This is a genomic window from Hydrogenovibrio thermophilus, from assembly GCF_004028275.1.
Taxonomy (GTDB): Bacteria; Pseudomonadota; Gammaproteobacteria; order Thiomicrospirales; family Thiomicrospiraceae; genus Hydrogenovibrio; species Hydrogenovibrio thermophilus.
In genome coordinates, this window is sequence record NZ_CP035033.1 from 518,474 (window position 1) to 749,159 (window position 230,686).

At 49.1% G+C, this 230,686-nt stretch carries 203 protein-coding genes, 2 tRNA genes and 2 other RNA genes (2 of these 207 cut by a window edge); 130 read left to right on the top strand and 77 right to left on the bottom strand.

Going from position 1 to position 230,686, the window contains the following annotated elements; translation table 11 throughout:
- Together EPV75_RS02420 and EPV75_RS12445 are read right to left on the bottom strand one after the other, a co-directional pair.
- A protein-coding gene (locus EPV75_RS02420) for a recombination directionality factor (RefSeq protein ID WP_192894018.1) crosses the window boundary here: on the bottom strand, positions 1-72 show its beginning. Its footprint begins 840 nt before the window's first position; only the first 72 of its 912 coding nucleotides appear in the window; its start codon is at positions 70-72; its stop codon lies off the left edge, out of view.
- Between the two features lie 107 nt (positions 73-179).
- A complete protein-coding gene (locus EPV75_RS12445) occupies positions 180-1,181 on the bottom strand; it encodes a YqaJ viral recombinase family nuclease (protein WP_128384328.1) in 1,002 nt (333 codons plus the stop codon).
- 655 nt (positions 1,182-1,836) lie between these two features.
- Between EPV75_RS12445 and EPV75_RS02430 the strand changes: the two genes are divergently transcribed.
- Positions 1,837-2,580, top strand: coding sequence for an inovirus Gp2 family protein (locus EPV75_RS02430; RefSeq protein WP_128384329.1), 744 nt, complete (start codon positions 1,837-1,839; stop codon positions 2,578-2,580).
- 63 nt (positions 2,581-2,643) lie between these two features.
- Positions 2,644-3,267 (top strand): hypothetical protein, encoded by a 624-nt coding sequence (locus EPV75_RS02435; protein ID WP_128384330.1) that lies wholly within the window; start codon positions 2,644-2,646, stop codon positions 3,265-3,267.
- A 62-nt stretch (positions 3,268-3,329) separates the two neighbouring features.
- Here the strand turns inward: EPV75_RS02435 and EPV75_RS02440 are convergent, their stop codons facing one another.
- The 9 genes from EPV75_RS02440 to EPV75_RS02480 all read right to left on the bottom strand — a co-directional run bounded on the left by EPV75_RS02440 (position 3,330) and on the right by EPV75_RS02480 (position 16,582).
- Positions 3,330-3,935, bottom strand: coding sequence for a hypothetical protein (locus EPV75_RS02440; protein WP_128384331.1), 606 nt, complete (start codon positions 3,933-3,935; stop codon positions 3,330-3,332).
- A gap of 336 nt (positions 3,936-4,271) precedes the next feature.
- A complete protein-coding gene (locus tag EPV75_RS02445; protein ID WP_128384332.1) occupies positions 4,272-5,846 on the bottom strand; it encodes a hypothetical protein in 1,575 nt (524 codons plus the stop codon).
- Positions 5,847-5,848: 2 nt separating this feature from the next.
- A complete protein-coding gene (locus EPV75_RS02450) occupies positions 5,849-8,857 on the bottom strand; it encodes a type III restriction-modification system endonuclease (protein WP_128384333.1) in 3,009 nt (1,002 codons plus the stop codon).
- Positions 8,841-12,008, bottom strand: a complete 3,168-nt coding sequence (locus EPV75_RS02455) for a hypothetical protein (RefSeq protein WP_128384334.1) — start codon at positions 12,006-12,008, stop codon at positions 8,841-8,843. The genes EPV75_RS02450 and EPV75_RS02455 overlap by 17 nt, the downstream gene beginning before the upstream one ends.
- The gene (locus tag EPV75_RS02460) at positions 12,008-12,196 is read right to left on the bottom strand and encodes a hypothetical protein (protein ID WP_128384335.1); all 189 of its coding nucleotides are present in this window, start codon (positions 12,194-12,196) and stop codon (positions 12,008-12,010) included. The genes EPV75_RS02455 and EPV75_RS02460 overlap by 1 nt, the downstream gene beginning before the upstream one ends.
- Before the next feature lie 11 nt (positions 12,197-12,207).
- Positions 12,208-14,085: a site-specific DNA-methyltransferase gene (locus EPV75_RS02465; protein WP_128384336.1), complete on the bottom strand. Its 1,878-nt coding sequence runs from the start codon at positions 14,083-14,085 to the stop codon at positions 12,208-12,210.
- 450 nt (positions 14,086-14,535) lie between these two features.
- The gene (locus EPV75_RS02470; RefSeq protein ID WP_128384337.1) at positions 14,536-14,901 is read right to left on the bottom strand and encodes a hypothetical protein; all 366 of its coding nucleotides are present in this window, start codon (positions 14,899-14,901) and stop codon (positions 14,536-14,538) included.
- A gap of 244 nt (positions 14,902-15,145) precedes the next feature.
- Positions 15,146-15,481: a DnaA N-terminal domain-containing protein gene (locus EPV75_RS02475; protein ID WP_128384338.1), complete on the bottom strand. Its 336-nt coding sequence runs from the start codon at positions 15,479-15,481 to the stop codon at positions 15,146-15,148.
- A 90-nt stretch (positions 15,482-15,571) separates the two neighbouring features.
- Positions 15,572-16,582 (bottom strand): helix-turn-helix transcriptional regulator, encoded by a 1,011-nt coding sequence (locus EPV75_RS02480; protein WP_128384339.1) that lies wholly within the window; start codon positions 16,580-16,582, stop codon positions 15,572-15,574.
- A gap of 266 nt (positions 16,583-16,848) precedes the next feature.
- Here EPV75_RS02480 and EPV75_RS02485 point away from each other — a divergent pair, with 266 nt between their 5' ends.
- From EPV75_RS02485 to EPV75_RS02510, 6 genes are read left to right on the top strand one after another with little or no spacing between them, the layout of a single operon-like run.
- Complete coding sequence (locus EPV75_RS02485; RefSeq protein ID WP_128384340.1) at positions 16,849-17,961, top strand: dynamin family protein; 1,113 nt, start codon at positions 16,849-16,851, stop codon at positions 17,959-17,961.
- Positions 17,962-17,971: 10 nt separating this feature from the next.
- Positions 17,972-20,350, top strand: coding sequence for a dynamin family protein (locus tag EPV75_RS02490; protein WP_128384341.1), 2,379 nt, complete (start codon positions 17,972-17,974; stop codon positions 20,348-20,350).
- Positions 20,347-20,940 (top strand): hypothetical protein, encoded by a 594-nt coding sequence (locus EPV75_RS02495; protein WP_128384342.1) that lies wholly within the window; start codon positions 20,347-20,349, stop codon positions 20,938-20,940. The genes EPV75_RS02490 and EPV75_RS02495 overlap by 4 nt, the downstream gene beginning before the upstream one ends.
- Positions 20,940-24,101 (top strand): ATP-binding protein, encoded by a 3,162-nt coding sequence (locus EPV75_RS02500; RefSeq protein ID WP_128384343.1) that lies wholly within the window; start codon positions 20,940-20,942, stop codon positions 24,099-24,101. Before EPV75_RS02495 ends, EPV75_RS02500 begins: the two co-directional genes overlap by 1 nt.
- The gene (locus tag EPV75_RS02505; protein ID WP_128384344.1) at positions 24,098-24,736 is read left to right on the top strand and encodes an HNH endonuclease; all 639 of its coding nucleotides are present in this window, start codon (positions 24,098-24,100) and stop codon (positions 24,734-24,736) included. The genes EPV75_RS02500 and EPV75_RS02505 overlap by 4 nt, the downstream gene beginning before the upstream one ends.
- A 1-nt stretch (position 24,737) precedes the next feature.
- Positions 24,738-25,154, top strand: a complete 417-nt coding sequence (locus EPV75_RS02510; protein WP_128384345.1) for a DUF6985 domain-containing protein — start codon at positions 24,738-24,740, stop codon at positions 25,152-25,154.
- 253 nt (positions 25,155-25,407) lie between these two features.
- Here the strand turns inward: EPV75_RS02510 and EPV75_RS02515 are convergent, their stop codons facing one another.
- Positions 25,408-26,628 carry a hypothetical protein gene (locus tag EPV75_RS02515; protein ID WP_128384346.1) on the bottom strand — a complete coding sequence of 407 codons (1,221 nt, stop codon included), beginning with the start codon at positions 26,626-26,628 and terminating at the stop codon, positions 25,408-25,410.
- Positions 26,629-27,071: 443 nt separating this feature from the next.
- Between EPV75_RS02515 and EPV75_RS02520 the strand changes: the two genes are divergently transcribed.
- The 14 genes from EPV75_RS02520 to EPV75_RS02585 are packed head-to-tail and all read left to right on the top strand — an operon-like array spanning position 27,072 to position 40,585.
- Entirely contained in the window at positions 27,072-27,914 is an 843-nt protein-coding gene (locus EPV75_RS02520) for a type II secretion system protein N (RefSeq protein WP_192894019.1), read from the top strand.
- A 16-nt stretch (positions 27,915-27,930) separates the two neighbouring features.
- On the top strand, positions 27,931-30,063 hold the full coding sequence (gene gspD / locus EPV75_RS02525) for a type II secretion system secretin GspD (protein WP_225972375.1): 2,133 nt from the start codon (positions 27,931-27,933) through the stop codon (positions 30,061-30,063).
- A 1-nt stretch (position 30,064) separates the two neighbouring features.
- Positions 30,065-31,516, top strand: coding sequence for a type II secretion system ATPase GspE (gspE, locus tag EPV75_RS02530; RefSeq protein ID WP_128384348.1), 1,452 nt, complete (start codon positions 30,065-30,067; stop codon positions 31,514-31,516).
- A 3-nt stretch (positions 31,517-31,519) separates the two neighbouring features.
- Positions 31,520-32,740, top strand: coding sequence for a type II secretion system inner membrane protein GspF (gene gspF / locus EPV75_RS02535; protein ID WP_128384349.1), 1,221 nt, complete (start codon positions 31,520-31,522; stop codon positions 32,738-32,740).
- Between the two features lie 48 nt (positions 32,741-32,788).
- Positions 32,789-33,235, top strand: a complete 447-nt coding sequence (gene gspG, locus EPV75_RS02540) for a type II secretion system major pseudopilin GspG (RefSeq protein WP_318779049.1) — start codon at positions 32,789-32,791, stop codon at positions 33,233-33,235.
- 5 nt (positions 33,236-33,240) lie between these two features.
- The gene (locus tag EPV75_RS02545) at positions 33,241-33,813 is read left to right on the top strand and encodes a prepilin-type N-terminal cleavage/methylation domain-containing protein (RefSeq protein WP_128384350.1); all 573 of its coding nucleotides are present in this window, start codon (positions 33,241-33,243) and stop codon (positions 33,811-33,813) included.
- Positions 33,803-34,186 (top strand): type II secretion system minor pseudopilin GspI, encoded by a 384-nt coding sequence (gene gspI / locus EPV75_RS02550; RefSeq protein WP_128384351.1) that lies wholly within the window; start codon positions 33,803-33,805, stop codon positions 34,184-34,186. The genes EPV75_RS02545 and gspI overlap by 11 nt, the downstream gene beginning before the upstream one ends.
- Position 34,187: 1 nt before the next feature.
- Positions 34,188-34,805, top strand: a complete 618-nt coding sequence (gene gspJ, locus EPV75_RS02555) for a type II secretion system minor pseudopilin GspJ (protein WP_128384352.1) — start codon at positions 34,188-34,190, stop codon at positions 34,803-34,805.
- Complete coding sequence (gene gspK / locus EPV75_RS02560) at positions 34,802-35,773, top strand: type II secretion system minor pseudopilin GspK (RefSeq protein WP_128384353.1); 972 nt, start codon at positions 34,802-34,804, stop codon at positions 35,771-35,773. The genes gspJ and gspK overlap by 4 nt, the downstream gene beginning before the upstream one ends.
- Positions 35,766-36,869, top strand: coding sequence for a type II secretion system protein GspL (gspL, locus tag EPV75_RS02565; RefSeq protein WP_192894020.1), 1,104 nt, complete (start codon positions 35,766-35,768; stop codon positions 36,867-36,869). The genes gspK and gspL overlap by 8 nt, the downstream gene beginning before the upstream one ends.
- Positions 36,853-37,389 carry a type II secretion system protein GspM gene (gspM, locus tag EPV75_RS02570; protein WP_128384355.1) on the top strand — a complete coding sequence of 179 codons (537 nt, stop codon included), beginning with the start codon at positions 36,853-36,855 and terminating at the stop codon, positions 37,387-37,389. The genes gspL and gspM overlap by 17 nt, the downstream gene beginning before the upstream one ends.
- The gene (gene gspN / locus EPV75_RS02575; protein ID WP_128384356.1) at positions 37,386-38,150 is read left to right on the top strand and encodes a type II secretion system protein N; all 765 of its coding nucleotides are present in this window, start codon (positions 37,386-37,388) and stop codon (positions 38,148-38,150) included. The genes gspM and gspN overlap by 4 nt, the downstream gene beginning before the upstream one ends.
- Complete coding sequence (locus EPV75_RS02580) at positions 38,150-40,015, top strand: S8 family serine peptidase (protein WP_128384357.1); 1,866 nt, start codon at positions 38,150-38,152, stop codon at positions 40,013-40,015. The genes gspN and EPV75_RS02580 overlap by 1 nt, the downstream gene beginning before the upstream one ends.
- A gap of 39 nt (positions 40,016-40,054) precedes the next feature.
- Positions 40,055-40,585 (top strand): hypothetical protein, encoded by a 531-nt coding sequence (locus EPV75_RS02585; protein WP_128384358.1) that lies wholly within the window; start codon positions 40,055-40,057, stop codon positions 40,583-40,585.
- A 37-nt stretch (positions 40,586-40,622) separates the two neighbouring features.
- Here EPV75_RS02585 and EPV75_RS02590 read toward each other — a convergent pair whose 3' ends face one another.
- Both EPV75_RS02590 and EPV75_RS02595 read right to left on the bottom strand, forming a co-directional pair.
- Positions 40,623-41,141 (bottom strand): hypothetical protein, encoded by a 519-nt coding sequence (locus EPV75_RS02590; protein WP_128384359.1) that lies wholly within the window; start codon positions 41,139-41,141, stop codon positions 40,623-40,625.
- 52 nt (positions 41,142-41,193) lie between these two features.
- Positions 41,194-43,332 carry a TonB-dependent receptor plug domain-containing protein gene (locus tag EPV75_RS02595; protein ID WP_128384360.1) on the bottom strand — a complete coding sequence of 713 codons (2,139 nt, stop codon included), beginning with the start codon at positions 43,330-43,332 and terminating at the stop codon, positions 41,194-41,196.
- A gap of 93 nt (positions 43,333-43,425) precedes the next feature.
- Here EPV75_RS02595 and EPV75_RS02600 point away from each other — a divergent pair, with 93 nt between their 5' ends.
- Genes EPV75_RS02600 through EPV75_RS02620 form a run of 5 tightly spaced genes read left to right on the top strand, consistent with a single transcriptional unit; the run spans position 43,426 to position 47,494 of the window.
- The gene (locus EPV75_RS02600; RefSeq protein WP_128384361.1) at positions 43,426-44,517 is read left to right on the top strand and encodes an ABC transporter substrate-binding protein; all 1,092 of its coding nucleotides are present in this window, start codon (positions 43,426-43,428) and stop codon (positions 44,515-44,517) included.
- Positions 44,514-45,548, top strand: coding sequence for a FecCD family ABC transporter permease (locus tag EPV75_RS02605; protein WP_128384362.1), 1,035 nt, complete (start codon positions 44,514-44,516; stop codon positions 45,546-45,548). Before EPV75_RS02600 ends, EPV75_RS02605 begins: the two co-directional genes overlap by 4 nt.
- Entirely contained in the window at positions 45,541-46,299 is a 759-nt protein-coding gene (locus EPV75_RS02610) for an ABC transporter ATP-binding protein (protein WP_128384363.1), read from the top strand. Before EPV75_RS02605 ends, EPV75_RS02610 begins: the two co-directional genes overlap by 8 nt.
- Positions 46,296-46,898: a hypothetical protein gene (locus EPV75_RS02615; protein ID WP_128384364.1), complete on the top strand. Its 603-nt coding sequence runs from the start codon at positions 46,296-46,298 to the stop codon at positions 46,896-46,898. Before EPV75_RS02610 ends, EPV75_RS02615 begins: the two co-directional genes overlap by 4 nt.
- Positions 46,895-47,494: a hypothetical protein gene (locus EPV75_RS02620; RefSeq protein WP_128384365.1), complete on the top strand. Its 600-nt coding sequence runs from the start codon at positions 46,895-46,897 to the stop codon at positions 47,492-47,494. The genes EPV75_RS02615 and EPV75_RS02620 overlap by 4 nt, the downstream gene beginning before the upstream one ends.
- A gap of 42 nt (positions 47,495-47,536) precedes the next feature.
- Here the strand turns inward: EPV75_RS02620 and EPV75_RS02625 are convergent, their stop codons facing one another.
- From EPV75_RS02625 to hslU, 6 genes are read right to left on the bottom strand one after another with little or no spacing between them, the layout of a single operon-like run.
- Positions 47,537-48,823: an NCS2 family permease gene (locus tag EPV75_RS02625; protein WP_128384366.1), complete on the bottom strand. Its 1,287-nt coding sequence runs from the start codon at positions 48,821-48,823 to the stop codon at positions 47,537-47,539.
- A gap of 52 nt (positions 48,824-48,875) precedes the next feature.
- Positions 48,876-50,525, bottom strand: coding sequence for a ubiquinone biosynthesis regulatory protein kinase UbiB (ubiB, locus tag EPV75_RS02630; protein WP_128384367.1), 1,650 nt, complete (start codon positions 50,523-50,525; stop codon positions 48,876-48,878).
- Complete coding sequence (locus tag EPV75_RS02635) at positions 50,522-51,157, bottom strand: ubiquinone biosynthesis accessory factor UbiJ (protein ID WP_128384368.1); 636 nt, start codon at positions 51,155-51,157, stop codon at positions 50,522-50,524. Before EPV75_RS02635 ends, ubiB begins: the two co-directional genes overlap by 4 nt.
- A 27-nt stretch (positions 51,158-51,184) precedes the next feature.
- Positions 51,185-51,943 (bottom strand): bifunctional demethylmenaquinone methyltransferase/2-methoxy-6-polyprenyl-1,4-benzoquinol methylase UbiE, encoded by a 759-nt coding sequence (gene ubiE, locus EPV75_RS02640; RefSeq protein WP_449768858.1) that lies wholly within the window; start codon positions 51,941-51,943, stop codon positions 51,185-51,187.
- A 52-nt stretch (positions 51,944-51,995) separates the two neighbouring features.
- Entirely contained in the window at positions 51,996-52,379 is a 384-nt protein-coding gene (locus EPV75_RS02645; RefSeq protein ID WP_128384370.1) for a gamma-butyrobetaine hydroxylase-like domain-containing protein, read from the bottom strand.
- A gap of 27 nt (positions 52,380-52,406) precedes the next feature.
- Positions 52,407-53,726, bottom strand: a complete 1,320-nt coding sequence (gene hslU, locus EPV75_RS02650; RefSeq protein ID WP_128385611.1) for an ATP-dependent protease ATPase subunit HslU — start codon at positions 53,724-53,726, stop codon at positions 52,407-52,409.
- A 134-nt stretch (positions 53,727-53,860) separates the two neighbouring features.
- On the opposite strand from hslU, the gene dapF reads away from it, so the two are divergent.
- Together dapF and EPV75_RS02660 are read left to right on the top strand one after the other, a co-directional pair.
- Complete coding sequence (gene dapF, locus EPV75_RS02655) at positions 53,861-54,718, top strand: diaminopimelate epimerase (RefSeq protein WP_128384371.1); 858 nt, start codon at positions 53,861-53,863, stop codon at positions 54,716-54,718.
- A gap of 258 nt (positions 54,719-54,976) precedes the next feature.
- Positions 54,977-55,648, top strand: a complete 672-nt coding sequence (locus EPV75_RS02660) for a DUF484 family protein (RefSeq protein WP_068647433.1) — start codon at positions 54,977-54,979, stop codon at positions 55,646-55,648.
- A gap of 108 nt (positions 55,649-55,756) precedes the next feature.
- On the opposite strand, the gene EPV75_RS02665 is transcribed toward EPV75_RS02660, so the two are convergent.
- Entirely contained in the window at positions 55,757-56,224 is a 468-nt protein-coding gene (locus tag EPV75_RS02665; RefSeq protein ID WP_192894021.1) for a helix-turn-helix domain-containing protein, read from the bottom strand.
- A gap of 290 nt (positions 56,225-56,514) precedes the next feature.
- Between EPV75_RS02665 and EPV75_RS02670 the strand changes: the two genes are divergently transcribed.
- A complete protein-coding gene (locus EPV75_RS02670) occupies positions 56,515-57,363 on the top strand; it encodes a GGDEF domain-containing protein (RefSeq protein ID WP_128384373.1) in 849 nt (282 codons plus the stop codon).
- A gap of 21 nt (positions 57,364-57,384) precedes the next feature.
- Here EPV75_RS02670 and EPV75_RS02675 read toward each other — a convergent pair whose 3' ends face one another.
- Positions 57,385-58,008 carry a MarC family protein gene (locus EPV75_RS02675; protein ID WP_128384374.1) on the bottom strand — a complete coding sequence of 208 codons (624 nt, stop codon included), beginning with the start codon at positions 58,006-58,008 and terminating at the stop codon, positions 57,385-57,387.
- 45 nt (positions 58,009-58,053) lie between these two features.
- Entirely contained in the window at positions 58,054-58,725 is a 672-nt protein-coding gene (locus EPV75_RS02680) for a nitroreductase (RefSeq protein WP_128384375.1), read from the bottom strand.
- 71 nt (positions 58,726-58,796) lie between these two features.
- Between EPV75_RS02680 and EPV75_RS02685 the strand changes: the two genes are divergently transcribed.
- Genes EPV75_RS02685 through EPV75_RS02695 form a run of 3 tightly spaced genes read left to right on the top strand, consistent with a single transcriptional unit; the run spans position 58,797 to position 60,938 of the window.
- On the top strand, positions 58,797-59,750 hold the full coding sequence (locus tag EPV75_RS02685; protein ID WP_128384376.1) for a tyrosine recombinase XerC: 954 nt from the start codon (positions 58,797-58,799) through the stop codon (positions 59,748-59,750).
- 57 nt (positions 59,751-59,807) lie between these two features.
- Positions 59,808-60,359 (top strand): ATP-dependent protease subunit HslV, encoded by a 552-nt coding sequence (hslV, locus tag EPV75_RS02690; RefSeq protein ID WP_029939691.1) that lies wholly within the window; start codon positions 59,808-59,810, stop codon positions 60,357-60,359.
- Positions 60,360-60,362: 3 nt separating this feature from the next.
- Positions 60,363-60,938 (top strand): YqhA family protein, encoded by a 576-nt coding sequence (locus EPV75_RS02695; protein WP_082672032.1) that lies wholly within the window; start codon positions 60,363-60,365, stop codon positions 60,936-60,938.
- A 100-nt stretch (positions 60,939-61,038) separates the two neighbouring features.
- Here EPV75_RS02695 and EPV75_RS02700 read toward each other — a convergent pair whose 3' ends face one another.
- The 3 genes from EPV75_RS02700 to EPV75_RS02710 all read right to left on the bottom strand — a co-directional run bounded on the left by EPV75_RS02700 (position 61,039) and on the right by EPV75_RS02710 (position 63,786).
- The gene (locus tag EPV75_RS02700) at positions 61,039-61,641 is read right to left on the bottom strand and encodes a flavin reductase family protein (protein WP_128384377.1); all 603 of its coding nucleotides are present in this window, start codon (positions 61,639-61,641) and stop codon (positions 61,039-61,041) included.
- A 9-nt stretch (positions 61,642-61,650) separates the two neighbouring features.
- Complete coding sequence (locus EPV75_RS02705) at positions 61,651-62,406, bottom strand: YdcF family protein (protein ID WP_318779050.1); 756 nt, start codon at positions 62,404-62,406, stop codon at positions 61,651-61,653.
- Between the two features lie 78 nt (positions 62,407-62,484).
- Complete coding sequence (locus tag EPV75_RS02710; protein ID WP_128384379.1) at positions 62,485-63,786, bottom strand: sensor domain-containing diguanylate cyclase; 1,302 nt, start codon at positions 63,784-63,786, stop codon at positions 62,485-62,487.
- 271 nt (positions 63,787-64,057) lie between these two features.
- Here EPV75_RS02710 and clpB point away from each other — a divergent pair, with 271 nt between their 5' ends.
- Both clpB and EPV75_RS02720 read left to right on the top strand, forming a co-directional pair.
- Positions 64,058-66,622: an ATP-dependent chaperone ClpB gene (gene clpB / locus EPV75_RS02715; protein WP_128384380.1), complete on the top strand. Its 2,565-nt coding sequence runs from the start codon at positions 64,058-64,060 to the stop codon at positions 66,620-66,622.
- 269 nt (positions 66,623-66,891) lie between these two features.
- Entirely contained in the window at positions 66,892-67,164 is a 273-nt protein-coding gene (locus EPV75_RS02720) for a hypothetical protein (protein ID WP_128384381.1), read from the top strand.
- Here EPV75_RS02720 and EPV75_RS02725 read toward each other — a convergent pair.
- The 8 genes from EPV75_RS02725 to EPV75_RS02760 all read right to left on the bottom strand — a co-directional run bounded on the left by EPV75_RS02725 (position 67,154) and on the right by EPV75_RS02760 (position 77,070).
- Positions 67,154-68,311, bottom strand: coding sequence for a YeeE/YedE family protein (locus tag EPV75_RS02725; protein WP_128384382.1), 1,158 nt, complete (start codon positions 68,309-68,311; stop codon positions 67,154-67,156). The genes EPV75_RS02720 and EPV75_RS02725 overlap by 11 nt on opposite strands.
- 264 nt (positions 68,312-68,575) lie before the next feature.
- Entirely contained in the window at positions 68,576-69,232 is a 657-nt protein-coding gene (locus tag EPV75_RS02730) for a carbonic anhydrase (protein ID WP_128384383.1), read from the bottom strand.
- 121 nt (positions 69,233-69,353) lie between these two features.
- Positions 69,354-69,773 (bottom strand): hypothetical protein, encoded by a 420-nt coding sequence (locus EPV75_RS02735; protein WP_128384384.1) that lies wholly within the window; start codon positions 69,771-69,773, stop codon positions 69,354-69,356.
- 30 nt (positions 69,774-69,803) lie between these two features.
- Entirely contained in the window at positions 69,804-72,068 is a 2,265-nt protein-coding gene (locus EPV75_RS02740; protein WP_128384385.1) for a nitric oxide reductase activation protein NorD, read from the bottom strand.
- A 167-nt stretch (positions 72,069-72,235) separates the two neighbouring features.
- Positions 72,236-73,036, bottom strand: coding sequence for a CbbQ/NirQ/NorQ/GpvN family protein (locus tag EPV75_RS02745; protein WP_128384386.1), 801 nt, complete (start codon positions 73,034-73,036; stop codon positions 72,236-72,238).
- Between the two features lie 455 nt (positions 73,037-73,491).
- Positions 73,492-74,892 (bottom strand): ribulose-bisphosphate carboxylase, encoded by a 1,401-nt coding sequence (locus tag EPV75_RS02750; protein WP_029939712.1) that lies wholly within the window; start codon positions 74,890-74,892, stop codon positions 73,492-73,494.
- A gap of 252 nt (positions 74,893-75,144) precedes the next feature.
- Positions 75,145-76,089, bottom strand: coding sequence for a LysR substrate-binding domain-containing protein (locus EPV75_RS02755; protein ID WP_029939713.1), 945 nt, complete (start codon positions 76,087-76,089; stop codon positions 75,145-75,147).
- A gap of 54 nt (positions 76,090-76,143) precedes the next feature.
- Positions 76,144-77,070: a LysR family transcriptional regulator gene (locus tag EPV75_RS02760; protein ID WP_029939714.1), complete on the bottom strand. Its 927-nt coding sequence runs from the start codon at positions 77,068-77,070 to the stop codon at positions 76,144-76,146.
- Positions 77,071-77,292: 222 nt separating this feature from the next.
- On the opposite strand from EPV75_RS02760, the gene EPV75_RS02765 reads away from it, so the two are divergent.
- From EPV75_RS02765 to EPV75_RS02785, 5 genes are all read left to right on the top strand, one after another.
- The gene (locus EPV75_RS02765; RefSeq protein ID WP_029939715.1) at positions 77,293-78,711 is read left to right on the top strand and encodes a form I ribulose bisphosphate carboxylase large subunit; all 1,419 of its coding nucleotides are present in this window, start codon (positions 77,293-77,295) and stop codon (positions 78,709-78,711) included.
- A 27-nt stretch (positions 78,712-78,738) separates the two neighbouring features.
- Positions 78,739-79,092 (top strand): ribulose bisphosphate carboxylase small subunit, encoded by a 354-nt coding sequence (locus EPV75_RS02770; RefSeq protein WP_029939716.1) that lies wholly within the window; start codon positions 78,739-78,741, stop codon positions 79,090-79,092.
- Between the two features lie 603 nt (positions 79,093-79,695).
- Positions 79,696-80,514 (top strand): CbbQ/NirQ/NorQ/GpvN family protein, encoded by an 819-nt coding sequence (locus EPV75_RS02775; protein WP_029939717.1) that lies wholly within the window; start codon positions 79,696-79,698, stop codon positions 80,512-80,514.
- Between the two features lie 93 nt (positions 80,515-80,607).
- On the top strand, positions 80,608-82,941 hold the full coding sequence (locus tag EPV75_RS02780; protein ID WP_029939718.1) for a nitric oxide reductase activation protein NorD: 2,334 nt from the start codon (positions 80,608-80,610) through the stop codon (positions 82,939-82,941).
- 19 nt (positions 82,942-82,960) lie between these two features.
- Positions 82,961-83,491: a hypothetical protein gene (locus tag EPV75_RS02785; protein ID WP_128384387.1), complete on the top strand. Its 531-nt coding sequence runs from the start codon at positions 82,961-82,963 to the stop codon at positions 83,489-83,491.
- A gap of 6 nt (positions 83,492-83,497) precedes the next feature.
- On the opposite strand, the gene EPV75_RS02790 is transcribed toward EPV75_RS02785, so the two are convergent.
- From EPV75_RS02790 to dsbD, 10 genes are all read right to left on the bottom strand, one after another.
- Positions 83,498-83,794, bottom strand: a complete 297-nt coding sequence (locus EPV75_RS02790) for a late competence development ComFB family protein (protein ID WP_225972376.1) — start codon at positions 83,792-83,794, stop codon at positions 83,498-83,500.
- Between the two features lie 130 nt (positions 83,795-83,924).
- Complete coding sequence (purD, locus tag EPV75_RS02795; protein ID WP_128384388.1) at positions 83,925-85,217, bottom strand: phosphoribosylamine--glycine ligase; 1,293 nt, start codon at positions 85,215-85,217, stop codon at positions 83,925-83,927.
- A 216-nt stretch (positions 85,218-85,433) separates the two neighbouring features.
- Positions 85,434-86,996: a bifunctional phosphoribosylaminoimidazolecarboxamide formyltransferase/IMP cyclohydrolase gene (gene purH / locus EPV75_RS02800; protein ID WP_128384389.1), complete on the bottom strand. Its 1,563-nt coding sequence runs from the start codon at positions 86,994-86,996 to the stop codon at positions 85,434-85,436.
- Positions 86,997-87,074: 78 nt separating this feature from the next.
- A complete protein-coding gene (locus tag EPV75_RS12410) occupies positions 87,075-87,338 on the bottom strand; it encodes a helix-turn-helix domain-containing protein (protein ID WP_029939723.1) in 264 nt (87 codons plus the stop codon).
- Positions 87,339-87,357: 19 nt separating this feature from the next.
- Complete coding sequence (gene dusB / locus EPV75_RS02810) at positions 87,358-88,323, bottom strand: tRNA dihydrouridine synthase DusB (RefSeq protein ID WP_128384390.1); 966 nt, start codon at positions 88,321-88,323, stop codon at positions 87,358-87,360.
- A gap of 33 nt (positions 88,324-88,356) precedes the next feature.
- A complete protein-coding gene (gene prmA / locus EPV75_RS02815; protein ID WP_128384391.1) occupies positions 88,357-89,235 on the bottom strand; it encodes a 50S ribosomal protein L11 methyltransferase in 879 nt (292 codons plus the stop codon).
- A gap of 108 nt (positions 89,236-89,343) precedes the next feature.
- On the bottom strand, positions 89,344-90,693 hold the full coding sequence (gene accC / locus EPV75_RS02820; protein ID WP_029939726.1) for an acetyl-CoA carboxylase biotin carboxylase subunit: 1,350 nt from the start codon (positions 90,691-90,693) through the stop codon (positions 89,344-89,346).
- A gap of 12 nt (positions 90,694-90,705) precedes the next feature.
- On the bottom strand, positions 90,706-91,176 hold the full coding sequence (gene accB, locus EPV75_RS02825) for an acetyl-CoA carboxylase biotin carboxyl carrier protein (RefSeq protein WP_128384392.1): 471 nt from the start codon (positions 91,174-91,176) through the stop codon (positions 90,706-90,708).
- 40 nt (positions 91,177-91,216) lie between these two features.
- Positions 91,217-91,651 (bottom strand): type II 3-dehydroquinate dehydratase, encoded by a 435-nt coding sequence (aroQ, locus tag EPV75_RS02830; RefSeq protein ID WP_029939728.1) that lies wholly within the window; start codon positions 91,649-91,651, stop codon positions 91,217-91,219.
- A gap of 294 nt (positions 91,652-91,945) precedes the next feature.
- The gene (dsbD, locus tag EPV75_RS02835; protein ID WP_128384393.1) at positions 91,946-94,150 is read right to left on the bottom strand and encodes a protein-disulfide reductase DsbD; all 2,205 of its coding nucleotides are present in this window, start codon (positions 94,148-94,150) and stop codon (positions 91,946-91,948) included.
- Between the two features lie 169 nt (positions 94,151-94,319).
- Here dsbD and EPV75_RS02840 point away from each other — a divergent pair, with 169 nt between their 5' ends.
- Positions 94,320-94,850: an FxsA family protein gene (locus EPV75_RS02840; RefSeq protein ID WP_128384394.1), complete on the top strand. Its 531-nt coding sequence runs from the start codon at positions 94,320-94,322 to the stop codon at positions 94,848-94,850.
- A gap of 90 nt (positions 94,851-94,940) precedes the next feature.
- Here EPV75_RS02840 and EPV75_RS02845 read toward each other — a convergent pair whose 3' ends face one another.
- From EPV75_RS02845 to EPV75_RS02860, 4 genes are all read right to left on the bottom strand, one after another.
- A complete protein-coding gene (locus EPV75_RS02845) occupies positions 94,941-95,771 on the bottom strand; it encodes an SDR family oxidoreductase (RefSeq protein ID WP_128384395.1) in 831 nt (276 codons plus the stop codon).
- 156 nt (positions 95,772-95,927) lie between these two features.
- A complete protein-coding gene (locus EPV75_RS02850) occupies positions 95,928-97,244 on the bottom strand; it encodes an OmpP1/FadL family transporter (protein WP_128384396.1) in 1,317 nt (438 codons plus the stop codon).
- Positions 97,245-97,878: 634 nt separating this feature from the next.
- Positions 97,879-98,448 (bottom strand): DUF302 domain-containing protein, encoded by a 570-nt coding sequence (locus EPV75_RS02855; RefSeq protein ID WP_127120114.1) that lies wholly within the window; start codon positions 98,446-98,448, stop codon positions 97,879-97,881.
- Between the two features lie 253 nt (positions 98,449-98,701).
- Positions 98,702-99,829, bottom strand: coding sequence for a 4-phosphoerythronate dehydrogenase (locus tag EPV75_RS02860; RefSeq protein WP_128384397.1), 1,128 nt, complete (start codon positions 99,827-99,829; stop codon positions 98,702-98,704).
- Between the two features lie 182 nt (positions 99,830-100,011).
- Here EPV75_RS02860 and EPV75_RS02865 point away from each other — a divergent pair, with 182 nt between their 5' ends.
- The 4 genes from EPV75_RS02865 to EPV75_RS02880 all read left to right on the top strand — a co-directional run bounded on the left by EPV75_RS02865 (position 100,012) and on the right by EPV75_RS02880 (position 106,878).
- Positions 100,012-100,644, top strand: a complete 633-nt coding sequence (locus tag EPV75_RS02865) for an alpha/beta hydrolase (RefSeq protein WP_128384398.1) — start codon at positions 100,012-100,014, stop codon at positions 100,642-100,644.
- 338 nt (positions 100,645-100,982) lie between these two features.
- Positions 100,983-102,374: a TolC family protein gene (locus EPV75_RS02870; RefSeq protein WP_128384399.1), complete on the top strand. Its 1,392-nt coding sequence runs from the start codon at positions 100,983-100,985 to the stop codon at positions 102,372-102,374.
- 53 nt (positions 102,375-102,427) lie between these two features.
- Positions 102,428-103,558 (top strand): efflux RND transporter periplasmic adaptor subunit, encoded by a 1,131-nt coding sequence (locus tag EPV75_RS02875; RefSeq protein WP_128384400.1) that lies wholly within the window; start codon positions 102,428-102,430, stop codon positions 103,556-103,558.
- On the top strand, positions 103,558-106,878 hold the full coding sequence (locus EPV75_RS02880) for an efflux RND transporter permease subunit (protein WP_128384401.1): 3,321 nt from the start codon (positions 103,558-103,560) through the stop codon (positions 106,876-106,878). Before EPV75_RS02875 ends, EPV75_RS02880 begins: the two co-directional genes overlap by 1 nt.
- Positions 106,879-106,974: 96 nt before the next feature.
- Here the strand turns inward: EPV75_RS02880 and EPV75_RS02885 are convergent, their stop codons facing one another.
- Together EPV75_RS02885 and EPV75_RS02890 are read right to left on the bottom strand one after the other, a co-directional pair.
- Positions 106,975-108,042, bottom strand: a complete 1,068-nt coding sequence (locus EPV75_RS02885; protein WP_128384402.1) for a CobW family GTP-binding protein — start codon at positions 108,040-108,042, stop codon at positions 106,975-106,977.
- An 8-nt stretch (positions 108,043-108,050) separates the two neighbouring features.
- Positions 108,051-109,100, bottom strand: a complete 1,050-nt coding sequence (locus tag EPV75_RS02890) for a GGDEF domain-containing protein (protein ID WP_029939740.1) — start codon at positions 109,098-109,100, stop codon at positions 108,051-108,053.
- Positions 109,101-109,343: 243 nt separating this feature from the next.
- Between EPV75_RS02890 and EPV75_RS02895 the strand changes: the two genes are divergently transcribed.
- The gene (locus tag EPV75_RS02895) at positions 109,344-109,901 is read left to right on the top strand and encodes a putative periplasmic lipoprotein (protein ID WP_029939741.1); all 558 of its coding nucleotides are present in this window, start codon (positions 109,344-109,346) and stop codon (positions 109,899-109,901) included.
- 79 nt (positions 109,902-109,980) lie between these two features.
- Here the strand turns inward: EPV75_RS02895 and EPV75_RS02900 are convergent, their stop codons facing one another.
- Entirely contained in the window at positions 109,981-110,178 is a 198-nt protein-coding gene (locus tag EPV75_RS02900) for a YgaP family membrane protein (RefSeq protein WP_029939742.1), read from the bottom strand.
- A gap of 111 nt (positions 110,179-110,289) precedes the next feature.
- Here EPV75_RS02900 and EPV75_RS02905 point away from each other — a divergent pair, with 111 nt between their 5' ends.
- The 3 genes from EPV75_RS02905 (at position 110,290) to rpsI (ending at position 111,750) form a co-directional block, all read left to right on the top strand.
- Positions 110,290-110,685, top strand: coding sequence for a winged helix-turn-helix domain-containing protein (locus tag EPV75_RS02905; protein ID WP_029939743.1), 396 nt, complete (start codon positions 110,290-110,292; stop codon positions 110,683-110,685).
- Between the two features lie 230 nt (positions 110,686-110,915).
- On the top strand, positions 110,916-111,344 hold the full coding sequence (gene rplM / locus EPV75_RS02910; protein WP_029939744.1) for a 50S ribosomal protein L13: 429 nt from the start codon (positions 110,916-110,918) through the stop codon (positions 111,342-111,344).
- Between the two features lie 13 nt (positions 111,345-111,357).
- A complete protein-coding gene (gene rpsI / locus EPV75_RS02915) occupies positions 111,358-111,750 on the top strand; it encodes a 30S ribosomal protein S9 (protein WP_029939745.1) in 393 nt (130 codons plus the stop codon).
- A gap of 263 nt (positions 111,751-112,013) precedes the next feature.
- Here the strand turns inward: rpsI and nrdA are convergent, their stop codons facing one another.
- Positions 112,014-114,296 carry a class 1a ribonucleoside-diphosphate reductase subunit alpha gene (gene nrdA / locus EPV75_RS02920; RefSeq protein WP_128384403.1) on the bottom strand — a complete coding sequence of 761 codons (2,283 nt, stop codon included), beginning with the start codon at positions 114,294-114,296 and terminating at the stop codon, positions 112,014-112,016.
- Between the two features lie 636 nt (positions 114,297-114,932).
- On the opposite strand from nrdA, the gene EPV75_RS02925 reads away from it, so the two are divergent.
- From EPV75_RS02925 to lnt, 14 genes are all read left to right on the top strand, one after another.
- Positions 114,933-116,030, top strand: coding sequence for a porin (locus EPV75_RS02925; RefSeq protein WP_128384404.1), 1,098 nt, complete (start codon positions 114,933-114,935; stop codon positions 116,028-116,030).
- Positions 116,031-116,443: 413 nt separating this feature from the next.
- The gene (locus tag EPV75_RS12320; RefSeq protein ID WP_225972377.1) at positions 116,444-116,692 is read left to right on the top strand and encodes a hypothetical protein; all 249 of its coding nucleotides are present in this window, start codon (positions 116,444-116,446) and stop codon (positions 116,690-116,692) included.
- A 192-nt stretch (positions 116,693-116,884) separates the two neighbouring features.
- On the top strand, positions 116,885-117,619 hold the full coding sequence (locus EPV75_RS02935) for a TorF family putative porin (protein WP_128384406.1): 735 nt from the start codon (positions 116,885-116,887) through the stop codon (positions 117,617-117,619).
- Between the two features lie 166 nt (positions 117,620-117,785).
- On the top strand, positions 117,786-118,772 hold the full coding sequence (locus EPV75_RS02940) for a hypothetical protein (protein WP_128384407.1): 987 nt from the start codon (positions 117,786-117,788) through the stop codon (positions 118,770-118,772).
- On the top strand, positions 118,769-119,677 hold the full coding sequence (locus tag EPV75_RS02945; protein ID WP_192894022.1) for a prepilin-type N-terminal cleavage/methylation domain-containing protein: 909 nt from the start codon (positions 118,769-118,771) through the stop codon (positions 119,675-119,677). Before EPV75_RS02940 ends, EPV75_RS02945 begins: the two co-directional genes overlap by 4 nt.
- Complete coding sequence (locus EPV75_RS02950) at positions 119,664-120,440, top strand: type II secretion system protein (protein ID WP_192894023.1); 777 nt, start codon at positions 119,664-119,666, stop codon at positions 120,438-120,440. Before EPV75_RS02945 ends, EPV75_RS02950 begins: the two co-directional genes overlap by 14 nt.
- A gap of 36 nt (positions 120,441-120,476) precedes the next feature.
- Complete coding sequence (locus EPV75_RS02955; RefSeq protein ID WP_128384410.1) at positions 120,477-121,076, top strand: response regulator; 600 nt, start codon at positions 120,477-120,479, stop codon at positions 121,074-121,076.
- A complete protein-coding gene (locus tag EPV75_RS02960; RefSeq protein WP_128384411.1) occupies positions 121,076-122,125 on the top strand; it encodes an ATP-binding protein in 1,050 nt (349 codons plus the stop codon). The genes EPV75_RS02955 and EPV75_RS02960 overlap by 1 nt, the downstream gene beginning before the upstream one ends.
- Positions 122,126-122,235: 110 nt before the next feature.
- On the top strand, positions 122,236-122,805 hold the full coding sequence (locus EPV75_RS02965) for a type II secretion system protein (RefSeq protein WP_192894024.1): 570 nt from the start codon (positions 122,236-122,238) through the stop codon (positions 122,803-122,805).
- Positions 122,806-123,017: 212 nt separating this feature from the next.
- A complete protein-coding gene (gene miaB / locus EPV75_RS02970) occupies positions 123,018-124,463 on the top strand; it encodes a tRNA (N6-isopentenyl adenosine(37)-C2)-methylthiotransferase MiaB (RefSeq protein WP_128384413.1) in 1,446 nt (481 codons plus the stop codon).
- Positions 124,464-124,525: 62 nt separating this feature from the next.
- Entirely contained in the window at positions 124,526-125,494 is a 969-nt protein-coding gene (locus EPV75_RS02975; RefSeq protein ID WP_029939757.1) for a PhoH family protein, read from the top strand.
- Entirely contained in the window at positions 125,491-125,973 is a 483-nt protein-coding gene (gene ybeY, locus EPV75_RS02980) for an rRNA maturation RNase YbeY (protein WP_128384414.1), read from the top strand. The genes EPV75_RS02975 and ybeY overlap by 4 nt, the downstream gene beginning before the upstream one ends.
- Before the next feature lie 63 nt (positions 125,974-126,036).
- Positions 126,037-126,948, top strand: a complete 912-nt coding sequence (locus tag EPV75_RS02985; RefSeq protein ID WP_128384415.1) for an HlyC/CorC family transporter — start codon at positions 126,037-126,039, stop codon at positions 126,946-126,948.
- 18 nt (positions 126,949-126,966) lie between these two features.
- Positions 126,967-128,499, top strand: coding sequence for an apolipoprotein N-acyltransferase (gene lnt, locus EPV75_RS02990; RefSeq protein WP_225972379.1), 1,533 nt, complete (start codon positions 126,967-126,969; stop codon positions 128,497-128,499).
- 42 nt (positions 128,500-128,541) lie between these two features.
- On the opposite strand, the gene EPV75_RS02995 is transcribed toward lnt, so the two are convergent.
- On the bottom strand, positions 128,542-128,907 hold the full coding sequence (locus EPV75_RS02995; RefSeq protein ID WP_128384416.1) for a zinc ribbon-containing protein: 366 nt from the start codon (positions 128,905-128,907) through the stop codon (positions 128,542-128,544).
- Positions 128,908-128,981: 74 nt separating this feature from the next.
- On the opposite strand from EPV75_RS02995, the gene leuS reads away from it, so the two are divergent.
- The 4 genes from leuS (at position 128,982) to EPV75_RS03015 (ending at position 134,649) form a co-directional block, all read left to right on the top strand.
- Positions 128,982-131,627 carry a leucine--tRNA ligase gene (leuS, locus tag EPV75_RS03000; RefSeq protein ID WP_128384417.1) on the top strand — a complete coding sequence of 882 codons (2,646 nt, stop codon included), beginning with the start codon at positions 128,982-128,984 and terminating at the stop codon, positions 131,625-131,627.
- Between the two features lie 79 nt (positions 131,628-131,706).
- Positions 131,707-132,252: an LPS-assembly lipoprotein LptE gene (locus EPV75_RS03005; RefSeq protein WP_192894025.1), complete on the top strand. Its 546-nt coding sequence runs from the start codon at positions 131,707-131,709 to the stop codon at positions 132,250-132,252.
- A 22-nt stretch (positions 132,253-132,274) separates the two neighbouring features.
- Positions 132,275-133,291, top strand: coding sequence for a DNA polymerase III subunit delta (gene holA, locus EPV75_RS03010; RefSeq protein ID WP_128384419.1), 1,017 nt, complete (start codon positions 132,275-132,277; stop codon positions 133,289-133,291).
- Positions 133,292-133,380: 89 nt separating this feature from the next.
- Complete coding sequence (locus tag EPV75_RS03015) at positions 133,381-134,649, top strand: glutamate-5-semialdehyde dehydrogenase (protein WP_068647566.1); 1,269 nt, start codon at positions 133,381-133,383, stop codon at positions 134,647-134,649.
- A gap of 40 nt (positions 134,650-134,689) precedes the next feature.
- Here the strand turns inward: EPV75_RS03015 and EPV75_RS03020 are convergent, their stop codons facing one another.
- Complete coding sequence (locus EPV75_RS03020) at positions 134,690-135,352, bottom strand: DNA-J related domain-containing protein (RefSeq protein WP_128384420.1); 663 nt, start codon at positions 135,350-135,352, stop codon at positions 134,690-134,692.
- 39 nt (positions 135,353-135,391) lie between these two features.
- Here EPV75_RS03020 and nadD point away from each other — a divergent pair, with 39 nt between their 5' ends.
- The 3 genes from nadD to rlmH are packed head-to-tail and all read left to right on the top strand — an operon-like array spanning position 135,392 to position 136,897.
- Positions 135,392-136,021: a nicotinate-nucleotide adenylyltransferase gene (gene nadD, locus EPV75_RS03025; RefSeq protein WP_128384421.1), complete on the top strand. Its 630-nt coding sequence runs from the start codon at positions 135,392-135,394 to the stop codon at positions 136,019-136,021.
- A gap of 16 nt (positions 136,022-136,037) precedes the next feature.
- Entirely contained in the window at positions 136,038-136,400 is a 363-nt protein-coding gene (rsfS, locus tag EPV75_RS03030; RefSeq protein WP_128384422.1) for a ribosome silencing factor, read from the top strand.
- A gap of 26 nt (positions 136,401-136,426) precedes the next feature.
- Complete coding sequence (rlmH, locus tag EPV75_RS03035) at positions 136,427-136,897, top strand: 23S rRNA (pseudouridine(1915)-N(3))-methyltransferase RlmH (RefSeq protein ID WP_128384423.1); 471 nt, start codon at positions 136,427-136,429, stop codon at positions 136,895-136,897.
- Positions 136,898-137,016: 119 nt separating this feature from the next.
- Here rlmH and EPV75_RS03040 read toward each other — a convergent pair whose 3' ends face one another.
- Positions 137,017-138,069, bottom strand: coding sequence for a DUF1214 domain-containing protein (locus tag EPV75_RS03040; RefSeq protein ID WP_225972380.1), 1,053 nt, complete (start codon positions 138,067-138,069; stop codon positions 137,017-137,019).
- Between the two features lie 131 nt (positions 138,070-138,200).
- On the bottom strand, positions 138,201-139,598 hold the full coding sequence (locus tag EPV75_RS03045) for a DUF1254 domain-containing protein (protein ID WP_128384424.1): 1,398 nt from the start codon (positions 139,596-139,598) through the stop codon (positions 138,201-138,203).
- A 342-nt stretch (positions 139,599-139,940) separates the two neighbouring features.
- Between EPV75_RS03045 and EPV75_RS03050 the strand changes: the two genes are divergently transcribed.
- The 5 genes from EPV75_RS03050 to EPV75_RS03070 all read left to right on the top strand — a co-directional run bounded on the left by EPV75_RS03050 (position 139,941) and on the right by EPV75_RS03070 (position 144,074).
- Positions 139,941-140,873, top strand: coding sequence for a patatin-like phospholipase family protein (locus EPV75_RS03050; protein ID WP_128384425.1), 933 nt, complete (start codon positions 139,941-139,943; stop codon positions 140,871-140,873).
- Positions 140,870-141,871 carry a phospholipase A gene (locus EPV75_RS03055; protein ID WP_128384426.1) on the top strand — a complete coding sequence of 334 codons (1,002 nt, stop codon included), beginning with the start codon at positions 140,870-140,872 and terminating at the stop codon, positions 141,869-141,871. The genes EPV75_RS03050 and EPV75_RS03055 overlap by 4 nt, the downstream gene beginning before the upstream one ends.
- 120 nt (positions 141,872-141,991) lie before the next feature.
- Complete coding sequence (locus tag EPV75_RS03060; RefSeq protein WP_128384427.1) at positions 141,992-142,918, top strand: hypothetical protein; 927 nt, start codon at positions 141,992-141,994, stop codon at positions 142,916-142,918.
- 17 nt (positions 142,919-142,935) lie between these two features.
- Entirely contained in the window at positions 142,936-143,328 is a 393-nt protein-coding gene (locus EPV75_RS03065) for a hypothetical protein (RefSeq protein ID WP_127120083.1), read from the top strand.
- 137 nt (positions 143,329-143,465) lie between these two features.
- The gene (locus tag EPV75_RS03070) at positions 143,466-144,074 is read left to right on the top strand and encodes a rhodanese-like domain-containing protein (RefSeq protein ID WP_128384428.1); all 609 of its coding nucleotides are present in this window, start codon (positions 143,466-143,468) and stop codon (positions 144,072-144,074) included.
- 88 nt (positions 144,075-144,162) lie between these two features.
- Here the strand turns inward: EPV75_RS03070 and EPV75_RS03075 are convergent, their stop codons facing one another.
- Positions 144,163-145,362: a hypothetical protein gene (locus tag EPV75_RS03075; RefSeq protein ID WP_128384429.1), complete on the bottom strand. Its 1,200-nt coding sequence runs from the start codon at positions 145,360-145,362 to the stop codon at positions 144,163-144,165.
- A 340-nt stretch (positions 145,363-145,702) separates the two neighbouring features.
- Between EPV75_RS03075 and rpsT the strand changes: the two genes are divergently transcribed.
- From rpsT to lspA, 5 genes are all read left to right on the top strand, one after another.
- Positions 145,703-145,966, top strand: a complete 264-nt coding sequence (gene rpsT, locus EPV75_RS03080) for a 30S ribosomal protein S20 (RefSeq protein ID WP_029939778.1) — start codon at positions 145,703-145,705, stop codon at positions 145,964-145,966.
- Between the two features lie 205 nt (positions 145,967-146,171).
- A complete protein-coding gene (gene murJ, locus EPV75_RS03085; RefSeq protein WP_128384430.1) occupies positions 146,172-147,707 on the top strand; it encodes a murein biosynthesis integral membrane protein MurJ in 1,536 nt (511 codons plus the stop codon).
- Between the two features lie 137 nt (positions 147,708-147,844).
- The gene (gene ribF, locus EPV75_RS03090; RefSeq protein WP_128384431.1) at positions 147,845-148,801 is read left to right on the top strand and encodes a bifunctional riboflavin kinase/FAD synthetase; all 957 of its coding nucleotides are present in this window, start codon (positions 147,845-147,847) and stop codon (positions 148,799-148,801) included.
- Positions 148,802-148,850: 49 nt separating this feature from the next.
- On the top strand, positions 148,851-151,682 hold the full coding sequence (gene ileS / locus EPV75_RS03095; RefSeq protein ID WP_128384432.1) for an isoleucine--tRNA ligase: 2,832 nt from the start codon (positions 148,851-148,853) through the stop codon (positions 151,680-151,682).
- 42 nt (positions 151,683-151,724) lie between these two features.
- Positions 151,725-152,249: a signal peptidase II gene (lspA, locus tag EPV75_RS03100; RefSeq protein WP_128384433.1), complete on the top strand. Its 525-nt coding sequence runs from the start codon at positions 151,725-151,727 to the stop codon at positions 152,247-152,249.
- Positions 152,250-152,290: 41 nt separating this feature from the next.
- Here the strand turns inward: lspA and EPV75_RS12210 are convergent, their stop codons facing one another.
- Positions 152,291-152,449 (bottom strand): hypothetical protein, encoded by a 159-nt coding sequence (locus tag EPV75_RS12210; protein ID WP_192894026.1) that lies wholly within the window; start codon positions 152,447-152,449, stop codon positions 152,291-152,293.
- Between the two features lie 103 nt (positions 152,450-152,552).
- Entirely contained in the window at positions 152,553-153,776 is a 1,224-nt protein-coding gene (locus EPV75_RS03105; protein WP_128384434.1) for a lytic murein transglycosylase, read from the bottom strand.
- A 138-nt stretch (positions 153,777-153,914) separates the two neighbouring features.
- Here EPV75_RS03105 and rlmKL point away from each other — a divergent pair, with 138 nt between their 5' ends.
- Positions 153,915-156,131, top strand: a complete 2,217-nt coding sequence (gene rlmKL, locus EPV75_RS03110; protein WP_128384435.1) for a bifunctional 23S rRNA (guanine(2069)-N(7))-methyltransferase RlmK/23S rRNA (guanine(2445)-N(2))-methyltransferase RlmL — start codon at positions 153,915-153,917, stop codon at positions 156,129-156,131.
- Between the two features lie 141 nt (positions 156,132-156,272).
- On the top strand, positions 156,273-157,655 hold the full coding sequence (gene hemN / locus EPV75_RS03115; RefSeq protein WP_128384436.1) for an oxygen-independent coproporphyrinogen III oxidase: 1,383 nt from the start codon (positions 156,273-156,275) through the stop codon (positions 157,653-157,655).
- 46 nt (positions 157,656-157,701) lie between these two features.
- Here hemN and EPV75_RS03120 read toward each other — a convergent pair whose 3' ends face one another.
- The 4 genes from EPV75_RS03120 to EPV75_RS03135 form a co-directional block, all read right to left on the bottom strand.
- Positions 157,702-158,526, bottom strand: a complete 825-nt coding sequence (locus EPV75_RS03120; RefSeq protein ID WP_128384437.1) for an HDOD domain-containing protein — start codon at positions 158,524-158,526, stop codon at positions 157,702-157,704.
- A gap of 16 nt (positions 158,527-158,542) precedes the next feature.
- A complete protein-coding gene (locus EPV75_RS03125) occupies positions 158,543-159,895 on the bottom strand; it encodes a 3-deoxy-D-manno-octulosonic acid transferase (RefSeq protein WP_128384438.1) in 1,353 nt (450 codons plus the stop codon).
- Positions 159,896-159,907: 12 nt separating this feature from the next.
- Positions 159,908-160,843: a KpsF/GutQ family sugar-phosphate isomerase gene (locus tag EPV75_RS03130; protein ID WP_128384439.1), complete on the bottom strand. Its 936-nt coding sequence runs from the start codon at positions 160,841-160,843 to the stop codon at positions 159,908-159,910.
- Between the two features lie 76 nt (positions 160,844-160,919).
- Positions 160,920-161,579 carry an acyloxyacyl hydrolase gene (locus tag EPV75_RS03135; protein WP_128384440.1) on the bottom strand — a complete coding sequence of 220 codons (660 nt, stop codon included), beginning with the start codon at positions 161,577-161,579 and terminating at the stop codon, positions 160,920-160,922.
- A gap of 78 nt (positions 161,580-161,657) precedes the next feature.
- Here EPV75_RS03135 and hldE point away from each other — a divergent pair, with 78 nt between their 5' ends.
- The 21 genes from hldE (at position 161,658) to EPV75_RS03240 (ending at position 185,094) form a co-directional block, all read left to right on the top strand.
- Positions 161,658-163,079, top strand: a complete 1,422-nt coding sequence (hldE, locus tag EPV75_RS03140; protein WP_128384441.1) for a bifunctional D-glycero-beta-D-manno-heptose-7-phosphate kinase/D-glycero-beta-D-manno-heptose 1-phosphate adenylyltransferase HldE — start codon at positions 161,658-161,660, stop codon at positions 163,077-163,079.
- Positions 163,080-163,098: 19 nt separating this feature from the next.
- Entirely contained in the window at positions 163,099-163,656 is a 558-nt protein-coding gene (locus EPV75_RS03145; protein WP_029939791.1) for a D-sedoheptulose-7-phosphate isomerase, read from the top strand.
- Positions 163,657-163,713: 57 nt separating this feature from the next.
- Positions 163,714-164,682 (top strand): glucokinase, encoded by a 969-nt coding sequence (gene glk / locus EPV75_RS03150; RefSeq protein ID WP_128384442.1) that lies wholly within the window; start codon positions 163,714-163,716, stop codon positions 164,680-164,682.
- Between the two features lie 50 nt (positions 164,683-164,732).
- Complete coding sequence (gene glgC / locus EPV75_RS03155; protein WP_029939793.1) at positions 164,733-166,001, top strand: glucose-1-phosphate adenylyltransferase; 1,269 nt, start codon at positions 164,733-164,735, stop codon at positions 165,999-166,001.
- A gap of 31 nt (positions 166,002-166,032) precedes the next feature.
- Positions 166,033-167,760, top strand: coding sequence for a glycoside hydrolase family 57 protein (locus tag EPV75_RS03160; protein WP_128384443.1), 1,728 nt, complete (start codon positions 166,033-166,035; stop codon positions 167,758-167,760).
- Between the two features lie 32 nt (positions 167,761-167,792).
- Positions 167,793-169,160 carry a 4-alpha-glucanotransferase gene (gene malQ, locus EPV75_RS03165; RefSeq protein WP_128384444.1) on the top strand — a complete coding sequence of 456 codons (1,368 nt, stop codon included), beginning with the start codon at positions 167,793-167,795 and terminating at the stop codon, positions 169,158-169,160.
- Between the two features lie 3 nt (positions 169,161-169,163).
- The gene (gene glgB, locus EPV75_RS03170; protein ID WP_128384445.1) at positions 169,164-171,344 is read left to right on the top strand and encodes a 1,4-alpha-glucan branching protein GlgB; all 2,181 of its coding nucleotides are present in this window, start codon (positions 169,164-169,166) and stop codon (positions 171,342-171,344) included.
- 22 nt (positions 171,345-171,366) lie between these two features.
- Positions 171,367-172,833 carry a glycogen synthase GlgA gene (gene glgA / locus EPV75_RS03175; RefSeq protein ID WP_128384446.1) on the top strand — a complete coding sequence of 489 codons (1,467 nt, stop codon included), beginning with the start codon at positions 171,367-171,369 and terminating at the stop codon, positions 172,831-172,833.
- A gap of 168 nt (positions 172,834-173,001) precedes the next feature.
- Entirely contained in the window at positions 173,002-175,437 is a 2,436-nt protein-coding gene (locus EPV75_RS03180; RefSeq protein ID WP_404811343.1) for a glycogen/starch/alpha-glucan phosphorylase, read from the top strand.
- Positions 175,438-175,574: 137 nt separating this feature from the next.
- Positions 175,575-175,907: a DUF3392 domain-containing protein gene (locus tag EPV75_RS03185; protein ID WP_128384448.1), complete on the top strand. Its 333-nt coding sequence runs from the start codon at positions 175,575-175,577 to the stop codon at positions 175,905-175,907.
- An 11-nt stretch (positions 175,908-175,918) separates the two neighbouring features.
- Positions 175,919-176,383, top strand: coding sequence for a transcription elongation factor GreB (gene greB, locus EPV75_RS03190; protein WP_128384449.1), 465 nt, complete (start codon positions 175,919-175,921; stop codon positions 176,381-176,383).
- A gap of 77 nt (positions 176,384-176,460) precedes the next feature.
- Positions 176,461-177,069, top strand: coding sequence for an LPP20 family lipoprotein (locus tag EPV75_RS03195; protein ID WP_029939801.1), 609 nt, complete (start codon positions 176,461-176,463; stop codon positions 177,067-177,069).
- An 82-nt stretch (positions 177,070-177,151) separates the two neighbouring features.
- The gene (locus EPV75_RS03200) at positions 177,152-177,436 is read left to right on the top strand and encodes a hypothetical protein (RefSeq protein ID WP_029939802.1); all 285 of its coding nucleotides are present in this window, start codon (positions 177,152-177,154) and stop codon (positions 177,434-177,436) included.
- A gap of 388 nt (positions 177,437-177,824) precedes the next feature.
- A complete protein-coding gene (gene ectA / locus EPV75_RS03205; protein WP_029939803.1) occupies positions 177,825-178,346 on the top strand; it encodes a diaminobutyrate acetyltransferase in 522 nt (173 codons plus the stop codon).
- Positions 178,347-178,369: 23 nt separating this feature from the next.
- A complete protein-coding gene (gene ectB / locus EPV75_RS03210; protein WP_128384450.1) occupies positions 178,370-179,623 on the top strand; it encodes a diaminobutyrate--2-oxoglutarate transaminase in 1,254 nt (417 codons plus the stop codon).
- Positions 179,624-179,673: 50 nt separating this feature from the next.
- Positions 179,674-180,069: an ectoine synthase gene (locus tag EPV75_RS03215; RefSeq protein ID WP_029939805.1), complete on the top strand. Its 396-nt coding sequence runs from the start codon at positions 179,674-179,676 to the stop codon at positions 180,067-180,069.
- Positions 180,070-180,155: 86 nt separating this feature from the next.
- On the top strand, positions 180,156-181,601 hold the full coding sequence (locus EPV75_RS03220; protein WP_029939806.1) for an aspartate kinase: 1,446 nt from the start codon (positions 180,156-180,158) through the stop codon (positions 181,599-181,601).
- Positions 181,589-182,473 (top strand): tetratricopeptide repeat protein, encoded by an 885-nt coding sequence (locus EPV75_RS03225; protein WP_029939807.1) that lies wholly within the window; start codon positions 181,589-181,591, stop codon positions 182,471-182,473. The genes EPV75_RS03220 and EPV75_RS03225 overlap by 13 nt, the downstream gene beginning before the upstream one ends.
- Before the next feature lie 208 nt (positions 182,474-182,681).
- A complete protein-coding gene (locus EPV75_RS03230; RefSeq protein WP_128384451.1) occupies positions 182,682-183,188 on the top strand; it encodes a thioredoxin family protein in 507 nt (168 codons plus the stop codon).
- A gap of 11 nt (positions 183,189-183,199) precedes the next feature.
- Positions 183,200-184,570, top strand: a complete 1,371-nt coding sequence (locus tag EPV75_RS03235) for a TolC family protein (protein WP_128384452.1) — start codon at positions 183,200-183,202, stop codon at positions 184,568-184,570.
- Between the two features lie 44 nt (positions 184,571-184,614).
- The gene (locus EPV75_RS03240; RefSeq protein ID WP_128384453.1) at positions 184,615-185,094 is read left to right on the top strand and encodes an efflux RND transporter periplasmic adaptor subunit; all 480 of its coding nucleotides are present in this window, start codon (positions 184,615-184,617) and stop codon (positions 185,092-185,094) included.
- Positions 185,095-185,157: 63 nt separating this feature from the next.
- Here the strand turns inward: EPV75_RS03240 and EPV75_RS03245 are convergent, their stop codons facing one another.
- Entirely contained in the window at positions 185,158-185,547 is a 390-nt protein-coding gene (locus EPV75_RS03245) for a DUF4870 family protein (protein WP_225972381.1), read from the bottom strand.
- 167 nt (positions 185,548-185,714) lie between these two features.
- A complete protein-coding gene (locus EPV75_RS03250) occupies positions 185,715-187,043 on the bottom strand; it encodes an NAD(P)/FAD-dependent oxidoreductase (RefSeq protein ID WP_128384454.1) in 1,329 nt (442 codons plus the stop codon).
- A 237-nt stretch (positions 187,044-187,280) separates the two neighbouring features.
- Between EPV75_RS03250 and EPV75_RS03255 the strand changes: the two genes are divergently transcribed.
- The 5 genes from EPV75_RS03255 (at position 187,281) to recR (ending at position 190,950) form a co-directional block, all read left to right on the top strand.
- Positions 187,281-187,356 (top strand) — tRNA-Asn (locus EPV75_RS03255).
- Between the two features lie 79 nt (positions 187,357-187,435).
- Positions 187,436-187,532: signal recognition particle sRNA small type (ffs, locus tag EPV75_RS03260), an RNA gene on the top strand.
- Between the two features lie 104 nt (positions 187,533-187,636).
- Entirely contained in the window at positions 187,637-189,967 is a 2,331-nt protein-coding gene (dnaX, locus tag EPV75_RS03265) for a DNA polymerase III subunit gamma/tau (protein WP_128384455.1), read from the top strand.
- A 12-nt stretch (positions 189,968-189,979) separates the two neighbouring features.
- A complete protein-coding gene (locus tag EPV75_RS03270) occupies positions 189,980-190,309 on the top strand; it encodes a YbaB/EbfC family nucleoid-associated protein (protein WP_029939814.1) in 330 nt (109 codons plus the stop codon).
- Between the two features lie 47 nt (positions 190,310-190,356).
- On the top strand, positions 190,357-190,950 hold the full coding sequence (gene recR / locus EPV75_RS03275) for a recombination mediator RecR (RefSeq protein WP_128384456.1): 594 nt from the start codon (positions 190,357-190,359) through the stop codon (positions 190,948-190,950).
- Positions 190,951-191,051: 101 nt separating this feature from the next.
- On the opposite strand, the gene argF is transcribed toward recR, so the two are convergent.
- Positions 191,052-191,954 carry an ornithine carbamoyltransferase gene (argF, locus tag EPV75_RS03280; RefSeq protein WP_192894027.1) on the bottom strand — a complete coding sequence of 301 codons (903 nt, stop codon included), beginning with the start codon at positions 191,952-191,954 and terminating at the stop codon, positions 191,052-191,054.
- Positions 191,955-191,985: 31 nt separating this feature from the next.
- Positions 191,986-193,167 carry an acetylornithine transaminase gene (locus EPV75_RS03285; RefSeq protein ID WP_128384457.1) on the bottom strand — a complete coding sequence of 394 codons (1,182 nt, stop codon included), beginning with the start codon at positions 193,165-193,167 and terminating at the stop codon, positions 191,986-191,988.
- A gap of 328 nt (positions 193,168-193,495) precedes the next feature.
- Between EPV75_RS03285 and EPV75_RS03290 the strand changes: the two genes are divergently transcribed.
- A complete protein-coding gene (locus EPV75_RS03290; protein WP_127120072.1) occupies positions 193,496-194,422 on the top strand; it encodes a branched-chain amino acid transaminase in 927 nt (308 codons plus the stop codon).
- A gap of 33 nt (positions 194,423-194,455) precedes the next feature.
- Complete coding sequence (locus EPV75_RS03295) at positions 194,456-194,647, top strand: zinc-finger domain-containing protein (RefSeq protein WP_029939819.1); 192 nt, start codon at positions 194,456-194,458, stop codon at positions 194,645-194,647.
- Between the two features lie 151 nt (positions 194,648-194,798).
- On the opposite strand, the gene glnA is transcribed toward EPV75_RS03295, so the two are convergent.
- The gene (glnA, locus tag EPV75_RS03300; protein ID WP_128384458.1) at positions 194,799-196,205 is read right to left on the bottom strand and encodes a type I glutamate--ammonia ligase; all 1,407 of its coding nucleotides are present in this window, start codon (positions 196,203-196,205) and stop codon (positions 194,799-194,801) included.
- A gap of 507 nt (positions 196,206-196,712) precedes the next feature.
- On the opposite strand from glnA, the gene EPV75_RS03305 reads away from it, so the two are divergent.
- The 6 genes from EPV75_RS03305 (at position 196,713) to phoR (ending at position 204,461) form a co-directional block, all read left to right on the top strand.
- A complete protein-coding gene (locus EPV75_RS03305; protein WP_128384459.1) occupies positions 196,713-198,980 on the top strand; it encodes an ABC transporter permease subunit in 2,268 nt (755 codons plus the stop codon).
- Between the two features lie 11 nt (positions 198,981-198,991).
- Positions 198,992-200,638, top strand: coding sequence for a phosphate ABC transporter permease PstA (pstA, locus tag EPV75_RS03310; RefSeq protein ID WP_029939822.1), 1,647 nt, complete (start codon positions 198,992-198,994; stop codon positions 200,636-200,638).
- Positions 200,639-200,690: 52 nt separating this feature from the next.
- On the top strand, positions 200,691-201,509 hold the full coding sequence (pstB, locus tag EPV75_RS03315) for a phosphate ABC transporter ATP-binding protein PstB (RefSeq protein ID WP_029939823.1): 819 nt from the start codon (positions 200,691-200,693) through the stop codon (positions 201,507-201,509).
- A gap of 213 nt (positions 201,510-201,722) precedes the next feature.
- Positions 201,723-202,457 carry a phosphate signaling complex protein PhoU gene (gene phoU, locus EPV75_RS03320; protein ID WP_029939824.1) on the top strand — a complete coding sequence of 245 codons (735 nt, stop codon included), beginning with the start codon at positions 201,723-201,725 and terminating at the stop codon, positions 202,455-202,457.
- A 12-nt stretch (positions 202,458-202,469) separates the two neighbouring features.
- Positions 202,470-203,162, top strand: coding sequence for a phosphate regulon transcriptional regulator PhoB (gene phoB, locus EPV75_RS03325; protein ID WP_029939825.1), 693 nt, complete (start codon positions 202,470-202,472; stop codon positions 203,160-203,162).
- Positions 203,163-203,177: 15 nt separating this feature from the next.
- On the top strand, positions 203,178-204,461 hold the full coding sequence (gene phoR / locus EPV75_RS03330) for a phosphate regulon sensor histidine kinase PhoR (RefSeq protein ID WP_128384460.1): 1,284 nt from the start codon (positions 203,178-203,180) through the stop codon (positions 204,459-204,461).
- Between the two features lie 134 nt (positions 204,462-204,595).
- On the opposite strand, the gene EPV75_RS03335 is transcribed toward phoR, so the two are convergent.
- Complete coding sequence (locus EPV75_RS03335) at positions 204,596-206,167, bottom strand: inorganic phosphate transporter (RefSeq protein WP_029939827.1); 1,572 nt, start codon at positions 206,165-206,167, stop codon at positions 204,596-204,598.
- A 259-nt stretch (positions 206,168-206,426) separates the two neighbouring features.
- Here EPV75_RS03335 and EPV75_RS03340 point away from each other — a divergent pair, with 259 nt between their 5' ends.
- Complete coding sequence (locus tag EPV75_RS03340) at positions 206,427-207,395, top strand: PstS family phosphate ABC transporter substrate-binding protein (RefSeq protein WP_127120068.1); 969 nt, start codon at positions 206,427-206,429, stop codon at positions 207,393-207,395.
- Between the two features lie 112 nt (positions 207,396-207,507).
- Here the strand turns inward: EPV75_RS03340 and EPV75_RS03345 are convergent, their stop codons facing one another.
- Positions 207,508-207,759 carry a 2Fe-2S iron-sulfur cluster-binding protein gene (locus EPV75_RS03345; protein WP_029939829.1) on the bottom strand — a complete coding sequence of 84 codons (252 nt, stop codon included), beginning with the start codon at positions 207,757-207,759 and terminating at the stop codon, positions 207,508-207,510.
- A 131-nt stretch (positions 207,760-207,890) separates the two neighbouring features.
- Here EPV75_RS03345 and EPV75_RS03350 point away from each other — a divergent pair, with 131 nt between their 5' ends.
- Together EPV75_RS03350 and EPV75_RS03355 are read left to right on the top strand one after the other, a co-directional pair.
- Positions 207,891-208,724, top strand: a complete 834-nt coding sequence (locus EPV75_RS03350; protein WP_128384461.1) for an ion transporter — start codon at positions 207,891-207,893, stop codon at positions 208,722-208,724.
- Between the two features lie 216 nt (positions 208,725-208,940).
- Positions 208,941-210,176: a TsoY family (seleno)protein gene (locus EPV75_RS03355; protein WP_128384462.1), complete on the top strand. Its 1,236-nt coding sequence runs from the start codon at positions 208,941-208,943 to the stop codon at positions 210,174-210,176.
- A gap of 97 nt (positions 210,177-210,273) precedes the next feature.
- Here the strand turns inward: EPV75_RS03355 and EPV75_RS03360 are convergent, their stop codons facing one another.
- The gene (locus tag EPV75_RS03360) at positions 210,274-210,801 is read right to left on the bottom strand and encodes a DsrE family protein (RefSeq protein ID WP_225972382.1); all 528 of its coding nucleotides are present in this window, start codon (positions 210,799-210,801) and stop codon (positions 210,274-210,276) included.
- Positions 210,802-210,886: 85 nt separating this feature from the next.
- Here EPV75_RS03360 and EPV75_RS03365 point away from each other — a divergent pair, with 85 nt between their 5' ends.
- Positions 210,887-211,192: a BolA family protein gene (locus EPV75_RS03365; RefSeq protein WP_128384463.1), complete on the top strand. Its 306-nt coding sequence runs from the start codon at positions 210,887-210,889 to the stop codon at positions 211,190-211,192.
- A 35-nt stretch (positions 211,193-211,227) separates the two neighbouring features.
- Here EPV75_RS03365 and EPV75_RS03370 read toward each other — a convergent pair whose 3' ends face one another.
- On the bottom strand, positions 211,228-211,932 hold the full coding sequence (locus tag EPV75_RS03370) for an arylesterase (protein ID WP_128384464.1): 705 nt from the start codon (positions 211,930-211,932) through the stop codon (positions 211,228-211,230).
- Here EPV75_RS03370 and EPV75_RS03375 point away from each other — a divergent pair.
- From EPV75_RS03375 to EPV75_RS03385, 3 genes are all read left to right on the top strand, one after another.
- Positions 211,894-212,571 carry an ABC transporter ATP-binding protein gene (locus EPV75_RS03375; RefSeq protein ID WP_128384465.1) on the top strand — a complete coding sequence of 226 codons (678 nt, stop codon included), beginning with the start codon at positions 211,894-211,896 and terminating at the stop codon, positions 212,569-212,571. The two genes, EPV75_RS03370 and EPV75_RS03375, sit on opposite strands and share 39 nt — an antisense overlap.
- Positions 212,568-215,039, top strand: coding sequence for an ABC transporter permease (locus EPV75_RS03380; RefSeq protein WP_128384466.1), 2,472 nt, complete (start codon positions 212,568-212,570; stop codon positions 215,037-215,039). Before EPV75_RS03375 ends, EPV75_RS03380 begins: the two co-directional genes overlap by 4 nt.
- 95 nt (positions 215,040-215,134) lie before the next feature.
- A tRNA-Pro gene (locus tag EPV75_RS03385) sits at positions 215,135-215,211 on the top strand.
- A 41-nt stretch (positions 215,212-215,252) separates the two neighbouring features.
- Here the strand turns inward: EPV75_RS03385 and EPV75_RS03390 are convergent.
- Both EPV75_RS03390 and EPV75_RS03395 read right to left on the bottom strand, forming a co-directional pair.
- A complete protein-coding gene (locus EPV75_RS03390; protein WP_128384467.1) occupies positions 215,253-216,857 on the bottom strand; it encodes a sensor domain-containing diguanylate cyclase in 1,605 nt (534 codons plus the stop codon).
- Positions 216,858-217,018: 161 nt separating this feature from the next.
- Positions 217,019-217,243, bottom strand: coding sequence for a (2Fe-2S)-binding protein (locus EPV75_RS03395; RefSeq protein ID WP_029939838.1), 225 nt, complete (start codon positions 217,241-217,243; stop codon positions 217,019-217,021).
- 108 nt (positions 217,244-217,351) lie between these two features.
- On the opposite strand from EPV75_RS03395, the gene EPV75_RS03400 reads away from it, so the two are divergent.
- Positions 217,352-217,969, top strand: a complete 618-nt coding sequence (locus EPV75_RS03400) for a metallophosphoesterase family protein (protein WP_192894028.1) — start codon at positions 217,352-217,354, stop codon at positions 217,967-217,969.
- Here the strand turns inward: EPV75_RS03400 and EPV75_RS03405 are convergent.
- Entirely contained in the window at positions 217,966-220,605 is a 2,640-nt protein-coding gene (locus EPV75_RS03405; protein ID WP_225972383.1) for a methyl-accepting chemotaxis protein, read from the bottom strand. The genes EPV75_RS03400 and EPV75_RS03405 overlap by 4 nt on opposite strands.
- Positions 220,606-220,934: 329 nt before the next feature.
- Between EPV75_RS03405 and hrpB the strand changes: the two genes are divergently transcribed.
- The 3 genes from hrpB to EPV75_RS03420 all read left to right on the top strand — a co-directional run bounded on the left by hrpB (position 220,935) and on the right by EPV75_RS03420 (position 226,739).
- Positions 220,935-223,502 (top strand): ATP-dependent helicase HrpB, encoded by a 2,568-nt coding sequence (gene hrpB / locus EPV75_RS03410; RefSeq protein WP_128384470.1) that lies wholly within the window; start codon positions 220,935-220,937, stop codon positions 223,500-223,502.
- A gap of 153 nt (positions 223,503-223,655) precedes the next feature.
- Positions 223,656-224,855 (top strand): alpha/beta hydrolase, encoded by a 1,200-nt coding sequence (locus EPV75_RS03415; RefSeq protein ID WP_128384471.1) that lies wholly within the window; start codon positions 223,656-223,658, stop codon positions 224,853-224,855.
- Positions 224,856-224,999: 144 nt separating this feature from the next.
- Positions 225,000-226,739 (top strand): methyl-accepting chemotaxis protein, encoded by a 1,740-nt coding sequence (locus EPV75_RS03420; protein ID WP_051673555.1) that lies wholly within the window; start codon positions 225,000-225,002, stop codon positions 226,737-226,739.
- A gap of 128 nt (positions 226,740-226,867) precedes the next feature.
- Here EPV75_RS03420 and EPV75_RS03425 read toward each other — a convergent pair whose 3' ends face one another.
- Both EPV75_RS03425 and EPV75_RS03430 read right to left on the bottom strand, forming a co-directional pair.
- On the bottom strand, positions 226,868-228,154 hold the full coding sequence (locus tag EPV75_RS03425; protein WP_128384472.1) for an HDOD domain-containing protein: 1,287 nt from the start codon (positions 228,152-228,154) through the stop codon (positions 226,868-226,870).
- Between the two features lie 218 nt (positions 228,155-228,372).
- Complete coding sequence (locus EPV75_RS03430) at positions 228,373-228,903, bottom strand: DUF2062 domain-containing protein (protein WP_038151899.1); 531 nt, start codon at positions 228,901-228,903, stop codon at positions 228,373-228,375.
- A gap of 331 nt (positions 228,904-229,234) precedes the next feature.
- Here EPV75_RS03430 and rnpB point away from each other — a divergent pair.
- The 3 genes from rnpB to rsmH all read left to right on the top strand — a co-directional run.
- Positions 229,235-229,598: RNase P RNA component class A (gene rnpB, locus EPV75_RS03435), an RNA gene on the top strand.
- 493 nt (positions 229,599-230,091) lie between these two features.
- Positions 230,092-230,553 (top strand): division/cell wall cluster transcriptional repressor MraZ, encoded by a 462-nt coding sequence (gene mraZ / locus EPV75_RS03440; RefSeq protein WP_029939846.1) that lies wholly within the window; start codon positions 230,092-230,094, stop codon positions 230,551-230,553.
- Position 230,554: 1 nt separating this feature from the next.
- Positions 230,555-230,686 carry the 5' end (the start) of a 16S rRNA (cytosine(1402)-N(4))-methyltransferase RsmH gene (rsmH, locus tag EPV75_RS03445; protein WP_128384473.1) on the top strand. The gene runs 807 nt beyond the window's last position, so only the first 132 of its 939 coding nucleotides appear in the window; the start codon lies at positions 230,555-230,557; its stop codon lies off the right edge, out of view.

A 230,686-nucleotide genomic window follows, 5' to 3' on the forward strand; every position in this document is an offset into this window, starting at 1 on the left:
GTCTTTTTCGACGACTTGCCCAATCGAAATGCGGCCAATCACTGGTGGGGTCAAAACGAGTCCTTTTAACATGAGGGTTCTCCTGGGTTAATGAAGTGGTTAATATGAATTTCAGGCATAAAAAAGCCCCGCACAAAGGCAGGGCTTGGTTGAGTGATAAAGTTTTTATAAATTGAGAATCAGTCGGGTTGGATTAAGAACCGCCTTGAGCCCGGTTTTTCCTTTAAATAGGCTTCATGCAGTTTAGGCTGTTCCTCTTTAAAGCGCTTGGCATCAAAAGTGGTCGATGACTTAGACAGTTTCCAAGAAATTCGGCCATCATTAAATTCCGCCATGCTGTAGTCACCCATGCGTTCTTGTAGTTGGTGCTTAATCAGCGTTTCTTGTTTAGAAAGCTCCGAACTCTGTGCCTTTAGGCGCATTAATTCGGAAAATAGACTGTCGGCTTGGTGATCATGTTTTAGGTCTAATGTTTTATGGTTGTCGTTTGGATAAAGCTGTCTTAAAGCACGAGCAGAAGACGCACTGGCATCAGCCGGTGGCGGAGTGTTGGTTTTTACACGTTGCCAAAATGCTTGTTCCAGTTTGATTAAGCGTTCGATCAACTCATCATCCCGTTCAATTCGAAAGATTTCCAATTTTTGACCAGCAATCAATACAGCGACATCCGCCGCTTGTTGGCCCGTCACAGCAAGTTGGTGCATAACCTGGAGTTGAATGTAATCAGGCACGCCATTTCCCCAAAGTTTCGCCGAGTGCATTCCGGCTGTCTTACACTCTAGGATTTGAACGTCATCGTTCCCGACAATTTCCCGATCCAAGTTTGCCAGCATCCAAGGGTGGTCTTGATGTTGCAGGATGGCATTCACCTTTCGAACTTTTCGACCAGTACGTTTTGCATAGTGTTCGGCGACAATGGGTTCAAGAATCGTCCCCCATACTAAAGGAGTGTCTTCGTTCATATCGGGTTGGGAGGGAGTGATTCTCCCTGTCTTCTCCATCCATAGCTCTAGTTGCGATTTAAACGGGTTTAATCCTGCTGCTGTTGCTGCATCACTCGACCCAATGCCTTTGTTTCGATATTGAAGCCATAGGTCGGTATTAAGGTTTTGCGTGCTGATCATGCGTTTTGCTTGAGCGTGACGGCGAGAAGGGGGTGGTGTTTGAGATAGTGCTGTCATTTTAGCCTCCTACGGATTTATTAGGGTGGTTGAGGTGTGTATCCAAGCGGAACTTATGAGCGCAGGACTTACATTCATAAGACGGCAAAAGGGAGTGATCAATTTGCTCACCGAGTTTCATGGCAATTGAACCACACGATAAAGCGCCAGCTAGGCCTCCGATAAAGGCACCACAAAGGCTGCCAATGGGGCCCGAAGGGCTTGCGATGATGGAACCTGCTCTAGCTCCTTTAAGAGCGCTGTAAACTCCACCTGCTGCACCAGCAATGACTCCGGTGGCAGTGCAAAAGTTTTGTGCGGTATGTGTTAGTCGTACTTGAGCAGAACGACATTTAGGACATTGGACTGTCATAGCTTTTCCTTCAATGATTAAAAATGAAACGGACTTTTCCGTTGTCATTGAAGTGTTATAGATCTGACATTGTTTTGAATTGAATAAGTTATGTAATTTTTTACATTTGGTATTTATTTAATGCCAAGAATTTAACTTTCCTGAGGTTTGATAAGGAAAATAGGGTTTATGGTTCAATTGTTAATTAAAAACTAGCCTTTTTTAGGGAAGCTGATTGTCGGTATAGGTATTAAGTTAAGTAATTAATAGCAGAATAGTTTTAATCCTGATAAGGGATAAAAGAAAATATAAGGATTATTTAAAATGGAAGAGAAAAATAAAATAGATATTTCACAATCAATGAAGCTGATGTCCAATAAAAATTTAGAAGTTACGTTGGATCCAAGTTATGCCGGTCATGCTGTTAAAACATCTTTTCAAAGAGGGCAAAGCCCCAAGCTTTATCAAGGATTTTTAATCAAATCTTATTTAGCACAGCTGATTAAGTTAATCTATGCCCACACTTGGAAATACCCAAGAACATTAGCTGTAAGGTTTGAGCTTTTATATCCGAAGGAGTATTCCAAAATGCCTACAAATGAGCACATTACGCAATTCTTTAAAAGCTTGAATTATCGAATCGATAAGCAACAAGAGACTAAGCGAAAGGCAGGAACGCGAGTTCATCAAACAGATGTTAATTATTGTTGGGTAAAAGAGCAGGATAGCAGCGAACATCCTCATTACCATGTGTTGTTATTGCTTAATAAAGATTCTTACCAAGGGCTGGGTAATTATTCAGATCCAGTAAGTCTAATGGGGTTGATGAGAAACTCTTGGGCCGCAGCGCTTAGTTTAACTTATGAGCAGACGAAAGGAATCGTCAATGCATCTGAACATAAAAATAATAAAAGGATTAAGCCAGTCCATTATGTAAATCGCGGTTCAGAAGACTATCAAGCACAATTGGATGAATTGATTTATAGGGGCAGTTATTTATGCAAACTCGAAACCAAGAGGTTCCTTAATAACCGTTCTAGGAATTTTGGCAGTAGCTTAGTGAATTAGTATAATGACTTAACAAGCTGTTTGAAGCAATAAATGGTTTTGTCTTAACAAAAGGGGAGTTCAATGTTACACAGGTTGTTTTTTATTTTATTAAGTATTTTGATTGTTACTTTAAATGGTTGCAGTAGTTCTGGGCATGTTAAGGAAACAGGCAAAAAATATGTGACCGCGCCACCGGAAGGAAAAGCTCAAGTGGTTTTTATTCGCAGCTCAGGGTTTGGCGGGGCTGTTTCAGCACCAATTATTGAGGTCACGGATAATCAGATCAAACCTGTCACCGTACTTGGGGCAAAACAAAAAACGGCCTACATTGTTGAACCGGGATTGCATGACTTTATAGTGACCCATGAATCAGCCGATTTGTTTAAAGCAGACCTTGCTGAAAATAAAACTTATTTTTATATGATTACTCCTAGAATGGGCTTTTGGAAAGCCCGTTTTACGCCAAAGGCAGTTAAAAAATCGGGCGGGATTTACCAAGTAAATTCAGAGGAGTTTTCAGAAATTCGAGAAAGTGTGGGGTTAAGTGAAAACAAACCGTCTGTGCTCATTTGGTTTGATAATAATAGAGACAGTATTTATGAGAAACTGGAATCAGCAAAAAAAGCATGGGTCTCTGAATCTCAAGAGACTAAAGACTTAAGAACATTGGTACCTGAGGATGGCATCAATACTTATTTAAAATAATCAAAGACGCATTTGATAGTGGGGGTGGATTGTGCTTTTCTTTCTAGAAGCCCCTGGTACTACTATTCCTGCGCAAAGTATTCCGTTATGGCTTGTTCCGTATAGTCTGGGGAATACATTTCAGGACGGTAAAGAGGCCCAACTCCGGTGAGAGTGGTTTCAGAATAGTAATTATTTGATGCGACACTGAATTTAATGATTGGACGATATAAAATTTCTTTAATTTTAGGGGCATCGGAAGTTTGATTGACCGCACTTTCTGCTGCAAGGCTTGCAAGTGCTCCAGCTCCTAACGCCATTCCTAAGCCCGCAACCTCTCCGCTTGCTACACTACCATTTTTGTACTTTACATAGGGTTCACGAATATAGTCAACTAATGTGACCGTAACAGGGGTTCCACTGCTGATCAGTTTAATATTTTTGCTAATGAGGGTTTCTTTTATTTGTTTTTGAATATCAGACCAGCCCAATATTTTTTGCATTTCATCTGTGGCATCGGATTTGAATACTAAATTAATTTTAGAGTATTTGATTTTATCGAAGTTGGTTGATTCGACTATGATCCCAGCTACTCGCTGACCATTGTTTTCTGGTTTCATTATTGGAGGTGTTGAGCAGCCTGAGAGAAAGAATGTAAAGGTTGTTAAAACAGACAATAAAATTTTCATGCGCTAGTTATCTCCAATACCATATCAAAATAAAAAATGTCATTTATTAGCTAAGTATAAAGTCTAGTTTTTTAATTTTCTAGCGAGTCTTTAAAAAACGTATAAACTCGCTATGGCGAATTTCGTTTTTTTCTTTTTGCAGCTTTAATTTTTGAAGTTATTCGGAGGGAGAAAGCGACATTAAGGTGTTTTTGTATAAAAAACTAAAAAAATTGCTTTGATAGATATGATTTTTTAGTTGTTTTTAAAAAAACAATAAGAAATGTCGTTTCTTGTGATTGCTAAAGTTTAATAGGGTGTTTGGTTATCAAGTAGAGGCTGTAGGGAAGGAATTATTTAAACTATTGATTGCTCATAGCCCTGTTTAAATTCAAATTTATAGGGGGGTTGATTAAGTAATGTTTCTGGTGTGTTGACTGTCCACTTTACAAACCTTGAGGTTTTTCCTTCGGATTCACACTTTATTCCAAGTTTGCTTAAAACAGGTTGAGCTTGTTTAAATTCTGAACCTATTTTTCGTTCAGATTTATTTATCCAGTCAATATCTATTTCTTTTGCTAGCTCTTCGAGCTCGTTTTTCCAGTCTTTTAGAGAATAGGATTTTGATTGATTAAGGTTATTTTTCGACCATTTATATAGCAAGAATGCTGAATCGTTATCTTCAAGGTGATGAAACTGACTTTCAATCGACCATTTTTTGAAAGATTCATAGAATGAAGTAGGTTGTGGGTACAGCTTGTCGAGCGTTAATCCAATTTGGATAAACTTTTCTAGTTGAGGAAAGCTATTGTCCGAAAGTGTAGGCTTTGGTAGTGGAGAGTATCTGTCTAAAGCCCGGTGGATAAAGCTAGAAATTTCTATCAGCTCATTATGAGCGCTATTAAATGGTTGTTTTTCATGCTCAGTAAGCTTGTCCACTTTGGTGTGTAGCACTTCAAGTGTGACCGTTTTATTACGCAGACGTTGGGAACGAATCTGACTTTCATTAGCACTAATTAAAATAGGTCGACTGATAGAGAACTTATTTTGCTTTGATTTACCAAACTGTGTTAATGACCCAGAAACGCTTAATATTTCGTAAATTCTTGCTTCTTGTTTAGGGTTCAATTGTTCAATATTTTGATAGCTGAGAAGGTATTCTTCTAATGCGTCTTGATTAATTTCATCTGGTTTTCTTGGAAAGTCTTTTAATGGTGAAATAGAAGGATCAATTAAGTTTTTTATTATTTTTTGAGTTTCTTCGATATTAATTTCATTTGTACCGACAAGCTCCAAGAGAATGTTGTTTTCTGAAATTACAGTGTTGATTAACCAGCTAAGTAGAATAGTTGTATCATTTTCTGAAAAAGGTAATTTTCTTAGCAAGGTTAACAGGTTATTGATAGAGGGGACATATTTTTCGTTTAGTTCTTGCGGCAGAGAAGTAAGCTTATAAGGTGTGGGATTGTCATCCCATAATGCACTGTTCGAATTGTAAATATAGGCATTTGAAACAAGATTTGAAGAAAGGTTGGTGCCGTATGATGGGTGGTTAAAGTATGTAATATTCCCAAACAGATCGCGTGATATTCTTATTGGTAAATTATCGTTTAGATTGTCTGGGTACCAGTGGTTAGGATCGCCTTTAAGAATGCTGATTGCTTTCTTGATTGTTGTGTTGGTAAAAATTGTTTTCAGATAGTTGAAGCCATAGCTTGTAAGTTTGTCAAAAAAATCAGTATCGTCTAAAAAGGAAATGTTGTTTTCATAAACAACATAACGTGTGTTAAGTCTGTTTTTAAGCAAACCAAATTTTGGTAAACCGTTAGCATTTAAAAACATGTCTGTAGATTGTGTTAACTCATTTAATAAAAAATGAAGCTGCTGCTCAGATTTAGTAGGTTTAGGGGGATTAGCTATTGGAATATTCATATTTAAGCGATCCGATCAGTCAAATCGTTAATGGATGAAGCTTTAATAAAATCAACATCGTTATCAAGTGCTTCAAAATGTGCCGTGCCGCATCTAATTTTATCATTTTCTGTTTGCCGTAAATCTTCGGGAAGTAGACTGCTTTTGGTTTCAACGACAAAATATAGTCTTTCAGTACCGTCCTTTTCAATCAATACCGCCCAGTCGGGGTTATAAGAACCCAGCGGTGTGTCGATTTTGAACCAACTTGGTAGTTTGGTATAAAGCTTTACATCATCGTTTTGTTCAAGCCCGGTTGCAAAGGCTGATTCCGTATTTGAGTCATAAACAATATGGCTGTAAACGCTTTTATCGACCGCCATCATGTTTTGCTCTAAATAGCCCTTCAGTTCTTCTTCTATAAACAGTTCCTGGGCATAGAAGCTCTGATCACCGATTTTCTGATACTTAATACCATCCACCAGCGCGTGCATCTTCTTGCGCTGAATAATTTCCAGTGTTTTCTCGATAAACTTTTGCGGGTTCTTGGCAAGGTCTTTCAGCTTGCCGCTTTCGATCAAGATATTAGCAAGCGTTTTACGGGTGAGTTGTGTTTTGTTTTGTAAATAAGTCAGCACATCCGGCAGTGTTTGGTAGTGCGCATTATAGGTTTGAGTGTTTTCTTGAATCTGATCGACGCCCACGCCTTCGTAATGATCCATCGTAACGTTTGCCAACCCCGTTTTAAACTTAGGTTTAGCAATAACCATATTGACCTTCATTTCGTGAACGCAGTCTGCAATCAATTTTGTCAGATCAAAATTAACCTGGTACACCGTTTTGTATTTAATTCGCTCCCAAAGTGCTTTAAAGTCATCACCCATAATCACTTCTTTTTTGGGTGTTGCCAAGTGAGTTTTGCTGGCATCTTTAACATCCAAACCACCAGCCACTTTTTTCAGAATGCGTTCTATTTGCATTTTGTAAGGCGCGAAGGCTTCCGGCAAGGTAAGGGTATCGTGTTTTAATGCAATTTTTAAACTGTCTTGCACCTTACCGTTTTTATCAATCAATTGTTCAGATTTGAGATGGTTCCAGAGTTTTTCTGAATCTTCCGTTCCCAAGTAAACGACGTCATTTCCGTCTCTCTGGATAACTAGGTTAGCGAAGGCATGATCTTCCACTACGCCAAATTTAATGCCATCTTCATCTTCAATCTCTTTTTGAAGCGTAGCCGTAAAATCATTGTAAGATTCGTTTGCGATGACCGTTAATGTATTGATTGAAAAACCAGTGTCTGTCACTCGGTTACCAGTACTGTCAACGGCTAAACGTAAACCACGGCCAATTTCCTGGCGTTTTTTAATGGTAGAAGCCGTTTCGTTTAGCGTGCAAATTTGGAAGACATTTGGATTATCCCAACCCTCACGTAAAGCAGAGTGTGAAAAGATAAAACGCAGTGGCGTTTTCATATCCAGCAAGCGTTCTTTATCTTTCATAATCAAGTCATAGGCGGATTCGTCTGCCAAAGTTTTACCACTGGTATCTTTTACAATGCCCTTATTGTCAGCTGCAAAGTACCCATCGTGAATTTTAGATACTTCCACATCTAGATTGATTTCATTAAACAATGATTGATATTTAGGGTGCTTGGCCAGCCGTAAAAATTCTTCTTCAAAGATTTGTCCATAAGCGCCCAGGCCTGGTTGATTTTGCTCATCATAAACTCGGTAGTTCGCTACCTTATCAATAAAAAATAAACTCAAGACTTTAATGCCTTTCGGATTCAGTACCATTTCACGTTCAAGGTGCTTTTCAATGGTTTTGGCAATTTGCAGACGTTTTAACGCCAAATCATCTACACCACCAATGCTTTGGCCGAGTTGTAAGATGTCTTCTTGGGAAGTGAAATCAATCCACTCATTGCCCGGTACAGCTGAAATATCCTTGATAATGTAACCTTCGTAAGGATCACGACCTTTGGTTAATTCGAATAGATCAGCACCTTGTTTTAACCATTTTTTATCGCGTTTAATCGTGCCTTTCGACGTTAGCGCATCAAATTCCACCTGAGCCTCACATACCCCGTTTTTATTACGCACATTCAGCAATTTGATATAGGCATTATTATTGTCGTCTTCCGGTAGCACTGGCAATACGGCAATCTGTTTAACCAATTTGGCATTGTAAGCATCCACCGCATCCAATTTATAAATCGGTAAATGCTTATCTCGATGAGTTGCCGAATAACGGAGAGTAAAGAGAGGGTTTAACGATTTAATTGCCTCGGCTGATTTGGCCGTGGTATCGACTGATTGAGGTTCATCAATAATTACGACTGGTTTGGTTTTAGCGATCAGGTCAATCGGGCGCATACCCTCTAACCGATCATTCACTCGGTGAATGATATTGGCCTTGGTTTCTTTGTTTGGGTCGGTAAAGCTTTTACGGAAGGCATCAATATTGATGACCATAATTTGAATGTGACTGGATTCAGCAAAGTTCCGAACCTGTTCTAGGTTGTTGGAGTCATAAACAAATGTTTCTGCATTCACGCCTTTGTAAATTTGAGATAAATGGTCTTTGGTGATTTCAATCGATTTTTTCACGCCTTCTTTAATGGCAATAGAAGGCACAACTATTATGAATTTTGTCATGCCATAAGCTTGGTTCAGTTCGTAAATGGAGCGCAAATATACATAAGTTTTACCCGTACCAGTTTCCATTTCCACTGTATAGTTCAAATCATCTTTATTAAGGGTTTTGGCTGGTTTTAAACCATGTTTCAGCTGAACTCTAACGAGGTTGTCTAATAATTCTTCTTCGCCCAAAACCAAGCGATTAGCGGTGCCCAAGTCGGCTTCATTGCCATAATCCATCGTCATCATGCTTTCAGCACCTTTCTGAACGGGAATATTTAACTGTGGCATGGTAAAAGGCGCATAACAACTTTCCTGGCCTTCAAACAAGCTAACAACTGCATCCCAAGCTAATTTTTGGTGAGGTAAATTTTGGTTAAACTGTAGTTTCATTCTGATTTCCAGGCTCTAAAAATTCAAATAAGTCTTCGATGTTTACTGCAATGAAATCTCTTTTGGGAGGAGCAAGCATTGGAGCAATAAATTTGTAATTCTTATCATAATACTCAACTAGAAAACCTAACCATTGGTAGCTGTTGGCAATTTTAAGAATGATTCGTAAAATTCTGCTATTTTTAATTTTGTTTTGAAGATTAGGCTCAGTTGCTACTAGTCTGGATATGAAAAATCTGACGTTGACTTGGTCAAACAGATCTCTATAACCTTTTTGATGGAGAGATTCGTAGAATTCAATTTCGTTGTCTTCAAATTTTTTCTTAACATCAATCAGGGCAAGTGAATTACTCGATAGTGTTGGAGCTAAATTTGTAGATTCAGTGATTATCTGAAATATTCTGTCTTCGGATATAACTTGAAAATCGTTGTTATATGCATAAGAGAGAGCCCTGTATTCCAAAATGCCCATTAATGGAACAAACATTTCAAATGATTCAGAAAACTCCAAAATTTCTTCTCTGTCATCAATTATTCTGCTTTGGAATGACTTATGAACCTTTCTCGCTAAAGATAGAAGCCTTATTTTATTTTTTTCAATATCTGATTTTGTGTGGATGTCGCGGAAAATTGATTCTCCATCACTAAACATCGTCATTATTTCATCAGTAACGCTTAATTCTCTGATAAATGAAGATAGCCAATCAATTGTTGTTTGTTGAATATAGACATCGTTTCTAGTCAAAATATTATCTAGCTCACCAATATGGTCTAAAAAGATTATTGAACTAAGAGTAATGATTTTCTTTTTATCGACTATTCGACATCTTCCAGCGTTAAAGCTTATGTTTGGATTTTCCAATATGTGCGGAATCAGGCCAAAATATTTTTTATACTCGCCAACCAGTTGATGAAATGAAATGTTGCCACCAGAACTGTAGATATCAAATTTATTAGCTTGGCTTTCAGCTTGTTGAATTAGCAGAGGTTTAATATCAGCAATAGGGTCTGATTTAGATACATCTAATCTAATAAAATAATCACTTTGCATCTCGTATACAAATAAATTACAGATTTGGTGGAATAATGAGTTTGTTTCATATTCATCACCAAGAATTTCAAGCTCAAACTCTTCTCTTGGTAACAATTCAATATTGAAGGATTCATCTATTTGTTCATATTGATTAAGGCTTAAAAAAAGCTGAGCTTCCTTTTTTAAAACTATATTAGATGGTGTGTCGATTCCAATGTTTGTTTTATTGATAATCGTATAGAAATAAATGGAAGCCAGAATGTGCTTTGTATCGTCATCAATTTCAGATATAGGAGCAGACAATAATTGCTTGTTTATATATTTGAAACCTTCGTTGATAGATTTCTCAACTACAATCATAAAAAATGACATCTCTACTATTTGTCTAATAGTTAATTTGTCATAGTGCTCTTCCAAGAAGGCTCGAAATTCAGAGTCTTGCTGAACATTTATTCTGCTGCTGCTTTGCTCATTATTGATTAAAAAGTATCTGAGACTGCATTGATATAAGGTGTTACTTGCAATGTTTAACTTGAAACTGGTTTGCGTACTTTCACTTTGCCAAGCAATAGAAAATTGATTGTAAGCTTTGCTTAATTTTCCAAATTTAAGGTATATGTTGCCAACCAAAATATGATTTAAAGACGGGAACGACTGAGAAATAAAATTTTCAAAGTCTGAGAATAAGAGCTCTTTGTCATCAAGGCAAATCTGTAACACCTTTTCCAAGATGAATGGCACGTCTTTTAGCTCACTTCCAATAATTAAACATTCTTTTGATTGATGGTTTAAAGCCAGAAGGTTTAGTGAGATGTCAGAAATTAATTCTTTTTGAGTAGTCTTCGTCTGAATCTTAATGATTTTTTTTATTTGTTTTTTGGATAACGATAAATTTTTTCTCTGTTCAATTTCAAGAAATGTCAGATAATCAATTTCAGACATTCCTTTCCGTTGTTCTGCTTCCTTGTAAATTTTTTTTAGGTCAGAAAGCTTATGGTTGAGTAGCGTATTTGCATAAATATTAAACGCCTTAGGATCATCCAAAAAGATTTTATTTGATTCCAAAAAGTCTTTAACCAAAGAAGGAGCTGTTTGTGAAATCCTATCTAAATATTGGATTAGTAATTCGGGTTCGTTTTGTTCAATCAACCGGTTTTCAATAACGGTATGTTCTAACTCTTCTTTGTTGGTATTAAAGTGAAAATGAATAAAATTAACAATGTCTAAATCATTGCTTTGGTATTTAGGGTACTCGTTAAAAAAAGACTCAATATCATTGAAATATAAGCAGTGAAGTAAATGATTAGTTATGATGTCTCGATAATCTCTTTCAAAATAAGATAAGTTTTTTTGAATTTTATCAAAATAAATCAGAGTGTTAGAGAAGGCTGTTTTTTGTGGATTAATATGATTTAAGTAACAATCAATTTCACGAAATGAATAAAATTTCGATCTTTCAAATTGTTCAAAAAAGTTTAATTCATCATTGTTAAGGTTCTCAAAATAATTCTTTGCTATTTCAAAATGCTCGGCGAATCTGTTCTGGTTGTAGAGGTTTTGATAAATTAAAGCTCCAAGGTGACAGAGCTTTTTGCTGAGCTGGTCTTTTTCAAAAAATTCGTTTTCATACGCCTGTTCAAATATAGCCTGGGCTTTTCCATAGTTTCCAGAATTCAAATAGAATAATATCTCAAAATAATCATCTTCAATTTCAGTGTCTGCAAACTCGTTTTTTATTTTTTCAATACATAAATTGAAATCTTCTCTATTCGCTTGTAACGAAAGCAAGCTAGCCTTCATTTCAAAAAACTTACCATCCAAAAAGTCTTTGAAATGATTCTCAAGGTAAGCTAGTAACTCAGCAACTTTATCAAACTGTTTAAGTTGAAAGTTAATTTCAGTTTCTAACACCAATAGATGGTATTTTGCCCCCGTGTTTTGGCTATGTTCTTTTTTAGCCTCTTTCAGAGACTCAATTGCGCCTTCTATTGAACCATCGAAAAAGTTACTTTTAATTGTGGATATCAACGTTTTTACTGTTGTAGGCAGAACAATATTCTGTTGATTGATACTGCCCAAATTAAAAAGGCTCGTTATTCTATTGAGCATAGCGTGCATTATTCTTTGTCTTGCCTATGGCTGTTAGTCTGAGAAATCTTGCCACTGTTAAAGAACGAAAATAGCTTGTTTTCTTGTTTAGTAGTATTCTTAAAACTTTGTACAATTTTGTAGCCTACAAAAAATGCAATAACTGCGATTACTAGTCCAGTAATACTTGCCCAGCTTCCAATATCTGATAAAGACATTATTGATCTCCTTAAATGCTCAAAACATCTTCAATGCCAGCTTGTTTTAGGCGTTGGATGGCGTTGGTTTTTGTGATGTCGTCTTTGAAACTGGTATCTCGGAAAACAACTCTTAGTACTGGGTTTTCTGGTGTGCTCAGGTCGGCAATGGCTTGCACAGTTTCTAGGGTGATGTTTTCATCAAAACAGGCAATTAAGGAACCGAATGCCACATTCCAAGCTTGATGATCAGCAACCTTAACCTCTTCAATGGGTAGGGTTAGTGGTAGGCCATATTTGATTAATACTTCAAACAGCAGATCTTGGCTGGTTCTACCATCGACAATATTATCAACGGCATTAAGAAGGTCGGTATCTAGGTCATCTACATTAGGTTGCCATTTTTTGATATTGGAAGTGTCGAGTTTAAAGACCTTAAACCCTAAATCTGCTTGGGTTTCTGGGTGTTCTTCCTTGATTTTCTTTGCCGCACGGCGAATGCGTTCTTTGCCGATTTCGGCGATGGTGGCGTAACCCGCTTTTCTGGCTTCGGAGTTTACGGGCGTAGGCTCTGGAATTTGTACTGATATAAGCTTGCGATTACCTTTATCTTCTGTATTTAATTCCATAATAGCGTGTGCTGATGTTGCAGAGCCAGAAAAAAAATCTAAATAAATTCCTTCCTTTTTATAGTCTTCATTGAAGGCAAAAGCAAAGAAGTTCTTTAACAATGATTTTGGTTTAGGAAATCCAAAAACTGGCATTTCAAATAATGATGCAATATCTGAAGTACCTTCTTGAGTAAAGGGGCCATTCATCAGTGATGTAGGTTTCCCTTTTCTTTCATTTCCATATTCATCTTTAAGGTATTGTTTGGCTCGAACGCTGAATGTGCCATCAGGTTTTTTATTAAAAACCACTTCGTCATCTTCAATAGCTTTTAAAAGACGTTCTTTTGACCAGACCCATTGTTTAGTAGGCTTAATAGCTATTCCTTGGTGTTCAATTTCATACTGCAGGTTTGGTCGGTCATCCATTGATGTAGTCATCAGTGGTTGAGTAAAAAAACCCCCTCTTTGAGGAAATTTAGAATCTTGTTTGTTGTATGCTTTTTTTCCATCTTCATCTAAGGGAGATTCAAGGTTTAATAATTGATTTTTTGAATAACATAAGATGTATTCATGAACACTGATAAACCCTTTTGTTTTTGCGCCAGCCCCATATTTATTTTTCCATGAGATTTCCTCAATAAAATTTTCCTCCCCAAAAATCTCATCACAGATTTTTCTTAGGTTATGCACTTCATTGTCATCAATGGAGATAAAAATCACGCCATCGTCTTTAAGTAAATTACGAGCCAGTTTTAGGCGGGGGTACATCATATTTAGCCAGTTGGAATGATACCGGCCAGCGGAATCTGCGTTGGTGGTTAGGGGATTACCTTCTTCATCTTTTTGGCCTGTTAAGCGCTGGTAATTGGCTAGGTTGTCTTTAAAGTCGTCTTTGTATACGAAATCCTTGCCGGTGTTGTAAGGCGGGTCGATATAGATCATTTTCACCTTGCCAAAGTAGCTTTTTTGCAAGAGCTTTAAAACTTCAAGGTTGTCGCCTTCGATATAGAGGTTTTCGGTGTTGTCCCAATTCACTGATTCTTCTGGTGCTGGGCGTAGCGTTCCCAAAGTAGGCGTGGTGGCGATGCGCTTGGCTTGTTCTTTACCTGACCAAGTAAATTGATAACGCTCATTGGATTCATCAATATTTTCACCCAACTCAACTTTTAAAGCATCAAAGTCAATTTTGCCTTCACTAAACACATTTGGAAACAGTGTCTTGAGTTGTTCAATATTGTGTTCGGTTAAGTTCATGCTTTGACCTGTGAGTTGCTGTAAGTCGTTTTGGGTATCCGCCATGTTGTTCCCTGTTTTTTTATATGTGTGTCTATTTAATTCGTGTTTTGTGGCTATGTGTGGGTAAGTATTTAAAAAATATATTGTACATTCTGAAAATTGCGTAACAATGTTTAAATCGTGAGGTTTTTAATCTATTTTGTCTAATTCTTGGAAACTAAGTTCTGGACTCAAAGTTTAACAAAAGGTTTGTGATTAAGTGTTTGGTCTTTGTGTCATCTAATGAAAAACTTCCTTTGAGGTACTCGCGAGCGATCCAGGCCAAGTACTTGTTATTTTCAGTAGGGTCAATCGCTTCTAAAGATTTTAATTGCTGTAAGGTCGTTTGGGGTTTTGTTTCTACTCGTTGCTTTTGAAATGAGAGTTTTATGGCTTGGCTCATATTGGAGATTATTTTAAGTGTGATAAGTGGGGGGTGATGTCTCATTTGGTTTCCTTTAGCGTGGTTGGGTTTTAAATTATCGTGATTTGGTTTTTATCAATAACTTGACTGAGGTGGCGAAGTTTGTGCCATTGGTCTCCAGTAATGCTCATAAACATTAAATCGTCGAGATGTGCGTCTAAGTATTCAGTAATAATAGCGACTCCAAGTGTTGTTGGAGAGTGCATTCCAAACACGAAAGAGGGCGCATCATTGTCTGTTTCAATTATGGGAACAATTCGTTTGGCAATTTTTTCATCATTGCGTAAATGCAGGGTATTGATTTGATAATTAGTGAGACCGCTATTATGGAAGTCATCCATAAATTTAAGGCCTTCGATAAACACTTCGTTTAATGAATACTGAATGGTTCTAATTTTGCACTGCTCTTTTTTCATTTTGTCCGACCTTTATTAATATTTGTCGAGAAAATTTTAAAGGGCGGTTGCGTCGTATTTTGACGTAGGTTTGTCGATAACTCAAAATAGCGTTGTTTAGGGTGTTTACCAGAAGCTTTCTAGTCCTGTCGAACAACGGTTACGGTGTGTTAAGTATTTAACATCAACGCGTATAAATAAGTTGCCCAATATGATTGAGCAACTTAGCTTGAAAGCTGATTAAAGGCTATCGTTTTATTAATTCTTACGATAGTGATAGATATAGGGTGGCTTCGGGGGCTGATTTTTTTAAAGCGCGTTTAATTTGAGCAATGTATTTCGTTTTTACCCTGTCCAAGATGAAACCAGCTGGAGCAATAAGTGTAAGTTCGTTCTCTGTTTCAATTGCTTTAAGCGGGTGGATCCAAGAAAGATATTCTGTGTCAGTTAATGAGGTTTTCATTTGTTCTTTTACTAAGAGCCAAGTTTGCGGTTCAACTTCCTCTCTTTCTGGAATCCTTTCATTTTGCCTGTAAGCATTTTTTAAAGCCTGACTCATGTTTTTGACCATCTTGAATGGGAGTAAATGACTTTGAATCATTTTTATTCAGCTTCCTTTTATTTGGATTTAAATAGCTTTTAAACGTTAGGGGCTTAAGATGTTAGAAAAAGTGTTTTCAGTTCGATTTGGCTATTGTCCTCGGCCAACAATTTCTTGAGCGTGTTTATAAATTTTTTCCCGCCAGTGTTTAGGTTTGACGACTTCTACTTTGCTTCCAAACCCCATTAGCCACCAGAGTGTTTGAGAGTCATCAGTTGTTTTGGCTTTTAAGACAAAATGGTTTTCATCTAATTTGGAAATGGTTTGTTCATTATTAATGGGCGTTTCCCTTAAATGCCATGCTAATGACTTATCGACGATGAGCTCAAGGTCAATTAATTCGTTATTTTTAGGGTAATCAAAGGCACCAGAGTCGACATATTCATCCAAAGTACAAAAACGGTGATCTTTACCAGGCCTGGTGCTTTCTTCTAATGTTTGGATACGGTGTAATGCAAGTTGGCGAATCCCTCTATCTTCATCATCAATACAGTCTTCTCTAATTGCGACAAGATAAGTAACCGCTTGCCTGACGACCAAGCCAATTGGTTGCACTGTAAAGCTTTCCAATTCCTCTTTAGTTCGACTCAGATAAGTTACTTTTATGTTTTTATCTTCTAAAAGGTAATCTGTAATTGCTTGCCAAATTTCGAGTTTAACATTTGCAGGTTTTAAAGCTTTACCATTAGAAATTGCTCTGACTTTGTTTTGCCAGCTTGAGTATCGATTGGTGTTTTGCGCATTTAATACTTGCTTAGCATTTTTGAATTGCCGACCAAGCTTGTCCATAACAATTTTGGGCAACACGTTCTTTAAATGGTCTTCTGCTAACACCCATGCTAAAGCAGAAGCGTTATCTAACTCGGGAAGCCTGCTCTCATAAGTATCAAGAAAAGACCATTTATAGGGTTTCTCAGAATCATCTTTTCTGATTGGAAAAGCCACACTCAATCTTTCTAGGTCACGTTGTATTTTTCTTTCTGAAACGTCAAAGCCATCTTCTTCTAGTGTCTGATATAGAGTTGAGGTACTTTTGTAAGCTGGTTCAATGGGGATTAGTTGAAGTAAAGCGATTTGTCTCAATAGGGTGTCTTGTTTCATTTTAAAAGTCTTTAGTAATTTGGGCGGTGTAGCTTAAGTGTGTATATTATACTTAATGTTACGTCATTAAATGACGCAACACAATTGTATTATCGTTAGAAATTATTTTGAGCTTTTGTTTTTAAGGTGGCTGAGACGGCTCTAGTAAATTAGTAGCAATACCACTATATTTATTGTTTGTGAATTGTAAGTAATTTAGGGGATCGCCACTAGATGATTCTGTATGATTTTATTGCATTCGTGAAAAATATAGGTAAGGAGAGGGAATGGGTTTTTTTAGAAAGCTGGGGGATGCGATTGATTCAACTGTTGAATCAGTTAGTGAAACAGCGGGAAAAGTGTATGACTACACCAAAGAGAACCCTGTTAAGGCTTCCGTTGGTGCGGCTGTTGGGGGTGTTGCAGCTTTGGCAATGCAAGCCAAAGCTCAAAAAAAGAACGCAAACATTAAAGTTAGCCCATTAAAACCAGTGTTTGAAGTGGTTGTTATGGCTACGATGAGCGCAGGTAAGAGTACGCTTATTAACGCCCTTATAGGTCAGGATCTATTGCCCTCTAGTAACGAAGCCTGTACATCAAGAATATTTAAAATCGAAGATATTGACGAACATCAAGGCTTTACTGCGAGAGTTGGAGGCGGTGATTGGGAAAGTAACCCTTGGATTGATGTTACCACGAAAACCTTGAAGGAAATGAATGATTCTATAGACGATGGCATTGTCCATATTCAAGGCGATATTCCGACCATTAATAATCACGATTTGCGTTTGGTGATTTATGACACTCCTGGCCCCAATAATAGCCAAAATAAACAACACGAGCAACTCACAAAGCAGTTGTTGCATGATGGCAATTACGGTTTAATTATTTATGTTTTAAATGCCACTCAGTTGCATGTTGATGATGATGTTCAGCTGTTACACGATTTGCAACAAATACTCTCTGAGAAAGATGACTGTAAAGACGTTGTTTTTGTTTTAAATAAAGCAGATGCGTTAGATGAAGAGTTAGGTGAATCAATAGAACTAGCGGTTAAAGAACTTACGCTGTATTTAGAACGTCATGGGTTTAAATCCCCTCAAATTTTGTCCATTTCCTCTAGAGTTGCATTATCTGCACGTAATCGCAAAAACAATATTCAATTGACTAGAAAAGAAGACAGGTTTTTGGGTGGGATACTGGAGCAAATTGAGGAGGGCGCTCCTTTTTTGGGCGATTATTCCACTTTGCAAGAAACAATTGAATCACACCAGATCGAAAGTCGTCTTCAATCTAATAATACGGAACAAAGCATTGAAAGCTTGATTTTATATTCAGGTGTAAAAAAATTAGAGCGAGTTCTCCAAAAGAGCTTGTCGAATGTGTCAGATATTAATTAAAGGATGACGAATGGCTTCAAATACAGTCAAAGTGAAATACAACCCTTTTACTGTTACAACGGAATTTGAACTCAATGGAAAGCACATTAAAAGTGGTGGTTTAATTGAGCTGTCAAATAATCTAAGGCTACAAAATTGGATAGATCGTCTATTTGATTTGTTATTTGAAGAGTTGAACACTCAAAAAATTAACTTAATTTTTGAAGGCATGATTCTTGATGGTGAAGATGTAAAGAGTGCGGTAAAGGCTTACCAAGAACGCGAAACAGAGTGTAGTTTGAGTGTCGACTGTCGTGTTTTTGATGTTCAAACAGACAAAAAAATAGAACAACTTAAAGAGTTGTTTGAAGAAGCGAAAAAAGGTCCTTTTGAAATCTTTTACGATAAATCACTTCATGATGCTTTTGAAAAAGCCATCTCTCCTGAGTTTGATGTCACGGTTCTCGCAACTATGTCGGCAGGTAAATCAACCGTCATTAATGCCATGGTGGGTCGAGAATTACTTCCATCCAAAAATCAAGCTTGCACAGCATCGATTACGCGCGTTATTAATGATGATTCTAAGCCGAACTTTGAAGCGAGACGATCTTGTAAAGTAGCACAAGATTCAGAAGAGGTTAAGTTATCGGATGACTGGCAAGAATTAGAGGATGGTTCTCCCTTGATCCGTGATTGGAATGAAGAAAAGTTTCCACAAAAAGAGGGTGACAGTGAAAACAATCGGGAAGAAAAATATGTCACATCACAAATAGAAATAAAAGGCAATATTCCCACTATTCATGTTCGGGATGGTATTCAAATGGTATTTGTTGATACTCCCGGTCCGAATAATTCAAATGACTTATCTCACAACAAAACAACCGTGCAGGCGATACAGAGTCATCAGCCATCAATGGTGCTCTACGTGTTAAATGCAACAAATTTAGGTGTAGAGGATGATTTGAGTTTGCTAAACCTCATTCGCGATGAGATGGCTAAAGGGGGACGGAAAGCTCAGGATAGATTTGTCTTTATTGCAAATAAAATAGATCAATTTGATCCAGAAAACGATGATGAACCGATTGCCAAGGTATTAGAGAATGTAAAAGCCTATTTGCAAAAAAATGGTATTGAGAATCCACTTATCATTCCAGTCTCAGCAGAATTATGTAAATTAATTCGTATCGCTAGAGAAGGAGCTCAGCTTACAAGAAAGCAACAAAATAGCCTTGATAACTTGACTGAACAATTTGTAGAAGAGGAAGGGATGAACCTTCTCGAGTTGATTGCTCCAGAGCTTGGTACCCAGCTTTATGACAGATTAAAACAACAGCTAGACAGCTATCGTGAAGAGAAAAATGATGAAAAGGTTGCCGAACTTTTAAGTGGTATTCCCATTGTAGAAGCTTTGTTAGATGACTATTTGTCCAAACATGCGTTGCCTGCAAAAATTAAGGATGCAGTGGATATTTTCCGACGTGCAGAGCAGGAACATCAGGCTTTAGAAGCGATACAAAAGATTCTGGAGAAAGATCAAGCCGCGTTAGAAACAATCACTTCTTCACTAGAGGCTTTCCAAAAAGATCAAACACGCATAGACAAAGCCCAGCAGTTTCGTAATGCTGTTGAAGTAAAAGAATATTCTTCTTCGGAGGCTACTAAGGATTTATTAGATAATTTAGAAAAAAAAATTAATACAGAACTATTAGACCCTTTATCTAAAGAATTTAAGGGTGAGATCGATCCTTTAGTAGCTGAGAAAAAAATTAAAAAAGCTGAAGAGCAGATTCTACTAATTGTTGCTGAGATCCAAAACTTATTGGCTGAGGATTTAGAGCGAGTGCAGAAAGAAGAGTTAATGGTTCTTCGGGATGACTATCAAAAATATGTCGCTGACTTATTATCTGCTTTACCTGACACCGAAGAATCTAAACTCATTAAAGATTTTCAAGAAGCACAACTGGATATGCCGAGTGTTGATACCCTTGTTGAAAAAACGTCATTTGAAGTGCAAAAAAGAGTAAAAGCCGGAACAGAACGCTACGGCTTTTTATGGCTTTGGAAGCGAGATGTATATGAAACAATAACTGAAAAGAAAGTTGATATGGATCAGATATATCTAACTTTTGAAAACTCAATGGAAAAGTTTAAACAGAAAAGCTTTGATGAATTCTATTCCCGTTGTGCTGAAAATTTTGAACAGTCTAAAGATGTTTTGTTGGCTCATATGGAAGCCTTAGATAAAAAATTAGAAGAACTGGTTGAGCAAATGGCAGTAGCGAAAAAAGATGCCACTAAAAAGAAAAAGTTAGTCGCAGACAGTCAAAAACGTCTTGACTGGTTTAAATCATTTTTCCAGAGATTGGACGCTATTTTGCAATTAAACCCAGAATCGGGGGAAACACGATGATTATTGATGACTTAAAAAAAGCAATTGATGAATCAGATATCTATTTAGCAAGAGCGGTGATTCTAAGACAAATTAACTCCGACAAGGATAGAGAGCATTTCTGGATGCTTGAGTCCGTCGCTTATGCTGAACCTTTGCTTGCTGATAAAGGAATTGCACTTTTTAAAGAAGATGATGGTGATACTGAGTTAATTATAGACAAACTCGCATGGACCGTTGATTATTGGCAACTCCTTAGGGTGCGTTTCAATAGAAACTTTTCGCGTGAAAAATTTGAATTTATTGTGGAAATGATGCGCTACTTCCGAGAACAAGGTATTCCTGAGTTTCAAGTTGCCGAACAGAAGTCTAACAGTACCAGTCCAACGCAAACGCGAGAGAAAAATACTTCTAATTCTCAGCAGCAGGACTCATCTAAGCATCAGCACTCAAAATCAAATACTCAGGACTACTTTATTGGTAGCGCCTCTGGCGCTGCCATTTTGGGTACAGCGGCAAAACTATTGGGATATTCGGTAGTGGGGGGAGTCGTTGTCGGAGCCATTATTGGTGCAGGTGTTGTTTACTTAAAGAATAGAGAGACGTTTTAATGGGAAAAGATTTGACCACCTATCAAGATGACGGCGCATTGCAGAATGCTTTGGTTGAAATGGATGCCGTTGTTTTTAAACGCTATCTTGATTACTTAAATCAGTTTGATTTAGTGCCTTTGGACACAACCCTGGATGATGCTATTAGCAATATTCGGTTAAGAAAGATTTCAAGTATCGTCTATGATCGAGAAGAAGATAACTTAGACAAGTTTAACAGTGTGTTTTCAGCGGTACATTCAAGTGATAGTGCCGTGTGTTTGATCTTGGACGCTAAAAAAACGCATACGGATCTGTATATTGGTACGCATAAACTTGATCAAAGTAGGGGCTCAAGCATTACTGGTGCGATGAACACTTTGGAAGCGGCTCTAAAGGGTAACTTTCAGGGTATAGATATCTCTGAAAACTTAATGGATACAGATATTCATGCAGTGCTGTCATCTATGATGAGTAACAATGTGAATTGCATTGCAACCGTTCAGGGTGTGCCCTCCCTTAAAGATGATGCTAAAGAGACCTTTGCTCAGGGGCTGGAAAAGTTGATTGAAGGAATGCAGGGCAAAGATTATTTTGCCGTTATTCAGGCAACGCCTGTGAGTTATCAAGAGTTAGAGCGAGTGGAAGGAGCCTATCAGGATATATATACGGCGCTTTCAACATTTGAACAAACGAATATCAGCTTTGCTGAAAATGAGAGTCGTTCAGTTGGCGTTACTTTGTCGGAAAGTTTAACAAGCACCATCACCAAAAGCGTCACGGACACACAAACTACCACTACTGGCATGAACTCGTCAACCTCAACCTCCAAAACGGACACTAGACAGAAGTTTGATTTCAAAACAGCGATTGCAGGTGCAGCTTCTGGTGCAGTTACAGGAGGAACATATGCAGGTATGGCTACTGGTGGACTTGGTGCTTTGCAGGGTGCTGGTGTCGGTGCTCTTGCTGGTTTTACAGCAGGTATGCTTGGTGCCTCAGAATCAAAAACTGAAGGTTATACTGAAGGCACAAGTGAGAGCAGTTCTGATTCAAAAGCAACTTCAAACTCTGATGCAGAGTCTAAAGGCACCAGTAAAGCTGATTCTGATACATCAACGCTTGGTACAACCAGAACCATTCAAATCAATGGAAAAAATCGCCGTATCTCTAGCATGCTTGAGTTGTTAGATGGACAGTTGGACCGTATTCAAGAGTGTAAAAGTTTTGGGATGTGGAACTTTTCTGCCTACTTTGTCAGTGGTTCAGAAGTCGATTCTCGATTGGGCGCGGATTTATATTCTGGATTATTGCGGGGAGCGAACTCCGGTCTAGAGCGCAATAGCGTCGCTATTTGGAATCGTTATCAAGCTGATAGTGAAAGTAACTCGAAAACAGAAGAGGCTTTTAAGGAGTTGCAAAATTATGTGTCTCAGCTTAAATCTCCAGTCTTAACAGCGCCGGATGGTTTGTCTTTACCGATGTTGTCTCCAGTGTCATTGATCAGTACCAAAGAGTTGAGTATGGCTATGTCACTGCCACAGAAGTCGATGAGCGGTTTGCCTGTGTTTGATGCAGTGGAATTTGGTCGCTCGGTCAATTTTGGAGGGGAAGCAGACCGTCAAAACATTGAGATTGGAAAGATTTCAAACTTTGATGTGGTTGACAAGCATCAGCAGGTAGCCTTAAGTACTAAATCACTGACATCACATGTTTTTGTGACCGGAAGCACTGGAGCAGGTAAGTCAAATGCAGTTTATTCCATATTGGATAAGCTCCATACCGAACATAAAATCCCTTTTCTGATCATTGAACCTGCGAAAGGCGAATACAAAAACGTGTTTGGTGGTTTGGATACTGTTAATGTCTTTGGTACCAATCCAAATCTGACATCGTTGTTGAGAATCAACCCTTTTTCTTTCCCTGACGGGATTCATATTGTTGAGCATATTGATCGGTTAATTGAAATATTAGGTGCAGTCTGGCCTATGTATGCGGCTATGCCTGCCATTCTAAAAGAATCAGTAGAGAAGACCTATGAGGAATCAGGATGGGACTTGTTGAATTCCACCTGTGAAGGTTCTGAAACCGTATTTCCAGACTTTCATGACCTGTTAGCAGTATTGCCAAAGGTGATTCATCAGTCCGAATATTCAGACGAAATGAAAGGCAACTATTCAGGGGCTTTAGTAACACGGGTTAAATCATTGACAAACGGTTATTTTAGTACCATTTTTCAAAAAGACGAGCTCGAGTCATCGGTCTTGTTTGATCAATCCTGTATCGTTGATTTATCCCGAGTGGGGGCTTCAGAAACGAAGGCTTTATTAATGGGGGGGATATTCCTGAAGCTACAGGAATATCGCATGGCAACCGCAATCGGTGCAAATTCTGATTTAAAGCACATTACTGTGTTAGAAGAAGCGCACAACTTACTTCGTAGAACATCTTCTGAGCAGAGCCAAGAGGGCGCTAACTTTCAAGGTAAATCTGTAGAAATGATTTCCAATGCCATTGCTGAAATGCGAACCTATGGCGAAGGATTTATTATTGCCGACCAAGCGCCTGGCTTGCTAGATCAATCAGTTATCAGAAATACCAATACAAAAATCATTCTTAGACTGCCTGATTTTGGTGACCGCAATCTAGTAGGTAAGGCGGCGTTTTTAAATGATGAGCAAATTAACGAGCTTGCTAGATTGAAAACCGGCTGTGCAGCGGTTTACCAAAACAACTGGTTAGAGCCAGTGTTATGTCAGTTTGAACAGTTTGATGATGACAAGATTGCCCCTTTTTCTTATGTTCGTCCTGCTGGAAAAATCATAGATCATAGAAAGCGTGATGTGACAGAGACATTAAAATCCATACTAAATGACTTGATGGACGGGAACACAGAAAAAGCCTTGGCAATGTATCGTTTTAAAAACTTTTTAGATAAAGACATAAGACTTTCAGAAGTATTGGATAAAGTTCCTGAAACCAAGGATATTCATATATGGGTTCAATCGCTAGCTCAAGAAGTTTTCAAGCGTATTGAAATGGAATTGTTGAGTGTCCAAGAGCGAAGAGAAGTTATTGCTCAAGTTTTAGATGTTCTGGTTTTGGAAACACCTCACAACCAAGAGGTGTTTGAAATAAAAAAAACGGAATTGAGAAATAAAGGTATAGAGGGCGTTTTATGATTGAGCAGGTAGCTAAAGAGGGTTTAGAGAAGGCGCTAAAAACAATCGCTGATAAGGTCCCTGACTTTTCTAATACTTTTAGAGGGAGGGAGGAAAAGGAGCCTATCTTTGGTGGTGGAGGTAAAATTCCAGATTTTAGTACCACAATTACACGTGGATTTACTTCTGAGTCTGACGGACTTGTGAAGAATTTACCCGTAAGTAATGGTGAATGGAAAGGTGATGTCGGGAACTCAACATGGTGTCCTAATGATGGTTACACACCACAGAAGCATAATCCTGACAATTTAACTTGGGCAGAGATAAAAGAAAAATTTGGTATTGAGGGTATTGAGTTTAAGGACGGCGAACCTAATTTTTCAACTATAAGTGAGGCGTCAGTTGGAGTTGTTGATTTTTCAACTGATAGGAAGCTAAATTTTATGCAAGCAGATGAACAGTTAGCTGAAAAATGGACGCAAGAAGCCAAAGATGGTAAAGAGTGGACTCCTTCTGATGTTGCTGAATACAGAAAGGCAAATGGTCTAAGTTGGCATGAAAGGTCTGATCAAAAAATCATGGATTTAGTTCCATCATTAGTGCATGGTAATGTTCCTCATTCTGGAGGAATTTCAGCTGCAAAACAAGGAGTGTAAAATGGAAGTTGTAACAGATGCTATTTTTGGAAAGATGACGTATATGCATTCTTGGGTTAAGGCAGTAGACATTGACTGGTGGGGTGTTTGCACAGTAAAAATTATTGCGAGCGCATATAAAAATGAACAAATTAACTCGGAGCAAAGAGAGGCATATTCATTTTTTGAGAGGAATGCTAAAAAAATCATCTTAAACGTAACGCCCATGTTACGAGATTTTATCCAAGAAAACTATGGTATTAATAATTTGGATAGTGATTCGTTAATAGAGAAAATTAAACCTACAAGTGTGGTTTTTGAAAGGAATGGTACTTGGGGTATTTTATTTGATTCAGATTGGGATGTGGAAAATGGCATTGCCGTCTTCTCTGATGTTAATGGTAATCTCAAGGTTTCAGATCAAGATAGTTATCTTTGATCACATTCGTTGATTTTTACATCAGAGATATTTTGTATTAGGAATTTTAATGCAATTTATTTTTAGTCTATTAGGCTTTGTGGTAATTGTAGTTGCACTGAAACGTTATCTTAAAGTGGGGAAAAAACAATACCACCGCAAACCTGGCTCAAGAGATAGTTTTAATCTTGTTACGGTTTGGTGGTGTTTTTGACTTTATTCTCTTCTTGTTTCTGACGCGGAGTAATTTTGGTTAAGGTTTTCAGCCAAAAAATTAAAAGTACCTCTTACTTAGTTTTAGATCTCCAATTATAATTTTTTGATCAACTAAATTATGGCGTATGAGCCGGTTATGTTTTATGGGTTCTTTTTCAAGATATTCTCCAAATCGGTCATTACTGATAATAAAGTATTCATCATTGTCATAAGCGATGTCGATTATGGTTTCATCTGCGTGCTGTTTTGTTGCCACAATATGGACATTTATTTTTGGATCAAACTGAGCCCTAATTTCATCGTCCCCACTATGAAGTATTGATCGAATAGAGGCGTCAAATACTATGATAATTTTGTATTTTTTTACAAGTTCATTGGTTGAGGTGATTAGCGCTTTCAAGCCAATAAAATCAGAGCCTTCATAACACATGTTGTTGCCGTCTATGACCAAAGTACTAATTGTTCTAGTAGCATTATTGGCTATGGATTTTGCACGTTTTTCAGTTTTTTCTAACTCTCTTTGAAGACGGATTTTCTCTTTTTTCGCCCCATTGATGACTTTATTGGGACTACCGGTTTCAAAAAGCTGTTCACATCTTTCATGCACCAATTTTCGTTCATAACCATTGGAAGCATTTTCCAATTCGTATAGTAGTTCGGATGCTTTATCAATTACACTATCATGAATATCAATAGAAGAAGTATATTGATTGATCGTTGAAATGACGGGGGCAAGTGCCTTGTCAACCTTATCTTTTTTTGGCGTTATTGAATTGATTTCTTGTCTACATATGGTGATGTTTTTTTCTAATCTAGATAAATCGGCTTTTACTTTGACTAAATCGATATGTTTTAAATCTTCAATTAAATTTTTTGTTTCTTTTAAGCCTTGTTCAATATCTTCGATTTTCTTTTCCAGTACATTTTCTTCATCGAACAAACGGTAATAAATTATTCTTTTCTTCTTAGTAATTTCTTGCAATTGTTTTTGTTCATCTGAAAACCAGTTAAGCGGATTTAAGATAGATCCCTCATTTGATTCTGCATTTCGATACTCTGCTAGTGCTTCAGATTTTTTTACGTCGATTAACTCAAGTTTAATCTCTTCATTAATTTGGTCTGATTTAAGTTTGTCTATTTGAGCTTCAAGGTCTCTTAAATCAATGGAAGAAAATTTGTTGTATGTGACTGTAAGTTCATCCTGTTTTTTCTGATATTCATGTAAGCGTTTTTTTAAATTGTCTAACTGTGCCGAATATGGGTTTAAATTAGTAATCATTTTTAATTTCTTAGAAAGATATTTTTTAATTTATATGTGAGTATATACATATTTTGAAATTCTTTAAATGTACGAAGCTTTGTTTGTTGAAGATGATGGTATGCAAATCGGTATGCAAAATTTTAGTGTGGTAATATAACTCTGAAATCATAGGAGTCACTGGTGTCCGGTGTAGCCACCACTTATTCCAAAAGCCCGCTTTCTTGCGGGCTTTTTTATTTCCTGTCTTTATATTTTGAAATTCTTTTACAAGCATTTATATTAGGGTTATTCTGTGTTGAATAGCGGTCACGAAAACGTCATTTTGCCCGGTAAATAAGTTGATATAGTGGCTTGCTTTCGGACGAGGGGATAAAGCCCCCTTTTGTTTGAATTTTGAATAGAGTATAATCGATTTCTTATTAATAGTTATTATTCTCATTTAATGGAGTTGGACAATCGTATTGATACCTCGTTTTAACCCGGCGTTTTCCGTTTCCAAAGTCCGTTCCGTGTTGCAGTGGTGGTTGTTTATTGTGTTGGCCTGGTTGGCGGGAGAGTTGGTTGCGAACCAACTTAGTAGCGTACAGTCTCCATCATTGCCTGTGCTTAAAAAGGCATCTCAGGCGGCTAATGTGAATGGTCAGCCGTCGTTTTTATTTGGCGATTTCAAAGCGGCCTTAGGTCAGGAATCGGAAGCGACGGCCAATTTGGAAGCGTTAAAGGAAACCAGGCTTAACCTCAAGTTGGTCGGAGTAATCGATTATCCGAATCGTGGCTTGGCTTTGGTTCAGCGAGGTGCTAAAAGCGAAGTTTATGGTGTGGGGGATGAGATTCAGTCGGGGGTTACGCTATTAAATGTACTGGGCGATCAAGCCATTATTTTAAATCGTGGCGTTCAGGAAAGATTGGTTTTGGAAGGCGTGAATAACCAATTGCTTCAATCCTCGAACACATCTCAAGCTCGTAATGCTAGCAATGCTTCCAGTCAACCGGCGCGTTTGACTGAAATCGGTCGGCAGCTCAAGCGTTCGCCCATGTCGATTTCCCAATATTTGCGGTTCGAACCGATCAATCAAGGCGGTCAATGGGTGGCGGTTAAAATCTGGTCGAAGTCGGATCAAGCCTTGTTTCGTTCGCTCGGATTTGAGGAGGGGGATCGGGTGACCTTGATCAACGGTAAAACGATTGACGAAATGGCGAAAAACCCGGCCTTGTGGCGAGAATTTTTGAATGAAAACAAAATGGATTTGACGGTTGAACGCAATGGCGTGCCGGAAACCGTGGCGGTTCAGTTCGGCAGTTAAGGTACAAATAAGATTTATGAATGATACGAAACATACGCTGAAGTTCAGCACAGCCCTGATGGCCGCTTTGGTCTTGAATTTCCTGCTAACGCCAAAATTGATGGCGGCGGACGAAACGCCGAACAATGCCGCGACCTTAAAACAGAATTTTCAAAACGTTGATATTAAAACGGTGATTGAAGCCGTTGCGAAATTGACCGGTAAAAATTTTATCATCGACCCGCGGGTGAAAGGTAAGGTGACCTTGATTGCCCCGGAACCCATGCCGCCGGAAGCCTTGTATGAAACCCTGTTATCGATTTTACGCGTGCACGATTATGTGGCGGTGCCGGGCGAAACCGCGATTCGGATTATTCCGGCGAATCTGGCGCGGGATCAGGTGCCTTATGAAAAGCGTAAGCAATTCGAAACCGATGACTGGGTGACGGAAGTCCTGAAAGTGAAGCATGTTTCAGCGACCAAACTGGTGGCGGTGTTACGTCCTTTGGTGGCGCGTGAAGGGCATTTGGTGGCGCTTCAAGACAGCAATCGTTTGATTGTGACCGATAGTCGCGCCAACCTGAAACGTATTAAAAGTATTTTGGCGCGTGTCGATGTTTCGCCAACCTCGAGTTATGAAGTGGTTTCCATCAAAAACGGTTCGGCGGAAGAAATGGTGCGCACCCTGAAAAATTTGTTGCCGGAAAGCGCTAATGGTCAAAATTTGAAAATGAATTTTGACGAGCGTTCCAACCGGATTGTTCTGGCAGGCGATGCCGAGCAACGTTTGGCGATGCGGGCATTGATTGCCGAACTGGATGTGCCGGTTGAGTCGTCGGGCCGGGTTCAGGTGGTGTATTTACGATACGCGAAAGCGGAAGATTTGGTGCCGGTGCTAAAAAAATTGGCGACCAATGAATCGCTATTGAACAGCGTCGCCGGGCTGGAATCTCAGGCGGAAGGCGGTGCGCAAAAAGCCGCGTCGACGCAAGTGTCCAACTTGGACAAAAGCGCCTTGGAAGAACGCATCAGCATTGAAGCCGACGAGCGAACCAACTCCGTTATCATCAGTGCGCCGCCACCGATTGTGACCGCCTTGAAAGGCGTAGTGAAAGAGCTGGATATTCGTCGTGCTCAGGTGTTGATCGAAGCGATTCTGGTCGAGGTCACCGAATCCAAGCAAGCCGAACTGGGCGTTGACTGGGTTGCGAACGGGCCAAACGGTGTTGGGTTGATTAATTTTTCCGGCACTATTCCGTCGTTGGTGGCCAATGCCGGTAATCCGGCGGCGCAAGCCAGCGCCATCGGCATCGGCGCGACGGCGGCAATGGGGGAAATCAGCGCGGATAACCAAGGTTGGGGCGCGCTGATTCGAGCATTGAACAGCGACAATCAGGCCAATGTTTTGGCGACGCCGACCTTGTTGACCTTGGACAATGAAGAAGCGGAAATCATCGTCGGTAAGGAAGTGCCCTTTCAAACCGGGAGCTATACCACCAACAGCAGTGGTTCCAGCAACCCTTTTACCACGGTGGAGCGTGAGGAAGTCGGTTTGAAGCTGAAAATCAAACCGCAAATCAACGAAGGGGATGAGGTGTTCCTGGAAGTTGACCAGGAATTGTCCAGCGTTTTGCCGGCCGACGGGGCCGTGGATTTGCAGACCTCAAAGCGTCAGATCAAAACCAACATCATTGTCGGGGACGGCAAGATGATTGTGTTAGGGGGCTTGCTGGATGAACGTGAAACCGAAGTAACGGCAAAAATACCAGGCCTGGGCGATATTCCGCTTATCGGCGGCTTGTTCCGTTCGAAGCAGAATAAGCGCGAGAAAGTGAATTTGATGATTTTCCTGCGGACGGTGATTGTCAAAAATAATCGGATGGGCGATTACTACAGTAATAAGAAATACAATATTCTACGCGAATCACAAAACCGTATTCTCGAAAAAGACTCGGAAATGTTGGAAGGCTTGAAACCGCGTATGCCGACGTTGAAACAGTGGGAAAATATGGACCCTGCGACGCCTTATGGTCAGGATGAACCGACGCCAAAAGCCGATGGAAAATCAACCAAAAAGGCCACCAGAGAATCATCCGAAGCCTTTGAATCCGAAGAAGCCTCGGAAATGATTGATACCGAGCCGTTTCACGATGAACTATTAGGGTTCTAAGATGGAACTGCCGTTTGCCTTTGCTCGAAAAAATGGTTTGGTGCTGGTGCGCCAGCCGGATGAACAATATGTGTTGTTTCATCTCGCCGCCACGCCGTTGGATGCTTTGCTGGAAGCGAAACGTCTGTTAGGTGATGAAGCCTGTACCTTGCAATCGGTTTCCGAGGCGGAGTTGGATAAAGAATTACAGCGCCGTTATACCGGGTCGGAAAGCACGTCGATTGATAATGTCGATGACTTTGAGTTGGACGACTTGGAACTGGTGGCGGCTCAGGCCAGCGAAGCCGAAGACCTGTTGGACAGTTCCGACGATGCGCCGATTATCCGTCTGCTGAACGCCATTCTGGCCGAAGCCATTCGCACCAATGCTTCCGATATCCACATTGAACCCTTTGAAAACCAGCTTCGTATCCGCTTTCGCATTGACGGTCAGTTGAAAACGGTGCTGACCCCGAAAAAAGCCTTATCGGAAATGTTGGCGTCACGAATCAAAGTCATGGCCCGTTTGGACATCGCCGAAAAACGTTTGCCGCAGGACGGGCGCATCGCCACCAAACTCGGTGGTCGCGCGGTGGATTTGCGGGTGTCGACCATCCCGTCCAGTTTTGGCGAACGGGTGGTGATGCGTTTGTTGGATAAGAGTGCCGGGCGCTTGAATCTGGTGGACTTGGGATTGCCGGATGCTCAGTTGCAAACGCTCAAAGGACTTTTGAATAAACCCCACGGTATTTTGTTGGTGACGGGGCCGACCGGGTCGGGGAAAACCACCACGCTGTATGCCAGCCTGAGCCGCTTGAATGACAATCAACGCAATATTATGACGATTGAAGACCCGGTGGAGTACAACATCGAGGGGATCAATCAAACCCAGGTCAACACCAAAGCCGATATGACCTTCGCCAAAGGCCTGCGTGCCATTCTGCGACAAGACCCGGATGTGGTGATGATCGGGGAAATCCGCGACATCGAAACCGCACAGATTGCGGTGCAATCTTCCCTGACGGGGCACTTGGTGCTCTCCACTTTACATACCAATACCGCCATTGGTGCGATTACACGGTTACGCGATATGGGCGTCGAACCGTTTTTGCTGGCGTCCAGTCTGTTGGGTGTGATGGCACAGCGTCTGGTCAGACGACTCTGTCCGCATTGCAAAACTGCGCACCCGGCTGATGAGGCCGAGTGCGAGGTGCTGGGCGTTTCCGACGCGACGCTCTATCAGGCGGATGGCTGTGATCATTGCCAGCAGACCGGTTATCAAGGGCGTATCGGGATTTATGAATTGATTGCGATTGATGAGGCCTTGCGGCAAATGATTCACAGCGATGCGTCCGAAATTGAAATGGATCGTTATGCCCACCAAAAAATGCCGTCGATTCATCAAAGCGGCATCCAGTTGGTGTTGAATGGCGAGACCAGTTTGGAAGAAGTGTTACGGGTCACGCAGCAATAATTTATGGCAACGTTTGAATACAAAGCGCTCACGGCGGACGGAAAAACACGCAAAGGTAGTCTGGACGGCGACTCGCCGCGCCATGTACGACAGTTGCTACGCGACCAAAAGCTGACGCCGCTGGAAGTAAAGTCCGTTGACCAAAAGCGGAAAGCAGCCGGCAGCGGCACGTCAGGGCTGTTTACGCCGGTGATTCGCACCAGCGATTTGGCGTTGCTGACCAGTCAGTTACATACGTTATTGAAAGCGGGGATGCCGTTGGCGCAAGCGATTAAAGCGGTGTCCATGCAGGCGGAAACCCGCACGGTGCGGCGGTTCTTGTCGGCTTTGCACGCCAAAGTCATTGAAGGGCATTCATTCGCCCAAGCTTTGGCGTTGAGTCATTACCGGGTGAATGAAGAATACATCGCTACGGTGCGGGCCGGTGAAGAAAGCGGACATTTGGAGCAGGTGCTGGCTCGGTTGGCCGAATCGATTCGGCAACAGGAAAAGATTCGCAAGAAAATTCAAACCGCGATGATTTATCCCGCCATTATGGTGGTGATGTCGGTGCTGATCGTATTGTTCTTGATGATTTACGTGGTGCCGAAAGTGGTGACGGTTTTTGACAATATGGAGCAGGCCTTGCCACCCTTGACGCAAGGGATGTTGACGGTCAGTGAGTTTTTGCAGTTGCATTGGTTGATGTTATTGTTTGTGGTGTTTTTGCTGTTCGTGGGATATCGATTGTTGATGAAGCAAACGCCTTGGCGACGACGACGTGACCGCTTTTGGTTGCGGTTACCGATGTTGCGTAAATTTTTGATTTACGCTTCCAGTGCGCGTTGGGCGCGTACCTTGGGGGTACTGTTGGCGAGTGGGGTACCAGCCACGGATGCGCTGCGCATTTCGTCCGAAGTCATGACGCTGTTACCCCTGAAAGAAAAAGTATTGACCATGGTGGAGCAAGTTCGTGAAGGGCAAAAATTACAGGATGCCATGACCGAAGCCGGTTTTTTTCCGCCCTTGCTGTTGAATTTGGTGCAGACGGGGGAAGGCAGTGGGCAGCTCGACACCATGTTACTGGAAGGCGCGGATCATTATGAGTCGGAAGTCGAAAATGCCGCCGCCACCTTGGTGAGTCTGGTGGAGCCCTTGATGATTCTGATTATGGGAGGCGTCGTGTTGACCATCGTATTGGCCATTATGCTACCGATTTTCGAAATGAACCAGATGGTGGGGTAAGGATGAACTTCACGCAAACAAAATACTCAAAAGATGAAAGAGGTTGAAATGAAAGCACACAATATGACGATGAAACGCCGTAAACAACAAGGGTTTACCTTGATTGAGTTGATGGTGGTCGTGGTGATTCTGGCGATTCTGGCGGCGATTGCCGTTCCGAAGTTGATGGACCGCCCGGATGAAGCGCGTTTGGTGAAAGCCAAGCAGGACATCGGTGCCATCTCGTCGGCGTTGCAGTTGTATAAGCTGGATAACTACCGTTATCCGAACACCGATCAAGGCATCGAAGCGTTGGTGACCAAACCGACCACCGAGCCGGAACCGAAAAACTGGAAACAATACCTTCAACAGGTGCCGAAAGATCCTTGGGGGAATGACTACATTTATCTCAGCCCGGGTGAACACGGTGATTTTGATCTGTATACGCTGGGTGCGGATGGCGAAGACGGCGGTGAAGGCATTGACGCCACCATTGGTAACTGGAATATTCAGTAAGCGTGTTGCGACCTCGGCTCCGTTCCTTTAGCGATTATGACCAGGCCTGGCGGTTTTTGTTCAAAGGTCGCATAGAGGACTCGAAGGCCCAAGGGCATCAAAAAGGGGAACAAAAAGGGTTTACTCTGATTGAGTTGATGGTGGTGGTGGTCATTGTGGCCATTCTGCTCACGGCGGTGGTGATTTCCATTCAGCCGAGCGAATCATCGAAGGTTCGGCAACAGATCGGTGCTGTGAAGGGGTGGATGCAGTCGGTGTGTGACCGTGCTACGTTTGATCAGCACATTTATGTCATGATGCCGACGCAGACCGGCATGACGTTTGCCAGGCAAGTGAAACAGGCATGGTCAACACCGCCCAATGCACGGGAATTGGTTTGGCTGGATGGGTTGACGGTGGATTGGCAGATTAATGATGCCACGCCATTGCAACAGACGCTACCGAAACCGGGCTGGTTGTGCTGGCCCAGCGGCGAAATGCTCGGTGGTGAATTGCAGTTTACGCTGGGAAAGACTCAACGAACTCTGCGTTGGAACGCCATAGGACAATTTGAGGAATCGGACCGTCATGAACGATAAAAACAGTTTTCAGGCTCGTCGGACACAACGCGGTTTTACCTTGATTGAAGTCATGGTCGCGTTGGTGATTGCGGCGTTGGCGTTAACGGCGCTCACGCGTGGGTTAGGTCAATATGTGTTTCAGCAAAGCCAATTGCAGGAGCGGGTGATTGCCACTTGGGTGGCGGAAAACCGTTTATTGGAGTTACAACGCTTGCCGGGTGCTCAAATGGAAAACCGTGCGCAGGAAACGGCACTGAGCCAGGATTGGCAAACCGAGTTCACGACGTCCGATACGTTGATTGACGGCATTCAAAAGGTGGAAGTGGCGGTGACCGCCCCGGCGGAAAAGCAGCCGACGGTGCGGTTATATTCGATTCTGGGAGGCGGTTGATTTGTCGGCGTCCGTAGAGAAACAAGCTGGCTTCACCTTAATCGAACTGTTGATTGCGGTGGCCATCGCCTCGGTGATTGCGGTGTTGTCCTACCAAGCCATCCATCAAGGCGTGCTGATTAAAGAAAATACCGATGAATCGGTCGAACGCTTTGAAGCCGTGCAAAGAACGCTTTGGTGGATGGAGCAAGATTTTACTCAAATGGCACCGCGTACGGTTCAGGACGTGTTGGGGTCGCCCTTGCCGGCGTTTCAATTAAGTTATGATTACGGCGCGGAAATGACGCGGATTGCGGTCTATCCGTCCCCTTACGGTATCGCAGGCCTGGCCAGAATCGGTTATGTGCTGGAAGACGGGGTTTTATACCGCCAGGTTTGGCCGGTGATCGATCGCGCACCGGATTCGGAAGTAGAGCGCCTGCCGGTGTTGTCCGATGTGGCGCGTTTCGAGGTTCGGGTTTTGAATGCCGATAATCAGTGGCAGGAAATCTGGCCGGAAGCGGATCAGCCGTTGACCGATTTGCCGAGGTTAATCGAAGTGACCTTGACGCTGGAAGACATGGGGCAAATACGCCGCCTGTTTTCGGGCGTGGATGGTTTGCCGGGGGCGTCTGAATGATGGCCCGTGGCGTTGAACATGCACGGCCGCAAAAAGGGTTTGCGCTGCTGACGGTGATGATCGTGGTGGCGTTGATTGCGATTGTCGCGGCCGAATTGATTTACCGGCAAGGATTGGCGGTGCAGCGCAGTATGAATATGTTGCATCAAACCCAAGCCGCGGCGGTGACCTGGGGGTTGGAATCCTGGGTGAAAAAAGGACTGTTGTTGGATGCGCGCGCCAATCAGACCGACCATCTTCAGGAAGAATGGGCGCAGCCACTGATGCCGGTGCCGTTTGAGGGCGGCGAGGTGTCCGGGCAATTGTTGGATCAGCAAGGCTTGCTGAACCTGAATAATTTGCAGGAAACCGACGAAACGTTACGAAGAAAGTGGCAAAGTGTTTTCGAACGTTACTTTCAGCTCAAAGAGCTGGACCCGAGTTTGGCGGCGGTGGTGATCGATTGGGTGGATGCCGATAATAATTTGACGCAAAACGGCGCCGAATCCGATTTTTATTTGCTGAAACAACCGCCTTATCGAACCGCCAACCAAAAGATGGTGTTGGTGGAAGAACTGGGCTTGTTGAAAGGCGTGACCGCAGAGGTAATTGAGCGGGTCAAGCCGGAGTTGGCGGCCTTGCCGTCATCAACGCCGATCAATATCAATACAGCGCCGGAATTGGTGTTACAGGCGCTGGCGGATTGGATGACGCCGGAAATGGCGACGGCCTGGGCGGTACAGCGAAAGACGCTGCCTGCGGACGATACCGCGGTTTTTCGGGAGTTTTGCGTCGCGCAGGGCGTTTCGCAAGAGCGGGTCAATGAAGATTTACCCGATGATTTGATTACCGTGCAGACGGATTATTTTTTACTGAAAGGGTTGGCCGCTTACGGTGCCTCGCAGTGGCATACGGCGGCCTTGTTTTATCGAAAAGGAACTTCGTACGTGAATTTAGTACAACGTTGGGTGGATGTCGCCGATGACTGATACGCGTCAAGCCATGATGAATCTGGACGGCCAGCTCGAGGCGATGCAAGACGCGTCTTCGGTGCAATGGGTCTGGGTGCCGACCGAACAGGTGCTGTTTTTGGATGCCCTAGTGCCAGGAAAGCGAACGGCGGATTGGATGCAAGCACTGCCGTATGTGCTGGAAGAGCGTTTGGCACAGCCTGTGGAAACCTTACATTTTGCCGTTTTGCATCGTGAAAACAGCGGTGAACGAGCCGGCTGGACACAAGTCGCCGTGGTTGAAAAAGACCGCATGCGTCGTTGGCTGGACGAACTGGAAGCCAACGGCCTGGCCAACGCAGCTTTGGTGCCGGATTGTTTTCGTCTGCCAGCGCAAGGCGAGACACTGGATTTAACCGAAAACGCCCAGGCCTGGTTGATTTGGCAAGATGAGCGCCAGTCGCGTCGCTTGGTGCGAAACGGGGTTTATTCCGGCTTGGCCGGTGAGGCCGCTTGGTTGGAGCAAGTTTGGGCATTGGCACGCGAGCAGCAGCCCGACTTGCAACAGGAAACCCTGTCAAGTCTTCCAGAACCGGACTGGGCGAGTCTCAAGCCTTTCAGCCTGCGTCAGGGCGAATTCCGTATGGCGAGCGATAGCGGGCGAGTCTGGCAAACCTGGAAATGGCCGATGGTCTTGTTGGTGGCGATTTTCGCCGTCTTGCTGACCGATACCGTATTGAAAACGCAGCGCTTGAACTTGCAAGCGGCAGCCTATGAACGCCAAACCCTGGCGCTGTTCAAACAACTTTTTCCCGATGTTAAACGGGTGGTGAATATCCGGGCGCAAACCAAAGTGCGTTTAAATCGCGCCGCCGATGAATCTGACACGGCGGACTTTGCCTCTCTGTTACGGTCCGTCGAATCCAAGGTGAGACCGCTACTGGATAAGCAAGCCATGCGTTTGCAGTCCCTGCGTTGGCAAAACCGACAATTGCAATTAACGGTGTCGGCCAAGCAATCGGCGACCCTGCAACAATTGGCGGAGGATTTGAATCAGCGCTTTCAAGCCGAATTTAAATTGTCGCATGCCGCCCCGGATAAAACCGAAGGAGTGATTTATGTTCGCGCGCGTTAACCAGTGGTGGTTGGATCGTTTGCCCCCAGCCTGGTTGCAGGCCTGGCGGAATTTATCGGAGCGGGATCGAAAATCCATTCAATGGTTGGGAGCGGTTGTCGGGTTGGCCTTCATTTACTTTTTGGTTTGGTCGCCGGTGTCCGGCGGGCTGGACAAAGCGCAAAATCGTTTGGACCGTGCGCAATCGGAGTGGCAATGGTTGAATGCTCAGGTGCCGAAACTGGAAAATCAACCGGCCACTCCGGCCACGGTGTTGCTGGATTCGCAGTCACGTTTGACGGCTTATGTGCAACAGAAACTGCGTGCCCATCAGATTTTTTCGCAACTGTCGGAAATCGCGCCAATCAATAAACGCAATCGTGCCGGTATCGAAGTGCGTTTCGATTCGGTCAAAGCGCCACATTTTTTCGCCTGGTTGTCGGAAATGGAACAGGAAGGGGTGATGGTTAAAGCACTTGATGTGAAGCCATTGAAACCCGGGTTGATTCAAGCCAAGGCCGAGTTTGAGGTGGCGTCGTGAAGCGCATTTTGTTCATCGACGTTTTCATGGTGGTATTGGCGGTGTCTTTTCTCTGGCATTTGCCCGCTGGCTGGGTGTGGCAACAGGTGCATGCGACACGGGCTGTGCCGCCCAATCTTCAGGTAACGGACTTGGACGGCGTTTGGTGGCAAGGCTCTGCCCAACTGAGTTGGCGCCAGGGCAATGAAGCGTTGGCGCTTGGAAATTGGCAGTGGGCCTGGCGACCGTCGGCCTTATTTTCCGGGCAGGTCGGTTTGGATGTGGTTTGGGTGCCGGTGAAACGGTCGGTTTCCGCCACGGTGCTTTGGGATGGAGAGCAATTGACGCTGGATGCTTTGTCGGGTCGTCTAGGCGTTGCGGATTTTGCCGGCGTGGTGCCGAAAGTGGGGCCTTTGTTGGTGGATGCCGGTGGTGAGATTGTCTTGAATAAGGTGGCGGCTGAAATCGCCCTAAACCGCCAGGCCTGGCCGAAAGCGATCAACGGGGATGTTGTCATCCGAAATTTGCAATTGTTGGGAGCCAGGGTGCCGTCATTAAACATTCATCCTTCCATAGTACAAAAACAGTTACGTTTTCGTCTAACAGGCGATGGTGATGGTTGGCAGCTTTCCGGAAAAACGGAATTGAACCCGAACCGCACTTATCGCTCGCAATTGAAAATAGAAGCGGAGTCGGCAGAGCGTATGCCCGATTGGGTGAGTATGGTGTTACCGGTGAAAAGTCCGGTACTGGCGGAGTCGGATCAAACGGGGCGTTGGTAATGAAGAATCGCGTAGGGTTTCGGTTAGTGGTCGTGGCAGGTCTGGTCGGATTTTTGACGGGCTGTGGCGGTGGCGGAGGGAGCGGCTCCAGCAGTGAGGTGGTTCAACCGGAAGACGCCGCCATTAACGATGCGTTCATCAATGAGCAATGGTATTTGAATAATGTCGGGCAATCCGCCTTGACCTCCACGGGGTTCGGCGGCGTGGCCGGTGAAGATATCCAAGCGTTTAGCAGCACCTTTTTGAGCCCTGAAAATTACGCCAAAGGTTACAAAGGAAATGGTGTTGAAATCGCGATTGTCGATACCGGCTTGGAAATCCGACATGAAGATTTAGCTGCGAATGTGGTGGAGGATGGTTCTTATAATTTTTTAGATGGCACGAATGATCCAACGTCTACGGTGACGGATGGCGATCATGGTACCAGTGTGGCCGGTTTGGCGGCCGGACGCGGCGGTAATGCGATAGGGATATGGGGCGTAGCGCCACATGCTTCTCTGCGTGGGTTTAATTTAATTGCCTCGAATCAAGATTTAGCTGAGGAATTAGCCTCTCTTGGTTATCAGGAAGCTGCTGACGGTTTTTTAGGGTTGGAAAATGGAACGGTAAGTATTTTTAATAAAAGTTATGGTTCTAACCCGGTGGTAGTGCCGCGCTTAGATGACTCTTATCCGACCTCCGCTGGAGCACAAATCGTTGCAGTGATGGAAGCCATGGCGTGGGGAACGGAGTATTTACGTAATGGTAAAGGAGCGGTGTATATTAAAGCGGGCGGCAATGAGTATCATGAAATGCCAAAGGAGAGTAATTTTTCTCCAGATTGGTGCCGTATAGCGAATGAATATGGCGTTACGTGCTATAACCTGAATCAAGAGACGGAAAACAATTCACCCTACCAATTAGTTGTTGGTGCCTTTAACGCTCATGGTGTTCGTTCTTCTTACAGCAATACTGGTTCCGCGATATGGCTATCGGCTCCTGGAGGTGAATATGGTTTTGATGCGCCAGCTTTAATGACTACGGACCAAAGTGGTTGCAGTGTGGGGTATAGTCAAACGTTTGCTGCCAGTACGCCTTTTAATCGTGGAGCCGTTAACTCGGGAAATGAGTCGTGTAATTATTATTCCAGCTTTAATGGAACCTCTTCTGCTGTGCCGATTGTAAGTGGTGTTGTGGCTTTGTTGTTGGAAGCGAATCCAGATTTGACCTGGCGAGATGTTAAGCATATTCTGGCGGCCACTGCGCGCCAAATAGATCCAGATTTGGAAGATAATGTCATAAGTTTAGGTGGTGCTCAGGTCGTCATCGAACAAGGTTGGGTTCGAAATATGGCTGGTTTTGATTTTAGCAACGCGTATGGTTTTGGAGCGGTGAATGTCCAAGAGGCTGTTCAAATGGCGATGGATTGGAAATCCTCTCAAACTCATTTGCCGAATTTGATTGTTGAAACCTTTCCAAACCAAATGTTTGCTTCGGAGAATACAATACCAAGCGGTAATGGATTAGGCCTTGTTAGAAAACAAAATGTAACATCCAACATGATTGTTGAAAGTGTTCGTTTAAAGTTGAATATTTCGGCGACAAGCTATGGCGCTTATCCGAATATCGATCCGAGTGATTATTTGATTGAGTTAACGTCGCCAGTTGGAACACGTTCCATTTTATTGACACCTTTCAACGCTTATCAATCAGGGCATGATATGAAAGGCATTCTGTTAACGTCCAATGCATTTTACGGGGAACCGGCTACTGGAGAATGGACTCTGAAGGTTATTGATGTGGATAATGGAACCAACAATCGAATTTACCATGCTGGAGAAGGCCAATTAGATGATTTCCAGTTTACTCTGTATGGCCATCAATAATAATGTAAGGAGTGGAAAATGCAAAAATGGTGGGTAGCAATGGCAATTGTTATTATGGTTCCAAATGCTCAGGCTTTCACTCAAGCGTGTCAGTTGGTGGCGCAGATGGCGGGGCCGGATTATCAGGCCAAACCGAAGCGTTTCGGTTCCCTGACAGCGCCCGAGGACATGCCGAAATCGGTTGAGGCGTCTTTCATCGAGCGCAATGGCGGTTGGTTTATTTATCAAGCCTCAAAAGACTGGTTTGATGTGGATCATTGCGGGCCTAAAGCGCAAACGGTGGGCACGACGACCTATGAGTTTGTGCCGGTGTTGCTGAATCGTCGCAGTGGTTCGAATGCGGTGGTGAACGGCGTGTTTCTGATTAAAACCTACCGTGAAGAACATATTGGCCAAATCGCCGAACGCTATGGTTTCAAGATGGTGACGCCGCTGCCCAACCGGTTCACGGCGGTGTTTGATGTGAAGCCGCAAGTCTCTTACGACAAGTTGATTGAAACCTTGGACCGCGACCGCGACGTGGAGTTTGCGGTGCCGTTGTTGAGTGAGCCGCATTACCGTCCGCGTTAAACGGACAATACCGAATCCGCCCAGGCCTGGGCGTTTTTTATCGAAGCTGAATATCGAACAATTGTTCGCTGGTTTGGCCGACCAACTCTTCCGATAATTCTTGTTTCAGGGCGTCCAGCGCTGCATGCACTTCCGGCGCGGTTGTCTGAGACGCTTCTTTCATCAATTCGAAAAAACGGTCTGGCAAGACCTTGTCCTTCAAATAAACCGCTGCGGTTTGTTCTTCCAGTGTAATGAAAAAACTGAACGACAGGTTGGCGTAAGGGTTCCAGCGTGCGTCGGCAATGTTTCGGTCGACAAAGTAAGCGCCTTGCGTCGGTGCCCGCGTCAAAAACTCAATGGCGTCTTTGACGCCGGGGCCGGGATGGCCGGTGAGGATGGAAAGCGGTTCTCTCGGCAGAGGCGCATCGGACGTGAGGATCGATGCGGCAGCCTGTATCGCCTTGAAGCCGATGGCGGCGCCGGCGATATTGGCCAGCCCGTGGTATTTTCGAATGTCGTCAAAGGTGATGTGGAACACATCGTTTCGATCTTGAATGATGACCGTGTCTAACATAATTGTCTCTCTTAAAATGAAAAGTGCCGGATAACCGGCACTGAAAATGGCATTAGAATCCGATGGTCAAGCCGACCTTGAAGTTACGTCCCGGCTGAATCAGCGGATTGGTCTTACTTTTCGGATAGTTGATGTTTTCCGGTACGGTCGGCATGGAGTAGCTGACATCAAAGATGTTTTCGATGCCGAATCGCAAGTCGGTGTCTTTGAAGTACTGTCCGAAGAAAATCCCCGGATTCACACCCGTGTAGAAGTTGAACACCATGTAACCGGCGCGTTCGCGTTCGATGGATTTGTCGACCACGTCGTTGTCGGTTGCCCATTCGGTGGTGCCTTCAAAGTAATATTGGTACTGACTGGCCGCATCGTAGCGCAAGCTGGCGAAACCGTTCAGCGGCATGATTTGCGGTAACGGTTCGTTGCTGACGGTGTCACGTCCTTCAATCCAGCTGATGTTGGTCATGGCGGTGACTTCGCGAGTCGGTTTCCAGGTGATGTCAAACTCCACCCCATTGATGGTGGCTTTACCGACGTTCTGGATTTGCTTGGCCGGGTTACCGTTGTAGGTGGTATCGGCCGTGGTAATCAGGTTGTCGAAGTCACTGCGGAACGCGGTCAGATTGGCGCGTACGGTTCGGCTGTGGAAGCGTGTCCCGATTTCATAGGTGATACCGGTTTCCGGTTTGATGTCCGGATTCGGAATGCGGAAGTCGGAGTACACGCCCGTGCCCACGGCGGACACCTCGGTCGTTGACGGCGCTCGGAAAGAGGTGTTGACGTTCCCGACCAAGTCAAAGTTCGAGTTCAGCATGTAAATCGCGCCGATGCCGCCGGTTGGCTGGGTGTTTTCGGTGTCGCCGGCATCGTCGAACAAGGCTTTGGTCGTCGGGTCGGTGATGTAATCGGTGTCCAGGCCGGTTTTCACATAGTCATAACGCAAACTGCCCGATAAGGTCAAACGGTCGGTGGTATCCCACTCCTGTAGCATGAAGACCCCAACATTCTGTTGGTAGGATTTCGGGCTGGTTTTCTTTTTCGGACCGCCTTTGACGCGTTGCTCTGATGAGTCACGGCGCTCGTCATACCAATCCAAACCGTAGGTCGACACCACAGGCGCCGATGACCAAGGTGCTACGGCAATCAAACGTCCGCCATAGGTCACCGGACCGTTGACGTAGCTGTCAACATAGGTCGATGGGTTATTGGTGTTCGGAACAACGTGGACATGTGTGTACAGTTCGCGGCGGTATAAAGAGGCTTCCACCGATTCCACCCAGGCGTTATCGAATTCGCCTTTATAGCCCAAAGAGACATAATCTTCGCGCATCGGATCTTCGCGCATTTCACGTTGCAGTTGCCCGGGTTCGTTACCGGCGCCCGGTGCGGCGAATTGTCCGCCGGCACGGCCGCGTGTGACGTCCGCCGACTTGGCAATCACTTCAACACGTTGGCCTTCTGTGAAGGTGTAACCGATACGGGCGTCGTAGTTTTGTACGTTGTAGTCGGAGTTCGGAATGGTTCCTTCCGGCGACTCGTAATCTTCGGCGTTACGCGCATTCAATCCCAGCAAGACATCGAAACCGTCTCCGGCACCGGCCAGTTGCAAGCGTCCGGCATAACCGTTGTTGACACTTTGGTATTCCATGTCGACCAAGGAGTTGGTCAATTTAAATGGCGCCATCACGTCGCCTTCCGCACGTTTGGTGGTGACGTTGATGACACCGCCGAAGGAGTCGGTTCCGTAAAGGGAAGACGCCGGGCCGCGAATGACTTCAACGCGTTCAACCTGATTCGGGTCCAATAATAAATATTCCAAGGTGTTTCGGCCACGGAAACGGTCACCGTTGATGAACAGTGGGGCACGGAAATTCTGGGTGCTGAAACCGCGAATCACGATTTGGCCGGACAACATGCCGTCCGGCGCCATGGAAACGCCCGGCAATTCATTCATCAGGGTAGTCAGGTTCGTGGCTTGGCGCGTCTGAATGGCTTCATTGTCCACCACCGAAACTGACTTGGTCACGCTTTCCAGCGTTTGCTCGCTCCGGTTGGCTGAGACCTTGACGCTCGGAATCACGGTGGACGATTTTTCCGTTGTCTGTTTTGTGTCCTCAGCGGCCAGCAGGCCTGGTGAAAATAGGGCAGAAGTCGCCAAAATCGCACTGGCGGCTGTCCATTTTTGTTTTGCCATGATAGAAAAACCTTGTTATATTATCGAAAGAATTGATAATAGTATTGCAATTGATAACCAATATCAATTATATTTTTTGTAGGGAAATTAAAAATGTTTCATTTTGGGGCTCCGGCCACGTCCGGTGTCGGGCGATTTTTATGGGGCGCGTGGCTGAGCATGTTGGCCCTGTCGGCACAGGCGGAGCCGGTTGTGTTTACCGATCAGCAACAGCGCGAAATTGTCTTGGAGCATCCGGCGCAAAAAGTGGTGATGATTCCGATTCCCGGTGCGGGGATGGCGATTTCGGTTGACCGGAATGCGCAGCGGTTGACGGCGATTCACCCGTCGGCCAAAGCGGCGATTGAAGAAAGCCTGATGGGAAAAATGTTCCCGAAGAGTCTGGCGCTCCCGACCGATGCGGTCGGGCAAGGCTTTATGCCGAATGTGGAAACGATTTTGCAGCAGCAGCCGGACTTGGTGTTTCAGTGGGGCTCCATGGGGGAAGATGTGGTGGCACCGCTGGAAAATTCCGGTTTGAATGTGGCCTTGATGAACTATGGCAAAGAAGACGATGTCATTCGCTGGTTTGAGATGATGGGAGAGGCCTTTGGTCAGCAGGAGCGGGTGACCTCTTTATTGAAATGGCGCGCGGATGTGCGTCAGGATGTGTCGGCCAAAATGGCGTCTGTGCCGTCGAAATCCAAGCCGAGAACCTTGTATTTTTTGCGGTTTCAGTCGCAGAAACGGGTAGCGGGTCCGGCCAGTTATAACGACTTCTCCATTGGCTTGGCCGGGGGGCAAAATGTCGTGACCGGCGGCAATTTTAAAGAAGTCAATGTCGAGCAGGTCTTGGTTTGGGACCCGGAAGTGATTCTACTCAACAACTTTGAAAGCGATTTAACCCCGCAGGACATCTACCAGCACCCGATTTTATCGGCCACCTCGGCCGCCATTCATAAGCGGGTGTATAAAATGCCAATGGGTGGAGCGCGCTGGGATCCACCGGGCCAGGAATCGCCGTTAATGTGGATGTGGCTGGCGAATATCTTGCAGCCGGACGTGGCCGATTATGACTTGCGAGCGGAAATGAAACAGGCCTATCGACGGTTATACGATTACGAACTGACGGACGCCGACATCGTCGACATCCTCCATGCCGACGTCAATGCGGGCAGTGTGGGCTATGAAGGGAGTACGCCATGAGTTGGGTGGAAAAACACCGTCGTCAAACCCTGCTGATGTGGCTGTTGTTGTTCGCCTGCCTCGTGTTGATGATGGTTTCCTTGGGCGTGGGACGGTTATCGGTGCCGTTTCATCAGATTCCGGCGATTTTACTGGATAACCTTTGGCCGATGGACGGTTCCTGGAGTGCGGTTCAAGAGCGTGTCGTGGAGCTGGTGCGCGGCCCGCGTATTTTGATGGCCGTGGTGGTCGGTGCCGGTCTGGCAGTGGCCGGGGCCAGTTTACAAGGCGTTTTCCGAAACCCGTTGGTTGGCCCGGACATTATCGGGGTGTCCTCCGGCGCGGCCTTTGGAGGCGCCTTGGCGATTTGGCTGTTCGACAGCAGTGTGATGACGGTTTTGCTGTCCTTTGTGTTCGGTTTGGCGGCGATGGTGATTGTGTCGTTCATCAGCCGGGTCGGCGGGCAAAGCCCGATGCTCTTGCTGGTGCTGTCCGGTGTGGTCACGGGCGCGTTTTTCAGCGCCTTAGTGTCGCTGATCACCTACCTGGCCGATCCGGAGGACCGATTGCCGGCCATCGTCTATTGGCTGTTGGGCAGTTTTGCCTCGGCCAACTATGACAGGGTGTGGATTGTATTGGTACCGACCTTAATCGGTTCTCTGGTGATTTTCGGGATGCGCTATCGCATTAATATCCTGTCGCTCGGAAATGAAGAAGCGCAGGCGCTGGGCGTGAAAGTGGAAAAAGCTCGTTGGCTGATTTTGATTATGGTGGCCTTGATTGCCTCGGCAACGGTCGCGGTGGCGGGCGTCATTGGTTGGGTCGGTTTGGTGGTGCCGCATTTCGCTCGAATGTTGGTCGGGGCGGATCATCGTTTGTTGATTCCGGCATCCGCCATCATTGGTGCGGGCTATTTGGTGATTATCGATACCTTGGCACGCAGCGCGACCACCTCAGAAATTCCGCTCGGTGTATTGACCGCGTTGGTGGGGGCGCCGCTCTTTGTTTGGCTGCTGCGAAAAACGCAGGCGGGAGGTTGGCGCAATGCTTAAATTGGATAATGCCGGTTTCTACTACGGTCAGAAAAACTGGGTGTTCCGGCGCCACAGCTTTGAAATCGATCCGGGTGAAATCGTGGCGATTCTCGGGCCGAACGGCCGGGGCAAAACCAGTCTGCTGAAATCCATTATCGGGTTGCAATCCTTGTCGGAAGGGCAGGTGTCGGTATCCGGTGAAATCGGTTACGTGCCGCAAAGCACCGATATGATGTTTGAATATCGGGTGCTGGATGTTGTCGTGATGGGCCGAGCCCGTCATATCGGGTTTTTCGCGTCGCCCAGCCGGGAAGATTACCAAATGGCGCATCAAGTGTTGCAGGAGCTGGAAATTGACGACTTCACCGAGCGATCGTTCAGCCAATTGTCGGGCGGTGAGCGTCAGTTGGTTTTGATTGCGCGAGCCATTGTCTCGGAGTGTGACATCATTGCGTTGGATGAACCGGCTTCGGCCTTGGATTTTCACAATCAGGACAAGGTGCTGCAAACCTTGAAACGGATGGCCAAAGAACGCCGCTTGACGATTTTATTCACCACCCATTATCCACAGCATGCCTTGTATCTGGCGGATCAGGTGTTGTTGATGTTCGATACCGAAGCCTATCGCTTCGGCCCAGTCAGTGACTTGATGCAAGACCACGTCTTGTCGGAACTGTATAACATGCCGATTCACCGCACCACGCTCGACTACGGAGAAGGCCGTGTCGAAACCGTGGTGCCGGTGTTCGGTGCGGAGAAACCTGCATGAAACCGATTTTATATGTCATGAGCCTGCCCAATCAGGGGCAGGCGTTTTGGGGACAACCCGAGTTCAAGGAGCGCGTGGTGGTCGTGGACCAGTACGGTTTGGCGGACATCGAGTGGCACAATTACAGTGGCGTCATCGTTTCCATGCACAGCGACCAGCGTTGGTTGCAGACCTTGTCGGACCGTATCGCCGATTTTATGAAGCAAGGTGGCTGTTTCGTATTTCAAGGCCATATCGCCTATCCGTTTTTACCGGAATTGCAACGCTTTACGCCGATGCCGTCTCCGACGCTTGAGGATTTTGCGGTACAACTGCATGAACCCCATCCGGTGTTCGCCGGATTTGAGGCGACATCCTTTAATTGCCGTAAAGGCGTCGCCGGTTTTTGGGGGCGGGGTGCGAATCCGGCGCCGCCCGGCAGCCGCATTCTGAACACCATGGGGCAAGGCGCTTATCCGGTGGATTGGGAATGGACTTACGGGGATGGCAAACTCTTTATGCACGGTGGAAACGATTTATGGACCAATCGTGAGTCGATGGCGGAAAACACCCAATTGTTCCGTCAATTATTGGATTGGATTCAGGAGGTTGAACAATGAAAATCGGCGCACTCGACGGTGGCACCTCATACCATTACGTGGCCTTGCATCAACCGCCGTTCAATCAATATATTGATCGAACCATATACCTACCCGAATTGGCCGAGACCAGCTTGGACGATTTGGATGTGCTGATCGTGACCTGCCGAAGTCATCCGGAACAATTACGCCGCAATGCCGACAAGCTGCAAGCCTTCCTGGCACAGGGCAAGACCTTGATGATTATGGGTGAAACCGAACCGCAGACGTGGATGCCGGGCATCGAACAGGAAGCAGTACCGCTGAATTACTGGTGGTGGCTGGAGCCGGACGGCGAATTCGATTTGGAAGTGGCAAACCCCGACCATTCGATTTGGCAATATTTGTCTTTGGCGGATATGACATGGCATTACCACGGCCTGTTGAACCCGCCGGAAACCGCCACGCCGTTGCTGGTGCATAAAGAGACCGGGCAAGCGGTGCTTTGGGTGGGCGATCATTTTCAGGGCGGAAGCGTGTTGGTGACCTCTCTGGACCCATTCTTTCATCACGGCAGTCATTTCATGCCCGCCACCACGCGCTTTCTGCACGGTTTTTTCCAGTGGCTCAAAGCTTGAAAAACGCCCAGGCCTGGGCGTTTTTGATGTAAGAGGTTTCGGTTACAGAACGAACGTCAAGCCGCTGATCAAGGCGATAATGAAAATGCCGAGGTTCAAATCGGCGAACTCCCGTTTCACCAATTTCAGTGCCACATACACCAGAAAACCGGCGGCAATTCCGGTGGTGATGGAGTAGGTCAAGGGCATCAGCAGAACAATCAGAAAGATGGCGGCATTGGTCGCCAGATCCTGTTCCTGGAAGGCGACTTTGCGTAATTCGCCGAACATGAGAATCCCCACAATCACCAGAATCGGATAGATGGCGTTTTCCGGCAAGGCCTGAAACAACGGCAGCATAAAGAGCGTCAAAACAAACAGCCCGGCGGTGACGACGGCGGTCAACCCGGTGCGCCCGCCTTGTTCCACCCCGGCGGCGGATTCGATAAAAGCGGCAATCGGCGTGACGCCGAGCAAGCTGCTGCCTGCGGTGGCAATCGCATCGGTTTTCAAGGTTTTTTCCAATGAGGCGTCGTTTTTGGTTTGTTCCTGAAACAGGTGGGCGCGAGTGCCGATGCCGGTCAAGCTGCCAAGCGTGTCGAACATGGTGGTGATGAGAAAAATCAGTATCACCGGCAATAACGACAACGAAAACGCCGAAACGATGTCCAGCTCAAACGCGATGGGTTCAATCGACGCCGGCCAGCTGAATAAGGTTTTCGGCACTTCCGCCAAGCCGACAGTCCAGCCGACAATTGACGTGATGACAATGGAAAACACAAAGGCACCGGTGACTTTATAGGCGTACAACACCAACGCCACGAAAAAACCGAAAATGCCCAGCAGCACCGTCGGGGAGGAAAAGTCGCCCAGTGTGACTAAGGTCGCGTCGCTGTTGGCGATGACGCCCATCTGTTCCAAACCGATAAAGGCGATGAATCCACCGATACCGGCGCTGATGGCGCGCCGCAAATCAATCGGAATCGAATACATGATCCAGGCACGGAAAGGCGTGAATGACAGAATGATGAACAGAACACCGGACAAAAACACCACACCCAACGCGGTTTGCCAGGGAATTTGCATCCCCAGTACCAGGCCATAGGCGAAATAGGCATTCAGTCCCATGCCTACACTCATGGCAATCGGTGTGTTGGACCAAAGGCCGTTCATTAAGGTGGCGAGAATGGTGATGAGCGCGGTGGCGGTGATGACGGCTTCCATCGGCAAACCGGCGGCGCTGAGGATGTAACCATTCACCGGCACGATGTAGAGCATGGTCAGAAAGGTAGTGAGCCCGGCGATGAACTCGGTGCGGACAGTGGTGTTGTGCTGTTGCAGGTGAAACATCGTGTGTCCTCCGTTAAGAATAGCTTTATGCGCTATGTCGTGCGCCGGCGGCTTAGGTCTTTTTCAAAATCAGGTAGAGTCCTGTCAAACCGAATAAGGTTTGTAACCAAGGCAGCCAAGCCGGGTTCAACCATCCGAATTGCGCCAAGACGGCCGGGAAAACTGCAGGAATCAACAAGAGGGCGCCGATAAAGCGGTTGCGTTGTGCTTTGCTTTGTTTGGCCAGTTGCTGTTCCAGTTGTTCAATCTGTTTGGACGACTGGTTGAAATCGGCTTGTGACAGTTTTTGCAGGCCGTTATGCAGCAGGCCTGGCAAATGTGGGGCTTGCTCAATCCAGTAGGGCAGGTTGGCTTTGGTGTTTTTGACCAGGCTTTTCAAACCGACGCGCTCTTGCATCCAGTCTTCCAGAAACGGTTTGGCGGTGTCCCACAGGTCGAGTTCATCGTCCAATTGACGCCCTAAGCCCTCAATGTTCAACAGGGTTTTCTGTAACAGCACCAATTGCGGTTGCACTTCCATGCCAAAGCGCCGCGCGGTTTGGAACAGGCGCATCAGGAACAAACCGAAAGAAATTTCTTTTAAGGGACGGTCCCAAATCGGTTCGCAGACCGAACGAATCGCCGATTCCAGTTCGTTGACGCGGGTATCCGCCGGCACCCATTCCGACTCGATGTGCAGTTCCGACACCCGTAGGTAATCGCGGTTGAAGAACGCCAGGAAGTTTTCGGCCAAATAACGTTGATCTTCCGGGTTTAAGGTGCCCATGATGCCGAAATCGATGGCGGCATAACGGCCGTCCGGCAAGACGAAAATATTGCCCGGGTGCATGTCGGCGTGGAAGAAATTGTGTTTGAACACCTGGGTGAAAAAGATGGTGACGCCTTTGGCGGACAAGTCGGTCAGGTCGATTCCGGCTTCAATCAGTTGGTCGACTTCGGAAATGCGGATGCCGCGGATGCGTTCCATGGTCATGACATTGTCGTTGGTGTGTGACCAGTAGATTTCCGGCACATAGAGGAGGTCGGAGTTTTCGAAGTTACGGCGCAGTTGCGAGGCATTGGAGGCTTCGCGCATCATGTCCAGTTCGTCGAGAATGGTTTTCTCGAATTCTTCAACCACTTCCACCGGGTGCAGGCGTTTGGTTTCTTTGACCGCCGCTTCCAGTAAACCGGCGAGGGATTTCATAATGGCCACATCCTGCTCAATCACCGGTTTAATGTCCGGACGCACCACCTTGACGACCACTTCGGTACCGTCGTATAGGCTCGCGGCATGCACTTGTGCGATGGAAGCCGAGGCCATCGGTTTGGGATCGAAACTGGCGTAAGCCTCTTCAATGGAGCGTTTCAAACCGCGTTCAATGATGGCAATGGAGTGCTGTTCGTCGAAAGGCGGGCAGTCGTCTTGTAATTTGCGCAGTTCGGTACCGATGTCTTCCGGCAGCAAATCCTTGCGGGTGGAAAGCGCCTGGCCCAATTTGATGAAAATCGGGCCGAGTTCTTCCAGCGCTAAACGGATGCGTTCGCCGCGCGAGCCCTTCGAGGCAGGGCGCCAGTTCCACGGCAGGAGTTTGTTCAGCAGCAATAACCAGGCATATTTGCTGTGGCTGAGCACCATTTTGTCGATTTGGTAATGGGTCAGGACTCGGTTGATTTTAATAATGCGCGTCAATTGACGCCAAGGGCGTTGGATGAAATTCATGAAAGGGCGTCACTTAAAGCTTGAAGTCGTTTTTCGAGGGCGTCAACAGCCTGGGTTGTTTGTTGTACATCGCGTTTGAAGCGTTGAACCTGCGGGCCTGTCGGTAGGAGTTCGATTTCGAATTGCAGATATTCCCGCAGCGTATGGCCGGCTTTACGCTTGGCGCTTTCAACGGTTTTTCGGCCTTCTCGAACGGTGCTGCCGACTTTGAACGCCACCATGTCACCGGTGATTTTCGAAAGTTGTTCTTCCCAATCGATATTCAGGGTGTACACGCCTTGAATGAAGTCGGCGGCTAGGGTTTCGTCACCGCTGGCGTCGTAGTTCGGTTGGCGGGCAATCCAGTCGAGGCTGGTGAGTTGAATGTGCGTGTCCGGCGCGCCCATCAGGTGGTTTTGTACCGAGAAGGCGCCTTGGTTATCGGCATCGATTTGGTAAATCAGGAAAAAGGTCTGGCCCAGGTCGGTGAAGGTGAGTTGAACAACCTTCTCGTCACACGGCGCAAGGGCTTGGCCTTGCATGTCATCAAGCTGAACCGCTTGATTCAACAATGTTTCAAACAGTTTGGAAAGCGCGGTTTTGACCAGGCCTGGTGATTTTTCAGTGAGTGATTCGTCGTGTCGGTTGTCCATTTCGATGCCTTTCCTTTTCGGGCGCGTTCAGTATTTCCAGCCGCGGTGTAGGGCGACAATGCCGTTCGACATATTGATGTATTCCACCTTGTCGAATCCGGCGTCCAGCATCATTTGTTTGAGGGTTTCCTGATCCGGGTGCATGCGGATGGATTCGGCCAGATATTGATAACTGGCTTCGTCGTCGGCGATGAATTTGCCCATTTTCGGCAGGATGTTGAAGGAATAGAAATCATAGGCCTTCGCCAGCATCGGTTGGGTGACTTTGGAGAATTCCAACACCATTAACTGGCCGCCCGGTTTCAGCACGCGGCAGATTTCGGCCAGGGCTTTGTCTTTGTTGGTGACGTTGCGCAAGCCAAAAGAGATGGTGACCAAATCGAACGTATTGTCCGGGTAGGTCAAAGCCTCGGCGTTGGTGATGGTGTAATCGACATTGCCGATGATGCCGTCATTGGTCAGACGGTCACGGCCGACGCGCACCATGCTTTCGTTGATGTCCGCCAGTACCACACGGCCGGTTTTTCCGACGCGTTTGGCGAAGGCTTTGGTCAGGTCGCCGGTGCCGCCGGCTAAGTCCAAAACGGCTTGCCCCGGGCGAATGCCGCTGAGTTCGATGGTGTGGCGCTTCCATAGGCGGTGGATGCCGAGCGACATGACGTCGTTCATAATGTCATAATTACCGGCGACGGAGTCAAACACCCCTTTGACCTTTTTGACTTTCTCGTCCAATGGCACTTCGGTGAAGCCGAAATCGATGGTTTTTTTCTCGGTGTGTGCGCTCATCATCTTGTCCTAGTGCTGTTTAATCGGTTTACGTTGCGGCCGGGTTGTTGGGTTACAGCAGTTCGCTTAAATCGGTCGGCGGCATGTCCGGGTGTTTGTGGCCGGCTTTCTGCAAACGTTGCAGATAATCCTGCCAGTAGTCGTCGTAATGCTGGCCGAGTTCGTACAAGCGTTCCCAAGTATAAATACCGGTGTCGTGGCCGTCGTCGAAGTGCAGTTTAACACCATAATTCCCCACCGGGGTAATGCCTTCGATGTTGACGTTACGCTTGCCGACTTGCAAAACCTCTTGGCCCGGCGCGTGGCCGGTGACTTCGGCCGACTGCGAATACACCCGCAGGTATTCGCAGGGCAGTTCAAACACCTCGCCGGTGTCGAACGTCACCACCAGTTGCCGTGATTTCTGTTGCAGTTTAATGTCTGTTGGAGTTGCCATCGTCTGTTTCCCTGCCGGTCAATCGCGTTACAGAATGTATTGCGACAAGTCCTGGTCTTGTGACAAATCGCCAAGCCGTTCGTTGACGAAGGCCTGGTCGATGACGATTTTTTGTCCGTCGTTGTCCGGCGCGCTGAAAGAGACCTCTTCCAGCAGATGCTCCATAACGGTATGCAAACGTCGCGCGCCAATGTTTTCGGTGCTTTCGTTAACATGGTAAGCAATTTCCGCCAGGCGTTGAATGCCGTCGTCGGTGAACTCGATATTGACCCCTTCGGTTTGCAACAGGGCGATCGCCTGCGTGGTCAGGGCGGCTTTCGGTTCGGTCAGAATGCGGATGAAATCTTCCACTTTGAGGGATTTCAGCTCGACGCGAATCGGCAAGCGGCCTTGCAGTTCGGGAATCAAATCCGACGGTTTCGACAAGTGGAAGGCGCCGGAAGCGATGAACAGAATGTGGTCGGTTTTAATCATGCCGTATTTGGTGGAAACGGTGGAGCCTTCAATCAACGGAAGCAGGTCGCGCTGCACGCCTTCACGGGAGACGTCGCCGCCGGAAGCTTCCTGACGTTTGGCGACCTTGTCGATTTCGTCGATAAACACGATGCCATTCTGTTCGACGTTTTCGATGGCTTTGGCTTTCATATCTTCCTGGTCGATCAGGCGCTGGGCTTCTTCTTCGGTCAGATGTTTCATCGCCTGTTTGATCGGCAGTTTGCGTTTTTGTTTTTTGCCCTGGTTCAGCCCCTGGAACATTTCCTGGAGCTGATTGGTCATTTCTTCCATGCCGGGCGCGCCCATGATTTCCACATGCGCCGGCGCAGCGTTCAGGTCGATTTCAATTTCCTTGTCGTCCAAATCGCCTTCGCGTAGGCGTTTTCGGAACTTCTGGCGGGTCTCGGACATATTGTCGTAGCTTTCATCTTCATGGCCGCGCGCCGGTGGCAACAAAATATCGAGGATGCGCTCTTCGGCCAGGTCTTCGGCTTTGCGTTGCACGTCTTTCACCGCTTGTTCACGGTGTAGCTTGATGGCATTTTCTGCCAGATCCTTGATGATGGAATCGACTTCGCGTCCCACGTAGCCGACTTCGGTGTACTTGGTGGCTTCGACTTTGATGAAGGGGGCGTTGGCGAGTTTGGCCAGACGGCGGGCGATTTCGGTTTTCCCGACCCCGGTCGGCCCGATCATCAAAATGTTTTTAGGTGTGACTTCCTGACGAAGTTCTTCCGGTAATTGCGCGCGGCGCCAGCGATTTCGCAGGGCGATGGCCACCGATTTTTTGGCTTCGGACTGACCGACAATGTGGTGATCGAGTGCGTGGACAATTTCCTTGGGTGTCATCATCTTAAGCGGGTTTCCTTCGGTTTGTTTGGCATTCGGAGGCGATTCCGAATTGCTGATGTTCATGGAATTCGTTTATTATAAAGGAATTGATGCCATGATTGATAAACGAATGAGGCCGGACACGACCAAATACCATGACTAATTCCTTACGATTCTCAAAAATGCACGGTTTGGGCAATGACTTTATGGTCATTGATGCAACGCGCGACACCATCGAACTGACAGCCGACGAAATCCGTTTTTGGGCCAATCGGCATTTCGGTGTGGGGTTCGACCAACTGTTGATGGTGGAACCGGCCAGCACGCCAGGCGTGGATTTTCGTTACCGCATTTTCAATGCCGACGGTTCGGAAGTACAACAGTGTGGCAATGGCGCGCGCTGCTTTGCGCGTTTTGTGTACGACAAAGGTTTGACGGACAAAACTGAAATTCAAGTGGAAACCGCGTCCGGTCTGATTGTGTTGTACATTACCGACGATGGCTGGGTGCGCGTTAATATGGGCGCGCCGAATTTTTTGCCGGAAACCTTGCCGTTCGATATTCCGGTGGAATCGGAACAGTATGAGTTGGAAGTGGATGGCGACCGCTTTGAAATCGGCGCGGTGTCGATGGGCAACCCCCATGCGGTGTTGCGTGTCACCGATGTGGTGTCCGCGCCGGTGGCGGTTTTGGGTGAGAAAATCGAATCGCACCCTTTGTTTCCGGAGCGTGTCAATGTCGGTTTTGCCGAGCGGGTGGACGATGCGCACATCAAACTGCGGGTATATGAACGTGGCGCGGCGGAAACGTTGGCTTGCGGTACCGGTGCCTGTGCGGCCATGGTAGTGTTGCGTCGCTTGGAAGAAGTCGGCGATGCGGTGACGATTTCATTACCGGGTGGCGACTTGCTGGTGGAGTGGGATGGCAACCCGGAGAGTCCGGTGTGGATGACCGGACCGGCGGTGTTTGTGTTTGAAGGTGAAATTAAAAGAGGAGTGCCAGGGCGAGTGTAATGCCCTAAATAAAATGCCTATCAGCGAGTCAAGAAAATGTCGTCTGCTAGGCACATCCCGCTGTAAATGGCCCGCCCTTTGCAAGGGAGGTAACAACGCAGAGGGCGTTTTCTTGGCTCGCCCGAAGGGAAGCCCTCAAATTTCCCAATTCTGCGTTGCAGTTCTTGACAAGGGAATGCCATTGCCTGCAAACTGCGCCTTGACTTGAAAAATTTGAGGAGCTTCTGAAATGATCATTTTATTTAGGACATTACACTTGTGTCGAGTCTGTTAAACGACATTCATGCGGAAGATGTCGCAAATTATCTGAACCGTAACCGAGAGTTCTTTCATGTTTTTCCCAATCTGCTGAATGAGTTGAGCATTCCGCACCCCAAGAGCGGACAGGAAGTGTCGCTGTTGGAACGCCAGGTATTTCAGTTGCGGGAACAGCGCGATTCACTACAGGTGGAGGTGGATACCCTCAAAGACATCGCCGGTGAAAACGGCGTGTTGCTGCATAAAGTGTACGATTTTTCCTATGCGCTGATGGCGACGGAAACCGAGCAGGCGGCGGTGGACGAAGTGTATCGTGTCATGCATGAATTGTTCGAGGTGGAAGAAGTCACGATGATTTCCTGGGATGTGCCCAAGCAAATCGTCAACGGCTTGCATCAACTCGGTTTCTCCCAGGCCTGGTCGAATTCGTTGAAAGAGACTTTGCAGCCCAATAAGCCGGTGTGCGGATTATTGGAAGATACCTGGCAGCGCGGATTGTTTCATACCGACCAGCCGATGCAATCGGTGTGTGTGATTCCGCTGGGGCGGGATCGTGTTTGGGGCGCACTGGCATTGGGCGCCACCACCGATCGTTTCAGCCCCGAATTAGGCACCTATTTTCTGAAAGTGATGGGGCAGATGGTGACGGCACGTTTGCAGAGACTGTTTTAAACACGGTTTTTAACGCTTCGTTCGTCTGCTCAATTCGTTTCATGTTTCTTGTCAAAACGCCCAGGCCTGGGCGTTTTTTTGTCTCTAACGTATCGAGTTCATTTCGTTTTAAAGACGTCTCAGTTCGGCTTTGAGATCGGACAGAGTGTTTTGTTCCATTTCGATGCTGGCTTCCCATATGGCTGGGCTTTGGCTGTGGGAGGCGATTTCTTGAATGTTGTTGAGGCGTTTTTCGGTGTTGGCGATAAGCTTGTTGAGGACGATGCGTTCGATTTCGTGCAGTTGCGGGGATGTTTGATAGCTCCCTTCTGGTTCAGCGACATTTTGCGGCGGGTATTTTTCGCCTTTTCCGGTGGCGAGCCATTCCACCGTGACACCGGATTGATTGGCGATGGCAATCAAACGTTCCAGGTTCGGAGTGGATTCGCCATTGAGGTATTTTCGCAACGCCGTTTCCGATAATTGACAACTGCGTGCAAATGAACGCACGCTCTGGAAGGCAATCAACTCTTTTAAACGCAAAGCAAAATCCCTGGCTATGTTTTTCAGGCCTGAATAATGGCCTATGGTCTGCACGTGGCCATCCATTAGTCGCGTAACCTATCGAGTCGAAAAGTGTTTTTCGGCGTCGTGTCCAGTTTTAAAGAACAAATGCGTTTTTTTGAGTTGCATATCCGTTTTTTTGCGCGTAATATACACTTTGGAATAAGAATAATTACGAACAAGGCTTTAAAATAACACAACACCCTATAGGAATTTTACCATGAAGCTTTATTAAATAAAGCTTCTTAACCCTAATGAACGTAGGTTTTTGTTTTTAAACCAGTTTTCTGGAGGTGTGTGCGTGTCTCAAAAAAGGGCAAGCTATGATTCACCATATCAGCCGGTTGCACTATGACAGTCTAGCCGGGCAAGTGGAAGCGGCGCGCAATGTGGTGGCGTCGCATGTCAATTGGTTGGCGTCACGCTCGGTGTGTTTGAATGTCGATGAGTTACGAACCTATTCGACCCATGTGCCATTTGACGAATGGTACGATTCGTTAGCGCAGTTGGGCCTGTCACGAACCGAAGAATACCGCAAGTTGGGTGAGTTGCGGGACCGTATGATGCGACACCATGCCGAGCTGGAAAGTGCGGTTCAGGACGGGCAGTGGCACCAACGTTTCTTTTTACTTCACCAGCATTTTTTCGACCTGCTCACCGAATTCTGTCAGAACTTTCATATGGTGTTCAATATGTACGATTACCTGACCCATCTGCCGAACCGCAAGCTGTTCGATTTGATGGTCGATAAGGGGCATATGAAGGGCGCGCTGGTGATGGCGGACGTGGATCACTTTAAACGTATTAATGATCAGCACGGTCATGACATGGGTGATCAGGTGCTGGAACAGATCAGTCGTTTTTTCTTGAATGAATTGAAGTCGGGTGAAGTCATTGCGCGCTATGGCGGTGAGGAATTCATTTTTTACTTTCCGGCCATGGCGCCGGATTGCGCTCAGGATAAAATCGAACGCATTCGGGAAGGGGTTCAAACACTCGATTTCGGGGATTGCCGTCAGACCTGTTCATTCGGCATCAGTCAAGTGGATGGCGAATGTGTGCCTTATAAACAAGCTTTGTGTCGCGCCGACAAAGCTTTGTATCACGCCAAAAACACCGGGCGCAACCGCACGGTGGTGTATGAGGTCGAGTGGGGGAATCGCCCGGTTTAAGGTTACCTTTCCTATCCCAATTTAAGCCAGGCCTGGCAATAATTCTTTAAGGCCGTTCGCCAGCATTTGGAACGCAATCGCCGTTAACACCATCCCCATGATTTTCGACACGATGTTCATCCCTGTCACACCTAACTTTCGACTGATGGGGCCGGCAAAGTAAAGCACCAGCCAGAACAGTAAGCCGATGCCCACGGCGACCAGAGAAATGATGAAACGGTCTTCGAAGGTCGGGAATTTTTGCGTCGCCAGAATCAGGGTGGTAATGGCCCCGGGACCGGCGATAATCGGAATGGCCATTGGCACCACGGCAATGGAATCTTTTGTTTGTGCTTCTTCATGCTCTTCCGGCGAGTGGGTCATGGCGTCGGTTTTGCTGCGCAGCATCGACAGCCCAAGCAGGGCGATGATGACACCGCCCGCTACTTCCAGTCCCGGAGGGGTGACACCGAAGGCTTTTAACAGCAAACTGCCGACCCAGGTGACAAGCAACATAATGACGGTAATGGCAATTGCGGTTTGTCGTGCTATGGCTTGTTTTTCGGCTTCGGTGCGGTTGGCGGTCAGTCCGGCGAAAATGGCCAGGTTGCCGGCCGGATTTGTCACGGTGAGCATGGTGATGGCAAAGGTGATTAAGTGTTCCATTAACGCCGTTCCTCAGGTGAATGGTTTTCTGTATTCTACTGAATTTTAGTCGTAGAATTGAGTAAAGTTTTCAACCGGTTCTCTTTCCGTTCGATACTGATTGACCGGGTGGTTCGTGTCTTCATAGCCGATGGCCATGCCACCGATTAAAATTTTATCATCCGGCATATTGAGCGTTTGCCGAACAATGTCGGGATATTCGCCCAAGGCTCCTTGCGGGCAAGTGGCCAGGCCCTGCTCGATGGCCAGTAACATAATGTTTTGTAAAAACATTCCGTAATCCAAATAGGAACCGGTTTCCAGGACATCGTCCATCCAGAAAAAGAGTGCAACGGGCGCATCAAAGGCGCGATAATTGGCCGCCCATTGTTGGCGTTGTTTTTCCTTGTCTTCACGGGCAATGTTAAGGGCGCCGTAGAGCTGTTTTCCCGTCGCGACTCGGCGCTGCTTGTATGGAACCGTCCAGGTTTTTGGATAATATTGGTATTGCATTTCACCGCGGATACCGGCGTCAAACTCTTTGAGCATGCGGCTTTCCAAGCGCTGTTTGGTTTCACCGGAAACGACTGAAACCTGCCAAGGCTGTGTGTTAACACCAGAAGGTGCGTAACGCGCTAAGTCCAAAATTTGATAAATTTGCCCGTCATCAACGGGTTTGTCTAGAAAGGCACGGGCGGCATGCCGGGTTTTTATGGCGCTGGAAACGGTGGATGTCATTATTTTCTCGTATGATGGTGCTGAATTTTATTTAAAATAGAGCTTTGAGTTGTTTGTTGAAGGCCATTATTTTGAGTGATTTCAGTCAGTTTATCAAGCAACTGCAGCGGTTGAATAAGTCGGCTCATACCGTGAGCAATTATCAGCGTGACCTATTGGGGTTACTGGTGTTTTATCGCGGCGATTTTTTGCAAGAACCGTTGGACGAGCATACCTTGAAAAATGACCAGGCCTGGGCGTTTTTGGAAGCCTTCAACGATTGGCGCGATATTTCGACCGAAGTGATTCAAGCGTTTGTCGCGTTTCGCATGGAGCAAGGCATTGCCGCCCGAACGCTGGCGCGTCAGTTATCGGCGGTGCGTTCGTTTTACGATTTCTTGCTGGAAGAAGGGCGTGTCGGTCATAATCCGGCCAAGGGCGTCAAAGCGCCGAAACAACCCAAGCCATTGCCGAAAAGCCTGGATGTGGACCTGACCCGCCAGTTAATGGAGCAGCCGCTGGAAACCTGGCAGGATGTACGGGATCAAGCCATTTTTGAACTGTTGTATTCCGGCGGGTTACGGGTATCCGAACTGGTGGACATGGATTTATCGCCAGGCCTGGACAATTTGCACGACGGTTGGGTGCGCGTGCTGGGCAAAGGCCAAAAAGAACGGGATGCCCCGGTGGGCGCGCAGGCTCAAAAAGCCATTCAACACTGGCTGTCGATTCGCGCCGATTACGCCAAGCCCGACGAAAAAGCGGTTTTCGTGAACCGTTTCGGCAAACGGTTGGGGGTGCGTTCCATCCAAAAACAACTGGATGAACGCACCTTAAAAGCCGGTTTGCCGACCAAGATGTCGCCGCATAGATTGCGGCACGCCTGCGCAACGCATGTGTTAGAATCTAGCGGGGATTTACGGGCGGTGCAAGAAATGCTCGGCCACGCCAATTTATCCACCACACAGATTTACACCAAACTGGATTTGCAGCATCTGGCAACGGTTTACGACCAAGCGCATCCGAGAGCGAAAAAGAAACCTTAAACGGTTTTGGCGCTCTGAACGGCAGCCAAATTCAGTCAAGCGAATGGAAAGAAGACGATGAGTGAACAGACTTTTCACGGAACCACGATTTTATGCGCCAAACGCGATGGCCAGATGGTCATTGGCGGCGATGGCCAAGTGACGTTGGGGCACGTTGTGATGAAGGGCAATGCCCGCAAGGTGCGCCGCCTGTACAACGGTAAAATCCTGTCCGGTTTTGCCGGCGCGACGGCCGATGCGTTCACCTTGTTCGAACGTTTTGAGGGCAAGTTGCAGACGCACAATGGCCAGTTGATGCGCGCCGCCGTGGAAATGGCCAAAGACTGGCGTACCGACCGTGCCTTGCGTAAGTTGGAAGCCATGATGCTGGTGGCGGATGCCGATAACATGCTGTTGATTTCCGGCACCGGTGATGTCATCGAACCGGCGCACGACTTCATCGCCATCGGTTCCGGCGGAAACTATGCGCATTCCGCGGCTCAGGCCTTGATGCAAAACACCGAATTGTCGGCGCGTGACGTGGTAGAGAAATCTCTGAACATCGCGGCCGATTTATGTATTTACACCAACCACAATCTCACGATTGAAACCTTGGAAAAAGAGGATTGAACCATGAGTGTTACGCCCGAAACATCGGAAAACGCCCAGGCCTGCCCGCCGGAAACGCAGGGCAAAAGCGAAAAATACTTTGAAAGTTTTCTATGGAATAGCCGGTTTGTGGTGCTGTTCGCGGTCATCGCCAGTTTGTTGATGGCGTTCGGCATTTTCTACATGACCTCGATTGATGTCTACTACACCTTGGCGCATTTGACGCATTATCATGAATTGACCGATATGGAGCGCGCCGAGCTGAAATCGCAAACCGTCGCTCATGTGGTCGGTTCGGTGGACGGCTTCCTGTTGGGAGCGATTATGTTGATTTTCTCGTTGGGCTTGTATGAGCTCTTCATCTCCAAAATCGACGAAGCCGAAGGCGCAAAAAGTGCCAGCAAGATTTTGATGATCAAGTCGTTGGACGACTTGAAAGACAAACTGGCGAAAGTCATTTTGCTGATTCTGATTGTCATGTTCTTTGAACAGGCTCTGTTCTTAAAGCCGACGGCCCCGCTGGAGTTGCTGTATTACTCATTGGCGATTATGTTGGTGGCCTTGGCCTTGTACCTTTCACATAAAGCCTATGCGCATTAAATTACGACCGCATTAGCCTTAATTGGCATCAACAAAAAAACATAATTCAAAAACCGCCAGGCCTGGCGGTTTTTTTGTATTTGAAAGGGCTGGTTTGAGCTCAGGGGCGAGCTAATGCAAACCGATCTCGTGTGGTGGAGTAGAGGTCGCCGCCGAGTTTGCCGATGGCATCGAGTTGGTCGGCTTGTATCATGCCGTCCTGAACGATGGCGTCGTCGATAAAAATATTGACCACGTCGAGCAGGATCAGCGTGCCGCCGGTGGGTTGGTCGGAAATTGGTAGAAGTTCGCGTAGTTTGCATTCGTAGCGCACCGGCGCGTTGGCGACGCTCTTGGCGCGGACTTTTTCGCTGTCGCAAGCGGGAATGTCGGCGGCGGTGAATTCGCTGGTTTCCGGTGGTAGGGCGGCGCAGGAGGCGTTCATTTTGTCGGCCATCTCGGCGCTGACGATATTGACCACGGCGTCACCGGTTTCTTTCAGGTTTCGTAAGGTGTCTTTTTCCTGTTGGGTTTGCGGCATCACGTGGGTAATGGTGAGCACCGGCGGAGTGACGCTGGCAACGCTGAAAAACGAATAGGGGGCGATGTTATCTGTGCCTTGTGCGCTGAGGGTGCTGACCCAAGCGATGGGGCGGGGAATGATACCGCCGACCAGCATTTTATAGGTCTGCAGTGGTTCCAGTTGGGCGATGTCGTGGTGCATGTGTGTTCCTTATTCGGATGCGTTGGATTCGGGCGCTTTGGGTTTGGGGAACCAGTCCGAACTTTTCCCTGTCCAGTAATAGGCCGTTAGGCCAATCCATTCTTTCCATGCGGGTTCCAATGATTTTAAGTGGTCGAAAAAGTCTAAGTCGATTTTTCGGTATTCGTCGCTGTTGGAGCGGAAATCGACCGGATAAGCGATGACGTGGATGCCTTGTTTGTTGGCGATTCCGACGGCGCGTGGCATGTGAAACGCGGAGGTAATGAGCAGGTAGCGTCCATCGGGTTTCGGCAGTAAAGGGTGAACGTTTCGGAAGTTCTCATAGGTGTTGCGCGAGTCGGATTCGATAATGATTCGATTCGGTGCAATATCCAGCGCCGTGAGTAATTGGCGCGCCAGGCCGCCTTCTTTTTCCGATTGGTTTTGTAATTGGAGCGAGCCACTGCCGCCGGTGAAGATGACGGGAGCCTCCGGGTAACGGGTGGCCATCTGTTTGGCAGCGATGTAGCGGTCGCCGCCCAAACCGAGTTCCGGGGTTTGCCAGCTTAAGCTGCGTTTTAAATCTTCGCCGCCGCCCAGGACCAGAATGCCGTCGATTTTGGCTGGCATAGGATTAGGCGTGGCGAAGCGTTTTTCCAGTGGCTGGATTAACAGGTCGCCGACCGGGAAGGCTAAAATAATCAACGCAATCAAGCCGGTGGGTAACAGGATTTTTTTGGCGGTTCGGATTTGGTTGAACAGCAAGAAAAGGATTCCGATAATCATTAATATGATAATCAGGTTGCTTGGGCTAAGCAGCGCCCAGGCGACTTTTGAGAGAACGAAAAAAACGTGATCCATAGTTTAAGCTTGAGACAGTTCGTTGGCTAAAATGGTTTGATTGCGCCCGTTTTCCTTGGCGGCATAAACCGCCTTGTCGGCTTGGGCGATGATGTCTTCGAAAGTGTCACCGTTGCCCGGATAACCGGCCAGGCCGATACTCAAGGTGAACGGTAGAATGCCGATGCTGGGCCAGTCCGCGCTTTCAAATGCCTGGCGCAGTTTCTCGGCAATGACTTCGGTGTCTTCCAATTTGGTGTTGGGGAAGATAATGACGAACTCTTCTCCTCCCCAGCGATAAATGTAATCGGAGCTGCGAATGGCTTGCTGAAGGAGCTGGCCACCGAAGACAATGGCTTCGTCGCCCTTTTGGTGGCCGTGCATGTCATTGATGCTTTTGAAGTCGTCGAAATCCACGACGGCGAGACTCAGCGGCATCTTATTGCGTTTCGACAGCGCCAAGTGGCGTTGTGCCTGATTTTCGCCTTCCCGCCGGTTCGGCAACTGGGTGAGGAAGTCATTGGCCGCCAAGGCTTCCAGTTGGAATTGCAGTTGTTTGCGTTCGGTGATGTTTTGTACCATGCCCACCATGCGGAGCGGTTTGCCGTCATCACCGCGTTGGCAAACTTTGCCCCGGTCATGTACCCACAGATAATGGCCGTTTCGGTTGCGGAGGCGGTACTCCACTTCGTAGACGCCGCGCAAGCCTTGGTGATAATCCTGCATGACCTGCATGACCATTTGCAGGTCGTCCGGGTGGACATTGCGGGTCCAGGTTTCAATGACGGGCTCCATTTCGTTCGGGCCGTAACCGAGCATTTTTTTCAGCTGCGGACTGAAGAACACATAACCGGTGTCCACTTCCCACTCCCAAAGACCGTCCGAGGCTTCATTCAGAGCAAACCAGATACTGTTCTCTTTGGTTTGCAGGTCTTTTTCCAGCGCCAGGCGTTTGTTAACGTTGCGGGCGATGGATAGAAAATAAGTTTGGCCTTGGTGTTCAAAGTGGGTGGTGTTGATTTCAACCGCAATTTCGCCGCCGTTTTTATGGAGATGACGGCCAACGAAAGTATAGGTTTTGTGGGCTTGGATAACTTGGGCAATTTCATCCCATTGTGGCTGACCGACGACATCTTTTTGCAAGGAAAGTACGGAATGATTCAGGACTTCATGTTTTTCAAAGCCGAGGTCTTCATAAGCGGCGCGATTGCACCAGAGAATATTGGATGTTTTCGGTTCCAGCAGATAAACGCCGTCGGCCAAATTGTCGAAAAGTGTTTCAAAATCCGGGTGTTCGGTCTGGTGTTCGGTCTTTTGGGTTGCCATTTATGGGGCCTGTAAATCTCCACTCCTTTTGCGTTTGCATGCATCAGCAGGGATAAACGCCAGAAGTGCCTTAGTGTCAGGGTTGCGTAATTTTATTTAGTATTATTTATTTTTTGATATATCAATATGATATACGATATGAACTTAACTTTAACCTTAATATTTCCCTTTTTCACTTGAAAATGTTTTTTTTGTCCATATCTTTAGTTTAGATCAATAATCCTTGCAGGTTAACGGCTTAGACAAGGTTAGTTTAAGGAGAATCTTAAGAATGATGGATAAGTTTACATCTCAGTTCCAGTCTGTTCTGGGGCAGGCACAATCCATGGCGCTCGGTCTGGGGAATCAGTTTATTGAACCGCTACATATTCTATCGGCACTGCTGGCCGAGCAGGCGTCTTTGTTGCAGCTGGCCGGTGTGGATGTGACGAAGCTTAAAACGTCCGTAGATGAAAAACTGCCAGGCCTGCCGAAAGTGTCCGGACACGGTGGCGATGTGCAATTGTCGCAAAACAGCGGACGTCTGCTCAATTTAATGAATCAAATCGCACAACAAAAAGGCGATGCCTATATTGCCAGTGAATTATTTTATTTAGCCGCTTTGCAGTCCAACGACTCGATTAAGGATTTGCTGAAGCAGGCCGGTGCCACGGAACAGAATATCGAAGCGGCCATTGACCAAGTAAGAGGAGGCGAAACCGTGCAGGACCCGAATGCGGAAGAAAACAGACAAGCGTTGGATAAGTACACTTTGGATTTAACCGAGCGTGCGCGTAGCGGTAAGCTGGACCCGGTCATCGGTCGTGATGACGAGATTCGCCGTGCCGTTCAGGTGTTGCAGCGCCGTACCAAAAACAATCCGGTGTTGATCGGGGAGCCGGGTGTCGGTAAAACCGCCATCGTGGAAGGCTTGGCACAACGGATTGTGAACGGTGAAGTCCCGGAAGGTCTGAAAAACAAAAAACTGCTGTCGTTGGACTTGGCCGGTTTGCTGGCGGGTGCCAAATATCGCGGTGAGTTCGAAGAACGCCTGAAAGCTTTGTTGAAGGATCTGGAAAAACAGGAAGGCTCCGTCATTCTGTTTATCGACGAAATCCATACCATGGTCGGCGCCGGGAAAACCGAAGGGTCGATGGACGCCGGAAACATGTTGAAACCGGCGTTGGCCCGTGGGGAATTACACTGTATCGGCGCCACCACCTTGGACGAATACCGTGAAAATATCGAAAAAGACGCCGCGTTGGAACGTCGTTTCCAAAAAGTGATTGTGGACGAACCGAGCGAAGAAGACACCATTGCGATTCTGCGTGGTCTGAAAGAGCGTTACGAAGTGCACCACGGTGTGGCGATTACTGACCCGGCGATTATCGCCGCGGCGCATTTGTCGCAACGTTACATCACCGATCGACAACTGCCGGATAAAGCCATCGACTTGATTGATGAAGCCGCGTCGCGCATCCGTATGGAAATCGACTCCAAGCCGGAAGAGATGGATAAACTTGACCGTCGCTTGATTCAGTTGAAAATCGAGCGTGAAGCTCTGAAAAAGGAAAAAGATGACGCGTCTAAAAAACGCTTGACTGTCTTGCAGGAATCCATCGACGAGATGGAAAAAGAATACGCCGATCTCGAAGAAATCTGGAAAAAAGACAAGGCTGCCTTGCAAGGGGCCAAGCAGTATAAAGAAGAACTTGATAAAGCCCGTATCGAAATGGACGCGGCGCACCGTGAAGGGAACCTGGGCCGCATGTCCGAGTTGCAATACGGCGTGATTCCGGATTTGGAAGCCAAAATCAAAGCGGCGGAAGAAGCGGAAAACGAAGCGGAAGGTCAAGTGCATTTATTGCGCAATAAGGTCACGGAGGAAGAAATTGCCGAAGTGGTGGCGCGTTGGACCGGTATTCCGATTTCCAGAATGCTGGAAGGCGAGCGCGATAAGTTGCTGCGCATGGAAGAAGCGCTGGGCGCGAAAGTCATCGGGCAGCAGGAAGCCGTGTCGGCCGTGTCGGATGCGATTCGTCGTTCCCGCGCCGGTTTGTCGGATCCGAACCGTCCGAACGGTTCTTTCCTGTTCCTTGGGCCGACCGGGGTCGGGAAAACCGAGTTGACCAAAGCCTTGGCCGATTTCCTGTTCGACACCCAAGACGCCATTGTGCGTTTGGACATGTCGGAGTTTATGGAGAAGCATTCCGTGGCCCGCTTGATTGGGGCGCCTCCGGGGTATGTCGGTTATGAACAGGGCGGTTATCTGACTGAAGCGGTGCGCCGTAAACCGTATTCGGTGATTTTGCTGGATGAGGTGGAAAAAGCGCACCCGGATGTGTTCAATATCCTGCTGCAAGTGCTGGACGACGGTCGTTTGACCGATGGGCAAGGGCGTACGGTGGACTTCAAAAATACGGTGATTGTGATGACGTCCAACCTAGGGTCGCATATCATTCAGGAAAAAGCCGCCACCGCGACTTACGATGAAATGAAGCAGGATGTCATGGAAGTGGTCGGCAGCCATTTCCGTCCGGAATTCATTAACCGGATTGATGACATTGTCGTGTTCCACCCATTGGATCAGGCACAAATTCGTGCGATTGCCGATATTCAGTTGAATCATCTGCGTGCGCGTTTGGCGGACAACGATTTGCAATTGGAAATCGCTGGCAGTGTGCTGGATAAAATCGGCGAAGCCGGTTTCGATCCGGTCTATGGGGCGCGACCTTTGAAACGTGCGGTGCAACAATTGGTGGAAAACCCGTTGGCGCAACGTTTGTTGAAAGGGGAGTTCGCTGCGGGTGACACCGTTCATGTCGGATTGACGGATGGTGAAATCGACTTTCATTAATCGAACCCCGACACGAGTGAGCCGATGGGTGCCTTGTTGATGTGAGGAAGGCATCTTATGTGACCGCCGGAAAAGAATTTTTCCGGCGGTTTTTTTATGTCCGAATTTCCCTGAAAACCGCCAGGCCTGGCGGTTTTTGAGTATTTTGAAGCCATTCGTTTGCATGGCCTTTGGCGGCTGATATGAATGACAAACGTGATTAAATTGACTTTTAGCGCGCAATAAATAAAATGATAATTGTTATCATTAACTTTTTTGGGAGTGAGACGATGAACCGAACCGTTGAGCCAAATGCACGGGTCTCCATCGACTTGGATTGGGACAAATTATTGGAATTGATGCAGAGTGGTGCCTTGTGTGGTGCGGACATTCATGTGTCCGACCGGGAGTCCAAGGCGTTGATTCAGCAAGCTTGTTTGAAAAGTTGTGCGCAGAAAGTCTGTGCCGGGTGCGACATGAGTGACCTGTGTGGCGTGGGGGCCTGTCCTTCAGGTCATTCTGTTTCTGAACAGGTCGTGACCACGCACCCTTTTAATCTTTAAACAATCTCGGTTTAAGGTAAATGCCTGCGCTGTTGCCGGCCAAGGCCGCCAAAGCCCAGAGCCAGCCGTGTAAACTGCCGGAACCAATGCCGCTGAAAAAAGCACCGATATTGCAACCGAACGCGATAACGGACCCGTACCCCATAATAAACCCGCCGACAATTGCCATCAGATGCGGTTTGAGCGTGAACTGGGTCGCTTCTTGACGAGCCGAGCGCGCCAGTAAGGTGACCAGCAATGCGCCACTAATCAACCCCAGCGTGGTCAGACTGACGGTGTCTTCCAACAACGGCGCTTCCTGGCGGCTGAAATGGGTGATGCCGTAAGACCAGAACGACCAGTCCAGTGGCAATTGCAGTGCGTCACTGATTTTCAAACCCCAGTAAGGAAACACATTGGCAATCGACCAAGGTTGGCCGCTGAGGATGAGTAAAAACGCATTCAGCAGCGCCAGCACCAAACCTGCTTTCAGCCAAGGATGCCAATCGGTGATTTTCCAAAAAGCCGAGGTATTGAGACGTGACAGTTCGTCAAAATGATTCTTTTCCTTTAAGATTGCCAGCCAGTACAACACACCGATAAAGCCCAGTTGCAATACCAAGCCTTGTATTAAACCGAAGGACTGTAGCATTGAAACCGGTTGCAGTGCCGGTACGGCGCGCCAGAATTCACTGTGGTAAGCGGCCAGCGTGCCGCCGATCAACAGAAAGAAAAAACTGGTCAGGGATAACGGCTGTAACTGTCCCATTTTGTTGAAGGTGCCGGAAGTGCAGCCGTTGGCCAGCTGCATGCCGATACCGAATAGGAAGGCACCGGCGACGACGGAAAGGCTTAATGGTTGCACGAATCCCTGTAACGCCAGCCCGTTAAATTCCCCCAGGCTCAAGAGCAGAAAAAACAACACACTGGTGAACGCCAGCATCCATAATACGGCGCGAACGCCGAGGGTGCGGCCTTGTGTTAACAGTTGATGGGAGCAGGTGCGGAAACCGAATTGGAAATAGTTTAAGCTGGCACCCAGCAGGGCGCCAACCAGGAATAAAGATAAGTGGTTTTCCGATAACCAGAGGCTGACCGCCAGCAAAGGCAGCAATAACCACCAGACGGCAGCTTTGGGTAATGGCGTGAGGGCAAGTGTGCGTAGCATGTATTCGTCTTCTCAATCGTGATTTGAGAAGGCATTATAGAGGCGGGGGCGGCGGTAAAAAAATCATTCTTTTATATGTTGGCATTGTGTTTGGTTATGAAAAATATTGCTAATATGCTGATGTGCTAATATCCGGTGTGGACTGGCCGCACAGTCCTTTGTGCGACTCGATCAAATAGTCCAGGCAACGTGATTGAAGTGGAGACTGCATCAAGGGTTGATGCAGACCTTCCTGAGAGGTAAAGAGGGATTGCCGTTTAAGTTTTAATCAGCCGTTGCGCGTACAACGGCTTGTTCGGCCGCGTCCAGATTGTCGACACTGATGTCCAGGTTCTTCAAGCGCCCGTCTTTGATGTTGTAGATAAAACCGTGCACCGCGAGGGACTGGCCTTTTTTCCAGGCTTTCCGTACCGCCGGAACATGGCAGATATTACGCACCTGCTCCGCGACATTGATTTCACACAAACGATTGACGCGTTCTTCATAAGGCAATGCATCCAGCTCGGTTTGCTTGCGTTGGTAGTATTTTCGAATCGGACGTACCCAATGGTCAATCAAGCTGGGGTTGCCTTCTTCCATTGAGGCGATCACTCCGCCACAGCCGTAATGGCCATTGACGATAATGTGTTTGACCTTCAGGATTTCGACGGCGTATTGGATGACCGACAGCACATTCATGTCGCTGGAGTTCACCAGATTGGCGATGTTGCGGTGTACGAAAATCGTGCCTGGGTCCATTTTGACCAGTTGGTTGGCGGGCACGCGGCTATCGGAGCAGCCAATCCACAAATATTCGGGTTTTTGTTGGTGGGAGAGGGTTTCGAAGAAGTGGGGGCGCTCGGCATTCACTTCGTCCACCCATTCTACGTTGTTTTGTAACAGTTGTTCAATCGGGCTGTTACAGTCGCATTTGTCGCACATAATTATCCTTTTGGAGAAGTTTTGGTCGTGGTTAAGACAATACAAGCTTCTTCAAAAGATGGAATTATACCGATAATATCCAGTAACGGATAAAAACTGATCTGAATTTATCGCGGGAAAGTCAAAACCAAGGATGGTTAATTGGCGGGGTGGCTTTCGGTTGTTGTGATTTTCCTAATCGATAAGCGGCTTTCAATGCTTTAGCTGTTTTATCATTCCAGTTAAGCTGATGCTTTTGGGCGATGTCCTGTAAATACGCATCCGATCCAATTTGTTGATAGCGTTCAAGAAACGCTTCAACCGGCATGGGTAATACTATTTCAGCGGCATCAATACGAGAATCGAAATGAATGACTTCGATTTCACTCGATTCCAGCATCTCAAATTTATAAGAGATGACGTCCAGTTGATTCTGTTGGGCGATTCGACTGGGGAGCTGTTGTAAAAACAGGTCGATATCATCAATATAAGGGGGTAAATCGACATCTGATTCATAGCAAAAGGTTTCGCCCCGAAAATCAAACGTCGAACGCACTTTCATGGTTGACTTCATAGAAATTTCCTAGAGCCTTTAGTTTGTCAGCTTCATAAAGACTTGCGGCAATTGCTCCGGCAATTTATCCACATGGTCTATCACCGTATATTGATTGCCGAAGATATCCGAGACATATTCATCTGCGTTCGGGTCAAGTGTGATGCAGTAGGAATAAATGCCTTGCCCCTGCAATTCTTCGACCGCCTTATGGGTATCCTGAATCAATGTTTGCGGGTCTTTTGAATCAATGTCCGCCGGTTCCCCATCGGTTAACACCAGCATTAACTTTTTCTCCGCTTTTTGCGCTTCAAGATAATGTGCGGCATGACGCATGGCCGCGCCCATTCGGGTCGAAAAGGACGCTTCCAATCCGGCAATCCGTGCTTTCACCTCATCGTTATAACCTTCCGAATAACCTTTAATGTGCTGATAGCGCACTTCATGGCGGGTGTCGGAACAGAAACCGGCAATTGCAAATTTATCGCCTAACTGCTCAACGGTCCAGGCGGTAATCGCCAAAGCTTCCTCGGAAAGTTCCAACAACGTCTGGCCCGTTTCCGGATTACGTTCATTCAACGATTGAGAGGTATCCACCAAAAGCATGACCGCAATGTTGCGACTGTCGGTGGTGTGGCTGTAGTTGATACGTGGATCGGGGGCGGACCCGCTTTTGAAATCGATGATGGAACGAATCGCCACGTCCAGATCCAACTCTTCGCCTTCTTCCTGAAAACGAATACGCTTTTTGTTCTGTGGCTTAAGCATTTCAATCATCTTTTTCAGACGATTGGCCAAGTCACTGTGTTTTTCCATTAAGCGATCGATTTTACTGGCTTGTCCGGATGGATGCAGACGCTCGTAAACGGTGGTCCAATCTGGCCGATAGCCTTCGGAGATATAATCCCATTCATCGTAATGACGTGGCGGTAGCCCACCTTCATTGTCGATTTTCGGCTCTTCGTTCTCATACTCGTTCGGCATGATTTCGTCTGACTCATCATACTCTTCGTAGTAGAACCAGATATAACGGTTATCGTCGCGGTAAGACACTTCGGTATCATCAAAGAATACCGTTGGTTGGCTGTCCGAAGACTGCTTACGAGTTTTGACATAGAAGTCGATACCCAAATCGGCCATATCCGCAGTGGTCGACTCTTCACCTTTTTCAGCCATGATTGTATGAAAGCGCTCACGGAAACTTTCCAACAATTCATTCTGAGGGTCAAAGTCCTCATCCAACAAGGCGCGAGACATACGCGTTGCACGATAGCGCAGACACGACATTTTCTGATCGTCACAGGCACCTTTTTCAGGGTAAGGGTGCAAGGATAAGAACAATTTTTTCAGACCTGGATAACGTTGAATCGCCAGGTGTTCAACACGACAGTCTTCAAATATCGAGATAAACAATTGCATATGGGGCGCATAGTTATCCGCCATCAGCTGTCCGGACCATTTTTTATGTGCCATCATATGTGCCACCGTGGCTCGATAGCGGTCGGTACCCGACACGCCATTTTCTGCGTCATAAACATCCGGTACCGCAATGATGTCGTCATCCAGATAAGGCACCGGCTTGCGCAATTGGTCAAAAGCCGTTGCAAAGGTTTGGAAAGGCAAATCGCAGTCCCACATGCACTCTTTCAACATGTCCATATGACGTTCAACGTCTTTGAACGTGGTGCCTTTGCGCTCGCGGGTGATAATGCTTTTGGCGTCATGCGACTCCAATTTAAAGTAAGCAATCTGTTCTTCCGGTGCATTCAGGTAATTGCGCGCCCCATAATCGATGAAGTTACGGATACCGTTGAGACACAGTTTGGAAATCAGTTGTGGCATGGACTCTAACAGAGCAACCATTCCCGGGCTCTCATACAAAGAGTGATGACCGTGGATAACCGTCTGCGTCTTTTCGACATATTCATCGATAATTTGCAGATACAGCTCTAAATCTTCAGTTCGGTCAATGCGTCGGCAAACATGGCCAAGCGTTGATAAAAACGGAATCAAGGCTTTTTTGTTGGGGCTTCGTGCCAGCAGATAGCTGTAATTGGCAATCATTTTATTGGTGCCTTGACCAAAGTGAGAGGCGATGTCCGGCATCACTTCCATAAACACCAATACCGGTTCAACGCCTTGGCCGATTTTACAAAGGAAGTTCGCTCCTTCTAAATAGGCCTCGACCCCTTGTGGCGATAATTTCGACACGGCATCGTTTAATAAATCGGGGAACAGCTCGACCGCTTTCGGAAATTTACAGGTAAATTTGTCCTGATATTCAGCAAATAATTCTTCATTCATACATAAACATCTCGTTCAGTTGAAAGTATCTCTTCTAAAAAGAGAAATCATAAGTTTGGTTCGCCGAATTTTCGTGCTGAGCAAGGCGAGAATAAGGGAGTGTATAAGTTATACACGACCGTTTCTAACGAAGCGCAGCGCGAAAATTCGGATGAAACAATTTATGATTAGCCGAAAATCATTTCAATTGCGTTATCCAGCGTTTGGCGAATGTCTGCATCATCGGTAATCGGGCGCACCAACGCCATTTTACACGCTTCGACAGGGGTAATGCCTTGGTTGATCAGGGTGGCGGCATAGACCATCAAACGGGTAGAAATCCCTTCGTCCAGACCATGACCTTTCAGGTTGCGCGCTGTTTCACCGATTTGAACCAGCTTCTTCGCGGTGGCCTCGTCAACGCCACCTTCTTTTTGCAGAATGTGTGCTTCGACGTCTGGCGCGGCATAATCAAAGTCCATGGCACAGAAACGTTGTTTGGTGGATTGTTTCAGGTCTTTCATCAAGGATTGATAACCCGGGTTGTAGGAAATGACCAATTGGAAATCCGGGTGGGCTTTAATCAGCTCGCCTTTTTTATCCAAAGACAGTTCACGGCGGTGGTCGGTCAAGGCATGGATTACAACCATGGTATCTTGACGGGCTTCGACAATTTCATCCAGATAGCAGATGGCGCCGTAGCGTGCGGCCATGGTGAGTGGGCCATCGACCCAGCGAGTGCCTTCGGCGTCTAACAGGTAACGACCGACTAAGTCCGCCGCGGTAATGTCTTCGTTACAGGAAACGGTAATAATCGGTTTCCCCAGTTTCCAGGCCATGTGCTCAACAAAGCGAGATTTACCACAGCCGGTTGGGCCTTTGACCATGACTGGCAAGCGCGCTGCATAAGCGGCTTCGTAAAGTTCAATCTCATTCGATTGTGCATCGTAAAAAGGTTCGTTGTCGATTTTGTACTGTGAAATATCCATCTGAGTTCCCCGAAAACTTTGATTGATAATAAGAGAGCTTTGCACCCAAAGGGTATAAACACGAGATGGATTCACGGCTAAAAATGGCTAAAATTTTCCTGAATGTCGTTGAAAAACTCGTTAATAGCTAGCTATTAACTTCGTTTTCCGCCTAATTCAGAAAAGTTTTATCTCATTTTTTCCTCGCGTCCCACTCGTGCAAAACTCTCAATAAAAAAGAAGTTATTTGAGCTTGATAAACCACCAGGCCTGGTGGTTTTTAAGCGAATTTAAGTGTTGATAAAATCATTTTGGTTTAATGTCTATGAAAGCAAAACGCTAAACGAAAAGGATTTGAATTTGAGTGATTGGGTAAAAAAACCTCAGCCTAAAGCTGAGGTTTTTAAGTATCCATTCAAATTGATGGGTAAAGTGGCTTGAGGCACGATGTGTACCTCAAGCGGCTTTAACATCAATTACTTGTGGACACCCAATTTTTCTCTCCAGCCTGGGAAGATTTTGTCTGCATCGCTTGGGAAAGATTCGAATGCACGAGCAAATTCTGGGTGCTCTTTAGCGTATTCGATTGGGTCTGCACCCGTTTTCCAGCACTCGTATGCTTGACCCAGTGACGTACCACCAGCAGCAGGAGAATCGATGTGACCGAAGGAACCACCACCACAAGTGTTGATGACGTTACCGTGACCTAGGTTTTCGAAGAAACCAGGTAGACGTAGTGCGTTCATACCACCAGAGATGATTGGTGTAGTTGGCTTCATACCGTACCACTTCTGATAGAAGTAGTGACCTTGACACTCGTCACGCTCAAGCATGTAAGCCAGTACGCGCTCATCACCGTGACCTTCCATTTTACCGTAACCCATCGTACCAGTGTGGATACCAGAAGCACCCATTAGGCGAGCTAACTTCATGTAGCATAGTGGATCCATACCCATAGGTGACTTATAAGAAGTCAAGGCACCGTGACCAGCGCGGTGGAAGTGTAGGTATGTATCTGGGAAGTTACGACGAGCCGTGGTGACACCTGCTGGACCGGTTACGAAACCGTCAACTAGGAAAGCAACGTGTTTTTCGTTACCGTATTTAGCGAATTCACCTAGGATGTATTCACCACGCTTGATCATTTCTTCGTGGAAGTCAGCTGTTACGTTTGCAGAGAAAAGCTTCGCTTCACCTGTTTCTTGCTGTGCACGATCCATTGTCTCTGCAACCATTGGAATAACCGTTTCCATTGGGCAGAAAGGTTGGTTAGCTTGTGGCTCATCGTTTTTGATGAAGTCACCACCCAACCAGAAGTCATAACACGCCTTAGCGAATGGTTCAGGACGTAGACCTAGTTTAGGCTTGATGATCGTACCCGCGATGTAACCACCGTCAACTTCCGGACGGCCTAGTACTTTCCATAGGTCGGAAATGTCAGTGGCTGGGCCGTCGAATTTCTTAACCATTTGCTCTGGCACCAAGAAGTCCAACATACGAAGACCTTCGTGGTCACCCATACCTTGGTTGTTCCCTAGGATCAAAGACCACATGTGAGATACATTGTAGTGACCATCGATTAGGTTTGGATCGAATAGATCGACTGGGTAAGCGATCTTCATCAGACCACCTTTGTCACCAAACGCCGCTTCGTCAACTTCATATACTAGAGCGTCAACACCACGAGTGAAGTCATCAGTAGTAGAGACTTCAACGTTAGTACCGGTTGAAGACTCAGCAGCAACGTGAGCAGCAACTTCTAGGAAACCATAACCAGCGGCAGGTTTTAGACGGTATGCAACGAGAAGGTGATTGCCATCAGCAATCAATTTTTCTTCAGATAGAGTTAAGTCAGCGTAACGATTCGACTGATCCATTGTTTTTACCTCTTTTTTGGGGCGAACCTCAAAGGCGGTTTCCCCTTAATTTTTGTTGAATCATTTAGTTAAATAATCCAACCCCGAAAACTTGAAGGGTCATTATAGAGAATGGATGGATAACTTCAAATCAATAATTTTGATTAAAAGTATAGATATAAGGCTATGCAAAATGATGTTTTGCCAAGACGAAAAGCAATAGTTAGGCTATTTGGCAGGCTTGCAATCAATGGGTTTTAATTGAGTGAACGGCTAGCGGAATTTATTAAAGGCCAGCTCACTGAGTTTTTCGCCTTCTTTTTTCAGTAGTTCAATCAGCTTCTCGGCCGCAATCGACAGAACCTTACCTTTGGGGTAGGCGAGATACCAGTGACGGTTGATCGGAAACCCTTTGACATTCAGGATGGCGATTTTGCCCTGGTTGATTTCTTCCATCAGGGTCGGTACGGATGCGACGGTAATGCCGAGGTTTTGCAATAAGCCCAAGCGAATCGGTTCATTGCCCCCCAGTACCATTTTGATATTGGGTTGAAAGTCGAAGTCTTCGAAAACTTTTTCGATTTGCGCGCGAATGCCGGAACCGGTTTCACGCATTAGGAAAGGTTCGTCGACCAAATCTTGAATGGAAAGCTGTTTACCGACCAGAGGATGGTTGCTGTTCGCGACGAAAGCCAAGGGGTTGACGGACAGCTGCGAGGATTCGACATTCAAGTCTTCCGGCGGTTGGCCGAGCAGGTAAAAGTCATCCTTGTTCTGGTTGATACGTTCCAGCAAACTCTCTTTGTTCCCCACGCGCATAATGACGGTGACGTCCGGGTAAGCCTGGGTGAATTCATGAATGACTTTCGGCACGAAATATTGCGCGGTGGAAATGACCGTCAGCTTGACGCTACCGCCGGAAAAACCTTTCAGGTGATTGATTTTCTGCTCGGCGATGGAAAGTTGTTGCAGGATGTTATTCGCCGCTTCGTACAAGGCTTGGCCGGCTTCCGTCAAGTGTACTTTGCGCCCGATTTGTTCGAATAATGGCGCTTCAAGGATGTCGGAAAGTTTTTTGACCTGCATGGAAACGGTCGGCTGAGTCAGGTGCAACTCTTCCGCCGCTTTGGAAAAGCTGTTGTGCCGCGCGATGCTTTCAAATACCTGCAGTTGACGGAGCGTGGCATTGCGCGCCAACAGCGAAATTTTTTCAGGCATGACACTCCTTTATGTTCAGTCTATACCGTTATATACAATCCGTTATGATTTGCTTTAACGGGTGTCGGACATGACCAGTAGTTTATTGATGTCCACGGATTTCAGGAAGTCCAAAAACGCCACGGCCGGTGGCATCAGAACCTTATCTTGCATCTTGGCGATGTACCAATCTCGGCTGAGCGGGAAGCCTTGCACATCTAAGACTGTTAAATGACCGTATTTGGCTTCAATGCGAACCGCATGGCGCGGAATGACGGAAATGCCCAGGCCTGCCATGACGCCCTGTTTGATCGATTCGGTGCTGCCCAGTTCCATATAGGGTTGAATCACATAATTCTCTTGTGCCAAGCGCTCTTCCAATGCAATGCGAATGCCGGAACCGCTTTCGCGCATCAGGAATTTTTCGTTGACGATTTCGCTTAATGGAATTTGCTTGTGTTTTGCCAGCGGATGGTTGGGCGGGGCCACCATGACCAGTTCGTTTTTGAAGAACGGGAAGGCTTCCATTTTCAATTCCGCCGGAACACGCCCCATGACCGTTAAATGGTATTGGTTCTGTTTCAGTTCGTCCAAAATCCGGCGTCGATTGACGACGGTGATGGATGGCGTGACGTCCGGATATTTATTCAAAAACGCTTTTAGCACATAAGGGATGAAATACTTGGCCGGGGTGACAACCGCCAGCTTGAGTTCACCTTCTATGCTGTCTTGTTCATTACGAATGTAAGCCGTGAGATCCTTCAGTTCGCCCAGTATGTTGGTGCAGGTTTTGAACATGTGTTCGCCGGCAGATGTCAGGTAAAGTTTTTTGCCGATGACCTCGATGAGTTTGACATCGTTGTTTTCTTCCAAGCGTTTAACCTGTACCGAAACGGCCGGCTGTGACAAGTTGAGTTCTTCAGCCGCTTTGGTATAGCTTAAATGCCGGGAAACCGCTTCGAAAATTCGGATTTGTTGGGCGGTGATATGGAGATTATGCATTTTATTTCTCGGAAGGTGAAAAAATAAGCTATTGAAAGAAAAGGATTTTTTGTTCAATCATAACCCTTTGTTTATAGATTGTATAACAAAGACTGAGTTTTAGGCCAGAGTAATTTGGATAAGATACGAACCACTGGAAACGCAAGCGTCTAACCACGTAGCAACATGAAGCGTTTTTTCAGACTCTTTTCACAACTAACTTTTATAACAAAGAGGTAAAAGATGGCTAAGACTTATAACGCCGGTGTAAAAGAATACCGCGAAACGTATTGGATGCCTGATTATGAGCCGAAAGACTCAGATTTTCTAGCATGTTTTAAAGTAGTCCCACAAGATGGTGTACCACGTGAAGAAGTGGCCGCTGCGGTAGCTGCGGAATCTTCAACAGGGACTTGGACCACTGTATGGACTGACTTGTTGACCGATTTGGATCACTACAAAGGTCGTGCTTACAAAATTGAAGACGTCCCAGGTGACGATTCTGCTTTCTACGCGTTCATCGCTTACCCAATCGACTTGTTCGAAGAAGGGTCTGTTGTAAACGTATTCACATCTTTGGTTGGTAACGTATTCGGCTTTAAAGCACTGCGTGCTTTGCGCTTGGAAGACGTTCGTGTTCCGCTTGCATACGTGATGACTTGTGGTGGACCACCACACGGTATCCAAGTTGAGCGTGACAAGATGGATAAATACGGTCGTCCGATGTTGGGTTGTACCATCAAGCCTAAGCTTGGTTTGTCTGCGAAAAACTATGGCCGTGCCGTATATGAATGTTTGCGTGGTGGTCTTGACTTCACGAAAGATGACGAGAACATCAACTCTCAACCGTTCATGCGCTGGCGTGACCGTTTCTTGTTCTGTCAAGAAGCGATTGAAAAGTCAGAAGCGGAAACCGGTGAACGTAAAGGTCACTACCTGAACGTTACCGCTCCAACACCTGAAGAAATGTATAAGCGTGCGGAATTCGCAAAAGAAATCGGTTCTCCGATCATCATGCACGATTACCTAACCGGTGGTTTCACAGCGAACACAGGTTTGGCGAACTGGTGTCGTGATAACGGCGTTCTGCTTCACATTCACCGCGCAATGCACGGTGTAATCGACCGTAACCCACACCACGGTATCCACTTCCGTGTGCTGGCGAAAGCACTTCGTCTATCCGGTGGTGACCATCTTCACTCCGGTACCGTTGTTGGTAAATTGGAAGGTGACCGTGAAGCGACTCTTGGTTGGATCGATCTTATGCGTGACAGCTACATTGAAGAAGATCGTTCACGCGGCATCATGTTCGACCAAGACTTCGGTGCAATGCCTGGTGTTCTTCCGGTTGCTTCCGGTGGTATCCACGTATGGCACATGCCGGCCTTGGTTTCCATCTTCGGTGATGACTCCGTTCTTCAGTTCGGTGGTGGTACTTTGGGTCACCCATGGGGTAACGCAGCGGGTGCGGCCGCAAACCGTGTGGCTCTTGAAGCGTGTGTTCAAGCACGTAACGAAGGTAAGGAAGTCGAGAAAGTCGGTAAGGAAATCCTTACTGAAGCGGCTAAGCACAGCCCAGAACTTAAAATCGCGATGGAAACATGGAAAGAAATTAAGTTCGAATTCGATACTGTTGACAAACTAGACGTTTCTCACAAGTAATCGATTGTTAAATTCAGGAGAAAAAACATGAGTACAGTACAAGATTATCCTTCACGTCTTTCTGATCCAGCATCGCGTAAGGCAGAAACCTTTTCATACCTGCCGAAGATGTCTGATGAGCAAATCAGATCGCAAGTAGAGTACATCATCAGCAAGGGTTGGAACCCGGCTGTTGAGCACACTGAGCCAGAAAACGCTTTCTCTTACTTCTGGTATATGTGGAAGCTTCCAATGTTCGGTGAAACCTCTGCGGATGCCGTTTTGGAAGAAGTAAACGCGTGTATCAAAGCCAACCCAAACAACCACGTTCGTTTGATTGGTTATGACAACTATGCGCAGTCTCAAGGTGCCAACATGCTAGTTAAGCGTGGTGACATGTAAAATGGTTTAAAACGCCCGCCAGCAACCCAAGTGCGTTGTTGGGCGCGGCTCGAAATCCTCATGTGCTCACGGCACACTCCGGTTTCTGCGCTGCGTCCGCCTAGCCCTTGAGTAACTGGCGAACGTTTTAATTCCATTTGTTTGCTGGCTGATCGTTTCAGTCAGCTACAAATTTAAATCGCGGTTTAGATTTTTGTTTGAATCGCGTCCGTTTCCCCTAGCCAAAAGCGACGGGAAGCGGCTATCGAATTCCGGTGGTTGCAAGCTTCGTTTTGCAGCCGCCAACCTTGTTTACCCGGGCAGTCTCATACCTCACTGTTCGGGTAACGGCCAGCTAGCCCCGAAACTAGCTGGTTTTCAATTTATTTAGTTGTGTTCATTTCAACAAGTGACCACACCTAAATATTTTGAGAGCTTTGCACGAGATGGATGCACGAATAAAAATGGCTAAAATTTCCCTGAATGTCGTTGAAAAACTGGTGAATAGCTCGCTATTCGCTGCGTTTTCCGCCTAATTCAGAAAAATTTTATCTCATTTTTCTATCGCGCCCCACTCATGCAAAGCTCTCATTTTGAATGATGACTTGCCAACGGAGAAATAACATGTCGGAAATTAATGCCTTAGATCCTAGCCAATACATGATTAAAGACGAACCGTTTTACCGTCCGGTATCGGATGAAATCGAATTGTTCGAGTCCGGATATGCCTCCCGAATGCCGATTATGTTGAAAGGCCCGACGGGGTGCGGTAAGTCGCGTTTTGTAGAATACATGGCGCACAAACTCGGTAAACCGTTAATCACGGTGGCGTGTAACGAAGACATGACCGCTTCCGATTTGGTCGGGCGTTACCTGATCGATATCAACGGGACTAAATGGCAGGATGGTCCTTTGACTGTCGCCGCGCGTATTGGCGCCATCTGCTATCTGGATGAGGTGGTCGAAGCCCGTCAGGACACCACGGTTGTGATTCATCCCTTGACGGACCACCGTCGCGTGCTGCCATTGGACAAAAAAGGTGAGCTGGTCGAAGCCCACCCGGATTTCCAATTGGTGATTTCCTATAACCCGGGTTATCAGTCGATGATGAAAGACTTGAAACAATCCACCAAGCAGCGTTTCGGTGGGTTCAAGTTCGACTATCCGGAAGAAGCGGTGGAAGCCGACATCGTTGCCAAAGAAGCGGGCATTGATCAAGCCACGGCCGAGAAGCTGGTTCAAATCGCGCAACGTTCCCGTAACCTGAAAGGGCACGGTCTGGACGAAGGGATTTCCACCCGTCTATTGGTGTACGCCGCGCAGTTAATTAACAAGGGTGTTGATCCGAAGAAAGCCTGTACGATGGCTTTGATTACGCCATTGACCGACGACGATGACATTTTGGATACCCTCTTGACCACAGTCGATACTTTCTTTGAATAAACCCTTTGAATAAATCAAAAGTGGCCAGGCCTGGCTGTTTTGACCAGGCCTGGGAGAAAGGTCTAAACGACGGAATAACAAGAGAGAATCGATATGAGTTTTGATATGCAGGAAGTCAAGGAATCCTTGATTGAAAGCGTTCCTCAGTTAGAGGAAATGCTGGATTCATTGATCCAAGAGGCTTCACACCACATGTCGGAGGCGTCGCGTCAGACCTGGTTGCAAAATGCCCAGGGGATTGCGTACCTCGGTAAAGGGCAACAGATTGTCATCAGTTATCTGGAAGCCGTGCCGCAAGTTGTGTCGCAGGTCGAAGATGAAATTCTGGATGACGTTCTGGAAACGGTGATGAAATTGTCGTCGGTGACATCCGGTGAAGTGGTGGCTTTGACATTGGATTCGTTGCCGTTGGTTGCGGAAAGAACCGGCGATATCGACCTGCTGAGACAATACCTGGCGCTAATTTACCAATTGGGCTCCAAAACCCCGCGTGGTTTGAGACCGATGCTGGGCATCATCGATGATTTGATGTCGAAGCTGACCGTCTCCGGCTTGCGACGCTGGGCGCAATGGGGGGCGCAAGCACACGCCCGTAATTTCCAGGCGCAGATGGATTATTTCGGTTTGCAATCGGAAGATTCCAAGGCGGTGTTCCAGCAGCAGCGTAAAGGCTCGCTGTTCATCGATTTTCATCGTCCGATCAACTTTTATTTGCGAGCGTTTTGGGCGCGCGATTTCTTCATTCGCCCGGCGGCGTCGGATTTCGATGATTTCAAACCGTTCTATGAAAACATGGCCATGCACTTGCCGGATGCCTTGAACGATTTGGGCGACATCAAAGGGGCGGAATTGTATCGTGCCATGGCCGCGCACATGGCGTCGCACTTGATGTACACCTCGGCCGCGATTTCGATGGAACAGTTAAACCCGCAACAGATGTTCTTTATCGAACTGATTGAGGACGCGCGCGTTGAATACAATGCCATCAAACAGTTCCCAGGCTTGAAAAAGCTGTGGATGAAAGTAGCCAAAGCCGGAATGGAAGCGGCGGAACTGCCGGAAAATACCACGGCGTATCGCTTGGAACAGTTGGCTTTTGCGTTGATGGATAAAGAATACCCGTTTGACGATGAGCCGTTGACGATGGTGGTGGACCAGTTCCACGATCAGGTCGAAGACAACCTGGAAAACGAAAAATGGTCTTGGGATTTGGGGATGACTTTGTATAACGTCCTGAACCAGGCCATGAGCAAATGGGAATCCTTGACCGACATCAGCCGGATGCGTTTCCCATATCGTGACGACAACCGTTTGGTGTGGGCGTCTGACGAGTGGGGCGAAATGGATGGCACCGGTGCAGGGCACCAGGAAACCGTACGCAAGCACGTGTCGGTCATGGAAATGGTCAATGAAATCGATTCCGAACTGCAAGACGTTGACCATGATGAAGTCTGGGTGCTGAATTCAGAATTCTTCCCGTATGAAGACAACGGCGTTTCCTTTAACGATATGGAAGGTGTCGATCCGGTGTCCGACCCGGTTCATTACCATGAATGGGATTACCGTGTGCAGTTGAACCGCCCGAATTGGGTCACCTTGTACGAACATCGTGCCAAGAAGGGCGATCCGGAATTGTATGACCGAATTCTGGAACAGAACAAAGGCATCGCACATCGCATCAAGCAAATCGTCGATAAACTGCAAGCCGTTGGTTTGCAGCGTATCCGCCGCATCGAAGATGGGGATGAACTGGATTTGAATGCCTGTGTGGAAGCGATTACCGCGTTGCGCATGGGACAGGAACCGGATCCGCGCATCACCATGAAAAACGTGATTCGCAGCCGGGAAGTGTCGGTGGTGATTCTGCTGGATTTATCCGAATCCACCAATGAATATGTCACTGGTGAAGACAAAACGGTACTGGAAGTGACGCAGGAAGCCGCGATTTTGGTGTCCCACGCCATTAATGGTATCGGTGACCAGTTTGCGGTCCACGGCTTCTCGTCCGACGGGCGTCATGATGTTCAGTACACACGTTTCAAACAGTTCGAAGAGCCGTTTGATGCCGATGTACACGCCAAACTGGCCGGTATGCAAGGCGGTTTGTCGACCCGTATGGGCGCCGCGATGCGTCACGCCGGGGCGTATCTGGAAAGACAATCCAGCAAGCAAAAATTGTTGTTGGTGATTACCGACGGTGAACCGGCCGACATCGACGAAAAAGACAGCCAGTATTTGAAGCAGGACGCGAAAAAGGCGGTTGAAGAGTTGCAAACCAAAGGGGTGTACTCTTATTGTTTGACCATCGATCAGTTTGCCGACAAATATGTGCAGCAGATTTTCGGTCAGAACCGCTATGCGATTGTCGATAACGTCTTGCGTTTGCCGGAAAAATTGCCGACACTGTTCGCCAACCTAACCACATAATAAAAGAAAAGGGGCTGTCATGGACGCTCAACAATTTTTAACCGCCGTGTCGGCGTTGTCGGATGACGATTTTCAGAAAGTTCTTAATGGCTCGACTTTAGTCGTCGTTCAGGATCGGGGGTTGCGTCTTGGTAAAACCGACGATGCCTTCGTGATTTATGAATTGGGTGAAGATCCGTTCGATACGGTAGCGTCGCTGAAACAATACCTGATCGATAACGTCGAAGATTTGTTGCGGGATTATTATCAGTTCAACCCGATTAGCAAAGAGTTCTTTCAGGCACGCTTGCGCGAGTTGATGCTAGAGCATGGCGAAGCGGCATTCGCGGCACAGCCGAATAACTTGCCGGAAAAAGCCGTGTTTGTCGAACAGGGCGAACTGGTATGTGAAGGGCAAGAAAGTCCACGCTTCAAATACGGTTTGTATTTACGATTGGATGAAGCCATGCCGGCAATGGCCGTGAGCAACAAAGTTAAAAACTGGTTGCAATCCGGCTCCGCTTACGGCGACTACATCAGTGTCAATGTGTGCCGTTTCAGCGCATTTTAAGTTTCGTTAATCCACATCCTGGTCGGCGTCATCTTCGATGCCGTCCAATTTCTTCACTTTTTTGAAGGCCTTTTTGACCGCTTTTTCGATGCGGGCTTGAATTTCCAAGTGTTCCTGTCCGGACATGTAAAACGACATATCGATATCGTGACGAATGTAACGGGGAGCGATACGGTTCAGGGCAATGCAGGCCATATCAGCCAGCTGGTTATCCGTCAGGCCGGAATTACGGTAGTTTTCCTGAATAAAGTTGAACACCGGTCTTTCGTAGTAGTTATGAACGGTTTCTAAAGCAGACATCATCACTCTCCTTCATGAGCGGATCTTAAAGCGGAACTTTGCCGCCATCGGCTTTAACTATACCGAAATTCCAGGCATAAAAAAAGCACTCCGCAGAGTGCTTTCCCATCACCTCAATTCGCAAAGGAGTCTATCAGCTAATCGCTTCGCGTTTGATGGCACGGTGACCGATGTCGGTACGATGGTATTCGTCCTGCCATTTGATTTTGGTCACGGCTTCATAGGCTTTTTGCTGCGCTTCGGTAACGTTTTCACCCAATGCGGTGACGCAAAGCACGCGTCCACCGGAGGTGATCACTTCGCCTTGGTCGTTGGTGGCTGTGCCGGCATGGAACACTTTGGTGTCAACGCCGTTGGCATCGTCGATGCCTTTGATGACGTCGCCTTTACGGTAGCTGTCCGGGTAGCCTCCGGCCGCTAACACCACACCCAAAGCGGCACGCGAATCCCATTTAGCGGATACGGTATCCAGCTTTTTATCCAAGGCCGCCAGGCACAGTTCTTCCAAGTTCGATTGCAAACGCATCATAATCGGTTGGGTTTCCGGATCGCCGAAACGGCAGTTGAATTCCAGGACTTTCGGAGTACCGTCGGCGGTGACCATCACGCCGGCATATAGGAAACCGGTGTAAGGCAAACCGTCTTTCGCCATGCCTTCGATGGTCGGACGGATGACGTCGGCCATAATGCGGTCATGGATTTTACGGGTCACGACTGGTGCCGGCGTGTAAGCGCCCATGCCACCGGTGTTCGGACCGGTGTCGCCATTGTCGCGCGCCTTGTGATCCTGAGAGGTCGCCATCGGCAGGATGTGTTCGCCGTCGGCCATGACGATGAAGCTGGCTTCTTCGCCTTCCAGGAATTCTTCGATGACTACGCGGGCACCGGCGTCGCCGAATTTATTGCCGGCCAGCATGTCTTCGACCGCCGCGATTGCTTCGGCTTCGGTGTCGGCCAAGATGACGCCTTTACCGGCCGCCAAGCCATCGGCTTTCACCACAATCGGTGCGCCCATTTTTTCAATGTAGGCGACCGCGGGCGGGATTTCGGTAAAGACTTCATAAGCCGCGGTCGGAATTTGATGCTTGGCCAGGAAATCTTTGGAGAAGGCTTTGGAACCTTCCAACTGCGCGGCACCTTTGGAGGGACCAAAACACTTCAAACCGGCGGCTTCAAAGGCATCGACCACGCCAAGCACCAGCGGGACTTCCGGGCCGACGATGGTCAGTTCGACTTGGTTATTTTGAGCAAAATCGACCAGGCCTGGTAAATCTTCCACTGCAATCGCAACGTTTTTCAGTTTCGGTTCCAGAGCGGTTCCGGCATTGCCCGGCGCGACGAAGACGGTTTCGACGTTTTCCGACTGAGCCGTTTTCCATGCCAAAGCATGTTCACGACCGCCGCTTCCAATCACTAATACATTCATTTGTCTTGTTTCTCTTTGTTTAACCACGAAGACATAAAGTCACGAAGTTTTTGATTAACCCTAAAGGAAAATTAAGTTTAGTCTGTAAGAGTAATGAGCGCTTTGCTCAAGTTTAAGGCGGGAAAATGACCCGAAGCGCAGCCTACATAAAGTAGGTGAGCATCGGAAGCATTTTCTCAACGCCGAAATTGAGCAAATAAGCCATTACGGTTTACATCAATGTTTAAAGTGGCGCATACCGGTGAACACCATCGCGATGCCGTGTTCGTCCGCCGCATCTATGACTTCCTGGTCGCGCATGGAACCGCCCGGGTGAATCACCGCAGTGATGCCGGCTTCGGCGGCCGCGTCGATGCCATCGCGGAACGGGAAGAACGCATCGGAAGCCATGACGGAGCCCGGGACTTCCAGTCCTTCATCGGCGGCTTTGATGCCGGCGATTTTAGCGGAGTAAACACGGCTCATTTGACCGGCGCCCACCCCAATGGTCATGCCGTCTTTCACATAGACGATGGCATTGGATTTCACGTATTTCGCGACTTTCCAGGCGAACTGCAAATCGGCCATTTCTTTTTCAGTCGGCGCGCGTTTGGTGACGACTTTCAAATCGCTTTCGGCGACCGTGCCCAAATCGCGGTCTTGTACCAGCAAGCCGCCGGTGACGCGTTTGTAGTCATAAGCCGGTTGCTGTTCGCCCAATTCGCCACACACCAGTAGGCGAACGTTTTGCTTGCTGGAAACAGCTTGTCTGGCTTCGTCGGACACGCTTGGCGCGATAATGACTTCCACGAATTGACGGTCGATAATCGCCTGGGCCGTTTCGGCGTCCAACTCGCGGTTAAAGGCGATGATGCCGCCGAAAGCGGACGTCGGGTCGGTTTTGTAAGCGCGGTCATAGGCTTCGAACACGCTGTTACCGATGGAAACGCCACATGGATTGGCGTGTTTCACGATGACGCAAGCGGTGTCGTCGAAGGTTTTGACCAGTTCCAATGCGGCGTCGGTATCGGCGATGTTGTTGAAAGACAGTGCCTTACCTTGCAACTGTTCGGCTGTGGAAACCGACGCTTCGCTGGCGTTGCGCTCGGTGTAGAACGCCGCCGATTGGTGCGGGTTTTCGCCGTAGCGCATGGATTGTTTTTTCACATACTGGGTGTTGTAAGTACGTGGGAAGGTATCGGCTTCGTCCTCACTGAACATTTTGCCGAAGTAGTTTGAGATGGCACCGTCGTAGCGCGCGGTTTGCTCGAAGGTTTTGATGGCCAAATCGAAACGGGTGGCGTGCGCCAGCTGACCGTTGTTGGCTTGCATTTCCGACAAGATGCGGTCGTAGTCGGCCGGGTCGGTGACGACGGCGACGTCTTTGTGGTTCTTCGCGGCGGAACGCAACATGGTCGGGCCGCCGATGTCGATGTTCTCAATGGCGTCTTCCAGACTGCAATCCGGCTTGGCCACGGTGGCTTCAAACGGATAGAGATTCACCACCACCATATCGATCGGGTCGATACCGTGTTCAGCCATCACCGCGTCGTCGGTGCCGCGACGCCCCAATAGCCCGCCATGGATTTTCGGGTGTAGGGTTTTGACGCGGCCGTCCATCATTTCCGGAAAACCGGTGTATTGAGAGACTTCCGTCACCGGTAAACCGGCTTCGGACAGCGCCTTATAGGTTCCACCGGTGGACAGGATGGCGACGTTCATGTCGGTGAGGGCTTTGGCAAACTCAAGAATGCCGGTTTTGTCTGAAACGCTAATGAGGGCGCGACGAACAGGTTTCATAAAATGGAAATCTCCAGAAAGTTAGTTTTAAATGTTTTTAATGGTTGTTTTGCCCAGGCCTGGTGCTTTTGGCTTTTGTCAGGCCTGGGTGATTTTGTATTGTTGTATTTTTTTTCTCAGGGTATTGCGGTTGATGCCCAAAATTTCCGCCGAGCGGGTCTGGTTGAACTCGGTCTTATGGAGGACAAATTCGATCATCGGGCGCTCGACTTGGCTGATGACCATTTGATAGACATCACTCGGCACTTCGTCCTGTAATGTCTCGAAGTAGTTCGTCAACGTATTGGTGACGTGGGTGCAAAGAGCATGGTCCGCAGGTGTTTGTGTTTTTTTTGATGTCATGTGCTTATGTCAGCTTAGGTCATAGAGTATCAAAATAACGATTGATTAAGTCGAGTTGCGCTTGGGTGTTTTCAAACCGGTTAAATTCTTTTCGCAGTGCCGTACCCGCCGGCAGGGACTGACTGTACCAGCCCAAATGCTTGCGGGCGATTTTGTAACCCAGCGCGGCTCCGTACAATGTTTCCAGTTCGGAAAGGTGCCGAATCATCACCTCATGGAATTCGTTCATGGTGGGCGGTGCCAGCAAGGTGCCGTGGGTGAGAAAATGACGTATCTCCCTGAAAATCCAAGGATAACCCTGAGCGCCTCGACCCACCATGAGGCCATTTGAGCCTGTGTATTTTAATACAAATTGCGCGTCTTTTGGGTGACAAATATCGCCGTTGGCAATCACGGGCAGCGCAACCTGTTGTTTGACGGCTTTAATGGTGTCGTATTCGGCTTGCCCTTGAAATTTGTCTGCCCAGGTGCGGCCATGGATAGTGACGGCTTTCAAGCCATAGTGTTCGGCCATCTGTGCGATGTCCACCGCATTGATGTTGTCGGTGTTGACGCCGGTGCGGATTTTGACCGTGACGGGAATGTCGAGTGCCGCCGTCATGGCTTGGAAAATCGCTTCAACCCGGTCCGGTTGACCTAACAGGGCGGAACCGGCGGCCACGTCGCACACTTTTTTGGCGGGGCAGCCCATATTCAAATCAATGACGTCGGCGCCTTGGGATTGTTGCCATAAGGCGGCTTCCACCAGTTCCTCCGGTTCGGTGCCGAGCAGTTGAACGATGCGCGGTGCCTGTTCCGTTTGGTCGGCATGGCGAGTGGACGACTTGGCGGATTGCCAGAGTTGTTTTTTGGACGCGACCATTTCCGACACCGCATAGTCCGCGCCGTTTTCGCGGCAAATGTCGCGAAACACCCGATCGGTGACACCGGCCATCGGTGCCAAGGCCAGGCTGGGAAGGGTTGGGTGTTCAAAGGGGAGCGTCATTGGATTAAGCCGTTTGAGTCAAACCGTTCGGGATTAAGCGTTCTTTTGGAAACACAGCAGGGACCAGTCGTCTAGGTCTTGCTGTTCCAGTAGGGCAAAGCCCTGCTGGTCATAGAAGGCGATGAGTTCCGGCGCTTGGTTGGTCAACAGGCCTGAAAGCACCAAGGTGCCTTCCGGTTTCAGTAAACGGATGAATTCTGGCGCCAGTTCTTTGAGTGGGCCGGCGAGAATGTTGGCCACCAGTAAATCCACCGGGGCGGCTTGGAAGTCCTTGACCAGTTTAAAGTCGATGTCGGCCTGGTTGCGTTCGGCATTTTGTTCGCTGGCGATAATGGCTTGCGGGTCGATGTCGGTGCCGCGGACGTCAGCCGCGCCCAACTTTTGCGCCGCCAAGGCCAGAACGCCGGAACCGCAACCGTAGTCGATGACGTTCAGGCCGGTCGGTGCGTGTTGGTCCAGCCAGGTTAAACACAAAGAGGTGGTTGGGTGAGTGCCGGTGCCGAATGCCATGCCGGGGTCCAGCATCAGGTTGACGGCATCCGGCTCCGGTGGTGTGTGCCAGCTCGGTACAATCCACAATCGTTGGCCGAACCGCATCGGTTCGAACTGGTCCATCCAGGCGCGCACCCAATCTTTGTCTTCCAGCGCTTCAACTTTGTATTGCGTGGCGGCGATGCCGGGTAGAAGATTTTCCAGGCTGGACACAATGGCTTGTGTATCGGTTTCGGCATCGAATAACCCCACCACGCGGGTGTGTTGCCAAATCGGCGTGGTGCCGAGTTCCGGTTCAAAAATGGGTTGGTCCTTGGCGTCTTCAAAGGTGACGGAACAGGCGCCGACTTCCATAAAGGCATCGGAAAGCGGTTCCGCAAGAGCTTCTTCGACAGTGGCATTGATTTGAATCCAGGCCATGGTGGGTTCCTTTAAGCGTGTTGTGTTCGCCGTTTGGGGTTGTCATGAAACAAAAAACCACGAAAGCGGTACTTTCGTGGTTTGATGGACGCGCGTGTTGGAAACAGGTTAAACCAAGTGTTCCAAGCGGTGCTCCAGATAATGGATGTTTTGCTCGCCTTCGCAGAAGCCCAGATCGTTCATGATCTCGCGTTGCATGCGAATGTTGGTATCGATGCCTTGAATAATCAATTCATCCAATGCCGTATCCATTCGTGCAATCGCCGATTCACGGTTCGGACCGAAGCAAATCAATTTGCCGATCATGGAATCGTAGTTCGGTGGCACCGGATAGCCGGTATAGATGTGTGAATCCCAGCGAACCCCGATGCCGCCGGCCAAGTGCAGACGATCGATTCGTCCCGGTGACGGAATGAAGTTTTTCGATGGGTTTTCGGCATTGATACGACACTCGATGGCGTGCCCCGTCAGTACCACGTCTTCCTGTTTGATGGTAAGCGGGTTACCCATGGCGATTTCGATTTGCGCTTTGACCAAATCGATGCCGGTGACCTGTTCGGTGACCGGGTGCTCCACTTGCAGACGGGTGTTCATTTCAATGAAATAGAACTCGCCTTTTTCATACAGGAACTCAAAGGTCCCGGCTCCGCGGTAACCGATTTCGATGCAGGCGTTGACGCAGGCCTGGCCAATTTTGTTACGTTGTTCTTCGGTAATGCCCGGTGCCGGCGCTTCTTCCACCACTTTTTGGTGGCGACGTTGCATGGAACAATCGCGCTCGCCCAGGTGGATGGCATTGCCTTGGCCGTCGGCCAGTACCTGGATTTCAATGTGGCGTGGCGTTTCCAGGAATTTTTCCATATAGACTTCCGGGTTGCCGAAAAAGCTGCCGGCTTCGGATTTGGTCAGTTGGATGGATTTCACCAGGTTGGATTCGGTGTGCACTACACGCATGCCGCGTCCGCCGCCGCCGCCGGAGGCCTTGATGATAATCGGGTAGCCGATTTCTTTGGCAAGGCGCTTGTTTTCTTCATCGTTGTCGCCCAAAGGGCCGCCGGAACCGGGAACCGTCGGGACGCCGGCGGCTTTCATGGCTTTGATGGCGGAGACTTTGTCGCCCATAATGCGGATGGTTTCCGCTTTCGGACCGATGAAAGCAAAACCGCTTTCTTCGACGCGTTCGGCAAAGTCGGCGTTTTCAGACAAAAAGCCATAACCCGGGTGGATGGCTTCCGCGTCGGTGATTTCCGCCGCGGCGATAATGGCCGGAATGTTCAAATAACTTTCAGAGGACGGTGCCGGGCCGATGCAAACGGATTCGTCCGCCAGCAAAACGTGCTTGAGGTTGGCATCCGCCGTGGAATGAACCGCAACGGTTTTGATGCCCATTTCCTTACAGGCTCTTAATACCCGTAGGGCGATCTCTCCGCGGTTGGCAATCAGGATTTTTTCAATCATGCAACTTCCCTATTATTCGATGATGAACAAGGCTTGACCGAATTCAACCGGCTCGGCGTTTTGGACCAGAATCTTTTTCACGGTTCCGGAAACGTCGGCTTCGATCGGGTTCATGATTTTCATGGCTTCAATGATGCAAAGGGTGTCGCCGGCAGAGACTTGGTCACCCACGCTGACGAAAGCGTCGGCGTCCGGGGACGGTGAGGAATAGAAGGTGCCGACCATTGGTGAAGTCACGCTGTGACCGCTGACCTCCGCCGCAGGGGCTTCTTCGGAAGTCGATTCGGATGCCGCTGGAGCGGAAGCCGGAGCCGCCGCAGGGGCCATTGGCGCCGCTTGATAAGTGGCGGCCGGTGCGGAAACCATGACCGGTTCTTTGCTGCGGGTAATGCGGATGTTGTGCTCGCCTTCCTTGATTTCGATCTCGGCGATGTCAGATTGTTCAACAATTTCAATCAATTTGCGAATTGAACGAATATCCATGTTCTCTATTCCTCTTAAGATAGTCTTTGATGTAATCGGTTTATTTCAATTTTTCAACAGCGGCCGCCAGAGCCAGTTGGTAGCCAATCGGACCCAGTCCGGCAATCACGCCTTCAGCTAGGTCGGAAAAGTAGGAATGGGTGCGGAAGGCTTCCCGTTTATGGATGTTGGATAAATGCACTTCGATGAACGGAATTTTTACCGTGGCGAGCGCATCCCGAATGGCCACACTGGTGTGTGTGAAAGCGGCGGGGTTGATGATGATGAAATCGATTTCGTTTAAAGCGGCTTGAATGCGTTCCACGATTTCGTGTTCGGCATTGCTTTGGAAATTGTAAAGTCGTACTTCGTAATCGTCCGCCAGGTTTTCGAGTTCTTCGATAATGTCACCGAGCGTTTGGCGGCCGTAGTGTTCCGGCTCGCGCTTACCGAGCATATTGAGATTCGGACCGTTGATTACCAGTATGTTCGCCATGCATCTTTCCTAAGGCTGTTTCAGCCGTCTCAAACGGGGTTTGAAGATTAAATTGTTGAAAATTATACCTGAAAGTTCGGTTTGACGATATACAAAAGCACAAAAAAAGACGTGAAAGTTCGTGAAATGCTGTGAAGTGGTGGTGAAGTTTAAAAATGGTAAGGTTTGGTCATGTTTTGGGTGAAATGGTGTGAGTTTTGTGGGGTTTTACCGGATGGTACTTAGTGTTGAAACCGGCCAGGCCAGGCCGGTTTTGAAGCTTAAGCAGTGTGATTTCACTGACTAAGAGTTAGGCTATTGAAATGAATTGTGGATGTGTTGCATAAAGGCGTCCGGCTTTTTAAAACCGACGACGCGTTGGGCTTTCTGCTCTTGCTCCTTGTCAAAGAACAGAATGGCCGGCGGGCCGATAATGCCGAACGCTTTCATCAGTTCTTTGTCGTTGGCATTGTTGGCGGTGACGTCGGCTTTCAGCAAGGTGACGTTTGATAAGGCCTGCTGAACGGCCGGATCGGAAAAGGTGTAGGCTTCCATTTCCTTGCAACTGACACACCAGTCGGCGTAAAAGTCGAGCATAATGGGCTGGCCTTTCGCGATTTCGGTATTCAACTCATCCAGCGTGCTGATTTTTTTGAAGTTCAAATGGGCTTGAGGCTGCGACATGGAACCGCCAGTGCTCTGGAGCCCTTTTAGCGGCTGCATGACGTTTTGGCTGCCGCCGGCTAAGCCGATGAGCATAATGACACCGTACACCAGGAAAATCACCCCGATGGTTTTGGCCAGTTTGTGCCAGCCGGATTTATCGCCAATGGCTTCCAAGGCGCCAAGGTAAACGCCGGAGCCAATCAGCAACGCCGCCCAGGCGAACAGAATCATCCAGCCCGGCAGAATCCGTTCGGCCATCCAGATGGCGACCCCCAGCATCAGCACACCGAAGATGGCTTTGACGTTGTCCATCCATGCGCCGGCTCTCGGTAACAGCTTGCCGGCCGAGGTGCCTAGTAATAATAACGGAACGCCCATGCCGAGACTCATGGCAAAGAGTGCGGTACCGCCCAGCAACGCATCGCCGGTTTGGCCGATGTAAATTAATGCCCCGGCCAAAGGTGGTGCGACACAAGGCCCGACAATCAAGGCCGACAGGAAGCCCATGACGGCCACGCCGGTTAAGGTGCCGCCTTCCTGTTTGTTGGACAGGTTGGTGATTTTGGATTGCACGCTGCTCGGCAGTTGCAATTCATAGAAACCGAACATGGAGAAGGCCAGGGCCACGAAAATCAGCGCAAAGGTGCCGATAATCCATGGGTTTTGGAACATGGCTTGCAAGTTTTCGCCAAACAGGCCAGCCAAGACGCCAGCCAGGGTGTAAGTGATGGACATGGCCAGCACATACACCAGCGACATGGTGAAGGCTTTGCGTGTGGTGAGTTGGTCGCCCTGACCGACGATGATGCTCGACAGAATCGGAATCATCGGGAAAACGCACGGCGTTAGGGACAGCAATAGGCCGAACAGGAAGAAGGTGCCGATGACGATCCAGACCGAGCTGTTTTGCAAGGTGCTGGTGATTTGGTCGGTTTCCGACAGGGCTTCCTGAGTGTTGGCCGTGGAGGGCGTGTTTGCCACTGCGGGGGCAACGGTGAAATCCGCCGCTTTCAAGGTGGCGGTTTGATGGGCCGGTGGATAGCAAACACCGGATTCGGCGGAGCAGCCTTGGTAAGAAATTTCCACTTCGGCCGTGTCGGCCAGATTTTGCACCGGCAGCAGGGCTTGGAAATCGCCATGATAGACTTTCACGTCGCCAAAGACCGGGTCATTGGCCGGTGTGGCGGGTGGCAGTTGCAGGGCGCCTAAGTCGGCCTTGCCCTGTGTCAGCTGGGTTTTGATCTTGTCTTTATAGAGGTGATAGCCTTCGGCGACTTTAAAGTTCAGAACCAAGTGGCCTTGTCCGTCCGGTTCGGCACTGAACTGGAAGGCTTCGTCGGCCGGAAGCAGTTCCACTTCCGCGCTGTCGACAATCAAATCGTTCAAGGCGCTCAGAGCATTTTCAGACGTTTTTGTTTGTGCAGACGGCAAATCCACGGTGACGGTTTTGCTTTGGGGCGGATAGCACACCCCCAGTTCTTCGGCACAGCCTTGGTATTTGACGGTCAAGGTGGCCTGTTGCGCAGTGCCGGAATAGGGCTGTGAAACCGTTAAGTCATGTTTGAAAACTTGGGTTTTTCCGAAAAGCGGATCGTCTTTGGTGATCGGTGTCGGGAAAACCAACGGGTCGAGTTGGATGTCTTTCGAAGAGGTTTCAACCGCAATACGCTTTTGATACAGATAATAGCCGTCGGCGATTTTCCATTGGAGCTGGATGTCGCCGTTTGCCACTTTGGCCGGTTGCAGGGCAAAGGCTTGGTCGACGTCCAACAGCTCATCCGAGGCTAAGGTGTGATGACCCCAAAGAAACAAGAAGAAGGCCAGAAAATTTGTCAACAGCGCTGTTTTTTTCATTTTACGGTCACCTTGAAAAAACGATTTAAAGACTTATGTATACTGTAAGCGTATAAGTGAGTTGTGATTTTAACGTAGAATCTTCATTATATGTTGTGCAAACTTTGTGTAAATAGGGGTAAACCCCAGTTTGCACACCTTGTTTTTAACCACGTCTAAAGAGACCCGTATGTTTAAAGTTTTCTTCCTGTTGTTTTTGTTGGTGCCCTTGATCGAGCTGTATGTGCTGATCGAAGTGGGCAGTGAAATCGGTGCGCTGCCGACCATTTTGTTGACGATATTGACCGCGATTGTCGGTGCGGCCTTAATGCGCCATCAAGGCGTCGCCACTTTGCAAAAGGCTCAGAACAGCTTGGCGCAAGGGCAGGTGCCGGCGACCGAGATGATGGAAGGTATGTTGATTTTCCTCGGCGGTTTGTTTCTGTTGATTCCCGGTTTGATTACCGATGCCTTGGGCTTTTTGTTGTTGATCCCGCCAATTCGTCATGCCTTGGCGAATAAAATCATCGCACAGCGTCAAGCGGAGTACGCGCGCTATAAAGGTCAGGTGTATGAAGCCGAATGGACCGAGCAGACTGAAGACGGTATTCGTCATGTGCACGTGATTCAGTCCGGTTCGCCGAAAGCGGAGCCGGATGTGATCGAGGGCGAAGTGTTGGATGACGATTCCGGTTCGGATAAGAAGCCGAGACCGAAGTAGCGCTCAAATTTTGTTCGATTGTCTGATATAAAGAAAACGCCCAAGCCTGGGCGTTTTTTGTATTGGAAGTGTCCTTTAAAGGCTCGTCTTTTAAAGCGATTCCAGTAATTCGGAATAGCCTTCGCGGTAGCTTGGGTATTTGAATTGATAGCCGGTGGCTTTGACTTTGGCGTTGGAAAGTCGTTTGTTACTGCGTTGTGCGCGGCTGTTTTCAGTTGGTTCCCGGTGTTCAATGTTCGAGACCGACAGTTGTTCCGCCAGCCATTCATAGACATCGCACGTCAGAGTCGGTTCATCGTCAACGCCAATGTATAAAGGATCCAAATTCGGTTGTTCCATCAAGTGTTCGAGTAAGCCGACGCAATCCTCCGAGTGGATGCGGTTGCTGTAAACGTCTTCCATGCAGTGGGCCTTGCCTTGCAACACCATATCAATCAAATAGGTGCGCCCCGGGCCGTAAATGCCGCCGAAACGAACCACCGTGCCGGGGAAGGGTGCGTTTAGCGCTAATTCTTCACCTTCCAGTAAGCGTCGGCTGGAAAAGTTTTTACCTTCCGCTGGACTGTCTTCGGTGACTTTTTCCCCTTCGGACTGGGTAAAGACGGATGAGCTGGAAATGAAAAAGAGGTGTTTGGGGGATTGGTCTTTCAGGGCATCGATTAAATGCTTGAGACCCATGACATAGGCTTTGTAATAGGATACGTCGTTATAGCTCGGAGCCGAGACAATGTAAAAGATATAGTCCAGGTTCTCCGGTAGTTCCGGCAGCTGGCTGAATAGATCGGCTTCAATCGGATGAATGGGCGCTGTAATCTGTGAGGCATCGCGTCGAATACCGAAGACTTCGTGGCCTTTTTCCGATAGGCTGACACCTAAGCGACACCCTAGATCACCACACCCAGCAATAAGAACTCGCGCCATAGTTTTTACCCTTTCTTTATGACCGCTTTTGGTCGCATAGTATCACAAAAAAGCGAAAAGGGAATATAACAAATCCATGACATCGAAAATTAAGTTGGCAGGCATAAAAAAAGCCGCTCGAGGAGCGGCTTTTAAGCGGTTTGTTTCGACGCGGAATTAGAAGTTCATGCGAAGAGACAAGGTGTAGCCCATTTGAGAGTGTTTAACCTCATGGGTTGTCGCGCTTGGGTTTGTTGAACCTGAAAGAAACCCTGTGTCAACTGTCTTTTTAACTTGTGGTGCATAGACGACCGCACCATCTAAAGACAAGTTTTTGGTTAAGCTATAACCGCCACCGAATGTGAAGTGAGATTCAACGATTCCTGGGAAGAAGTGGTTGTTGAACATATTTGTAACTTGTGCTTTATAGGAAGTGGAACCGTCTAATTTATCGATTGGGTCTTCGCCGTAGTTGTACCCAATACCGGCCCAGAAGCGGTTTCCTGAGTATTTAGCCCCAACACCAAAAACATTTTGGTCTTTCCAATTAAAGTCTTTATAACCTTTGGCATCGCCCCACTTGATTTGTTTGGCGTCCGCCGTCAGCATAAAGCTACCCATCGTGTAAGCAACCCCTGCTTTGATTTCAGCAGGTTGTTCCAAGTGGTCACCAAACGCTTCTTTAAAATCACTAGCTGGGTTTACAAACCCTTCAGAAGCAACGGAAATTTGGTCTTTATACTTCATGTCAATGGCGGATTGATAGGCTAAAGCGATGGTTAAATCAGAAGTGATGTTAAAATAACCACCTAAGTTATAGCCATAACCAATATCGGATGACATGCCGTTACCTCTATTTAGGACATTACCAAAAGTAGGAGAGGTAGGGTTTGAGTCGAATTGTTTGTAATTAATATCCAGCGCGCCATATTGAATAACAGGGGCAAAGCCAATGCCGAATTTATCTGAGTTATAGGAAATGCTTGGTGCAAATTTCATCAGCTGTAAATTACTGTAGCCATTAAATAGTACACTACCATTACCATTTACACCCGGGCTAGCATCTTGCGTGTCGTACCCTGCATTATCTCTGTAGTCGACCCCCATACCGGCTGAGCCAAAGATGCCTAGGCCAAAAGCCCAATTTTCATTGATACGAGTGGACAATGAAACTTCAGGAATGATATTGCTGTCATTATCACTGGTTTGTGAAAAGTATGTGCCTTGTCCTGTCATATCCGCAACATTTGTTGTGGCTTTAACATTTGGCTTGAACAGAGTGCCGCCGATGGCAAATTCAGTCCCTTGTGACTTACCAAGCAAAGCCGGGTTGGTCAGAGCGTTTTCAGAACCAAAGAATGCGGCTGTCCCTGTTCCACCAAGTGCGCGAGATTGGGCACCGAGGCCGATTAGGTTGTCACCGTTGGTTGCAAGAACAGGAGTAGAAGCCATTGCAGTGGTTGCAATTGCTAAAGCGAGTCTTGTTTTTTTCATTGAGTTTCTCTCTTTTCGTTATCAAATAAGTTGATGCGTGTCTTCCTGTTGTTTCGTTGCTTACCTAAGGAGGAACGGCACGCTGTTTTTGGTCAGAAACTAATATGCCGAAGAGAAAAGTCATTTAATAATCAAAAAAATTTATCTGGGATTAGGTGGGATTAATTCGTATTGTTTGATTGGTTGGTTTTGGTGAAGGTAAAGGCTTTTTTTCGATCTAAGTTGTTGAAAATAAACAATTGAAGCATTTAATAATATAATTATTTTCTTATGTTTTGGTCATAACGTATTGAAATGAAAATAATTTTATGAGAGAGCATGAATTTTTTATTATGAGTTTCTAATATTATTAAAAAATGATTTTAACGTCCCTGATTCTGGAATTCGGTGGGTCAAACGACAGCTTTTTATTTCCTTATGGCTGGAGGGTCTGTTTCTAGATACCATTATTCCTAACAGAGGCGGATATATGGCTCGGTGTCGTAAATTAGAGATAAGGCATTTTAGAAGGACAGCGGGGTAATTTAAGCGGGCAGGGTTCTCAAGCTGACTTATTAGGCCGAAGATGATGAACAGTAGATACAAAAAAAGCCCGCATGGAAGCGGGCTTTGTTTTTAGCAAGTTAAACCGGTCTTAGAAAGCGCCGGACTTACCTTTTTGCAGCATTTCCCACATGGTGTCACGTACTTGCATGGTCGCTTCCTGCAATTCAGGAGGCATTTTTTTACCCATTTTGATAGCCATGTCCATGTTCATGGTGTAGATGTGTAAACCATCTTCTTCTTCGATGATGTTTACGCGGCAAGGCAGGAAGCCACCCATGGCAGGTGAGAAGTCAACCATTTTACGAGCGGTTTCCGGGTTACAGAAAGACATGACGTGAATGGTTTTGGACTCGATGCCACGTGCTTTCAATTCTTCAGATAGTGGTAGTTCACCGACGTTTTTGATGTTGCGGTTGATGCCGACATTGTTGATGGCATCGATCACGTCCTGCAACTCAACACCGTCTTCCACCTTGACTTCCCACATGGTGGCATCAGCGATATCACCGTCTGCGGCAACCCACTTATCCCAGATTTGCATGAAAGTTTCGCCTGCGCCATCGTTTAGGTTGTTGATGGCGTTCACGGTTCCACAACCACTTAGTGTTGCAATGGCACCGGCGATAAAGGCGGCTTTAAAAAAGTTTACTAGTTTCATTGAGTCTTTCTCCGTTGCTTTGTAATCAAGGGGGCTTGATTGTGGTCAAAAGTGCTTGGGCTTAAGCGTTTAAGTCGTTCGGCATTTTTGACGCATTTTTTATTTGCTTGATTTGAATCAATTTTCAGCAACCAAGGTTACTCTTGTTATTTTTAAAATAAAAATTAATTTTTTTGTGTAGAGATAATTTTCTTTTATGAAAATAACCAGTTCCTAATATAATTTTTTTATTAAATGATGAAATACGTAAAAATTAGATGAGCTGAAACCCTAGAGAATACAGTGCTTTATCGAATTTTTGGTGGCCGGTTTTTTTGACTGGGTGCTGGTACCATTCGCGGTGTACGGGGTAATGCCTACGGTAATATTCATATTTTTTATGGGTCTCTATTATATTCTTTGTTCTAATGGCTAAATCGTCTTCTTCTGGCCGGTAACACTGTGCCAGCAAGGCTTTCAGGTCGATCTCGAGATTTCCTGAAACTTCGGGAGTAATTAGTGCTGGTGGCGCGGGCAGAATGTGTGGCCAGTCGATCTTTGGCTGTGTTTCCCAATAGTCGCACAGTGCAGAAAAAACCATTTGGCTGCCGGCAATTTTGGCATCCAGGGCATGGCCCGCGATGTGCGGCGTGGCAATCAGCGCGGTTTGATAAAGCGTTTCGTCGATATTCGGTTCGTTTTCCCAACAGTCGATGATGTTGGCTTTGGTTGGCGTTTTTGCCCAGGCCTGCTCGTCGATAATGCCGCCACGCGCGGCGTTAATGATGATTTGATGAGGCTGAATTCGACTCAGTTTGTCTGCAGACAATAAGTGATGGGTCGGGTGTGGCCCATCATAGTTCAGTGGCGTATGAACGGTAATGATGTCGGCCGACAAGGCAGTATCCAGGTCCACAAAGCCGGTCAGGTTTTCTTGTTCCACTCGCGGTGGGTCATTTAATAAGAGTGTCATGCCCAATGCCGCGGCTTTGTCGGCTACGCGTTTGCCGACATGGCCGACACCGATAATGGCGAGGCGTGAGTCGGCGAGTTTGAAGTCTTTTGAAACGGCCAGATTAACAATGTTGGTGATGACGTATTCGGCCACGGAATTGGCATTGCAACCTTGAGCGGAATAAAATGTGATCCCTCGTTGTTTCAGATACGCTTGGTCGATATGGTCTAAACCGACGACGGTACTGCCGACAAATTTCACTGGCGTTGTGTCCAGTAAGGCTTGATTGACCTGAGTTCGGGAGCGCACGATTAATGCATCGGCTTTTTTTAAGCTGTCACGGGTGATTTCCTTACCCGGTAGCGTAATGACTTGGCCGAGGTGTGAAAAAATTTCCTGAGCATAGGGGACGGCATCATCGATGACGAGGGTTTTGTCGTGTGTCATAAGTGTCTTCCGCGATTGAGTGAAAGTGGTTCGTTTCCTGATTGCCTATTGTAGCAAGAGGTTTGGTTTCCAGGTAGCCGGAAGCCAAGTACTTCGGTCAAGATTGGACGACGGGGTGGAATCCGATACAATCGGGCAAGGCTTTCAATTCAGCCCATAAAAAATAAAGAGTTAGAAACATTATGAAGTCATCAAAATTCACCGATCGCATTTCGGGCGCAGTTGGCGAGCTGGAGGTCAGATTGACCAGGCCTGGCGATTTATCGTCATCCGAAAATGCGGCGCGCCGTTGGGTGGTTTTAAGTCATCCGCATCCGCAGTTTGGTGGCACCATGGATAATAAGGTGGTAGCAACGCTTGAAAAGGCCTTTCAAGGCCTTGGCTATGGCACTTTGGCCTATAATTTCCGTGGGGTTGGGGCGTCGGAGGGCGAATATGATGGCGGTGAGGGTGAACAAATGGACTTGGTGGCCGTTGTGAATTGGTTGCGGGATCAGGAAGACGTCAATGAGCTGGTGTTGGCAGGGTTTTCGTTCGGCAGCTATATCGCTTTGCAACAGGCGGAAGCCTTGCAAGCCGATGCTTTGTGTACGGTGGCTCCGCCGGTGTCGATGTATGATTTTACCGGTTTGTCCCCGACGATGCCTTGGGTGCTGATTCAAGGCGGTCAGGATGAAGTGATTGATAGCCAAGAAGTCTTGCAGTGGGCGATGAGTAGAGAATCGGTACCGGATATCTTCTGGCGTGCGCAAGCCAGTCATTTTTTTCATCGTCAGTTGGTTTGGTTGAAAAATATCGTGACGGCGGTCTATTGAGTCTTTGCGTAGACGTTTTTAAAAGCGGTTAAGCCTCGGTTTAAGTTTAAGGCGTTTTGCCATTCTTAATTATTAACGGCTTTGTCGGGAATCTTTTTTGCTGAACACTGGCATATAAGAAAATTCTTATATATAATTCAAATTCTTTAATATAAGTAATTACTAATATTCTAATGCGTTTGAGTTATCGCGTTGGGAGCGGTAATGTTGTTTTCAGTGACGAAAACGGCTTGCCGGACGGATAGGTGCTTGATTCCGAAGCTTTTAAAAGCTTGTTGAGTCCTATTGATGTTAGCGGTAATAAAGACCGAATTTTAAGTCTGTTGGGAACTAATTTTATGAAGCCAAATGTATTAAGGGTATTCAAACCCGTCTCTTTACCTTTAATCTCCATTTTGATTTCAGGCCTGGCGACTTCCGCGGCGGCGGCACAGTTGGATTTCAAGTCCTGCGTGGAAACCGCTTTGGGCCAAAACCCGGAAATGGAAGTCAGTCAGTATCGTCTGCAACAAGCCAAATACGCTTTGGCGGAAGCCGATGCTAACCGGATGCCGCAAATCACCGCCTCCATGACCGGCACCAACTCGAATAACGCTCTGAATGTGTTTGGTATGAAATTAAACCAGCGGGATGCGAGTTTCCGTGACTTTGGTTTTGCCGATATGAATAAAGGGGTAGATTATGTTCCTGGCGATTTGAATGAACCGGGGAGTTATACGGATTTCAATACCCGTCTGGAAGTGATGATTCCGGTCTGGAATGGCGGCAAGGTTTCGAGTTATCAAAACCAAGCCAAGGCGATGATTAAAGCAGCACAGCACGGCGACAAGGCCGTGCAACAGCACTTGACCTACAATGTCTATCAAGCCTATGAAGGCGTGCACACCGCGCGCGCTTTCGTCTCCGTCGCAGAACAAGCCGTTAAAGCTTCGGAATCCTATGTTCGAACCACGAAAAATCTGGTGGAACAGGGGGTTGTGGTTCGCTCCGAGTTGTTGAGTGCCAATGTACACTTGTCGGAAGCCAAAACCGCTTTGGAACAAGCGCAAACACAAGAACAGATTGCCTTAGATAATCTAAGAACCCTGATGGCGTTGGATCAAAATGCACCATTGGATGTCGGGCCGCGTATTGATATTTCATTGCCGTCCGATTCCCTACCGGAATTGACCAATATGGCGACCAGCACCAACCCTAAGTTGGAAGCTTCCCGTGAAGAGTCCCTGTCAAAGCGTGCCGCCATCGATGCCAGCAAAGCCGATCAATATCCCAATTTTAATATTATGGTTCGTGGCGATACTTATGATGAAAATCTCGGTTTCGATAGCCAGTCTTATACGGTCGCGGGGGTGGTCTCCTGGAAAATCACCGATTTTGGCGTGACGGCCAATAAAGTGGACCGCGCACGTGCTTTAGCCAGTGAGAAACAGGCGGCACTTCGCTCTCAGGAAAACCAAACCCGTCTGGCGGTGTTGAAAGCCTGGCGGACGTTGCAAGTGGCGGAAAAACAAGTCACGTCGAATCAATTAGCAGTCAAGCAAGCCGAAGAGGCTCAGCGTTTGATTATGAAACGTTATAAAGGTGGTATTGCCACCATGACCGAGGTTCTGGCGAGTCAGGCACAGCTCGATAAGGCACGAGCGAATTTGGTCAATGCTGTTTTCGAGAAAAATATACAAAAAGCTACGTTGCGCCTTGAAACCGGCACCATGAGTGTCGAGCAACTGTAACCAAACCATAGAATCGAATTTCAAAATTTTAAAGTTTTTTAAAGGGTAGACGAATGAAAACCATTGCAAAATTGATACTGTCAAGCAGCCTGGTTGCCGCCATTGGCCTTTCCGGTTGCGGCAAAGAGGCGACAGAGACCGATAACGCTGATAACACCGATAAAGCCGTTCAAACCATCAAAGCGCCGGTGGAAACCGTGAGCTTGGGCACCATTCCGCTGAAAGCGGTTGTGCCGGGTGCCGTGGTGCCGGATCAAAAGGCGCAAATTGCCTCGCGTCTGATGGGGTACATTAAAAACCTGGATGTGAAAGTCGGCCAGCAAGTGAAAAAAGGTGAATTGCTTTTCTCCATCGACTCCAGTGATGTCAATAGCCAGATTTTGCAGGCGAAGTCGGCTTACCAGCAAGCGGAAGCGGCTCTAAAAGATGCCAAACTTGACTATGACCGATTTTCCAAACTCTATAAAGAAGATTCGGTGTCCAAACAGCAGTTCGACAAGATTAATTTGCAATATAAAGTGGCACAAGAGAATTTAGTGTCGGCTAAAACGGCCTTGAATCAAGCGAAATCACAGTTGAATTACGCTAATGTAAAAGCACCGTTTGATGGTGTGGTGGTTGATAAAATGGCTGTGGCCGGTGATTTGGCGGCACCGGGTAATCCTGTTTTGGTGTTGGAGAACTTGAAGTCGCTGAGTGTCAGAACCCAGGTAGCGGAAGATTTGTTTGCAGTGCTTCGCCCGGGGGATGAGGCGGAAGTGATTATCGATGGTCAGTCGAAACCCTTAACCGGCACCATTTATACGCTGGTCAGCGCCGCCGATCCGAAAACACGTACCCATACGGTTAAGCTCAGTCTTCCGTCTTTGGTGAACGTCAACAGTGGGACCTTTGCTCGTGTCGGCTTTAAACGCGGTGAGCGTCAAACCATGATGGTGCCGAAATCAGCTGTTTTGAATCGTTCCGGTGTAGAAGGCGTTTTCGTTTTGGAAGATGGCAAAGCCAATTTCCATATGGTGCGCTTGGGAGAAGAAATTGGCGATAAAGTCGAGATTAAGGCCGGTTTGAACTTGGGCGACACCATTGTAGTGGACAATAATATCAGTCTGTTGAATGGCGATAACATCGAAGTGCTTGATGTGGATACCGTGTTGGAACCTGCGGAAAAGGAAGGGGCTGAATAATGTCGACGGCCGAACAGAAATCATCAACGGATTTAAACATCGCGGGGAAGCTCGCCAAGATTTTCATCCACTCCAAAATCACCATGATGATTATGATCGCGGTGACCTTGGCGGGTGTTCTGGCCTATTTGGTGACGCCGCGTGAATATAACCCTCAAATCGTTGTGCCGGCCGCGAATATCATTGTTCCGAAAGGCGGGGCAACGCCCAGCGAAGTGCAAAACATGGTGGTCAAACCGTTGGAAACCATTATGGGAGCCTTACCGGGCGTGAAGCATACTTTCGGGTATGCTTCCAATGATTTCGGTATTGTCACGGTGCAGTTTGATGTGGGGGAAAACCAAGTCGATAGTCTGGTCAAGCTGTATAACCAGCTGATGCAGAATATGGACAAGATGCCGCCAGACACTCAGCAACCGCTCATTAAGCCGATTAACGTGGACGATGTCCCGATTATGACGTTGGCGGTGACCTCGGACGAGTTGTCCGGCTACGACTTGCGTGATGTGTCTTTAAAGCTGGTGGAAAACCTACGGAACATTCCCGGGGTTTCTTTCACGGAAGTGGTGGGCGGAAAGCGCCGTGCCGTCAATGTCTGGTTGGACGCGCAGAAAATCGCTTTGACCGGTATGTCTCTCGGGCAAATCAGTGACATGTTGAAAGGCAGTAATGTTTCTTTGCCGGTTGGCGCTTTGGTCAGCAACAACAAGCAGGAACCAATTCGTGTCAACGGCTTTTTGGGCAATGCCGAGGAAGTGGGTGAAATTATTATCGGAACCGAGAATGGTCGCCCGATTTACCTGAAAGACATTGCGCGGATTGAAGACGGGCCGATGGAAACCGACACGGATACCCGAATTGGTTATGGTCCGTCCAGCACGAAGAGTTCGCGTAGCGAATTGCCCGCCGTCACCATTTCATTGGCCAAAAAACCGGGTACGAATGCGGTCACGGTGGCGGATGCCGTTCTGGAAAAATTGGACGAATTGAAACTGAGCGTTTTGCCGTCCAATGTGGATATTACCGTGACCCGTAACGACGGCGAAAAAGCCAATGCGGCGGTGAATCTGTTGATGGAACATTTGGCCATCGCGGTGGCCTCGGTCATTGTGGTATTGATCCTGTTCCTCGGGTGGCGTGAAGCCGGTATCGTTACCTTGACGGTGCCGCTGATTTTGTTTGTGGTGTTGTTTGTGGGGTATATTTCCGGGCAAACCATTAACCGTATCACGTTGTTTGCGTTGATTCTGTCATTGGGCTTGCTGGTGGATGCCGCCATTGTCGTCATCGAGAATATTCACCGGCACATTCATGAAGGCTTCGATCCGGAGAAATTCGATGAAGTGTTGATCAAGGCGACCAATGAAATCGGTAATCCGACCAATGTCGCGACCTTCGCGGTTATCTTGGCGTTTATTCCGATGCTATTCGTCACCGGCATGATGGGACCGTTTATGGCGCCGATTCCATTCAATGTACCTGTGGCGATGATTGCATCGTTGGTCATTGCTTATATTCTGGTACCGTATGCGTCCTATCGTTTTCTGGGAAAAAAAGCCATCAAGGAAATGCAAAATCGTATTAGTACTGAAACCCATCATGCCAATGAACCGGACTGGATGCAGCGTTTGTATGAAAAGTCTATCGTGCCGTTATTGGAAAGTCGTACCAAGCGAAACGTCTTTTTGTTTGCGGTGTTGATTTCCCTGTTTGCGGCCATGACGCAACCGGCGTTGCAGTTTTTGCGTGGTGACGGTATGAACAACCCGTTGCATGCCGCCGGGGTGGAAGTGAAGATGTTACCGTATGACAATACCAGTACCTTTCTGGTTCAGGTGGATATGCCGGAAGGCACTGCGCTGGAAGCGACGGATATTGTGGTGCGTCGAGTCAATGACATTATCGCCAATACGCCATTTGTGACCGATTACAGTGTGTATCTGGGCGATCATGCGCCGATCGATTTCGCCGCTCTGGTGCGTGGGGATCTGATTAAAGAAGGTTCGAACTTTGCGCAGATTCGTGTCAATTTAGTCAATAAGCATGATCGGGATTTGTCATCGCATGAAATCGTGCAAATGTTGAACGATAAACTGGTCTCGGTGCGTAAGGTGTTCCCGAACGCAAATATCAAACTGTATGAAACACCGCCGGGGCCACCGGTGACGCTGCAAATTATGGCGGAACTCTATGGTCCGGATTACGATAAGCTACGTGCAGCGGCGCGTGAAATCAATGCCAAGATGCACGACATTTACGGTCTGGTCAATATCGACGATACGGTGACGGCGAATACCGAAAGCTACCAAATCAATATCGACCGTACTCAAGCCAACCTGTTGGGCATTGTACCGGCGGAAGTGGCGAAGATGTTGCGTGATTACATCAACGGTTATGAGCTGGGCTATATGCACTTGGATAATGTTCGTGAACCGGTGAATATCATTGTGCGTTTGCCGCGTTCTGAGCGAACCGTTCCGGAGCAATTGCTGTCGTTGAATGTGCAATCCCGCTCTGGGGCTTCTGTGCCGATTTCGGCCTTCGCTTCCATTAAAGAGGTGGTACAAGCCAAACCGATTATGGGGCGTGACCAGCATCAAATGGTGATGGTCGGGGGCGAATTGCTGCGTTCCAGTCCGGTGTATGCGGTGTTGTCGATGGACAAAATGTTGGACGGTGTGAAACTGCCGGAATCCGGCGTGACTTTCCATACGGCGAACCTTGGATTTGTGGAAGCGCAACCGGATGATGTCATGAACTACTCACTGTTGTGGGGTGGTGAAATGCGCCTGACCCTGGATGTGTTCCGTGATATGGGGAGCGCGTTCATTGTGGCGCTGGTCTTCATTTATCTGATTCTGGTCGGTTACTACCGCTCATTTATGATGCCGGTCATCGTGATGGGTGCGATTCCGTTGACCATGATAGGGGTTTTCCCGGGCCACTGGTTGACCGGGCAAGCCTTTACCGCCACCTCGATGATTGGTGTCATCGCTCTGGCCGGTATTGTGGTGCGGAATTCGCTGTTGCTGATCGACTTTATATTGGAATACCGTGCCGAAGGTAAGACGCTGAAAGACTCGGTGATTGAAGCCGGTAAGGTGCGTTTCCGTCCGATTCTGTTGACGGCGTTGGCCATTATGTTCGGTTCGATGATCATGATTACCGATCCGGTATTCGGTGGTCTGGCGGTTTCTTTGATTTTCGGAACCTTGTCGTCCACGGTCTTGACGCTGTTGGTGATTCCATTGCTGTACTTTATCTGGCAATGGCATTCCGGAGTGAAATACACCGAGGGTGGACAGACCAGACCTGCGTAAACGCAGGGAAGGTTCAATATAAAAAACCGCCAGGCCTGGCGGTTTTTTTATGTCTGTGAAGAATTAAATTGAAAAGGTGGCGTTAGAAAGGTGGTGTTAGGCCTCGGTTTTGATGCAGCCCTGTAAGGCTTTTTCAAAGGCCGGGAAGTCAAACGGTGAGGTGTCAAGCAGAAGTTCCAGGCGGCTGTCTTTACGGTAGGCAATGAATTCACGCGTGGCTTGGCCATTGACCCATTGAAACAGCATTCTCGGTGTTGAGCCGACCCGGAAAACGCCTTTGGCGCGTTTCACCGAGCTCAGCGAATCTTGAAAACGGTTTTGTCCCAAGCTTTCCAATAACTGGAACAGCTTGGCCCAGTCAAAGGTGATGTCGTTATCGAAAACCCACCCAATGGCTTGAGTGTCCAGTTGTGTTTGATAAACGCGTTCTAATAAGTTGGGCAGCGCTAGGGGCCTGTAAGGCAGTGTGTTTTGGGTGTGCTCGGCATGGGGGGTATGTGCCATGTGTAAAGACGCAAGCGGGCTGAAGGGTTGTGCAGTGGGCTGGTAGGTGTCGTGATGAAAGTGAGGGTGCCGGATTTCATTCAATGGCACTTGCGCCTGTTGGGTTGTGTAAATGGCTTGTTTGGGCGGGTAAAGTTGCTCGCAATAAGCTTGGACTTGGCGGATACAGTCTTCCGATACGGCATCTTTTTTATTCAGTACGATCACGTCCGCCATATTGAAGAGGCTTTGTAAAATCGACAGGCGATCAAACTCTTCCAAGTCGGCTTGTTGTAAATCGAATACGGAAAACAGGGTTTGGACATCGAAACGTCCGGCGAGTTGGCCGGAAGTGAATAAGTCGACCAAACTGTCCGGCTCGCCGAGTCCGGTTGGTTCGATGAGCAAGCGGTCGGGTTGTTGCTCGTCCAACAATTGCAGGGCGGTGGTTTCGAGTTCGGACTTGGCGGTGCAGCAAATGCAGCCGCCGGGAATTTGGGTAACGCTGGTTTGGGAGGCGCTTTCCAGAATCGGACCGTCAATGCCGACGGCGCCGAATTCATTGACCAACAACATCCAGTGTTCGTTATCCGGTTTTTGCTGCAACAAATGTTTCAGTAATGTGGTTTTTCCGGCACCGAGCTGGCCGGAAATGATATTCAACGCACAGCGTTTACGCATGACACTCTTTATAAATCGGCTTCGCCGCAAACTTTATTGCGGCCGGTGGTCTTGGCCATGTAAAGACTTTTATCGGCACGGTCGAAAAGCGATTCAATGGTCTCGTTCAGTTGGTACATGGCGACGCCGACGGAAAGCGTGAGGTTGATCGGCTTTTTGTCGCCCCGTACTTGTAGTGGTCGGGAGGCGATTTTTTGGCGAATGGTATTGGCGACTTTTAGGGCCGAATCGTAACTGGTGTGTGGCAGAATGGCCACAAACTCTTCACCACCGATGCGGGCGATAAAGTCTTTGCCTTTGGTTTCGTTATGCAGGCTTTTCGCCAGATAACGCAAAATGCTGTCGCCGACCAAGTGACCATAATTATCATTGATTTTTTTGAAGAAATCGAGATCCAGTACCAGTAACGCAAAGCTGTTTTGTGTGTCGTTGGCCTCTTGCATGACGCCTTCGATGATTTCGTTGAAACCGCGACGGTTCGGGATGTTTGTCAAATCGTCGGTTTTGGCGATGGCGGTGGCTTTGTCGAGTTCTTTTTTCAGTTGTTTGATTTCATCGCTCGTTTCGGCAATTTGCGTTTGCAGAGCATTGGTTTCGCTTTGATAATGTTTGATGGTGGGCAGAACCTGTGTTTTCAAGCGACTGACGATTTCATCGGGGTTTTTGAGCCCGTCAATGGCCTGCATGTGGCTGTCGAGTTCGTCATGCTTGCTTTTGGCTTCGTTTACCCAGCTTTCGATGTACAGAATGAGTTCATTGATGATGGTGGAGAACTCTTCCGAATGCATGCTGTGGCTAATGACTTCCGACCAGAGGGTGTTGAAAATAACACGGGCGGAACTTTCGTCGTAAGCGTTAAACTGTAAAGCATGCTCGATTTGTTCGGCAATGTCCGGGTTGATTTTGGTCAACAATTCATAGAACAGTGTGAAGTGAATCGGGTTGGCGTTGATGTCCAGGTCTTTTAGCTTATCGAGCACCCGCAGGGAGACTTCCTGAGCGTCTGGGTTCGGGAGGGTGTATCGGCAGTCGTTTTGCAGTATCTTAGAGGGTTCCATGAAAAAAGTGCATTCGTTATTTTTCTAATATTATAAACCCTTTATGAAAGCGTCTCCAATTTAAAGGCGGAGTTTTTTTAAGGAAAATCGGCGGAGAGGCCAATGAGGGGGAAGATTGCTTATCGGCGATTTGATCTGGGGTGAGGTGGGTTTCATTTTTTTGTCATCTTTCATTCACATGGCTGTTATGTAGCGCTTTTAGAATGAGCGGGTAATTTTTATAAACTTTAAGAGAGTTAAACCATGAAAAAACTATTTATCGCGATGATGGCGGCCGGTTTCCTATCGGCTTGTTCGACAGCCCCTGAGAAGAAAGCCGATACCACGACAGAAGCCTCACAAGCCGTAAACGATGATTTGTACATCGTGATGGATGAGCGTATGAACGTTTTCTATGACGGCGATCTTTACAAAAAGTATATGGAACATGGTGAAACACCTTATCGTCGTACCTTCATCGGTGCGGGTCCGAATGGTGAAACGGTTGTGTATGGTTTGACCAAAGACGACAAAAAGAAAACCACCAACCCGGCGGAAGAAATGATGTCTGGCAAAATGGCGCCGGCAGAAGATTTTTATGCTGAAGTGGTTGAAAAAGAACATAACCGTATTTATGTTTTCACTTCTTGGGCGACGTTTGACGAGTTTGTGAAGCTGCATGTGGATAACTTCCGTTATTCTGACATCGGTGCAGGTCCAAACGGTGAAACGGTTGTGTACGTATTGACTAAGAAAACCAGTAAGCAAAAGCCGGTTGAAGCCATGAAGAAATTCAACACTTTCCACGGCATCCAAAAATAAACGATTTCCGGTTAATCGTTTAAACGTAAAAAGCCCGGCATTGCCGGGCTTTTTTTATGCTGTCAGACAACCGTTGTTGTTAGCGTTTGACCGTATCATGCAATGGGCAGGTTTGAATGCCCAGCAAGGTGTAGATCGGGCACCAACGGATGATGCCGGTGGCCAGCGGAATGATGCCGATATAGGCCCAAAGCCCTAAAACGTCGGTGGCCGCCAAAACAATCAGTACCGCGCCGATAATGATTCGAAGCCATCTGTCCAGTGTTCCAATGTTCATTTATCTTCTCCCATAGTCTGTTAAGTATGTAAAATACAGGTCTAGTATTGTTTGAATCCGACTTTACCGTTCAATTGTTAACGCTCTCTGAGCAAAAATCAATAGGCTTTTATGACTGACGAGACAAAAACGGCGAAAAGCAAATTGAAAACCAAATTGCCGGGCGATGCTTACGCCGAAAACATCCGCGCGCGTTTTTGGCTGATGGGCAAGGGTGAAGCCTATGTCGGCATCGGACGCATTACGTTGCTGGAAAAAATCGACAAACTCGGTTCCATTAATCAGGCGGCCAAGGAAATGAGCATGTCCTACAAAAAGGCCTGGAAATTGATCGATGAACTGAATCAGATGTTCGACGAGCCTTTGGTGCTGAAAGAGCACGGCGGCAAAGCCGGTGGTGGCACCCAGTTAACCGATAAGGGGCACTTAGTGGTGAAGGAGTTTCGCCGTGTTGAACAGAAGCTGAAAGCCTTTTTACAGGAAGCATCCGACAATTTAGGGTTTTAACGACGTTTTCGGGCGCTTTTGGCCCTGTCTTTCTCGGTTCCGTTTTTCGCCAGGCCTGGCAAAAAATGAATATTGTATTTTATTCCGGTAAACGCTTGACTTTAGAGAGAAAGTCTCTAAAATCCCACTCTTTAATCCTTACCCCTTCTTATTGCCCGTTAAACAGTAAGTGATTATTCGGTTCGCCGGATAGTTGGAATGGATTAGCTATTTATTTTTAGGACAAAGTTATGAAAACATTTGTTGCAAAGCCAGCTGAAGTAAAACGTGACTGGTACATCGTTGACGCTGACGGTAAAACTTTAGGTCGTATGGCGGCTGAAATCGCAGCCCGTTTGCGCGGTAAGCATAAGCCAGAATACACGCCGCACGTTGATTGTGGTGACTACATCGTGGTTATCAATGCGGATAAAGTGGCCGTTACCGGTAATAAGCGTACTGACAAAATGTATCACCACGTAACAGGGTATGTTGGTAATTTGAAATCAACAAACTTTGAAACTCTGGTTGGTAACAAGCCGACTCGTCCGGTTGAGTTTGCCGTTAAAGGAATGTTGCCTCGTGGTCCTCTAGGCCGTGCAATGTTGAAAAAACTGAAAGTGTATGCCGGTGCCGAGCACCCACATACTGCACAACAACCTAAAGAACTAGACTTGTAAGAGGGAATTGAGAATGGCAACAGAACAATATTACGGAACAGGTCGTCGTAAAAACTCAGTGGCTCGCGTTTTCTTGAAAGCGGGATCTGGCAAAATGACTGTCAACGGTCGTGACGTGAAAGAATATTTCGCGCGTGAAACCGATTTGATGGTGATTAACCAGCCACTGGAAGCGACTGAAAATGTTGAAAAGTTTGATGTCACTGTCACGGTAAAAGGTGGTGGAACAACCGGTCAAGCCGGTGCGGTTCGTCACGGTATCTCTCGTGCATTGTTGGCATTCAACGATGAAAACCGTTCTGCTCTGCGTCAGCGTGGTCTATTGACTCGTGATGCGCGTCAGGTTGAACGTAAAAAAGTGGGGCTTCGCAAAGCACGTCGTCGTCCACAGTTCTCGAAACGTTAATTCGCGTTACCGTTTTACGGAACACGAAAAACCGCCAGGCCTGGCGGTTTTTTTATGTCTGAAAGAAATGTGGGCTGTGAATATGGGGCCTGTATGTTTTATGGCTAACAGGGTTTTATAAGGGCTGGCGGATTGTTGAGAGCGATGAGTTGGATGTGATTAATGCTTGTAATGCGTTAATGAGGTATGAATTGTGTTTCACCCGAAATAAAAAAGGCGTTCCTAAAACGCCTTTTTTATTGGGTTGTGTTTTGTGTTGTGGTTTAAAGCTTACAGGCGCCGCCAGCGCACCCATCGTCTTCGTGAGCGTCGTCGGCCCCGTCGCGAGTGTTGTGATAGTACAGAGTTTTTAAGCCCATTTTGTAAGCGTATAACAGATCTTGCAAAATCAGTTTGATTGGCACACGGCCTTCGTCGAACGACGCCGGGTCATAGTTGGTGTTGGCGGAAATCGCCTGGTCGACAAATTTCTGCATAATCCCCACCAGTTGCAAGTAGCCTTTATTGTTCGGGATTTGCCAGAGCAGTTCATAATCGTCCTTGTGTTCCTTAAAGCCCGGGACGACTTGTTTCAAAATGCCGTCCTTAGAGGCTTTAACCGAAACGTAGCCACGAGGCGGTTCAATGCCGTTGGTGGAGTTGGTGATTTGCGAAGAGGTTTCGCAAGGCATCAATGCCGTCATGGTGGAGTTGCGCAGGCCGTGCTGTTGGATTTCCTCTCGCAAAGTTTCCCAATCCAGGTGTAACGGTTCGTCGCAGACTTCGTTTAAGTCGGCTTTATAGGTGTCAATCGGCAGGATGCCTTGTGCGTATTTGGTGTCTTCAAACCATTCGCATTTACCCATTTCCTTCGCTAGATTCAAAGAGGCGGATAGCAAATGATACTGAATGGCTTCGAAGGTGCGGTGAACCAGACCATTGCCGGAACCGTCGGAATATTTCGCATGGTTTTTGGCCAGATAATAAGCCAGGTTAGTGACGCCGATGCCTAGGGTACGGCGCCCCATGCTGGCACGTCGTGCGGCTTCAACCGGGTAGTCTTGATAATCCAGTAGGCTGTCCAGTGCACGGACGATCAGGTCGGAAAGCTCGGCCAGTTCGTCCAGACTCTCCAACGCACCCAGGTTAAACGCGGAAAGGGTGCATAAAGCGATTTCACCGTTTGGATCCTCAACCGAATCCAGCGAGTGTGTGGGTAGCGTGATTTCCAAACACAGGTTGGATTGGTGAATCGGCGCTTTTTTCGGGTCGAATGAACTGTGGGTGTTGGAGTGGTCGACGTTTTGAATATAAATGCGGCCGGTTTGAGCGCGTTCTTGCGCGACTTGTGTGAAAAGATCCAGTGCTTTGACGGTTTTCTTGCGGATGCTGTCATCCGCTTCGTAAATGCTGTAAAGGCGTTCGAATTCGTCTTGATCTTCAAAGAAAGCGTCATAAAGCCCAGGAACGTCGGAAGGGCTGAATAGCGTGATGTTGCCGCCTTCAATCATGCGTTGATACATCAGCTTATTAACTTGTACGCCATAGTCTAAGTGGCGAGCGCGGTTTTCTTCCACCCCACGGTTGTTTTTCAGAACGACGAGCGATTCCACTTCCAAATGCCAGATTGGGTAGAACAGTGTGGCGGCGCCACCGCGAACACCACCTTGCGAGCATGATTTGACAGCGGTTTGGAAGTGTTTGATGAAGGGAATCATCCCGGTGTGATAGGCTTCGCCGTGACGAATTTCACTGCCGAGAGCGCGGATGCGACCCACGTTGATGCCAATTCCGGCACGTTGTGAAACGTATTTCACAATGGATGACGAGGTGGCATTGATGGAATCCAGCGAGTCTCCGCATTCAATCAAGACACAAGAACTGAATTGGCGCGTTGGCGTACGGACACCTGACATAATCGGTGTCGGCAAGGAGAGTTTGAAGTTCGAAGCCGCATCGTAGAAGCGCTTGATGTAGTCCAGACGGGTTTTGCCTTCTTCTGCTTCGTTCGGATAATGGGCGAACAAACTCATTGGAATGAGCATATAAATAAATTGCGGGCTTTCGTAAATTTTGCCGGTCACGCGGTTTTGAACCAGGTATTTGCCTTCCAACTGTTTCACGGCGGCGTAACTGAAGTTCATGTCGCGTTCGTGTTTGATGTAGTTGTCCAGTTCGTCGAATTCCGCTTTTGTGTAGTCGTCCAATAGTTGAGTGTCATATAGGTGATTGCGAACCATTTTATTGACGTGTTCAAACAAAGTGGGCGGGGTAAAGCGGTCAAAGGCTTTCTTGCGAAGGTGGAAAATCGCCAGGCGTGCCGCCAAGTGCTGGTAATCCGGCGCGGACTCTGAGATCAAATCGGCAGCGGATTTAATAATGGTCTCATGGATGTCGGCGGTTTTCATGCCGTCGTAAAATTGAATATGAGATCGAAGTTCGACTTCGGAGACGGAAACGTTTTCCAAGCCTTCCGACGCCCAAGTGATGACGCGGTGGATTTTTTCTAAATCAATCGGCTCGGTTTTACCGTTGCGTTTTGTGACGTTCATGGTTTCTTTAGACATAGTTCGCAATCTTTTTAATGTTTTCAGTGTGTTAGTTGAGTATCGTATAGTGGGACTTAAAAAGGGAAAAGTAACCTAGTGCTTGTATTTTGAATTTTACACTATATATAGTTAGACAATCTAAATCCTTAACAAAATATAGTGCAAACGCTGGTGTAAATCAAGCCTAAAAAATAACCAAAATTAATAAAAAATTTGCTAGGAGAAGGTGGGGTCCTTAATAAACATTTGGGGTAAAAATTACGAATCGAGGCCGGCTGGGCTTTTCGAGCGTTTAACGTTCTGGCACACATAAAAAGAAAGCAAATTTCGGTGGCGAAATTAAAAAAACGAATACATGAGAAAGAAAAATTTAATGGCAATTCTGTCGAGATGGTTTTTTATTTTGGAGGGAGGTTTAAATATTTAGACATACAGTTTATTGAAGTGAAGGCGGGCGCTTTTTAGAACGCGGGTTTCATGCGTTAAAAGGGTAAGTAAACTCACGAATTGTGTTGTAAAAAAACAACACATGCAATTTTTGTTGTTTTTTTTTGAAAAAAGGTTGCGCAGCTCTCTGAAACTCAATATAGTTGCCAACAAGTTCACATTGCGTGGGCAAATTTCAAAAACTAACTACATATAGGAAACTATTCCATGAAAAAGAATATTGTTGCTCTAGCAGTTGCTTCTGCTATCGCCGCTCCTGTCGCTATGGCTGACGCGCCTACCGTTTACGGTCAAATCAATATGGCTCTTGAACAGGCTTCAGTCAAAGATAGTAATGGTGATAAGTATAAAGCTGATTCTGGTACTCAGGTTAACTCTCGCAATTCACGTATCGGTATTAAAGGTGCTTCTGACCTAGGTAATGGTTTGAAAGCGGTCTATAAAGCTGAGTTCAAGGTTAATATCGATTCTTCTGGTGGCTTAGGAAATCGTAACCAATATGTTGGTTTAGCCGGTGGTTTCGGTACAGTCTTGATGGGTCGTCACGATACGCCTATGAAAATGATTCAAGCGAAAGACTTGTTTAACGATGCGGGTCTAGCGGATAACAAGCCAATCTCTGGTGGATTGGGTGCTTTAGGTTCAGGCGGTGAAGTGCGTGCTTCTAACGTATTGGCGTATGTTTCACCATCTTTTGGTGGTGTAAAATTGATGGCAGCTTTTGTTCCTAAAGAGGACGGTTCTCAGTATGGCGGTCTTCAAAATAACGCAGGTACAGACCAAGATTCAGAGTCTTCCTTGGATAATGCAATGTCATTTGCTGCAATGTATGGCTCTAAGAAAAAAGGACTTTACCTAGCTGCTGCTTATAACACTTGGGATAAGCAAGCTAATGTTGGTGGTAATCCTGGTTCAGTTGATGAGCTTCGTGTTACGGCTCAGTACACTATTGCTGGTTTGATTGCTAATGCTATGTATCAAGACTTTTCAGGTAAAGGTCTTAAAAATACTGTTCAAAAAGGTACTAATATCCAAGCAAATGTTGGTTATAAAATTGGTAACTTCATGCCTAAGGTTAAAATCTCTTTAGTTGATCGTGATAAAAACGCAGCCGGAGATAAGTACAAAGATTCCACTAACTATGCATTGGGTCTAGATTATTCTTTAGGCAAGAAAACGACGGCTTATGTTGAATATGCCATGCTAGAAAACCAAGGTGTTGATGCGACAACTCGTAACAATGTTTATGGCGTTAAGAAGGCTGAGCAATCTGCTTTCTCAATTGGTTTGTTGCATAAGTTCTAATCTAATTGCTTGCATTAGCAAGTCGTTAAGTTAAAACGGAAGCCCCGCTTATGCGGGGCTTTTTTGTTTTTGGAGGAAATGAAATTCAGTTTGGATTTTTTGCCTGTGGGTTGTGTTGGGAGGGGTGTGTTATGATATGTGACAATTAGATTACAAAAAAATGACAAATGTTAACAAGGAGTGTTATGCGTCAATGTCAGCCTTGTACCGCCTGTTGTGATGGTTGGGTGCAAATAACGGTAAAGGGGTGTGAGGCCTATCCTGGCCATCCATGTCCGCACAGTACGGGTGAAGGGTGTGATGATTATGAAAATCGTCCGGTGGATCCATGTCGGAAGTTTGAATGTGCCTGGGTGAAGTCCGGAAGTTTTTTACCGGATGATTTTCGACCTGATGAGTGTGGCGCTTTGGTTTTGGATTCAATCCTATCTTGGCAAGGCTTGGATGTCGATTTGGCTGTCCCGGTGGGGCGAGAGATTCCACCAAAAACCTTGCAATGGTTGATGCAACATGCTGAGCAAAAAATGCGCCCTTTGATTTATCAGGTGCAGGATCCGGATGTGTCCGTTTTGGAAAAAAATCCACTGACTTTGGCTTATGGTCCGCCGGCCTTTCAGGAGTGGGTGTTAGAGCAAGAGCAGCAAGGTAATAAGCTGTGGTGATTTGGTGCAAAAAAAATATTATGGTGCAATATATTACAGAAATGCGTTGTTTTTGTTAACTATTCCTCAATTATTTGCGCATTATTTTATTAAATTGTTGTTATTTAAGTAGTTTTGATTTTTTGGTACGCTCCTTTCTATATAGTGGTTGATTTTTATTAAGTCATTATCTGTAAAACTTGGAGTATCAAAATGAAAAAAACCTTTTCTGTTAAGTCACTTTTAGTTTCCATGGCCATCGCTTCTTCTGCGGCGTTGTCTGTTGCACCTGCTACAACACAAGCCGGTGTTTCCGGGAACCTAGGTGCGGTCACAACTTATGTTTACCGTGGTATTAAACAAACCGATGCGGCCGGTCAAGGTGGTATTGACTATGAATCAGATTCTGGTTTGTACGCTGGTACTTGGTTGTCGAATGTTGGAACCGGGCATGACGGTAATGAAGATGGTATCGAATATGACTTGTATGGCGGCTGGGGCGGTAGCTTCGGTGGTGTTGACTTGGGTATCGGGTATATTGGTTACTTCTATACCAACGGTTTCGATAGCATGTATAACGAATTGAACCTGTCTGTTGGTTTTGGCGGTGTAACATTAGCATTCAACCCAGGTATTTATGATGCTGAAAACTCAGATGGCGATTCGACTACCAACTACTACAATGTTAACGTGAGTGGTGATGTTGGACCTATCTCTCTTGAGTTGGGTTATAACGATTGGGATACGTCGTATGACAAAGGCGATGGTGTTTCAAAAAATACTTATTTAAACGTGACTTATTCACGCGAGTTGTTTAAAGGCGTAGATGGGTCAATCACTTACACCGGTAGCTATGCAAACCTTCAGTCTGCTGACTACCCATCAGGTGAGTATGAAGTTCAAAGTTATTTGATTGTGGGTATTTCGACCTCGTTTGATATCAAATAATCATTTATTCCTCCTTATAGTTAGTTAGTTTTAAGCGGGCCTTGGCTCGCTTTTTTTGTTTCTGGACATCGGTTTCGTGTCTTAAAACGTTCCTGCGTAAAAATCTTTTACATTGCAAGCTTCGCGCGTTCTGTGTATTTTAAGTTCGATATAGGGAGGGGCTTGTTTGAAGCGTAATCAATCCGGTTTTGTTTTAGGCGTTATTATTGTGGTCATGGTGCTCGGAGCGACTGCGTTTTTCGGGCTTTATGCACAAAACTGGCTGTTTCAAAACCAAGATCAAACGCGGTTGACGGCGCTACATCAATTGAACGATGTGAAGCAACAGCTATTAAAGTATGCCCAGCTTCAACCTGAATTGTATTTAAGCGATTTGAAAGCGAATACACGAACCGATAAGGAATCTAAAAAAATACCAGGCCTGGGGTATTTGCCGTGTCCGGATCTGGATGGAGATGGCTCTGTCTCGGAGGCGGAAACCTCTTGTGGTAATCCTCGCAATATTTCCGATGATACGACCGGTTTTGTGTATGGTTTTCTGCCCGTTGGCTTTACGACACGAAATATCTTTTTCGGAGGGCTGGCGCCCAAACAGTTTTTCTATGTGGTGGATGAGCGTTTTGTAAATGGGAATAACGCTTACAATAACGGCTCGACCGGCCGTTATGCGCCTTTGAACCCTGTGTTGAGCCCCGCTCAAGCGCCAGATGCGGGTACGGCGCTATCGGATGGAACGCTGCCTTGGATTGCTCTAAATGGTCGGGAAGGCTATGTCGCTTTGATTGTTTTTCCAAACGCCGCGCAAGTCTTTCCAGATGGCTATGCGCAAGATCGTACCCAAGCGGGCGATGCTCAAGCACGAATCGGAGATTATTTAGATCGACGCTATGATGGTAATGGGGTGCGCGTGAACGGTAATGCCGATGGCGATCGTTTTTTCTTCTCTGAATCCAGTGAGAATATCGGCGTGAATGATTTGGTGGTAGGCGTTACTCTGGAAGAATGGCAGGAGGCGATGATGGCGCGTTTGTGTGCTCAGCGGGATCGCTTAGCTTCTGTGCCGGAAGAGTCGGCTTACTGGTTAAATGAGTATGATGCGGACAACAATCAAGCTGGTAGTGGTTGGCGTGCTTGGCTTGGAGACTGTCCGTGAATCGGTTTTTGTTCGGACAGAAGTATTCAAAAATTGCTGAGGCAGGTTTTACACTGGTAGAGCTGCTGCTGGCTTTGTTGTTGATTGGGCTGTTGGCGGGTAGCTATTTGAAGTTTACTGGTGTGACCACTTATACCGAAAAAGCCAAGGAAACGCGTCTTCAAGTCCAAGACATTCGAGATGGCTTGCTGACGTTTTTAAAAGTGAATCGCTATTTGCCTTGCCCGGATGTGGATGGTGATGGGCGAGAGGACCGTTCCATTTCCAACGATGCCGCAATCGCTTACTGTAAAGAGCGATCCGGTTTTTTACCATCGGTTCAGTTGGGTGTGGCCACGAAAGATGCTTGGGGTAATCCGTTTTATTACCGAGTGAATGCGCGTTCTGAAAATAAAGACGATATTAATGATGTGTGTGAGACCGCCAGTGTGTTTGGTCAGCAAGGGCCGCGTTCACGTCCGCCTGAATCGGGGTTTTGTCCTGAAACGAAACTCTTCTACTGTGATTGCGGTGATGCTCGAGCCGATGGCGCATGCCCTGGCGCATGTGATTTTGATCATGAACCGAGAACAATGGACGCGCCACCGTATTTTCGGTTGGATACACCGCCGGTGGGTGTCGACAATGCGGATTCATTGAAAAATATGGTGGTTCAGGACGCCTCGGGAAATGAGTTGGATAACGGTATTGTTGCGATGGTGGTGTCGTTTGGGCGAAATGGCGAGCAGGCCTGGACAAATTGCGATAACCAAACGATGACGAATGCCATGGAATTGGAGAATTGCGATGGTGATGCGGATTTTCGTTTGAATCAGGATAGCCCGCAAGATGATTTTTTAGGATGGTTGAATGTGCTTGATGTCAAGCGTGCGATGATTGAGGTAAATGGTTTTGAAGCGCCTTAGTGTTAAACGTCAAGCGGGTTTCTCACTGGTGGAGTTGGCGTTGGTTCTAATGATTGTGGGCTTGTTGACAGCCGGTACCTTGTCGGCTTTAAGTTCGCAGCGCGAGCAGGTGAAGTATGCGGACAGTGAGCAGGCATTGGTGCAAACCAAGCAAGCCCTGCTGTCCTTTCTGGTGGTGAACGGTTTTTTGCCTTGTCCGGACAGCACAGGCGACGGCCTTGAGAATCGAAGCAATCAAGCCTGCGATGCGGTTGCGGGTGACGTGCCTTATCGGGATATCGGTTTACGTTTGGCGGATGTGCGGGACGGTTTCGGAAATCGACTGCATTACGCAATCAATGCGGACGCGGCGTCGTTGGCTGCATTGCAGGATGCTGATCATTCGGCCAGTTTTTTCTGTAGCCTAGCTTGTGCCGGAGGAAGTGTGCCGGTGTTTGGCTTAAGTACACCACCAACAGCGTCTGATAGCGGCACGGGAAATTATGCGGTATGTGCCAGTGGCGGTCCAGCCTGTAATGGCGCTTCTCAAAAACAGATGGACGGCATGCCGGTTGTGCTGGTGGCATTTAACCAGCGAGGTCAGGAGGGATGCCAAGACCGACCAGTGCAGGAGCAAGAAAATTGCGATGGCGATGCCTTTTACTGGCAGGGGGGCTATGCGCCGTTGTCGGATCGAGATGGTTTATTTGACGACGAGATTGTCGGTGTGTCGGCGTATGAAGTGAAATCACATTATTTAAAAAATCACCCCGGCGGGCTCTAGCACAGGCCTGGGGAAAACTGAAACAAAGAGGTGGACATGGAAAGTGTTTTAATTGTGGATGATGACTTGGCCCTGAGGGGTATGCTGGCGCTGGCTGTTAAAGGATTTGGGTATGAAGTGCATGAGGCGGCTTCCAGTCGACAGGCGATTGAAATCTTAGGTGCGCAATCTGTGGGTGTGGTGTTGCTTGACATGGGAATGCCGCCTAATGAACACACCGCTGAAGAAGGTTTGAAGGTGCTGAACTGGGTGTCCGAGTCCACGAAAAGCATAAAGGTGATCGTGCTCACGGGGCAGGATGCGGATGCCACATCTTATCTGGCGATTAAACATGGCGCCTTTGATTTTTTGTCCAAGCCGGTGCCGAATGAACAATTGTCAAACGCCATCGAACGAGCCATGCTGTTTTTGGCGCAAGCGCAAAAGCTCAAAGAGCAGGAAGGTGTTCAAAAGGTTGAGCTGGATTTGGAAATGGGGGTTGGGGTGAAATCGGCGCGTAATGCGGCCGAACTCAAGCTGTTGCGGCAGGTGTTGAGTGATACGAACTTCAATGTCCATGAAGTGGCAAGACGTTTGGGTTTGAAGCGCGAAAATGTCTATTACTTGATTAATAAGTACGGTCTGGAGCGCGACTGATGCCGATTCAGCCCAGCATCGATCTGGCGCTCGGTTTATTGCTGGTCGGGATTACCTTGTTCGCGGTGATTCTGTATTTACGATTGCAAAGTAATCGGCTACGGGACTATTTGCTGAAATTGTATTTGATCAATCGTCAGGTGAACCAGGATGTGCTGGATTTTGTCGATCAGGCCTGGCCGATTTTGGAAGCGGCCGGTTTCAAGAGCTTGCAGGGGGAGATTCAATGGTTTGGCGAGCGGAAAGCCATTCAACACGGCGAACCGGGAACGGAATCTTACCCCATCAGTATTGCCGAGTGGGGAATCAGTATTCGCTTGAACCTGACATCAGGGCGTATTCGCGGGGAAAACCTGTTACTGGCGAACCTGGTGCTGCAAAACTTCAAGGTACTGTTGGAGTTGGATGTTTCCGGTAAAACGTCGGAGTTTTTGTTGTCTCAGAAACGCTTGGAAAAATATCAGTTGTTTGTACAGCATGACATTAAAAACATTGCTCAGTTTATTGTGCTCTTGTCCGAGCAGGTGAAGGGGACAAAAACCGACGTACAGAAAGTCGCGCTGGTCGATCACCTGCAAACGATGATGCCGACCGTGACCGAGCGCGCCGATAAAACCATCAAGCAAATGACTCAGCCCAATAAACCGTTGCAGGATATCGAGGCCTTTTCCTTCGCTGAAGAAGTGCATAAGCTCGCGAAAGGGCTGGAGTTGAGCTATCATCTGCAGGGCGATGTACGTTGCGAGCTCTCGAGAACCTTGTTTGACCAAGTGGTGAAGAGCGTGCTGGAAAATTTCAAAGATCATGGCTGTTATGAAAAGCAAGTCCATATTGAAATCAGTGAGGCCTGCGAAGTGCGGTTTTACATTGAAGAAAAAGGGTTTGAGTTGAATGTGCCGGTGGAGCGATTGTTCGAACCGTTTTGGTCGACATCCGATAGCGGTATGGGGCTTGGCTTGTTTATTGCTCGCGAACTGCTGTCCACAATTGGCGGCTCGATTCAGTTGGATTATTCTGATGAACGTTTCGGGTTTGTCGTACAGTTTTAAAGGCGGTAAGCGAGTGAAAAGATTAAAAAACTTTTACTCTTTTACTGATTGTTTTTGGGAATTAAACTAAAATTATGCGGTTTTTATTTTTGATGTTTGAGGGAAAAAGCATGGCGCACACAAATCATAATCCAAGACAGTGCGGTTTTACGCTGGTTGAAATTGCCATTGTTCTGGTGATTGTCGGCTTGGTCTTGGGAGGCGTTCTCAAGGGGCAAGAGATGATTCGCGGTGCCAAAGTTAAAAATGTAAATAACGATGCCCAGAATATTATTTCAGCGGTAACGACTTACAAAGACCGTTATGGTGCCATGCCGGGTGATGACAGTGTTTCCACGATTGCCGTAGCCGCCGGCGTGGCAGGCGATGGCGATGGACAATTGGAAGATGGTGAGAATGGCGCTTTTTGGGCGCATTTAAGACGAGCGGGGCTGATGAAAGGCACCGGCAATTTATCGCCTTCGCATTCCTTTGGCGGTTTGGTTCGAGTGGATCAAAACCCGCATGCGAACGCTCAGGGTAATTTTATCTGCTTTACCGATATGCCGGGGGATGTCGCGGATATTGTTGATCGTCAGTTTGACGATGGTATCGCGAACCAAGGAGCCATACAAAGTAGCGATGACCCGACGTATGTAATTGACGGTACGACGAACTACGACTTGTGTTACCGTCTGTAATTCGCTCCGGCTATCTTGATATTGAAAACCCGTCTTTGACGGGTTTTTTGCTTTTTGAGCAAGGTAGAGTCGCTTTATATAATAGTTCGATACCTAGGAATTTGCTGTGGTAGAATACTCGCCCTTATTTTTAAATTTTATTATCTAGAATCAATAAGATAGCCTGCAAAAAGGCGAAAGTCTAAACGTTATTGGTGGTTTAAGGTCGCGTTATGTCAGCATCGAGCTCAGCATTACAACTTCACGACTCTCCGTTTACCGGTGGGTTGTTTATTAAAACCTACGGGTGTCAGATGAACGAATACGATTCGGATCGGATGGCGAAACTTTTGGAAAAAACCTATGGTCTGACGTTGGTGGAAACCCCGGAAGAAGCCGATATGCTGATTTTGAACACCTGCTCTGTGCGCGAAAAAGCTCAGGAAAAAGTGTTTGATGAGCTGGGGCGTTGGAAGAAGTGGAAAGCGGAAAAAAACAATCGAATCATTGCCGTCGGTGGGTGCGTTGCATCTCAGGAAGGAGACGTGATTCGCCAACGCGCACCTTTGGTGGACGTAATCTTCGGCCCTCAGACACTGCACCGTTTGCCGGCTATGATTGACGAAGCTTTGGCGTTGCGGGAAGAAACTGCGCAGAACAGCAAGCTGAAAAAACGCGCGGTCATCGATATTTCGTTTCCGGAAATCGAGAAATTCGATAACTTGGCCGCTCCGGAATCGAATGGCGTGTCGGCCTTTGTTTCGGTGATGGAAGGTTGCTCCAAATATTGTACTTTCTGTGTGGTGCCTTATACGCGTGGTGAGGAATTCAGTCGCCCGTTCGCGGATGTCATGGCCGAAGTGGAAGCGCTGGCGGAACAAGGGGTGCGTGAGGTGAATCTGCTGGGACAGAATGTGAACGCCTATCGCGGCGAAATGCCGGATGGTGATATCGCCGATTTGGCGGTGTTGATTCATGCCGTACGTGAAGTGGAAGGTATTGATCGCATTCGTTACACCACGTCCCATCCGAATGAAATGACACAAAGCTTGATTGATTGCTATGCAGAAGTGCCGGAGTTGGTGTCGCACCTGCATTTGCCGATTCAATCCGGTTCGGACCGCGTTTTGGCGATGATGAAGCGTAACCATATGGCGCTGGAATACAAAGCGACCATTCGTAAGATTCGTCAAATTCGACCAGACCTGAGCCTGTCCGGTGACTTCATTGTCGGTTTCCCTGGCGAAACCTGTGACGATTTCAAGGAAACCCTGGCGTTGGTTCAGGACATGAACTATGACCGCTCCTTTAGCTTTATTTATAGCCCTCGCCCAGGAACGCCCGCGGCCAGTTTGCCGGATGATGTTGAAGTGCATACCAAAAAACGTCGCTTGCACGCGCTGCAAACCATACTCAATGAGCAGACGGCCGCCATCAGCGAAGCCATGGTTGGCACGACACAACGTGTTTTGGTGGAACGTTTATCGCGCAACTCCGCCAGTGAAGTGTCGGGTCGTACCGAAAACAACCGGGTGGTGAATTTTGAAGGAGCGCCGGAGTTGATCGGGCAGTTTGTCGATGTGTTGATTGAAGAAGCCTACACCAATTCCTTGAAAGGAAAATTGGTGGCGACGCCCGAAGCGGACAAGTTTGAACAGCGCCAATTTTATGCGTTGTAATTCACTATCATTTTCATTATGATGAATTTTTGTAACGCTCGTTTTGCTGGTGGTTAAGCCCGTTGACAACGCTTCATACCGTACAATTTTACCTGTCGCCCGAAAACAATGATGCGCTCGCCAACCTGTGTGGTTGGCAGAGCGAACATTTGTCGCAACTGGAGTTGCGTTTGGGGGTGGAAATCAACCATCTCGGATTTCAGTTCAGTGTCACCGGTTTGGGCGATCGCATCGTCAAAGCCGAACAGTTTTTGCGCGACCTGTATGACACGGCGCAAAAAGAGGTGTTGGACCCTCCGAGGATTCACTTGGCGCTGCAATCGCTCGGGTTTGATGAAGCCAAAACCATGAGCGACGAGCAGTTACTGATCAAAACCCGTAAAAAGGTCATACGGACGCGAAACGCCAATCAGGCGAATTATATTCAGTCCGTCAAGGATTACGACGTCAGTTTCGGCATAGGCCCGGCCGGTACCGGTAAAACCTATTTGGCGGTTGCCACTGCGGTGGAAGCGCTGGAAAATGAAGAGGTGCGCCGCATCGTTCTCACGCGCCCGGCAGTGGAAGCCGGTGAAAAGCTGGGGTTCTTGCCGGGCGATTTGAATCAAAAGGTGGATCCGTATCTGCGCCCGTTGTTCGATGCCTTGTTTGAAATGTTGGGCTTCGACACCGTTGAGCGCCTGATGGAAAAGCATGTGATCGAAATCGCGCCTTTGGCCTTTATGCGCGGCCGTACTCTAAACGAGTCGTTTATTATTTTGGATGAAGCCCAAAACACCACCACCGAACAGATGAAAATGTTCCTGACCCGTATCGGTTTCGGTTCCAAGGCGGTGATTACCGGCGACATCACGCAGTGCGATTTACCGAAAAACCAAAAATCCGGTCTCAGACATGTGATTGAAGTGCTGGAAGGCGTGCCGGAAATCGGCTTCACTTTCTATCAATCCAAGGACGTGGTTCGACACAATCTGGTTCAGAAAATTGTTCAAGCTTATGATCAATTCGACAGAAGGAGTGCGGCAAAATGATACATTTGGATTTTCAGGTGGCGACCGATGAAGTCGACGAGGCCGATCTGCCAACGTACGAACAATGTCTGGAATGGGTGGATGCTGCCCTGCTGGAAGACTGGGGAATGGGCGAAACCGAATTGACGATTCGTCTGGTCGACCAGGACGAAATTCAACAGCTCAACCGCGATTATCGCGGAAAGGACAAGCCCACCAATGTGCTTTCCTTCCCGTTTGAAAATCCGCCAGGCCTGGTGGATTTGGGTGAAGAGCTACCTTATTTGGGGGATTTGGTCATCAGTGCCGCGGTGGTGGAAGCGGAAGCGGCCGAGCAGAACAAACCCATTTTGGCGCACTGGGCACACATGATTGTCCACGGTTGCTTGCATTTGCAAGGCATGGACCATCTGGATGACGACGAAGCCAATGAAATGGAAGCTTTGGAAATCGAAATTCTCAACGGTTTGGGCTTTGATAGCCCTTATGAGAAGGCTTGAGGGCGTGAGTAAGTCAATGCCTTGGCCGAATATATTTTTAATTAACGGGAGTGAAAACAACCCATGAGTGACAGTAGTAGCGGCTCTTCGTGGTTTGAAAAGCTATCAAGGCTTTTTTCAGACGAACCGGAGAGTCGGGAAGATTTGGATTCATTTTTGCAGGAAGCACAAGCGCAGGACTTGATTGATAAAGACGCGCTCTTAATGATTCAAGGGGTTTTGAACGTTTCGGAGGCGCGTGTGCGCGATGTCATGATTCCGAAAGTGCAAATGTCTTGTGTGGACGAAGCGGATGAACTGGATGTCATTCTGGAAAAAATGTTGGATGCCGCTCACTCGCGTTATCCGGTGATTTCCGCCGAAACCGACGAAGTCATCGGGATTTTGCTGGCCAAGGACGTGTTGCGTGCCGTGGTTAAGCATGAGTTGACCGATAAATCCCAGTTGGTCGAACTGTATCGTACCCCGGCCTTGGTGACGGAAAGCAAGCGTTTGAACGTCTTGCTACGGGAATTCAAAAACAGTCGCAATCACATGGCTTTGGTGGTGGACGAATACGGTGAAGTGGCCGGATTGGTCACCATTGAGGATGTTCTGGAACAAATCGTCGGTGATATTGAAGACGAACATGATGAAGACGACGACAATATTCAAAAACATTTGTCCGGTGCGTATTCCGTCATGGCCATTACGTCACTGGACGAGTTCAATAAATTCTTCAATACCGATTTTGAGGACGAGCTGCTGGAAACCATTGGCGGCATCGTCTCCAAACGTCTCGGGAAAATTCCTGCGGAAGGCGAGGTGTTTGAAATCGAAGGCTTGCAGTTTACCGTTTTCAAAGCCGATGAACGACGGGTAGAAAGCTTTTTGGTTGAAGAACGGTCGGTGTTTGATGAGGTCGAAGAAGACGCGGCCGAAGCTGAACCATCAGCCGAAACGCCTGAAAGTGTCGAATCTCAGGAGAAGTCATAGCGCCTTTCGTCTGCCGATATGAAGCGATTCTTTTCTTTTTTCAAACCCAATAAACCGATGCTCAGCGCCGTTTTGCTTGGCGCGGTGATGGTGTTCGCCCATGCACCGGTCGCCATTGCCCCGTTGGCCTTGATTTCACTGGGCGGCTTGTTCTGGCTGTGGCAAAAAGCCGAAACGCCGTTTCAATCGATGCAAATTGGTTTGGGCTTCGGGTTGGGGTATTTCGGAACGGGCGTCAGTTGGCTGATTTCCAGTATCTATCTTTATGCGGAAATGAATCTGGTGCTGTCGGTGTTGGCGGTACTGTGTTTCATACTGTTCTTGACCCTGTATTTCATTTTAGCCGGTTGGTTGGTGGCCCGTTTGAAAACGGCTCAGCGTCAAGGCTTTAACTGGGTGGTGGTCATGCCGGCCGTGTGGGTGTTTGCGGAATGGGTCAGAGCGACCTTGTTCGGCGGCTTTCCGTTTTTGATGACCGGCAATACGCATTTGATGACTTGGCTGGACGGCTATGCGCCGGTGTTCGGTGTGCTGGGCGTCAGCTGGGCAGTGGCCATTACGGCGGGCATTTTGCTTTGGTTGGTTCAGTCGCGTGCCTGGGTGGGTGCAAGTTTGGTGTTGGCCGTGCTGTGGTTGACCGGTGCCAGCTTAAAGAATGTCGAATGGGTCACGCCTAAGGAGAAACCGGTTGAGGTCGCGCTGTTGCAAGGAAATGTGCCGCAGGACGATAAATGGTTGTCGAAGGAATTCTTGCCCACACTGAAACGATATGTCGGCTTGACGAAGCAGAATCTGGATGCGGATATTGTTGTTTGGCCGGAAACGGCGGTGCCGGCTTATTATGATGTGGTGGAACGCGGTGCGTTACGGTCCTTTATTCGAGATGCGCAATTGCTGAATACCGATATTTTGCTCGGCGTTATTACGCGTGATGACAGTCACCGTGATTATTACAACGCCATCGTGAATGCACATAATCCCGAGCAGCAATATCAGAAAAAACACTTGGTGCCGTTCAGCGAGTTTTTCCCGTTTTCCAGTGTTTTACAGCCGTTGAGCGAACTGTTTAATATTCCGTTTTCCGAGTTCACGCCCGGCGCAGACGATCAGGCCCCGATGACGTTGGGCGGACATCCGGTTGGGTTATCGGTCTGTTATGAAATGGCGTTTGGTGAAGAATTGATTGATTCCGCGCGCCAAGCGGATTTCCTGATTACCGTCAGTAACGACGCTTGGTTTGCACACACGTTAGAACCGGCGCAACAGGTTCAGGACGTGCAAATGCGCGCTTTGGAACTGGGGCGTGAAATCGCCCGCAGCACCAATACCGGTTACACCATTATCGTCGGGACTAACGGGCAGTTGAAAGCGGAAATTCCACCATATGAAACCGGAGTGCTTCGCGGCGAAGTGCAGCCTTATGAAGGCGAAACGCCGTTTGTGCAGTGGCGCCAATGGCCGATTTTGATATTGTTGCTGGGCGTGATGTTGCTGTTGGTGTGGTTGAAGCTTCAAGCCCGCCCGTCGAGAAAAACGACGGCTGAAGACTGATTGGCGTCTGGCCCGGTTTTCACCAGGCCTGGTTGTTTTGGCTTATTCGGTACTCATGGCGGCGTTGATGCGTAAGCGTAAAATCATCAGTTCCGTCGGGTCGGCCAAGCTGAGGGCTTTTTCTTCCAAATACTGTTCAATGACCGGTAAATCCATGTCGATGAACTCTTCCACACCTTTATCAAAATCATTCAGATACTCGGCGATTTTGTGGATGTCGGCTTTGACGTCTTCCTGAACCTGTTCCAGTTGTTTGTCGGTCAACTGTTCAAGAACGCTTTCTTCCTGCTGGACTTTTTCCACCGCCTGACCAAGCAAATCCCAGCTTTTCATGTCGGCGCGAATCATCGATTCTTTGGCTTGTTCCAACAAGTGGCGGTAGGCGGCCAGCATTTTATTTTCGCTCATGTATCGGTCCTCTAATTTGTTATAATCATCCGCATTTCATTTATCTTTCAATCATACCAAAAAGAACGCGTGACATGACAACAGAATCCATGCCTGAATCGACAAACGATTACCAACCTCAAACACTTGAAACGGCCATTCAGAAGGTCTGGGAAGAGGAGGGTGTTTTCACCGCCACCGAAGACGATAGCCGTGAAAAATTCTACTGTCTTTCCATGTTTCCTTACCCGAGCGGTAAGTTGCACATGGGGCATGTCCGTAACTATACCATCGGTGATGTGGTTTCACGCTTTCAGCGTATGCAGGGCAAAAATGTGTTGCAGCCGATGGGCTGGGATGCGTTCGGCTTGCCGGCGGAAAATGCTGCCATGGATCATAGGGTGGCACCGGCAAAATGGACGTATCAGAACATCGATTACATGCGTAATCAGTTGAAGTCACTGGGGCTGGGCTATGACTGGGACCGTGAGGTGGCGACGTGTCATCCGGAATATTACCGCTGGGAACAATGGTTGTTCACTCGCTTGATGTCAAAAGGGTTGGTGTATCGAAAACTGTCGGTGGTGAACTGGGACCCGATCGATCAGACGGTGTTGGCCAACGAACAGGTCATCGACGGTAAAGGCTGGCGCTCGGGAGCGCCGGTGGAGCGTAAGGAAATCGCGCAATGGTTCCTGCGTATCACCGATTATGCCGAAGAATTGTTGCAGGATTTGGATCAGTTGGACGGTTGGCCGGAGCAGGTCAAAACCATGCAGAAGAACTGGATCGGTAAATCCACCGGGTTGGAAATCGAATTCCCGGTTGCGTCCGGTTTGGACGCGTCCAACGGCAATCTGAAAGTCTATACCACCCGCCCGGATACATTGATGGGGGTCACTTATGTGGCGGTCGCGGCCGACCATCCGTGGGCGCGTAAAGCCTCGTTGAACAATGAACCGCTGGAACGCTTTATTGAAGAATGCTCGCATATTTCCACCGCCGAAGCGGACATGGAAACCATGGAGAAAAAAGGCGTCGATACCGGTATCCGCGTCAAACACCCGATCACAGGTGAGGAACTGCCGGTCTGGGCGGCGAACTTTGTCTTGATGGGGTATGGAACCGGCGCGGTGATGTCGGTGCCGGCACACGATCAGCGTGATTATGAATTCGCCAAAGCATACGATTTGCCGATGAAAACCGTCATCGCACCGAAAGCGGACGAAGCCCCGGATGTCTCCGAAGCGGCTTACACCGAGAAAGGGGTGTTGATCAATTCCGGTCAATTCGACGGTTTGAAATCCAAACAAGCCTTGCATGAAATGGCGAAAGCTTTGAATGAATTGGGCTTGGGTGAAAAACAAACCAATTTCCGTTTGCGCGATTGGGGGATTTCCCGTCAGCGTTACTGGGGCTGCCCGATTCCGGTGATTTATTGCCCGGCCTGTGGAGCTTTGCCGGTGCCGGAAAAAGACCTGCCGGTGCGTTTGCCGGAAGACATTGTACCGGACGGTTCCGGTTCGCCATTGGCCAAACTCGACAGCTTTAAGCGTTGCGAGTGTCCGCAATGCGGCGGGCCGGCCAAACGGGAAACCGATACCTTCGATACCTTCTTCGAGTCGTCCTGGTATCACGCACGTTATACCTCGCGCCACACCGACGATGCGATGTTGGATAAACAAGCCGCCGATCATTGGTTGCCGGTGGATCAATACATCGGTGGCATCGAGCATGCGATTCTGCATCTGCTTTACGCACGTTTCTTCCATAAACTGATGCGTGACGAAGGGTTGGTGTCGTCCGACGAACCGTTTAAAAACCTGTTGACGCAAGGTATGGTGCTGGCGGAAAGCTGGTTCAGTCAAGACGAAAAAGGCAAACAAACCTGGTATTCGCCGTTGGATGTCGAGCCGGTTAAGGACGATAAAGGTGCGGTGATTAAAGGGCACTTGAAAAGCGACGGTACTGAAGTGCAGTACGGCGGCGTGATTAAAATGTCCAAGTCGAAAAACAACGGCATCGACCCTCAGGTGCTCATCGACCAGTACGGGGCCGATACCTTGCGACTCTACATTATGTTCGCGTCGCCGCCGGAGCAAACCCTGGAATGGTCCGATTCCGCCGTGGAAGGCGCGCATCGCTTCTTGAACCGAGTGTGGCGTTTGGTGCAAGGTCATGTGGCGCAAGGCGTCGTGGCCGCCAGTGTGGATAATGACGGATTGGATAAGGAACAGAAAGCCTTGCGCTTGAAGCTGCATGCGACCTTGCAGAAAGTGTCTGATGACATGGGGCGCCGTATGCATTTCAATACCGCCATTGCGGCGATGATGGAATTGGTGAATGATATTAGCCGTTTCAAGGACGAATCCGACGCCGGGCGTTCGGTGGTGCAGGAAGCGCTGGAAAGCCTGGTGTTGATGCTGTCGCCGATGACACCGCATATTTCGCAAGCCTTGTGGGAAGACTTGACGAAAGCTTCAGGACATGACGGTCTGGTATTGACCCAGGCCTGGCCAAAAGTGGATGAATCCGCGTTGGTGAAAGACGAAATTGAAATGATGATTCAGGTCAACGGTAAGTTGCGCGGTAAAGTGGAAGTGGCGGCGGATGCCGATAAGGACACCATCCTGGCCGCGGCCAAGGCCAACGAGCAGGCGCAAAAGTTCATCGAAGGCAAAGAAATCGTTAAGGAAATCGTAGTGCCGGGGCGCTTGGTGAACCTGGTGGTAAAAGGTTGAAGATTCGGTTTGTTTCGATTGTCGGTGAAGACAATATGGAAACGAAAAAGTGATGGAATGGAAATTGAGGAGCCGTCAAATGGCAAGTGTGTATGGTAAAAATCGCCAGGCCTGGGCGTTTTGGCACTGGCTGGTCGTCATCGGTTTGGCGTTGAGTCTGACGGCTTGCGGTTTCCATTTGAAAGGCACCGGGCCGAATGCGGTGGCCGGGTTCGAGTCCATTAAGTTCGAAAGCACCGGCGGTGTGCGCCCGGATATTTTGCGTGCTTTGAAAATGCAGTTGACGTCGACCGACGTGAAAATCGTCGAGAATGCGGCTCAAGCCGAAGTGATTTTGCGCTTTTCGCCGACCCAGTACACTACCTCGCGGACCAGTATCAGCGGCCAAGGGGATGCGGCGTCCGAGCTGATTAAAATGGCGCAGCCGATTCACGTGCAGGAAGTCGCGACGGAAAAAGACATTCTGGATACATCGGTACAGGCTTTCCGCGATCGACGGATTGATAATTCGGCGGCCTTGGCATCGAATCGTGAGTTAATGTCGATTCAGCAACAAATGGCTGCGGACATCGCATCGCAGATCATCGACCGCATTAATCGTGCGCGGGCCGAGCCAGCGAAATGATTAACGGAGAGGGATTCAGCCTATGATCATGGCGCCGGCGTTTTTAAAGCAACTGCAAACCCCGAATTTCGAGATTAAGCCGATCACGCTGATTTACGGCGAAGAGCCGTTGTATATCCGCCGTTCATTGGATGCGCTGCGCGAAGTGTTGAAGGGCCAGGAATATTGGCAGCGCGACCGTTATGAAGTGGATGCCAATTTTAAGTGGGCCGATTTGAAAATGGACACCCAGGCCGGGAGTCTGTTTGCCGAGCGTCGCATCATCGAGCTGGACATGCCGAAAGGTGCACCGGGCAAAGACGGCGGCGCCTTTATCCAGGAATGGGCCAATGCCATGCACGATACGCCGCCGGAAATCTGTCTGGTGGTGTTGTGCGAAAAGCTTGACGGTCGCCAGATGAAGTCCAAATGGGTGCAAGCCATTGAAGCCCACGGCTGGGTGGTGCAGTCCAAGCCCATTGAAGGGCCAGGCCTGGTGAAATGGTGTCAACAACGCGCCCAGGAATCGGGGCTGGCATTGGAAGACGAAGCGGCCGGTTTGCTGGCGGAACGGGTGGAAGGTAACCTGCTGGCGGCGGATCAGGAAATCGAAAAACTGGCGTTGTTTTTCCCGCCGAACACCGTCTTGACGCCACAGAACATTATTGATAATGTGGCCGATCAGGCGCATTATCAGTTGTTTTCGTTAAGCACCGCCATGCTGTACGGACGTACCCAATATGCGTTGCAAATCCTGCATCGCCTGCAACAGGAAGGACTGGAGGCGCCGGTGGTGTTGTGGCTATTGGCTAAGGATTTACGGCAGTTAATCGACATCGCCCAAAAGCAGCAAACCATGAGTTTGCCTCAGGCGTTTAAGCAACTCCGCATTTGGTCGTCGAAACAGGGGGAGTTCAGCGCGGCCTTGCAACGGCACGATCTGGTCTATTGGCAAAGCTTATTGAATGTGGCCTTGCAAGTGGATTTGACCATCAAAGGTGTGCGACCGGGCGATGAATGGCTGGGCCTGTCGGAGTTGGTTAGCCAGATTGCACGATAAGCTGTTTCGTAAGGCAAGCACGAAACCGAACATTCGCAAACGCACGATCAAATAATTGAATCAGTTGAATAAGACACTTGGAAAGGATTATGACGCAACAAATATCGGACATTAAACAGTATATGCAACAACTTGGTCAGCAAGCCAGAGGCGCTTCGCGCCAGCTGACCGTGGCGCCGACCAAGCAAAAAAACGATGCGTTGTTGAAAATCGCCACGGCGCTGGAAACCAATGCGGATACCTTGAAATCCGAAAACGCCAAGGATTTGGAACAAGGCAAAGCCAATGGGCTGGAGTCGGCGATGTTGGACCGTTTGGCCTTGACCGATAAGGTCATTGCCGGCATGGCGGAAGGCCTGCGTCAAATTGCGGCGTTGAACGATCCCATCGGTGAGATTTCCGATATGAATTATCTGCCGTCCGGCATTCAGGTCGGCAAAATGCGCGTGCCGTTGGGTGTGGTGGGCATCATCTATGAATCCCGTCCGAACGTCACCATTGACGCCGCGGCCTTGTGCTTGAAATCCGGTAACGCGGCCTTGTTGCGCGGCGGTTCCGAAGCGGCGTATTCCAACCGTGCCTTAGCCAAGTGCATCCAGGGCGCGTTGCGCGACGCCGGGTTACCGGAAGCGTCGGTGCAGGTGGTGGAAACCACTGATCGTGCGGCGGTGGGTGAAATGATTGCTATGCCGGAATTTGTCGACGTCATTATCCCGCGCGGCGGAAAAGGCTTGATCGAACGCATCAGCCAGGGCGCGAAAGTGCCGGTCATCAAACACTTGGACGGTATTTGCCATGTGTACATCGATACCGACGCCGATGCCGATAAAGCGGTGAAAGTGGCGTTCAATGCCAAAACGCATCGTTACGGGGTGTGTAATGCGATGGAAACCCTGTTGGTGGCCGAATCGCGTGCGGCGGAAATTCTGCCAGGCCTGGCGAAAATGTTCGTTGAGAAAGGCGTGGAGTTGCGTGGTTGCGAAAAAACACGCGGCTTTGTCGACATGGCGCCGGCGACTGAATCGGATTGGGCGACGGAATATTTGGACGCCATTTTATCGATTCGAGTGGTCCAGGACGTGGAAGAGGCGATGGATCACATTGCCCAGTACAGCTCGGGGCACACCGAATCCATCATTACCGAAAACCTGACCACTTCGCGCCGCTTCCTGGCGCAAGTGGATTCCAGCTCGGTGATGGTGAATGCGTCTACCCGTTTTGCCGACGGCTTCGAATACGGTTTGGGGGCGGAAATCGGCATCAGTACCGATAAGTTCCATGCCCGTGGCCCGGTGGGCCTGGAAGGCTTGACCTCGCAGAAATACATTGTCTTGGGCGACGGGACGATTCGCGAATAATTCTCGAAACTCCGCTGGCGTCGTTCAGCGGTTTTCTATCTTATTTCGCCCGTCTAGCCAAATAACCTAACAGGCATTCGCGAGCTTCGCTGATGGCGTGAAACTGTTCGGCTTCGCCTCCCTTATCCGGGTGGTGACGCTGCGAGAGTTTGCGATATTGGCGGTTCACTAAGGTCACTGTCAGCGACTCGGTGGTGTCCTGAATGTCCAGTTGCCGCTTGGCCGTCCCAAGGTCGGTTTCGCTGGCCGCCATGGCGGTATTCGCACCCTGCCCGAAATCTCGCCAGAATCCGGCGATGAGTTCAATCACATCGCTTTCCTGCGTGCTCAGAAACTCGGCATAATCCAGATAATAATCCCGCACGCCGTCTTCAACCGCTAACGCTTGTTGTGCATTTTGCCAGGCCTGGTCGGAAATGGCGGACGCCGGTGTCAATTCAATCGCCAAGGTATGAATGCTGAGTGACCCTTGGCCGTTGCGAAGCCATTTGGCTTGCAAGCGATACAGCAGGTGAAACAGTAGAAAGTGCGACTGGAACATCGCCAGCGGGTCGAGGTCGGGCGTGAACTCGGAAAATCCAGCGTCGACCAGGGCTTTCATCAGGTCGTATTCCTTGATGCCGCTCCGTTCGGAGAGCAGTTGGTATAGGGTGCTTTCCAGCTCCGCGGGGATTTCGGGAATTGTCACTTGATTGTTTGACATAATTGCTATAATAACAAAAAACGTTCAAGAGACACTTTTTTGCACATCAAACGACTCATCGGCATCAATGGCGGCACCTTTGACCCGATTCATTTCGGTCATCTGCGCCCGGCACTCGAAGTGCTCACCGCTTTGCACTTGGATGAAATGCGGTTTATCCCTGTCTATCAGCCTGTCCACCGAGATTCGCCTTCCGCGACCGCTCAGCAACGTTGCGACATGGTGCGTCTGGCGATTCAATCGCAACCCAAGTTTCAGCTCGATACCATCGAAATCGACCGCGGTGGTCCATCTTACATGGTGGATACTTTGCTCAGCCTGAAACAGAAAATGCCGGATGCAACGCTGGTGTTGATGATGGGCACGGATGCGTTTGCCAAATTTCACCGCTGGCATGACTGGCAGGGGATTCTGACGTTGGCAAACATTGTGGTGACACACCGTCCGGGCGAGCCTTTGCCAAATGACGGTGAGGTTGGGAAGATTCTACGAACCCACTGGGTCGAAACCTTGAGCGAGGATCATGGGCAGATTATCGACTTACCCATCACGCAGCTGGATTTAAGTGCCACAGCCTTGCGGGACTATTTGAAAAAAGGGGAGCCGGTGGACTACTTGATGCCGCAAAGTGTGGCAGACTATATTCGACAACATCAACTTTACCAATAAGAGGGCAGAAGTCTTTATGATGGATTTGCAGCAAATGGAAGATTTAATCGTCAGTACGCTGGAAGACAGCAAAGCACGTGATATTCAAGTGTTGGATGTCGCCGGGTTGTGTTCGTTCACCGACCGTATGGTGGTGGCGACCGGGACCTCGACCACGCACGTGAAATCAACCGGTAATGCCTTGGCGCAAGCCTTCAAGGATGCCGGCGAACCACCGATTGGTGTTGAAGCCGGACCGGAGCCGGATTGGGTCTTGGTGGATTTGGGCGGTGCCGTTGTGCACATCATGACCGAATCGGCGCGGGCGCATTATCAGTTGGAAAAACTGTGGAATATCAAGCCGGGTGAAGCCTCGGAAAAAAGTTCCGTCAATGCTTAGAGCTGACGAGCTGAATTGAATCTGTCGTGATTATCCATTTTATTGTCATCGGGCAGAAAATGCCGCGATGGGTACAGGACGGCTATGCGGAATATGCCAAACGTTTGCCGAAAGCCTGTTCGTTGAAGTTGGTCGAATTGCCCATGGCGACGCGCGGCAAAAGCGGGTCGGTGGCGCACTACAAGGCGGAAGAAGCCAAACGGATTCTGGCGGTCTTGCCCAAAGGGTGTAAGTTGGTGGTGTTGGACGAACATGGGCTGCAAACGACCACGGTGCAGTTTTCACAAAAGCTGGACGATTGGTTGGCTTCCGGACAGGACGTGGCGTTGGTCGTGGGCGGTCCTGATGGCTTGGCCCCGGAGCTGATACAGCAAGCCGAATGGAAGTGGGGCTTGTCGAAATTGACGTTGCCACATCCGCTGGTGCGCGTGCTGGTAGCGGAGCAAATTTATCGGGCCTGGTCGGTGCTGAAAAACCATCCCTATCATCGAGAGTGAAGTGTTTCTCTACGTTTGCTTTTCTTTGTTTTGATGGCACATATTGCCAACCCTAAAAACGAAAAACCGCTGGTCGGGGAAACCTGGCCAGCGGTTTTCATGTTTTTGAATGTAGGATTTTATTTAACCGGTACCGGGTTCGGGAACGTCCAAGAACCGTTCAGAATGGATTCGTGTGGTCGATAAAGTCGCACGATCAGATTCCACCCGGGCATCGTCGGTAAACAATTGGTTTGATGCTGGTCGCACTGCCCGAACCAGACGGTGAAAGAACCGTCTTTATTTGGCGTGGCCGTGATGTTGTTCAGTGAGTAAGCGTTATACGGATTTTTTTGGTAATACCCTGCTTTGTTGTACAGGCTGATGGACCAGAAGCCGTCAACAGGGACGTCTTTGACATCCAATCGATAAGGCGTTTTACCATCATTTTTTGCCGGCACAACGGTCAGGTAAATGGCGTCTTTTCGCGGGTTACCGGCCCAGCCACCGGCACTGCCCAATAAGTGCATCAATTCATCCACTTGCCCTCTCGGCCCGAACATTTTCGCGGTATTCACGCCGCCGTTGGCCAAAGAAAGATCGTTTAGCGCATCGGTCAACCGTTTTTGAGAAGCCGTGTCCCAATTCGGGATTTCAAAAGTCCCTTTTGTCGCCTGCTTTATTTGCAACTTGTCTTGAAGTGCGTGCACTTTTTTCAAGTCGGCTTGGCTGTTCGGGTTCATGAACGTACGAGCCATAAACAGGACATATCGTGTGCCAATGTCCTGACGGGTAAAGGTATAAGAACCGGGTTTGTAAATGACTTCGGGGGAGTATTGCTCTTCGTCAATGACCTGTATTGACATGAAGCGCCCGTCGGGATTGGGCATCACAACCGTGGCCGGCCCGGCGTCGAGGTCGACAATGGCAAAGGAGTAGAGGGTGTCACGGTTCATGCGAATGACGTTTTGATGGTCGATGGGCGCCGGTTCGCGGTTGTGTACGAATTTTCCCAGTGCGCCTCGTTTAACGTATTTGGCAAAATACAGGTCGCTGGTCGCCAAATTGTAATTATCTAAATGGACGGGTTTTATCGGTTTATTGGCGGCCGCGACCGGCCAGTTGATGGCCATTACCAAGAATAGCCCCATACCGATTTGGCTGAATCTCGTGAAGTTGAAAGGGTTTTTCATTCTTTGAATTCTCCATTTGTCGTGTGCATTGCCGGCATTTTGACCGCGCAAAAGTCACGGTTTTTGACTTGATATGAAGCACGACTGGCATGCAGAGGTGTTTCATTGGCATGGGATCGTCAATTCAGCGATTATTGGACCGGCTTGACGCCGGGCGGTGTCCAGCCGCCGTTTAACGCTTTGGCTTTTGGCCAGTAAAGACGCATTCCTAAGCTGAAAGCCCCTTTGGCTGGCGTCGGTAACCAGTTGGACTCTTTGTCTTTGCCTGGCGAAGTACGCTGAATGTAGAGGTCAAGCGATCCGTCTGCGTTGAATTTGAGTTTGTCCCGGTCACCGATGGCATAACGGTGGATTGGGTTGGCGGCGAACAATTGGCGTTCGTTATACATGGTTAACGACCAAAAACCATTGATGGGTGGAATGCGATCTTTGTCGAAATGCAAGACATAACGCTTGGCACTGTCCAGCGGTTTGCCGTCTTGGTCGACGTAAGTGGTGGGGTAGATTGCATCCTGTGGAACGTTGGCGCCATAGCCGCCATAAGCGACGCCCGCACGATGTAGGTAGTCGGTGCCGTAGGTGCCGATGGCCGTCATGTTGGTGCGCCAGCCGTTGGCGTAGTCGCCGGCGCTTTTCCAGGCGGCTTTGATTTGTTTCAAAGCCGTTTTAGGCGCGGCGTTCAGTGCTTGTTGTACGATTTTCGGCGCCTGGTCGAATGCGAAAGATTCACCCGGCACGATGCCGATTTGCTTCATGCGGTCAATCATCGGGTAGTCGTTGGCGTGAGGCGGGTTGGCTTTCATCATTTCCGCGAAACGGGTGAAAAAGGTTTTTGCATCCATTTTATCCAGTTGGTCGGGTGGCGCAGTCATATCCTGGTTCGGATTAACGTGGCCTTTCGGTGGGGTGTAAGGTTTGCCATAAGCGCTCAGTGGAACGGCTTTCATGCCGTTTTGGAAGGCGCGTACGGCTTTGTAGTCGGCTTTACCATTTGTCTGTGTCCGTCCAATCAGTAATCCTCTGCCGGTTGGGCTGCGGTATTCATGCACCCCCTCGGGAAGCTGTCCTTGCCAGTTTGGGCCGACAATGGCAAAGGTCAGTGCATCGTCCCCTGTCGTACGACTTCCCGGCACGGTGAAGACGTCGCTCCACATATCCAGAAATTGCAATAAATAGTAACGACCGTTGGAGGCCGGGATGCTGATCACAATCGGCTCTTTAGTGACATCGTACCCCATGGTGGTGTAGAGGGTGTCGGCGTTGGGGCGAACCACGATGGTCCAGCTGGCATCCGGGAAAACATTCATGTGACCGAACTGGTTGATTGGCGCGCTGGTCCCGGTCGGTTTGGTGACATTTTGACCGATGTCTTGGGTGATGCCGGATAAAACCAGCGGATAACCGTAGATATAAGTTTCAATCGCGATGGCATTGGCTTCTTCTGCAGTCAGTTTTTGTGAAGCATAGGTGGCTGAAAACGAACTCAGTAGCAAGCTTACAAAAGCTACTTTCATTAATGTTTGTTTCATATAACGTTCCTTTTGACAGGTGGGTACGAACAGCGTGTTGCGGCCTTTTATTTAACATTGGTTTGAATAAGTATAAATAATAATTGTTTGTAAGTAAGGGTAAAAATTATTTATAGGCGAACGTTTGACCGAAATACCAAAAATACCCAGGCCTGACCGGTGCAATAAGTCTTGTCGTCACCTTGGGCTGAGAGAGCGCAAGAATGCAGTTCTAAAAGGGCATGAATGGCTTTTCAAAAAGAGGGGAATCGGGTAGAGTTAAGCAAGTTGTCTTACCGAGTTTCAGTGAACGGGCTACGACGGCAACCCTAACAACCGCAAGCGCTTGAGGAAAAACCACCGATGCCGACCAAGAGGCCGCTAAAAACAACGCAAGGAAAACGTATTTCACTGGTATTGGGCAGTGGCGGAGCCAGGGGCCTGGCGCATATTGGCGTTATCCGTTGGTTGGAAGAGCAGGGCTATGACATTTGCTCGGTTTCCGGGTGTTCGATGGGCGCGCTGGTTGGGGGCGCTTACGCCGCCGGTAAGCTGGACGAAGTCGAAGAGTGGTTCTGCAATATCCGTAAGGTCGATATTGTCGGGCTGTTGGATATTTCCTGGCAAAAAAGCGGTTTGGTCAAAGGCGATAAAATCATGAACGCCTTGATTGAGCTGGTCGGCGACCAGATGATTGAAGATTTACCGATTGCCTATACCGCGGTGGCGACCGACATTGTTCGCCAAAAAGAGGTCTGGCTGCAATCCGGCCGTTTGTTTGATGCGATTCGAGCGTCGATTTCATTGCCGATGTTCTTCACGCCGTTTCGCTATAACGGCGTGGATTTGATTGACGGTGGCGTTCTGAATCCGGTGCCGATTGCCCCGGCATTCAGTGACCATTCCGACCGGATTATCGCGGTGAGTTTGAGCGGTGAACCGCAAGGGCACGATAAGGTGGAAACGCTGGACGATCTGCAGGCCGAAAAAACGGCTTCCGAGAAGGCGGAAGACGATGAAAGCATTTACGATAAGGTCGGCGAATGGTTGCAACCGTTTCTGAACGGCGGAGCGGAAGAGAATGCCTCGAACTTAACCGTGTATGAAGTGGCGGATTTGGCGTTTGACTCGATGCAAAACTCCATTGCCCGCCAAAAATTGGCCGCTTATCCGCCGGATCTACTTCTGGAGGTGGCCAGTGACGCTTGCGGTTCCATGGAGTTCGATCGGGCGCGGGAGATGATTGACTTGGGCTATCGGATCGCGTCGGAAAAAATGCCGGAGCACTTTAAATGACACCGCAGCCGAGGCGGTTTGCTCGTTGGCTCTTAGCCGTCGCCGTTTTTGGTGTTTTTGGCCAGGCCTGGTCAAAATCCGATGATGGTGAATACGATGCCACCTGTATTCAAATCGCCATTGAAGAACAAGCCCCGGACACGACCATTGAAGATATTCGTAATCAGTGTCGCAAATCGTCCGGTCTGGATTCGAAAAGTGCTTTGGATCAACGGGTCGAAGCCGAAAAACGCAATCAGTACAATCAATTCACCTTGCAGTTGTATCGCGCCAATTATATTTTGTTCGGTTCCTATGATTTCGCCGGCATTAATGAAAAGCCCTATCAGGGTGACAGCTCTCTGGACGGTGAGTCTTTCGAACCTTACGAGGTGAAGTTTCAAATCAGTTTAAAAGTGCCATTGGCCAATGATTTATTGGGCTTGGGCGACCATTTGTTTGTGGGGTACACCAACCGCTCTTTTTGGCAAGCTTATACTCATAATATTTCCGCGCCGTTTCGAGAAACCAACCATGAACCGGAAGTCTGGATGAGTTTTGATATGGACTGGGATGTGCTCGGGGTGCGTAATCGAATGATCGATGTCGGTTTATCGCATCAGTCGAACGGTCAGTCCGGCCAGTTGTCACGGTCTTGGAATCGGGCTTATCTGCGCTTTATTTTTGAAACGGAAAATTCGGCGTTTAGCATCAAGCCTTGGGTGCGCTTGCCGGAAAACCGAGGTGAGGATGATAACCCTGATATCACCCACTATATGGGCAATGTCGAGTTCATGGGGGTGACGCAATACGGGCAAAGCCAGTTCAGTTTAATGCTGCGCGACAACTTTGATTTTCAGGATAATAAAGGTGCGTTCGAACTGGGCTACAGTTACCCGATTCATCGCAATCTCAACCTCTATGTGCAGTGGTTTTACGGTTACGGCGAAAGCTTGATCGATTACAACTATCGGAACAATACACTCAGCATCGGGTTTCAACTGGGGCGTTGGCTATAAAATCGGCTTAGTCGGCGGTTGAAAAAATCGGCTTGCGTTAGCGTATAAAACCGATTAAAAATACACTATAAAACAATTTTTCAGGGGTAGGGTGTGGCCTATTGGTTTGAAAAAAACGATATGCGGCGGTTCCGCCGTGTGGATATTCCGGCGCGTTTATTGATTGTCCCCAGTCGGCCGACTCGAACCGGTGATGTTTTTACCTACGGTATCGATTATTTCCCGCCGTCGGTGCAAAAGCGTCTTCAACACGCTCAAAGCAAAATGCATTACTGGATTAACCACATTCAGGAACAGCAGGATATTCTGGCGCCGGTGTTTGCCGAGTTTGAGCGTTACAGTCGTTATTTCGGCGGCTGGGTGGAATCGGTTTCTCAGCAGGCGCGCAGTCCGCGCACCGAGGTAGCGAGTTGGCTGGAGTTTCACGCCTATGGGAAAGGCGTTCAGGACTTGGAAGAACTGAAAGCTCATGCGCCCAAAACCTTTCAATATTTCGACTTGCTGAATCAGAAAATGCAAGCTTACTACCGTCACTTCAGCTCGTGCCTTGAGAAATCCGATGCCAGCCAGTTTCAGATGCCGGAACCGCTGGAGAGTTATTTTGAAATCGACGGCCTGGCGAAAAACTTTGCCGCTTCGGTCAATCACGATCAAAAAGTGCCGTTGGTTCAAGCACTGTATTATCTGTATTTGTACACCTCTTATTATTTCCGGGCTTACGATGAAATGTTGAACGATTTCTCCCCTCCGGCCAGCCCGAAAGCTTGGCGGCAAAAGGAAATTAACCTCAGCGCGGGTGGCTTGTCAGTGTTGTTGGATAAGCGTTATCCGGCCAACAGTCGGTGTGCTATCCATTTGTTTTTTCCGGACACCGGCCAACGACTGGATTTCGAGGCCTCTTTTGTGCGCAGTTTCACCGCATCGCATACTCATAAAGAAACCAATGCGTTTAATTTCAATTTTCCCGACGGCCACAGTCAAAAAGTGGTGGTGTTTGAAATCGAGCGTTATGAAATTCGTAGCAGTATGGCCGTGGCGGCGTTTTAACCCAGGAGACACAATCGGTGGCCAGTTTAAGTCAGGAAGTCGAACCCAGTTACATGAATGCCTTGCCGTTTTCGCTGCGTCCGGTGGCCATTGAACTCTATAACTACCATTTGCTGAAAACGGTCATGGAAGTCCGGCTCGGAAAGCGGCCAAATGATTTGTCGGAGCGGTTCGATTTGAGTGACGGGCAATGGCAGGAAGTGTGTGACGCCGTCATTGTCACCAAGTTGACCCAATTGACGCTCTCCTCGCAGTTGACGCCGAAGTGCGCGCATTATTTGCAGCAATTGCTGAAACAAACGCTGGGGATGTCGGAGCGAAGCCTTGACGACGTTTATCAGTCTGTCCATGCGCAAGCGCCCGCTTTGGGGCAATGGATTCGGCGCTTGCAAAAACTCTCCAGTCGTTAATTGTCAAAACCGCCAGGCCTGGCGGTTATTGTTATAAAAATAATTTATGTTTTTCTTAAAGTAATAAATATAAGCAAATGCTTATTTTTATGCTTTAATCATCGGGTGAATTGAAACATTTTTAAAAGGAACCCGATATGAAACAGTTTGCTTTATCGATGATGGCTTCGGCGGTAATGATGGCGTATGGCACCACGGCGAGTGCGGCGCCGGAACCGAAAGATCCGAAACGTCATACGCCGCAAGGCTTGTATGTGGATGCGAAAGAAACGCAGGAGATGATGAAAAAAGATTCGAACGTGATTCTGGTTGATGTCCGTACCCCGGAAGAGTGGCAGTTTGTCGGTTACACCAAAGCGGCGCAAATTATGTTGCCGGCGGTGATGTTCGATTATTCCAAAATGGATACCAAGCAAAACAAACCGCGTTATATGCCGGCGCCGAATTCAAAGTGGATTTCACAGTTTGAAGAAAAAATCGCCGATTTGGGCGCGGATGAAGACAATACGTACGTCATTATGTGCCGCTCCGGGGCGACGCGCGCCGCACCGGTCGCCAAAATGCTGGATCAATACGGTTATGAAAAGGTTTACATCATGACCGACGGCTTTGAAGGCGGTAAGTTGAAAGACGGTGAGAAGAAAGGCTTCCGTTTGAAAAACGGCTGGAAAAACTCGGGTGCGGAATGGACCTACAAGATCGACCCGGATAAAGTCTACTTCAAGACCTACGGTGTGGCGTATTAAGGCATCATTTAGACCGATTTAAAGCACCCTGTTGAGCAGGGTGCTGGGTGGAAAAACCGAATTCGTATCTCGGTTAAGATTAGCGGCGTCAAGCCGCTTTTTTTGTTTCTGGCGTTGAGGGGTGTTTCAGCCAATCGGCAACATTCACTTGCCAGATTTGCTGGAAGCCTTTAATCAGCAGATACATGAACAGCAATGGCAACAACAGGGTTTTCAGCAGATACAGCATCATTAGGTTGAGCAGGTTTTCCACCGACGCTTCCAGCTGGGCTTGAATTTTGAAGATATCGACCTCGCCGATGGAAGCGGTGAAGGACGACAAACCCCGATTGATGGAATCCAGCATCGAATCCGATTGGCCCGCCAAACGACGTTCATAACGCGCGATGCGCTCGTCAACTGTCATCAAGCTTTCTTGCAAGGCGTTGAGCGCATTTTCTTCTTGGGACATCTGCGTCTCTAACGCTTGCAAGGTCTCTTTCGCCTCACTTAATGCTTTGTCCTGTTTAAAGACGTTGAAACGCTCCCAAAGCGGAAGTTGTTGTCGAAGGTGTTCAACGCGTTCCGCCTGTTCTGAAACCTGCGTTTGCAGAGACGTTAATTGGCTTTGCCGACTCTGGATACGAGCGACCAGTGTAGGGCGTTCTTGTTGCAATTGTGCCAAAGCCTGTTGCATGGCTTGCGGGGTTTGAGGCATCTGGTTGAGTTCGTCCAGGTCGCTGGCGAGGTGCTCGACTTTCTGTTGATTGGCTTGGATATTCGGTTCGATAAAAGTGTGGTCGACGGCCAGGTTCAGTAACAACATCACGGATAAGCACAGCCGGAGGAAAATCGTCAATAAAAACAGTTTGCTGAAAATGGCCAGGCCTGGTCGGGTTGGGCGAAACAGGGCGATGATGAGGCCGATGCCGAATACGGATAAAATGATATTGAACAGATTGGACGAAACGATGGTCAGCAGAATCTTTTGAATGGCGATGGAGCCGATGGCAAAGGTCAGTAACTCCGAAAAGCGTTCGATTAAATCGTTCAAGGGGTCCAGTAGTTCACCCACCGAAATCGAAGCTACTCCAATGCTGATGGTGGAAGTCGAGAACATGGAGATCACCGCATTCAGCGAACGGCTGACTCCGTAACTTGCTAAAGCGTTCAGCAGAGAGCCTTTTAGATAGTCGTAAGTGTAATGGTCCAAGGCGCCAAGCCAGGCAAGCGCCAATAAGCCGGCGACGAGCAGTGCCGTGAACAGGCGGCGGTTGAATGGAGCGGATGAACGCGTTGGAATCGTCATGCGGTTTCTCCGGGCATGGGGTTAAAAAGGATGGACATGCTTTAAAAGCAGTATAGAGATTCATCGGTTTTTCTCAACCCGAATTTTGGGTGTGGTGCAGATGGGCGCACGGCCGCAAAATGAACGATGATGGTCGTGGGAACGGCTGTTCTGGTGCGGTTTAAACCTTAAAAAATTATGCGATAAGTATTTGACATCAATGGAAAGTTTATGGATAATTCCGCAATCCTTTCAAACATTTAGATGCTTAACGAAAGATTTAGCCCTTTCCGAAAAGTGTCGATGGTCGATGCGTATCGATGTAAACGATTGAAAATACAAAATTTTTTGGAGTAAATAAATGGCAAATTCAGCACAAGCAACTAAGCGCGCTCGCCAAGCCGAGAAGCATCGAATTCATAACGCGAGCATGCGCTCTGAAATGCGTACCAAAGTCAAAAAAGTTTTGGCGGCGGTTGAAGCGGGTGATAAAGAAGCCGCGAACGCAGCTTTCCGTGTCGCTCAGTCCAGCTTGGACGGTATGGCGCGTAAAGGCATCATCGAGAAAAACAAAGCGGCCCGTAACAAAAGCCGTTTGAACGCTCGCATCAAAGCGATGGCGTAATTTGACCGAATCGAAACCGATTCTGTTAAGTTGAAAAAAACCGGGGATAACCCGGTTTTTTTATGTCTGCAATTTGGTTTTTCACCGAAAGGCTGGCTTTCGCGATAAATTCCACAAAAAAACTTCTGTGTAAACGGGTTCCCCGTTACAATGAATTTCATCGATTTTTCCAAAATTCCATTCAATTAAGTGACTAGATTTTGCCTTGAAGCGTTTGATTAAAGCTACGGCCACCGTCGGTGGCATGACCATGATTTCCCGTGTGCTCGGTTTTGTACGAGACATGGTGATTGCACGCTATTTCGGGGCGTCCACCGGTGCGGATGCGTTTTTCGTTGCGTTTAAAATCCCCAATTTTTTCCGCCGTCTGTTTGCCGAAGGCGCCTTTTCACAGGCATTTGTGCCGGTGTTGGCCGGAGTGAAGGAGCGGGAAGGAAAGGCGGCGGTCAAAGCGTTGGTGGATGCGATTCTGTTCCGGCTGGGCGGCATATTGCTGCTGCTGACGGCGTTCGGTGTGTTTGGCTCCGGCTTGTGGATGATGGTCTTCGCGCCGGGCTTTATCGACGATCCGGTCAAGTTTCAACTGGCCTCGGACATGCTGTCCATCACCTTTCCGTATCTGCTGCTGATTTCTCTGGTGGCGTTTTCATCCGCCATTATGAATACCTATAACCAGTTCGCGGTGCCGGCGTTTACGCCGGTGTTTTTGAACCTGACGCTGATTTCGTTCGCCATTTGGGTGTCGCCGATGCTGGAAGTGCCGGTCATGGCGTTGGCCTGGGGGGTCTTGGTCGCCGGCGTATTGCAGTTGCTGTTTCATGTCCCTTTTTTGAAGCGTTTGGGGCTGTTACCGGTGCCGTCGGCGCAGAAAAATGACGGCGTCGGCGAGGTCAAGCGCTTGATGATTCCGGCGTTGTTCGGGGTGTCGGTCGCGCAAATCAATCTGCTGGTGGATACGGTTTTGGCGTCGTTTTTGGTGACGGGCTCGGTGTCCTGGTTGTATTATTCGGATCGCTTGATGGAATTTCCGTTGGGTGTTTTCGGTGTCGCCTTGGCGACGGTCGTATTGCCGGGCTTGTCGAAAAAGGCCGCCAATGAAAACTGGAACGGTTACCGTCAGGACATCGATACGGCGTTGCGCTTGGTGTTGGTCATCGGGTTGCCGGCGACATTGGGCTTGCTGCTGCTGGCGCAACCGCTGATTATTAGTCTGTTTCACTATGGTGCCTTCACCGAACGGGATGTCACCATGTCGGGCTTGAGTCTGATGGCGTATTCCTTCGGGCTGCTGGGCTTTATCTTGGTGAAGATATTGGCACCGGCGTTTTATGCGCGTAAGGAAATGAAAACACCGGTCAAAGTCGCCGTGGTGGCGCTGGTGACGAATGTGGTTTTGAATTTGGCATTGATCGGGCCTTTTGCGCATGTGGGCTTGGCAGCGGCGACCAGTGCCTCGGCGTTTGTGAATGCCGGTTTGCTGTACATTTTGCTACGTAAGCAGGATAAGTTCACGCCGTTATCCGGCTGGGGTAAGCTGTGGATGCAGGTCTTGCTGGGCAATGTGGTGCTGGTGGCGTTTTTACTGTGGATGTCGCCCGCACCGACGGAGTGGTTGGCGTTCGATGCCTGGCACCGTCTTGCCTGGTTGAGTGGTTTGGTGCTGGGTGCCATCGCTTTGTACTGTGTGGCGCTGTTGCTGCTTGGCGTGCGTCCGGCGGGTTGGTTGCAGTCGAAACCTTGAAAACGCCCAGGCCTGGCGGTTTTGATGATACGCGCTTTAAGCGATGATTTTTTCGAAAAGCCAAACGATTTTGCGCGGTCTCAAATCCCGGAATACGTTATAATCTATCGCTTATTTCAAGCAATGAAATCAAACAGATGCACTTGATACGGGGTTTACACAATTTGGATTCGGTTCGAGACGCGTTCCGTCAGGGCTGTGTGTTGACCATCGGCAATTTCGACGGCGTGCATCTCGGGCATCGAGCCATTTTGCAGCAGGTTCAGGACCTGGCGGCCGACAATGGTTTGCCGTCGGTGGTGATGGTGTTCGAACCGTTACCGATCGAATATTTTGCGCCGCAATCCGCGCCGGTGCGTCTGATGAATTTACGTGAAAAACTGGCGGCGTTTCAGGACACCGAGGTGGATTATGTTTTGGTGTGCCGTTTTGATGAAGCCTTTGCCAACTGGACGGCCGACGATTTTGTTCAGAACCTGTTGAAAGAGCGCTTGAATGTGCGCCATCTGGTGATAGGTGACGATTTTCGTTTTGGATGTCAGCGCCGCGGCAATTTCGAATTTTTGATGGCGCGCGGTGCGGAACTGGGCTTTGACGTTACCGATGTGGCGACATTTGAAGTGGACGGAGAGCGTGTGAGCAGCACCCGGGTGCGTCAGGCGTTGGCAGATCATGATTTACCGTTGGCCGGGCGGCTGTTGGGCGACGATTTCCGCTTTCAGGGCCGGGTGATTCATGGTCAAAAACTGGGCCGTAAAATCGGATTTCGAACCTTGAACCTGAACCCGAAACGCATCCAGATGCCGTTGGAAGGGGTCTATGCGGTCAAGGTCAGTGGGTTGGACGAAGTGGATTGGCCGGGGGTAGCCAATATCGGTGTCAGGCCCACCGTCAACGGACAACGCCCTTCCATTGAGGTGCACTTGTTCGATTGGCAGAAAGACGTTTACGGCGCGCACATCGGCGTTAAAATAGAGCGTTTCATTCGCTCTGAAATGAAATTTGATTCGCTTGAAGCCCTGACGGATCAGATTCGACAGGATGTGCAGGTGGCGCGGCGAATGCACGGCCTGGAAGGCGGCACGGCGGATTGATACCGCCGCCATGATGGAATTTTTAAAAATCTAAACTGAAGTTATCGACATGACAAAAGATTACAAACCGACATTAAACTTACCCGAAACCGATTTCCCGATGCGCGGCAACTTGCCGAATCGGGAACCGAAGCAGGTCGAGCGTTGGATGCAGGCGAACCTGTATCGTAAAGTGCGTGAAGCCATGGCGGGGCGTCCGAAGTTTATTTTGCATGACGGGCCTCCGTATGCGAACGGTAACATTCACATCGGCCATACGGTCAATAAGGTGCTGAAGGATATGATTGTCAAATCCAAAGGGTTCTGTGGGTTTGACGCACCTTATGTGCCGGGCTGGGATTGCCACGGTTTGCCGATTGAATTGAATGTCGAGAAGAAAAAAGGCAAAGTCGGCCAGAAAATCGGTGCCACCGAATTCCGCCAGGCCTGCCGCGATTACGCTCAAAAACAAGTGGATGCGCAAATGGAGGGTTTCAAACGTCTGGGAGTCGTGGCGGATTGGGAACACCCGTATTTGACCAAGGATTATCGTTTTGAAGCCAATGAGATTCGCGCTCTGGCGAAAATCGTCGAAAACGGCCATTTGATAAAAGGCACCAAGCCGGTTTACTGGAGTGTCGGCGGTCATTCCGCTTTGGCGGAAGCCGAGGTGGAGTATGAAGACAAGCGTTCTCATGCCATCGATGTGCGTTTCAAAGTCTTGGATGAAGCCGCGTTTTTCGAACGTTGTCATCATGTGGAAGCGCAGTTGGGCGAAGGGCCTTTGTCGGTGGTGATTTGGACCACGACGCCTTGGACCTTGCCGGCCAACCAGGCGGTCTCAATCAACCCGGAGTTGGAATACGCCGTGGTGCAGGTTGACGGCGAGAACGGGCCGGAGCGTCTGTTCCTGGCCGAGGCGCTTTTAAAAGACAGCATGGACAAATGGGGCTTCGAAAACTATCGCGTCATCGCTTATGGCCGTGGCGACCAGTTTGAATTGATCCGTCTGCAACATCCATTTTACGATCGTATTGTCCCGCTGATTCTGGGTGATCATGTCACCACCGATGCCGGGACCGGCTGTGTTCACACGGCGCCGGGGCACGGCCAGGAAGACTACGCAGTCGGTTTGAAATACGATTTGGAAGTGGATTGTCCGGTGGACGGTCGCGGTAATTATGTGGCGGGCACGCCGTTGTTCGAAGGCGAGAACGTCCTTAAAGCCGACGACCATGTGATCGAGGTGTTGCAAGAACATCAGGCCTTGGTCCATCACGAAGCGATTGTGCACAGTTATCCGCACTGCTGGCGAACCAAAACGCCGTTGATTTTCCGTGCCACCCCGCAATGGTTCATCAGCATGACGGAAGGTAATCTACGCCAACAAGCCATGGACGCCATCCAAAAAGTGGAATGGGTGCCGGATTGGGGGAAAGCTCGTATCGAAGGCATGGTTGATGGCCGTCCGGACTGGTGTATTTCCCGTCAGCGTTTCTGGGGCGTGCCGATTCCGATTTTCATTCATAAAGCCACCGGCACCATGCATCCGAATACCGTCGAGATGATGGAAAAAGTGGCTCAGATGGTGGAAGAAAAATCCATCGACGCTTGGTATGATCTGGAACCGGAAGAGTTGCTGGGCGCGGAAGCGGACGATTATGAAAAAGTCACCGACATTCTGGACGTCTGGTTCGATTCGGGGATTTCACATTTCGCTGTGCTGGAGCAGCGTGATGAGTTGACGACACCGGCGGATTTGTATCTGGAAGGGTCCGACCAACATCGTGGCTGGTTCCAATCTTCATTGTTGACGTCCTTGGCAATCCGCGGCGAAGCGCCGTATAAGCAGGTGCTGACGCACGGCTTTACCGTCGATAAAGACGGCAAGAAAATGTCGAAGTCCAAAGGCAATGTGGTCGCGCCGCAGGACATCGCCAATAAGTTCGGGGCCGATATTTTGCGTTTGTGGATTGCCGCCGCCGATTACCGTTATGAAATGACGGTGTCCGACGAAATCATTCAGCGTACGGCGGATGCTTATCGTCGTATCCGCAATACCTCGCGGTTCCTGCTGGCGAATATCAACGGTTTCGATCCGAAAACCGATGCCGTGCCGTATGACGAGATGTTACCGCTGGATCAGTGGGCCGTCGGTCAGGCCGCACAAATTCAACAGGAAGTGGAAGCGGCCTATGAGTCCTATCATTTCCATACCATTTATCAAGCGGTGACGCACTTCTGTTCGGTCGAACTGGGCGCGTTTTATCTGGATGTCATCAAAGACCGTCAGTACACCTGTAAAGCGGACAGTTTGCCGCGACGTTCCGCGCAAACGGCCTTGTATCACATCGTGGAAGCCTTGACGCGTTGGATTGCACCGATTTTGAGTTTCACCGCCGAGGAAATTTGGCAGTCGTTACCGGGTGACCGTTCCGACACCATCTTTACCGAACAGTGGTACAACGGCTTGACGGCATTGGACGAAACGCAACCGATGAATTCGGCCTATTGGGCGCGGATGATGGAGGTGCGTTCAGCGGTCGCCAAGCAATTGGAACAGTTGCGAAATGACGGTGTGGTGAAAGGCTCTTTGACCGCCGAAGTGACGCTGTATGCCGACGGCGATCTGTTCGAGCAGATTCAAGCCTTGCAGGACGAATTGCGTTTTGTGTTGATTACCTCTTACGCCACTGTGAAACCGGTATCCGAAAAAACCGATACCGCGGTCACTACCGATGTGGATGGTTTGTGGGTGGATGTTGGGGCGGCCGATAAACCGAAATGCGGTCGCTGCTGGCATCATCGAGAAGATGTCGGGTCGCACAGTGAAGACGAGGATTTGTGTCAACGTTGTATTGATAATGTCTATGGCGAAGGAGAGCAACGTCAGTTTGCTTAAAATCGGCCAGGCCTGGTCGGTTTCACCATTCGACGTATCGTTATGACGCATTCCACCTCTCTTTCCCAAACGGCGCTGAAAACGCTGTGGCTCGCTGTTGTGCTGCTGGTGTTGGATCAGTTGACCAAGTATTGGGCCAACACCGGTTTGATACTGGGCGAGCCGGTGGCGATTCTGCCGCATTTGAACTTCACGCTGGTCTATAACTATGGCGCGGCCTTCAGTTTCCTGGCGGATATGGGCGGCTGGCAACGCTGGCTGTTCACCGGATTGGCGCTGGGGGTCAGCGGCGCTCTGCTTTTCTGGTTATCCAAGCTGCCGAAGGTGTGGAGTGCGGAAACCGTTGGCATCAATCTGATTCTGAGCGGTGCCATCGGTAACGTCATTGACCGGATTCTGTTCGGTCGGGTGACCGACTTCGTCGACTTCTATATTGGTTCCTGGCATTACGCCACCTTTAATGTGGCCGATATGGCGATTAATATCGGGGCGGGATTATTGATTCTGTCCGAATTCTGGTTAAAGCCGAGACGTGAAAAGCGCGCCGTGCAACGCGACGAATCTTAAGCCTTTCCTCTTTCAATTCTTTTCCAAGCCTTTTGGTGATGTCAGTCTGACGTCTTCGGTGACGATTGGGTTTGCTGCGCCTGTTGCTTGGCTTTTTCGGATTTTTCCAGTTGATTGGCGAGTTTGGTGAGGCGGCTTTGTAGCTTCCAGAATAAGTAGGCCGGTTGTTCGCACACATCGGGTTTGGGTGTTTTGAGCATGTCCGCTGACCTGTCTAACGGTTTGAAATGTCGTTTAAAGACCATTATAGCCGATTGCGAATGATCACAATCGGCCTGTCAAAGGTGTTGATGACTGTATCGACTAACGAACGGTTTTCTGTAAGATTTTCAGCATGCGATAGGATGGATAGCCGTCGGCCGGCAAGCCATTTTGCAGTTGGAAAGCGCGCAGAGCGCTGCGGGTTTTGCTGCCGGCAATGCCGTCGATTTTACCGATGTCTTCACCGGCCAGGGCCAGGCGTTCTTGCAATTCTTTGATTTGGTCGCGGGTGAGCGACTTGTCGTCTTTCGGAGCGGTTTTGCTCAATGGCGGGCGCCCGACGATGCGATCCGCCAGATGACCGACGGCGAGGGCGTAACTGTCGGAACGGTTCCAGCGCTTGATGACGTCGAAGTTATCGAAGACCAAAAACGCCGGGCCGCGATAGTCGTACGGTAAGAGCAGGGCGGCTTTCATGTCGGCCTCCGGTAACGGGCGACCGTCCGCCAGTTTTAAACCGAGTTGGCGCCAGTCATCCAGGGAGCGTTTAGTCCGCCCGTCGGCTAAGGCCAGGTCGAAGTTTTCCGGAAGTGTCACTTCCCGTCCCCAGTTTTCTTCACGTTGCCATCCCAATTCATTCAGGAAGTTCCCCATTGAGAAGAACACGTCCGGCAGGCTGTTCCAAAGGTCGCGTTTGCCGGAGTTGTCGGCATCCACTGCATATCTTAGATAGTTGCTGGGCATGAATTGGCATTGTCCCATGGCGCCGGCCCAAGAGCCTTTCATTTGGGCCGGGTCAATATGGCCCTGGTCGATAATGCGTAAAGCAGCCATGAGTTCTTTCTGAAAAAATTCGGAGCGACGTGGGTCGTACGATAGTGTGGCCAGGGATTCGATAATCGGGGTGTTGCCGGTGTAACCGCCGAAATTGGTTTCCATGCCCCAGAAGGCAATCAGAAAACGCCCTGGAACACCGTATTCGCGCGTGACTTCCTGCAGTTGGGGTTTGTACTTTTCATACAGCTTTTGACCGGTTTCAATGCGCCAGTCGGTGACGGCACGGTTGAAGTATTGCCAGAAGGTGCGGGTGAATTCCGGTTGACGGCGATCCAATTCCAGAACGCGTTCATTCAAATGCACATTTTTGAATGCTTTGTTCAGGGTCTGCTGGGAAATGCCGTCCTGACGGGCCTGTTTTTTGAAGCCTTTTAGCCAGGCCTGGAAATCGGCTTCGGATTGTGGCGGAGGATCATAGGCCATGGCCGGCGACTGTGCCAGCAGGAAGGATATGCAAACCGTGAAAAAAAGTCGTGTGATGAATGTCATAAAAAATTATAAGCCGGTGTTCAAATGTGCATTTTTGTATATAAGTGCGTTCTAATAATGTCGCCACAGGGAGGCCATTTTACTAAAGTGGCTTGTCGTAATGCAGTAAAATAACGTTTTTGTCGATAGGTAATTTCAATGTGTCGTTTTTTTGCAACGTCTCCGCCGGGCTTGAACGAACTGCTTCGTGAAGAGTTGACCGGTTTCGGAGCGGAAAATATCAAAATCCAGCCAACGGGCGCGACCTTTGAAGGCCCTTTGGATGTCGGGTATCGAACCTGCCTTTGGTCACGCTTGGCGAATCGGGTCTATTATGTGTTGTTGGAAACCGAGGTGCCGAATCAGGAAGCCTTGAGCGGCCTGGTGGCGTCCATCGATTGGGTTCAGCATGTGGCGCAGGACGGGACTTTTGCGGTGTCCTTTACCGGGAAAGGGCTGGGCATCGAACACAGTCATTATGGTGCGTTGAAAATCAAAGACGGCATCGTCGATTATTTCCGTGAGCGCTACCAAACACGTCCGTCGGTGGATGCGACCACACCGGACATTCGCGTACACGGTCACGTCAATCGCAATCATTTGACGCTGAGCCTGGATTTGACCGGCTACAGCTTGCACCAACGCGGTTATCGCGAAGGCACGCAGGTGACGGCACCCTTGAAAGAAAATGTCGCGGCGGCGATTTTGATGCGGGCGAATTGGCCGGAAATCGCCAAACGCGGTGGTTCGCTGTATGACCCCATGTGCGGTTCCGGTACTTTTCTGATCGAAGCGGCGATGATGGCCTCCGATACGGCGCCAGGCCTGGCCAAATCCGGTGAAATGTTGCTGAACTATTGGCGTGGTCATGACGAAGTCCTGTGGGAAAATTTGCTCGAGGAAGCCGAACAACGCGAAACCGACGGTTTGCGTCAGTTGCCGATGATTTACGGTTCCGACATTTCGCATAAGTCCTTGGACATTGCCCGCGAAGCGATTCAAGCGGCCGGTTACGACGACGTGATTGAAATCAAGCAAATGAGCGTTGAGCAGGGACGAAAATGGGGCGATTGGCCGACCGGCTTGATTGTGACCAATCCGCCGTATGGGGAACGCCTGAGCGATGAAGAATCGGTCAAACAGATTTACATGCAACTGGGCGAATATCTGAAATTGGAATTCAAAGATTGGAAAGCGGCGGTGCTGACCTGTAATACCGAGTTGGGCATGTATTTGGGCATTAAAGCAAAACGTTCGCACGACTTTTACAACGGTGCCATGGCGTGTCGTTTGTTCCGTTTTGATTTGGATGAAAGCTTATTCCGCCAACCGGCCTTGCAGGTCAAGTCGGATTTGGTGTCTCAAGTCCGCCGCTTGCAACCGGAATTGGCAGAGTCCGATAACGCACGCATGGTGGCCAATCGCATCCACAAGAATATGAAAGGGCTGAAAAGCTGGGTGAAGCAGCAGGACATTCGAGCCTATCGTGTTTACGATGCCGACATCCCGGAATACGCCCTGGCGATTGATTTGTACGATACGCTGGAAAGCGGTTTGTGGGTGGTGGTGGCTGAATACGCGCCGCCGAAAACCGTTAACCCGACCAAGGCGAAGCGCCGCTTGTATGAAGCCTTGTCGGTGTTGCCGGAGGTGTTCGATGTGGCCGCGGAACGCATTGTGTTCAAAGTGCGCAGTCAGCAAAAAGGCCAGGACCAGTACGAAAAAATGGACGAGCAGAAAGCCTTTTTCACCGTGTTGGAAAACCAAACCAAAATCCGCGTCAACTTCACCGATTATCTGGACACCGGTTTGTTTCTGGACCACCGGGATGTGCGCCGGGAAGTGGCGAAGCTGGCCAGCGGCAAACGTCTGTTGAACTTGTTCTGTTACACCGCCAGCGCCACGGCGGAAGCCGTCAAAGCCGGTTGTAAAGGCAGTTTGAGTTTGGATATGTCGAAAACCTATTTGTATTGGGCCAAGCACAATTTCATGTGCAACGATATCGATGAACGTCAGCACCGTTTGCAGCAGGAAAACGTATTGGAATGGTTGGATAAGGAAACCGATGGTTCGTCTAAAACGCCGTCCGAGACCTTTGATGTGATTTTCCTGGATCCGCCGTCGTTTTCGACCTCCAAGCGCATGGAAGGCACCTTGGACATTCAGCGTGATCATGTGGATTTAATCCGCAAAACCTTGACGCTGTTGGCACCGGGCGGGCATTTGGTGTTCTCGAACAATCTGCGTAAGTTCAAACTGGATCAAGCGGCGTTTGCCGACGATTGGGCCATTGAAAACATTACCCAGCGTACCTTGCCGAAAGACTTCGCCCGTAATCCAAAAATCCACCAGGCCTGGGTGTTTTCGGCGAAATAAACGTTTTCTAACGTGGAAAGCTTGATTTGCATTAAGTCTGGTGAGCGTCGTCGGGCGTGCGAACCTTTTTTTGTTAGAATGCCGCGGTGCCGTCTTTGATGATGGCGGTTACCCGTAATGATAATGCCATAGGAATCCCGCATGGAACAGAGTATTCGATTCGACGAAGATTTGATTAAGCGTTATAACCAGTCCGGACCGAGGTACACCTCGTATCCGACGGCGGTGCAGTTTGACGAATCGTTCGGAATTCCCGAGTATCAGGCCGCGGCCGAGCGCAGTAATGCCTCGGATCGTAATCTGTCGCTGTATTTTCATATTCCGTTTTGCGATACGGTGTGTTTTTTCTGTGCCTGCAACAAGGTTTGGACACGGGACCGCAGCAAAACCACGCCTTACCTAGACCGCTTGTATCGTGAAATCGAAATGCAATCCAAGCTGTTCGACCCGAGCCGTAAAGTGGACCAGTTGCACTGGGGCGGCGGTACGCCGACTTTCATCAATATGGATGAAATGCGTGAGCTGATGACGGTGACGCGCCAGCACTTTAATCTTCATGATGACGATTCCGGCGAGTATTCGATTGAAATCGACCCGCGCGAAGCGAATAAAGAATCCGTCAAGTTGTTGCGTGACTTGGGCTTTAACCGTATGAGCCTCGGCGTGCAGGATTTCGACCCGAAAGTACAGAAGGCGGTGAACCGTATTCAGACCGAAGCCCAAACCTTTGAAGTGTTGGAAGGTGCGCGGGAGGCCGGGTTCATGTCGGTGAACGTGGACTTGATTTACGGTTTGCCGCATCAGACCGAAGCCGGCTTTATGGCGACCTTGGACAAGGTCTTGGCGGTGGAACCGGATCGTTTCTCGGTCTTCAATTATGCCCATATGCCGAGCATGTTCCCGACCCAGAAAAAAATGAATGAAGCCGATATGCCGTCGCCGGATGAAAAACTGGCGATTTTGCATGCCACCACCAACCGACTGCTGGAAGCCGGCTATGTTTACATTGGTATGGATCATTTTGCCAAGCCGGACGATGAGTTGGCGGTGGCGCAACGTAACGAAACCCTGTATCGGAATTTCCAGGGCTATTCCACGCATGCCGAATGCGATTTGGTTGGCATGGGCGCGACGTCGATTTCGTTGATTAATAACACCTATGCGCAGAACTACAAGTCGTTAAACGACTATTATGCGGCGATCGATGCGGGGCTCTTGGCGGTGTTCCGTGGCGTGACTTTGACCGAAGACGATGAATTGAGACGGGATGTGATTACCCGTTTGATCAGCCACTTCCATTTGAATTTTGCCAAGGTCGAGCAGCAGTGGGGCATTGTCTTTAACGAATATTTCGAACAAGCGCTGCCGAGGTTGGCACCAATGGTGGAAGATGGTTTGATCGAGTTGACGGAAACGGATTTATACGTCACCGCCGCCGGGCGCTTGCTGATTCGCAATATCTGTATGGTGTTTGACGCTTATTTGAAGCCGGGCACCCAAAATCGCTTTTCCAAAGTGATTTGAGTTTTGATTTAAGTCGTCCAGTTCTTTTGGAACGACTTGAATTACGTTAAGGGTGTACCTGACGGCGAATCTGGTTAACGTCGTCTTCGGTCAGCCCTAATACTTGAATAGTGTCTTCGTACAGAACCGGTAATTCGGTTTCGAGAATATTCTTTTTGTTTTCCAGCGCTAAGACGTGCGCCAATTCCAGCATGGCCGTCAGTTGGCGAATGTCTTTATCCTTGATGCGCTTCAGGTCGTCTTCATGGTGCAGCAAAATCGCTTTGCAGACTTCATCTTTCAAGCCCCAATCTTTGGTCATGACGTAGCCCACTGCACTGTGCGTGGTGCCGAAACGGGCGTATTCATCCTGGTGGACTTGGTAATGATTCATCAAACTGGCCACAAAGGTTTCCGGGTGCAGTTTGTCGAGTTCGGCGAATAGGAAAGTGCCGATGTCGTGCACCAATCCAAACATATAAGCTTCGGCCGTATTCAGTAAATTCAGTTTTTTGGACAGTTGTACCAGAATATCGGCAATGACGATGCTGTGATAGGACAGGCCTTGCACTGGGCTGGCGTCGAGCATTTTCTGAATTTGCACACAGAAGACATAGTGTTTGATGTTTTTCAGGCCGAGAAAGTCGATGGCGGCGTCGATGGATTGGATGCTTTTCGGTTGCGGTTTCTTCTGGCTGAGTTTGTTGGCCAGCGCCACCAAGTCACCTGCTAGTGTCGGGCTGGTGGAAACCAGTTCCTTGATTTTCGACGGGTTGGGAAATTCGTATAAATCGAGTAGTTTGCGCAATTCCATGACTTCCCGTGGGATGGTCACCACCGGGTAGTTGGCGAGGAGTTGGCGGGCAACATCAACCTGATCTTTCAATGACATAGTGCAACCTGATTCGTTATTTTTCTGTTGTTGTCTGAGAGGGATTTGGCGCTAAAAAGGGTTTGATGGCGTCCATAAAACGTGGCAAGGCACCGGATTGCTTTTTGAAGCAGTTATAAGCGCGCTCCGCGTACGCCTGGCGCTGTTCCGGGTTTTGCGCAAACAGTACCAGTTGTTCGCCGAGCTGAATGTCGTCGTCGGCGATGGAGACCGCATTGTCGTCCTTGAAGGTATCGTAAAGCGCTTGCAAATTCATGTGGTATTGGCCGGATAAAACCGGTTTGCCCAATGCGGCCGGTTCCAGAATGTTATGGCCGCCGAACGGCACCAGGCTGCCGCCGATGAAGGCGACGTCGCCGACTTGGAACCAAAGCATCAATTCACCGATGGTGTCGGCCAGATAAACCTGTGTATCAGCGGTGACCGTCTCGCCACGGGAACGCACCGCAACCTTGAGGTCGGATTGTTCGAGAAGCTTCGCGACCTCGGTAAAGCGGTCGGTGTGTCGCGGCACCAAAATCAATAACGCGTCCGGCGTGGATTTCAATAAAGCCCGGTGGGCATTCAGCATGAGAGCTTCTTCGGAAGTCGAACTGTCTTTCACCGGGCCATGGGTGCTGGCAGCGACCCAAATGAACCGTTTGTCGGAGTGGGCGTCTTTTCGCCAGGCCTGGGCGTTTTCGGCTAAATCGGCCGGAATGTGGATGTCGGATTTCAGATTGCCGAGTTGTTGAATGCGATCCCGGTGGACACCGAGTGCGACCAAGTGGTCGGTATCGGCGGTGAACTGGCTGGCAATCAATTGGGTTTGGTTCAGTGCGTTGGCAATCAGGCGCGCGCCCCATTTGCGGTAGGCTTGAAAGGATTTTTCCTTGATGCGCGCATTCGCCAGGACCAGCGGAATCTGGTGGTCATGGCAGGCCTGGTATAAATTCGGCCAGATTTCGGTTTCCACCATAATCACCAGTTTGGGGGCGATTTTATCCAGGAATCGCTGTACGGCGCCAGGGTAGTCGTAGGGAATCATTTGATGTTGAATCGGTATCGGGGCGAAGCGAAGCGCTTGTTGTGCGCCTTGGGTTGAACCGCTGGTCAAGGTGATGGGCGTGTCCGGATACTGGGCTTTCAGCTCGGTGAGCAATGGAAAGATGGAGCGGGTTTCGCCGACGGAGACGGCGTGGATCCAGATACCGCCTTTTTGGAACGGTTGATTGTTCCAGCCGAATCGAGCACGGAAGCATTGTGGGATAGGCGCATAATCGTTTTCCTGACGAGCTTGCCTGTCGGCTTTCCGGCAGCGTTTCCACCCGGAGTAGGCGATCAGCGGAAACGCCAGGAATAACAAAAATCGGTAGAGCCAAAGTCCCATCGTCTGTAACCGTTATCGGTTCAGGTCGTAAATTTGAATGACGCCGACGATGCGGTTCTGATCCGAGACCAGCAAGGAGGTGATTTTTTGTTGGGTCATCATCTCTTCGGCATCGGATAGGCGAGCTTCGGCATCGATGGTTTTCGGTTGGCGTTTCATGATGTCGCCCGCGGTTTTCTGCAAGAAGGTATCGGTGTTTTCTTCCATTTGACGACGTAAATCGCCGTCGGTGATGATGCCTTCGCCATTGTTGACGATACACAGCCCGAGGCGTCCGTCGGTCATGGTATGAATGATTTCTTTCATGTTGGCCGTGGCCGGAATGAATGGCAGGTTTTCCGATTTCATTTCGTGTTTGACGCGGGTTAAGAGTTTGCGCCCGAGGCTGCCACCCGGGTGGAAACGGGCAAAATCTTGCGGCTGGAAGTCGCGGGCTTCCATCAGGGCGACGGCCAGCGCATCGCCCATCACCAGCGTGGCGGTGGTGGATGAGGTCGGCGCCAGTTGATGTGGGCAGGCTTCTTGCGGCACGGCAATGTTCAGATGGAACTCGGAGTTTTTCGCCAGGGTCGATTCCGGGCGGCCGGTCATGGAGATGATGATGTTGCCGTTGTCTTTCAAGAATGGAATCAATTTGATGACTTCCTCGGTTTCGCCGGAGTTGGAAATCGCCAAAAAAATGTCTTTCGGTGAGATCATGCCGAGATCGCCATGGAAGGCTTCGCCCGGGTGCATGAAAAAACACGGGGTGCCGGTGCTGGCCAGGGTGGCCATGATTTTTTTGCCGATGAGGCCGGATTTGCCCATGCCGCAAATCACCAGACGCCCCTGTGTTTTGAGAATGGCGTCAACGCTTCGGGCAAAGTTGTCGTCCAGCAATTGTTTCAAGTGGGTGATGGCTTCGGCTTCAATGTCGAAAACCCGTTTTGCAATGTCAATAGCGCTCATGTCTTTCCCTTACGGATGTGTTCGATGGGCTGAGGGTGCTCAGCCAGAATCATATTAAAGCAAATGCTTAACGTGATTAAAACTTATAGGCAATGTGTAAATTGTGAAAATCCGTGCCCGGGTTCGGCGTTTCGATATTGGCGTTGGAGATGTGCAGATAGCGATAACCGATTTCAAACTGGTCGCTTTGCACCCCCAGGCCGAAAATACTGCCGAATTGAAATTGGGTGGATTTGAATTCGTTTTCGATGGTGACGTCCGACAGGTATTGCGGACCGCCGCCGAGTTCCAAATAGGGTTTGATCTGGCCGGTTTTCCAAATGTAATGAAACACCGGGGTCAAGCCGACAATATAACCGCTTTTATTGTCGGCGTCCTTGTCGGTGGAGTACCAGTAGTTCGCATTGATTTCCCAGCGCCCGCCAATCCGAAAATGCTCGTTTTCGAATAACGGTTTTTGCCAGTCGGCCCCGAAGGCGAAGCGATTGTTTTGGATGGTGTTGTCGGCACCGACATCAACACTCAGTGATAATTTGTCGGTATTCAAACTTGGATCAAAAGAACAAGGGGCCTGTCCTTCGTAACAGGCATAGCCGAACGAACCAATGGCCCCAATGATGGTGAGGTTCATTAATAAGTCGTTGGAGCTGTCGGCGTGCGCTTTTGGTGTGGTAATGGCAAACAACAGAGAGAAAGCAATGAAAAGTGACCGCAAAGTCGGGTTAAAAACGAACATTAAAATGGAATCCTGTTAGACTTATGTCAGAGTTTTAAATCATAATAAATACTTTCGATATTTTAATCTAATCAATCCATGAAAATGCACGATTTTTCCAAAACCAAAATTTTAGTCGTCGGTGATGTCATGTTGGACCAGTATTGGTCCGGTCGCGCAGGCCGTATTTCCCCTGAAGCGCCGGTGCCGGTGGTGAAAGTCGCGGACGAAGATGTTCGGGCCGGCGGCGCGGCCAATGTCGCACTGAATATTGCCGATTTGGGCGCTCAGGTACAATTGATAGGAATTGTCGGGCGCGACAGTTTTGGTGAGCAACTTTCTCAAGTGTTGAAAGACGCCGATGTCACTTCCGATTGGGTGTATTCCGAAGCGGGCACCATATGTAAATTGCGTGTGCTGAGCCATCATCAGCAATTGATTCGGATGGATTTCGAAAACGCCGTGCCGGAAAAAGATGCGCAGGCATTGGCTGACTTGGTGGCCTCTCAGGTGGCGGCGTTCGATGTGGTGGTGATTTCCGATTACGCCAAAGGTGCCTTGCAGTATGTCGAGAAGATGATTGAGGCGGCCAAACGGCAGGACGTACCGGTGTTAATCGACCCGAAAGGTGATGATTTCACCCGTTACAGCGGTGCGACGCTGGTAAAGCCGAATCAAGGCGAATTCGAATTGATTGTCGGTGCCTGCCCGACCGAACAGGATGTGGTGGAACGTGGCGAAAAACTGATTCGTGACATTGATATCGATGCCTTGTTGGTGACGCGCAGTGAACATGGCATGGCATTGGTGGAACAGGGTGCGAAACCGACTTTGCTGAAATCGCAGGCGCAGGAAGTGTTTGACGTTACCGGCGCCGGCGATACGGTGATTGCCACGCTGGCCACTGCGTTCGGCAGTGGCATGTCCTTACCGGATTCGGTGCGGTTGGCGAATGAGGCGGCCAGTATTGTGGTGCGTAAAGTCGGCACGTCGACGGTGACGCGGGTGGAGTTGGAAGAACAAGTGTATGCTTCGCAACGTCATCAGGCGTATATGTCGATGTCGGAAGACGAGGTGGAAGCCTTGATTCGCTTGGCGCAGGAAAAAGGCGAGAAGGTGGTGTTCACCAACGGCTGTTTCGATTTGCTCCACAGTGGGCACGTGCGTTATTTGAACGAGGCGGCGAAAACCGGCGACCGTCTGGTGGTGGCGGTGAACTCCGATGAATCGGTGAAGCTGTTGAAAGGCGACAGTCGCCCGATCGTTCCGTTGGAAGGGCGAATGGAATTGTTGTCGGCTTTGAGTTGCGTCGATTGGGTGGTGCCTTTCGGAGAGGAAACGCCGGAGCGTTTGATTTGTAAGTTGAAGCCGGATGTGCTGGTGAAAGGCGGCGATTACAAGCCGGACGAAATCGCCGGTGCACAGTGTGTGTGGGAGAATGGTGGCGAAGTCGCCGTTCTCTCGTTTTGGGACGGGTATTCCACCACCAATATGGTGGACAAAATCCAAGCGCAAGAATGAAAAGTGGAAAAAACGTGTAATGAACTTAGAACATGCTTTGCAAGCGCATCAAAAAGCCATACAATCTGTAACTGAATCGTCACAAATACTTACGGAACTGGTTGATAGAATGGTTCGGTCCCTCAAAGAGGGTGGAAAGGTTCTGTGGATGGGGAACGGTGGCAGTGCGGCGGATGCTCAGCACATGGCGGCGGAATTGATGGTGCGTTACGTGAAGAACCGTGCACCGCTGGCGTCAATCGCTTTGACGACGGACAGTTCCATTTTAACCGCGCACACCAACGACTTTGAATTCGAGACCCTGTTTTCCCGTCAAATCGAAGGTTTGGCCAGGCCTGGTGATATTGTGATCGGTTTGTCGACATCGGGTCGTAGCCCCAACGTCGTAAAAGGGATTGAGAAAGCCCGTGACCTTGGGTGTGTCACCGTGGCCATGACCGGCAACCAGCCGAGCGTATTGGCCGAGATTTCAGATTTCTGTTTTCAAGTGGATTCGGACGAGACCGCTCGGATACAGGAAGCGCACAGCTTCATCAGCCATCTTCTCTGCGAAGGGCTGGATGAAGAGTTTGGATAGGAGGTTCATGCTTTTCCATTGAGCTTCCGGTACGTACGACTGTTTTGAGGGTGCTCAATGTCTTATATCCTAGCGGCCGATGTCGGCGCGACCAAAGTGTTGTTGCAGGCATCGGATACGACCAAGAATCTCGTGTTGGCCGAGAAACGCTACCTCAGTGCCGATTTCCCTTCCTTGACGGCATTGATTGAAACCTTTCAATCCGAATTCGATTTGCCGGCCATCGATGCTGCTTGTCTGGGGTTACCCGGCCCCGTCAAAAGTCGTCGCGCCGAGTTGACCAATTTACCTTGGACTGTGGATGCGGATGCCCTGGAAACCTTATGTGGCATCGATCGTGTCGATATTATCAATGATTTTTATGCAGCAGCCCTCGGTGTGGACGATTTGCAGCCAGACGATTTGGTATGTTTGCAGGAAGGCCAATACGACATCACCGGTAATCGACTGGTGGTCGGTGCCGGTTCCGGTTTGGGCGTGGCGCCGGTCAAGAATTGCAACGGCGCCTTTATCCCCCAGCCTTCCGAAGGCGGTCACGCCGACTTCGCCCCCGTCAATAATGAACAAGACGATATTCTGGCTTGGTTGCGCAAGAAATGGCCGCATGTTTCCTATGAGCGCTTACTGTCCGGCGAGGGCTTGGAAACCCTTTATTTCTTTTACAGCATCCAAGCTCACGGCCACGGCAAGCGCGGCATTAATGCCGCCGAAATTCATCAAGCCGCGTTGGACGGTGAGCAGATCGCGGTACAGACGTTGGATACGTTTGTTGAAATTTACGGCGCTTACATTGGTAATGCCGCACTGATTTGGGAGCCGCAGGCCGGTATTTTTGTGGCGGGCGGCATTGCACCTAAAATACAGGATTGGATGACGCAACCTCGCTTTATCCACGCGTTTCTGAACAAAGGGCGCATGAAAAAGATCGTCGAAACCTTTCCGATTTATTTAGTGGTGAACGAGTCGGTGGGATTGTTGGGTGCGATTCGGCATGCCCGAAGCTTGCTGAACGCCCATCCGGAATAACTCGTCACAATCATTATTTCCAGTTGCACGAACCGAGAGGAGGTGACCGCATGAAGTACTATTGCGAAACGAAAACCGCAACGGACTTGACCCGTAAGACATTGGCGCTGGTGTTGGCCGGCGGGGAAGGAAGCCGATTGAAGGAATTGACGAAATGGCGAGCCAAGCCGGCGGTTCCGTTCGGTGGCAAATACCGCATTGTCGATTTCGTGTTATCCAATTGTGTGAATTCCGGGATTCGCAAAATCGGCGTCTTGACCCAATACAAGTCCCACTCGTTGATTCGTCATATCCAGCGAGCCTGGTCGTTTATGCGATACGAAGTCGGGGAGTTCGTCGAGTTGCTACCGGCTCAGCAACGGGTGGACAAAGGTTGGTATAAAGGTACAGCCGATGCCTTGTATCAAAATTTGGACATCTTGCGCCGCCATACCCCGGAGTATGTGCTGGTGTTGGGGGGCGACCATATTTATTCGATGGATTACAGCAAGATGCTGTATGAACATGCCGAGTCCGGTGCGGACGTCACCATCGGTTGCATCGAGGTGCCCAGAATGGAAGCGACCGGTTTCGGCGTCATGTCGGTTAATGAAAATCTGGAAATCACCAAATTTACCGAAAAGCCGGCCGACCCGGAACCCATGCCCGGTAAGCCGGATAAGGCGCTGGCTTCGATGGGGATTTATGTGTTTTCCACGGAGTTCTTGTTCGAAAAATTGATTGAAGACGCCGACAACATGACCTCATCGCGGGATTTCGGCAAAGACATTATTCCGTCGGTGATTGCCGATTGGCATGTGCGTGCTTTTCCGTTTCAGGATGATGACGGCAGTCCTGTGTACTGGCGGGATGTGGGTACCATCGAGTCCTATTGGAAGGCGAGTATGGATTTGTGCTCGGTGACGCCCGAGTTGAATTTATACGACGATGATTGGCCGATCTGGACGTATCAGGCCCAAATGCCACCGGCCAAATTCATCTTTGATGATGAAGGGCGTCGAGGTGAGGCCATCGACTCTTTGACCGCTGGCGGTTGCATTGTGTCGGGGGCGCGAATCAAACGTTCGGTGATTTCCAGTGGCGGGCGTATTCACAGTTACACCTTGATTAAGGACTCGGTCTTATTGCCACGCGTCGAAGTGCAGCGAAATTGCCGTATCCAAAATGCCGTCATCGACAAAGGATGCATTATTCCGGAAGGTACCATTATTGGTGAAAACTTGGAAGACGATAAAAGACGTTTTTATGTTGAGGAATCTTCTGGTATTGTGTTAGTAACACCGGATATGCTTGGACAAAAACTGCATGTCACTCGTTAAAAACGTTCAATCAGCCTATTAGAATTCAGTTATGGAACCGAAAAAAATCAAACTGGTGCTGTGCTGGCACATGCATCAACCGCATTATCGAGACGGGTTGAACGGCGAGTATCGTTTGCCGTGGGTGTATCTGCACGCCATTAAGGATTACACCGATATGGTGGCGCACCTTGAAAAATTGCCGGGTGCCAAGGTAGTGGTCAACTTCGCGCCGGTACTGCTTGAACAACTTGACGATTACGCCAAGCAAATGCGCAGTTGGTTGCATTCCGGAACCCATGTTCAGGATGCACTGTTGAACTGGGTCTCGGGCGAAACCAAAGTAACTCAGGACTTGAAACAGCGCTTTGAAATTGTCCAGGCCTGTCAGAAAGCCTTTGCGCCGACCATGATCGATACTTTCCCGGCGTTTCGGCGTTTGTTGGATATGTCCAATTGCGATGAAGCGACGACGTTGGAAGATGCGATTTGTTTATCCTATTTCAACGAACAGTATTTCATCGATTTGTTGATGTGGTATCACCTGGCGTGGATGGGGCAAAGCTTGCGCCAAGACGATGAGCGGGTCGAGAACTTAATCGAAACCGGACAGAACGGCGTACACTTCACCCCGAAAGATCAGCGTGTGATGGTCGAAATCATGGCCGATGCGATTGAGGGGGTGATTCCGCGTTATCGACGCTTGATGGAAGCCGGACAAATCGAAATTTCCATGACGCCTTATGGTCACCCGATTGTGCCGTTGTTGATTGATTTTGACAGCATGAAAGACGCGCAACCGCATTCGCCGATGCCGGAATCCGAGTGTTACCCGGACGGTTACGAGCGGGCCAAATGGCACATGGAGCATGGTTTTAAAGTGTTTGAAGAACATTTCGGCGTGAAGCCGAAAGGCGTTTGGCTGTCGGAGGGCGCGGTCAGTGCCGCCGCCATCGGGTTGTTGGATTATTATGAAATCGATTGGACCGCGTCGGGCGAAGGTGTCTGGCGGCATTCTTGCGAAGCGTCCCATCTGGATCATCATGATATTGCGTCGAAGCGGGCTTTGTATCAGCCGTTGCAGCATGCGACCCAGAATTGCGCGTTGTTTTTCCGCGACGATGGCCTGTCCGATTTGATTGGCTTTCAATATAAGGATTGGAACCCGCAGGACGCCGCCAATAATTTTGCCCATAACTTGCACAACATTGCCAATGCCTTGGGTGAAGATGTCGAAGATTACGTGGTCTCGGTCATTCTCGATGGTGAAAACGCTTGGGAATACTATCCGGACAACGCCTACCATTTCCTGTCGGCCTTGTACCAAACTCTGGTTGAGCATCCCCAGGTGGAAATGACGACCTTCTCCGAGGCGTTGGAAAGCGGGGTGCGCCCGCGGCACTTGCCGGTCTTGAAAGCCGGGAGCTGGGTCTATGGTTCTTTTTCGACCTGGATCGGCGAACCGGATAAAAACGCCGGTTGGGATTTGCTGGTGGATGCCAAACTGACGTTTGATAAAGTGATGGCCTCCGGCAAGCTGTCGGAAGACGAAGTCCGTCTGGCCACCGAGCAGCTTGCGATCTGTGAAGGTTCGGACTGGTTCTGGTGGTTTGGCGATTATAACCCGTCCGGAAGCGTTAAAGATTTCGATCAGCTGTTCCGGCGTCATTTGGAAAAGCTGTTCATTCTATTGGGTGAAAAACCGCCTGAACAACTCTCCATTCCGTTGTCTTACGGTGGTGGGGATATGGAAAACGCCGGCACCATGCGGCGTAATTAAACCCGAAACGGGATTGGAAAGAGGTCTGGCCTATGAGACAAAGACAAGCCGGCGTATTGTTGCATCCCACCTCCTTGCCGTCGGGTAAAATCGACGAGCAGGCCTGGCGGTTTTTGGATTGGATGGCGTCCGCCGGATTGACGGTTTGGCAGATGTTGCCGTTGACCGAACCGGTGCAAGGGTTGTCTCCGTATCAAAGTGTCTCGGCGTTCGCCATGAATCCCGCCTTGCTGCCGGAGAACTGGCAGGAGCAGGTTAATGAGACCGATTACCTGACCTTTTTATCGGATGCGCCGCATTGGTTGGAAAATTACGCCTTGTTCATGGCATTGCGAAAGCATTTTAATCAGGCTTCTTGGGCGGATTGGCCGACAGCATACCGTAATCGCGGCAAGCAGGCGTTGACCGATTTTGCCTTGACGCACGCCGAGCAAATTGATGAGTTGAAGCGACAACAGTATGTGCTACTGAAAAACTGGCATGCTCTGAAACAGGCCGCCAACGCCAAAGGCATCAAATTGTTCGGGGATATGCCGATTTTTGTGGCTTATGACAGTGCCGATGTGTGGGCCAACCCCCATTTGTTCAAGTTGGATGCCGATGGTCAACCGACGGTGGTCACCGGTGTCCCGCCCGATTATTTTTCCGAAACCGGACAGCGCTGGGGAAATCCGCATTACGATTGGCAGGCCATGCAACAGGACGGTTTTCAATGGTGGCTTCGCCGGGTGGAAGGTGCGCTGGAATTGTTCGACTTGATTCGCATCGACCATTTTCGTGGTTTGGAAGCCTGTTGGGAAATCGATGCCAGTGAAGAAACCGCCATTAACGGTCGCTGGGTGAAGGTGCCGGGTGATGCGTTTTTGACGGCGTTGCAGGAAGAGTTTCCACGGTTACCACTGGTGGCGGAAGATTTGGGCATTATCACTCCGGAAGTGGTGGCGCTGAAAGAAAAGTTCGATTTACCGGGTATGTCTGTTTTGCAGTTCGGCTTTAACGGCCTGCCGGATAATCCCCATGCGCTGTCCGAACAGGTCGAGAATTCCGTGGTCTATACAGGTACGCATGACAACGACACCACCTTAGGGTGGTGGGAATCTCTTGAAGGTGAGGAGTATCGACAATGGGTGCTGTCGCAATTACCGAACTCCGAACAGCCGATGCCCTGGCCGATGATTGAAGCGGCGATGGAGTCGGTGGCCTATCTGGCGATGATTCCGATGCAGGACTTTCTGGAACTGGATAACGACGATCGTATGAACACTCCGGGAACGGTTGAAGGGAACTGGTTATGGCGTTTGAAGCCTGACCAGTTGACCGAGCCTTTGGCTCAACAAGTGGCCGCCCAGGTACAGGCCAGCCGACGTAATGGTTCCGAACGCTCAGAAGAGAAAGAATGATTTATGACCCAGCAAACCGTATCACAAACTGATTTACAACGCTTAATCCAGGGAACGCATCATGACCCTTTCCAGGTTTTGGGCGTGCATCCGACGGGCCAGGCCTGGGAAATTCGCGAATGGTTGCCGACGGCGGAAAGTGCGAAAATCGACGGCGATATCGAACTGACGCGTATTGAGGGAACCGACTTATTTGTCGGGCGTTTGACGGTCGCACAAAAGAAAAAACTGCCGCCGCATTATACGGTGACTTGGGACGAAGCCGACGGTTCGACGCATACCGCGGTATCGCCGTATACCTTTTGGCCGCAACTGGGCGAATTGGATTTGCACCTGTACGCTGAAGGGCGTCATTGGCAGCTCTATGATTTGTTGGGCGCGCACGTGAAAGAAATCGACGGCATTGATGGGGTGCAGTTTTCGGTGTGGGCGCCGGCGGCCGAACGGGTGTCGGTGGTGGGGGACTTCAACGGTTGGAACGGTTTGCGTCACCCGATGCGCACCAATGGCACTTCCGGCGTGTGGGAGCTATTCATTCCCGGTTTGCAAGCCGGGGACATTTATAAATTTGAGATTCGTAACCACCGAACCGGTCACTCACTGGTGAAAACCGATCCGTTTGCCAAGCAAATGGAATTACGCCCGAAAACCGGATCGGTGGTCTGTCAAACGACGTTTGAGTGGCAGGATCAAAGTTGGATGCAACAGCGTGAAGCCTATGATTGGCAACATGCGCCGGTCAATATTTATGAGGTCCACTTGGGTTCCTGGCAGCGTGACCACGACGGGCATTTCCTGAGTTACCGAGAGGTGGCGCACCGTCTGGTGGAATACGTGAAATGGATGGGGTATACCCATATCGAACTTTTGCCGGTCTCGGAACATCCGTTGGATGAATCTTGGGGGTATCAAACGTCCGGTTATTATGCGCCGACCAGCCGTTTCGGCTCGCCGGACGATTTCCGCTATTTTGTCGATCACTGCCATCAAAACGGTATTGGTGTGTTTTTGGATTGGGTGCCGGCGCATTTCCCGAAAGACGAGTTTGCCTTGGCGCGTTTTGACGGCACCGCGCTATACGAACACGAAGACCCGAGAAAGGGCGAACACCGAGATTGGGGCACTTATATTTTCAATTTCGGTCGCAACGAGGTGCGAAACTTTTTGTTGGCGAATGCCTTATATTGGCTGAAGGAGTTTCACATCGACGGGCTGCGTGTCGATGCGGTGGCGTCGATGTTGTATCTGGACTATTCGCGTGAAGCCGGGGATTGGGTGGCGAATGAATACGGCGGCCGGGAAAACCTGGAAGCCATTGAGTTTCTGAAAACGCTGAATGCCGAAGTGCATTCGCAATGCCCAGGCACGGTCATGATGGCGGAAGAATCGACGTCCTGGCCGATGGTATCGCGCCCCACCTGGATGGGCGGATTAGGCTTTTCCATGAAATGGAACATGGGCTGGATGAACGACACTCTGGACTTTTTCGAGAAAGACCCGGTGTACCGCCCTTACCACCATAATCAATTGACGTTCAGCCAAATGTACGCTTATTCGGAAAATTTCATTCTGCCGTTATCGCATGATGAAGTGGTGCATATGAAGCATGCCTTGGTCAGTAAAATGCCGGGTGACAATTGGCAGAAAATGGCCAATATGCGTTTGCTGATGGCATACCAATCCTTGAACCCGGGCAAGAAATTATTGTTTATGGGGTCGGAGTTCGCGCAATGGCAGGAGTGGAGCGAAAGCCGTGGGCTGGACTGGTATTTGTGTGAACAGAGTGCCAACCGCGGCGTACAGCTGCTGGTACGGGATTTGAACCATCTGTATCGGGCGTCGTCGGCCTTGCATGCGCGGGATTTCGAGTCCGAAGGGTTTCAGTGGATTGATTGCCATGATTACGAACAGTCGGTACTGAGTTTCATGCGAATTTCCGATACGGAAAAATTGATCTGTGTGTTCAACTTCACGCCGGTGCCGAGACACGATTATCGTATCGGTTTGCCGGAAGCCGGGGCTTATGAAGAAGTCGTCAACACCGATGCGGAGGTGTACGGTGGCAGTAATCTCGGCAATGGAGGCCTGTTGCACAGTGATGACCAGGCCTGGATGAATTTGCCTTATTCAACGTCGTTGGTGTTACCGCCTTTGGGGGCGGTGGTGTTGAAACGACAATCCTAATGTTTGGAGAGATACGACATCCATGAAAATTTTGTTTGCGACTTCCGAGGCGCATCCTCTGATTAAAACCGGCGGCTTGGCGGATGTGTCCGGTAGCTTGCCGGATGCTTACCGTCATCTGAAACAGCAGGTGCGAATGATTATGCCGGCTTACGGCGATGTCTGGGAAAAGGTGTCCCATATTTCGCAAATCGCCGATTTTATGGTGCCGGCGTGCGGTCGTGAATTGCATGTGCGTATCTTGAAGGCCAAAGCGGAAGGCATTGACGTCCCGATTTGGTTGGTGGATATTCCCGAATTGTTCCATCGCCCGGGGAATCCATATCTGGCGTTGGATGGTCGGGATTGGTGGGATAACGGCGAACGTTTCGGCGTGTTTTCCAAAGCGGTGGTGGAAGTCGCCATGAATCGGGTCGGGTTGGGCTGGAAGCCGGATATGGTTCAAGCCAACGATTGGCAAACCGGTTTGGTACCGGCGTTGCTGACGCAGGAGGCGGATCGTCCGAAAACCTTGTTCACCATCCACAATATGGCTTATGCCGGTCTGTTTCCCAAGAGTTTGTTCGAAGGGTTGAAGCTGCCGTGGGAGTGGTGGTCTGCGGATAAGGGCATTGAATTTTACGGCAATATGTCGATGTTGAAATCCGGCATTCAAATGGCGGATTGGGTCACGACGGTCAGTCCGTCCTATGCCAAGGAAATCACGTATCAGGAATACGCTTACGGTTTGGAAGGTGTTTTGATGCGACGTGAGGCGGAAGGTCGCTTGGTCGGTATTTTGAACGGTATCGATGGCAAGGTTTGGAATCCGCAGACGGACCCGTTTATTGCCAAGCATTATTCGTCTGAAAAAGGCCGGGTGTCGGCGAAAAAACATAACAAGAAAGCCATGCTGGATTTTTGGGATATGCCGGAAAGCGTCTTGGAGTCGGACGATCCGGTCATCGGTCTGGTGGGGCGTTTGGTGCCGCAGAAAGGGATCGATATTGTATTGGAAATCCTGCCGGAATTGATTGAACAAACCTCGGCGCGTTTTGTATTGGTGGGCACTGGAGACAATCATTACGAATACCTGTTGAATGAAATGGCGCATCGTTATCCCGAACGGGTGCTGGTGTATATCGGGTATTCGGAGTCTTTGGCGCACAAGGTCGAGGCCGGTGCCGACCTGTTTTTGATGCCGTCGCGTTTTGAACCCTGTGGCCTGAACCAGATGTACAGTTTGATTTACGGTACGCCGCCAATCGTGCATTCCACCGGTGGGTTGGCCGATACGGTGGTGAATGCCACCCAGGAAAACATCGCTGCGGGCACGGCGACCGGTTTCGTCTTTTACGACCCGAGCCGTCATGCATTGAAATCGACTATTTTGCATGCTTTGTATCTGTATGGAAAGAAACGGACCTGGCAAAAATTGCAAAAAACCGGGATGCGTAAGGATTTCAGCTGGGATCGCAGTGCCAAGCAATACTTGGCGCTGTTTAAATAAGCGTAGAAAGTGTATTTTGAATCAACGTTCGATAACGTAAATAAACCGTTTTGGGGCAGCGTCGCCTGATTGAAATTTTCAAATTTTGGAGTGGTGGTTATGGCAAAGAAAAAGCAGACGGAAGCAGAAACAGATCACGAAAAACACATTTTCGAGTTGCTCAAACAAATGGGCATGTCGGAGAAGGATATTGAAGCCGACTTCGTGCATTATCTGTACAACATGCTGGGGCGTGATATCGAATCGGACGCTTATTATCAGTTTAAAGCCATGTCTTATACGGTACGTGACCGGTTGATGATGCGCTGGAAAGACACCTGGAAAGCCTATAACGGTGGTAAAAATAAAAAAGCCTATTATCTGTCGATGGAGTTTTTGATTGGGCGTTCTTTGTCCAATAACCTGCTGAACCTAGGCATTGAAACCGAAGCCGAAAAAGCCATGTACCAACTCGGCGGCTCGCTGGAAATGATTGAAGAGGCCGAAAAGGACGCCGGCTTAGGCAACGGTGGTCTGGGACGTTTGGCGGCGTGTTTTATGGATTCCTGCGCGACGTTGGGCTTGCCTGTTTTGGGCTATGGACTGCGTTACGAATATGGCATGTTCAAGCAATTGATCAAAAACGGGTATCAAGTGGAAGAACCCGATCACTGGCTGGGATTCGGTTATTATCCGTGGGAAATTCAGCGTTCCGAATACACGCGCGTGATTAAGTTCGGCGGCTACAGTCGCCAGTTCACCGACCCGCATACCGGTGAGCTTACCATTCACTGGGAAGATGCCGAAGAGGTGTTTGCGGTGCCGTTCGATGTGCCGATTCCCGGTTACAAGAATGGTGTGGTCAACACGCTGCGTTTGTGGTCGGCGGAAGCCACGGAAGGGTTTAATCTGTCCGAATTCAACCAAGGCTCGTATTTTGAAGCCGTGGCGGATAAGAGCGATGCCGAAAACATCACCATGGTGCTTTACCCGAACGACAGCAGTGAAAACGGTAAGGAACTGCGTTTGCGTCAGCAATACTTTTTGGTGTCCGCTTCTTTGCAAGATGTGGTCTGTCAATGGGTGGATAAATTCGGCGATGATTTCACCGATTTCGCGGAATACAATGTGTTTCAGTTGAACGATACGCATCCGAGTTTGGCGGTCGCGGAATTGATGCGTATTCTGATCGACGACCGTAAGCTGCATTGGGACGAAGCTTGGGCGATCGTGTCCAGTTCCATGGCCTACACCAACCACACCTTATTGCCGGAAGCCTTGGAACGCTGGTCGGTTTCCCTGTTCGAAAAACTCTTGCCGCGCGTGCTGGAAATCATCTATGAAATCAATGCGCGTTTCATGAAACAAGTGGCCATGAAATGGCCGGGCGATTTACCGCGCCAAAGACGTATGTCGATTATCGACGAGCACAACCATGTGTGCATGGCGTATTTGGCGATTGTGGGCAGTTTCTCCATTAACGGGGTGGCGGCGTTGCATTCGCAATTGTTGAAAGAAGGCTTGTTCAATGATTTCTACCAACTGTGGCCGGAACGTTTTAACAACAAGACCAACGGTGTGACCCAGCGTCGTTGGATGGCGAGCTGTAATCCGGGGCTGAAAACCCTGCTCGACGAAAAAATCGGTGAAAAGTGGGTAACGGAGTTGACGCAATTAAGCAAAATCGAGGACTTCGTCAACGATAAGCCTTTCCGCCAGACCTGGATGGCTGTGAAGCGCGAGAACAAACAGCGATTGGCCGATCTGGTAGAGAAAGAAACCGGTGTGAAATTTGATGTCACCGCCTTGTTTGATGTGCAAGTTAAAAGGATTCATGAATACAAGCGCCAGTTATTGAATGTGTTGCATGTCATTCATCTTTATTCGCGCATCAAGCGCGGTGACACCGATAATTGGACGAACCGTTGTGTCATTATCGGCGGTAAAGCGGCACCGGGCTATGCGATGGCTAAGAAAATCATCAAATTGGTCAACAGTGTGGCGGACATCGTCAATTCCGACCCGGATGTTGGTGATAAATTAAAGCTGGCTTTCATTCCCAACTACCGGGTATCGGCCATGGAAATCATTGCACCGGGCACAGACTTGTCCGAACAGATTTCCACGGCGGGTAAGGAGGCATCCGGAACCGGGAACATGAAATTTATGATGAACGGTGCCGTGACCATCGGTACGTTGGATGGTGCCAATGTTGAAATTCTCGATGCCGTCGGTCAGGAAAATTTCTTCCTGTTCGGTTTGAAAACCCCGGAAGTGGCTGAGTTGCGCCAGCATTATTATCCACAAGGCTACATCGATACCGATTCGGATTTGCAGGCGGTGTTCGGGTTGCTGGAAGCGGGACATTTCAATCAGTTGGAACCGGGCATATTCGACGACATCATCCAATCGGTTAAAAGCCCGAACGACCCTTGGATGACGTTGGCGGATTTCCGCAGTTATGTGGAAGCGCAGGAGGAAGTGGCCTTGGCTTTCCAGAACCACAGTCGTTGGAATACCATGAGCATCATCAATTCGGCGCGCAGTGGAATCTTCTCGACCGACCGGACCATGCGCGAATATAATGACGATATCTGGAAACTGAAACCGGTGAAAATGCCGTGATTCGGTTGGCGGTCAAACTTGCGAAATCGGCCAGGCCTGCTTAACGGGAGGCTTGCGTTTGACGAAAGTGCTTGGCGTTCAGACTATCGTCATTTTTTCGAGGGTGGAAGAAACAATAATAAATAATGGATTGACGTATGGATTATATCATTGAGGCCGTGTCCACCGTTTCCGGGTGGATGCGACCTTATTTATCGGAAATCGGTCTGTCGATGGTGGCGACCTTACTGGTGATTTTCGGGAACGACATCACCGACTTCATTCGAAAGCAGATTGGCAGTTTGAAGTTTTTATTGAAGCTGACGCTATTTGTGTTGTTTTGTGCCTTTGGCTTCGCGTTCCTAACCTCATTTGTGACGCCGTTGCTGGTCGGTTTTATGGCGAAAACACCGGATGGCTGGCTGGCCCCATTGGTAATTGTGCTGTTTTACGGTATTGGACTGCTGGCCCAGAAAAAACACATGCTGTAAGGTCGCCGGGTTTGAATTACATTACTCAGGACGGGTTTTATCGTCTGTCGGAAGAATTGAGTCATCTTTGGAAGGTCAAACGCCCGGAAATTGTACGGGCGATTAGTACGGCCGCCGCCGAAGGCGACCGGTCGGAAAACGCGGAGTACATTTATCGTAAAAAAGAGCTCCGGGAAACCGACCGGAAAATTCGCTATTTGGAGCGTCACCTGAAAGACATTCAAGTGGTGCGCGATAAACCCCGTCAACGGGACAAGGTGTTTTTCGGCGCCAGCGTCTTGTTGGAAGATGAAATGGGCGATCAGGTGCGCTACCGGATTGTCGGTGGCTTGGAAGTGCGTTTGGAAGAAAATGAGATTTCAGTGGCCTCTCCGATGGCGAAAGCATTGCTCGGTAAAGCGCTGGATGACGATGTGGTGGTGTCTTTGCCGGATGGCCGTAAAGTGACGTATACGTTACTTGATATTGTATATTAAACCACCGAGCGAGCCTTGGGGTGCAGTTGCTGAGTTCAAAATCGAATTTCGTGTGGAATAACAGAAGGAAAAATAAAATGAAAAAAACACTCTGTCTGGGTTTGTTAGTGGCGGTCGGCGCCATGTCGGGATGCAGTACGCAGGAGAAAAAAGATGAATCAGCGGAAAAACAAAACCCACTAGCCGTTGCGGATTGCGTTTTCCCGAACACCAATGTCGCCGCGCCCGGTTGGATTTGTGATGAACCGGTGGATAGCCTGGCCATCAGCGCGGTAGGTATTGCCGAGCCGTCCAAAGCGGGTATCAGTTTTATGAAAGATATGGCGGCGGCCGATGGTCGTGGTCGTTTGGCCGAACAAATCAAGGTTCAGGTGCAAAAGATGGTCAAACAGTATCTGGGTACTACTGGTGTGGCCGATACCGAAACCGTGGATGCCGCGGCCAGCTCCACCTTGAAAACCATCACCAACCAAAGTTTGGTTGGTTCCAAAGTCTATAAAACGCGAACAGGTCCAAACGGCAAACTGTATGCTCTGGTTGGAATGGATAAAGCGACCCAGGATAAAATCGTCGAAACCGCGGTGCGTACGTCGATGAAAAACGACCAGGCACTGTGGCAACAGTTCAAAGCTCAGCAGAGTTTTGATGAAATGGCGCGAGACATTGCGAATCAACAGGTTCAGTAATGGTTTGATTATCTGACCAAACGATGAGTTTGGTCGGCTATTTGCTACGGGTTCGGCAATTTTAAAACAAGAGGAAGTGACGATGGGATGGGTGATTAAAGATCATTACGAAGATGAATACGACTTTGAAGTCGATCGGATGAATCTGGAAGCCATGGACATAACGGCTTTTTCTTGCCCGAAGCTGCGGATCATTGAGGTGCCGGTGGATGAAAGCGACTTGGAAAAAATCGAGCAGGTCTATGAGATTCTGTTCCCCGGGTTGTTCGAAGACATGGCGGACATGATGGGCAGCGAGGATGCTCGAGACCCGTACCGGGTACGCTATTACTATAAGCGTCGTAAGTCCGATTCAGGGCAATTATAAAGGTCTATTAAATAGTTCTTTAAAATCATACTGTTATAAGTCCTGTTTGGGGCTAAATTGGTGCAATTGGTTGCAAGTGTGTTTGAAACTTGTTACAATAACGTCAATTTCATAACCCAAATAGGTTAAGTCATCTTTTTTTCAGCTGTATTTAATACACTGTCATTTGCGTTTAGGCGCCGTTCTTTTTTAGACCAATGCTGGTCGAGTCTAATCCAAAGGATCAGTCCTGAGGAGTCAATCGTAACCGTTTCCCCAATGCGAGCTTTATCCCTTGACGGGACAAAACCCATGAACGAAACGATCGCCCACACTGGAAGTTTCAGTGTCGCACCTGTCTTTTTGCGATTGGTTGAATTATTAACCTTTCAAATCTTACAAAATAATCATGGATACCCAAAAATCTGAAGTTTCCGTTCAGTTTAGAAAACCTAAATTGGAAGACGGACTGGCTATTTATCACTTAATCCAGGCGTCACCGCCGTTGGATGTGAATTCGAGCTATTTATATTTTCTGCAAGCGTCGCATTTTGCCGACACTTGTGCGGTGGCGGAGGTCGACGGTCAAATCGTCGGTTTTATTTCCGCCTATTATCGACCGGATCGGCCTGGCGCCCTGTTTGTCTGGCAGGTAGCCATCTCCGATACGATGCGAGGCCAGGGCATGGCCAAACGTTTGTTGACGGCTTTGCTTAAGCAGCAGCCAAAAGACAGCGTGACGGAACTGTGTTGTACCATCAGCCCGTCTAACAAGGCCTCCCAAGGGCTGTTTAAATCATTTGCCAGACAGCACGGTTTAACGTTACAGGTCGCGCCGTTTATCACCGAGGCACATTTCGGAGATGAAGGGCATGAAGCGGAAGAGTTGTACTCCCTGACGTCGGAAACCGAATCAACGATTACACTTTAAAAATTTTCAAAGGAACTTAAAACATGGCATTAGAAACGTTTAATAAATACGAATCGGAAGTGCGTGGTTACATTCGATCGTTTCCAACGATTTTCGATAAATCTAAAATGGCTGAAATTTGGGATGTGGACGGTAAACGTTACATCGACTTTTTTGCCGGCGCAGGCGCGCTGAACTACGGTCACAATAACCCGGCCATCAACGATGCTTTGATTGACTATCTGAAGCATGACGGCATCGGGCATGCGCTGGATATGGGGACCGTTGCGAAAAAAGACTTCATTGAAAGCTTCGTTCATAACGTGCTGGAGCCGCGCGATATGGAGTACAAGCTTCAGTTTGTCGGTCCGACAGGCACCAACGCCATCGAAACCGCGTTGAAAATTGCCCGTAAGGTCAAAGGCCGTAAGCAGGTCATGTCCTTCACCAACGGTTTTCACGGTATGTCGATGGGCTCCTTGAGTATTACCGGTAACAGTTATTACCACGACGAAAGTTACGGTGTACCGGGTTATACCACTCAGGTGCCGTTCCATAAGTATCTGGGTGATAAGGTCGATACCATCGCTTACCTGCGTAAAATTCTGGAAGATACTTCCAGTGGGACGGAATTGCCGGCAGCCATCGTGTTGGAAACCATCCAGGCGGAAGGCGGGATCAACGTTTCCGGTGAACAGTGGCTACGAGATTTACGTCAAATCTGTGACGATTTCGACATCTTGATGGTGGCGGATGAGATTCAGGTCGGTAACGGTCGTTCCGGTGACTTCTTCAGTTTTGAACGTGCAGGCATTCAGCCGGACATCATTACGTTGTCGAAATCGATTGGTGCCGGTCAGCCGATGGCCTTGGTGCTGTTGAAACCTGAGCTGGATCAGTGGAGTCCCGGCGAACACTCAGGAACCTTCCGCGGGAATAACTTGGCGTTTGTGTCTTCCAGTGTGGCCTTGAAAAAATATTGGTCGGATGACAGCTTCTCAAAAGAAGTGAAAGCGAAAGCCGCTTTGGTGCAGGCGCGCATGGAGAAATTGGCGCTGCGTTTCCCGCAATATGTGCGCGAAATTCGCGGGCATGGCATGATTTGGGGCGCTGAATTTAAAGATCCGGATATGACGTCTAAAGTCTGTGCACAAGCCTTTGAAGATGGCTTGGTGATTGAAACGGCGGGGGCCGGCGATGAAGTCATCAAGTTCTTGGGGCCATTGGTGATTTCCGAAGACTTGATTAATGAAGGCTTTGATATTTTGGAAGGCGCGGTTGAGAAAGTCGGCAAGTAATTTCTGCCTGCAAACGACAACCCTTGCAACAAAAACGATTAGGAGAAAACATGATTGTTCGTAACTTATATGACGATATTATCGGAACCGATGCCGATGTAGATGATAAGCAGTGGACCAGCCGTCGCCTGTTATTGGCGAAAGACGGGATGGGCTTTTCGTTGCACGACACCTTGATCAAAGAAGGTGAAGAACTACATCTGTGGTACAAGAACCACTTGGAAGCGGTGTATTGCATTGAAGGCGAAGGCGAAATCGAAGAGAAGAAAAACGGTAAGGTACACGCCATTCGTGAAGGCACCGTTTACGCTTTGAACGAGCACGATCAACACATTCTGAAAGCCAATAAAGGCAGTCAGATGCGTATGGTGTGTGTGTTCAATCCGCCGGTTACCGGGCGTGAAACCCATGATGAAGACGGTTCCTACGTCTTGGTGGATGCTTAATTCACCCGGTATTATCTATCTTGAAAATGCCCAGGCCTGGGCATTTTATCCCTTTCAATAACGGAGTTTTTTTCTAAAAAATTACCATGTCAAACACACATAAAAATCAGTTGAGCGTCGAAAAAATCGGCGGTACCTCAATGAGTGATTACCCGGCGGTTCGGGACAATATCATTTTGTACCCGGAAAGCCCTTACCAGCGCATTTTCGTGGTGTCGGCCTATGGCGGCATCACCAATGATTTGCTGGAACATAAAAAGACCGATCAACCCGGCGTTTACGGCCTGTTTGCCAATGATGATGTCGAGGACGATTGGCGCATCGCTTTGGATCAATTGAGTCTGAAGTTGAATAAAATCAATGCCGACTTGTTCGATGACGATGAATTGCGTGCTAAAGCCAATGCCTTTATCGACGAACGCTTTGCGGAAACCAAGCAGTTGCTGAATCATCTGCAGGACTTGTGCCGCCATGGACACTTTTCTCTGGAAAGCCATTTGTTGACGGTGCGCGAATTGCTGGCCAGTTTGGGTGAAGCCCACAGTGCCTGGAATCTGGCACACCTGCTTCAGCAAGAAGGCGTTAACGCCCGATTTGTGGATTTAACCGGCTGGCAAGCGGATAAAACCCTGCCGCTGGATGAGATGATCAAGGCGCATTTGGGCGACGTGGATTTCACGCGCGTTCTGCCGATTGTCACCGGTTATGCGCATTGTCAGGAAAACCTGATGCATACTTTCGACCGCGGCTACAGTGAAATGACCTTCAGTCGAATCGCGGTTTTGTGTGAAGCCACCGAGGCGGTGATTCACAAGGAATACCACCTCAGCAGCGCCGACCCGAAATTGGTCGGTGAAGAGAATGTGGTTCCAATCGGTAAAACCAATTACGACATCGCCGACCAATTGGCCAATCTCGGGATGGAAGCCGTGCACCCGAAAGCCGCGCAGGGCTTGCGTCAGGCACAGATTCCGTTGCGGATTAAAAACACCTTTGATCCGGGGCACCACGGCACCATCTTCACGGAAGATTATGTCAGTGAATTCCCTCAGGTGGAAATCATTGCCGGTATGCAACACTTGATTGCTTTGGAAGTGTTCGATCAGGAAATGATGGGCCAACAAGGGCATTATGAAAAAATTCTGATCGACACCAGCAATCGCCTGAAATGCCAGGTCATCACCAAGGATTTCAACGCCAATACCATTACTTTATATTTGAGTGCGTCCTTGAAGAAGGTCAAACGCCTTTCGGAGCAGTTGCAGCAAGCTTTGCCGACCGCGACCATCAACACCAGTAAGGTGGCGTTGGCGTCGGCGATGGGCAGCGACATGCGCATTAAAGGTTTGTTGGCGAAAGCGGTACAAACATTATTCGATGAGGGCATCAATGTGGAAGCGATTCATCAAAACACCCGTCAGGTCGAGATGCAGTTCTTCGTGAACGAAACCGATTTCGAAAAAGCGGTGAAAGCCTTGCATTCCAAATTGATTGAAGTCCATAACCATGGGAAGGCGATATGCGAACATTGATCATGTTGGGGCTGGCGCTGTTTCTGGCATCGGCGACGGCGGGTGCGGCCGATCAACGGCACTCCAAGGAGACACAGGATGTGGAGCAACTGAAAGAGCCGATGTACAACCCGTTTGTCGAACGGTATGTCATGGACGAATTGAAACAGCTGCGCGTCGATATGAACGATCTGCACGTTGAGCTGACCAAAGAGGTCACCAATCGTGAATTGTCCGCGACTTCCCGCGCCGTCGGTTATGCGACCGATACCGTTACCTATTTCTTTTATCTGATTGCCGGAATTTCTTCCGTCTTGCTGTTGGTGGGATGGAACTCCATGCGAGAAGTGAAAGAGAAGGTGCTGAGTCTGGCTGACTCGAAAGTGGATAAGGTCATTGAGGAATACGAAGCACGTTTGGCGAAGCTGGAAGAAGAGTTGAACCGAAAATCGCGGGGCATTTCCAATGCTCAGAAACGATTGGCGCAACACCAAGATATTCACAGCTTGTGGTTGAAAGCCGGCCAAGAGCAAATTCTCAGTAACCGTATGGCGATTTACGATCAGATCTTGGAACTGGATCCCGGCAATACGGAAGCAATGACGTATAAAGCCGACGCCGCACTGGAAATGGGAGAGCCGCAATGGGCCGTGAACCTGTGTAACCAGGCGTTGCGGATTGACCCAGAGAATACCCATGCCTTTTACCAGTTGGCGGGGGCTTATGCGTTGATGGATAAAGCTTCGGAAGCCATTGAGTTTTTGCAAACGGCGTTGCAGAATTCCGAGGGGTATAAAGAGCAGGTTCAAAACGATCCGGTCTTCAAGTCCTTGCAGGACAATCCGGAATTCCAAAAACTGTTGGAAGAAGACGAAACCCCGGCCTCTTCCTGATTTATCTTTTCTTTGAGCGAGGCCCTCTGTATGCCTCGCTTTTTTCTGCTTTCATTTTTTATCCACATTATCTGCATGTATTTATGTATAAATACGGACTATTGGCGATACGCTCAATGGCTGTGCTATGATGCGCGCAAAAGCGGAGCGTGCGGCCGTAGAAAAGATACGTTTTTAACGGCGTGCAGATAACAAAAGGTGGTATGAGATGAATAAGATTTGGCAAGCTGTCGGTATTACATTCTTGACGATGGCAAGTTTTCAGGTTTGGGCCGCCGACTTTTTCGATGAAACCTTCGGGAACCTTCAGGAAGAGTTGGAAGTGGCGAAAGATGACGGCAAACAGGGCATTTTTATTTTCTTTCACATGGAAGAGTGTCCCTTCTGCGACCGCATGAAAAACACCATTCTCAACAAGCCGGATGTCATTCAATATTTCAAACAACATTTTCTAACCTACCAGGTCGATATCGAAGGATCCAATGAAATGGTTAACTTCGACGGAACGGAAGGGACCGCGCAATATCTCTCCGAAAAAGTTTATCGTGTTCGCGCCACACCGGTCATGATGGTGTTTAACTTGGAAGGCAAGCCGGTGCTGCGCTACACCGGGCCGACCCGTACGAAAGAAGAGTTTATGCTGCTAGGCAAATATGTCGTGGACGGTGCTTATAAAGACATGTCGTTTACGCGTTATAAAAGACAGAATAAGTAGCGGGTACTTCGATGAGATTGAATCCGTTACGTTTTACGATACGCGGTGTGCTGGTGCTGACGGCGTTGCTGCCACATACCGTTTTGGCCGCCGATGACGCTGCCGTGAATGCCGCTCAAACCACCGGGCCTGTGGCTGAACAAGTGACCGCACCGGTACATCCGGCCCAGGATTTACCCGAGCCTTTGACCTTGGAAAGTGTGATGGGGTTGCCGGAAAACGTCAGTCCGCAGGTCATGCGGGCCAAAGCGCGGCATGCCCAAGCGCAAGCGCGTTATAATCTGCAAGAAACCGACGATAATTTCGAGCTGGATTTGATCGGTCGCTTGGGTTGGCGTGAGTATGACTTTCAGACCGAGGATAATCATTTATTTGGTTTGCATTTAGGCAAAGAATTGTATGACTTCGGCCGTAATGATGCGGCGCTGGAAGCGGAACAACGCCTGACGGCAGCGCAGAATGAACTTTACCAGGACCAGAAAATTCAGTTTCAGATTCGGTTGATGCAAGCCTACTTCAACATCATCCTCGCCGACTTTCAGTACCGCATTGAAAATGAAGCCATGGCGGTGGCCTACATTGCCATGGATAAAGCCGAGGATCGGCACGAACTGAAACAGTTGTCCGACGTTGAGTACCTCAAACTGCAATCCGATTATGAAAAATTGTTGGTGAAACGCACACGTGCGTCTTACGAACAGCGCCGGACACGAACCAATCTGGCCAATTTGGTTGGTCGTCCGGACGCCTTGCCGGATAAGTTACGCTTCCCGTCGTTGGATTCCGTCACCAGTCGGGAGCTGGAAGAATTAAGCGTTTACCAGCAACAAGCCTTGGCGAATAATTTGCATTTGAAAAACTTGAAACTGACGTTGCAAGCCGCGGAATCGCGGTTGAATGGTGAGTCGCTGGAAGACATGCCGGTGTTTCGAGTGGATGCGCTGGGAGGGTATTCGTCGAATTATGCCTACGGCCGAGAAGGGCGCTGGCGTTTTGATTTGACGATGGATTATCCGCTGTACGACGGCGGTGTGCGCTCGGCGAAGGTAAGCGAAGCCCGTGCCGAGGTGCAGGCCATTCAAGCGGAAATTCACCAGTATCAGCAGTCTTTGCGTGATCAGGTGGCGGACTTGTATTTCAAGCTGCAAATGGCGGAAGCCGAAAAGAAACAGAACAAGGTGTTCGGCGAGTATTCCGAAATTTATTTGGATTACAGTCGCGCGCTTTATGAAAACGAATCGACGACCGACTTAGGGGATTCGATGGTCCGCCTGTCGGAAGCGAATTATCAGGTTATCGCGCAGCAGTTCCGGCAAACGCTTCATTGGGCGCAGTTGGATTATTTGATTGGTAAGCCGGTGCAATTGGAGACGTATCAATGAACGAAATGAAAAACACGATGAAACGATGCACGATCGGATGTCTGATGTCCGGAAGTCTTTTTTTGGCCGGGATGCCAACGGCTTGGGCCGAAACGGTTCAAATCGGTTCTTTGGTGGCGGGGCAGGTTGAAAAAGTCATGGTGATGCCTGGACAAAACGTTAAGACCGGTCAATTATTGATGACCATCGATGACGACCGTTATCAGGCCAAATTGAAAACCGCCCGGGCCGAGGTCAAATTGTGGGAATTGAAACTGGCGGATGCCCAAATCGAATTGGATCAAGCGCTGGATTTATTTGATCGAACCGTCACCGCCAAGCGTGAATTGGATGCGGCTCAGTTGGCGTATGGTGTGGTGAAACAGCAATTGGTAAAAGCACAAGGCAATCTGGAATCTTACCAGGCCTGGTCGAAATACTTTGTTATCAAGGCACCGGTTTCCGGCAAAATCGCTAAAATCAATGCGCCGAAAGGCACAACGGTGTATAAGGAAAATACGCCGTTGATTCAGATTGAATATTGATGACAAGTCGGCCCGGCAAAGTGCCGGGTGCTGAAAAAACGCTACTGGAAAGCGTTAAAGGGGTTATAGGTCTCGGCCGAAACCAAAGAATGTGCCTTCGATGGCCGTTTGTCTGTCCAGTGCGCTGAGGCCTTTCACCGAACGGATAATCAACCAGATCATCCACCACACCAGCACTACTGCGCCGATAAAGACGGTGGCCAACAAGATACCGACCAGCAGATAAATCACGCCATACCAGAAGGTTTGAATTTGGAAGTCGAAGTGGGTTTTCAGCCAAACCGGCATTTCCGGTTCACTGCGTTTCACATAGGCCATGACCACGCCGATAATGGCTGTCAGACCCATCACTAATCCGACCAGATACAGAATGTAGATAATCTTGGCGTAGGTGCTGTTACTGCGCGTCATCTCTTCAATCGACGGCCTTGCTTCCGTGGCTTGTTCGCTCATAAATGGTGTCCTCCCTGATTATTGTTATTGTGAGAATGTGGAGCTAAGCAAAAATCATTATTGTCGATGAACCGGGCTTTCTCCAATATAATTTTTTTGATTCAATATCATAGAATTCTATGATGAGGCACGATGAGAGCGCTGCCGGAACGGGGTGTTGACGGATGTCAGTACAGCTTCAGTTTGGGTTTGACTCGCCGTTCGATGAAGGCGGCGAGCAGAATCCACACCATGCGTCCGAGGCCGTGCAGTGTCATTTGGTGTTGACGATACAGGCTGGCGTAAGCCCAATGGGCGATTTTGCCTTCCAGCATCCAGTTCTTTTTGAACAGTTCATCCAATACGCTACCGAATGTTTGGAATCGACTCAGTGATAAAAGTGACCCGTGATCATGGTACAGGAATGATGTCAGCGGTTGCCCGTCTATGAGCGCCTGCAGGTTGGTTGCGCAAGTAGCGGCCATTTGATGCGCCGCCTGGGCCAAGGAAGGAACCGGGCGAGCCTGTTCACCTGCGCCTTGTATCAAGCTGGCACAATCTCCGATGGCGAAAATCGCCGATTCACCTTTAACCTGCAAGTTGGCGTCGATTTCGATTTGATGGATGCGGTTGGTGGGCAAGCCGAGCTCTGAAAGAAACTTCGGCGCTTTAACGCCCGCCGCCCATACTAAGAGGTCGGCTTGAAGGGTTTGATCCGCGGTGATCAACTGTTGGGCCTGAACGTCTTTGATCATGGTTTGGGTGCGTATATCAACGCCATGTTCTTTCAAAACCTGCTCGGCCTTGGCGGCCAGAGATTCCGGTAAGGCAGGCAAGATACGATCGGTGGCTTCAATGATCGTGACCTGTAGGCTGCTGGGGTGAATGGCCTTGATGCCGAACTTTTCCAGCCGTTCAACGGCATTGCATAATTCCGCGGCCAGCTCAACGCCAGTGGCTCCGGCTCCGACAATGGCCACTCGAACCGGCTCAGGCGGCGTTTGGTCATGATGATTGGTCAAGGCATGCTGGTTTGCGGCTTCCGAAAATTGCATGAAACGATTCAGAAAGGTGAGATGAAAATCCTCCGCTTCCTGGGCCGAATCCAACGTGTGGCAATGCTCGCGCACCGAGCTGAGACCGAAGTCGTTGCTGCGGGCGCCGGTGGCCATCACCAGATAATCGTAGTGCACGAGGCGTTCGCCTAAAATCTCTTTGCCGTGGTGGTCCAGTAACGGCGCCAGAGTCAAGGTTTGATTGGTTTTGTCGAGACCGACCATCTGCCCCATGCGAAAATAGTAATGGTGTTCGGATGAGTGGGCTCGGTAGCTCAGGGCTTCATGGCCGGTGTCGAGTGAACCCGAAGCCACTTCATGCAGCAGCGGTTTCCACAGGTGGGTGCGATTGGCGTCAATCAAGGTAATTTCCGCCAATCGCTTTCTACCCAGTGAGTCACCTAAGCGAGTGGCCAGCTCCAAGCCGCCGGCACCACCGCCGACAATCACGATCTGTTTCATGTTCTGTCCTTCTTTGCTGTTGGGTTGGCAAATCAACAGAGGCCGAACTACCGTGTGCAACCTGAATTGATGTAAAAAGTTAAAGGTAATAGCGTTATTTTACGTATTCAATAGCCGGTTGAAAGGGGCTTTTTCAGACTTTACCCAATTAGTCACAAAAATTTCAAAATAGGGCTTGTCAGAGACAAAATTATCTCTATAATACACATCCATCAAACGCAAGGTTTGAATGACTATTCCCCAATAGTTCAGTTGGTAGAACACCGGACTGTTAATCCGTATGTCGCTGGTTCGAGTCCAGCTTGGGGAGCCAAATTCTTGAAAAAGCCGCTTTTATGCGGCTTTTTTTATTGTTTTTTGTTAGAATTTGGTCTTTCACATTATGGTGACTCTGTTCGTCCCCTCGCGACGATAGGTTGGAAACCCCGCCAGGTCCGGAAGGAAGCAACGGTACCTTCTGATTCGTGCGCCGAGGTCAGGCGGGCAGGGTCGCCTCCATTTTCTCAAGCCTTTTCATTTTCCTCAATTTAAACTCGCATTCCTCTGCTTAGACGTTAAAATAGTCCTTATTTCAATCATAAGAATCGAAGCCTGTGAGCGATACCGTTTTAGCCAGAAAATGGCGCCCGAAAAACTTCTCCGAACTGGTCGGTCAAGAGCATGTCATGCAAGCGCTTGCCAATGCGCTGGATCAGCAACGGCTACATCATGCCTATCTGTTTACCGGCACCCGAGGGGTGGGCAAAACCACCATCGCACGGATTTTTTCCAAGGCCCTGAATTGTGAGCAAGGGATCAGCTCCAAGCCCTGTGGTGTTTGTTCGACCTGCCGGTCGATTGACGAAGGACGTTTTGTCGACCTGATAGAAGTGGATGCGGCCTCCAAGACCAAGGTGGAAGACACGCGCGAATTGTTGGAAAACGTCCAATATGCGCCGGTTCAAGGGCGTTATAAAGTCTATCTCATCGACGAAGTGCACATGCTGTCGAAAAGCAGTTTCAATGCGTTGTTGAAAACTCTGGAAGAGCCGCCGGAACATGTGAAGTTTCTGCTGGCCACCACCGATCCGCACAAGTTGCCTATGACGGTTTTATCGCGCTGCTTGCAGTTCAACTTGATGCGCTTGACGCAAACACAGATTCAAACCCATTTGGGGCATATTCTTCAGCAGGAAGGCATTACGTTTGAGGACGCGGCCTTGGCGATGATTGCCAAAAGCGCCGACGGTTCGGCGCGAGATTCCCTGAGCATACTCGATCAAGCCATCGCTTACGGAGGTGGTCAGGTTCAGTTGGCGGCCGTTCAGGCGATGCTTGGCTTGGTTGATCAGCAATTCACCCGGCAGATTCTGGCGGCTCTGGCGGACGAATCCGCCGACGCCTTAAAAAACGTCATCCAACAGTTGGCCGCGATGGGGGTGGACTATACCGCACTGAACGCGCAACTGATTGAAGTTCTGCACCAAATTACCCTGTTGCAGGTATTGGGAACATTGGACGATGGGTGTGTTCTGGACGACGAAACCATGCAGGTGTTGGCTGAAACGCTTTCGCCGGAGCGGGTACAGGTTCTCTACCAAATCGCCTTATTGGCCAAGCAGGATATGTCGATGGCGCCCGATATCCGCATCGGTTTCGAAATGGCTTTGTTGCGGATGTTGGCTTTTCAGCCGATGGCGCCGGGCGCCGGCGGACTAAGTTCGGGTGGCGAAACGGTCCAAGCACCTGCCAACACTAATTCCGGAGAAGCCTCGGTGATGGCAAAAATCACCCGGCCTGGCGATGTCTTGAAACAACAAGGGTTGAAAGATGTTGCGGAACCCGAACCAGCCGAACCGTCTCAAACGGCGGAGCCAGCGCAGTCTGTGGCATCTCCCTCGAACGATGTGATGGACTCGGAGCCGATGGTAATCGCCGAACCGGTGCCTGAATCGATTGCAACACCCGCTCTCAACCAAGCGGTTTCTGAACCTGTTCCTGATGCGCCGGTCGATCATCTGGCGGACTTAAAAGCGAGGTTAGACCTCACGCTGGGAAAGCCTGAAACGATCCGTTCAGCGGCCGAATCGGCTGCGCCTGAAGAGGCGTCTATTCAGCCTCCAGTTGCCAATCCGGATGCTGAAACCGCGTTGAATCCGGCGATGGAAACGCCGTCCGAATCGCCCGTGTCGCAAGCCTCCGCACCTTCCGTTCCGTTGCCTTGGGAAGAAGACAATTCAATGTCCGACGACGCGTTGAACGCCGCGCCGACGGATTCGACAAATGCGGCATTACAGGATGAATCGCCTTGGCCGAAATCGACGGTCGAAGAGGCGCTTGGTACAGAATCGATTCCGCCAACGTTTGAGGATGCTCCGCAAACGGCTTCCATGAATACGGCGATTCGACAGGAACCGGCTTGGGAGGGGGCGGCTTCTGAACCGGAACGCGTAATGGCAGAAAGCCAACCGCCGATGGCGGAAGTGGCAAGCGCCGAACCGGAATATCGTCCGAATGACGCCGTTTCTTCACTAACGGTCTCCACGGGGGATGCGGGTGAATGGCGTGACGCCGATAAATGGTTACAGATGATCGTGCAATTGCAGTTGGATGGCATGGCCGCCGAGTTGGCCCGGCAATCGATTCTGGTCTCACAGGATGCGCAGACGTTGACGTTGAGTGTGGATCCGCAACAGATGCATGCGAAAACCGAGCTGGCCTTACAGCGGCTGGAAGAGCAAATCAAGGCACAGTTGGGTTGTCGATTGGTGTTTGTGCAGGCCGATCAAGCCCATTTGACCCCGGCGCGTTATGAAATCGAAATGAAAGCTCAACGGCAGGCGAATGCCGTGAACAGTATTCAATCCGACCCTCAGGTGCAAAGCCTGATTCAGACATTAAATTTAAAGGTCATCGAATCGTCGATTCGACCGGTCAAACACTAGAAAGGAGTAGCCATGTTTGGTGGAAAAGGTGGTTTGGGCAACTTGATGAAGCAAGCCCAGGAAATGCAAAAGAATATGCAAGCGGCGCAAGAAGAAATCGCGCAAATGGAAATTACCGGTGAAGCCGGTGGCGGGATGGTCAAAGTGGTCATGACGGGTAAGCACGAACTGGTTAAGGTGGACATTGACGACAGTTTGATGGACGACCGTGAAATGCTGGAAGACTTGTTTGCGGCGGCGGTTAACAGCGCGGCACGTCGTGTTGAGGAAGAAACGCAGGAGCGCATGTCGGGATTAACCGGTGGGATTGATTTGCCACCGGGCATGAAAATGCCGTTTTGACCAGGCCTGGTTGTTTTTTACGCTATTGACGGATAGGACAGCGCTAGATGCAAAGCCCTTTGATTAACGAATTGATTGAAGCCTTCAAATTGTTGCCGACCATCGGCCCCAAGTCGGCGCAGCGGATGGCCTACTATCTGTTGCAAAACAACCCAAACGGTGGCAAGCGATTGGCGGAGGCGATTGTCGAGGCCATCGATAAGGTCGGGCATTGTGACCAGTGTCGCAACTTTTCCGAAACCGACGTCTGCCGTATCTGCGCGTCGCCGGCGCGTAAACGTGATCAACTCTGTATTGTGGAAACGCCGACCGATGTGGTGGCGATTGAGCAGTCCGGCATTTACCAGGGACTGTATTTTGTTTTGATGGGGCATTTGTCGCCGATTGATGGCGTTGGGCCGGAAGACTTGGGGTTGCCTCTGCTGGAAGAGCGCTTGAAGGACGGCGAGGTCTCGGAATTGATTCTGGCCACTAATCCGACCGTGGAAGGCGAGGCGACCGCACATTATATCCATCAGATGGCAACCTCGATGCAGGTGCCGGTCACGCGTTTGGCGCAGGGCATTCCGTTGGGCGGCGAGTTGGAATATATCGACAGTGGAACGCTCAGTCAGGCCTTTGCCGGGCGCAAAGCGGTTTAGTGTGGCATGAATCGATAGTTATCTTTCACAGAATCTAAATGAAAAAACGGCCGGCATAGGTGAACTATGCCGGCCGTTTTTTTAGACGATTTGAATGGAGGTTACGCCATGAGGAATTCCAGCAGCGCTTTTTGAGCGTGTAACCGGTTTTCGGCTTCGTCCCAGACGACGCTGTCTTCGGCATCCATGACCTCGGCTGAGACTTCTTCGCCGCGGTGGGCCGGCAAACAATGCATGAACAGGGCGTCCGAATTGGCTTGCGCCATCAATTCGCTGTTGACCTGGTAATCCTTAAAGGCGCGCTCGCGCTTTTTCTGTTCTTCTTCCTGGCCCATGCTGGCCCAGACATCCGTGACCACCAAATCCACGTTTTCGGCCGCGTCCATCGGGTTGCGAATCAATTCCACTCGGTCTTGATTGGCGGCGACCAAATCGGCGTTCGGTTCGTAGTCTTCCGGGGTGGAAATGCGCAGTTTGAAGCCGTATTGTTTGGCGGCGTTAATGTAAGAGTGGCACATGTTGTTGCCGTCGCCAACCCACAATACGGTTTTGCCGGCAATGCTGCCGCGGTGCTCGTAATAGGTCTGCATGTCCGCCAATAATTGGCAAGGGTGGAAGTCGTCCGTCAGGGCGTTGATGACCGGCACTTGAGAATGCTCGGCCATTTTTTCCACGACGTCGTGCCCGAAGGTGCGAATCATGATGCCGTCGGCCATGCTGGAAATGACGCGTGCACTGTCTTCAATCGGCTCGCCGCGACCTAGTTGGGTGTCTTTGGGCGAAAGGAATAGGGCATGGCCGCCCAGTTGACTCATGCCGATTTCAAACGAGATGCGGGTACGGGTCGAGGATTTTTCGAAAATCATCGCCAGTGTTTGGTTTTTCAACGGCTCGAAAATCTCGCCCGACTTTTGCATTTTCTTCAACTCAACGGCGCGCAGTAGCAGTTGGTTCAGTTCCTCGGAAGAGAGGTCGTTTAAGGTTAAAAAATGTCTGATGCTCATAAGCTGTCTTCTTTCAGTTCTGGCAAGCGAATTAACCTTGCTGGGTGAATTGGTTGACGAGTTCGACGACGGTTTCAATCAATTGATCGGTTTGGTCGTTGGACATCACGAAAGCCGGCAGCAAACGGATGGTGTTGCCTTGCGTGACGTTGATCAGAACGCGTTTTTCCAGCGCCTGGGCGACCAGCTCGGCGCATGGCCGATCCAGCTCGATGCCGATCATGTAACCGAGGCCGCGAACGTCTTTAACCGCCGGGTTGTCGGACAGAGCGGATTGAAAACGCGTCAGGATTTCCTGGCCTTTATCGGCGACATGTTCGATGAAGTTATGGGTTCTCATGACCTTTAAAACGGCCAGGCCTGCTGCGCAGGCTAACGGGTTGCCACCGAAGGTGGTGCCGTGATTGCCGGGTTCCAGAATATTGGCGGCTTTTTGCCCGGCCAAGCAGGCACCGATTGGCAAACCGTTCCCCAGTGCCTTGGCCAGAGACATGACGTCCGGTTGGATGCCTTCGTGTTGGTGGGCGAACCATTTGCCGGTACGGCCGATACCGGTTTGAATTTCGTCCAGCATCATCAGCCAGCCGTTACGGTCGCAGATGGCGCGAATGGCTTTTAAATAACCTTTCGGCGGGATATTGACCCCGCCTTCACCCTGAATCGGTTCCACCAGAACGGCGACGACGTCCTGGTCGCCATTGTGGGCTTCCACGGCGTCGGCATCGCCGAATGGCACACGGACGAAGCCTTCCACAAGAGGGGCGAACCCTTCCTGAACTTTTTTGTTGCCGGTGGCCGACAAGGTGGCCAGTGTTCGACCGTGGAAACTGTTTTCCATGACGATGATTTTCGGCGCAGTAATTTGTTGCTGGTAGGCGTATTTGCGCGCGATTTTAATGGCGGTTTCATTTGCTTCGGCACCGGAGTTGCAGAAGAACACTTTTTCCATGCCGGAGATGTCGATCAATTCTTCCGCCAAGGCCGCTTGCTTTTCAATGCAATACAGATTGGAGGTGTGAATCAATTCACGGCTTTGGGCGCAAATCGTTTCGGTGATTTCCGGGTGGGCGTGTCCTAAGCTGCACACGGCGATGCCGCTGATGGCGTCCAGATAGTTTTGGCCGTTTTCGTCGTAAAGCCAAGCGCCTTTACCGGATTTAAAGCAAACCGGCAGTCTGGCATAGGTGTTCATTAAATGCGGTGATGTTTTCATTGTCGTTATTATTCTTTTCCAGCGTTTTCAATAAAAGGGTCTTTGAAAACAAAAAAGCAATCGCAAGACGAGCTTGGGATTGCTTTTTTGAATCGAATCGGGTTTTTATTTATAAATTCAAAAGAATGATTTTAATCATATGCTCCGTAATTTCAAGCAAAATTGTGGTGAAATTCCGCGGAAAGGACGGCACAAGTCTATGAAAGAGCTATAAATCGTGATGCTGAAAAATCCAATTTAGGATAAAATAATGCAAATTAGTCCCGAATAAAATCCATGTCGGTGCCGAGATGGAAGAACAAAAAAACAGATATAAGGAAATCTTGCAATGCAAACAATGAGTGATCGTGACGGCCTGATTTGGCTGGATGGTGAAATGGTTGATTGGCGGGAAGCGAAAACCCATGTCCTGACCCATACCTTACATTATGGAATGGGGGTGTTTGAGGGGGTGCGCGCCTATGAAGCCGAGCAGGGCACCGCCATTTTTCGCTTGGAAGCCCATACCGATCGCTTATTTAATTCGGCCAAAATCATGAACATGCCGATGCCGTTTTCCAAAGAGGAATTGAACGAAGCGCAGCGTGCCGCGGTGCGTGAAAACGATTTGAAATCCGCTTATATCCGTCCGATGGTGTTTTACGGTTCGGAAGGCATGGGGTTGCGCGCCGATAACCTGAAAGCGCACGTTGTGGTTGCGGCCTGGGAATGGGGCGCTTATATGGGTGAAGAAAACTTGAAAAAAGGCATTAAAATCGCCACATCTTCTTTCACGCGTCATCATGTTAACGTTACCATGACGAAGGCCAAGTCCAACGGTTCGTATATGAATTCGATGCTGGCCCTGCAGGAAGCGGTCAGTCACGGTTGTGACGAGGCGTTGTTGCTGGATACGGAAGGGTATGTTTCCGAAGGGTCCGGCGAGAACTTCTTTATGGTTCGCGACGGTGTGATTTACACGCCGGAATTGACCGCGGCATTGGACGGGATTACCCGTAAAACCATTATGCAGTTGGCAAAAGATGCCGGGTATGAAGTGCGTGAAAAACGCATTACGCGTGATGAAGTCTATATCGCCGATGAAGCTTTCTTTACCGGAACGGCGGCGGAAGTCACGCCGATTCGCGAGTTGGACAATCGAACCATCGGTCAAGGGTCTCGTGGGCCGGTGACCGAAATGCTGCAAACCAAATATTTCGATGTGGTCCACGGCCGGTCCGAAGCGCATTTGGATTGGTTGACGCCGGTCGCTTGATGAAATTGGAATTGGAAACGTAAGAGAAGATTTATGAGTAAACAAACCGTTATTGAAATCACATACGATGATTTGCCGCTGACGTGCCCGATGCGTGGTCAGGAGCAATGGAATTCCCACCCGAAGGTCATGTTGCCGATTGAAGAAACCGGCAAATCGAAATGTCCTTACTGTGGAACCGAGTATGTTCTGAAAGACTGGGATCCAAATCACAAAAGCCACTGATTGAATCGCTTTTGACCTATTTGAAAAACGACCAGGCCTGGTCGTTTTTTTATGTCTGAACGTCAGTAATAGCGTTTAACGTATATCTCTTTGTCAGGCATAAAAAAAGCCCGCTTTTGCGGGCTTTTTTGGGTTTCGGTTAATCTTGCGATTAACGAGAGTAGTACATGTCGAACTCGATTGGGTGAGTGGTTGCACGCATGCGTGTCACTTCTTCCATTTTCAGTTCGATGTAAGAGTCGATGGCTTCGTCTGTGAAGACGCCACCGGCTTTCAAGAACTCTCTGTCTTCGTCCAACGCCGCCAAGGCTTCTTCCAAAGACGCACAAACCGTGGTGTAAGTGGCTTCTTCTTCCGGTGGCAAATCGTACAGATCTTTCTCGGAAGGCTCGCCTGGATCGATCTGGTTCATGATACCGTCAAGGCCGGCCATCAAGGAAGCAGAGAACGCCAAGTATGGGTTAGCCGTTGCATCCGGGAAACGTAGCTCAACACGACGTGATCTTTCAGACGGCGCGTATGGGATACGGATGGAAGCAGAACGGTTAGAACCGGAGTAGGCCAATAGAATTGGCGCTTCGAAACCAGGGACCAAACGCTTATAAGAGTTAGTGCCCGGGTTAGTGAAGGCGTTCAAGGCACGAGCATGCTTGATCAAACCACCGATGTACCAAATGGCTTCTTGCGATAGACCGGAATAAACGTCACCTGCGAAAATGTTTTTGCCACCTTTCGACAAAGACATGTTGATGTGCATACCGGAACCGTTGTCACCGACGATTGGCTTAGGCATGAAAGTCGCTGTTTTACCCAAAGCGTTACAGGTGTTGTGTACTGCGTATTTCAGAATTTGCACTTCGTCGGCTTTTGCAGTCAAAGTGTTACCGGCTACCGCCAATTCACATTGTCCGCCTGCAGCCACTTCATGGTGGTGTGCTTCCAGTTTGAGGCCCATTGCTTCGGCCATGGCGCAGATGTCCGCACGCACTTCGTGCAATTGGTCAACTGGTGGTACTGGGAAGTAACCGCCTTTTACCTTAGGACGGTGACCGATGTTACCGTCTTCGTAAACTTTTTCAGAATCCCAAGCGGATTCGCCGGATTGCATCTTAACGAAGCAGCCGGACATGTCTGCGCCCCAACGAACGTCGTCAAAGATGAAGAATTCTGGTTCTGGACCGAAGAAAGCCGAGTCGGCGATGCCGGTAGAAGCCAGGTATGATTCCGCTTTTTTCGCGATGCCGCGAGGATCCTTTTCATAAGCTTCCATCGTGGAAGGCTCAACAATCATCATACGGATAATCAAAGTTGGATCATTGGTGAATGGGTCCATGAAGAAACCATCGGTTTGTGGCATCAAGATCATGTCCGAGTTGTTGATACCTTTCCAGCCTTGAATGGATGAACCGTCAAAAGTTTCACCGTCCGCAAAAAAGTCTTCATCCACTTTATCAGCCGGGATGGTGACATGTTGCTCTTTACCATGTGTGTCGGTAAAGCGAAGATCTACCCATTTAACGTCATTGTCTTTGATTAAATCAAAAATTTCTTGCGACATAAGTGTGTCCTTTTAGATTGTTGAAAAATGCGAAGTGGTTCTTGAAGCAAGTCAAGGATTTTCAGCGAGTGCTGAGTGGTCCGTCCTTGTTCTCGAATGCGCTAAAATCGCACGTTGAATTAAAAAAAATAAGTTTGAATGTGTGTTTGGTGCAACCGTTTAAAGCCCGGTAAATTCGCTGGAATCTACCGGATTTCATAAAATTTTGTCCTGTTGATAATAGCTGGAACCATGCCAGAATGCCAATATTTTTTTAAAGATTTTTAAGTCCTTGATAGACAAGAAAAAATACTCTCAATAAAAGTATTGTTGTTGTTCAAAGGCCAGTAACAAGGATGTTTTATTGGTGCAAGTTGGGTTGTTTTGGTGCATTTTAAACCAGGCGGTTGAAAATGGGAAGTCGTGAGTTTAAGCGGCTCTCAGATCAAATTCTTTGGGAGTTTAATCTTTCTGTCATATTGAAAAGCTATTATCTACACATCTTAAATCACTCCCTAGGAATTTTGGATGGATCAGTCAGCGCAGAAAGCATTAGAACAGGCTCTGAAAGGGCCTAAGTTTGAAAAGCGTATCAAACGCCGTAACCTTGTTGATAAGGGGTGGGCTTCCAGTATTTCAGTCGGTGGCGTCGGGGTTATTTTGTCGGTGCTGCTGATTATGTTCTTCCTTGTTTATGTGGTGGCGCCTTTGTTTATGCCGGCCAGTGTCAAGGAGCACGCTTCGTATGCGTTGCCGGGCGGCAGTCAGGAGAAGACGCTTTTTTACGGCATGGATGAATATAAGGAAACGGCGATGCGCATCACCGAATCCGGTAAGTTGATCGGGTTCAATGCCAATAATGGACAACTGCTGACCGAGTCCAGCTTGCCGTTGAATGGGGAGTCGATTACCAGTTTTGCGCGGGTGAAGGAGTCCGATAAATTGATTGCGTTCGGTTTGTCCGGTGGCGGGGTATTGCTCGCAAAATACGGTTATAAAGTGACCTACCCGGATAACGTTCGTAAAATCACGCCGGCCTTGACTTTTCCGTTCGGGCAGGAGCCATTGGTTGTGGCCGATCAACCCATTTCCAAAGTCGCGGCGCGCAGCAGCGATTCTCAGTTGGTGGTGGCCTATCAATTAGCGGGTCAGTCGCATGTGTTCGTCAAACAATACGACAAAGTCGAATCCATGTTGTCGGATGACGTGGCCCTTGAAGAATACGCTGAAGGCGAAGTGCCGAACAATATGCCGGTCGATTGGCTGATGATGGGCGGCAATATGCGTAATTTGTATCTGGTGTCCGAAGACGGTTCGACCTTGTATTATGATTTGTCGAATATTCGTGAGCCGGTTTTGTTGCAAAAAGTGAATATGGTCAATGGTGATGAGCACATTTCGTCATTACGTTTTTTGTTGGGTGAATATTCCTTGATGGTCGGGACGTCGAAAGGGCGTGTGTTGCAATGGTTCCCGGTACGAGACGAAAACAACAACTTCCAGTTGGAGTTTATTCGTGAGTTTGAAGTGGATAAGAAGCCTGTGAACTTCATCGCTATCGAACACAGTCGTAAAGGGTTTGTGACGCTGGACCGTTCCGATGAAATCAATTTGTACAACGCCACGGCGGAAAGACATTTGGCCTCGGTGGACTTGAAAACCGGGTTGAATTTCATTTTGATGGCGGAACGCGGAAACGGCGCTTTGCTGGAAACCGCTGACGGCCAGATGGTCAATTACGACATTAAAAACGAACACCCGGATGTCTCTTTCTCCAGTTTGTGGGGGAAAGTCTGGTATGAGGGCTACGAAGAGCCAAGCTATACCTGGCAGTCTTCGTCCGCCAGTGCCGACTTCGAGCCGAAATTCTCCATGGTGCCGTTGACGTTCGGTACCATCAAAGCGGCTTTGTATTCGATGTTATTTGCCGTGCCGATTGCCGTTTTGGCGGCGATTTACACCGCCTTCTTTATGGACAACAAAACCCGCCAATACATCAAGCCAACCATTGAGCTGATTGAAGCTCTGCCAACGGTTATTCTCGGTTTCTTAGCCGGGTTGTGGCTGGCACCGTATATGGAAGCCCATTTGGCCGGCTTCTTTGCCATCTTACTGGTGGTGCCCATCGGCATCCTTTTATTCGGTTTTGGCTGGTCTCGTCTGCCGGAACCGGTGCGTTTGTTGATTCCAACCGGCAGACGGGCTGTGTTGATGCTGCCGGTGGTGGTTTTTCTCGGTTGGTTTGCCCTGTCGTTGAGCTCACCAATCGAAAACCTGTTCTTCCACGGTGATATGCGTCACTGGTTAACGTCCAGTGCCGGCATCGATTTTGACCAGCGTAATGCCTTGGTCATCGGGTTTGCGATGGGCTTCGCTTTGATCCCAACCATTTTCTCGGTGGCGGAAGACGCCATCTACAACGTGCCGAGTTACTTGGTGAACGGTTCTCTGGCGTTGGGCGCCAGCGGGTGGCAGACATTGGTCGGTGTGGTCTTGCCGACGGCCAGTCCGGGAATCTTTTCGGCCATCATGCTCGGTTTCGGGCGCGGCATCGGGGAAACGATGATCGTATTGATGGCCTCCGGCAACACGCCGCTGATGGATGTGAACATCTTCCAGGGGATGCGTACTCTGTCGGCCAACTTGGCGGTGGAAATGCCGGAAGCGGAACTGTACAGTTCGCATTATCGAGTGCTGTTCCTGTCCGGTCTGATTCTGTTTATCTTCACGTTTGTTTTCAATACGCTCGCAGAAGTGGTGCGCGAACGCATGCGCCGTAAGTATGGCTCACTATAAAGGATATTGACATGAAAGAATGGTTCAAAAAAGGCGAACATTGGGTTTGGTTTAGTGCGTCGACTGTCAGTATCAGTGTGGTGTTGGTCGTTGGCTTGTTGTTGATGATTTCGTTCCGAGGCCTGGTGCATTTCTGGCCGCATTCGGTGTATGAATACGAAGTGAAAACCGATAACGGCAAACTGGAGCAAGTGGTCGGTGAATTGCATGAAGTCAAAAGCAAGGAATTCAAAGACCCGAAAGCCGAAGACGGCATTGTCCGCATTCCGCAGTACCTATTGAAAGTCGGTAACCGTGACGTTTACGGCATTGATTTCCGCTGGATTAATTCGGCGAACATCATCGGTCGCCAGGACATTCTCGATGACGGCGTCACGGTGGTGGAGCGTTACGAATGGGGGAATGTCTACGGCCATTTGGAATACATTAAGCAGGACGGCAAAATCGTCGCACGTGGCGATAATGTGTTGCCGATGATGCAGCAGCTGGTGGACAGTGGTCTGGATCTACACAACCAAATCCGATACATCGAAAAAGTCATTATCGGTGGTATTAACTATAAATTAGAGCAACTGCGTTTGAATGAAAAGCGGCTTGAGACCGACGGTGAATACACTGCCGAGAAACAAGCCGAGTTCGAGGCCGAGCGCACCACGCTGAAACAAGAATTCAGTGATCAGCAAGATACGTTGAAGGTGTTGTATCGCCAGTCCAATAATCTGGGTGAAGTTACGTTGCAAATTGCGGGAAATAAATTCATTCATGTTCCGTTGAAATCCATTGTACGTTTCTGGCAGCCAAACAACATGACGTTTGGCGAGCAGGTTGGTTTCTTCTTCACGTCCATCGGACACTTCTTGATTGACGATCCGCGTGAAGCGAACACCGAAGGCGGGGTTTTCCCGGCCATCGTCGGGACGGTAACGATGGTGATCCTGATGGCGATTTTTGTGACGCCGATGGGGGTGATTGCCGCCGTCTATATGAGCGAATACGCCAAAGACGGCATTTTATTGCGGACGGTACGAATTTCCATCAACAACCTGGCGGGGGTGCCGTCCATCGTGTTCGGTATCTTCGGTCTCGGGTTCTTCGTTTACATCATCGGGGGCAGTATCGACGAACTCTTCTACAGTTACGCCTTGCCGAGTCCGACCTTCGGTACGCCGGCGTTGCTGTGGGCTTCTTTGACGATGGCGTTATTGACCCTGCCGGTGGTGATCGTTTCGACTCAGGAAGGCTTGTCCCGTATTCCGCGTGCCTTGCGTGAGGGTGGTCTGGCGCTGGGTGCGACCAAGTCCGAAACCATTATGAAAATTGTCCTGCCGATGTCGATGCCGGCGATTATGACCGGTCTGATTCTGGCCGTGGCGCGTGCCGCCGGGGAAGTGGCACCGTTGATGTTGGTCGGTGTGGTGAAATTGGCGCCGGAACTGCCAATCGATTTGAACGCACCGTTTATTCACTTGGACCGTAAGTTCATGCACCTTGGTTTCCATATCTACGACGTCGGTTTCCAAAGCCCGAACGTTGAAGCGTCTCAGCCGTTGGTCTATGCCACCTCTTTGTTGTTGGTGTTGATCATCATCGGTTTGAACCTCGGAGCGATCACGATCCGTAATAAGCTGAGAGAGAAGTACAAGGCTCTGGATAATTAATGACCAGGCCTGGTGGATTATTGCAATAGAATTTTAGAATAGGAATGTTGTTATGACTGAACAGAATATGAATATTTCGATTGATCGTGATCATCGTGGTATGCACTTGGACAACGAAAAAATGGCGATTGAGGTCAAGGATTGGAACCTGTTTTACGGTTCCAAACAAGCCTTGCAGAACATCAATATGAAACTGCCGCAAAACCGTGTGACGGCGTTTATCGGGCCGTCGGGTTGCGGGAAGTCCACCTTGTTGCGCTGCTTCAACCGCATGAACGATTTGATTGACATCGTGCGCGTGGAAGGGGAGATGCTTTTGCACGGGGACGACATGTACAGTAAGCACATGGATGTGGCGGCGCTGCGTCGTCGTGTGGGCATGGTGTTCCAAAAGCCGAACCCTTTCCCGAAATCGATTTATGAAAACGTCTGTTACGGTTTGCGTCTGCAAGGCATCAGCGATAAGAACGTGCTGGATGAAACGGTGGAATGGGCCTTGAAAGGCGCCGGACTTTGGGAAGAAGTCAAAGACCGTTTGGACGAGAATGCTTTGGGCATGTCGGGTGGTCAGCAACAGCGTTTGTGTATCGCGCGTGCCATCGCCATCAAGCCGGAAGTTTTGTTGTTGGACGAACCGACATCGGCACTGGATCCGATTTCCACTTTGGCCATCGAAGAATTGATTTTCGAGCTGAAAAAGGACTTCACGATTTTGATCGTCACGCACAACATGCAGCAGGCAGCTCGTGTGTCCGATTACACCGCATTCATGTACATGGGAGACTTGATCGAATACACCGATACCGACTCTCTGTTCACGAATCCGCAAGTCAAACGTACCGAAGATTACATTTCCGGTCGTTACGGTTAAGTTGAGAGCTTTACACGAGATGGGTACACGGCTAAAAATAGCTAAAATCTTCCTGAATGTCGTTGAAAAACTCGTTAATAGCTAGCTATTAACTTCGTTTTCCGCCTGATTCAGAAAAATTTTATCTCATTTTTTCCTCGCGTCCCACTCGTGCAAAGCTCTCAATGTTGAGTATTGAGTTATAGTTATAAGAACAGTCAGGAGAGTCATCACATGGAAAAACAAGAATTCAGCTCACACATTTCGGAAATGCTGAACCGTAATCTGGAAGATTTGTTCAACCACATTCTGGAAATGGGCGGCATGGTCGAGCGCCAGTTTGAAACGGCGTTGGTCGCTTTGGGCAGTGGCGATACCGAAAAAGCGGTGGAAATCATCGCCTTCGACAAAGCAATTAATAAAGCGGAAATGGAAATCGACCGTTTGTGCGCGAAAGTATTGGCGCGCCAACAACCGACGGCTTCCGATTTGCGTTTGATCATTGCCGCGATTCGCATCGCCATCGATCTGGAGCGTATGGGCGACGAAATCGTCAAGATCGCGAAAATGGTCATCGTGTTCGGAAAAGAGCACCAAGTGAAGTGCGCTGAATTGCCGGGCTACGTTGAATTGATGGACATTTCCACGCGCTCCAACGCCATGCTGAAAACTGCGCTGGATTCTTTTGCTCGCGTTTCCACCGAAGGGGCTGGTAAAATCATTCAGGAAGAAGAATTGATCGACGACATTTTCGCCGATGCCATGGCGGATTTGAAAACCTCTCTGAAAGAGATGCCGGATCAAGTAGAATGTCTGATGGAAATGATCATCGCATTGCGCGCTTCCGAGCGTGTATCGGATCATGCCAGAAACATTGTGGAAAGCATCATCTACCTGGTTCAAGGGATGGATATGCGTAACCTAGACAGCGAACGCTTAAACGAGTTCTTGAGCGAGCTGGAATCTTAACGGGAAAGATTTATGACAGAGCAATGCATTTTAGTGGTCGAAGATGAAGCCGCCATTCGCGATATGTTGAATTTCACGTTAACAGCGGCGAATTATAAGGTCATCGAAGCCCCGAATGCAGAGCAAGGCTGGAAACTGTTGTTGGAACACCAGCCGGACTGCGTGTTATTGGATTGGATGTTGCCGGGCGTGTCGGGTGTTTCGCTGGCTCAGCGTATTCGTCAGAACGACCAGACCGCCGGCATTCCGATTATCATGCTGACGGCCCGTGGTGAGGAAAACGACCAGGTGCAGGGTTTTGATGCGGGTGCCGACGATTACGTCGTCAAACCCTTTTCGCCGCGAGCCTTGGTGGCACGGGTCAAGGCCTTGCTGCGACGTCAATCCCCCGAAAAGAATGCGCTGGACGTGGTGCGTTCCGGCGATTTGAAGCTGGATTTATCCAGTTACCGTTTTACAGTCAATGACCAAGAAGTTAAACTTGGGCCAACAGAGTTCAAGTTGATGCATTTCTTCATGACGCATTCCAACCGTGTTTATACCCGTGTCCAGTTGCTGGACCAGGTGTGGGGGGAGAATGTCGTGGTCGAAGAGAGAACCGTCGATGTTCACATTCGGCGTCTCAGAAAACTATTGGAGCCCGTCGGGGCAGCCGATACGATTCAAACCGTAAGAGGTGCTGGCTATCGTTTCTCTGTTGAATAAGAGGAAAACGATTCAGTGTCAAAAGGAATTACGCGGGAACTCACCTGGGTCATCACCAGTGTGTGGCTCGCCCTGTTCATCGCATGGATGACCGATTGGTGGATGGCCACCTTTTTCGGTTATTTGCTGTTCTATATCGCCCGTCAATTGTACAGTATCTATCGCTTCGAACTTTGGATGAAGGGCACGCCTAATGTGTCTTATCCACCTGGCTCCGGTCTGTGGGGCGAGTTAGGGTATCTGGTCTCACGCAAACAGCGTTCGCTGGAAAAGCACGCCGACTTACAGTTTTACAAATCCGAGCAATTCCTGGCCGCGTCCATGACGATTCCGGACGCCATTATCTCGCTGAATGAATCCAATCAAATTGAATGGTTTAACAATTCCGCCAAAAAGCTGTTCAAGCTGAAACACAGTGATACCCATCGTAAAATCGAAAATCTGCTGCGGCACCCGGATTTCATTCAGTACCTCAAGTCGGGGCGTTATGAAAAATCGGTGATTTTATCTTCACTCAACGGGATTCCTCGGGTGTTCAATCTGAAATTATTCCCGTATTTTCAGGAACATAAGCTGCTGATCGTCAAGGACATTCACGAGCTTTACAATCTGGCGCAAATCCGCCGTGATTTCATTGCCAATGCGTCACATGAACTGCGTACGCCGCTGACCGTATTGAACGGTTACATCGAAGTGATGATGGACGGCCAAGAACCGGATTCCATGTGGGTGAAGCCGTTGGAACAGATGCACAACCAATCCGAACGGATGCAGTCCATCATCAACGATTTGCTGACGCTTTCGGCCATGGAATCGGAAACGCTGGTCGGTAAGGAGAAAACCGTTCCGATTGCTCCCATCCTCAAAAAAATGGAACAGGACGCCACTCAGATGAGCCAAGGAAAACACAGTTTTAGGTTTGAGTTGGACGAGAGTCTGGCGTTGAAAGGTTACGAAGAACCGCTGAAGAGTGTGTTGATGAACCTGATTTCCAACGCCATCCGTTATACGCCGGAAGGCGGGCAAATCACCGTGCGCTGGTACGAAGACGCAAAAGGGCCGCACTTTCAGGTGGACGACACCGGCATCGGGATTTCGCAGGAACACATCAGTCGCCTGACCGAACGTTTTTATCGTGTCGATACGGCACGTTCACGCGACACCGGTGGCACCGGTTTGGGGTTGGCCATCGTCAAGCACATCCTGGAACGTCATGATGCCAAGTTGGTGATTAAAAGCCAGTTGGGTAAAGGGTCAAGCTTCCGGTGCGATTTTCCGCGCAGCAAGGCCGTGCATTAAACGACGGATGTCATCAGGGTTGCGATGACTCTGGATAGTAGGGAATGACCAGGCCTGGCGGAAATGAAAATAGCCAGGCCTGGTTAAAATGAATGATGTCTTGACGAATCGGAAGACCGATTACAGCCATTGGGTTATGGCAGCATCATACCGCGGATCGTGAAGTAAATCATCGCCGCCAGAATGCCGGAAACCGGGACGGTGATGACCCACGCGGCGACGATTTTCAAGAAGGCCGAACGTTTGACCAGCTCTTTCTGATACACCTTATTCAAGGATTTACGTTCTTTCTTGGTCAATTCCACTTCCGCTTTATGCTGCTTTAGTTCCGCCAGCATGATTTTCTTCTCCTGAATGCTGGCTTTTCCGAAACGCTCGATGTATTGCTCGATTTCCGCCTGATTGGCGCCTTCGTGGTGGTCACGAATCTGCTGCAGGGTTTTGGCGTAGTTGCGCTTCAGGTATTCACGCAGGAAGCCGACACCGAAAATCCCGCCCACGGCAATGTGAGTGGAACTGACCGGCAAGCCCAGCTGAGACGCGATGATGACGGTAATGGCCGCGGCCATCGCAATCGAGAAGGCACGCATTTGATCCAGTTCGGTGATTTCGGAACCGACGGTTTTAATCAGTTTCGGCCCGAACAACAGTAGCCCTAAACTGATGCCGATGGCACCAATCAACATGACCCACAATGGAATTTCAGCTTTGGTGGAGACCTGATGGCTCTGCACCGCATCGTTAATGGCAGCCAAAGGCCCGACGGCGTTGGCGACGTCATTGGCACCGTGCGCGAAGCTCAATAGCGCGGCGGCGAAAATCAACGGAATGGTGAAAAGAGCGTTGACACTGGCTTTGCTGCTTTTCAAGCCATTGGCTTGGCGGGCAATCATCGGGCGGACGCTTAAGTACACCATGAAGGCGATGGCGAGACCGACCAGTGACGCGGTTAAAAAGTCCGCGTGCCAGATTTTTTTCAGGCCTTTCAGAATCAAATAGGTCGAGAAAGCCCAGGCCATGACGGAAATCAGAATCGGCACCGTCCTTTTTGCCGCGGCGAGCATGTCGTCCTGATAGGTGATGCTGCGTTTGATCCAGAGCAGGAACATGGCCGCGATCAACCCCCCGATGACCGGTGAGATAATCCAGCTGGCGGCAATGGCGCCCATTTTGTCCCAGTTGGCGATTTCCCAACCGGTGGCGGCGATGCCGGCGCCGAGAACGCCGCCCACAATGGAGTGGGTGGTGGACACCGGCGCGCCCATGGCCGTGGCCAGGTTCAGCCAAATCGCTCCGGACAGGAGGGCGGCGATCATCAGCCAGACAAAGGTATCGCCGTTCTCAATCAGAGCGGGGTCGATAATGCCTTTTTTAATGGTGCTGATGACGTCGCCACCGGCAATCAAGGCCCCGGCGGATTCGAAGACGGCGGCGATGATGATGGCGCCGGTCAAGGTTAAGGCTTTCGAGCCGACGGCGGGGCCAACGTTGTTGGCCACGTCATTGGCGCCGATGTTCATCGCCATGTAACCGCCGATCATGGCGGCAATGACCAATTCGACACTGACCGTTCCGGTGCCCAGTTGCAAATTGGCGGAGAAAAGCATGATGAGGATAATGAAGAGCAGGGCCGATCCGAAGCGGAACATTTCCTTCCGACTTTTGCTGGTGGCGTCTTCGATGTCATTAATGTCCCGAAATTCCATGGAATGTCTCTCTGTTTCACTGTTTGATTTTGAGCGATTCTGACAAGCGGGAATTGTATAAAAAATTACGTGAGGATTGGGATAATGTGACAAATATATTGCAATATTTTTGATGTGTGTTTTGTTTACGGGGCTGGAAAGGCCCGATTGACGGTGTCATATAACTGTCATTTTTGTTTCATTTGGATGTTACGCCAGCCCGTCATAATCCTTCCTGTCTATAAAGATAAATACTTTCTATTTTTTAGGAGAAGAAGTAATGAAACGCAATCTACTAATTGCAATGGGTCTTGCTACCGCTGTGGTTTCTAACTCTGTTTATGCCGCTGGTGTGGATTCTGCTATTCCAGACTACAAAAAAGTTTCCGGTGTTTCCGGTAACCTGTCTTCTGTTGGTTCCGATACTTTGGCGAACTTGATGACGCTTTGGGCGGAAGAATTCAAGCGTACTTATCCTAACGTCAACATTCAGATTCAAGCGGCCGGTTCTTCAACGGCTCCTCCAGCGTTGACTGAGTCAACTTCTAACATCGGTCCTATGAGCCGTAAAATGAAGTCTAAAGAAACGGCCATGTTCGAAAAGAAACACGGTTATAAGCCTACTGCAATCGGTGTTGCAATCGATGCGCTAGCGGTTTACGTCAACAAAGACAACCCAATCAAAGGTTTGGCGATTCCTCAAGTGGATGCCATCTTCTCTTCAACTCGTAAGTGTGGCGCGAAAAACGACGTGACAACTTGGGGTGGTGTTGGTCTGACAGGTGAGTGGAAAGACAAGTCTATCCAGCTTTACGGACGTAACTCTGTTTCCGGTACTTACGGTTACTTCAAGAAGAAAGCGCTTTGTAAAGGTGACTACAAGTCTTCTGTGAACGAGCAACCAGGTTCAGCTTCCGTTGTTCAATCCGTTACTTCTTCTTTGAACGGCATCGGTTATTCCGGTATCGGTTACAAAACAGCCGGTGTTAAAGCGGTTCCGCTTTCTAAGAAAGACGACGGTAAATTCGTCGCGGCGACACCTGAGAATGCTTTGAACGGCACTTATCCTTTGGCGCGTGTGCTTTACGTTTACGTCAACAAAGCGCCTAACAAGCCGCTTGAGCCAGTTGTGAAAGAATTCTTGAACTTGGTTCTTTCTCAAAAAGGTCAACAAGACGTAGTGAAAGACGGTTACATTCCTCTACCAGCGAACATGGTTGAGAAATACCGCGCGATCATCAACAAGTAATTGTTGGTTATCCTTGTCAAAAAGCCCTCTTCGGAGGGCTTTTTTCGTTTGAGATGAAACCACCTTAACCGGTGGCTTTTTATGTTTGTTTAGTCGACTTTAGCCAATCGCATTAAACCAGTTCGATTTCAATGTCCGATAAGGGAATCACGCTGCACGTCAAGATATAGCCGCTGTCGGTTTCATAGACCGGATCCTGAATTTCTTCCACATCACCGGAAACCAAGCGCACTTCACAGGCACCGCAGTTGCCACCGCGACAGCTGTAGGGCATATCAAATCCGGCTTCGTCCAATGCGTCCAGTAATGAAAACTGGCCGTCAAATTCACATTCTCCTTGTCCTGATACTTTAATTTTCGGCATGGTTTTGACCTTTGTTAAGCGTGTTAAAAGTTTTATTTTAACAATTCAAATCCCATCCTTTGCAGTAAAATAGCCTCAATTTATAAACTTGGTTTATTCGGTTAATCATTTATTTTAATGGAAGGGTGATTATGACGTGGACAGCGTTTCAGTCTAAATTTCAACACATTCGCGACAACAAAGTGTTCGAGTTGTTTGTCATTTCCGTGATTATCCTCTCGTCGCTGTTGATTGGCGTGCGCACTTACAATCTGCCGGAGACGGCGATTACATTCCTGTGGGTCATGGATTATGGCGTGACGGTGTTTTTCTTGATTGAAATCCTGATTCGGATGGCGGCGGAAGACCGTTTGAAGGATTTCTTCAAGAAGGGCTGGAATATCTTTGATTTCACCATTGTAGTGGTGAGTTTGATTCCGTTGGACGATTCCGAGTATGCCTTGATTGCGCGGATGCTGCGTTTGTTCCGGGTCATGCGTTTGATTTCATTCATTCCGGAACTACGGGTGCTGGTCAGCGCTTTGATTACCGCCTTGCCGCGCATGGGCTATGTGGCGTTGTTGATGTTCATTATTTTCTATTTGTATGCCGTTATCGGTAATCTGATGTTTGCCGACATCAATCCGAAACTGTGGGGCGACTTGGGGATTTCCCTGTTGACCCTGTTCCGGGTCGCCACCTTTGAGGACTGGACGGATGTGATGTACGAAACCATGGCGGTGTACAGTTTAAGTTGGATTTATTATCTGACGTTCATTTTCTTCTCGGCATTCGTTTTCCTGAACATGATGATCGGGATCGTCGTAGAAGTGCTGGACGAAGAGCATAAAAAAATGCTGGCCGAGGAAGAGGAAGTCGTGCATCAACAGGAGCAGGCGTATCAGGATAAGCTGGAAGGCGAAATCGCAGCCTTACACGAAAAATTGGATCGGTTGCTGGCAGAGCGCAGTGAGGTTCGCTCTTAAAGCAAACGATGGCTGATTATAAAATAAATTTATCATTAGATAAAAGTTGATATAGGACAAGTTTGTATATAAGCTACTTCTTATATATACATAAAAACGCTAACTAGAACTTATTATCGCTCAAACCGTGTGGCGAGGAACACGGTGCGGGCGCTTTCCAGCCGTTAAGGGGATAAGCCGTTAACGTTGGAAAGTTATCTCAATAAGGAGTTAGCCATGAAACCGTTTCCGTTCCAGATATTACACATCCTCGCGCCGCTGGGTGCGGCCGGGATGACCGCCTCGTTCTTTTTTGTCGTCAATTACATGACCGCCCATCCGGGCAATGCGTTTATCGATTTCAATACGTTACTCGCCCATCATTTCGGTAAAACCGATGCATTGAATCTGTTGATTCAAACCTACATCGGCGGCATTGTTTTGTCCGCTTTCTTGCATTTCTTTTTACTGTTCCGGTGGTTCAGGGGATTCAATCGTTTTCGACAGAGTGCCGAATACACCGCCCTAAAAGCGTCCAATAAGGAAGTGCAGTTAATGGCGATTCCCTTGACGCTTACCATGACCATGAATGTATTGTTTATTCTCGGTGCCTTGTTTATTCCGGGCTTATTTGATCCAGTGACTTGGATGGGGATGCAAGCACAGCTGATTGATTTTTTGTTTGTTGGTGCCGGGGTGTATTTCATTGCCATGTTGGTCTTGGCGTTGAAAATCTTTTCGGTGTATTGGTTGCGCTTGGTGCATGGCAATTTGGATTTCAGTGAAAACGCCAACCTGTCGCAATTGATTGCCATTTTTTCGTTTGCGATGATTGCGGTGGGGTTGGGCGCCTTAGGGTTTTCCAAAGTGCCGTGGATTGCCTTGGTCGGCATGAGTTTGTCGTACATTGTGCTGGGGATGACGGCGATTCTGGCCGGTATCAAATTGGTGTTGGGCTTTAAATCCATGTTCAAGCAAGGCATTTCGGCCGCAACCTCAGTGACATTGTTGCTGCCGGTGGTGATTATCGGCATGTTCGTGGTGGGCTTATACCGTGCGGACATTGCCAATATGCATGCCTTGCAGTTGGAGCGTAATGTCAATTACCATTTGCTGGTGTTCACGGTCGGGGCGGGCATTTCGGTGTTGGTCGGTTTGTTCGGACTGATGGTGATGAAACGCAGCGGCTTTTTCAAGCAGATGGCTGAAAATCGTTCGGATGCGTCATCCTTTGCCATGGTGTGTCCGGGGTTTGGTTTTGAAGTGCAGTTGGTGCTGTGGTTGAATATCGGTTTGGTGTATTCAGGCCTGGTGGAATTCGGCAGTTCCGGTTATTTTGCCTTGTGGGTGCCGCTGATTCTGGTGCAATTAACCACCATTTATTTTCTGTTGCGCTTGCTGCGTATGCACCGCTTTCTCAAGTTTGAACAGGCCTCAACCGCCAAGCCTTCTGGCTTTATGGTAATGCGCTGAGCAGAGGGAGAGCATCTGTTAAAACAGGGCACACTTAAAATGCAAAAAAGCACCTGAAAAGGTGCTTTTTGCTATTGGCTGGTAGGTCCGTGGTGGATTACCAGACCAGCAGTTTATAGCCTTCTTCCTGCAGTTCCATCAAGGCCGCGGCCCCCACTTCGGAATATTCCGCAAACGGGCGCATGTCCTTGTCGGTCCAATGCAGCGTGTTCATGGTGTTCCCACAGGCAATCCAACGCACATTGTAGTCTTTGGCGAAGCTGGCTACACGCTCGTAGGTCAGTGGTTCCACTTCGCGTTGCGGTTTTTTCGCCAACACATGGATGCCTGGGCCAATCGCGACCACCGCGATGTCCACATTATCGCCGTAGCGTTTAATCATCGCCTGGATGGAATTCAAAATGCTGTGTTGGTAGGCCGGGTCGGCTTTGTTCCACATATAAACGGCATGGTGTTCGGCCGGGTCGCCCGGAAAACGGTCAGACGGCGGGTCCTGCAGTTCCGGCACCGGCTTCAGTTTACCGTCGTTTCCGGCGGAACCGTCTGCGGAGGCCTGCGCGCCCAACGCCAAGCACATCAGCAAGGCAAAAGGGATGAGTCGGTTGAGTTGCGTGTTTAATCGCATAGTGATCTCCTGATTCAATTCGAAAACCATTATACTCTTCATGATTCGGACAATCTGAAAGAGATATTTTATAGAGGATTATAAGTTGAGCTTACAGACACAAATTGAAAACAAAGTGAAAGCCGCGTTTGATGTCACCTTTATGCAACTGGAAAATGAAAGCCACATGCATTCCGGCCCGGCGGACGAATCGCATTTCAAATTGACCTTGGTGGCGGCCGAGTTCGATGGCTTGTCGAAAGTCAAACGTCATCAGGCGGTGTACAAAGCGCTGAGCGATGAGATGCCGCAATTTCATGCGCTGGCCTTGCATACGTTCAGCCCGGCGGAATGGGAAGCCCGCCCGGACGTGGCAGATTCGCCGCTTTGCAAGGGCGGCAGCAAAGCGTAAAAATCGCCAGGCCTGGCCGTTTTCAGGGTTTCGCGTTAGGCGGCTTTGGCCGGTTTTTGGGTAATGAGCTGTTCAATCAGCGGTTGCACGCGTTGGAGTATGGCCGGCTGGGCTTGAGCGTTTGGGTGTAGGCCATCGTCTTGCGCCATATCCGGGTCCATCACCACCGTTTCCAAGAAAAACGGGTCAAAGAGCAGTTGGTTGCGTTCGGCGACTTGCTGAAAAGTCTTTTGCAGTAACGCATCGTAGGCCGGGCCGTAATTGGTGGGCAGACGAATGCCAAGCAGCAACACCTCGGCACCGGCTTGGCGGCTCATGTCCACCATCTGTTGCAGGTTGCGTTCGGTGGTTTGCAACACCTGGCCGCGCAAGGCATCGTTGGCCCCCAGTTCCAGAATCACCCAATCCGGTTGATGTTGTTTCAGTAAGGCGGGTAAGCGGCTTTTGCCGCCAGAGGTGGTTTCGCCGCTGATGCTGGCGTTCACCACTTGAATGTTTCGGTTTTTTAAATCCTGTGTCAGCAGCGCCACCCAACCTTTTTCCACCGGCATACCGTAGGCGGCACTCAAACTGTCGCCCAAGACCAGAAGCGTCGGTTCTGTGGGGGCGGGTTTTGCTTTGGGTTTTTCCTCGGCTTGCGTTACACTTGAGTAACCAAACAGAACGGTCAACGTCACCGTCAGAAACAAAAGAGAGCGAAGATGAAAGAAGAAGCCGTTTTGTGCTTGAAGGACGTGCATTACCATGTCTCGTCTGATGATGAAGAGTTATCTATCATAAAGGGCTGCGATTTGTCTGTCCAGCCGGGCGAAAAGCTGTCGATTGTCGGTCGCTCCGGTTCGGGAAAATCCACCTTGTTGTCGTTGATGGCCGGGCTGGAATTGCCGACCGGCGGCGAGGTGCGCTTGTTCGGTCAGGCCCTGAATCACCTCGACGAAGACCGTCGCGCGCAGTTACGGGCCTTGCAGGTAGGATTTGTTTTTCAGAATTTCCAGTTGATGCCGAGCATGACGGCATTGGAAAATGTGCTGATGCCGCTGGAGTTGTTTCAAGTCAGTGATGCTGATGACAAAGCCTTACAGGCCTTGGATAAAGTCGGGCTGGGGCATCGTTTGTCGCACCGGCCGTCGGAACTCTCCGGCGGCGAGCAGCAGCGAGTGGCGCTGGCAAGAGCCTTTGTCACCGAACCGAAAATTCTGTTTGCCGACGAACCCACCGGTAACCTTGACGAAACCACCGCAGAACAGGTTCAGCACTTGCTGTTTCAACTGAATGACGAACTGCACACCACCCTCGTGCTGGTAACACACGACTCCGATTTTGCCCGCCAGTGTGATCGGGCGCTGACCTTGCATAACGGACGGTTACAAGCGGTATGAAAGGTTACTGGCAAGATGCTTGGACAGCTTCGCTGTGGTTTTGGCGCGGACTGAAACGCGGCGATTGGGTATGGTTATTGTTGGCGGTGGTGATTGCCAGCGCCTCGGTGACGTTTGTGGAGCAGCTCGGTAAAACCGTGAAGGATTCCATGTTGCGCCAAGCCGCCAATGACTTGGGTGCGGATTATGTGTTGCGCAGTTCCCGGACGATTGACGACCAGTGGACAACCTTGGCCGGCGAACTGGATTTGCAAACCGCGCAAACCGAAACGCTGGTGACCATGGCCTTGAGTGGAGGACGTTTCCAGTTGGTGCGCCTCAAAGGGGTATCGTCAAATTATCCGTTACGCAATTATCAAAACCGTTTTCCGGCTGTAATGCCATCGGATAAAACCTCTGAACAGCGAAGTGTCTGGGTGGAGTCGGCGTTGATTCCGTTAATGCAATTGCAAGACGACAGCACTATTACGCTGGGGAAAACCGAATTTGCCTTGGGCGGTACCTTCCAGCCGTTGGGCGCGGCCGGAGGCATGGGCGCCTTTTCGCACCAAATGGTGATTCCGCTGGCGGATATGGCCGCCACGGAATTGAAAGGGCCGGGCAGTCGTGTCGAATACGAATTGGCCTTGATTGGAACACCGAACGCGATTGAGCGTTTTGCCGAGGCCGTGGACGCGGAACAGAATCCGCATCTTCAAAGTTTATCCGCGCAAGCGCCATCGCAGGATTTGGCGCAATCGCTGGACACGGCCTGGCTGTTTTTGGAGTTGTCGGCCTTGTCCGCTGTGTTGGTGGCGGGCTTATCGATTCTGATTGCCAGCCGTTTTTATTTGCAGCGTTGGCAAAATTCCATCGCCCTGATGCGGGCCTTCGGCGCGCAACGCGCTCAGATGACCCGTTTGTTCGCGTTTCAGCTGAGCTGGCTGGCGATTATCGCCAGCGGTGTTGGTGTGGCGCTGGGGGCCGGTTTGTTTCAAGCCAGTTTGCCGTTGCTGTGGGATTACTTCGATCCGCTGGTGCCGGCGTATCAACCGTCGATTTATGTGCATGGCTTTTTGATGGGCTTTTTGGTGTTGTGGAGTTTTGCCTGGCAGGCCTATCGCCATGCGGTCAGCACCTCGCCGATGCAGTTGTTGAAGAATTTATCGCGTCAGCCGCAAATGCGCCAATGGCTGGTCAGCCTGGGGTTGATTCTGCTGGTGGTGATGTTGATGACCGGCTATGTCTGGTGGGTGCTGGTCGGGCTGGTGGCGGCCGGTGTCGTATTGTATCTGGCTGCTTTGGGGTTGTTGCGCTTTGTCGGTTGGTTGCAACGCCGCAGCCGCGGCTGGCTTAAACTGTCGTTGGCGGCTTTGTTGCGCGAGCCAGGCCTGGTGAAAATTCAGTTAATCTCAATGGGGCTGGTTTTGTTCGTATTGATGTTGATGACTTTTGTGCGCCATGATTTGATGGCCAATTGGCAGGCGTCTTTACCGGCCAATACGCCGGATACCTTTATCGTCAACGTGCAACCGGATCAAAAAGACACGGTGCAAACCGTGTTGAAAGGGGATGGCATTGAAACCAACTTAGTGCCGATGGCGCGAGGGCGCTTGGTCGCAGTGAACGACGAACCGATTCGTGCCCAGGAACAGGAATCCAACCGTGCCAGACGCCTGCTGGAACGGGAATCGAATATCGCCGTGCTGGAAACGCCACCGGCTTACAATGAAATGCTGGCGGAAAGTGAACCGAAACACGGTTTGCCGCAGGTATCGCTGGAAGAAGGCATGGCCGAATTGTTCGGGTTGCAGTTGAACGATGTGCTGACTTTCAGTTTCAGCGGACAGGATTGGCGTTATGAAGTGACCTCGATTCGCAAGGTGCAGTGGCAGAGTTTCCGTTTGAATTTCTTTTTCATTGTGCAACCGGAGGCCGATCGGTTGCTGCCGATTTCCTATATCGGTAACTTTGCGCTGGCAGACCGTTCGGTGGACGTCAATGCGCTGACCCAGCAATTGGCACAACAAGCGCCGGGCGTGTTGCTGATTGATGCCCGGCGCATTCTGACTCAGGTGCAAACCATTATGTCGCAAGCCAGTTGGGCGGTGTCCGGGCTGTATGGCTTTACCTTGCTGGCGAGTTTGATTGTCTTGTTCACCGCCACCATGGCCAGCCAACAAACACGGGTGCAAAGCTGGTTGCTGTTGCGGACCCTGGGGGCGACACAACGCGACATCACCAAAATCGGTTTGATGGAGTTTATTCTGCTCGGTGCCTTGGCCGGGTTACTGGCGGCCACCTTTGCTCAACTCGCCGGTTTGGCGGTCAATCAATTCGTGCTGGAAGTGTCACCGGAATGGAACCCGGAATTGTGGGTGATCAGTGTGGTGAGCGGGGCGATGATTCTGTGGCTGATTGGCTGGCTGACGCAAAAACGTTATTTACGTTTATCGCCGCGCCGAATGGCGCAAAAGTGGTCGGATTGATTTCAGCGTAAGCCCGCGTCGAATGCGGCCAGAAAGCGAGCACAAGGTGCTTGATTAAAATCCGAATCACTTTATAATGTGCGATTCAATGGTCTCGGGGCATGGCTCAGTCTGGTAGAGCACCGTCATGGGGTGGCGGGGGTCGCAGGTTCAAATCCTGCTGTCCCGACCAATTTTCTTCGCGCCGTCCGGCGTATCAATCACTCGTTGTATTCAATTCAGAATGTCTTCCCATTTACGCATGGCTTCCTGGCAAGCAGAATCGGTGGCGACGCAGACTTTATTGCGCCCTGTTTGTTTGGCTTGGTAGAGCGCTACATCGGCTTGTTTTAACACCTTTTTCATATCCTCGGCGGTTTCCGGCCAGTGGGCGACGCCCAGAGAAATGGTAATGGTGCCTACGGTTTTCAATGGCGCCTCCGACATGGTTTTCCGTAATCGTTCGGCTACTTGCACGGCGTATTCCAACGGTGTGTAAGGCAATAACATCAAAAATTCTTCGCCGCCGGTGCGGCTTAACACGTCTTGATTGCGGGAGCATTCTCGCATCTGTTCGGTGACGGCTTGAATGACCTGATCGCCGACATCGTGCCCGTGAGCATCGTTGACGGCCTTGAAGAGATCGATGTCCAGCGAGATGACGGAAAAAGGAATGTTTTCAAGTTGCCAGGTTTCAAGCTGTTGTTGCAAGCCGCGACGATTCAGGATGCGGGTGAGCGGGTCGGTCAGGGATTCGGTTTTCAAGGCGTGGATGTGCTGGTGGACACTGCCGAATCCTTTCAACAGGGCAGTTTTCAGCTCGTCAGCTTCGTAATACCAGGTTTTAATCAGTTTGACCTCGGATTCGGTTTCCGGGGTTTCCGGGTGTTCGGCTTGTTGCGCCAAGTGCCAGAGCGGCTTGGAAATGCGCCCGGCAAACAGCCAGATAATCAGGCCGGTAACGAGAAGAATCGGTAGGGAGTGCCAAAGGACACTGAGCATTTGTTTGTCCAGCGTGGCGAGCGTGGCTTGCAATGGGCGTTGCGAGACGACTCCCCAGCCGGAAATGCCGACCGGCGAATAACCTGCCAGCATATTGATGCCTTGGCTGTTGATGATTTTTTGATGGCCGGTTTGCCCATCCAGCACCGTTTCGATGGCCGGGTTGTCGAGTACCTTTTCGCCGATGCGCGTTTTGTCCGGGTGGACGATAAGGCGATGTTTCGCGTCGACGACGTAGAGGTAGGTCTCGTCCTGATAGCTTTGGTCGCTCAGCAGTCGGTGCAGAATGCTGCGGTCGTGTAAATTGATGAGCCCGCCGATAAAGCCGTCATAATGGCCCGCTTCATCGATAATCGGCTGGGAAACCAGAATGAAATATTGACCTTGGTTTAAACGAAACGGTGAGCTGATTCGGGTTTGCTGCTGTGTTAAGGCTTCCTGAATCGGCGCGTCTTTCAGGATGACATCGGCTTTGAAGGATTCGGGAGCGGCCACGGCTTGCAGTTGGCCGTTTGCATTGACGCGCACCACGGCATTGAAACTGTCTGATTGGCGTAACAAGCGTTCGGTTTCCAGTTGCGAAAGCGACGGGTTCTGCGGGGCTTGTGCAATGGCTTGGCTGCTCCAGTTCAGTTCGCTCATGACTAAATTGAGGTGCATGGCGGTGCTGCGCGCCAGTTTGGTGGCGTAGGCTTCATTGGCGTGTAAGGTGCCGTCGATGAGAAGGTTTTTCTGCACCTTGTAAGTGGCGTAAAGCGCATTGACTAGGGTCAGAATGACGCTGACGGTGGCCAGAGAGAGAATAAGGCGTCGTAAATCGATTCGGTTAAGCTGCATGTTTTTTGTATTTTTATTGTTTTTGTCTGACTAAGCTGAGCAAAAAATATTTATCAGACGTGATTATACTTGTTTATTCTTGTCGGTGGCTGGTTTAAACACAATTCGGTTTTATTTAACCGTATGAAAAGTAAGATAAAAGGGCTGAAATGACACGCCAATCAGCTTTCCGACGTTAAGCATTCGACCAAACGTTGCACCTGACGTTTGCAACAGCCGTTGCCGTCGGTGGCGTAGGTTTGGTTTCGCACTGCGTCCAGTGTGTCGGCGCCGGCTTCAATGGCGTCGATGATGTCGCGTTTAAGAATGCCGTTGCAGACGCAGAGGTTTTCGTCCAAATCTTTTTGAAGGATGTCCGGCAGTTTGTCGAGAGTGCTTTGTTTCATCCCTTTATTTTAATGCAAAGCGGCCAGGCCTGGTGGATTTTGCGCCGACTTCGGTTTATGCTGAATAAAATGGTTAGCAACAGGATTAGGAAAGAATTAGGAGCGGACATGAAAATTTTTTGCATCAGTGACACCCATGGTTACCACCGGCATATGCGCGAGATTCCGCAGGCCGATGTGGTAGTGCATGCGGGGGATATTTGCAATCTGGGCAGCGCCAAGCAAACCGAGGATTTTTTGGATTGGTTCCGCGCTTTGCCGATGCCGCATAAAGTATTGATTGCCGGCAATCATGATTTTCTGTTGGATACACAGCGCCAGGCCGACCTCGGGAAACCGTCCCAGTCGTTCGATTTTTCCGGCATTCATTACCTGATGGATGACGCGGTTGAAATCGATGGGGTGACCTTTTACGGCTCGCCGTGGCAGCCGGAGTTTCAGGCGATGGCGTTTAATCTGCCGCGCGAAGGGGAAGGATTACGCCAGGCCTGGCAGAATATTCCGGAAGCGACGAATGTGCTGGTCACCCACACGCCGCCTTATGGCATTTTGGATCAAACCAACGGCGGGTTTGGTGTCGGTTGCGAGTTGCTGACAGAACGCCTAGCCGAACTGCCGCAGGTGAAAGCCCATGTGTTCGGTCACGTGCATGAAGCGGCAGGTTACCAACAGCAGAGCGGGCGGCAGTTCGTCAATGCCTTTGAACCCCGCGTGATTGAGATTTAAAAATCACTCCATTCATCGCTCTGTGACGGCGCTTTTGCTTTCTCTGGCCGGTTGGCGGAAATGGCTTGAGAGGGTTGTTTTGGCAGCGCCGTGCTCTCCTGTTCGCCGGTAATCGCTTCGCACAGGGCGTCCATTTCCACCAGCAATTGTTCGGACAATTCGGACACCGTTTTCCGGTGTTGTTGCATGGTGTCGTCATCGGCGAGTTTTTTCGCATCAATGACCTTGCCGACCATGCTGTGCATTTCGGTATGGGTTCGAATCAATTGCTGCATTTCCGGCATCGATTGATATTGTCGGCCGACGGTGTTCAACCATTGGCCCAACGGGCAAAGATCGTCCCGACGCGCGCTGTGTTCATCGAAGTCTACTTTTTCACCCAAGAGGAAACGTTCCAGGCGGACGTTCCAGGCGCGGTGTTTGTTTTTGGCGTCTTCCAATTCAAAGGTGGCTTTATGGCCGCCTTGACCGGATGCGGAACGCTCGGAGATTTTGAATTTACCGACGAACTCGGCCTGCATTTCCGCTTGTTCGCTCATATTCCCTGCCGTGGCGGCCAGCTCTTCCACCAGCGCGGCATTTTGCTGCGTCATTTCATCCAGTGAGTTGACGGCGATGTTGATTTGTCCCAGCCCTTTGGATTGCTCGGTGGCGGCTTTGGAGACCGAGTCCACCAAACCGCTGACCTGTTCGATTTTATTGACCATGTCTTCAAACATGCGGTTGGTTTCTTCCACCAACGAGGTGCCTTGCGAGATTTGTTCGGTGGCGGTGCCAATGAGGTTGGAAATCTCTTTGGAGGATTCGGCGGATTTCTGTGCCAGGTTGCGCACCTCGCTGGCGACGACGGCAAAGCCTCGACCGTGTTCTCCGGCACGGGCGGCTTCCACCGAGGCGTTCAGGGCCAAGAGATTGGTTTGGAAGGCAATGCCGTCGATGACGGTGGTGATATCGGCGATTTGGCTGCTCAATTCACTGATGCCGTGCATGGCTTTGGAGGTTTGTTCCATGACTTGAATGCCGCTTTTCGCTTCCGTGGCGGCTTCCGATGACAGGCGATTCGCCTCGTGGGTGTTGTCGGTGGATTGCTGAACCCGGCTGGTGATTTGTTCCATGGAAGCGGCGGTCTGTTCCAGTGATGCGGCTTGCGATTGGGTGCGTTCCGACAGGTCTTCACTGGCCTGCGAGACCTCGTTGGACATTTGGCCGATTTCGGTGGAACCGATTTTGACTTGCCCGAAGGTGGCTTCGATATTGGTCAGCGCATTATTGATGGCCACTTGCATGGCATGTACTTCGCCTTTGTATTCGCCTTCCATTCGGCTGGTCAGGTCGCCGTTGCTCATCAGGCAAAGGATGCGGCTGAGGTCTTGCACCAGTGCGGAAAAGGAATCCAGTAAGGTGTTGATGGACAGCGACAACTGATGGTTGAAGCCTTCCAGTTTGGAGGCGTCGATGCGGTCCTTGAGAATGCCCAGCGAGGCGTTGGACACCAGGTGTTCGATATTTTCTTCAATCGCCAGTTGCTCGGTAATGTTTTTCCATTCTGCGACGGTGCCGATGCGCTCGTGTTTTTCATTGAAAATCGGATCGACGACGAGGTCAATGGTGGCGTCACCCACGTTTATGCGGGCTTCGTAGGTTTCGGTAAGATTGTCAAGCAAATTGGCCTGGTGTACCGGGTGCTGGTGGAAAATGTCGATGGACTGTCGCAGCAAATTGTCGGCATCGAAATGCGGTAAGTCTTTTTGCAGTTCCGGTTCGGCTTGTTTCAGCATGCGTTTGACCGATTCGTTCATGAAAATGATGCTGCGAAAGCGGTCGGCGACCATGATATTGGACGAAGCCGCGTTCAGTGCGCTTTCAATGCGTTTGGCATTGTTCAGCGAAGCGTTGACGTCGTCGAAATCAGCGCCGAGGCGAATCTGCATGGACTTCACCCGCCCGAGTATTCGGTTGACCAAGTTACGCCCGGAAACTTGAATGGGGCTGTTGAAGTGACCGCCGGAAATTTCGGTGAGCAAATGGTGAACTTCTTTGAACTTGCGGTCGTTGCTCCAGGCAATCAGGAAAATCGCCACAATGAATAAGGCGCTGATGCCTTCAAACAACAGCGGCTGAGTGCCGAGGTTCAAAAGCGGCATATTGGCGGTGATGAACAGCAGAATGCTGAACAGCATAATCAAGCGGCTGGCTTCGAACTGGTTAAAGGGGTTGAGCCGGGTTCCCAGTGTGACCGGGCTGCCGCCGGACAATTTCAGTTTGCCGGCACCAATGTCTTGGTAGGCTTGCTCCGCTTGGGCGACTTGTTCGCGGGATGCGGGCGTTCGAACCGACATGTAACCGACGATTTCGTCGTTTTCGAACATGGGCGTGGCATTGGCGACGACCCAATAATGGTCGCCGTTTTTACGTCGGTTCTTGACGATTTGCGACCAGGGCCGCCCGGCTTGGATGGTACCCCAGAAGTCTTTGAAAACGGCGGCAGGCACATCGGGGTGCCGGAGAATGTTATGCGGTTGGCCGACCAGCTCCAACCAGTCGTAACCGCTGGCTTCGATAAATGCCTCGTTGGCTTCGGTGATGTTCCCGTGTAAATCGGTGCGAGAGACAATAGTGAGACCCTCTGGTAACATATATTCTTTTTGGGTAACCGAGCGACTTTTTACGTCCATTTTCCAAAGACCTTTTTGTACAACTAAATTTCGCTTAGTAGACTCAAAAGCCCAAAGCTTGGCAATAATCAAAAAAACGCATATTTCCTTTTTTTAAAAAAGGGTATATAAAATTTACTGTTTATTTTCAAAGAGTTGATTGGGTTTAATATTTTGAATGTCTAAAAGCTTAATTTTTTTATGTCTATATAAGTTGTTGAAATAAAAGAAATTTTTAATGAGTTTAAATGTAAGTTCTTTTGCTTATAAAGAAGTCGGCACCGAGTCGGGCAATTTCTTGGAATATTGTGATGGCTGATTTGCCGATAATCCCCATTCTACCGGCGATTCGGCAGGGTTTGGCAGAACACGATAACCTGGTTTTGCAGGCCGAACCGGGCGCCGGTAAATCGACCGCTGTGCCGTTGGAACTGCTGAAATCGCCTTGGCTGAACGGACGTAAGGTGCTTCTATTGGAGCCCCGCCGTTTGGCGGTGAAATCCATTGCCTATTATCTATCGGAACAACTGGGTGAAACGGTCGGGCAGCGAATCGGTTATCAAATTCGCAACGAACGCCGCGTGAGCCGCGAAACGCAATTGGAAATCGTCACCGAAGGTATCTTGACGCGTCGCTTGCAGCAAGACCCGGAGTTATCGGATGTGGCCTTGGTGATTTTTGATGAATTCCATGAACGTTCTTTGCATGCCGACTTGGCGTTGAGTTTGTGTTTGGACGTGCAAGCCGCACTGCGGGATGATTTGAGGTTATTGGTCATGTCCGCCACCATCGATCTGGACGCGGTTCAAAGCCTGTTGGCGGCCAATGGTGCGTCGGTGGCACAGGCGCAGGCACCGGGCCGTACTTATCCGGTATCGGAACACTATTTGCCGAAGCCGTTGGCGTCCACGCACTTTCGCGAGGTATTACCGGCGCTGATTCAACAAATTCGCCAGGCCTGGCAGGAAACCGAAAAGGATATTCTGGTGTTTCTGGCCGGGCAGGGTGAGATTCGCCGCGTACAGGAACGTTTGGAAGAAACGCCCTGGTCGAATACGGTGATGCGTCCGTTGTACGGCGCTTTGAAACCGGAAGAGCAAGAATTGGCGCTGGTGCCGGATGCAGACGGTCGCCGCAAAGTGGTGCTGGCCACCAACATCGCCGAAACCAGTTTGACCATCGACGGTATTAGCGCTGTGGTGGACAGCGGCTTGAGCCGTAAAGCTTTGTACGATGTATCCAGCGGCATGACGGCTCTGACGACGCAGCGGGTTTCCAAAGCCTCGGCCGAACAGCGCAAAGGCCGCGCCGGGCGTTTGGCGGCCGGACGGGCTTATCGTCTCTGGACCGAAAGCCAGCAACTGCAATTGGCGGATTTCGATCCGCCGGAAATCGAGCAGGCCGATTTGAGCGCGGTGTGTTTGGAGTTGGCGATTTGGGGCATTCATAATCCGGCGGATTTGAATTGGATGACACCGCCGCCCAAAGCGCACTTTGACGCGGCACAGGCACTCTTGATGGCCTTGGATTTGTTGACCGACACGGGGCAGGCGACCGATTGGGGTCGTAAAGCGGCCGAGTTCGGTTGGTCACCGCGTTTGGCGGTGATGTGTTTGAAAGCCGAATCGGTCTGTGATTTGTCGCCGAATCAGGCCAAAACACTGGCGACCGACTTGGCGGCGATTTTATCGGAACGGGATGTGCTGCAAACGCGTGATGACGCCGATTTAGTTCAGCGGGTGCTGGCGTTACAGGCGTATCGCCAAAACCGTTCTTCAGCGTGTCAGGCCTACCCGGTGCAACGCTCGGCGATGGAACAGGCCTTGAAAAACGCGCGTTCTGCGCTTAAAAAATTGAATGAATCGTCGCCTTGCCAACCGTTGAGTTTGGCGATGTTACAAGCCGAGTGCGGTAAGCTGGTGGCGCTGGCTTATCCAGATCGGGTGGCAAAACGCCGTGGGGCCAAAGCGGCACGCTTTCAGTTGAGCAACGGCAAGGGCGCGGTGTTGGCGGAGTTTGATCCGCTGGCTCAACAGGATTGGCTAGCGGTGGCGCAACTCGACGGCCAGCGTCAGGATGGGCGGATTTATCTGGCCGCGCCTTTGGACGTGGCGGACATCGAAACCTTATTTGCCGAGCAAATTGAAGAGCGGCCTTATCTGGGCTTGAATAAAAGCAAAGGCGAGTTGGCGGCGGTGCAGCAACGCTGGTTGCACAGGTTGCTACTGTCTGAAAAACCATTGAAAAACCCCGACCCGGATACCTTGCAGAAAGCGTTGTTGGCGCTGCTGGCGGAGGATTTATCTTATTTGCCGTGGCGGGAAAACACCCAGGCCTGGTTAAAACGGGTCAATTGGCTGGCCGGGTTCGATTCGGGCCATGAAACGCCTTTTCCCAATTTCGACCAGGCCTGGCTAAAAGCCCATCTTGACGACTGGTTGGCACCTTATTTGAATGGGGTTACAACAATCAAAGGCTTGCAGTCGCTGGATGTGTTGATGCTGTTGCAGAGTCAATTGACTTATGAGCAACAGCAGGTGTTGGCCCAGCAAGCGCCCACTCATTACACGACGCCGTCCGGGCATCGGGTGAGGATTGATTACAGCGGTGCTTCGCCGAAAGTGTCGGTGATTTTGCAGGAAATGTTCGGCGAACTGACCAGCCCGCGGTTGGCGTGGGGCCAGGTGCCTTTGACGTTTGAGCTGTTGTCGCCGGCTCGGCGGCCGATTCAAGTGACCAGCGATTTGGCCAATTTTTGGCAGACGTCTTACTTTGAAGTGGCGAAAGACATGAAAGGGCGTTATCCGAAACACCGCTGGCCGGACAAGCCGTTAGAGGAAAAACCGGGGCGTTCGGTCAAATCGAAACCCGCTCAGTAACCTTGGTTTTTTCCCGTGACGGGGTATTTTTGAATTTTGTTACGAACATACTATACCGACTTATTGATTAAAAATGTCCAGGCCTGGCTTGCAACGGCGTGATATCAGGTTGTTTTGATGAACGTTATGACGCTCTAAAGGAGAGTTATTGAAATGACGGACTGGCGAAAATGGTTGGCTAACGGACTTTTGTTGGCTTGGATCGGTTTGGCCGTGGGTTGCACCGCCGTGGCGGATAAGCCGGAGTTGCAATCGGCCAAGACGTTTCCGGTGATTACTCAGGTGACGTTTGACGATTACCGTTTGCAAACCCGTCAGTGGTTGACGGAGCACCGGCTGTTTTTGAGCGAAGACCCGGCGGCGGAAGTGGAAGCCAATAGCCCGCAGGAGTGGCGGCCGACCTCGAAACCGAAAAAAGGCATTTTGCTGGTGCACGGCTTGGGGGATTCGCCGTATTCGTTTTCCGACATCGGCCCGGTATTGGCGCAAAACGGTTTTTTAGTGCGGACATTGTTATTGCCGGGGCATGGTACGCGGCCGGGCGATATGTTGAATGTGCAGATTGATCAATGGCGCGCCTTGTTGAAAAAGCAAACCCACATCTTGGAAGGCGAGGTGGATCAGGTGTACTTGGGCGGTTTTTCCACGGGGGCGAACCTGGTGACCGAGTTGGCGTTGCAGGATGAGCACATTGCCGGATTGATCTTGTTTTCTCCGGCATTTGAATCCAATGCGCCGATTGATTGGATGGCACCTTGGATTCAAAACATGGTGCCTTGGCTGCGAACCGACATGAAATACACCCACGATATTTATGTGCGTTATGGCAATATGCCCACCAATGGGTTTTCGCAATACTATTATTCCAGCGAATCGGTGCTCAAAGCCTTGTCGAAAAAATCCTTTGATAAGCCGACGTTGATGGTGGTCAGCGAAGCCGATTCGGTGGTGGATGTGCCGCAAGTTCTGGCGTTGTTTACGACTCGCTTTACTCATCCGGACAGCCGGTTGATCTGGTATGGGGCACCACCGGAAACCGATGATGCTCGCATTTTAGTGCGAACCGCTTATTTGCCGGAATGGCGCATTAGTAACTTCTCTCACATGGGCATGGTGTTTTCGCCCGATAACCCACTTTACGGTATCAACGGCCAGTTTCGCATGTGTTGGAACGGTCAATCCGATGCGCATTATCAGCTGTGCGAGAAGGGGGAAGCCGTGTGGTATTCCGCCTGGGGCTATGAAACGGATGACAAAGCGCATGCGCGTTTGACATTTAATCCATATTTCGCTTGGCAAAATGACGTAATGTTAAAGGTGCTGGCGTCGGGCTCCGTGGTGCCCAAGCCTTGATTCAAATCCCTCTATGAATCGATTAAATAATATTGTTACACAGGTGTTGTACAAAAATTGTACTCATAAAATAAAATCGGTATACTGAGCTGAAAGCCAGCTTGGTTTCCGGCATAAAAACAAATAAATACGACTAGGACAACTATGTTCAATTCACAGTTAAAGCATGATTATGCTCAGTTGCAAAAACGTTATGATTCGGCGCAAGGTGTGCTCGATGCCTTGAACCGCTCCATGGCGGTCATTGAATTCGATTTGGAAGGCAAGGTGCTCCATGCGAATGACAATTTTCTGAAAACCGTCGGTTACGCTCTGGAAGAGGTTGCCGGCCGGCACCATCGAATTTTTGTACCGTCGTCGATTGCACAGGCGTCGGACTACGCGGCTTTTTGGAGCAAACTGGCGAAGGGCGAGTTTGTTTCCGGGCGTTTTAAGCGCGTCAATAAGCAGGGCGACACTGTTTGGTTGGAGGCGAGCTATAACCCGATTGTGAATGCGCAAGGTCAGGTGGAAAAAGTGGTGAAGTTCGCTTCCGACATTACCGAACAGGTGGAAGGTGAGCTGGAATTCAAAGCGCAAATGGATGCGATTAATCGAGTGATGGCGGTGATTGAGTTTGAGCTTGATGGCACCATCCGTACCGCGAACGAAAATTTTTGCAAAACCATGGGCTATTCGTTGGCGGAAATCCAAGGGCAGAAACACGCGATGTTTGCCGAGCCGGGGTCTGCCGATACTGACGAATATCGGGCGTTTTGGGGTGAATTGAACCACGGAAAGTTTGTGTCCGGCACCTTTAAACGTGTGAAGAAAAATGGCGAAGACGTTTGGTTGGAAGCCAGTTACAATCCGATTTTGGATACCGAGGGGCGGCCATACAAAGTGGTGAAATACGCCACTGATGTCGGTCAGAACGACAATATGAAATTGCTGCGCCGTGTGGTGGACGAAGCGACTCGAGTGATGCAGGCGTTTGCCGCCGGCGATTTAACGCGCCGGATGCCGGAAGCGCTGCAATCGGGGCGAGGTTCGATGTTCTCGCCGGAAATCGAACGCATCAACGATGGTATCGGTCAGATGTCTGACCGTTTGACGGAAGTCATCGCGCAAGCCACCGAGGCCACTCGCGTGGTGGCCTCGGCTTCCGATGAAGTTTCGCAAGGCGCGCACGATTTGAACGACCGAGTGCAAGAGCAGGCGGCGGCGTTGGAGGAGACGGCGCAGAACATGGAAAACATGACGCAGGTGGTTAAGAATAATGCCCAGCATTCGCAGCAGGCGTCACACGTTTCCATCGAGGTACAAGGCAAGGCGTCGGATGGTATGCAGGTGATGCGTGCCACCATTGACGCCATGGGCGCAATTCAGGAGTCCAGCCATAAGATTGCCGACATCGTTACTTTGATTGACAGCATTGCGTTTCAGACCAATTTGCTGGCGTTGAATGCCGCGGTGGAAGCGGCCAGAGCCGGAGATCATGGCCGTGGTTTCGCGGTGGTGGCCGGAGAAGTTCGGGCCTTGGCACAGAAGTCGTCCGACGCGGCCAAGGAAATCCGTCAGTTGATTGATGAGAGCGTGAAGCGGGTTGAACAGGGTAGTGAGCAGGCCTCCAAGTCCGGGGAAGTGTTGGAGCAAATCGCCCAGTCCATTGACAGTGTCACGGAAATGGTCAATCAAATCGCCTCGGCAACCGCCGAGCAGATGACCGGCATCGAGCAGGTGCACCATACTGTGACCCAGTTGGATGACGTGACCCAACAAAACGCCGCTTTGGTCGAGGAAACCACCTCGGCGGCGGAAAGTTTACGTTATCAAGCCGATATTCTGGCGAAAGACATGTCGTTTTTCACGACGGATAAACCCTCGGAACTGACCAAGAAGTAAGGCATGTGCCTTTCAGGGCTTACGATAAAACGTCTTCGCTCTAAAGGGTATAAAGGCCTGTCCGTTTCCTGAAAAATGTTTCATCTCGGTTGTTTATTGTCGATGACGCCGGGTTGGTTTGAGCGGCATCAAAGACCGGCGATGTCGGTGACTTTATAGCCGGTGGTGATGACCATGGTGTAAGCCGCACGAACGTGTTCCTGACTGATGTCCAAATGGCTGAGAGCGTAATCGCGGGATTGTTTGAGCTCGTCGCTGACGTAGTTTTGCCCCATGGCGGAGCAGGCGACAAAGTCGCTGAGCATCATCAACAGTGCCATGTTGCAGATTTTGTTGTGTGTTTGGCGAATCTGTGGCGTGATGTGGCGGGAGTGGTGCAGCAAAATCCCTTTGTAGATTTCGGGAATCATATCCCAGTTCTTGGCAATGATGACCCCGGCTTCACTGTGGGATGTGTCGAACATGTCCAATTCCTGTTGCCGTGCGGTATAGGGTTTGGACAGGGATTTCAGGAAAATCGGCTTATAGGCGATGGGGTCGATTTTCGAGAGGAAAACGGCTCCGATGTTTTGTAGAAGTCCTGCCAGATAAGCCTCGGAGCGACTGATGCCGTCAATGCTATCGGACAGTTCCGCTGCGGCCAAACCGGCGTTCATGCCGTGCTTCATAATCGCGTTTTCCAGTGGACTGTTATTGTGTTGCCGCACCAGAATCGCGGAGGAGAACAGTTCGAATACATTGTCCAGTCCGATCAGGTTGAGAATGGTGCGGACCTTCATCAATTGGTCGATGGATTTTTTAGGATAAGCATCTTTGGCGATTTTAATGAATTCCGCCAATGTTTCGGGGCTTTTTCGGATGAGGGATTCAATTTGCGACAAGTTCGGATTGGGTCGATACAGCTCTTCCTTGACGGCCAAGAGTTCCGGCGGCAAATGGTACACATACACCCGCTTCAGTAGCTCCAGCGCGGTGATCAGGCGACTTTCCAAGTGTGGGGAAATGCCGGACTTTTCGGCGCCGCAGGTGTCTTCCAGTAATGCATTAAGGCCAGCCCCGCCCTGAATCAGGGCATCGTGCAAGGTTTGCGCCGGCTCGGAAAGGTTGACCAGGCGAGCCCCGTAATAGTGGCGGTCGTGGCGTCTGCGATAGGAGCTGATGACCAGTGCTTCGATTTTATAGGGTTCGGTTTTCAGGGAAGAAACTTGCACGTTCGAAAAAAGCCGTCCGATTTGAAATTCCTTGACACTGGTGTCGGTGACAAAGGAAATGCCGCCTTGCGAAATGTCGTAGCCGTCCAGCTGAAAATTATTGAGGGTGACGGTGAAGTCGCGCTCGTATCGCGGGTGCTGGCGTCTATCCTCTTGGGTTTCAGGCGCTTCCGGGGCAGGTGGGACAGAATCGAGAGTTTGCAAGTGTTTGGAACCTAATTCGAGTTTTAACAAGTTGATATTTAGTTGATTTTGGATACTTTAGCAAAAAATTTACTCCCGAGTAGACGGAAATGTGTTTTAGAGGGATGATTTTTTTAATCCGTGAATCGGAAGTTTTTATTTTTTCAGGGAACTATGGAGGGTTGTCTGGCCAAAACCGCCAGGCCTGGCAGGTTTTGATAGTGGCTTTGTTGGGTGGTTTATTGGCCGGATTTAGCCGGTTTATGGAACAGTTGTTTCAACAGTTGGATACCGTGGAAATGGGCAATCAGCAGATAAAAGATGGTACCGATAATGACACCGAGGACCATGTTGCCGAGAAAGAACGGTTGCCAGATGTGCGGAAAAATATCGCTGAACCATTGCTGTGAGGCGATTTCGATGTTCGGGTCGATGTTTTTCAATGGCGGGGTGTCCAGCAACCAGGTGCCGAACCGATAGCCGCCGTACCAGATGAAGCCCATGGTCAAAGGGTTGGTGATCCAAGCCAAAGCCGTGGCTAACGGGATGTTGGCACGGGTGTAATAAGCCAGAATCGATCCCAGCAACATTTGAAAGGGAACCGGCAACATCATGCAAAAAGCGCCGATGAAACCGGCGCGTGCAAAAGATAAACGGTCGCCGGCCCAATAAACGCGGTCGCGAAAACGAGGGAAATACTTGTTCAGGAACGGCGAGGCTTTGACTTTGCGGCCGATCTGGTGGACTTTCAGTTTGAGAAATCGAATCATGACCGTTATTTTAACAGCCTATTCGTTCGGGACTCTGAAGAAATTTCAGTCTTTGCTTATTAGAATTCAGACAGTATCAATAGTAGTTGAAGAGGATAAAAATAACCGTCAGCACTAAGGCGAATAAAAAAGCTGACGGCTTGCAAATGTTGATACTTGGTTTTTTCCCATCCTGGTGGTTCATATTATGATTAATCGCTTCCATGGACTAATACGCTCTTATGTTTCCGGAACAAAATCATAGCAATGCGATTTTGTTTTAGGAAATCAGAGGTTTTTATATCGGTATTTGATGGACTTTTACAACGGTCTACTGTAGAGTTTGCGCCTGTAAGAGGGTTGGGCAATCGCGAGGCTTCGCTTCGAGGAAAGTCCGGGCACTGCAGAGCGGAATGCCAGCTAACGGCTGGGCGGTGAGAGCCGACGGAAAGTGCAGCAGAGAGTAGACCGCCAAGTTTCTTGGTAAGGGTGAAAGGGTGCGGTAAGAGCGCACCGCGCAACGGGTAACCGTTTGTGGCACGGCAAACCCCATTCAGTGCAAGACCAAATAGGAAAACGCGCCCGGTTCGCCGGGCAAGGTGCGGCTCGTACCTGGTTTTCGGGTAGGTTGCTTGAGGGGCGCAGTGATGCGCTTCCTAGATGAATGATTGCCACCAGCAATGGTACAGAACCCGGCTTATAGACCCTCTTATATTTCCCCCAAGTTGTTTCTTCAAACTTGTTCAGGCTTTTTTGGCCTTTTCTTTTGGCGTCGCGCCAGACTTTATATTGTTATTTTTTCTGAATTGAAAATTTTCACCACTTTTTGCCACTTTCGACGCAGTTGCCTGCAAAAAATTACCACTTTTTTCCCTTTAGGGTTTTTGGCTCTATATGTGGTGTTTTATAAAATAAAACACCCTATATATGGTGCTTTGTCTCAAGAGGGCTCACAAGTCTTTCTTTGTTTTTAGTTTTCAAAACGTTAGTTTTTGTACTTAATTTTAATTATTTGTTTTGTTTTGTAACTTGTTGAAAATTAAAAGTAAAAAATTTTTAATGCTAAGGCGGTGCGCTATTCGTTAACGTCGCTAAGTTGTTGGTCTGTAAACAGAAATTCAAAAATCTTTGTTGGAGGGCGCTTGACAGTGGTTGCAAAGTTCAATATAGTGGCGACAAGTGGAAGAAAGTGGCGAAAAGTGGGGATAAATGTTGTTCTTTCGGGGTATCAATTCAATCAATATCGATGCAAAGGGGCGTTTGGCTGTACCCAAACGTTACCGTGAGTCGATTGAAGAAGCGAGTGATAATCAGCTTGTCGCTACGATTGACTTGCATAGCCCGTGCCTGCTGATCTACACCATGGATGAATGGGAAGTGATTGAGCGCAAATTGATGTCACTGCCGAATATGGACCCACAAGCGCGTTTGGTACAGCGGCTGTTGTTGGGCCATGCTTCGGAAATGGAAATGGATGGCCAGGGCCGTGTGTTGCTGCCGAGCCTGTTGCGCGAACACGCCAAGTTGGAAAAAGAAGCGATTTTACTGGGCCAGGGAAATAAATTCGAACTTTGGTCGCAAAAAGCTTGGGAAGCCAGTCGTCCGGAAATGTTGGATACGGCGTCCGGTGTGGGCGAGGTGTCTGAGTCGCTGGCAACTTTGAGCCTGTAAGATGACGGAGTCGACAACAAACGCCGGCCATTACTCTGTGATGCTGGCGGAATCCGTAGACGGGTTGGCGATTCGTCAAGATGGTATTTATGTGGACTGTACCTTTGGACGCGGTGGGCACAGTCGCACAATT

Bases quoted from the DNA above. Each gene is read 5' to 3' on its own strand.
- EPV75_RS12445 (WP_128384328.1), bottom strand. From the start codon at position 1,181: ATGACAGCACTATCTCAAACACCACCCCCTTCTCGCCGTCACGCTCAA.
- EPV75_RS02430 (WP_128384329.1), top strand. From the start codon at position 1,837: ATGGAAGAGAAAAATAAAATAGATATTTCACAATCAATGAAGCTGATG.
- EPV75_RS02435 (WP_128384330.1), top strand. From the start codon at position 2,644: ATGTTACACAGGTTGTTTTTTATTTTATTAAGTATTTTGATTGTTACT.
- EPV75_RS02440 (WP_128384331.1), bottom strand. From the start codon at position 3,935: ATGAAAATTTTATTGTCTGTTTTAACAACCTTTACATTCTTTCTCTCA.
- EPV75_RS02445 (WP_128384332.1), bottom strand. From the start codon at position 5,846: ATGAATATTCCAATAGCTAATCCCCCTAAACCTACTAAATCTGAGCAG.
- EPV75_RS02450 (WP_128384333.1), bottom strand. From the start codon at position 8,857: ATGAAACTACAGTTTAACCAAAATTTACCTCACCAAAAATTAGCTTGG.
- EPV75_RS02455 (WP_128384334.1), bottom strand. From the start codon at position 12,008: ATGCACGCTATGCTCAATAGAATAACGAGCCTTTTTAATTTGGGCAGT.
- EPV75_RS02460 (WP_128384335.1), bottom strand. From the start codon at position 12,196: ATGTCTTTATCAGATATTGGAAGCTGGGCAAGTATTACTGGACTAGTA.
- EPV75_RS02465 (WP_128384336.1), bottom strand. From the start codon at position 14,085: ATGGCGGATACCCAAAACGACTTACAGCAACTCACAGGTCAAAGCATG.
- EPV75_RS02470 (WP_128384337.1), bottom strand. From the start codon at position 14,901: ATGAAAAAAGAGCAGTGCAAAATTAGAACCATTCAGTATTCATTAAAC.
- EPV75_RS02475 (WP_128384338.1), bottom strand. From the start codon at position 15,481: ATGATTCAAAGTCATTTACTCCCATTCAAGATGGTCAAAAACATGAGT.
- EPV75_RS02480 (WP_128384339.1), bottom strand. From the start codon at position 16,582: ATGAAACAAGACACCCTATTGAGACAAATCGCTTTACTTCAACTAATC.
- EPV75_RS02485 (WP_128384340.1), top strand. From the start codon at position 16,849: ATGGGTTTTTTTAGAAAGCTGGGGGATGCGATTGATTCAACTGTTGAA.
- EPV75_RS02490 (WP_128384341.1), top strand. From the start codon at position 17,972: ATGGCTTCAAATACAGTCAAAGTGAAATACAACCCTTTTACTGTTACA.
- EPV75_RS02495 (WP_128384342.1), top strand. From the start codon at position 20,347: ATGATTATTGATGACTTAAAAAAAGCAATTGATGAATCAGATATCTAT.
- EPV75_RS02500 (WP_128384343.1), top strand. From the start codon at position 20,940: ATGGGAAAAGATTTGACCACCTATCAAGATGACGGCGCATTGCAGAAT.
- EPV75_RS02505 (WP_128384344.1), top strand. From the start codon at position 24,098: ATGATTGAGCAGGTAGCTAAAGAGGGTTTAGAGAAGGCGCTAAAAACA.
- EPV75_RS02510 (WP_128384345.1), top strand. From the start codon at position 24,738: ATGGAAGTTGTAACAGATGCTATTTTTGGAAAGATGACGTATATGCAT.
- EPV75_RS02515 (WP_128384346.1), bottom strand. From the start codon at position 26,628: ATGATTACTAATTTAAACCCATATTCGGCACAGTTAGACAATTTAAAA.
- gspD (WP_225972375.1), top strand. From the start codon at position 27,931: ATGAATGATACGAAACATACGCTGAAGTTCAGCACAGCCCTGATGGCC.
- gspE (WP_128384348.1), top strand. From the start codon at position 30,065: ATGGAACTGCCGTTTGCCTTTGCTCGAAAAAATGGTTTGGTGCTGGTG.
- gspF (WP_128384349.1), top strand. From the start codon at position 31,520: ATGGCAACGTTTGAATACAAAGCGCTCACGGCGGACGGAAAAACACGC.
- gspG (WP_318779049.1), top strand. From the start codon at position 32,789: ATGAAAGCACACAATATGACGATGAAACGCCGTAAACAACAAGGGTTT.
- gspI (WP_128384351.1), top strand. From the start codon at position 33,803: ATGAACGATAAAAACAGTTTTCAGGCTCGTCGGACACAACGCGGTTTT.
- gspK (WP_128384353.1), top strand. From the start codon at position 34,802: ATGATGGCCCGTGGCGTTGAACATGCACGGCCGCAAAAAGGGTTTGCG.
- gspL (WP_192894020.1), top strand. From the start codon at position 35,766: ATGACTGATACGCGTCAAGCCATGATGAATCTGGACGGCCAGCTCGAG.
- gspM (WP_128384355.1), top strand. From the start codon at position 36,853: ATGTTCGCGCGCGTTAACCAGTGGTGGTTGGATCGTTTGCCCCCAGCC.
- EPV75_RS02580 (WP_128384357.1), top strand. From the start codon at position 38,150: ATGAAGAATCGCGTAGGGTTTCGGTTAGTGGTCGTGGCAGGTCTGGTC.
- EPV75_RS02585 (WP_128384358.1), top strand. From the start codon at position 40,055: ATGGCAATTGTTATTATGGTTCCAAATGCTCAGGCTTTCACTCAAGCG.
- EPV75_RS02590 (WP_128384359.1), bottom strand. From the start codon at position 41,141: ATGTTAGACACGGTCATCATTCAAGATCGAAACGATGTGTTCCACATC.
- EPV75_RS02595 (WP_128384360.1), bottom strand. From the start codon at position 43,332: ATGGCAAAACAAAAATGGACAGCCGCCAGTGCGATTTTGGCGACTTCT.
- EPV75_RS02600 (WP_128384361.1), top strand. From the start codon at position 43,426: ATGTTTCATTTTGGGGCTCCGGCCACGTCCGGTGTCGGGCGATTTTTA.
- EPV75_RS02605 (WP_128384362.1), top strand. From the start codon at position 44,514: ATGAGTTGGGTGGAAAAACACCGTCGTCAAACCCTGCTGATGTGGCTG.
- EPV75_RS02610 (WP_128384363.1), top strand. From the start codon at position 45,541: ATGCTTAAATTGGATAATGCCGGTTTCTACTACGGTCAGAAAAACTGG.
- EPV75_RS02615 (WP_128384364.1), top strand. From the start codon at position 46,296: ATGAAACCGATTTTATATGTCATGAGCCTGCCCAATCAGGGGCAGGCG.
- EPV75_RS02620 (WP_128384365.1), top strand. From the start codon at position 46,895: ATGAAAATCGGCGCACTCGACGGTGGCACCTCATACCATTACGTGGCC.
- EPV75_RS02625 (WP_128384366.1), bottom strand. From the start codon at position 48,823: ATGTTTCACCTGCAACAGCACAACACCACTGTCCGCACCGAGTTCATC.
- ubiB (WP_128384367.1), bottom strand. From the start codon at position 50,525: ATGAATTTCATCCAACGCCCTTGGCGTCAATTGACGCGCATTATTAAA.
- EPV75_RS02635 (WP_128384368.1), bottom strand. From the start codon at position 51,157: ATGGACAACCGACACGACGAATCACTCACTGAAAAATCACCAGGCCTG.
- ubiE (WP_449768858.1), bottom strand. From the start codon at position 51,943: ATGAGCGCACACACCGAGAAAAAAACCATCGATTTCGGCTTCACCGAA.
- EPV75_RS02645 (WP_128384370.1), bottom strand. From the start codon at position 52,379: ATGGCAACTCCAACAGACATTAAACTGCAACAGAAATCACGGCAACTG.
- hslU (WP_128385611.1), bottom strand. From the start codon at position 53,726: ATGATGACACCCAAGGAAATTGTCCACGCACTCGATCACCACATTGTC.
- dapF (WP_128384371.1), top strand. From the start codon at position 53,861: ATGACTAATTCCTTACGATTCTCAAAAATGCACGGTTTGGGCAATGAC.
- EPV75_RS02670 (WP_128384373.1), top strand. From the start codon at position 56,515: ATGATTCACCATATCAGCCGGTTGCACTATGACAGTCTAGCCGGGCAA.
- EPV75_RS02675 (WP_128384374.1), bottom strand. From the start codon at position 58,008: ATGGAACACTTAATCACCTTTGCCATCACCATGCTCACCGTGACAAAT.
- EPV75_RS02680 (WP_128384375.1), bottom strand. From the start codon at position 58,725: ATGACATCCACCGTTTCCAGCGCCATAAAAACCCGGCATGCCGCCCGT.
- hslV (WP_029939691.1), top strand. From the start codon at position 59,808: ATGAGTGAACAGACTTTTCACGGAACCACGATTTTATGCGCCAAACGC.
- EPV75_RS02695 (WP_082672032.1), top strand. From the start codon at position 60,363: ATGAGTGTTACGCCCGAAACATCGGAAAACGCCCAGGCCTGCCCGCCG.
- EPV75_RS02700 (WP_128384377.1), bottom strand. From the start codon at position 61,641: ATGCACCACGACATCGCCCAACTGGAACCACTGCAGACCTATAAAATG.
- EPV75_RS02705 (WP_318779050.1), bottom strand. From the start codon at position 62,406: ATGATTATCGGAATCCTTTTCTTGCTGTTCAACCAAATCCGAACCGCC.
- EPV75_RS02710 (WP_128384379.1), bottom strand. From the start codon at position 63,786: ATGGCAACCCAAAAGACCGAACACCAGACCGAACACCCGGATTTTGAA.
- clpB (WP_128384380.1), top strand. From the start codon at position 64,058: ATGATGGATAAGTTTACATCTCAGTTCCAGTCTGTTCTGGGGCAGGCA.
- EPV75_RS02720 (WP_128384381.1), top strand. From the start codon at position 66,892: ATGAACCGAACCGTTGAGCCAAATGCACGGGTCTCCATCGACTTGGAT.
- EPV75_RS02725 (WP_128384382.1), bottom strand. From the start codon at position 68,311: ATGCTACGCACACTTGCCCTCACGCCATTACCCAAAGCTGCCGTCTGG.
- EPV75_RS02730 (WP_128384383.1), bottom strand. From the start codon at position 69,232: ATGTGCGACAAATGCGACTGTAACAGCCCGATTGAACAACTGTTACAA.
- EPV75_RS02735 (WP_128384384.1), bottom strand. From the start codon at position 69,773: ATGAAAGTGCGTTCGACGTTTGATTTTCGGGGCGAAACCTTTTGCTAT.
- EPV75_RS02740 (WP_128384385.1), bottom strand. From the start codon at position 72,068: ATGAATGAAGAATTATTTGCTGAATATCAGGACAAATTTACCTGTAAA.
- EPV75_RS02745 (WP_128384386.1), bottom strand. From the start codon at position 73,036: ATGGATATTTCACAGTACAAAATCGACAACGAACCTTTTTACGATGCA.
- EPV75_RS02750 (WP_029939712.1), bottom strand. From the start codon at position 74,892: ATGGATCAGTCGAATCGTTACGCTGACTTAACTCTATCTGAAGAAAAA.
- EPV75_RS02755 (WP_029939713.1), bottom strand. From the start codon at position 76,089: ATGCCTGAAAAAATTTCGCTGTTGGCGCGCAATGCCACGCTCCGTCAA.
- EPV75_RS02760 (WP_029939714.1), bottom strand. From the start codon at position 77,070: ATGCATAATCTCCATATCACCGCCCAACAAATCCGAATTTTCGAAGCG.
- EPV75_RS02765 (WP_029939715.1), top strand. From the start codon at position 77,293: ATGGCTAAGACTTATAACGCCGGTGTAAAAGAATACCGCGAAACGTAT.
- EPV75_RS02770 (WP_029939716.1), top strand. From the start codon at position 78,739: ATGAGTACAGTACAAGATTATCCTTCACGTCTTTCTGATCCAGCATCG.
- EPV75_RS02775 (WP_029939717.1), top strand. From the start codon at position 79,696: ATGTCGGAAATTAATGCCTTAGATCCTAGCCAATACATGATTAAAGAC.
- EPV75_RS02780 (WP_029939718.1), top strand. From the start codon at position 80,608: ATGAGTTTTGATATGCAGGAAGTCAAGGAATCCTTGATTGAAAGCGTT.
- EPV75_RS02785 (WP_128384387.1), top strand. From the start codon at position 82,961: ATGGACGCTCAACAATTTTTAACCGCCGTGTCGGCGTTGTCGGATGAC.
- EPV75_RS02790 (WP_225972376.1), bottom strand. From the start codon at position 83,794: ATGATGTCTGCTTTAGAAACCGTTCATAACTACTACGAAAGACCGGTG.
- purD (WP_128384388.1), bottom strand. From the start codon at position 85,217: ATGAATGTATTAGTGATTGGAAGCGGCGGTCGTGAACATGCTTTGGCA.
- purH (WP_128384389.1), bottom strand. From the start codon at position 86,996: ATGAAACCTGTTCGTCGCGCCCTCATTAGCGTTTCAGACAAAACCGGC.
- EPV75_RS12410 (WP_029939723.1), bottom strand. From the start codon at position 87,338: ATGACATCAAAAAAAACACAAACACCTGCGGACCATGCTCTTTGCACC.
- dusB (WP_128384390.1), bottom strand. From the start codon at position 88,323: ATGACGCTCCCCTTTGAACACCCAACCCTTCCCAGCCTGGCCTTGGCA.
- prmA (WP_128384391.1), bottom strand. From the start codon at position 89,235: ATGGCCTGGATTCAAATCAATGCCACTGTCGAAGAAGCTCTTGCGGAA.
- accC (WP_029939726.1), bottom strand. From the start codon at position 90,693: ATGATTGAAAAAATCCTGATTGCCAACCGCGGAGAGATCGCCCTACGG.
- accB (WP_128384392.1), bottom strand. From the start codon at position 91,176: ATGGATATTCGTTCAATTCGCAAATTGATTGAAATTGTTGAACAATCT.
- aroQ (WP_029939728.1), bottom strand. From the start codon at position 91,651: ATGGCGAACATACTGGTAATCAACGGTCCGAATCTCAATATGCTCGGT.
- dsbD (WP_128384393.1), bottom strand. From the start codon at position 94,150: ATGAAAAAAACAGCGCTGTTGACAAATTTTCTGGCCTTCTTCTTGTTT.
- EPV75_RS02840 (WP_128384394.1), top strand. From the start codon at position 94,320: ATGTTTAAAGTTTTCTTCCTGTTGTTTTTGTTGGTGCCCTTGATCGAG.
- EPV75_RS02845 (WP_128384395.1), bottom strand. From the start codon at position 95,771: ATGGCGCGAGTTCTTATTGCTGGGTGTGGTGATCTAGGGTGTCGCTTA.
- EPV75_RS02850 (WP_128384396.1), bottom strand. From the start codon at position 97,244: ATGAAAAAAACAAGACTCGCTTTAGCAATTGCAACCACTGCAATGGCT.
- EPV75_RS02855 (WP_127120114.1), bottom strand. From the start codon at position 98,448: ATGAAACTAGTAAACTTTTTTAAAGCCGCCTTTATCGCCGGTGCCATT.
- EPV75_RS02860 (WP_128384397.1), bottom strand. From the start codon at position 99,829: ATGACACACGACAAAACCCTCGTCATCGATGATGCCGTCCCCTATGCT.
- EPV75_RS02865 (WP_128384398.1), top strand. From the start codon at position 100,012: ATGAAGTCATCAAAATTCACCGATCGCATTTCGGGCGCAGTTGGCGAG.
- EPV75_RS02870 (WP_128384399.1), top strand. From the start codon at position 100,983: ATGAAGCCAAATGTATTAAGGGTATTCAAACCCGTCTCTTTACCTTTA.
- EPV75_RS02875 (WP_128384400.1), top strand. From the start codon at position 102,428: ATGAAAACCATTGCAAAATTGATACTGTCAAGCAGCCTGGTTGCCGCC.
- EPV75_RS02880 (WP_128384401.1), top strand. From the start codon at position 103,558: ATGTCGACGGCCGAACAGAAATCATCAACGGATTTAAACATCGCGGGG.
- EPV75_RS02885 (WP_128384402.1), bottom strand. From the start codon at position 108,042: ATGCGTAAACGCTGTGCGTTGAATATCATTTCCGGCCAGCTCGGTGCC.
- EPV75_RS02890 (WP_029939740.1), bottom strand. From the start codon at position 109,100: ATGGAACCCTCTAAGATACTGCAAAACGACTGCCGATACACCCTCCCG.
- EPV75_RS02895 (WP_029939741.1), top strand. From the start codon at position 109,344: ATGAAAAAACTATTTATCGCGATGATGGCGGCCGGTTTCCTATCGGCT.
- EPV75_RS02900 (WP_029939742.1), bottom strand. From the start codon at position 110,178: ATGAACATTGGAACACTGGACAGATGGCTTCGAATCATTATCGGCGCG.
- EPV75_RS02905 (WP_029939743.1), top strand. From the start codon at position 110,290: ATGACTGACGAGACAAAAACGGCGAAAAGCAAATTGAAAACCAAATTG.
- rplM (WP_029939744.1), top strand. From the start codon at position 110,916: ATGAAAACATTTGTTGCAAAGCCAGCTGAAGTAAAACGTGACTGGTAC.
- rpsI (WP_029939745.1), top strand. From the start codon at position 111,358: ATGGCAACAGAACAATATTACGGAACAGGTCGTCGTAAAAACTCAGTG.
- nrdA (WP_128384403.1), bottom strand. From the start codon at position 114,296: ATGTCTAAAGAAACCATGAACGTCACAAAACGCAACGGTAAAACCGAG.
- EPV75_RS02925 (WP_128384404.1), top strand. From the start codon at position 114,933: ATGAAAAAGAATATTGTTGCTCTAGCAGTTGCTTCTGCTATCGCCGCT.
- EPV75_RS02935 (WP_128384406.1), top strand. From the start codon at position 116,885: ATGAAAAAAACCTTTTCTGTTAAGTCACTTTTAGTTTCCATGGCCATC.
- EPV75_RS02955 (WP_128384410.1), top strand. From the start codon at position 120,477: ATGGAAAGTGTTTTAATTGTGGATGATGACTTGGCCCTGAGGGGTATG.
- EPV75_RS02960 (WP_128384411.1), top strand. From the start codon at position 121,076: ATGCCGATTCAGCCCAGCATCGATCTGGCGCTCGGTTTATTGCTGGTC.
- EPV75_RS02965 (WP_192894024.1), top strand. From the start codon at position 122,236: ATGGCGCACACAAATCATAATCCAAGACAGTGCGGTTTTACGCTGGTT.
- miaB (WP_128384413.1), top strand. From the start codon at position 123,018: ATGTCAGCATCGAGCTCAGCATTACAACTTCACGACTCTCCGTTTACC.
- ybeY (WP_128384414.1), top strand. From the start codon at position 125,491: ATGATACATTTGGATTTTCAGGTGGCGACCGATGAAGTCGACGAGGCC.
- EPV75_RS02985 (WP_128384415.1), top strand. From the start codon at position 126,037: ATGAGTGACAGTAGTAGCGGCTCTTCGTGGTTTGAAAAGCTATCAAGG.
- lnt (WP_225972379.1), top strand. From the start codon at position 126,967: ATGAAGCGATTCTTTTCTTTTTTCAAACCCAATAAACCGATGCTCAGC.
- EPV75_RS02995 (WP_128384416.1), bottom strand. From the start codon at position 128,907: ATGAGCGAAAATAAAATGCTGGCCGCCTACCGCCACTTGTTGGAACAA.
- leuS (WP_128384417.1), top strand. From the start codon at position 128,982: ATGACAACAGAATCCATGCCTGAATCGACAAACGATTACCAACCTCAA.
- EPV75_RS03005 (WP_192894025.1), top strand. From the start codon at position 131,707: ATGGCAAGTGTGTATGGTAAAAATCGCCAGGCCTGGGCGTTTTGGCAC.
- holA (WP_128384419.1), top strand. From the start codon at position 132,275: ATGATCATGGCGCCGGCGTTTTTAAAGCAACTGCAAACCCCGAATTTC.
- EPV75_RS03015 (WP_068647566.1), top strand. From the start codon at position 133,381: ATGACGCAACAAATATCGGACATTAAACAGTATATGCAACAACTTGGT.
- EPV75_RS03020 (WP_128384420.1), bottom strand. From the start codon at position 135,352: ATGTCAAACAATCAAGTGACAATTCCCGAAATCCCCGCGGAGCTGGAA.
- rsfS (WP_128384422.1), top strand. From the start codon at position 136,038: ATGATGGATTTGCAGCAAATGGAAGATTTAATCGTCAGTACGCTGGAA.
- EPV75_RS03040 (WP_225972380.1), bottom strand. From the start codon at position 138,069: ATGAAAAACCCTTTCAACTTCACGAGATTCAGCCAAATCGGTATGGGG.
- EPV75_RS03045 (WP_128384424.1), bottom strand. From the start codon at position 139,598: ATGAAACAAACATTAATGAAAGTAGCTTTTGTAAGCTTGCTACTGAGT.
- EPV75_RS03050 (WP_128384425.1), top strand. From the start codon at position 139,941: ATGCCGACCAAGAGGCCGCTAAAAACAACGCAAGGAAAACGTATTTCA.
- EPV75_RS03055 (WP_128384426.1), top strand. From the start codon at position 140,870: ATGACACCGCAGCCGAGGCGGTTTGCTCGTTGGCTCTTAGCCGTCGCC.
- EPV75_RS03060 (WP_128384427.1), top strand. From the start codon at position 141,992: ATGCGGCGGTTCCGCCGTGTGGATATTCCGGCGCGTTTATTGATTGTC.
- EPV75_RS03070 (WP_128384428.1), top strand. From the start codon at position 143,466: ATGAAACAGTTTGCTTTATCGATGATGGCTTCGGCGGTAATGATGGCG.
- EPV75_RS03075 (WP_128384429.1), bottom strand. From the start codon at position 145,362: ATGACGATTCCAACGCGTTCATCCGCTCCATTCAACCGCCGCCTGTTC.
- rpsT (WP_029939778.1), top strand. From the start codon at position 145,703: ATGGCAAATTCAGCACAAGCAACTAAGCGCGCTCGCCAAGCCGAGAAG.
- ribF (WP_128384431.1), top strand. From the start codon at position 147,845: ATGCACTTGATACGGGGTTTACACAATTTGGATTCGGTTCGAGACGCG.
- ileS (WP_128384432.1), top strand. From the start codon at position 148,851: ATGACAAAAGATTACAAACCGACATTAAACTTACCCGAAACCGATTTC.
- lspA (WP_128384433.1), top strand. From the start codon at position 151,725: ATGACGCATTCCACCTCTCTTTCCCAAACGGCGCTGAAAACGCTGTGG.
- EPV75_RS12210 (WP_192894026.1), bottom strand. From the start codon at position 152,449: ATGCTCAAAACACCCAAACCCGATGTGTGCGAACAACCGGCCTACTTA.
- EPV75_RS03105 (WP_128384434.1), bottom strand. From the start codon at position 153,776: ATGACATTCATCACACGACTTTTTTTCACGGTTTGCATATCCTTCCTG.
- rlmKL (WP_128384435.1), top strand. From the start codon at position 153,915: ATGTGTCGTTTTTTTGCAACGTCTCCGCCGGGCTTGAACGAACTGCTT.
- hemN (WP_128384436.1), top strand. From the start codon at position 156,273: ATGGAACAGAGTATTCGATTCGACGAAGATTTGATTAAGCGTTATAAC.
- EPV75_RS03120 (WP_128384437.1), bottom strand. From the start codon at position 158,526: ATGTCATTGAAAGATCAGGTTGATGTTGCCCGCCAACTCCTCGCCAAC.
- EPV75_RS03125 (WP_128384438.1), bottom strand. From the start codon at position 159,895: ATGGGACTTTGGCTCTACCGATTTTTGTTATTCCTGGCGTTTCCGCTG.
- EPV75_RS03130 (WP_128384439.1), bottom strand. From the start codon at position 160,843: ATGAGCGCTATTGACATTGCAAAACGGGTTTTCGACATTGAAGCCGAA.
- EPV75_RS03135 (WP_128384440.1), bottom strand. From the start codon at position 161,579: ATGTTCGTTTTTAACCCGACTTTGCGGTCACTTTTCATTGCTTTCTCT.
- hldE (WP_128384441.1), top strand. From the start codon at position 161,658: ATGAAAATGCACGATTTTTCCAAAACCAAAATTTTAGTCGTCGGTGAT.
- EPV75_RS03145 (WP_029939791.1), top strand. From the start codon at position 163,099: ATGAACTTAGAACATGCTTTGCAAGCGCATCAAAAAGCCATACAATCT.
- glk (WP_128384442.1), top strand. From the start codon at position 163,714: ATGTCTTATATCCTAGCGGCCGATGTCGGCGCGACCAAAGTGTTGTTG.
- glgC (WP_029939793.1), top strand. From the start codon at position 164,733: ATGAAGTACTATTGCGAAACGAAAACCGCAACGGACTTGACCCGTAAG.
- EPV75_RS03160 (WP_128384443.1), top strand. From the start codon at position 166,033: ATGGAACCGAAAAAAATCAAACTGGTGCTGTGCTGGCACATGCATCAA.
- malQ (WP_128384444.1), top strand. From the start codon at position 167,793: ATGAGACAAAGACAAGCCGGCGTATTGTTGCATCCCACCTCCTTGCCG.
- glgB (WP_128384445.1), top strand. From the start codon at position 169,164: ATGACCCAGCAAACCGTATCACAAACTGATTTACAACGCTTAATCCAG.
- glgA (WP_128384446.1), top strand. From the start codon at position 171,367: ATGAAAATTTTGTTTGCGACTTCCGAGGCGCATCCTCTGATTAAAACC.
- EPV75_RS03180 (WP_404811343.1), top strand. From the start codon at position 173,002: ATGGGCATGTCGGAGAAGGATATTGAAGCCGACTTCGTGCATTATCTG.
- EPV75_RS03185 (WP_128384448.1), top strand. From the start codon at position 175,575: ATGGATTATATCATTGAGGCCGTGTCCACCGTTTCCGGGTGGATGCGA.
- EPV75_RS03195 (WP_029939801.1), top strand. From the start codon at position 176,461: ATGAAAAAAACACTCTGTCTGGGTTTGTTAGTGGCGGTCGGCGCCATG.
- EPV75_RS03200 (WP_029939802.1), top strand. From the start codon at position 177,152: ATGGGATGGGTGATTAAAGATCATTACGAAGATGAATACGACTTTGAA.
- ectA (WP_029939803.1), top strand. From the start codon at position 177,825: ATGGATACCCAAAAATCTGAAGTTTCCGTTCAGTTTAGAAAACCTAAA.
- ectB (WP_128384450.1), top strand. From the start codon at position 178,370: ATGGCATTAGAAACGTTTAATAAATACGAATCGGAAGTGCGTGGTTAC.
- EPV75_RS03215 (WP_029939805.1), top strand. From the start codon at position 179,674: ATGATTGTTCGTAACTTATATGACGATATTATCGGAACCGATGCCGAT.
- EPV75_RS03220 (WP_029939806.1), top strand. From the start codon at position 180,156: ATGTCAAACACACATAAAAATCAGTTGAGCGTCGAAAAAATCGGCGGT.
- EPV75_RS03225 (WP_029939807.1), top strand. From the start codon at position 181,589: ATGCGAACATTGATCATGTTGGGGCTGGCGCTGTTTCTGGCATCGGCG.
- EPV75_RS03230 (WP_128384451.1), top strand. From the start codon at position 182,682: ATGAATAAGATTTGGCAAGCTGTCGGTATTACATTCTTGACGATGGCA.
- EPV75_RS03235 (WP_128384452.1), top strand. From the start codon at position 183,200: ATGAGATTGAATCCGTTACGTTTTACGATACGCGGTGTGCTGGTGCTG.
- EPV75_RS03240 (WP_128384453.1), top strand. From the start codon at position 184,615: ATGTCCGGAAGTCTTTTTTTGGCCGGGATGCCAACGGCTTGGGCCGAA.
- EPV75_RS03245 (WP_225972381.1), bottom strand. From the start codon at position 185,547: ATGAGCGAACAAGCCACGGAAGCAAGGCCGTCGATTGAAGAGATGACG.
- EPV75_RS03250 (WP_128384454.1), bottom strand. From the start codon at position 187,043: ATGAAACAGATCGTGATTGTCGGCGGTGGTGCCGGCGGCTTGGAGCTG.
- EPV75_RS03270 (WP_029939814.1), top strand. From the start codon at position 189,980: ATGTTTGGTGGAAAAGGTGGTTTGGGCAACTTGATGAAGCAAGCCCAG.
- recR (WP_128384456.1), top strand. From the start codon at position 190,357: ATGCAAAGCCCTTTGATTAACGAATTGATTGAAGCCTTCAAATTGTTG.
- argF (WP_192894027.1), bottom strand. From the start codon at position 191,954: ATGAGCATCAGACATTTTTTAACCTTAAACGACCTCTCTTCCGAGGAA.
- EPV75_RS03285 (WP_128384457.1), bottom strand. From the start codon at position 193,167: ATGAAAACATCACCGCATTTAATGAACACCTATGCCAGACTGCCGGTT.
- EPV75_RS03290 (WP_127120072.1), top strand. From the start codon at position 193,496: ATGCAAACAATGAGTGATCGTGACGGCCTGATTTGGCTGGATGGTGAA.
- EPV75_RS03295 (WP_029939819.1), top strand. From the start codon at position 194,456: ATGAGTAAACAAACCGTTATTGAAATCACATACGATGATTTGCCGCTG.
- glnA (WP_128384458.1), bottom strand. From the start codon at position 196,205: ATGTCGCAAGAAATTTTTGATTTAATCAAAGACAATGACGTTAAATGG.
- EPV75_RS03305 (WP_128384459.1), top strand. From the start codon at position 196,713: ATGGATCAGTCAGCGCAGAAAGCATTAGAACAGGCTCTGAAAGGGCCT.
- pstA (WP_029939822.1), top strand. From the start codon at position 198,992: ATGAAAGAATGGTTCAAAAAAGGCGAACATTGGGTTTGGTTTAGTGCG.
- pstB (WP_029939823.1), top strand. From the start codon at position 200,691: ATGACTGAACAGAATATGAATATTTCGATTGATCGTGATCATCGTGGT.
- phoU (WP_029939824.1), top strand. From the start codon at position 201,723: ATGGAAAAACAAGAATTCAGCTCACACATTTCGGAAATGCTGAACCGT.
- phoB (WP_029939825.1), top strand. From the start codon at position 202,470: ATGACAGAGCAATGCATTTTAGTGGTCGAAGATGAAGCCGCCATTCGC.
- EPV75_RS03335 (WP_029939827.1), bottom strand. From the start codon at position 206,167: ATGGAATTTCGGGACATTAATGACATCGAAGACGCCACCAGCAAAAGT.
- EPV75_RS03340 (WP_127120068.1), top strand. From the start codon at position 206,427: ATGAAACGCAATCTACTAATTGCAATGGGTCTTGCTACCGCTGTGGTT.
- EPV75_RS03345 (WP_029939829.1), bottom strand. From the start codon at position 207,759: ATGCCGAAAATTAAAGTATCAGGACAAGGAGAATGTGAATTTGACGGC.
- EPV75_RS03350 (WP_128384461.1), top strand. From the start codon at position 207,891: ATGACGTGGACAGCGTTTCAGTCTAAATTTCAACACATTCGCGACAAC.
- EPV75_RS03355 (WP_128384462.1), top strand. From the start codon at position 208,941: ATGAAACCGTTTCCGTTCCAGATATTACACATCCTCGCGCCGCTGGGT.
- EPV75_RS03360 (WP_225972382.1), bottom strand. From the start codon at position 210,801: ATGCGATTAAACACGCAACTCAACCGACTCATCCCTTTTGCCTTGCTG.
- EPV75_RS03375 (WP_128384465.1), top strand. From the start codon at position 211,894: ATGAAAGAAGAAGCCGTTTTGTGCTTGAAGGACGTGCATTACCATGTC.
- EPV75_RS03370 (WP_128384464.1), bottom strand. From the start codon at position 211,932: ATGCACGTCCTTCAAGCACAAAACGGCTTCTTCTTTCATCTTCGCTCT.
- EPV75_RS03380 (WP_128384466.1), top strand. From the start codon at position 212,568: ATGAAAGGTTACTGGCAAGATGCTTGGACAGCTTCGCTGTGGTTTTGG.
- EPV75_RS03390 (WP_128384467.1), bottom strand. From the start codon at position 216,857: ATGCAGCTTAACCGAATCGATTTACGACGCCTTATTCTCTCTCTGGCC.
- EPV75_RS03395 (WP_029939838.1), bottom strand. From the start codon at position 217,243: ATGAAACAAAGCACTCTCGACAAACTGCCGGACATCCTTCAAAAAGAT.
- EPV75_RS03400 (WP_192894028.1), top strand. From the start codon at position 217,352: ATGAAAATTTTTTGCATCAGTGACACCCATGGTTACCACCGGCATATG.
- EPV75_RS03405 (WP_225972383.1), bottom strand. From the start codon at position 220,605: ATGTTACCAGAGGGTCTCACTATTGTCTCTCGCACCGATTTACACGGG.
- hrpB (WP_128384470.1), top strand. From the start codon at position 220,935: ATGGCTGATTTGCCGATAATCCCCATTCTACCGGCGATTCGGCAGGGT.
- EPV75_RS03415 (WP_128384471.1), top strand. From the start codon at position 223,656: ATGACGGACTGGCGAAAATGGTTGGCTAACGGACTTTTGTTGGCTTGG.
- EPV75_RS03420 (WP_051673555.1), top strand. From the start codon at position 225,000: ATGTTCAATTCACAGTTAAAGCATGATTATGCTCAGTTGCAAAAACGT.
- EPV75_RS03430 (WP_038151899.1), bottom strand. From the start codon at position 228,903: ATGATTCGATTTCTCAAACTGAAAGTCCACCAGATCGGCCGCAAAGTC.
- mraZ (WP_029939846.1), top strand. From the start codon at position 230,092: ATGTTGTTCTTTCGGGGTATCAATTCAATCAATATCGATGCAAAGGGG.